Genomic DNA, 230,686 nt, shown 5'->3' on the forward strand with positions numbered 1-230,686 from the left:
AAGCGCGATAAATCTCTTTCCGCTGTTTCGGAGTTAATTTCGTGTTTTTATGAATGTCCATAGGGCCTCCGTTGTTTCCAGTTACGCTAGTGTACAAGCTGAGTAAACTGTAAACAACGCGCTATTTTCTAACATGTTATAGTGTTAAAGTGTGCTGGTGTTTAAGTTGGTGTTTCATAATCTTAATCTTACTCGTTCGTTGTTTGTTGTTAGTAGTTCGTTGTTTTTATTCGAGTTTCTTCGCGGCTTTAATTCTTTCGTTTTTTTCTTTGCGTCGTTCTCTGCGTCTCTGCGGTAAATCATTTCTTTCTCATTGATTCTCAAATTCTATCGACGCCTGCAGTTTCGGGTCGTTCACCGGGATCAGCGCATGCGCCGCCGTCGCCTTCCAGAAGTACCAGAGCACGATCCCGCCGATGCCGATCATCGTAGTGATATCCATCCATGAAAAGTGTACCGAGTGACCATAATTCGGCAGCACGATCCAGTAGAGATCCACCCAGTGCATCAGCAGCAACCAGATCGACGTCACCTTCAACATAGTAAGATTACGTTTGGCCGCGCGGGTTACAAGCGCCAGGAACGGTACCACAAAATGTCCGAACAATACAATCAGGCTCACGATCCGCCACGACAAATCTTCCCAGCGATGTTTATACCAGATGGTCTCTTCCGGGATATTCCCGTACCAGATTAGCATGAACTGGGAGAACGCGATGTACGCCCAGAAGACCGTAAACGCGAACATCAGCTTGCCGAGATCGTGATAGTGTTCGATGGTGATGGTTTCCCTGAGAATATCGTTTTCCCGGAAATAGATAGCGATGAGGGTCAGAATCGCCAGGATCGCCAGCAGGCTTCCGGAAAAGACGTACACGCCAAAGATGGTGGAGTACCAGTGCGCATCCAGCGACATAAGCCAGTCGAATGAGGCAAACGTCAGCGTCAGCGCGAACAGCAACATACCCGGCGCACTCAGTTTTTTCATCCGTGCGATGAGGGAATCGTCCTTCTGGCTGTCCTGTGCGATGGAGACTTTATACAGCATTCGTCCGAACAGGATCCATATGCCGAAATAGATGGCCGCCCGGATCAGGAAAAAGGGCGTATTCAAATACGGCGCCTTCTGCTGCAGGAGTTCGTCGTGCGCCACAGCATCCGCGTGACTCCAGTGAAACAGATCCTGAATTCCCAGAATAAGCGGCAGAAACAGTACCGCCAGAACCGGCACGGTAATCATAAAGTTTTCCGTCAACCGGCGCAGCACCACGCTCCACTTGGCGCTGGTGAGGTGATGCAGCATCACAAAGAACAAACCACCCACGCCGATGGTCACCCAGAACACGAACGAAGTCAGATACGAGTGAAAAAACCGTTCCGCATCCAGGAAGTACCCAACGGCGCTCAGCGCCAGTCCGATGATTCCGATTATCAGCGCCCGGCGACCGAAGCTCCCGGATTCTCTCAGGCGATATGTGTTGTTGTCTAATTGCATAAAAACAGTGTTAGAGTGTTCGGGTGTTCAAGTGTTTCCCAAAGGGATCCCTTCGGGCATGTTGGCGTTTCATAATCTTAATCGTAATCCTAATCTTAATCGATGGTCTCGAAGTTTTAAAAAGCGTGTTATTGTGTTACCGTGTTAATGTGTTATTGTTTTCGAGCGTCTTGTATCCAGTGTCCTCTGTCTCAGGTTTCCGGAGTCCGCAACATTCAGTGTTGTTTGGCATATAAGTATTTCTATAGTTTTTCTCTTCTTGTTTTTGTAGTGATTCTGTTTTATCTGTGTTCATCCGTTTTTTCTGCGTCATCTGCGTGCTATTAATTTATTTCAGCTTTTCCTGCATCTCTTCCGGCACGTCACTCAGCGGCGCATGCTGGCTCCGCTGAAGCGCCCGGACATACGCCACAATTGCCCAGCGATCCTTTGGCGGAATCTGATGCGCATAGCTCGGCATATTCCGGATGCCGTTGGTGATCACATCAAAGATGTGTCCGTCTGGTACGTTCTGCAATCGCTCGTCATGGAACGACGCCGGCGGTACGTAATTGTATTCCAACATGATTCCACGTCCATCGCCTACCTTGCTATGGCATGGCGAGCAGTAGATGTTGAATTGATCCTGTCCGTGTTCCAGCAGCTCCATGTTCACTTCCCTGGGATTGTGTTCAATGGGCTGCCCGTCGGCCCCCATTCCGCGGTAAAATACGTCATCGTCATTTAGGTGTCCCCGGGCTACCGTACCGTAAACCGGCTGACGCATCGCCATGCTATCCGCAAAGAAGTTGCTCGTACCTTGAGCCTCGTAACGCGGCTGTGTATCCATATCCGGGATGGGATGAATAGGCGGCTGCTTCTTCGGCTGCCCGCGGAAACAGCCCGTCAGGAATACCGCAAGAACGGCCAAGACAACAACTCTTTTAGCCGCGAAGCCACGCGAAGAAAACGCGAATGGAACGGCAAGAACAGATAGAAATTTAGCAAAAACAGCAACAGCCTGTTTTACCGGGGAATTGCTAACCGTTAATTTTTTATTTTTTAAAAATTTAATCATTTATCTAAATAATTATCCAAGACTGCTTGTCATAGAAATCGTGACTATGGTAACCCTTTCAACTCCCAGTAGAGACGTTCCATGGAACGTCTCTACGTAAGGCTTGTTATTATGCAATTTATTTCCGGCCTTCATCTTTATTTCAATTGGGATTTTAATTATTCTAAATTTTCTGTTTCTTTTCTTCGCGTTCTCTGCGTCTCTGCGGTGAATCTGTTTTCTGTCCCTGAAAAAGTCCCTTCCGGGGCGGCTCAATTTCTTTTTCAGTGCCCGGATTCCTTCACCGGCTTCTCTTCTACCTGTTCAGTCAACACTTCCGTATATGTTGCACCAATCGATTCCAGAAATTCCCGGTTTCCCTCAGGATCGAACTGAGGATCTTTGGCTTCGATGCTCACAAAAAAGCCATCATCCGTTACCTTCTTAAAACGATCGGAGAAGAAGACCGGATGGAACAGCTGGGGTATCTTGCCCAATGCGAACATACCAAACACGGCGCCGAACGCCGCCAGCAGAATTGTGAGTTCAAACGTCACCGGAATAAAGGCCGGCAGACTGAAATACGGCTTTCCGGAAATCACCAGCGGATAATCAACCGCGCTCGTCCACCACTGGAGCAGCAGCGCTCCGCCGCCGCCGAACAGTCCCATAATTCCGACGATCCAGCCGAGGGGCGACCTTTTCTCGCCCATGGCCTCGTCCATCCCGTGGACGGGAAACGGCGAGTGGCAGTCGAAGTGCACGAATTCCCGATCCCGGACTTTCTCGGCGGCATGGAGGAGTTCTTCCGGGCCGTCGAACTCGGCAATGATTCCGTGGATTTTTGTCTTCTCTGCGCTCATAATTCTTCGTTTCGGTTAATGATCCACCCGGGCCTGCGGCAGCACGCCCTTGATTTCGCTGGTGGCAATCATGGGCAGCCAGCGGAGGAACAGCAGGAACATAGTAAAGAACAGCCCGAACGTGCCCACGTAAATCGCCACATCCCAGAAGGTCGGCGTGTAATAGTCCCAACTGGACGGCAGATAATCCTGCGCCAACGAGGTGATGACAATAACCATTCGCTCGAACCACATCCCCACGTTGATTAAAATGGACGCCACAAACATCACCGGGACACTCCGCCGCAGTTTTTTGAACCAGAAAATCTGAGGCACCAATACGTTGCACGTAATCATTGTGAAATAGGCCCAGGAATACGGCCCCAGCGCCCGGTTCATCAGCGTGAACGCCTCGTACATGTTGCCGCTGTACCAGGCGGTGAAAAATTCGACGCCGTACGCATAGCCCACCATCAGACCTGTGACCAGCATGATGATGTTCATCCGCTCCAAGTGCTTGATAGTGATGAAATCTTCCAGGCTGTAGATCTTGCGCGCGATGATGGCCAGGGTCATCACCATGGCGAATCCGGAGAAAATAGCACCGGCCACGAAGTACGGCGGAAAAATAGTGGTATGCCATCCGGGGATCACGCTGACTGCGAAGTCAAAACTCACCACGCTGTGGACTGAAAGCACCAGCGGAGTGGAGAGTCCCGCCAGGATCAGATACGACAGTTCATAATGTTTCCAGTGCTTGTTGCTGCCGCGCCATCCCAGCGAGAAGATGCCGTAGACGAGTTTTCGCATTTTGGACTTGGCCCGATCCCTGAGCGTTGCCAGATCGGGAATCAGACCGACGTACCAGAAAAGCAGCGAGACCGTAAAATAGGTTCCAACGGCGAACACATCCCAGAGGAGCGGGCTACGGAAGTTCGGCCACATGGACATCTGGTTCGGGATCGGGAACACCCAGTAGAGCACCCAGACCCGGCCGACGTGAATCGCCGGAAACACCAGCGCACACATCACCGCAAAGATGGTCATCGCCTCAGCGAAACGGTTAATTGATGTACGCCACTCCTGCCTGAACAGGAACAGGATCGCGGAAATCAGCGTGCCGGCGTGACCGATACCGACCCACCAGACGAAGTTAATGATCGCCCAGCCCCAGCCGGCGGGAATATTCAGTCCCCAGATTCCGGTGCCTTTATATATAAGGTACCCTATGGAACCCAACAGAAGCAGCAGCATGGAAAACGCGATGCTGAACGCCAGATACCACATCTTCGGCGTCTTCTGTTCCGAGATCCGGCTGATGGCCTCCGTCACCGAATGAAAGGTCTGGTTGCCCTCAATCAGTTCTTCGTGCGAGCCCGCTGTGGTGTGTGAGTCTGTCAAAGTATCTGTAGTGTTAGAGTGTTCAGGTGTTCAAGTGTTCGAGTTCTATTCCCCCAAATCTCCTCAAAAGCCCTGGACTGTTTCTTAATCTTAATCCTAATCTTACTCTTAATCTTTTCGTTCGTTGTTTGTTGTTCGTAGTTCGTTGTTTTTTCTATTCGTGATTCTTCGCGTATATTTGTGGCTTAATGTTTTTTGCTGGTTTTCTTCTTCTGAATAATTCTTCCGCCCTTTCAGGGCTTTGGTCATTTGAAATTTCCGCTCCCAGGGCTTCTCCCCGGGCTACCATCTTTCGCCCCGTTAGGGTTTCTCCCTTCTCCTTCTTCCCTTATACCTTATACCCTTATACCTCTTACCCATGGTTTTCCAGCGCCGGATTCGGATTCCGGATCTTCGCCTGATACGTCGTCCGCGGCTGGGTGTTCAGATGCCCCAGCATTGCGTAATCGCGATTCTGCTGTTTCACCTTGCTCACCTGGCTCTCTGGATCGTTAATGTCACCGAAAACGATGGCGTCCGTGGGACAGGTTTGCTGGCAGGCGCTCACCACTTCGTCCGTGTAGAGCTCGCGATTTTCGTTTTTCGCCTGAATTTTCTTCTTCTGGATCCGCTGGGTGCAGTAGGTACATTTTTCCATCACACCGCGAGAACGTACCGTCACGTCCGGATTCTTGCCCATCTGCTCCACTTCCGGCGTATCGTGCGTGTAGTTGAAGAAATTGAATCGCCGCACCTTGTACGGACAGTTGTTCGAGCAGTACCGCGTACCGATACACCTGTTATAGATCTGGACGTTCAGCCCCTCGTCATCGTGCACCGTCGCGTTTACCGGACAGACCGTCTCACACGGCGCATTCTCGCAGTGCATACAAGTCACCGGCTGCACCACCATCTCCGGGTCGTTCACATCCCCGGCAAAATAGCGATCCATCCTGATCCAGTGCATCTCGCGGCCGTTGCCCACCTGTTCCTTGCCAACAATGGGAATGTTGTTTTCGCTCTGGCAAGCAATGGTACACGCATTACATCCGGTACAGACGCTCAGGTCGATTGCCATGCCCCACTGGTAGCCCTCCTCGTAAGAATGCTCTTCCCAGAGATTCTCATTCGGCGGAGCTTCCGCATGGACTTCGTCCACAAACTTGGGATGCTCCCCGTATTCCTGTTTGGTGGCCTCCCGGTAGATGGGCCGATCTTCCAGGCTCCAGTGATCCTGTGTGCTGGCCAGTGTAAACTTTTCACCCGATTTGCGGACTGTCAGGCCGGCGCCGAAATTCATCGAATTTGCCGTCCGCAATTTAAAGGTGTTAACTCCGACCTCGTTAGCAACCCGTCCGGCTGCCGTCCGGCCGTAGCCGAGCTCCAGCACTACTGTGTAATCAGCAAATCCCGGCACAATCCAGACCGGGAGATCCAGTGAATTCCCCTGAAACTCCACAGTCACCAAATCTTCGAGTTCCAGATCGAGCTCCTCTGCCGTCTTCGGACTCATCACCGCTGCGTTGTCCCAGGAAAGTTTGGTAATCGGATCCGGGAGTTCCTGCAGCCAGCCATTGTTGGCGAAGCGCCCGTCGAACACCGACGGCGAGGCCTGAAAGACCACCTCAAGATTTGAGGCGTCGGTCACATCAGCCGGCGGCGAATATCTGTTGAGTGTCCTTGTAACTTCAGTGGTACGGAGGCGAGGCGCAGAAAGATTATCGCCGCTACCTTCATACACGCCGTCATGGATGACCTTTCGCCACTTCTTCTCAAAATTGGCGCTGCCCAGAATGTCCGCCCAGGTTTCCCGGGTGATCCGGTAGCCGTCGACGTCTTCACCGGTCGCAAGCAGGTTAGCAATCTCAAAAATACTCTTACCATTATATAAGGGTGCAATCAGCGGCTGGATAATGCTGAATGTTCCGTCGGCCGATTCGGCATCGCCCCACGATTCCAGAAAATGGGCCGACGGGATATGCCAGTCGCTCCCCTGTGAAGTTTCATCGTAATGGGAGCTCAGATGAATGGAATTGGCAACCTTGCCGAGTGCATCAGTGAAGTCGATATCGCCGGGCGCATTATAAACAGGATTGCTTTCCAACATGCAGAGGGTCTCCACTTCGCCGGCGTTCATGCGGGAGACCAGAGATTGAAATCCCTCGAAGCTCGGGAGCGTCTCCTCATCGATGGGACGATAGGCAACGGCGCTGCCGATGTTGCCGAGCGCGTCATTCAGCGCATAGACCAGCGCATGCACCGCCGGCGGCTGATTGCGTCCCGCCACGATGAGCGATTCACCCCGGTTTCTCGCCAGATCTTTCGCCAGTTCGGTGATCCACTTAATGTCAAAATCGTACGATCCCGCCTGTCCACCCCGAATAGCCGGGACGTCCACGCCCTCTTTGCGGAGGGCGTTTGCCAGCGCCAGCGCAAATACACCGATCTGCCGGCTCTGTACCCGCATCCGATGATCCGCCATGCCGCCGGTGAGGGTGTAACTGCTCTCTACCGCGTAGAGTCGGTTCATGGAGTCATCTTCGGAGGTCACCCGGCGGGCGTCGGCAAACTTCTTCGCGTTGATGATATTTTCGTTTTCCAGCATCACGAAGTCCGCATCCAGCGTCAGCACCACATTGGCCTGCGAATAGTCGTACACCGGCTGGTGATAGTCGCCCGTGGCCAGTCGAACACCTTTGTACATATTCTCGTCGCTCACCGGCTCGTAGACCACCCACTCGGCTTCCGGGAAATGGCGCATGAATTCGCGCTGCAGCCTCCGCATCGTCGGCGAGGAAAACGCGCCGCTGATGACCGCCAGGCCCTCGCCATCATTGGAAAGATACTGGGTGTAGAGTTCCCGCCAGAAGGTGACGAATACCGAATACTGTTTAACGGCGCCGTTCTGCCTGACATCGCCCGAGCGATCCGGATCATAGAGTGAGAGCGTTGCCGCTTGCGTAAAAATGTTGGATTTTCCCAGGGAGGATGGATGGAGCTCGTTTCCTTCAATCTTTGTGGGGCGCCCTTCGTGGCTCTCCACCACAAGCCCGTACGCGCTGTTCTGGAACGGCATGGTCGTGGCATATTTATTGGAAACGCCGGGGATCACCTGCTCGGGCTGATTCACATACGGAATAATTTTTTGGACAGGTTTCCGGCAGCTCACCAATCCCGCCAGCGCCATGGAGGCGCCCATCAGACTCATGAATTTCCGGCGGGACATGTCGCTATTCAGCTCCGAGGCGCCCTCCGGAAATTCCCGGTGGAGGAACTCCTGAAATTCGTCGGTTTCGGCCAGCTCATTCAGGCTGCGCCAGTACGATTTATCCTGATTGTCGAGTTTGCGACTCATCGGTGACACCCCGAGCAATCTGTTGGCGGATTAATATTGCGTTCGTTAATAATGCGTTGAGCATACTCAATCTGGTTGGACGGCGGTTGATACCCCATGGTGGTGACCTCATCCTGGGGACGCAGATGCGGCTCCGGGTTCCGGTGGCAGTCAAGGCACCACCCCATGCTCAGCGGCTCCTTCTGTTCCACGACTTCCATCTGCGCTACATTGCCGTGACAACTTTCGCAACCGACGCCGGAGTTCACGTGTGCGCTGTGATTGAAATACGCATAATTCGGCAGCATGTGGACGCGCACCCACTGCACCGGCTCGCCGGTCTTCCAGGCCTGCCGGATTTTGGTGAGCTTTTCGCTGTCTTTTTTAATGACGGTGTGACAGTTCATACAGGTCTGGACGGGCGGGACATTCGCCACCGAGGAATTTTCAACTTCGGTATGGCAGTAACGGCAATCCATACCCAGGTCACCTGCATGGAGTTTGTGGCTATAGTCCACCGGCTGTTCCGGCCGGTATCCGACATCGGTATACTTGGGTGAACCGTAATACCAGAAGAAAGCGATAATACCTATAACGACAATAGCGAGTCCGACCGCCAGCTGGATCGGGATTTTATTCGTCCACTTCGGAAAAAGTTGCGCCAACCGTTCGCTCTTTTCGTCCTCTTAAAGTCCTCGAATTGCAGCCGTCTATATAAATTTGTTTAGTTGTGTATCAGGTAGTGCTGTCTGTTCTGCTCAAACAGTCGAAAAAAATAATCGATCCTATTATCGGTATCAAGCAGAAATGTGAGAATATTCATCATATTTAAAATGTCTTCCGAATTTCCCATAATGTGTCTCAATCAGGATTGTTTTTGTAACCTCTCCGGGCCCCACAATTGGTGGGCGGGGGGGGACTTGAACCCCCACTCCTTTCCAGGAACTAGATCCTAAATCTAGCGCGTCTGCCAATTCCGCCACCCGCCCGGAGAAAGTGATACGAAATTTAGATTTCGTATCGGTGAATTACAATTCAAATATGGAACGGCAGTGTTAAAGTGTTCGAGTGTTTCGGTGTTCTGGTGGCTTCCAGACATTCTCCATCTTGAAGTAAATTGAGGAATGTCCCCATAAATTATCACTGACAACAAAAAGAGAGAGAGGCAGAGTTTTCTTGACTACAGTAATTAGTTTTCCGAAAGTATAACTAAGTTTATTTGTATCTATTCATCCTTCCGAATGACGATTCGTATGATGGAGTTCACACCCGGTTTTGTAGAGGCGCGTTAGTAAACGCACTCAATTTGCGCGTAAGGGGAGTAATTGTAATGATGACAAACGAGGATGCTCGTTATGCTCTCTTTGCGCTCTGTACTACTCCTCCTTTATGGAGCAATCCTTTATCCGGCCCTCATATCTGGTTCAATCCCGCAGAGGAAATTAGCGGCTCCATTAGATGCTACCTCTTCCATTGAAGACCAAGTCCAGGAGTACGAGGTCACAACATTTTTGCTGAACAAGCCTGCATATACACACCATCTTAAATACTCTCCTGTGAGGCAAGGTCATTTCTTTGCCAAACAAAACGTCATAAAAGAGGGGACTGAACAGGACTTTTTCGTACGTAATGTATTGCATTTCTCCACCTGGAACATAGTAACAGCGCGGGCACTTGCAGTGGAGCAACAATACATAGTTTGGATGGATACTACTGCCATAGGTACACTGGTGCATTCTATAGAAATCCGGAATATTCTCGACAGTCTTCTATATGCACTAAACACGGGTACGGATATGCATTCAGTCGATCCGAATGCCGGAATTCTGGAAATTCTCCAGGACTTTTTTGGTAGTCCGCCGGATGTGGATGGGGACGGGAGGATAGACATTCTGCTTTTGGATATTCAGGATCAATTTGCGGCGACCGGGAGTTATGTGGCAGGATTTTTCGACCCGAACGATCTCTACGATACAGCGTTTTCAAACCGCCGGGATCTCCTCTATATCGATCTGTACCCCACGGTAAAATATGACGGGCAGTTGACCATTGAAAAAGCAGCTGCCACCATCGCTCATGAAATGCAGCACCTGATTCATGCCAATTACGAAGGGCCTGAGCCCGAGTACGTGTTTATCAACGAAGGGTTATCCGAGCTGGCCGAAATCGTGTGTGGTTTTCCGCCGAGGCCGGCGGTCGATTATTTTGGTAGTCCCAACCGCGCCTTGCTCAGCTGGAGTTTTGATAACCCTCTGCCGGACTATGCACGCGCCTCACTATGGATGCACTATCTGTTTGAGCAGATCGGATTCTCTCACATCTCAGATGTAGTCCAATCCAATGAAACCGGACTCGCAGATCTCCGGAAGCTGCTTGTCAACGCAGGCGGACCGGATTTTAATACACTGTTCCACAACTGGCAGGTTGCACTCCATGTGAATGCTCGGAATCTCAATCCGGCCTTCGGTTATGCACATTCCAAACGGTGGAATCTCGCGAGCCATAATTCCGTACCTTCCATCAGGCCGCCGGAAATTTTGGAGATAGCATTACCTCCACTCAGTTTAATTACTATCGACGTCCCTCTCATCTCAGATCTGATGGTTGAAACCGAACACAATCGCGGCGGACTTCAAGTCACCTCGATCAGGATGAATGCGGAAGGCAGGGCTCTGGCTATAGAAGAGCAGGAACTTTCCGATCAGGTGGATTGCACTCAGCAGGACCGGCACGGTTCGTTCAGGTTCCTCATCACAAATCCAACCCTCCAGCAAGTCGAAAAGGATTCATCATTCACGACAGAGACCGTCATGCTGTACGGCACCCGTTCGGTACAAGAGCAGACATTGGCTTACGATGACGGTATCCCTGATTCGTTTCACAGAAATGCCTCCTACCTCCAATTGAGTGGAACGGCGCAGGCCGTTGCATCCGTCTTCGCACCGCCGGGGGAAAGCTGGCTGAGTGGTATCTCGATGAAGATTCTCTTCCGGAGCGAATTGCAGGGGACGACTTTGCAGCAATCAGCTCCCCGGGATATCGACATTCAAATTGCGACGGTACAGAATGGATATCCGGGAACACCACTAACTCCGGTAATCACTAAAACGTTCGACCGTGAATTTGGCAATCTGAAATACCAGTACATATCTCTCCGGGAATATTACACGGCATTGCAGTCCATGCCGGACAGCTTTTGTGTGGTCATAAGGAACGACCCGGGCGATACCAACTGGGTTGCAGTCGGCATGGATAGTACGAGCGTTTCCCATTCTTTGACATTATCCGGTTCACCTGAAGAACCGCCGCTATGGCAAAAGATGTCAAATACGGCGATCGGGGCAGATACTATGTATACTCTACAGCAGTTTTACTCGTGTTCGTTTTTGTGGTTGCCGCATGCACGCTGAAGCAACCCCAGGAACCGGTATCAGATACTCAAACTGTGGAAAGGAAGCCGAATATCGCCTTTGAAATACAGTACGACGAGGAGACCACGACTTATGCTCTGCACTGGCCGCTGCACATGGTTTCCGGTTTCGCTAAATCTGCCGGTTCTGACGAACTCCTGCTGGCCGATTACCAGAATATTCACACAACAATGTCTATTGATACCGCCGGCTACGTCGCCTTCTCCGAAAAAAATATCGAAGGGAACGAAAGTGTTCGGATGCCCGAGAAGCCGTATAATGCAGTAAAGGATGACATGCCTGCCCGGCCGAACGATTTTGATCCGGTTGTCCGATGGGATCTTGTGGACGGCGCCATGACCGCCTTTACTCAGTCGGGTGCTGTGCAGACCAGTTTAAATATTGACCCGGAACAGTACCGGATTGATCCGGCGTTACTGGATTCCCTGGGAGGCAGTTTCTTTGAAGATACCCTGGATGCATCCGGTAGAAGGGAACGGCTGCTCGCCGGTATGGATCGCCAGGGCGTTTCATACAAAATGGTGGGCGACGAGGATATAGTAATTAGTGGTTCTATCAAACAGGACGAACAATCCTATTCGACCAAAACCATGCTGAATCTGTCAACCGGCCTGATGGTGCGATCCGCCATTTTCAATGAAAAACAGCAGCCGCTCGAAGTCTCTTTCTACCGGTATCAGAAGGTCCAGGGCATTCCGGTGATGAAATACGAGCGAACATACATTTTTGGAGATTATGAGGAGAATTGGGAAGCGATATATGTCGCTGACACCTTTCGGGATAATATTAAGGTCTATCGGAAAAATTCAAAATAATAGCACAAAAGGAGCGTGTGATTATGAAACGCTTTACACTTTTACTTATATTTACCCTTGCTTTCGCTCATTCAGTACTCGGTGCTAACAAAGCCGCATTCATTCACGGTTTCGGAGGTGATGAAACGAGTTGGGGGCAAAGCGGTACAATAACCTATCTGCTTAACGAGGATATAATTGACGGTTTTATTAATATTGAATATGATTCTAAAAACCAATCACCTGACTCAATTGCAGCATCGGTTGTTAGCGAGGTGTATACTGCCAATAGTCCTGGTGACAAATGGATCATCGTTGGACATAGTCTTGGCGGATTAATCGCTCGGGGTGTGGAATCCGGTTTAAAGGGCAGCGGAATCCAGGTCGCCGGGATATTGACACTGTCGACGCCTCATCAGGGAGCTCCCGCTGCGGATTATATATTCAATGATGCGAGGAGTGTGGTGTCACAATTTACCGCCGATGCAAAGGCAGGACCAAATTATGGTCCTCATAGTAAAGTAGATTTCGCACTATATCTGGCAGACTTTGCAAACCTGTGGGGAGGGGATGACTTGTATGGTCAGGTATATAAAATACCCGGATATTTAGATGATGCTAAAGATAAAGCAGAGTACTGGATTAAATTAGATAGTGCCGCAAATGCTGATACAAAGTTGGTTCCCGGCGGGGAACTTATTGAAAACCTTAATAGCCAACTGACGAATACAGCTCACCGCTCGATCATCGGTGCAGAAAAATCCCCAACGATTATGCGGTGGATGTCGGAACTGAGGTATTTTGGTTCTGACGAATCGGAATCTAATATGATGGAATACTACGAAGGTATCAAAGATTGGTATTCCGCCAATACTCATGCGTATAAAAATGATATGGTTTTGGCACAAACAAAAATGAGCCTTTACCTTTCTGCTATAATTTTTAATCCAATACAAAACTATAAATTATATAAGAAGGCGCAGGCCCAATATACTTACTTTAAAAAGCGATATAATGCCTGGAATCGGGGATATGCAACGTGGGCAAATATCGATAATACCTGGGCGCAGGCCATCGGTGCCGGTAACGACTATACCTATACTTATAAGGTATGGCATGTGTATGGTTGTGACTTACCAATTTATGGTGGAATAGCACCTGATATGGAAACATTATTTTACCTCCCCCCCTGCCCGGGAGGCGGCTATTATAATCCAGACGGATATTACAAAACCGTCACAGTCCACGTCCCCGTAGCCCGGAAAAACGACGGGCTCGTCTCCCCCAACCTCGCCGTCTGGAAGAAAGGCCAGAACCAAAACGACCGCTCCACCAACTTCTACTACGGTGATGAGGGCGCCGACGGTGGCTACAACCACAGCGAAATTCGGCGGGCTCAGCGGGCGTATACGTTGCCGGGGGTGTTTAGTAAGGGACAGGAAACGCCCCAGTGGACAGAAACAAGTGACTGGATGAGACAGCGATATGAATAATCAGAATATGTTCAATCACCCAATCTTGCTACTTGTATTTTTTTGGTTAATTATAGGGGTTCAGTGTAGCATTGATCTGTTTGAAGAACAACACAATGGGAAAGAAAACCCAGCGGAGCTTTTATCGCTCCGCTGGGAATATAGTCATACCGGACTCTCCTATATGAAGAATCCAATTTATATAAAAGATGACAGCCTCGTGATCCTTGGCGAGAATTTGACGCTAACTGCATTGGTGACTACAAATGGTAAAGTTAAATGGTCTCAAAATACAAATGAAACTTTACATTCAGACTATTTCCTTCAATCAAGGAATATTGTGTATGGTCGTACTTCCCATAGTCTCGTTGGCTGGAATATTACTACAGGTACTACTAATTGGAATTTTGCCATCCCGGATAGTATTGGAGGATACCCATTCAGTGGAGATGCCATAAACCAAGACACGGTCTATGTAGCGTTGGCCGATTATATCTTACAAGTTTCTCTGGATACCGGAATGGAACAAATGTATCCCGTGCGAGGGGGCGCCAATACGCTTCAATACAGGAATGGCCAGTTATACTATCTGAATAATTGGGGGGAGTGGAAAGCAGATGGAGTGTATGATATCGGAACGATCACCTGTCTTGCATCCCACACCGGTGATACCCTCTGGTCATTTATGCCGGAGGGTGTGCCGCCCAGCTATACCGCTCCCATCCTGTTAGATGAGACCACGCTGTATTTTGGAACGGTGAGCTTAAGCGGCAAAACCACTGACCTCTTCCGCACCTATGCCCTGGATGCGGATGATGGGAGTTTGGTCTGGAAAACCAACAAAGAGGTCTTCACCTATCACCACATTCTGATTGGGGATACCATCTACGGCAATGACGGCCTCGGATTATATGCTCTCGACAAACACACCGGTGAACTCCTCTGGCAGACCGATCTGGAGGTGGGGCATGGGGAACGGCCGGTGGCGTACCTGGACGGCTATCTCTACCACGCCAAGGGCGGCGCGCTCCACGTAGTGGACGCCCAAACCGGCGAGATTGTCATCTCCAGGATGCTGGGGCCGGACAAGAGCAGCGTCCGGGTCGCCAGCGCCGGGGCCGGGGCGGTGTTTGTGCAGACCAACCAACATTTGTATTGCTACGAGCCGTACCAGCCGGGAGAGGAATAAGACGAGACTCTGTGATAACTGTCCCTTTCAGGGTCTGCGACCCCTGAAAGGGACTTTAGCCCCCGAGCGACGAGTGCAGCCGCTCCACCAACTTCTACTACGGTGACGAGGGCGCCGACGGCGGCTACAACCACAGCGAAATCCGGCGGGCGCAGCGGGCGTATTCGTTGCCGGGGGAGTTCAGTGAGGGGGATGAAACAGATCCGTGGGTTTCAGCCAGAGATTGGATGGATATTCGTTATGGAAACTAAAAAGAGGAATACAATATTACTGTTGTCTCTCGTATTTGCCATCTTTCTTCAGTGTAAAATTGATTTGCCGATCGATGATGATGAAGATGAGCACCTCCCACCGAAGCGTTTAGCGCTTCGGTGGGAGTATAAATACGAAAAAGGGGCCGGATTCCTGACTTTATCTCCAACTGTTGTTTCGGATTCAACTATTGTTTTTTCTGGTGCACCAATGTTGGAATCCTTGACAATCCTGAATGGCCGCCTTCTTTGGCAAAGTAATTTACATAATGACATGAGTTTACAGAGTGATCATTTGCTATATAATAACGAGATACTGGTTGCTCCCCAAACTGACCGTGTACTTGTATGGGACAGGAAGTCTGGAAATAGTATTTGGAATTATTTAGTTCCAAAAGAAGATGTCGGCTCTGTTGGCTTATATTACAATGCTTTAGAGGGTAATTGTTTCTATTTAGCGGGAACCTCTACTGTTCAGAAAATCCAATTATTAGATGGTCTTTCGTGGTCAACTCGATTTTATCAACGGATAGTGGCAGTATTAGTTCAAGACACGCTCGTCTACGCTAGTACTTTTAAAAGTGATAACCGTAAAGATGGAGCCTATGAAATTGGGAACGTTATCAGTATTCATGCTGTAACTGGTGATTCACTTTGGGCGTATTCCATTTCTGGCTCTGCCCCAAGTTATACAGCACCATTGTTAGGGGACGGGACTACCATTTATGTTGGCTCAAATAGCGCAAGTGGAAAACATACGGATATTTTCCGTACCTACGCCATCGATGCGCATGACGGTGACCTGGTCTGGAAAACCAGTGAGGAAGTCTTCACCTACCACCACATTCTGATTGGCGATACCATCTACGGCAACGACGGTCTTGGCTTGTATGCGCTCGACAAACACACCGGCGACCTCCTCTGGCAGACCGATCTGGAGGTGGGGCATGGGGAACGGCCGGTGGCGTACTGGGACGGCTATCTCTACCACGCCAAGGGTGGCGCGCTTCACGTCGTGGACGCCCGGACCGGCGAGATCGTCATTCACAAAATGCTGGGGCCGGACAAAAGCAGCGTACGGGTGGCCAGCGCCGGGGCCGGGGCGGTGTTCGTGCAGACCAACCAACATTTGTATTGCTACGAGCCGTACCAGCCGGGAGAGGAATAAGACGAGACTCTGTGATAACTGTCCCTTTCAGGGTCTGCGACCCCTGAAAGGGTCTGTAGGCTCAGATGAATATTGAATGAATCCCTTATACGAGCGAAGCGGACACATATATTTCTGGCCCCACATGACTCCTATAAGTATTCCAGGAAAGCCTTCTTACGACTGTCTATGAATCTCCAACTGGAATTTTTATTGAATTACCATGTGGAACCGGTGGAGCTCTTCGGAGGGTTTTATGTCAATAATTTACGAGTTTTCGAGGTGGTCCGTTTATCTCAGGTCATGAATTACAAATTAGGTTTCGTCCTTCATGCAACACCAGAATCGGAATGGGTATTTATGCTCAATTTCCCGGGAAAGCAGACCATATCGACCCTGACTAAAGAGATCAACGAGTTGGACAGATTGCATCCGTATTTCACAATTTCATACCGGCATACTTTTGGGCTGTCGAAAAAATAGGCGCAATCCTCCTCAACTTACCAATGTGCATCCTTACCGTTGCCCATTTCTTCATTCATCATTCTTCAATCTTTCTTAATGTACTATCTGTTCTAGCCCCGCCCGAAACTTCGGTGCGCCACCAAACGACGGGTGCCGCAATTTGGTGTGTTCAATTCCCAGAGAGGTAAGATTATCCGAAGAGTGGTTGCCCAAGGCAACGATAGTACACTCCGGAAACAGCGCCAGAAAATCTTCCAAATACGGTTGCGCGTATTCCAGCTCATCGCGGGTCGGCGTCCGGTTGGTGAGCATTCCGCTGTCCGGTTCGAAGGGATGCCAGGGAAAGGTGTTCCAGAGGACGATTTCGTAGGTATCGATGCCGAATTCTGCCAGCGTGGTCCAGACCGTGGTGGCGGTATTCTCCGAGAAGCCGTTGGCTTTTACTGATGGCTTACTAGTCCGCTCCGGTTCGAGATTCCGGAACACCTGCTCCGGCTGAACGCCATCACTTGACTTGTGTCCAAGCAGAATACGCTCCGAGGTCATAGCCATGCCGCTGAAGTGCCCGCCCTGGTAGCCCAGGGCTTCGGCAATCAGGAGATATTTTACGGAGTCTTCCCGCTCAAGAAAGTACTGGCGGAGTTGTCGTCGACGGATTATGGAACCACCGCCATCAATATCATTGGAAGGATCGGTTTGATACCAGGGATTAAAGACTGCCGGCTCCGGATGCCGGTGAAGGGACTCTATAAATGCGTCAATACTATTGCGGAATGTCATTCAGGAACGGATGCGCTTCAGGCTTCTTCCACGTCATGGGACTCCACCACATCGTTGATCCACCACTGGAGATGGTCGGACAGGCTGTCCTCGGCGAACACGTCCCGCCCTTCCTCGGAATAGTCCAGCACCTTGCGCTGTACGATGGCTTTCAGCATGGCGATATCGTCCTCGTATATCTCCCCCAGGTTATCGAATTCCTCCTTCTGTTCCCGGCGTTCCTCGTCAGAGAGCTGGTTCTGCTGCTGGATATCTTCAGCCATTTGTTGAGTGGTGTAACCGATAGCCAGATGGTACAACACCCAGAAAATCGTTTCAAAGCCCGATGCATCGGTATACGGCCGGACCTCCTCCCAGAGATCGTTCCGGTAATCAACGATCGTATACTCAATTTCGCCGGTCACCACCGCTTCCGGCCGAAAGTCCCACTCCATATCTCACCCCTTCTTCAGAACGCGCTCATATAAAAACTGCCCCGACGCATCGGGGCAGTTTTACAGATTCATCGCTGGGATACGTTATTCCATTCCCAGCTGTTTTCGCCCTTCCTGGCTGATCATCTGGGGATTCCAGCGCGGTTCCCAAACGATGTCCACGTGGGCGTCATTCACCTCGTCCAGTGCTTCCACCGCGTCGGTCACCTGCTGATCGATCATATCGCTCATGGGGCAGCCCTGGGCAGTCAGCGTCATGGTGATTTCCACGTTGGAATCGTCATCAATGTCCACGTTGTAGACCAGTCCCAGGTCAACGATGTTCACCGGAATTTCCGGATCGTAGCACTCATGGAGCGCATCCATTACTTTTTCTTTGATTTCTGCGGTTGCAGTTACCATATATCCTCCGTTATTGCTTTCTCAAGAATCAAAATCGTTCTAATCTGTGCTCTCCTTACCAGTGTCAGCGCCGGATGTTTCATCCTCTATTACGCTTCCCATCAGAATCCGACAACCTCTTGTCAAGCAAGTTATAATAATGTAATACATCCCGATATTCAAATGCATCCTTAAATGTAGAGCTGTCCGGCACAATGAATACGGCGGCGGAACCGATGGTTTCCTTCCGGAGACCGTATTCGCCCTGTCGGTCGAAAAAGTATCGGTAGGTGGCAGTCCCTTCAAAACAGATGAGTTCCAGTGAGAATTCAAACGCCAGGCGGATAAGCCTTCCCGTGGCAAAATCCATCGGCTTCAGGTCATCCGGATCGTCCACAGCTTTTGTCTTGGCCAAAGTCGTCAACCCGATTCCGTGGTTCAGCAAAGTCACCCCAGCCGATGGCGATATTTTTTCGGGCGTCAGCTCGGAGTCGTATAGGAGCCCGAAAAACGGATCCTCACTTTCGGAATGATAATGTCCCGACTCAACCCAGGATCGCCGCGGTGCCGCACTGACAAACAAGACTTGCACCCGTGTGTCGATAATGTCCGGCAGCAATTCGTTCGTTGTAAATGTATTTCCCATAGATATAAATGTAAGTGAACGGCGGGAGAGATGTTAAGGAAGAAGTGTTAAAGTGTTATTGTGTTACAGTTTTGGAACCGGAACCATCCTCGCCCGGGGGATACTCCATGTAATTTTCATCGGGTTATACCAGAAGGAAAAATGAAAAAACGACTGAGGCCGGAGAGGGAGGCTGGAAACTCGAGACTTGGAAATAGAAACTTGATGTTCGAGACCCAATCCTTTTTGACAGAGGACTGAGGACACTCGACATATGACGGTTTTTACATTAACACATTAACACTCAAACACCAGAGAACTGTCCTATAGTCAGAAACCCTCCCGGTTGCCCGGGAGGGCCATGCATACTACCGATAATATGTGTCGCGCAATTTATTCCGGCTGGTAAAAATACTGCTTATAGGACGGATCGATACTCTCAATATTCGGATTTTCGATGGAAATAATTGTCCGTTCACTGAGATTGACGTAGTCGATACTTTCCTGGTAATACTGATTCCACAGTTCCCGCAGCGACCCGTCTTCATACGCCTTTTTGAGTCCGGCTTCCACCCGTTCCAATACGGTTGTATTTCCCTTATTTGTGGAAAAGAAGCGGGGTAGCGGATAAAACAGACAAAGGTTATCCTCAACGACCAGATCCGTCAAATCCGGATGCGCTTTATCTTCCTGCAGCACTTCATTCGCTCCGCGTGGAAACAAGTCAAACCGGTTTGCCGCCACCATCTTGAACAGCGATTCGTACGAGCCGACCGTCTGTACCTGAAAGCCGGCATTTTCCAGGATTTCGATATCAGCCCAGCCCGCGCCCTGTCCCATGGAGTACTGTTTTAATTGATCCAATGAAGTGACCGACGCCAGCTTCTGCTTAATCTCCGGACTCGTAAAAGAGATGCGATATCCCACAATACCAAGGTCCACCGGGAACGGGACATAGTCGATAACGTTCATATATTCGTCTGAAGCCGAAACCTTAAATACCGGGTTCTCCAGTCCCCCGGCCCTCAACACTTCCAGCGCCCGGGCAAAATTCATGGGCGGACTCGCTTTCAGCGTGTATTCACCGTAATCATCGACAGTCTTATCCAGGGCGAGTTTGAGGAGATCCTGGTCGTAGTCGTAGCGGCTATCGCCGGCACTCTCAGCGGACCGGTAAGTAAACACCGTTTGTGCATATACCGTCCCGGCAAAACAAATTAAGACACCGGCGATCACTGTGATTAATAGGGTCCTTTTCATTTGATTACTCCTTTACGGTTCGCAATCGGTTTATTCAAAAACCATTTCCTGGCGAGAGGCCTGAAATTCATAATCATCATCCATGCCGATTTCGGTCATTTGTCTATCGAGATCATCTGTATTATCATGTTCTGAGTTAAATTCCGTTGCTGATTCTTTTCCCGTGAGCTGCAGAAGATCGTGCACAGAATTCTGTAGTTTTTCAGCCAACGTGCTCAACTCCACTGCATTCTCCGCTGATTCCTCGGCACTGGCTGCATTGGTTTGAGTTACCTTGTCAATATCTGTAATACCTGAATTTATCTGCTCAATGCCCCGACTCTGTTCACCGGATGCTGCGCTGATCTCCCCAATAAGCTCATTCATATCGCCAATTTGCACATTAATTGTTTCCAGGGATTCCGCAACCTCGCCGGCGATCTCGACGCTGCGTTCGGTGTGCTCCATCGATCCTTCAATCAGCTCGGATGTTTCCCGCGCCGCTTCTGCTGCCCGCTGACTCAGGTTTCGCACTTCGTCTGCCACGACAGCAAATCCTTGTCCGGCTTCCCCGGCGCGGGCCGCCTCCACAGCTGCATTCAAAGCCAGCAGATTGGTCTGAAAGGCAATTTCATCAATGGTTTTAATAATTTTTGAGGTTTCATTAGAGGATTTATTTACATCCCGAATTGCCTGCTGCATCATTGCCATTTTTTCATTACCGACGCCGACTGCGTTCTGCGCTTCTCCGGCCAGGGAATCAGCCCGCTGGGCATTGGTTGCGTTCTGGCGAATCATCGATGACATTTCTTCCATAGAAGATGAAGATTGCTGGAGCGACGCTGCCTGCTCCGTTGTACGATCCGCCATTTCCTGGCTGTCGGTGGAAATTTCGTGAGACATTCCGGAAATTTTGTCGGCGGCCTTGCTCAGGCCGGCAATCACCTTGTTAATTGGAGAAATCACATTCGCCTTAATCGCAAAATACATGGCAACAATTAGTGCCAGGTTCAGCACAATGACCGTCAGGATAATGTTCCACACGGACTGCTGGAGTTCTTCCTCCATAAATCTCGACGTATAAAATACATCGACCGATCCAATGCGCTCACCGTCCCGCTGAATATCGCCAGACTTAGAGATATAGTCGCCGGAGATCTGCCCGGAGGCAGGAATAACCGACCAGTCTTCGCTCCGTTTGCGGCCGGTATACAGGGTTTCACCGTCCTTTTCCCAGACGAGAATTCCGTAGATGCTGTTATCCATCATTTCCGAGGCCAGCAGTTCTTCCGCTCCCTTTTTATCAAAATTCCAGAGCGGGGTTTCCAGCGTTTTTGACATCCGGTCAGTCGCAATTTCTGCTGAATAATCCAGTTCCTGTTCCATTTTCGCGCGGGTTGTCAGATAATCGAATACTGCGAAGGATATCATTACAATGAGGGTTACCAGGCCTAACACAATATTAATGCGGGTCTGGATGTTGCGGTTTGAAAATCTCCGAATCAGTGATAGATGTTTCATGGCATTTTCGCCCGTCATTTAAACTTTCTTGAACGTTTGCACCTTCAGAGAAATAGCCTGATTAATGCCCACGTACAATACCAATGAGAGGCTCGCCTGCCATCGACGAACTATATTTTCGTCGTTTGCAAATGAGCCCGGTTATGCCCTCTGTCACTATTACCGTCCGGATCTGAAATAACTTTAGCTGGTTTTTTCACATACTGGCACATTCTGGCCGATTTGCTACGATTTCTACAGGAAAACAGCGGATAAGTATCAGAATATTAAGGTACTCAGGTTGGTGAGGTTCATAAACTGCCCATAAGAATCCCCTGGGGAAAACCTACTTACACTGGAGGGAATCCTTCGGGATAACCGGAATCAGGCGTTTTCGGACCGAGTGCCCCGAAGTCCAGTGAAGTCGATGGATCTGATTAATGAATCCAGAGAGGGTACATGACGAGATACCCTTCAGGTGGGAATCTTCAGTGAGAAACTTCGAAGTGATTTGTTTTCACGCATTGCAAGGCAGCATTGTACGGACTTGGGTGTGACAGGTAAGACTAATACTCGATACGAAAAACTCAGTCGTAATCCGGATGTTGCTCCGGGTAGTCCCCGGCGTGGTTCGCATAGCGCGCCATGAGAAACAGCAGGTCGGAAAGGCGGTTGAGATACTTGATAACAGCGGGATTCACCTCATACTCGTCGTCGGCAGCCACCGTCCGGCGTTCGGCGCGCCGGCAGATGGAACGGCTCATATGCAGATTACTTGCGATGATGGAGCCCCCTGGCAGGATGAATTTTTTAAGATCTGGCAACTGCGCCTCGTAATAGTCACACCGTGCTTCCAAAGATTCAATATGCTCCGGAGTGATTTCCGGTTTTTTCTTCTCACTGGTATTGGCCAGGTTTGCGCAAATCACATGCAGGATATTTTGGATGGCCTGCAATTCGGAATCAAATTCATCCAGTGGATCAGATAAATAGCTGCGGACGACTCCCAGTGATGAATTCAGCTCATCAACCGTTCCATACGCTTCAATCAATTCGTCGGTTTTTGGTACCCGTTCGCCGCTGAACAGACTGGTTTTACCGCCATCACCACGCCTGGTATAGATCTTCATGATCGTCTCGCCCGGATTTTATGGGTTGAAACAACGAGAGAAAATTACGAGACACCTGCGGGGAAGTAAAGCAGCATTGTAGTGCCTTCGCCGGGAGTACTTTCCACCTTGATATTACCGTTGTGCTGATTCACGATACCGTATACCTCGGAGAGTCCGAGCCCATTGCCTTCCTCACCCTTGGTGGTGAAGAACGGGTCGAAGATCTTCTCGCGGACTTCCTTGGTCATCCCGATGCCCGTGTCAGAGATTCCAATTTCCACCTGGGTGCCTACTTGTTCCGTCCAGATGGTGACGACACCGCCAATTTCCATGGCATCGATCGCGTTGAATACGACGTTCAGGAGCGCACTCCGGAGCTGCGCCTTGTTCCCTTCAATGGAAGGAATGTCGCGCAATTGGGTTTCAATTTCGATGCGGAGCCCCTGCTGTTTCCGTAACCGGTCGATCCGGGTCTGGGCGTAATTCACCACATCTTCAATAACGGAATTGACGGGGATCCGGTCGTAGATTTCGGGATCGTCCTGGGAGCGCTTTCGTGTAAAATCCTGGAGGCGCTGAATGATATCCGTACTGTCGAAAGCAGCCTTTTCGATGGTCTTGAGGTTGGACAGGACGAACGGCTCGTTTAACCGGGACTTGAGTAGTTGCACCCGTCCCAGGATGATGGTCAGCATATTATTGAAATCGTGTGCCAACCCGGAAGCCATTTGGCCGAGTGCCTGCAGTTTTTTATTCTGGGCGGTTTCTCCCTCAATTTCCCGCCGCTGTGAGACCACTCTGCTCAGGATGGTAAAGTCCGTAAAGAACCCTTCCTCGTCGATGTGCGGATACGTACGGAGTTCCAGAAATTCCTTCAGATTGGAATCAAAGTACTCCGACGGCGTCATTTTTCCGGTATTCAACGTCCGGGGTAACGGACAATCGTGGCAGGGATGGTCTTTGTCTCGCAGGACCTCGTAGCATTTGCGTCCTTCAATCTCTTCGACACCCCCATAGACTGCTTTCGCAGCACGGTTTGCACGTTTGATGGTATAATCAGGCGCGCAGACTAATAAGAAATCTGTAATCGTATCAAACAGCTGTGTCGGCGGATCCTCAAGTTGGGCGTCCAACTCATCCGTCGGTTCCCGGTGCGGATAAATGGATAACGTTAGCGACTCCTCATTCAAGTTATCCCTTGCGTCCACAAAACAGACGACCTGACGGGAACGAAATCGTTCAAACTTCGGTACGGCATGGATAAAGTGGAACTGGGTATGTTGCAACCGCTCCTGAATTTGCTCAAATATCGATGCACCTTCGGTGGTATCGAAAAAGTTATCGATGTGGACATCTTCGAACGTATCCCTGGAAATCCAATCCTTAAAGTTGGTATCGGATTTGGTTACATACCCGGTATCCCGTTCTATCCAAAGCTGTGCAGAAAACATATCCCCTCAACAATTCAAAATGAAGTAAAGTATTCCCCGAAGGATGCTAAGATCCTAGTTGATCGAGTTCCTCTTTGATGCGCTGCGCCCGAAAAGTCGCCTGCATGGTCTCGCAAAGCGACAGTGCCTTTTGCAGATGTTCCTTGCGTGCTTCTGTGTCACCCTTCACCTCATCCAGCCTGGCATAAGTCCGGAACGATTCTGCAAGGTTCGGAATATTCCCTTTTTCCTTATTGATCCTGATGCTAATCTGGATTTCAGATTCGGCGAGTTCGATCTGGTCGTTTTCCAAGTGCAACAAGCCAAAGATACGATAGGTATCTGCCATATTAACTTTATCATGAATCTGTGAAAAAAGTTTAAACCCTTTAACCAGCTGCAAATCAGATTTTTCATATTCATTGATATAAATGTACGCTTCCCCTAATGCAAGGCGTGCAAGTGCTAATAATCTAGAATTGTTCAACTCATTCGCCAATTGAACAGCATTATTTAATACCTGAATCGCATGATCTAATTTGTTGGAATCTTTAGCACTAACTCCAATATTAACTATTAAATGTAATTTAACATTTTTGTCATATCCGGCTTCATTTTTTAATAATGATTCAAAGATGGTCAACGCCTCATCGTGATTACCTTTAAGCGCTTTAACAATCCCTAAATTCATTTTAACAAATGTTTTGGTATAGTTATCTTCATGGTCGGACGAAAGCGCTTTCGCCTTTTCAAAATAGCCTTCGCCAGTTTCGGCCTGCCACTGTTCATGTGCGATGATACCAAGATTATTGTAGGCACGAGCCTGTCCTCTGTATTCGTCTACGGAAGAGTAGAGTTCCACCGCCTTTTTATAATGGACAATACTCTCTTCATATTGGTTCCGCAACAGATCCAACCTGCCGAGGTGCATCTCAATGTCTGCATTGTTCTCCGGATCAAGTTTCAGTTTCTTTAATGGCTTTAAAATGGAATAGGCTTTCTCGAATTGATTAAACTGGAGGCAGACTTTCGCAAACGCCAGCTTCGACTGGAAGAGCAAGTCATCGTGCGTAGAGAGTTTCCTCTCCAGGAGCACCATCAGGTGCTCGTAGTCAATATCACGGAAAATAGCCGGCCCGATATCAGCCAGATCGTCCTTCCACTGCTCCTGGAGATACCTTTCCCGCTCCTTCTTAATGTAGAGGAAATTATCGACGAGGTCGTCTTCGCCGAACTTCCCGGCAACATCCAGGAGTTTACTGAGGAACTGGCTGGTATTTGTTTTATTCGCTACCATCTGAAAATTTTACATCTCTCAAGTCAACAGCGTTAAAATGGCCCTATTGGGCCGGCTTTTCCGGGAGTTGTTCTTTCCGGATTGATGTTTAGTCCATCAACATCCAGTCGCGGCAGTTATTTTCCGAGTGATAGGTGGTGTATTCTTTATTGGATTTCATGGCTGGTTCCTTTGTTGTGTTATTATCGGAGTTAATTGAGTGTTCAATACCTGTGGGAAGTGTATCGACCCGAAGGGCGATCAGTTTCTCCTCTTCGAATCGTTCCCTGGTCATCACTGTTGCGTCTTGTGCTGTTTCGATATACATATAATCTCCCATTGAGTAAATTAATCTATTCCAATATACCCCAGGCATATCTGGAAAAATGCGGTAATTCAACCAGATAAGATTCCGCAGTTTCCGAAACGGTATATTGTTCATCCGCACCAATAAGCACGGCTATATCAGGTTCATCTGAAAGCCAATCCTTATTCACTGCCATGGTTGCGGTCTGGCCATCGTTGAAATAGATATGTTCGTCTTCAGCCACGCCGGCGCCTTCAACGGAAAATGTCAGCACACCGTCTTCCGTGACGTCAATACTGAAAGTCATAGTCATGTTTTCATCCAGGGCGCCACCGGGAATGGAGACATAGTTTCCGTGCATATCTTCACCGCCGAGGACGGCGCCATTGTTCTTCGTTACAACTTCCGTGACACTCAACTCACCTTTGGCCAAACCCAGAACCTCCGGATTTGCCTTTACATACTGAATTCCGGCTGCCGTCTCCGACTGGGGCTGCATCGGTGTATTCTGGCAACTCACCAGTGCCACCAGTGTAATAACAACCATTGCCGCGATCGATTTGTGCGTTAAAAATCTCATGACAGTTCTCCTTTGTGTGGTTCTTGTGGGGGGTTCTCAATTCCTACGCTACTATTATATACAAACCATATGCCACCCATTATTCATAGAAGTATTTTACCTTTTATATTACTGTTAATATTCTATTTAAATCATATTAATTAACATTAAACTATACCATATGAAGAGATCAATATTAGCCACACCAAAACCCTACCCGGTTAATATTGACCGAATATGTATATTTTTGTGGCGGATTACTGCCAGGTGATTTAAGCCCTACCCCTAAAAAGTACAGAACCAAGCCACCAAAGGATTGCAAACTTTACACTTTAGTTACTGATTTTTGTGATTATTATTTTTCACTACCCGTGAAGGTAGTCTTAGAACACTTAACCTGAATGATTCATAAAATGCCAGCTCATTTTTCGGGAATCCAATAGAACAAATATTCGGTGGGCTATTCCGAACCAGAGAAAGTATTGGAAATGTTCCAAGGAGAGACGTTCCATGGAATGTCCTTACTCAACTGAAAATATTGATCTTAGCACGCCTAAAATTCGTACATTTATTTCGATTTATGAATCATTCAGGTTAAATGAAGCGGGTTTACGAGACTTTTTATATGGATTGGCTAATATTGGCCAATCTTTTAATATACCCAAACAAGTAATGCGCCCACCTAGGTGATAATCTCGTATCATCCCTTCGTGACTTACCGGTAGATATTGGAAATTTAACCCGGAATTCTCCCCACTCCAGTAGTGGGACTAATTATACATTTCCCATGGTGAACTGCGTATTTAGGAGGGACGCTAACATTTGAACACTCAAATACTTTAACTCTGTTGTTGCTATTACTTCCCGTGACACCGCTTATACTTCCGGCCACTACCGCACCAGCATGGATCGTTTCTCCCAGGCTCGTCTTCCACGGTTCGAGGCTTGGTTTTGCCGGCTTGCTGCTCACCCGCGCCGGCCTGCTGAGCTGCCTGTTGTTCCGCGGGGACGCCCTGAAAGCCCATTCCGGAGGATTCCTCATGCTGCATTCCTGTTATCCGGGTCTTCACCTGTGGACGGAAGCCGTCCCGTTGCTCCTCTTCCCTGGTAATCTGGGCGCGGAAAAGTGTTTGCAGGGTCTGCTTGTTGATCCGATCTAACAATTCAAAGAACATGTCCAACCCGGCCTTCTTATACTCAATGAGCGGATCTTTCTGTCCGTACGCCCGGAGATTGATCCCCTCTTTCAGCTGATCCATCTCGTACAGGTGATCTTTCCATGCATCGTCGATAATCCGGAGATAGATAAACCGTTCGATCTGGCGCAGGACTTCGTCCGGGACGGCCTCCTCCTTATTGGCATAGGCGGCCTTGGCCTGCTCAACGATGTAATCCCGCATAGCGTCCACGTCGAACGTTTCGAAGTCATCCATGGAGACATCGATGGTCAGGACACTGAGCAGTTCCATCCGGATAGATTCCCAGTCCCACTGCTCGGGATAGGTACTCTCATCCATGTGGTGCTCTATGAAGCCGTCGACGTAATCCTCGATCATATTCATGATCTCTTCGCGGAGATTCTCCCCACGGAGTGCATGGTTCCGCCGACTGTAGATGACCTCCCGCTGCTGGTTCATCACATCATCGTATTCCAGCAGGTGTTTCCGGATACTGAAGTTTCGGGCTTCCACCTTTTTCTGGGCCCGTTCGATAGATTTCGTAATCATTCCGTGCTGGATGACTTCGCCCTCCTCTAATCCGAGACGATCCATGACATTGGAGATCCGTTCAGAACCGAACAGACGCATCAGATCATCCTCCAGAGAAAGATAAAACTGGGAGGAACCTGGATCACCCTGGCGTCCGGCGCGCCCCTTCAACTGGAGATCGATCCGGCGGGCTTCGTGCCGCTCGGTTCCAATGATGTGCAGACCACCGACCTCCACCACGCCTTCACCCAGTTTGATATCGGTTCCGCGGCCGGCCATGTTGGTCGCGATGGTCACAGCCCCCTTTTGTCCGGCGCGCTGGACTACGTCCGCTTCCCGCTTGTGGTGTTTGGCGTTCAAGACATTGTGAGTTACGCCAACCCGCTTAAGCATCCGGCTGAGTTTCTCGGAAACTTCTACGGTTACCGTACCCACCAGCACCGGTTGGCCTTTATTGTTCGATTCGACAATATCTTCTATGACCGCATTATATTTCTCTCGCAGCGTCCGGTAAATCTTATCATCCCTGTCGTCCCGGATCACCGGTTCGTTCGTCGGAATCACGGTCACGTCCAGGCCATAGATTTCTTTGAATTCACCAGCTTCGGTCGCTGCGGTACCGGTCATGCCGGCAAGTTTGCTGTAAAGGCGGAAAAAATTCTGCAGGGTAATCGTCGCCAGTGTTTGGGTTTCGCGTTCTACCTTCACGCGCTCTTTCGCTTCCAGCGCCTGATGCAGTCCGTCGCTGAACCGTCGGCCCGGCATCACGCGACCGGTAAATTCGTCCACGATCATCACCTTGCCGTCCTGGACCACGTACTCCACATCTTTTTCGAATAATGTGTAAGCCTTCAGGAGCTGCGTAATATTATGAATCCGTTCCGAACGTTCACTGTGCTCCCGCTGTATCTCATCCCGGCGCTCTGCTTTCTCCTGGGGAGAAAGATCTTCTTCCTCCTCTAATTTGGAAATCTCTGTCCCGAGATCCGGGATCACGAACATTTCCGGATCGTCCGGTGCAATGGTCTCCCGGCCCTTATCCGTCAGATCGATGACGTTGCTTTTTTCGTCAATACTGAAATAGAGTTCGTCATCTATTTCGTGCATCTTTTTGTCGCGCATAAAATCGTTTTCCACTCTGCGCGTCAGTTTTTTCATCCCGGGATCTTCAAACATCTTTAACACCTGCCGGTGTTTCGGGAGTCCGCGGGACGCCCGCAGTAGCTGGATGCCGCCTTCGTATTCTTCACCTTCCTCGAACAACCGTTTTGCATCGGAAACGAGTTCACTTACCAGCTTCCGCTGTTCCCGCATCAGGCGTTCCACCAGAGGACGGATATCGGAGAACTTATCCTTTTGTTCCTGTTCGACAACACCAGAGATAATCAGCGGTGTCCGCGCCTCGTCAATCAGGACGCTGTCCACCTCATCTACGATGGCGTAGTGATAACCGCGGTGGACCTGATCTTCCTTGCGGATGGCCATATTATCCCGCAAATAATCAAAGCCGAACTCGTTATTGGTACCGTAAACAATGTCCTTTTCGTAGACTTCGCGCCGTTCCTGGGGATTCATCTCGTTCTGGATATATCCTACGGTCAACCCAAGGCGCTTGTAAATTTTACCCATCCATTCGGCATCACGGCGGGCGAGGTAATCGTTTACCGTCACCAGATGGACTCCCCGCCCGGTAAGTGCGTTCAGATACACCGGCATGGTAGCCGCCAGCGTTTTCCCTTCACCGGTCTTCATCTCTGCAATATCTCCGCGATGCAGAATAATGCCACCGATGATCTGCACGTCGTAGGGAACCATATTCCATTCGATTTCCTGACCGGTGATCTTCCACTTTTCTCCGACCAATCTGCGACAGGTCTCCTTCACTATGGCAAAGGCTTCGTTCATGTGCTTATCCAGAATCGGCTGCTGTGCCTCGTGGATCTTATCCTCCAGCTCATCGTAGTCCAGCTCGTCCTCAAACGCCTCCTTCACATCGTCCTTTGCCTCCCGGAGTTCTTCCTGGAACTCCCGGGTGCGCTGAACCAGTTCTTCGTCGGACTTGTCGTACAGCGTCTCGTATATCTGGTTAATTTCGTCCACTATCGGGCGGAGTTTTTTCACTTCCCGGTCGGATTTGGTACCGAATAATTTAGTCAGAAATTCAAACATAGGTGGTTACGTTCCCTCTTAACACTTTGTTATTATTCAATATTCGTAGAATTTTTATCTGCAATCTCGTAATCTATTTAGTATTGCGTACTGCGTATTACGTAGATTAACTGCCGGAAACGTCGAAGACGATCACCGACAGGAAAGGCTCCTTTGCGCAATACGCAATATTCAATATTGCTTAATAATATCTCCGCAACTTACTCTCTTTAATAATCTGTGTAATTTCCAATTTTATAATTTTCACTTCCATCGTACCAATTTATCAGAAAAACACGAGTATTCAACCGTTAAAGAGAGAAATACCAGCATGATACTGTTGACTTTCACCGTGAAAAAATACGGATTGCAGTCATGAACGTTCCAAATCGCCTTCGGTTCACCGTCCCCGGTAAAGTCGCTCACCCAGGAATTCGGGTAAGCGGGAACTGTAAATCGCCTCAGCGGCTGCATCAATATCATAATCTCCCCGCAGTAGCTCTACAGTATTCTCGGTGGTATCGTAGATGGCACAGCCCCATCGCGGATCGCCATCTCTGGGCTGACCGGTACTGCCGGGATTCACCAGATACTGTACGCCGTCCTCCAACTGCACAATGCCTTCGTAATGCAGACCGCCATCCGAATCGTAGATCACCTGGACATGGGTATGTCCGAACAGGCAGACCTGCTCGTTGAACTCTTTAAAGAATTGAAGCGCGTGCGAGGGGCTCATAATGTACACCCATTCTCTGGGAGAACCGGGTGAGGCATGTACCAGTCGGACGTCATATTGTACTTCTGCATACGGTAAATTTTCCAGCCAGTCAAGATGACGCTCTGTGAGATGTTCTCTGGTATACGGAATTGCTGCCCGGGCGTACTTGTTAAAATATTCCGGCGATTCCTGACCGGTAACCGCTGCATCGTGATTGCCGAGGACGGCGTACTCGACGTTCTCCATTGCCCAGTCCATCACATAAGCGGGATCAGCGCCGTAGTCCACAAAGTCGCCTGGGCTCCAGAGGGTATCCACATCTCTGGAAGATATTGCCTTGAGTGCGGCATCCAGTCCCTGGCGGTTGGCGTGCATATCTGAGAGAATGGCGATACGCATAGCGATTACTCCAGGAAAATCCGTCCCTCATTTTTCAAATCATTCATGATGGAATCCAGAATTCCGTTGACGAAACTTCCGCTGTTCTCCGTGCTGTATTCTTTGGCAATTTCTATGGCCTCAGAGACGCTGACCTTCGGCGGAATGTCGTCAAAATGGATCAGCTCGCAAATGGCAATGCGGAGTACCAATCGATCAAGGGTAGCAATTCTGCCGAACTCCCAGTGCTCGGATTTTGCCATAATCATTTCGTCGAACTCCTCTGCATTCACATGGGTTTTCAGCGCCAGTTTTTTCGTAAATTCCAGCTGCTCCGAAGGGAGCGCCTCCCGCTCGGCAATATCCTCAACCACTTGCTCCATACGTTCATCGGTATATTCCTGCGCATAGAGTGCTTTTAGTACACACTCTCGCGCCTTGCGTCGTCCTTGCATAATCTGGTTCTGCTCCCTCCCAAAAGTCCTACCGGCGATTCGACGTTTCTATATTGATGCCGGTTGGATGTCCGATATAAATATTATTTATCCGGCCAATGTTGTTAATGCGATCTTCTGCCACCCGGTTTGAGGCAAAGTGCGTCGGAATATCCTCCGCCTCCGCCCGGTCAAAAATATCGTTCAGAATATCATAGATCCCCTCAGCCTGACGCAGTGCCCGCTTCAGGTTGTACCCCTCAAGTTCATTGTACACGTTAATGAGCCCGCCGGCATTGATTGCATAATCCGGCGCGTAAAGAATTCCATTCTCTTTCAGCACATGCCCATGTTTGGATTCATCCTCCAGCTGGTTATTGGCCGCACCGGCCACAATGTCGCATTTTAATTGCGGAATAGTGTCATCATTTATCACACCGCCCAATGCGCACGGAGAAAAAATGTCTACATCAAGCCCATAGATATCGTCGGTATCCACCACTTCTACATCGTATTCTTTCACCACTTCGCTAACTTTTTCCTCATCGATATCAGTCACATACACCGTCGCACCATCCCGCACGAGTCGTTCCACCAGATTCTGCCCCACGTGCCCCAATCCCTGCACACTGATCTTTTTGCCTGCCAGCGAATCGGAACCGTAGACCCGTTTCGCACATGCCTTCATTCCGGTGAAGACTCCCAATCCGGTCACCGGCGAGGGATCCCCGCTGCCGCCATGCGCCTGGGCGATGCCGGTAACATACTTTGTTTCCATCCGCACCCATTCCATATCCCGGACAGAAGTCCCGACATCTTCAGCAGTAATATATCGTCCACCCAATCCTTCGATAAACCGGCCAAACGTCCGAAACAACAGCTCGTTTTTATCGGTCTTGGAATTTCCGATAATCACGGCCTTTCCGCCACCGAGATTCAACCCGGCGATTGATGCTTTATATGTCATTCCCCTGGAGAGCCGGAGCACATCCCGGAGTGCCTCCTCTTCATTGTTATAATTCCACATCCGGCAGCCACCCAGTGACGGCCCCAGCGTTGTATCGTGGATACTGATGATCGCCCGGAGTCCGGCTTCCTTGTCGCTGCAAAAGACAATCTGTTCGTGGTCCCGATTTTCTATCTCGGAAAATATGGCCATACCGGCATCCCCTGTTTAGTTAAGAAGTGTTCATGTATTCCATTAACCGCGTGTTAACGTGTTATGGTGTTATCGTGCTAAAGTTAACATCGTCATGTGTCTCACGTCCATAGCCCTGTGTCAATCCTGTCTCACCTGCGGGTAGTCCCCGCTCATTCAACCAGGCTCATGACTGGTTTAGCGGGCGTTTATTAGTATTTGTTTCGGTTACCAGTGTAATAATGCAATCCACCATACAGAATGTCTTCCTCACAACAAACAACCTTGGCCTGGTTCCTGTGGGGAGAACCATGAACGACCAACGGTTTTTTTCCTTTCTACTTTCTCACTTTTCCTTACTCCCTCTCCTTTCAAATTAGATTAAGAGTAAAATTATCCCAAGGGGAGCCCTACGGGATGATTAAGATTAAGAAACAGTACCAACGGTAACACTATAACACTTGAACACGCTAACACTGTTGTTATCTATTCTTTTAAAAGCTCCCGTGCAATTACCGCCCGCTGAATCTCATTGGTCCCCTCATAAATCTGGGTGATTTTTGCATCGCGCATTAAGCGTTCCACCCCGTATTCGGTAATATAACCATAGCCGCCGTGGATTTGCACGGCTTCATTTGCCGCCCGCATTGCCGTATCCCCGGCATACATTTTTGCCATAGCCGCTGCCTTGGTGGCCTTTTCTTTGGAGTCTCGTTTCACCGCTGCTTTATACGTCAGCATACGCGCCGCCTCAATCTCCGTCCCCATCTGTGCCAGTTTAAATTGTATTGCCTGAAACTCCGAAATCGATCGATTAAACTGCTCCCGCTCTTTAGCATAGGCCAGAGATTTGTCCAGCGCCGCCTGTCCGATTCCCAACGCCTGTGCTGCAATTCCGATTCGGCCGCCGTCCAGCGTATTCAGTGCAATGCGAAATCCCTTGCCTTCTTCCCAGAGAAGGTTCTCCGCCGGGACTTCACAATCGTTGAAAATTAATTCACAGGTATCCGAACTCCGGATACCGAGTTTGTCCTCCTTTTTACCTGTGGTGAGACCATCAAAATCGTTTTCCACAATGAACGCCGAAACCCCTTTGTGTCCGACGTTCTTTTCTGTCAGCGCGAACACGATATAGGTCCCGGCAGACTTGCCATTGGTGACCCAGTTTTTGGTGCCGTTCAGAACATAGACATCGCCTTTTTTCTCAGCGATGGTCTTCATGTTTGCGGCATCGGAGCCGGATTGCGGTTCGCTCAGGGCATACGCGCCGAGCTTCTCCCCGGATGCCAGCGGCGGCAGGTATTTCTGCTTTTGTTCCTCAGTGCCGAAGGCGGTAATGACATACTGACACAGCGAATTGGTGACAGACATAATGACGCAGGTTGACGCGTCCACCCGGGCAATTTCCTCAAGGGCCAGCACATAGCTCAGCATATCAAAGCCGGCGCCGCCATACTCCTCAGGCGTAATCATTCCAAGGAATCCCATCTTCCCTAGCTGTTTTACTGCCTTCTCCGGGAAAATTCCCTTCTCATCTCGGTCAACCACATCATGCGCCAGCTCCGATTCGGCGAAATCCCGGGCTGTCTTTTGAATCATTTGTTGTTCCTCAGAGAGTGTGAAATCCATTTGCTCTTCCTTTATACAAACAGTGTTAGAGTGTTCCGGTGTTTGAGTGTTCAAATAACAAAAAGTGTTGTGGTGTTACAGTGTTCACGTGTCATAATTCTGTTTCAGTAGTCAATCTACTCCTTCATTCTTCCATCTGGATTGGATAGGGCACTTCGACATTCGATATTGGGCATTGGACATTTATCGGTTGGGTATTCATCTTTTTTCTCCTCTCCCATCCAAACAAAACCGATTAAGATTATGAGTAGGATTGCGATTATCAAACAGCAACGGTAACCCCATAACACTATAACACGTTAATACTTGTTTGTCTTTATTCCCCATCCCTGGTCTTTCACTCATACTCATAAAATCCCAGCCCTGTCTTGCGGCCGAGCCTTCCAGACGCCACCATTTTCCGCAGGAGAGGACATGGTCTGTATTTGTCGTCTCCGAAACCCTCGTGGAGCACTTCCATGATTGAGAGGCAGACGTCCAGGCCAATGAAGTCTGCCAGCTGGATAGGTCCCATTGGATGCCCCATCCCGAGCTGCATAATCTCATCGATGGCCTCTTTCTCTGCCACGTCCTCCATCAGCGCATAAATCGCCTCGTTGATCATCGGCATCAATACCCGGTTGGAAATAAATCCCGGATAGTCCTGCACCTGCACCGGCTGTTTTCCCAGCGATTCCGCGAGTTGATGAATTGCCTGCAGCGTTTCATCATTTGTCGCCAACCCACTGACAACCTCCACCAGTTTCATTACCGGCACCGGATTCATAAAGTGCATCCCGGCGACTCGCTCCGGTCGCGACGTTTCCGCCGCGATTTCGGTGACAGAAATGGACGAGGTGTTCGTTGTCAAAATCACCTCACTGGAAGTAATCTCGTCCAATTGGCGAAAAATATCAAATTTCACCTTCTGGTTTTCGGTAGCCGCCTCTACGATGAAATCCGTCCCGGCCAGAGATGCCATTTCTGTGGAGGTTACTATCCGGTCCATCGTCTGGCGCTGCGCATCCGGTGTAATAATTTCCTTCTTCACCTGGCGTCCCAGGTTTTTCTCGATCGTCTTAACAGCATTTTGGAGGTATTCGCTTTCCACATCCACCAGCGTGACTTCATACCCGTTTAAAGCAAATACATGAGCGATGCCGTTGCCCATGGTCCCGGCACCGACAACGCCAACTGTTCTGAATTCCCCCATACAATACCTCCCGTTGCGTTTCTCGCAAAGGCGCGAAGACGCTAAGATTAATGATTGTTTACAATCCTTGTTATTCCATTTTTGATCAACGCTTCGTTGAAGTTAATCAGCAGTCCCAGTCTTAATCCTGTCACTTTTAAATACGTGAGTAACTGCTTTGGATATACAGGGATAATACTCTCCACCGATTTAAGTTCTATAATTACTAGTTTGTTGATGGCCAAATCGGCTCTGAAACCGATCTCCATCCTCAAATCATCCCAATGAACCGGTATTGGTTTTTGTCGCTCAACACCAAAATTTTGTTTCTTTAATTCATGTTCCATTATCTCTTCATAAACCGGCTCAAGAAGTCCCGGCCCAAGTTTTTTATGAATTTGGAATGCTGTATTTACCACAACCTTTGCAATATCATTTGCTTTCATATCTTTTTTGGCGTCTTTGCGCCTTCGGGTCTTTGTGAGATCTAATTCTTCCTTTATCCTTGTTGGTACCTTGCGGGATTATCTGTTTATCTCTCCACCACCAGCGCGCTCGCCTCGCCACCGCCGATGCAGAGCGTCGCCAGCCCGGTTTTCAGGTTCCGCTGCTGGAGCGCATAGATCAGTGTGGTTAAAATTCTCGCCCCACTGGCGCCTATCGGATGCCCCAACGCGACAGCTCCACCGTTTACGTTGATTTTATCAAGCGGGATATCCAGCTGACGATTTGCCACCAGCGTCACCACGGAAAATGCCTCGTTGATCTCGTACAGGTCGATGCTTTCCTTTTTCCGGCCAGTCTTCTCCAGCACCTTGTTAATGGCATCCACTGGGGCAGTCGTAAACCATTCCGGCGCCTTGGCGGCAGAGGCCTGTCCCAAGATCCTCACCAGAATTGGCGCACTCAAATCTTTGGCCACATCCGCCGCCATCACCACCAGGGCAGCCGCGCCGTCATTAATCTTCGAGGCATTCGCGGCGGTCACTGTCCCGTCCTTGTCGAACGCCGGCCGCAGTTTCGGCATCTTCTCAAAATTGGCGCGCTTTGGCTCTTCATCCTCACTCACCACAACAGGCTCACCCTTGCGCTGCGGTACTTCCACCGGAATAATTTCGTCTTTGAAACGCCCGTTTTGCTGTGCATCGATAGCCCGCTCGTAACTCAGTTTGGCGAACTCGTCCTGATCTTCCCTGGGGATATTGTTTTCTCTTGCACAGAGTTCGGCGGCGTTGCCCATATGGTAATCGTTGTAGACATCCCACAGCCCATCATGGATCATACCGTCTACCGCTTCCTTATTCCCCATCCGATAGCCATCTCTGGCCTTTGGAAGATAGTACGGGACGTTGCTCATGCTCTCCATTCCGCCGGCCACCACAATATCGGCGTCGCCGACCTGGATGGCCTGCGTCGCAAGCATCACCGCCTTCAGCCCGGAGCCGCAAACTTTGTTAATAGTCAGACACTCAGTCCGTTCCGGCAGCCCGGCACCCAGCGCCGCCTGCCGCGCCGGCGCCTGACCAAGTCCCGCCGGAAGGACATTGCCCATGATGACCTCATTCACATCTTCCGAATTTATATTCGACCGTTTAATGGCGTGTTCAATCACCAAACTCCCTAGTTCGGTGGCCTTCACCGAGGACAGACTTCCCTGAAATGCGCCCACCGGCGTTCGCACCGCACTGGTTATAACGACATCGCGTATGGTTGTCATGATTCTCCCCCGTTTATTAAATAGTTAATTAGTGTTCGGGTATTCAGGTGTTCAAGTAATAGTGCGTTATTGTGTTATCGTAAATACTATCACCGGTCTTGGGTCTCCGGTTTACCTTTTCCTTCATCACTTTCATTTGCCTTCTACAATCTCTGTTCTTCCAATGCTCTTCAGCCATCCCTGGCAGGATTGGATTAAATACTTCTGCGCCATGCTCCCACCAATAAATTGTTGGGCTGAAAGCAACCGTCCCTTTGGTGCTTGGTGTTGGTTCACTACTTCTACATTTTTCATTCATCACTCTTCATACTTCATTAGCAGTTGGACAGGGGACTTGGAAATTCGATATTGGCTATTCGTCGGTTGGATATTGCTCCTTTTCCCTTCACCTTGCAAAGCAACTTCGAGTGAGATTAGGATTATGATAAGATTAAGAATCCCCAACCCCCTATGCCTTATTCCTTCTACCCGTCAGTTCAAAAACCTTCGTATCGAAAACAGTCCGGCATCCGGATGTTGCCCTTCGATGAGCAAGGTACTCGCAATCTCCGCTACCTTCGGCGCGATACTCATCCCATGCCCGGTGAATCCTGCGGCGACAAAAATCCGGCTGGACTGCGGCAGACGTCCGACAATAGGCAAACCATCTCTGGCAAAACCCATGGTTCCCGTCCAGCGATGGGTTATCGCCCGGAGCTCATTTAAATTCAGCAACTCCATGAGATACCCGTCGAGACCGTCCTGGATCTTCGGATTGGGCGTTTCGTCGAAACCCAGCTCTGAGTCGGGATCGATATCCCGGCTTCCGCCCAATAAAAATCTTCCGTTCGGCAATTGACGAAAATAATCGAACCCGAAATTCGCATAGCATGGAATGTCTATCACCTTATCTATCGACCCGGTCGCCAGCATTTGGCCCCGTACCGGCAGAACTTTTCCATCCAGAATTCCGTCCAGTTGCGGCGTGTATGCATTGCCGGCAATTAAAACAAACTTGGCTTCTACATTCCCGTGTGGCGTTTTTACGATTACCGTGTTCTCTTTGGTTTCCCTGAGGTGTATTACCGGGGAGTTTTCGTAGATCTTCGCTCCGGAACGTTCAGCAATCTCGGCTAATCCCCGAATACAGCACGCCGGATTCACCCCACCGTCATCCAGGCAATAATAACCGCCCAAAAATCGGGTCAGTGGTTCCCCCCATTGTCGAAGTGTTCCCTGCCGGACAACTTCCGCATTAAACCCATCAGACCGGAGCGCGCGAGCGGCTTCCTGTATCTCCTCCCACTCCGATTCAGTCGCTGCCAGCACCAGACTCCCACGATTCTGGTAATCGCATTCGATACCGTCGTCAGTAATCCAGTTGCGTAGTATGTGGTGACTTTCCAGAGACAATTCCCAAAGACGCTTAGCCTTCCTGTGACCGACGAACCCGATAGCCCTATGATAAAACTCCACGCTCCCGGCGATGAGAAAGCCGGCATTCCGTCCACTGGCTCCGCTGGCTATCGTATCCCGCTCCAGCAAGACCGGTGGATATCCCATCTGCGCAAGATGCAGTGCCGCGCTGATACCGGTGATCCCGCCGCCAACAATCGCTATATCAGTTGTTTGGCGTGAGTCAAGTGCGGATCGCGGATGATAGTCTGAGTCCAGCCACAGTGGAGTGGATACTGCCATAAAATTATTGTTTTCCCCGGATTCGGGTGAAATGGAATTACGTGGTGCTCTGGTTCTCCTCACCGTAGTCGCCATACGCCCGGATAATATCCTTCACCAGCCGGTGCCGAACCACATCCCTGGGAGAGAGATATTCAAACTTGATCCCGTCTACATCGGCAAGGATCTCCTGGCACTGAATCAACCCGGAATCCTGATGTCCCGGCAGGTCAATCTGGGTGATATCCCCAGTGATAATTGCCTTGGAATTGACCCCGAGCCGCGTTAAAAACATTTTCATCTGCAGCGGGGTGGTATTTTGTGCTTCATCCAGGATGACAAACGCATTATTCAGCGTCCGGCCACGCATGTACGCCAGCGGCACAATCTCGATAATTTTCTGATCCATGAGCGCCCGGAGCTTCTCCACCGGCAACATTTCATATAACGCATCGTAGAGTGGCGTCAGATATGGATCAACTTTTTCTTTCAGATCCCCGGGCAGAAACCCCAGGCTTTCGCCGGCTTCTACCGCCGGCCGGCAGAGTACAATCTTAGAGACCTCCCGGTTTTTAAACGCCGCAACCGCAATTGCCACCGCGAGGTAGGTCTTCCCCGTTCCAGCAGGACCGATGGCAAACACGATGTCATTTTCTCTGGCATCCTTCCAATATCGTTCCTGACCATCGGTTCTGGGCTTAATAACATCGTTTTTAGTGAAAAGTATGACCGAGTCGAGCCCCTTCTCCCGATGTTCGATGGATCCTGATTTTTCCAGGCGGACCAACGTCTCCACGTCCTGTTCGTCGAGCGTTCCTTTTTTCTTGAGGGTATAGACCATCTCGGTGACGATACTTTCAATTTGTGAAACTTCTTCAGGGTCTCCCTCAACCCGGATAGAATTGCCACGCACTAAAATTTTGGCGTCGAAATTATGTTCCAGCACTTTGAGGTTCGCATCATTGACGCCGAGCAGCGCCAGCGGTTCAACTCCGAGTATCGGTATTTCCAACTGTTCAGCCATTCTAGTATTCTGTTCGGATTCGATTTTCAAATAAATACAAAAAGCCTTCGGCTGGAATCCAACCGAAGGCTTTTAAGTTTATCTAGATATTTGAGGTCAAAAGGACGCGAACATCCCGCCTAATTCTGCGGTACCGTCAAAATCTGGTGCGGATATATCACGTTCGGGTCAGAAATGACCTTCTTATTGGCGTTGTAAATCTTCTGCCAATCAAACGGATTTCCGTAGACTTCATCATAGGAAGCGATCTTGGATAGACTCTCACCACGATTGACCAAGTGTTCACTGGCCTGAATCTGCCGCGGGATGTCAAACTTCTGGTCCGGATAAATCAGATCAGGATTGTTGATCTGGTCACGGTTTGCCGACCAAATTTTCACCCATTGATACGGATCATCATAAATGTCATCCTTACCAGAAATCTTCCAGAGATAATCGCCCCGAACCACAGAGTAGACGTCATTCACAGGTTCCGGCATTTTCGCATCAATCCGCTCAAGCAGGCTCTCCAGTTCTGAAATCTTTTCCTGGGATTCATCCAGCTTGGCGAAGTCATTCTTTTTCAATTTAGCGAGTTTCTTTTTAATTGCCTCCACTTCATCCTGGCTCTGGTAGAGTTCTTCGGGCGACAGTGCAAGCAGACCTTCGGCCTGACTAATCAACTCATCCAACTGATTCAGATAAGCTGCCATGGCTTCCTCGACACTCATGTCGCCTTCGACTTCATCGCTCAAAAGGTCCATAGTTTCCTGTCGAACCTGTGCAATCTGGTCTTCAAGGGCTGCAATTTGATCCTTCAGATCGGCAATATCCTGCTTGAGCTGCTCGATCTGTGCCTTGGCATCCTGTTCTCTGCCCTGCCATTTCTCTAGTTCGGCATTATATTCTTCCATTGACATATCACTGGTATAGCCATAGTCCTGGCCAAATACCGGTGTAAGAGATACCAACCCTAGGAGAAGAATAAGTGTACTTACTGAAATTACGCGTCTCATTATTCCATCCCTCCTTCTTCCTTTTCCATTTTACCGGTATCCTGGACGGCTTTCATCACCCGGGATTTCTCGGCTTTGGCACGGCTGAGTTCCTGCTGCTTTGTTTCCAGCTCAGCCTGGAGGGTACGTTTCTGTTCTTCCAGGTCTTTCACCTGCTGTTCAGCAGATTCCGCAGCCTGACGCGTTTCGCGTAACGTCGTTAACTGCTCCTCCGATGGACCGGAGCTACACGCCGTGGCAAGGAGGGACATTCCCACGAGCCCGCCAATAAGCACTTTCTTTAAATTATTCATTGTTCACCTTTCCTCCGTCGAATTGGAAATATAATTTCGCCCCTTCAAAATCATATGGAAATTACAATTGGTCCCTAAGCTTGTCAAGGTGATATTACAAACGGCTAAACCGCCTAAAATTCACCCTTTCCGATGATTTTCAGGCCGAGTTCTTTCAACTGTTCCTCATCCACCTCCGATGGAGAGCCATCCATCAGGGAGAGCGCGGATGTGGTTTTTGGAAACGCGATGACATCCCGGATTGAACCGGTGTCGGCCAGTAATGCAACCAATCGGTCAAATCCAAATGCAATTCCCCCGTGTGGTGGAGCGCCATATTGGAGCGCATCCAGGAGAAACCCAAACTTCTCCTCCTGTTCCTCTTTATCCATATTCAGCAGATCAAACACTTTTTGCTGGACATCCGACTGAAAGTTACGAATGCTGCCACCAGCAATTTCATGGCCGTCGATGACCAGATCATAGGCTCTGGCCTTTACACTAACCGGTTCAGTATCCATATTCGGAATATCTTCCGGAGCCGGAGCCGTAAACGGATGATGCATGGCATCCCAGCGATCCTGGTCGTCGTTGTATTCCACCAAGGGAAACTCGACGATCCAGGCCGGTGCGGCACTGTTCTTGTTGATTAAATCCAGCGTTTTTCCCAGATGAAGACGGAGCTTCCCAAGCGCCGGATAGGCAATTTTGGGTGCGTCAGCCACAAAGAGTAACAGGTCGCCAGATTCCGCTCCGGTTTCATCCAAAAGTTCCGAAACAGCTTTTTCACCAAAAAATCGGCTGATGCCACTGTCCACTCCCCCGTCTGTCACTTTCATAAAGGCAACGCCTTTGGCGCCAACCGGCTCGACCACCTCGGTCAACCCGTCTATTTCACTCCGGCTCAGCCCGGCATCTTTCACGCAGAGCGCACCGATGACTCCACCGGATTCTTTGACCTTACTAAAAATCTTAAAATCCGAATCACCCAGAATATTTGTCACATTTGTAATCGGGAGGTCGAACCGGAGATCTGGCTTATCTACACCGTACCTGGCAATGGCGTCATCGTATGACATCTGCGGGAACGGTCGCTGCAGTTCTTCGCCGGTCACAGCTTTATAGACGTTGGCGGTAATCTCTTCGGCCACTTCCATCACGTTCTCTTCGTTAACAAAAGACATCTCCAGATCGATCTGGGTAAACTCCGGCTGCCGATCCGCCCGGAGGTCTTCATCCCGGAAACACTTCACAATCTGGAAGTAACGATCGTATCCGCTAATCATAAGCAGCTGTTTATATGTCTGCGGCGATTGGGGCAGTGCATAGAAACGCCCCTTATGCAGACGGCTCGGCACCAGAAAATCTCTGGCGCCTTCCGGGGTGGATCGCATCAGAAACGGTGTTTCGATTTCATAGAAGTCCATTTCGGACAGTGTCTTCCTCACACTCTGATATGCCTGATGGCGCACTGCCAGATTTTTCTGAAGTTTCTGCGTCCGCAAATCCAGGTACCTGTATTTGAGGCGCACTTCTTCAGTCGCTGAAGTCGGTTCAGTGATCAGAAAGGGCATGGCTTTGGCAGAGTTCAGGATTTCGAGAGTATCGGCATTCACCTCGATCTCACCAGTTGGCATCTCCTCGTTCACATTCCCCTCACCACGTTCAGCAACAGTGCCACTGACCGAAATTACCCACTCAGTCCCGACCTTCTTCGCCTTCTTTGCCAGTTCTTCAGACCCCTCGAGATTCACTACAACCTGTACCTTGCCGTAACGATCCCGGAGCACCAGGAAAATCAGCCCACCGTGATCACGCTGGGTCTCCACCCAGCCATTCAGGATGACCTCTGTGCCAGCATCACTCTTTCGCAATTCACCGCATGTATGTGTCCGCTGCGGAACTCTCATGGTGTATCTCCCATCAGTGTTTCAGGTGTATTCAAAATAGCATTCATCGTGGTTAGAAAACAGTGCTAAAGTAGTCGCAGGTAACAGCGTGCTATCGTGTTAAAGTGTTATTGTTAAAAACGTCACGCTCCGAGTGTCCTCAGGCTTAGGTCAAAGCCTGTTGGTAGTTCCCGCTCATTCGACCAGGCTCATGATTGGTTTAGCGGGTTTTTGTTAGTTGTGAGTAGTTGTCTGTTCAATATACCGTTTAAAATATGTGAGTCCGTTAATCCTCTACGATATGGCTGATTTTTTCACAACAAACCACGAACAACAAACAGCTTTTCCATTCTCCCTTTTCCTTTTTCCTTTTTTCCGGCGTTCCCCCCGCTTAAACCCGCTTTGCGGCCATTAAGCGGAAGTTCAATCTCAAAAATCTTATACCTGTTGTACACCTATACCCTTATACCTATCTAATCCCTGTTTTCATCCGCGGTTATCTGTTGGGTCTGCGTTCACCGCGTTCTACTCATCTGTCATAAAAAAACCGCCAGCCCCGACATTCCGGGAGTGGCGGTTCCGAAATGTTCGTTTGTATATCCGTCAGGCGCGATTAGCCACGGTTAGTCGATTCTTTGCCCGTCGTAGCGCATCCTTCGCCCGGCTAGTGTCGATGCCTTCCTTCTCCTTTGCAGCCAAACGTTCTTCCGCACGCTGCTTCGCGGCTTTTGCCCGCTCGACATCAATATCATCGGCATCTTCAGCCGTTTCAACCAGGAGTACGACTTTTTCGTTGTGAATTTCTGCGTAACCGCCGCTCGTCGCCAGATAGCGCCGCTCGCCCCGCTTATCGAGACCGACTTCTCCCACATCCAGCGCGATGAGCGCCGGGATGTGCCCGGGTTTTACGCCGAACAATCCGTCCAGCCCCGGTGCACGAACATAATCCACCTGCTCTTCCGTCTCAAGGGAAGTCGGTGTCACAATTTCAACCGAGAGGTGTTCGGGTATCATGACTGCATCTTTTTGGCGTTCTCGACGGCTTCATCAATGGTACCAACGAACAGAAACGCCCGTTCTGGTAGGTCGTCGAACTCACCGTTGACCAACCGCTCGAAGCCATCAATAGTATCTTCAAGCTTTACGTAGCGCCCTGGCGTACCGGTAAACTGCTCCGCCACGAAGAACGGCTGGCTCAGAAACCGCTGAATTCGCCGGGCTCTGGCCACGGTTATCTTATCTTCCTCGGACAATTCATCCATACCGAGGATGGCGATGATATCCTGTAAATCTTTGTACTGCTGAAGGATCTCCTGTACCTGGCGCGCCACGTTGAAGTGCCGCTCACCGATAACCTGGGGATCGAGAATCCTGGACGTCGAATCCAGTGGATCGACTGCGGGATAAATCCCGAGCTCGGAGATGGAACGATCCAGCACTGTCGATGCATCGAGGTGAGCAAACGTCGTCGCCGGCGCCGGGTCGGTCAAATCATCGGCGGGCACGTATACGGCCTGCACCGAAGTAATCGATCCTTTTTCTGTCGAAGTAATCCGCTCCTGGAGTTCGCCCATGTCCGTGGCCAGCGTCGGCTGATAACCTACAGCAGACGGGACGCGTCCCAGCAGCGCCGAAACCTCGGAACCGGCCTGGGTGAACCGGAAAATATTATCGATAAACAGAAGGACGTCCCGTTCTTCCACGTCCCGGAAATATTCCGCGGCAGTCAATGCCGTCAGGCCGACCCGCATCCGAGCGCCCGGCGGCTCGTTCATTTGTCCAAAGACCAGCGTGGTCTTGTCTATAACGCCGGATTCGGTCATTTCTAACATCAGATCATTGCCCTCGCGACTTCGTTCGCCGACGCCGCCGAACACGGAAAAACCGCCGTGCTCCGCTGCAATATTTCGAATCAATTCCTGGATAAGTACCGTCTTGCCGACACCGGCGCCGCCGAACAGACCGGTCTTCCCACCCTTGGTATACGGCTCCAGTAAGTCGATGACCTTGATGCCGGTCTCGAACATCTCCGTCGTGGTGGAAAGCTCCTCGTGATCCGGGGCCGGCCGGTGAATCGGTAATCTCACTTCGGTATCCGGCGCCTCTTTTTCATCAATGGGGTTGCCGGTCACGTCAAACATCCGGCCCAAAATTTCCTGGCCCACCTGAATGGAAATCGGCTCGCCGGTATCCACAACTTTTTGTCCGCGCACCAGGCCGTCTGTGGAATCCATGGCGATAGTTCTGACAGTGTCTTCACCGAGATGGTGTGCCACTTCCAGCACCAGCGTGCCGTCCTCGCCTCTGTCGATTTCCAGAGCATTCAGAATACTCGGAATTTCGCCGTCTTCGAATACCACATCCACAACCGGGCCCATAATCTGGGTGACTCGACCTTCATTCATGTGATCGCATACCTCTTAATTGGCTTCGTATTCAAATTATTCTTTCATCGCTTCGGCGCCGCCGACGATTTCGGAAATTTCCTTGGTAATCTGGGCCTGCCGCGCCTTGTTGTACTGCATCTGGAGATCGTCAATCATCTCTTCCGCGTTGGTAGTGGCGTTATCCATCGCCGTCCGCCGTGCGCCATGTTCCGCGGCGTTAGACTCCAATAACATCCGCCACATCTGCACATTCAGATGCCGGGGGACCAGCGAATTCACAATGCTGGCATCATCAGGTTCAAACAGGAACTCATCGATAGCCTCATCGTCCTCTTCCTCCTGCACCACCAGCGGCAGGAACTGTTCCACCACGACATCCTGCTGAATCACGTTCTTAAACTCGTTGTACAGGACGTCCACCCGGTCCAGCCCTTTTGAGATAAACAGTTCCACTATCTCATCCACAATCGAGGTGGCGTTGGAAAAATTCAGATCCCGGAAAAAGTCGATATATTCTCCAATGATCTCATAATCCCGGCGCTGAAAATACCGTAACCCTTTTTTGCCGATGCAGATCAGCTTCACCTGCTCTGGCTCATACTTGGCAATCTCCTTCTCCGCCTGCCGGAGAATTCGCGAATTGAAGGCACCGCAAAGCCCGCGATCCGCGGTAATAATCACCAGGCCAACGTGTTTCTGTTCCCGCACCTCCAGCAGCGAATTGATTGAACGATCAACCTGCGGGAGCAACTGAGTCAGCACATTATTAATCTTGTACGCATACGGCCGCGCCTGTTCGATGGCCTGCTGGGCCTTTTGCAGTTTGGCCGCCGCGACCATTTTCATGGCACGGGTCACCTGCTTGATATTCTTGACAGAACCGATCCGATTTTTAACTTCGCGAAGAGTGGCCATATTTTATCCGGTTACACTGCTTCCTCTTCTACTTTGAATGTCTCTATAAATTTCTCCACAATCCCGCCGAGTTTGGATTTAAGATCATCGGAGAGAATTTTTTCCTCCTCGATCTGTTCCAATATATCGGCGTGCTGCGCCTCAATGTATTGGAGAAATTCGGGCTCGAACTCCCCAACCTGTTCCATGGAGAGCTGATCCAGGTAGCCTTCCGTCCCGGCGAAGATAATAACCACCTGCTTCGGCATAGGGAGCGGCGCATACTGTTTCTGCTTCAGAATTTCGTAAAGACGTTCACCACGGTTTAGCTGCTGCCGGGTGGATTTATCCAGGTCGGAACCGAACTGGGCGAACGATTCCAGTTCCCGGTACTGCGCCAGATCCAGCTTCAGCGATCCGGAGACCTGCCGCATGGCCTTCACCTGAGCGTTTCCGCCGACCCGGGAGACCGAAATCCCGACATCAATAGCGGGCCGCTGACCAGAGTAAAAAAGATCCGGAACGAGGTAAATCTGTCCATCGGTAATAGATATCACGTTGGTTGGAATATAGGCAGATACGTCACCCTGCTGAGTTTCGATAATCGGCAGCGCCGTCAGTGAGCCGCCGCTCTTCGGTGTTTTAACCACATCGTGCTTGTCGGTACCGAGTTCTTCCAAGTCTTTTTCCAGCTGTTCGGCACTTTCTTCGATGTGCTTGCGGTACTCCTTACCGTTGACCCCTTCTTCAGCGCTCTCCGTTCCCTTCTCAACAATTACATATTTCTCTTCCAGCTTGGATGCACGTTCCAGCAGACGGGAATGGAGATAAAAGATATCGCCGGGGTACGCTTCACGCCCCGGAGGACGCCGGAGCAACAGCGAGAGCTGTCGATACGCCCATGCGTGCTTGGTCAAATCATCGTACACGATGAGTGCGTGCTTGCCGTTATCCCGGAAATATTCGCCGATGGTTGCGCCGGCAAACGGGGCCAGATACTGCAGCGGGGCCGGTTCCGAAGCGCTGGCAGAAATCACGGTGGTGTAATCCATGGCGCCGTTATCTTCCAGCACCTTCACCACCTGCGCCACGGTGGAGGCTTTCTGACCGATGGCTACGTAAATACAGTAGACGTCCGTATCGCGCTGATTGATAATGGTATCCACGCCAATGGCGGTTTTTCCGGTCTGGCGGTCACCGATAATCAGCTCCCGCTGACCCCGGCCAATCGGAATCATAGAGTCAACAGCTTTGAGTCCGGTCATCAGCGGCTCTTTCACCGGCTGGCGCACCATCACCCCCGGCGCCTTCCGTTCCACGGCACGCTGTTCGGTAAACTGGATATCACCTTTGCCATCCAGTGGTCGGCCAATCGGGTTGATCACGCGGCCGGCGACTTCCTCGCCGACGCCAATCTCGACCACGCGGCCGGTTCGCTTGACCGTATCGCCTTCGCTGACCAGCCGGCTTTCGCCGAACAGGACGACTCCGACGTTGTCCTCTTCCAGGTTCAGCGCCATTCCCACCACATCATTGGGGAATTGCACCAGTTCGCTGGACATTACATTTTCAAGTCCGTACACGCGGGCGATACCGTCCCCCACGCTAATCACCTCACCGACTTCATCCACGTCCATGCTCACATCGAAGGACTCGATCTGCTGCTTGAGCAACGACGTGATTTCGCCTGCTTTAATCTCCATCGACTTTGTTGCCTCCTTTAACAATCATCACAGAACCGCTACCTCAATCGTTCGCGTAATTTTTCCAGTTGGTGGGCGACCGTTCCGTCGTACACCGTATTTTTAATTCGCAGCCTGATGCCGCCCTGCAGGGATTCGTCCACATACTCGATCATATCCACATCTTTGCTCAGATGTTGTTCCAAAGATGCCTTCACCTGCTCGCGTATTTTCTCATCCATGGACACGGCCGTATACGTCTGCACGGACACGATATTTCTGTGCTCTTTCACCAGATCCGCATACAACTCACGGACATCGTGAATCACCTCACTCCGGCCGTTTTGAAGCATCAACGCGATAGTATTCAGCGCATAATCGCTCATCTTGCCAGAGAAGACCTCCCGGAAGACGCGCACCTTGTCAGACGCGGTTACCCGAAAGGATCGCAGAAAGAGCCGCAGCTGATCTGATGATTCGAGGATCTCCGTAAAGTCTGCGAGATCCTGGGCCACCTCGTCGAGCACCTCGTGATTTAGGGCGGTCTCGAACAGCGCTTCGGCGTATCGTTCGGCAGCGGGTTCGTGCTGCATTACTTCGATGCCTTAAACTGTTGCAGCGACCGATCGATAATGTCGCGGTGCGATTCGGCCGACAGCTCCTGATTAATTATCCTGGACGCGGCGGAAATCGCAATTTCAGCTACCGAATCTTTGATATCCTGCACGGCGCGTTCCCGCTCCGCCTCGATCTGCTCCCGGGCTTCGCTGATCATCTTCTGTTTTTGTTGCTCGCCCTCCTCGACGATCTCTGCCCTGATCTTTTCGGCGGACTCTTTGCTTTCATCGATAATCTGCCGGGCCTCTTGCCGGGCTTCCTTCAGCTTCTGCTGATACTCCTGCATTGTGGCTTCCGCGTCGGCACGAGCCTGTTCCGCTTCTTCCAGCGACTCGCGGATCGTCGCTTCGCGCTCGTCGATCATTGCGAGGATCGGCTTCCACGCCACCTTCCGAAGCAGAATCATCAAAATTATAAACGTGATCAGCGTCCAGATGATTAATCCGGGATCTATATCCAGTAATCCCATAGTGCCTCTTCTGTTTACCGGCTAGGTTATTTGAGTGCGAGAATAATACAGACCACTTCGCCAAAGAATGCCACACCTTCAATCAGGGCGGCGGCAATGATCATGCTGGTCCGGATATCATTGGCGGCTTCCGGCTGTCGGGCGGTACCTTCCATGGCGGCAGCAGCCAGTTTACCAATACCAAAACCGGCGCCAAAAATTCCAAGTCCCGCTCCTAAACCCGCAGCGAGAAATCCTAATCCGAGATCACCCATCGTTTCCTCCTCTGTTGTTCGTCTGTGTCAATATGGTTCATTGATGTTTTCAGGTTTAATGTTCCGGATGTGCCGCCATCCCGATAAACAGGGCGGACAGCATAGTAAAAATGTATGCCTGGATAAAAGCCACCAGGATTTCCAATAGATAAATAAACAGCGCAAATCCCACGGATATCGGCGCGATAAACAGCGAGCCGAACGTGAAAATGAGCATGATCAGTGAGAGGATGACGACGTGTCCGGCAATCATATTGGCGAACAGTCGCATACAGAGCGCGAACGGTTTGGTGAAAAGTCCCAGGAATTCCACCGGAATCATAATTGGTACGAGAAAGACCGGCACGCCGCTGGGCACTAGACTTTTCCAGTAGCCGAGCACGCCGTTTTCCTTCATTCCCTGCGCCTGAATCACGAGAAAGGTCACCAGTGCCAGCGCTGCCGTCACATTGATATTTCCGGTAGCTGTCGACATAAACGGCACCAGCCCCAGCAGATTACAGAACAAGATAAAAAAGAAAAAGGTGAGAAGTAACGGCGTCATCCGTCTGCCGACTTTCTCACCCATGGTTGCATACGCAATTTCATCGCGTACGAATAGCACCATCATTTCGAGTAGCGCAAATGGCCCGCGCGCCACCAGCGAACCCTGCTTTTGCATGGAGACCGCCATCCTGCGAAACAGCAGAAAGACCAGTACCGCTGCAATCCACATCATTATGACGTGGAGGGAAATGGAAAAATCGATACCAAATAGATGAATTTCTGGGAGGTGGAGCTCAATGTCTTTGAAAAAATGCCAGACATCGGAATCAGTCACATGATGAATAAGTACTTCGCCGGTGGATTCTTCATGCCCCCCGCCGTGCGCTCCTTGTTCTGCCGCTTTTGCCGCACCTTCAGCCAGCATCGGATCTAACCTTCAGTCTCCTGCCGGTCCGCCGCCGAACCGTTCTCGTTTCTCAAATGTAAATTTACATACATCACTTCTAATAGCATCATGACAAAATAGTATGCCAGCAGTGCTATTAAAAACGTCAAAAAATGTAATGGTGAAGCCGTGTAGATCAAAGCAATAATTGCCCCTAAAACGAGTAATCTGACTCCCATCCCGCCAAAAACCATTTTCATAAAGGTGGCCTGGGACGCCCGAAACCCTCGCCGGATAAGAGAGACCCCAACGATTGCATTCACCGCAGCGATAACCGGCGCCAATATCAACGACCAAATTACAGAAGCACCCGGCATCCGAATTCCGACAAAGACAGAAACGACTGCTCCGATCACCAAAACGATAAAAACCCATCGAATAAATTTAGTCAGAGTTTGAATCTCCGTTGTGAGAATTTTGCTGATTCAACTGATTGAGGGTACTGAACATATGAACAAATCCGAGGATAAGCCCCAGCGCTGCACCAGTGATAAGCAGCCAGGGACTGGTGCCCCACTTTGAGTCGAGCCATCTGCCAAGAAAAAGAAAGGCCAGGATCGTAACGGTAAATGTGAAGCCCAACCCCAGATACGGCTCCATTCTGCGGTACGTTTCCCACAGTGGAGTCTGATTGTCATGCTCCTGAGGCTGACGATTTTTCATGGATTTCCAACTGGCTTGGCTCTTCGGCTTTCGTCACCGGCATTTCGCTTTTTCCTGTGAATACGGCGCCCTCTTCGATCACCAGACGTTCTGCCCGGAGGTCCCCCAGGAGGGAAGCATTCTTGCCCAGTTGCACTTTGGTTTGGCAATGGACATTGCCCTCGACCCGGCCGGCGATAATGGCACTTTTTGCGGTCAGATTTCCGGTGATTACGGCTGATTCCACCACCCGAACAAAATCCCTGGAAGAGACATTCCCTTCCACCCGACCGGCAACCAGCACACTGCCATCGACCTTAATGTCCCCGTGCACCTCGCTCGCATTCCCAATGATCGTATCAATTTTTGATTCGTTTGCTGTTGCCATGCGTCTTTAATCCAATTTCTGGCGTTCAACTGAAACATCGTTATCTTCGTAAATAAAAATAAAATCTTTCGGATTCCGTGGCTGTCCATCCTTCCATACCTCAAAATGCAGATGGGGTCCCCGACTGATCCCGGTATTCCCAAGGAAGGCGATGGGCTCACCCCGTTCTACCCATTCCCGCTCCCGGATAATATTCCGTTGGTTGTGCCCATAGATGGAATAATATCCGTTGCCGTGATCCAGAATAATTGTATTCCCGTATTGATACGTCCAGTTGGAGAATACGACCAGCCCGGAGGCCGCGGCCTTGACTACCTCTCCTTGCCGGGCAATGATATCGAGGCCATAATGGTTATCGTCATAAAAAACAGCATTATTGTAGAAATCCTGGGTGACGTAGCCGTCTACCGGCGGGAGTGAGGGGACATTTTCCAGCAGATCAATGGCGGAGTGCGGCAACGATGGAATAGCACGATTGACCCGAGTCCGCTGGAGAGAGTCCAGTCCGGCGGGGACATCGTCAGTTCCTTGGACCTTCTCCGGTGCGATTTCCGCACCGAGCATCTGCCGGATATACCGGTCCATATTTCTGATGCGGTTGTAATCATCCAGGATGCGCATCACCTGGAAGCGCTCCTCCATAAGCGTTTCATTTTTTGCCTCCAGGGCATCGTAGTTGAGCGCCCTGGGAAGATAATAATAGAGCGCGATACCGAGAGCAACCAAAAGGACAAACAGGCCAGCCAGAATCCAGTGAAATGTCTCTCGCTTCAGCGAAAAGCTGCGGCTGGTTCCGGCGGTATCCGGAACGAGCATGACCGTATAACGTTCGGGCTTCATTGATCAGAGTCCGATTTCTTCGAACAGGTCCAGGAGGCGCTCCAGTTCATCATTGGAATAGTACTGAATTTCGATACTGCCACCTTCTTTTTTCGTCTTCACGCTCACCCTGGTACCAAGCCGGTGCTGAAGATCCTCTTCGATTTCCACCAGATAGGGTGACTTCTGCGGCTTTGATGAAGACTGCGATTTTTCGGGTGCTTCTTTTTTCCCATCTGTACTTAAATCCCGGACAGCCTGTTCCACTTCCCGGACACTGAGATCCCTGGCAAGGATTTTCTCCCACACCTCTTCCTGTGTGGCTTCGTCTTCTATGGAAAGCAATGTCCGGGCATGGCCTGCGGAAATCTCCTTATTCTTCACACTCTGCTGCAAATACGATGGCAGGTTGAGCAGGCGGATAAAATTTGTGATTGCACTGCGGCTTTTGCCGACACGCTGTGCCACTTCTTCCTGGGAGAGACCGTGTTGTTCTACAAGCGCGTTGTAAGCGTGCGCCAATTCCATCGGATTCAGGTCCCGGCGCTGAACGTTCTCAATGAGGGCATACTCCATCATCTCCGCGTCGGATTCCACATCAAGGATGTACGCAGGGATCTTGGGAAGATCGATGTTTCGCGAAGCCCGCCAGCGACGCTCGCCCACGATGAGTTCAAACCCGTCATCGACCTTGCGTACCGTAACTGGCTGTACGACACCCTTCTGCGCGATGGACTGCTCCAGCTCGCGCATCCCGGATTCCTCAAAATCCTTCCGGGGCTGATCCGGGTTCGGTCGAATTTTTTCCGTGGGAATCAGGGCAATGCCGCCGGGCGCCGGATCCGCTTCTTCCGGGATCAAAGCGCCAATACCGCGACCGAGTCGTTTACTCGTCATCGTTTAAAATCTCTTCAACCAAATCCATATAATTCTTTGCGCCCGTTGACGTTGCATCGTACAAAATAATTGGCTTTCCGAACGATGGCGCCTCCCCTAACCGGACGTTTCTATTAATCACCGTCTCGTACACCTTGTCTTTAAAATAACTCCGGACTTCCTCTGCCACCTGTTTCGACAAATTCAGCCTGCTGTCAAACATGGTAATGACAACACCTTCGATTTCCAAATCCTTGTTCAGATTTTTTTGCACCAGTCGGATGGTATTCAACAACTGGCTCAGTCCTTCTAACGCATAATATTCACATTGAATCGGAATAAGTACACTGTCAGCGGCCGTCAGACTATTAATGGTTAACAACCCTAGTGATGGCGGGCAATCTATAAAAATATAGTCGTATTTATCCCGGAAATTCTCCAGTGCTTTATCCAGTACTTTTTCTCGCGTCAACATACTGACAAGTTCCACTTCGGCTCCGACCAAGCGGGGATTGGCCGGGACTAAATCCAAATAGGGAATTTCCGTTTCTGTAATCGCTTCTTCCAAATCCAATTCGTCGATTAACGCCTCGTATATAGTGTTGTTCACGTTGGCCACGTCTACACCTAATCCGGATGAGGCATTCGCCTGCGGGTCAATATCGATCAACAAGGTTTTAACCTCCGTCACTCCAAATCCGGCTGCAACATTTACTGCCGTAGTCGTTTTACCGACCCCGCCCTTCTGATTGGCAATGGCTATAACTTTTCCCATAAAAGCGCCTGCTACCTACGTATTTGTTTTGACTTTAGTTAACCTTAAAATTTTCAAGGATATACCGCATGTAAACCCTCGATTAAATTACAGTGAATTTAGTCCGCCCCTGCTGTAATTGCAAGCGAAAAGGGGGAGCAGACACCACCGCAAAACAGGGGATTTCCAGACAGAACATCGAGTTCTATCCACATCAATTATCAGGTGGTTTTCTCAGTTTCCTGTTATACATTTATGGTACAGTACAACAAGAATAATGGAGTTTCCAAATGAGTATCCAGGTTGCTATACACACCACACGGCGATATGAGAAATTCAAAACGATCGTCCGGATTATTAAGGAAGAGATTGCCCGGCCGGAAGAGGTGGAATTTCGCCACACTCCCACCGAGGAAGATGTGCGAAAAATTGCCGACCAGATTGATATTCTGGTCTGTTACACGGTTCCAAGAGAAGCGTTCGAGCAGGCCGACCGGTTGAGCTGGATCCATATCGGCACAGCGGGTATCGACCATACCTCCTTTCCAGAACTCCTTAAGAGCGACGTGATTGTCACGAACGCCAGCGGTCTCCACGCCGAACCGGCCAGCGAATTTGTTATGGCGCAGATGCTCTACTTCGCCAAACATATTGACGAGTTCCGCAGATTCAAGGAAAGCAGGCAATGGAATCAATGGGAACTTGCCGCAAAGATTTCGCTCCTCGATGGTAAATCGATTGGAATAGTTGGGCTCGGCTCCATCGGAAAGGCCATTGCAAAAAAAGCGCGGGCATTCGGAATGCATGTTATCGCAACCAAATATTCTGTCGCGCCCGAAGATCAGTATGCGTTTGTGGACAGGTTACTTTCCCGTGAACAGCTGCCGGCACTGCTCCGGGAATCGGACTTTGTCGTCCTGACGCTGCCACTGACTTCCGAGACAGAAGGCCTGATTGATCAACGGGCATTTTATCAGATGAAAAGTTCCACCTATCTCATCAATATATCGCGCGGCCCGATAGTTGATGAGAACGCGCTAATCCTCTCACTGAAACAAAACCGGATTGCCGGCGCTGCCCTGGATGTTTTCCGCGAAGAACCCCTTCCCGAAAACTCGCCTCTCTTTGGGATGGACAATGTGCTACTGAGTCCTCACATCTCTGGGAATTTCCCGGAATATGTAGAATGGGCATCCCGGGATTTCGGGAAAAACCTCAACCGTTTTCTCTCCGGAAAGCGTCTAAAGAATATTGTAAATAAAGAGCGTGGTTATTAGGTTTGAGGTCATTTGCACAGGTATAAAAGAATTGACATTCGCCGGGGGAGCGGATAAATTCCAAGGCTTTTTTCGAATTAACAATGCCCGGAAGGCTATCGAGGAGGAAGAAATTCGATGTTAAAACGGTTAACACCGCGATTGATTATTATCATACTCGCTATTGCAATCGCCGGTATTCTTTTGTATCCCACCATCCAGCATGAAATGCTGAGCCCTGAGGAGAGACAGGAACTTCGGGAGCAGGGAAAACTGGCGGAGCTGGAATCTAAAATTATCCGTCGCGGATTAGACCTGCAGGGCGGAATACATCTGGTACTGGAAGTTGATGTCCCGACGCTGGTTAATAATATCGCCCGCAACAAAAGCCAACTGTTCGAAGAAGTATTTCAGCAGGCCCAGTCCCGGTTGAATGAGGAGACGACCTTTCTGAATGAATTTCTGGAGGTTGCGAATCAGAAGGAGCTGAGGCTGGTTCGTTATTTTCCGGATCGCGGTATTCAGAATGAGGAGATCATTAGTTCCCTTCAGGAAGAAGCAACGGATGCGGTCCGCAGGGCGCTGGAAATTATCCGGAACCGGGTTGATCAGTTTGGTGTCAGCGAGCCGACGATTCAGAAGGTCGGAAACCGCAGAATTATTGTGGAACTCGCCGGCATTCAGGATCCGGCCCGGGCACGGGAATTGATTCAGACGACCGCGTTACTGGAGTTCAAACTCCTCAAAACGCCGGAAGTCACGAACGCCACTATCCAAAAAATTGACCGGGTTTTACGACGGCGTCAGGGTGATGTAGCGGAAGCCCTCGGGGCACAAGACACAGCAGAAACGGATACTACCATTGAAGAAGGTGGTGTTGCGGAAGACGAAGCCGTCTCCGTCGATGAGCTCTTTGGCGGGATGGAAGATGAAACCGCGACTGATACCTCCGAAGATAGTACTGTGGTGGTCGACCGGCAGGTCTTTGAAGAAAAACCGTTTACTGCGTTGCTTCGGAATGTACAGGGACAGATCGGCGTTCCTCAGAAAAACCGGAATGCAGTGAATCGCATCCTGAAGATGGAAGCGGTGCAGGAAGTCATACCGCCGGATGCAGAATTTCTTTGGTCGGCCGGTCCGGAAGTCCTGCCGACGCAGGCTGGCGGTGCGGACGAATTTCATTTGCTTTATTTGGTCAATGAAGAGGCTGGACTCACGGGAGGTGTCGTTACTGATGCGCAGGCTACGCTGGGCGGTAGCGGCGGCCAGGCCGCAGGCCAGCCAGTAGTCTATCTGGATATGAATGCACAAGGCTCGAAAACCTGGAGTCGGCTGACCGGGGCTAACATCGGACGACGGGTCGCTATCGTTTTGGATGATAAGGTACATATGGCACCCAACATCCGGTCCAAGATTTCCCAGGGAAGCACGATGATCGAAGGTATGGCCAACCTGGAAGAGGCCAAAGATATCGCTATCGTGCTGCGGGCTGGTGCATTACCGGCGCCGGTGGATATCATTGAAGAACGAACCGTGGGGCCATCGCTGGGAAGCGACAGTATCCAGAAAGGTACGACGGCAACACTCATCGGCCTTCTGTTGGTTCTGGTATTCATGGCACTTTATTATAAACTCTCCGGCTTTATCGCGGACTTTGCGCTTGTCCTGAACCTGATATTTATCCTGGCCATCCTCGCGGCGCTCGGTGCAACCTTGACACTGCCGGGTATTGCCGGATTGATACTCACGGTTGGTTTATCGGTGGATGCCAACGTCCTGATCTTTGATCGAATTCGTGAAGAGTTGCGGAAGGGCAAAACCGTCCGGGCTGCCATCGACAGCGGTTATGGCAATGCGCTCCGGACCATTATCGATGCCAACGTCACCACCATTCTTGCGGCATTGGTACTGATGCAGTTCGGAACCGGTCCGATTAAGGGGTTTGCAGTGGTGCTCTTCTGGGGTATCGTGTCCAGTATGTTTACGGCAATTTTCGTGACAAGGACGATTTACCAGATGTTCACCGAGAACAAGACCGTGAAAAAATTAAGCATCTAATTATTAGCAGAAGCGGGATTTGGTATAATGGAATTATTTGCGGAAGCGAATTACAAAATTCTGGAGAAACGGAAATTTACGGCAATTCTATCGGTTGTAATTATTTCAATCGGATTACTTTCTATTCTTTTTCACAACGGGCTGCGACTCGGTATTGACTTTGAGGGTGGTACCCTGATGCAGATCCAGTTTGAGGAATCGGTTGAAATTTCCGACGTTCGGTCGGCCCTGGAACAAGTGGGATTAGAAAATGCATCCATCCAGCAGTTCGGAGCGCCGAATGAAATTATTATCCGCGTGCTTCGCCTTGAGGAGCAGGAAGGTATTAAAGCCTCGGAAGAGATCCAGGCGACCTTGTCGGAAAACATCCCTGGCAACCCGTTTAACGTCCGAAGAATGGAACAGGTCGGGCCGAAGATCGGGAGTGAACTCCGCGGTGCCGCGGTTCTGGCAATTCTTTCGGCCCTGTTGGGTATCGTCCTCTACATTTCTATTCGGTTTGAGTTCAAATTTGCCATCGCGGCAATCGTTGCTCTGGTACATGATATACTAATAACACTGGGCGTATTTTCTCTGCTCAATCTGGAGATTACCCTAGCGATTATCGCTGCCTTCCTGACTATTGTGGGGTATTCCCTCAATGATACCATTGTCGTATTTGATCGAGTCAGGGAAAATCTGAAATCGCTGCGCCGTGCAACCTACTTCAACATCGTAAATCTCAGTATCAATCAGTCACTGAGCCGGACGGTGGTCACCTCGGTGACGACCTTTTTAGTGGTACTGGTGCTCTATCTCGGCGGTGGTGAGGTGATTAAAAATTTCGCCTTCGCATTGATTATCGGCGTGGTGGTCGGAACGTATTCGTCCGTCTACGTCGCCAGTCCGGTGATTGTTGAATGGGCCAAACGATCCGAATCGCAGGGGAAACTTTCCAAAAAGCGCTAATAGAACTGAATGGATTTCACACCGCATATTACCAAAATTTTCGTGACTTAAAATCATACATTTATAACTGAAGCCCCGAAATATCGGGGCTTTTTTTACGTACAAAAGGAATTGGTATGGGTATTCACGTCATTGTCGGAGGTCAATGGGGCGACGAAGGCAAGGGAAAAATTGTTGATCATTTCAGCAAAGATGCCGACATCGTCGCACGATATCAAGGCGGAGCGAACGCCGGTCATACGGTATATATCGGTGAGGAAAAATTTATCCTGCACCAAATTCCGAGTGGAATTCTCCGACCGTCCACTCGGTGCCTGCTGGGGACCGGTATGGTTATCGATCCCATTGAGTTGACCCGGGAAATCCGCGAGCTGCAGGATCGAGGTTTGAACTGTTCCAATCAGATCGGCGTAGCATATAACGCTCATCTGGTACTCCCGGTTCACCGGGCACTGGATGGCATTTCCGAAGATGCGGATGACGTGCAATTCATCGGGACGACCCGCCGGGGCATCGGCCCGACCTATTCCGATCGCCATGCCCGGATCGGGATTCCCGCTCACCTGATGCTGGATGCGGACGAGTTCAGAACGGCCGTTCTGGAACACCTTGAATTCGCAAACAAATCAATCACCGGAATCTATGGCAAGGATGCCATGAACTCTGACGAGTTCATGGGCCAACTCATGCAGGCCAGAGATGTAGTGAAGCCGCTTATCACCGATGTGTCAGCGGAATTATTAGATGCGCTTGCAGCGGATAAATACATAATTGGCGAAGGTGCACAGGGCGTTATGCTGGATTTGGACTATGGATCCTATCCGTATGTCACCTCGTCTCATCCCGGCACGGCTGGCGTCTCCGTGGGGCTTGGAGTACCGCCGGCTGCCGTCACGCGGAGTACGGGCATTTTCAAAGCATACTGTACCCGGGTTGGCGAAGGACCGTTTCCCACGGAACTCACCGCAGAAGAGGCAGCTGACAAACTGCGCGAGGCCGGAGGCGAGTACGGTGCGACCACAGGTCGACCGCGTCGCTGCGGATGGTTCGACGGCGTGCTGGGGAAATATAGCGCAGACATCAACGGCTTTACCGACATCTGCATTACGAAGGCGGATGTGCTAGAATCCTTTGCTGAAATTCCGGTGGCCGAGAGTTACGAGCAGGAATCGTCCTATCTTAACGTCCAAAAACTGGAAGACGCGATCCCGCATTATTCCACGTATGCAGGCTGGAACTCGGATATCTCTGCCGCGAACTCCTTTGCCGAATTCCCGGAATCGCTGCGGCACTATCTCCAGTCTATTGAAAATCTGATGGGGACTCCAATTTCCATGGTATCCACCGGACCTGAACGCTCACAACTGGTTCAGAACGAATCATTCTCTCCGGCCTGAACCCTGCACAGGCTCCTTAACTCATAATATATTTTGGGTTCGGCTTTCCGAACATCTGCTTAGGTACCCCCGAAAATTTCATCTCGTCGAGAATTTACCGGTAAGTGACATTACCAGCTCGCAAACCACTTCTCCGGGAATATTTTGATGTAAAAGACAAAAGGGCCCGGAGGGGAGGACCGGGCCCTTTATGGGGGTGTCGTTGAGGGTACAGCTTTTGCGACTTACTGTGTGTGTAATATTTTTTCGCTGTTCAAGTGTATACTATACGCAATTTTTTGAGTTCCAGAAAATTAAATTACCTATTTGAGGTTTCTTCCTCATCCTGCCGGAAAAGTAATTGTCGCGTTTAACGTGAATGGGTATCTTTTGCCAACTATGGGTCGACTGAAAACAATTCTCCTCATAATCCTGATTACGATTATTTGGGGCACAACCTGGCTGGTAATTAAAGTTGGATTAAACGGCATCTCTCCGCTGTACGGTGCGGGACTCAGATTTTTAGTTGCCGGCACCGCACTCTGGATTCTCGCCCGGATGCGCGGCGAACGATTACCGCGAACCAGGTCTCAAATCAGACACATTTTGATCTTTGGGGTATTTATGTTTTCGCTCCCTTATGGATTGGTCTACTGGGGAGAGCAATATATCCCCAGTAGTTTAGCCTCAATTCTGTTCAGCGCAATGCCGTTTTGGGTGATCCTCTACGCACACCTGATGATCGCCGAGGAGCGATTTCGATTTGAACAGGGACTCGGATCCGTTATCGGATTCCTTGGAGTGCTGCTGATCTTCAGCGAGGGAGAATTCAACTTTTCCAGCATGTTTACGCTGGGAATGCTGGCCGTGCTGGGGAGTAGCGCGTGTTCCGGCTTCGCATCGGTCTGGGGAAAACGGTATTCCAAAGAAATTTATCACTTTCAAACAACCGCGTACGGCATGATGGTTGGCTCACTCCTCCTGCTCCTGTTCAGCCGGTTTGAGCCGGCGCGATTTTTTCGGCCCGACTGGATGACCATCGGTTCGATTGTATATCTCGGCTTGTTCGGCTCCGCGGTTACATTTTCGGTCTATTTTTGGCTGATGAACCACGTCAGGGTGGTCAAACTCAGCTTCATTACATTTCTATCGCCTATCGTTGCAATCTTTGTGGGCTGGCTCATTCTTGATGAAACGCTGAGTCTCAGGGTCTTCATTGGCACCGGCATCGTTTTCATCGGAATCATTTTGGCCGATTATAAAAAATATCTTCGCATAATCAGGAAAATGCCGGCTCAACCATGAGATTCCGCGTGGAATTATTAATGCAATCATTGGAAAAGAACCGATAGGAATTTTGAAACTTCCCTACCAGTTTTCCACAGATATCCAGCCCGTAGAGCCGTACGATTTTCGGTTACTTCTCAGGGATATTGACCAGTATCCGCTGGATGTGACGGAACGTATCGCGGAGGATAAATTAATCCGCGGATTCTCTACGGATAGCGGTCCGGTTCAGGCTGCGATTTCCGAAAACGTCGGGGAGACACTTACCATAGATATCTATAGCAAAGAATCGGTTTCGGAATCACTGATCGCCAGACAGATCAGGCACATTCTGAACCTGGATCTCGATCTGGAGGGGTGGTACGACACTGTTTCCGCCGACGATCCCATGCAAAAAATCATCCAAGAATTCCGCGGAGCAAAACCCATCGCCAAACCGTCGGTTTTCGAAGGTATGGCAACCGCCATCCTGGAGCAGCAACTCAATGTGACATTCGCCTGCACTCTTGAGACCCGGTTGATAAAAAAATACGGTACCGAAATCTGCTCGGACGCCGGGACGTCCTGGCTTTTCCCCACACCGGAACAAATGGCGGCGCTCGACTATGAGGAATTACGTCCGCTCCAGATCAGTGGCTCCAAATCCCGGTATATTATCGACATTGCGCGGCAGATTACGGCTGGCGAAATTGATCCGGAATCCTGGCACTCACTGGAGGATGATGAAATCATGGAACGGCTCCTGGCGATCCGGGGCATCGGACAGTGGACTGCGGAATACGTTATGCTCATCGGCTACCGGCGATTTGATCACGCACCCAGCGCCGATATCGGTCTGCGGAACGCCGTGACTCAGCTCACCGGCAGCGAGGAGCAGCTTTCCGAGAAAGCGACCCGGGAATACATGGATCGTTTTGCCGGATATCGCGGACTGGCGACCACGTATATTTGGAACGCGTTCTCTGCGGGGTTATTAGAAACATCACGTTCGTCACCCTGAGCGTGTCCAAGGATGAACGGACTTTCTTAAGATAAGTGTGAATTCAAACGATGGCCTTTTAAATTTTGGAGCATTTTTGGCTTGTTCCGCTTGTGCGGAACCCCTGCACACTTAAAGTGCCAAAAAATCGAGGCCATCTGAGGGGAGGAAGTGCCATGCTGCAAATGAAAACTTCGTGTCTGAGCACTCTAGGAGGAACCGGTAATGATAAATACGTTTGTACAAATCATTATGAAAGATAATCCGAATTATTAAATGTGTGAGTTCGAAGTTTTCTTGATTTTTTCTACCCCTTTTGGTGTCCAGGTTTTCCACACAAGCGTATCAAGACAAAAGGGGTAAAGATATATTATTTATAGATTGTTAAAATTACGAAAATATAGAATGAGCAACTCACAATTGACTTGCTCATAATATTGAACGAAAGGACACATCATGATATTCTGGACACGGATTGACACACCAGTCCATCCAATGGTATTAGTGGAGGAGGATGGAAAACTCATCGAAGTCAACATGTCCAACGCCGAACTGCCTGATGAAATTATCCAGGAGAAACTTGAGCAGCATGATCCGGATACCTACCAACAGGACTCGCCCTTTCTCAACCGCGTCGAGGCGGAGCTCGCCGAATATTTCGCCGGTAAACGTACGGATTTTGACATCGGGTACGCTTTTCACGGCACGGAATTCCAGCAGAAGGTCTGGAACGTGATCGCTTCGGTCCCATACGGCGAAACGCTCTCCTACGGGGAAATTGCCGGAATCATAGACAAACCGAACGCCGCCCGCGCCGTAGGAAGTGCCTGTGGCAAAAATCCGGTTTCGGTTATTGTTCCTTGTCATCGCGTCCTGGCTGCCAACGGTAAACTCGGCGGCTACGGCGGTGGGTTGGACGTGAAACGGGCGCTGCTGGAGTTGGAGGGTGTGGAGTACAAAAACGAAAAATAGGAGATTACCGCTGAGCCGCAAAGAACGCAGAGAAAGCGCTAAGGACACAACAAGATAACTTTATACCACTGCCCAACAGGTATAAATTATTGAGCATTAAATATTTACCCAACGCGTTAGGTGAAATGGTCTACACCGCCTCCTGGTATTATATCAGTGGCATACACGCGCTAACTTTTTCAAACACCTATGGATATAATTCAATTTCTGCAATCGTTCCGCAATCCGATTTTGGATGTGCTTTTTAAGTCGCTGACCTTTCTCGGGAACGAGGAGTTTTTTGTGCTCCTCCTTCCCATCGCATTTTGGACGTGGCGAAAACATGACATGCAGCGATTGACATTCCTCCTGCTTATCTCCTTTGCTATTAACGCGCTGCTAAAAAATGCCTTCGGATTACCGAGGCCGCCGGAAGCGGTGCATCTGGTACACGCCGAGGGCTTCGGGCTCCCGAGCGGACATGCCCAGGGCGCCATTGTGCTCTGGGGCTATTTCGCACTGCTTACGGAGAAGCGCTGGCTCAGGATATCGCTGGGAGTGCTTATTGGTGGCATCGCTATTAGCCGCTTATATCTCGGCGTCCATTATCCCGGTGATGTCCTGGCCGGCCTGGCTATTGGTGGTCTCTGGCTTTGGATATTTTATATTTTTGCCCCAAAAATGGAATCCGGTTGGCGGAGCCCCCTGCTCTCCACCATCATAATGATTGTTGTGCTTTGCGTAACGTTTATGAGTTTTACCACGACAGCGCTGGGCGGCACGGTCGGCGGGCTGGCTATGGGGATGCTGGCGGGCCTCCTGTTAGAGCATCGATTTGTGGGCATGGTGCCGGAAAACCGCTTTGGGCATCAACTGGGAAAAATCCTCCTGGGAATCTCTGGAATTGTAATACTGTATATCGGATTGAAAACGGGGTTGCCGGATTTTTACGTGTATCGCGCAGCGAGATACGCGGCTATCGGACTCTGGATCAGTTTGGCCGCGCCATGGATTTTTGTGCAGGTTGGATTATCTAAACATGGAAAATAATTAATACGCCTTGGAATGAAATTCCAAGGCTGTTTACCAATGAGTAGCCTTGCAATCTTATTACGAGGATATGCCACGCCTATGTAAAAAAGTCGCCTTGAAATGAAATTCCAAGGCTTTTACCCGATGAATAGCCTCGCAATTTCATTGCGAGGCGGAAAAAGTATCGTGACAATCGCCTTTGAATGAGATTCAAAGGCTCAATAGATAGACCAAAATCATGCCCGTAAACGGATACATTCTTGCGATTCGAACATAGGTCAGGAGGCGTTGTATGAGTAATAACCGAACTGAACTGTTTTATCATTTGGTCTGGCATACAAAGGACAATGAACCGTATTTGGACCGTACAATGGAATCAATTGTTTATCCTTATATCAGACGACGGGTCGACGAATCGGAAGGCAATCTTCTTCGAATTAACGGGACAGAAAACCATGTTCATATTTTAATCTCCATTCCTCCAAACAAGTTAGTTTCTGAATTTATCCGGAAAATCAAAGCCAGTTCTGCGACATATATTAACAAAAACCAAGACATTGACGGTTATCTCTACTGGCAGAGAGGGTATGGAGCATTCACTGTATCGAAGCAAAATCTTAAAGCGGTAGCCAACTATATAGAAAGACAGAAACACCATCATAAAACCGGGACGCTGAAATCAGATTGGGAGGTGTAACCGGTCTCTTCCTGGAGTAAAATTCCAGGGCTGACGAGATTGAAAGCCTCGCAATCTCATTGCGAGGCACAAACAAAAGAACTCCGTAGTGAGCTACTCCGTCTCCTCCGGAAGATCGCCCAGGGACATCTCCTCCGGCAGGATCATACCGCCGGAGATGAGGAGTTTCAGTCCCTGTTCCACGGTGAATCGGGTATCGATGGCCTCGGACTTTTTGATAAAAATGACATAGCCGGTGGTGGGATTCGGCGTGGACGGTACGAACATGGAATGATACTCCTCCCCGTCATCGCCGGTCGTAGTACCGGTCACGAACGCCAGCGTCCAGAGGCCCTTCCGAGGGTATTGGATTAAGACGACTTTTTTAAAGCTGGACTTCCCCTGCAAAGAAAAGGCCTGGAAGATGCTCTTCGCCGTGGAATACACATTTTTCACCAGCGGAATCCGGGCCAAAACCCGTTCCAGTACCTGGAGCGATTTCTTGCCAATAAAATTGGACGCCAATAACCCGATGAGATAGACGGCGGCGACGGTTAAAATAATGCCCATGCCCGGAACATACCACTCCACATAGTGCCTGAGATACGGGCCCAGAAAGCCATCGAAGAAGTTAAAGATCCATCGCAGCACCAGAGCGGTGAGCCCCAGCGGCCCCAGGACCAATAACCCAGTCAGCAATTTATTGCGGATACTCGCCCAGACTCTGTTCATGTCGTGCCACTCAATTTTGACATTAAATTACCCAATTCAGGGACAACGAAATTTAAGAACGAATCGGGGAAATGGTAGTGATTTCGTTTGAGAGTAAAGATTCTCCGCTGACATGCGAAGAACACAGAGAAAAACAAAAAACAGAATAAATTAGCCGCGAAGATACGCCAAGAAACACGAAGATAAAAAACAACGCACTTCTAAAAACAAACGAAATTAAGAGTATCCCGCAGGGATCCCTTGGGATGACTAAGATTAAGTGAACACGCAACTGTAACACTGTAATACGAGAACACTTTGACACTGGTGTTGAACACTCCAAACTTGTATTCCCAACCATCCACCAATAGATTTACCTTCCAATGATAAAAACCCGCGCCTCCAAGAACATACTGCTCATCAACTCGTGGATATACGACTTCGCGGCATACGATCTCTGGATTAAGCCGCTGGGATTACTCTACGTCGGAGCCTCACTGAGGCGGAACGGCTACAACATCCAGCTCATCGACTGTCTGGATCGGAATCATCCGGACATGCGTAAAATCGAGAGCTCCGGAGACCGGAAGCCGGACGGACGCGGCAACTTCCACCGGGAGATTGTGGACAAGCCGGAAATCCTGGAGTGGGTGCCGCGCTACTTTGCCCGGTACGGCTATACCGAGGAGGTGTTTCAGCGCGAACTCGACCGCGTCGAACCACCGGACGCCGTTTTAATCACCTCGGTGATGACATATTGGTACAAAGGCGTGGAAGCGGTGATCGCGCGAGTAAAATCAAAATTTCCGGATGTCCCGATTCTATTGGGCGGCGTCTACGCCACGCTCTGTTATTCCCACGCCCAAACAATGAGCGAAGTCAATCACGTGGTCTCCGGATATGGTGAAGAATCTGCCGTCAAATGGCTGGACGACTATTTTGGTATAGAGGCAGAATACGATCCCGGCGATGCTGAGGGCGATCCTAAACTTCCCTGGGATCTGTATCCTGATCCCACCGCAATTGTTACGCTGACAGCCAGAGGATGCCCGTATCGCTGCACCTTCTGTGCGACGCACGAACTGAACGACAAATTCTTCCAGCGCCGGCCGGAGACCGTCATCGACGAAATTCTGTATCACACGGAGCAGCACAATACCAAAGAGGTGGTCTTCTACGACGACGCCCTGTTCGTGAAAAAACGGAAGCACATCGAGGTCATCCTGGACTATATTATCGAGCACGCAAATCATCTGCGCTTCCATACGCCGAACGGATTGTTCGCCAAAATGATCGACCAACAGCTGGCAGACAAACTAGTAGAGGCAAATTTCAAAACCGTCCGGCTGAGTTTCGAGACTTCCAACGAAGGACGCCGCAAGGATATGAACAATAAAGTCACAAACGACACCTTCCTCCGCGCCATGGATTACCTGGACGCCGCCGGATTTCCCAGGGAACATGTGGAGGTGTATACCCTTATGGGCCTGCCCGGGCAGTCAGGCGAAGAGGTCTACAATTCCATCGACTTTGTACACGAAGCCGGTGCGCACGTGAGCCTGGCGAGTTTCACGCCGATCCCCGGCACGGTGGATTTCCAGCGTGCTGTAGAAAACCACGATCTTGATCCGGAGACCGATCCGTTGCTGCTGAACAACACCATTTACCCGCTCCGGGGCAACGGGTTGTCATACGACGATTACGATGCTATCCGACAGTACGCCAGACGGAAAAACCAGGAACTGACAGCGACCCGATGACCAAATCACGTATCCCCAGAGAAGTCCTGCCTGTGGGGGCCGTCATGGCCGTCCCGGAGGTGCCTGTCGAAAAAGTCACAAGATCCCTCGAAGAATTTTTTGGTCAGGAACCTGTGTTGTTCGACGAGTTTTCCGTCCAGGATTTTACGGATTACTACAATGAAGAGATGGGACCGGACATCCGGAAATGGTTTTACTACGTTCCGGCGTTGAAGGAAGTGGAAGGCTCCGAGCAGTGGAAGCGTCGCACCATTCAACTGGAATCGGAATTCGCGGAAAAGTACGATATGAACCGCCCCGTCAACATCGATCCCGGCTATCTTACGCTTTCAAAACTCATACTATTCAGTACCAAGGGATTTGCCCACCGGATCTATATCCGGGACGACATCTACGCGGAGGTCACCCTCCAGTTTCGCCATAAGGAATTCCATCCCGTCCCGTGGACTTTTCAGGATTACCAGACGGAGTTTGCATTTGAATTCTGGACGAAAGCGCGGAAAGTGCTGCGGGGGTTGTTAGGTAATCAGGTATAAGGTATTTGAAAGACCGGTTGGTAGTCCCTGCTTTAGCAGGTTCTTGACAGAAGAATGAGAATGCAGAAAGGAGAAGGGAGAAGAGAAAAAACTGTTAGTGGCTCGTTGTTGGTGGTTTGTGGTTTAGGGTAGAAGGTATGAGTATGCTCTCTCGCTTAAAAGTCGTGAAGCGGATTTAAGCGAGGGGAATCCTAAGAAATGAGAGGTATTACGTACTGCGGACTGAGTAAAAAAACCGGAGACGGGAGACTGGAAACCGGAGGCCGGAAAAGAGCAAACTGCAATAGAGTATTGGGTATAGTGTATGAGAAGATGAGGGTTTGTAGAGCAAGTTGGTCACTTGCTGGGGTCGGGAAACTTTATCAATATTGAACTGATAATACACCGCGGTGAATCCAGGGTTTAAATGAGCCTGGCAATCTCATTGCGAGGTAAATGCTATGTTGTGCAATTTTTTAAATTATCGAATAAACCACAAAATCCTCTAAAGAGGGAACTACCAACGAGTTCGTTCGTCATAACCCTGTTGGTAGTAACCGCTTTAGCGGTGCTGTTTTTATGAAAAATGAAGAAGATAGAAGTATGGTAAATCGCGTTGGTTGTGCCTTCAGTCTTCTCCGCGTGAAGGAAAGCGATTAAGATTAGGAGTAAGATTACGATTAAGAGAAACCGATGTGTGCGCTACTTGAATACCCGCCCCGGAGGGATCCCTTTGGGAAACACCTGAACACCGTAACACGTTTTTCATCCTCCAGGATGAAGTTCTGAGATCCAGAAAGATAAAAGCCCCGAATGGGCGAAAGAATAACAATGGGAACCTTTGAATCAGATTCATAGGCGAAATAAAACATATCTGCACCATTACTGCCGGAAAAGCCTCGCAATCTCATTGCGAGGTAAATGCTATATTTTGCAAATTTGTAAATTATCGAATAAACCACAAAACCCTCTAAAGAGGGGACTACCAACAGGTGAGACGTTGCAGACCTAAGACCGAGAACTCCGGACGGAGGACGGTGTTAACTATAAAACGATAACACCGTAACACTGTTTTCATCCTCCAGGATGAAGAACAACATACTGATGCAACTCCGCATCCAGCTCCTTGCTGATCACCGGACAATTCACCTGAAACAGGAAGAAAATATTCAGGTCTTCGTTGTTTAGGGATTCGTAATGGGTCTGTCCCTTAGCGATGACGACATCGGCGTCGCTGAGCTGCTGTTTGACGCCTGAGCCGGCATCCTCGAATATGGTGACCGGCGCATCGCTTCTGTTGGCTACGAGATTGACCAGCGGCTCTACGCCAACGAACGCGGCATCGTCCAGGGTGGCGTTGGTGAGCACCGGCTCTTTCCGCACCACCAGTACGATTTCGGCGGTAAACATATCCCGCAGCACTTCAATGAGCAGCCGGTCGAAGGCGAGTTCTCCGGCGGCGTTCGCAAGATAAACGACGCGATCTGCGTCGTACAGTGCCCCGGTCAGCTTATTCAAATGATTGATGCCGAATTCGGCCTTGGGAGCATACTCCAATTCCCGGTGGATATCCGCTTTCCCGTCGCCGGTCTCACCGTCAAAAACCTGTCCCGCGATGGCGTATCGTATTGCAGTTTCCAATGGGTTGCTCGACCGCTTGATCTTCTTGCGAATGCCGGGGATGATGTCCATGGCCGTCACGTTGGCTTCACTCCGCGCCTTCTGATATGGATCATCGTTGCCCAGCGAGTCGCCGATCATCCGGTGCATGCGATGGCTCACCTCCGGCGGGGTGATATCGTCCGGCAGCTCCCGGAGCATCTCCAGCACGTTGTAGACGACCTCCTTCTTCTTGCCATCCGGTATCTGATTTTTCTGGGCGGCTTCCAGTGTCTGATTGATGATACAGGGGAAACAGTCAACGTGGGTCTTCATAGGCGGGCTTTCTCTTTTCTGTGAATTAATCTTTGGAAAATTTAGACGTTGCGCCGGGCAGAATCAATTGCCATTCACCGGCAGAAAATAGGGGTGTTATTTTTCTGCGGTGAGCGCGGTTGAAAACTCCGGCAGGTGTTCCCGTAAGAATTGGTCGAATACGGATGTCCCGTGGAGATTCCGGAGCAGGGGATCAACGGCGACAAACGGCAGCCAGGGATCGTTTTCATCCACCGCCTTTTGAAGGTTTGCCAGCGATTCTTCCCTGCGTTCCAGTGCACAGTAAATCCGGGCAAGTCCGACGCCGGAGACGAAATCGGTATCCGGCCTCTTCTGCAATTCATCAAGTATTCCCAGTGAAGAATCCTCCTCTCCGGTCACCGCCAGGCCAAATGCCTTGCCGATGGCGCAAAATGCGGAGTTTGGCGACAGTTTCATCGCCTGATCAAACGACTGCAGTGCCTGGTAGTACTCGCCGACCTGCGCACTGGCGTATCCATGGTAGACATGTACAGTCGGAAGTTTAGGGTTGGCGGTAGCCGCATCTGCAAAGCGTCGTACCGCCTCCTGATATTCCCGTCGGTAAAAGTGCGCCTTTCCTGCCACAATATTTGCCAGGACGGTGCGGGGATGACGCTCCCGGACAGCCTGGGCATATTCCAGCGCCTCGTCCCGGCGTTTAAAACAGATCAGCAACATAGCATAATTGTGCATGGCAAAAGCCAGTCCCGGCTCAATCTCCAGCGACTGTTTGTATCGCATCTCGGCTTCCGACCAGTTATTGCGATACCGATGCTGAATAGCCGCGAGAACGGCCTGGGCATTGGCCGAATGCTTGTTTCGCTCCAGTGCTGTGTTCACCGCTTCCTCAGCATCCGGTAGTATTTCACCGGGCGGAATATCAAAATCTCCGGTCCCCAGCCAAAACATGGATTTTGCCAGCGCAGTATGGGCCTCAACGAAGTCGGGATCTTCCTTCACCGCGTATTGAAAATGGTAGACGCTTTCAAACAGCGCCTCTTTCAGGTACAGGTGGCTCTGGTATTTCCCATTGAGATATGCATCGTACGCTTGAATCGAGGTGGTCGGAGGCCGGGTGACTTTTTGCTTTTCCCTGCCGTCGATCTCTACGCCCAGCTGCTCAAGGATGGCCAGGCAGATCTCCTCCTTGATTTCGAGGATTTCCTCCAGAGGACGGTCATATCGTTCCGCCCAGAGATGGTTTCCGTCGAGCACGTTGATCAGTTGAGTCGTGATTTTCAGTCGGTCATCTGTCTGGCGTACAGCCCCTTCCAATAGAGCTTCGGCCTTCAGCTCTTTACCAAGATCCCGGATGTCCTCGTGCTTCTCCCGGGCGTCCAGCACGATGCTGTGCGGGGTAACCGTCAGTCCAGCAATTCGCGACAGGGTATCTCTGATATCCTGACTGAACCCTTCGCAGAGATACTCTTTCTCCGGCTCCATGCTCATGTTAAAAAACGGCATAATTGCCAGCGCCACCGGCGCATCGATCCCCTGTATTTGTTTCTTTTTATTAACTGACAGTTCAAACTGCTGGGTCAGCGACCAGAGATCGTTCAGCAGATCTTCCATCTGCTGGTATCGGCGCCCGGGATTTTTCTGCAGGGCAGTTTCAATAACCCGCGCGAGCTCCCCGGGGATTTCCGGCCGGAGTGTCCCGACCGGTTCCGGATCGGTATTCAGAATGGAGTACATCATCGCCTGCTCGTAAACGCCCTGAAACGGGACATCACCGGTCAACATTTCGTACAGGATCGCGCCCAGCGCCCAGATATCCGTCCGGCCGTCCCCCTTGTCGCCGGTAATCTGCTCCGGCGCCATATAGGCCGCGGTGCCCATGATTCCGGCTTTCTGAGCGAGGGAATCCTCCGCAACCTTCGCCAGACCAAAGTCCACAATTTTGGCCACGCCTTCCGGGGTGACGATGATATTGGCCGGCTTCACGTCTCTGTGGACGATCCCCTGCTTATGCGCCTTCGCCAGTCCCCGGCCAATCTGCATGGCAATATCCACGGCGTTTTCAATCTTTAAAGGATTCTCTCCAAGGATTTCCTTCAGCGTTTTGCCTTCATAGTGCGCCATACAGATGAACAGCTGACCGCTTTCAGTTTCATCAATTTCATGGATGGTGCAAATATTCGGGTGATCCAGCGACGAGGCCGCCCGCGCCTCGTGGATCAGGCGATCCTTGGCCTCGGCATCTTTGGTGAGCTGAGGCGGCAGAAACTTCAGGGCGACGTCCCGCTCCAGTTTGGTATCTCTGGCGCGATACACCACGCCCATACCGCCTCCGCCGACGTTTTGGAGGATACGATAATGGGAGACGACTTCACCTATCATGTCTTTTCACGCCTGATGACCAGCAGGGTCATGTCATCCAATTGGGGGGCATCTCCCACAAATTTTTGAATAGACTCAATAACAACCTCGATGAGTTCCTCAGCGGATTTCGTATGGTGCTTTTTCAGCGCTTCCTCGAACCGATCTTCGCCGAAGTGCTCTTCCTCCTCATTCATGGCGTCGGTAATGCCATCGGAGTAGATCACCAGCGAATCGCCAGGCGCAAAGTCGAGCATCTCCTCCTCGTAGGTGGCGTCCTCCCGGAAACCCAGGATTGTCCCGCCGGTGTTTAACCGCCGCACCTGCAAATTCCCAGAGATTAAAAAGGGCGGTTCGTGTCCCGCCTTGGAATATTCAATGTGATTTTTTTCCGCATCCAGGATAACGTAAAACAGTGTCGCAAATTTTTGGAGATCCGTGCTGCGATACAGGAGTAAGTTGGAGCGTTCCAGGCATTCTTTGCAGGAATGGCCAAACAGTGTCTGGCTCCGGAGCGTCGCCTGGAGGTTGGCCATGAGCAGTGAAGCCGGAATACCCTTGCCGGAAATATCTCCCAGACAGAACGCCCAGCGATGCTCGTTTATCCGGATAAAATCGTAATAATCGCCGCCGACTTTTTTCGCTGGGATACTTATCCCCGCGATGTCGTATCCGGGGATGTCCGGATTGGATTTCGGCAGCAGATTCACCTGGATATCCCGCGCCACCCGGAGATCTTCTTCCATGCGTATCAGCTCCTGCTCCTCTTCGTAGAGGCGGGCGTTCTCAATCACCTGCGCAGACTGCGCCGCAATGATAGAGAGCAGCCGCTGATCTTCCTTGGTGAATCCTTCTTCACCCTGTTTATTGAAGATAATGAGGATCCCCATCATCTCGCCCTGTAACCGTAACGGTACACCGAGTATCGACCGGATAGGAAACTCGTCATGCTGCCGGCTGACGAACCGGCTGTCGCTCTCGAAATCGTTGACCAACAGCGGTTGTTGATTTTGGATCATCCAGCCCGAAAGCTGCACGCCCAGGTGATACGGCATGGACTCCGCAGAGGCATCCGCCTGCCGGATCATGGTCTGGAACGGTTTGTCCTTATCTTCATCGTCCAGCAACATCACCGCTCCCTGCTCCACCTGGAAATGCTTCACACACTTCAGGACGATGAGTTCGATGACCTCGTCCAGTTCATTTACCGAGCTGATGGCAGTGGCGATGTCGTTCAGGACGCCCAGTTCCTGGACGGCCGCGCGGAGCTGTTGAATTTCGGTCTGGTTATTCACTATCGAATCCGTTTCTTCCCGTCATTTCACCTGAATACCCCGTACAAGCCAGCGTACCTGATAAAAATAATCTCTGAGTGAACTTAATAATAGAAAAGGTCTCAACTGCATGCAATATGAATTAGATTTCTATGAACCCTACGGTACTAATTGTTGATAAGGAGCTCCCCGGCTTTACAGCCAGGGTTCCTGCTTTGACTCCGCCATTAGGCGGAGTCTGGGCGGAATCCCGCCCAGAAAACCATACACCCACGTGGTCACACATCGGGATAAAATTGTTCACACCGGATTAACTTTGGAATTTTCAGGTAGAGACGTAGCAAGGATGGCGTGTGAGAATGCCAATTTAAGAGTTTTTTTCTCACGAGTTTTAAAAATTACTGTCCGGAAACACATATTTTAACTTATTGATATTATTGCATGTAGAGACGTTCCATGGAACGTCTCTACTGGGAGAGCAATCTTATGCCAACCGTTTAATTTTTCCTTGTATCTTAATTTTCACACTGCTTCCAAACTACGTTTCTACACCGCAATAATGGAGGGTCCGATACAAATTACCCATGCTATGTTCATAGTCTATATCTCAGAATTCAGTCCATATGGAACACTTCCTCCAGCGGAACGGTCACCGGGGAATTGTCAGGATTCGTCTCCATAATATCCGCCATAAAATCCCACCACTTCTGCACGACTTCCGTTTCGCCAAGATCCTGTGATCCCTGATCTCCGGACACTTTTTGGACGGCGAATAAAATGTTGGTCTCTTCATCCAGAAAGATGGAATAGTCGCTGATACCGGCGTCTTTAAGCAGTTGTTTCAGCTCCGGCCAGATCGCCGCGTGGCGTTTTTCGTATTCTTCCTTGCAGCCAGATTTGAGTTTCATCTTAAATGCTTGGCGTTGCATAGTCGCCTCCAGGGTTATAAGAGCAATTGGTCGGCACCATTATTTTACAAAAATACAGGTGCTATTGACAGAGATTGAATAATCCAAACATCCTGAGCGATCCCCCTTGGCGGGAGAGCCGTCCCAACGGGATCCCCGTGGGGAAGGATCTGGTCAATTCACTCCTGAACGTGCCTTTACGAGATCCCTCCGTTCGCTCCGCTCAGTCGGGATGACGCGTTATTTCTATTCATTCTAGGACAAAAGCAACACTAGTCATCCTGAGCGACCCCGATTCATCGGGGGAGCCGAAGGATCTCGTGAGTTACACTCCGAAAGGTCATTCACGAGATCCCTCCGCTCATCCGGCAGCAGCCGGATTCGGTCGGGATGACTCAATGTTAACTTTTACTTGATAGTATTAAAACGCCAGCCATCCTCAGCACTATCCGGGAGCCGCCGGATGAAATCGAGGTTCTCGCTCTTCAATCGATTTCGGGCTTCTCATGGTATTTCCACGTCACGGACGGGCGGGTAAAAAAACTAAAGAATCGCCCAATGCCCGTTTTTTTCTTGACAAAAAACGGGCAGCCTCATAGAGATCCCTGCGGGAAAAAAATCAAGCCCCCACGGGATCTCTGCGGGGGAGGGAACTCGTAATTTTACCCCAGGAGTATCCCAAGCAAGATTCCTCAATTCCACTCCGTTCCGCTGGGAATGACTGATTCGTAGTCTAGGGGCAAAGCTTCAGTCATCCTGAGCGAAAGCCCGGAGGGCTGAAGCCGATGGATCTCGATCTCTTACCTCTGAACATTGAATTTACGGGATTCCTCCACTCACTTACACTCGGTCGGAATTACTTACTTGCCTACTCTGACATCCGCTGCAACTCCATCCCCAGGAACTGTCGCCAGGTTTCGCCGTCCCGGGAGTATTCCCCGGTTTCCGTCCATGTATTCTTTGTAACAATTGTGGTATACCGGATGGTACCGTCACGGCCGTCTTCGAACCACCAGATGAACTGTCCGGTGCTGTCCAGTTTGGCACTAGCCGTGGTCGATTGTCCTGTAGCCAGATAGGATTGAAGCGTAAACTCTCCGGGAGATTTTCCGGCAGAGATAATCCCAAATGCCTGATGGACTTTTCGTTCCTCAGGGGTTTTGCCCTCGCCTTCAATTACGAGAATAGTGTTATCCAATTTCCATTCCACTAACTCCGTCTGGGTGAACTCGTTCTTCTCCCCGTTTCGCATCATCATCCAGCCGTCGCCCTGCCACTCTCCGGCGAAGTGACTGAGTTTTTCCATGCTTTCGTCCTGCGAAGGCATGCCTTCCTGGGCAAACCCGACCGCTCCCATCAAGAGCAGGCAGAACAGCATACAGCCTGTTTTATAGACTCTCTTTTTTTCCACTTTGGATCCTTTCTGTTTTGTGTTGTATTCGTACCTGGCATATCAGCTGTAGCGAAAAACGATCACTCCTTCTCGCATCCAACATCGCCGGGATGGAGGTACTGTTCTATGGTTTCTACATAACGTTTGAAGGCTTCCCGGCCCTTGTCAGTCATGGTGCAGGAAGTTCTCGGACGTTTGCCCACGAATGATTTGTGGATTTCGATATATCCGGCGTCTTCCAGCTTGGAGAGATGCACACTCAGATTCCCATCGGAGGTATCGATTGCTTCCTTCAGGAAGTTAAAATCCGCCTCCTTCACCGAGATTAGCGCCGACAGAATCGCCAGGCGTACCGGCGCATGGATCAGCCGATCCGGTTCGTCATACTGCTTCATGGCTTTCACCTGCGTAACGTTTGATGGCGTAGCCGGGCACCAGGTAACCCGGGATTATAGTCACTCCCATGATGAGTGTATGGTATTGGGCAGGCATAAACATGGCCACAACGGCGCCAACCCCCCAGATAATGCCTGCGTACTGCATCACCCGGTATTCGATAACCCGACCGGTTACAAATGTGGCAATTCCGGCCAGAATCGAAATAGTGGGGACTAACGAGTCATAAGAGATCCCACCAAACATCACTCCCACAAATGCCACCAGAAGAATACTTATTCCACACGCTTGCCAGACACTGGAAATCGCCGAGTCTACATAGGTCGTTACGCCTGATTTCTCCCGGTTCCGGCTTTGCATAAGCACGGTAATAATTGCGCCGAATGCAGTCACTCCGCTCCAAAGCACCCAGGAATACTGCGCTGCGTGCAGATATTCCAGTGCGTATTGGGCAATACAGGCAAATAAAATCAACCAGCCCCAGAGCAGGAAATACCCGCCGGAACCGGCAGCGCGACGTCGGGTCTTCTCGATCATCTCATGAATAATTTCGATGCGATCTTCCATTGATTTTCCCTTCACTTTGTTTCATTTATTAACTTTGTTTCATTTATTAACTTTGTTTCATAAAGTTATCTGCTAAATTGAAATAGTCAAGTAAAAAATGGGCAATTTTAGGTCGTACTAAATCAGGTGAGCTCATGGGGAGCCTGTGGGAGATGGATTTCGATGGTTGAAGACCTTGTTTTCCATAGAGAAGAATTTCCCGCCACCGATTCCGCCAATGCGGGAACCGGTGTTGGAGGGCTACCTCGGGGACAGCCCCTTTCCTCATAGAGATCCCTTTGGGACAGGGGTCAGCGACCCTGAAAGGGGCAAAAACACGAAGAAGGATCTGGCAATTTCACCCGGTGGTCGCTTCACGAGATCCCTCCATTCGCTACGCTCAGTCGGGATGACTCGATTTTTTTACTCGTTCTAGGACGAACGCAACACTAGTCATCCTGAGCGACCCCGATTCATCGGGGAGCCGCCCCAACGGGATCCCTACGGGGAAGGATCTCGTACTTTCAACCTCCGGGCTGTTCGGTCATGTAGTTCTATGATAAAAAAAACCGCCACCGACGCTGGGAGCGGTCGGCGGCGGGAGGTACCAATCCTAAAACAACGCTTTCAGTGCAGCCTTCCACCGTGTCCGCATCTCCTCGCGCAGTTCCTGACTGGGAATTTTCTCCTGGTGGAAGCTAACGGTGACTTTTTCTTCCCATTTCGGAATAACGCGAATCTGAAGTGTGGATGCCTCCGGCCAGTCCGGCGGTTGCCACGTGAGCCGGATGTGTTCGTCGTTTACCACCCGGACTTCGCCGGTAATTCCTCCCGCGGTTTCGTAGGTTTCACCTTCGGCGAGGACGAATCCGGGGCTTTCTCCGAGCCACTGCTGCAACCCGTCCTGAGAAAGCAATCGCTCCCAGGTGTCCCCTTCGGATAGATGGACGGTTTTCTGCACTCCGATCTGGAAGGTACCTTCGGCAGTCTGCCCGACTTTCCGCCGGCCGGTCTCCTTTTCGTAGCGATTGGTAATAGTCTGGCTCCACCAGTGAGAGACCCCATGCTCGTTTCGCAGCCAGGCGGCGATCTCTTTATGTGGTTTATCGGCCACGGCACTCCCCGACAGGATCTGCATCCATACGTCCCAGCGTCTGCCGGTGGCTTCGTTTACAGCGTCGTCGGAAATTTCGCGTGTCATGGTTTATTCCAGTGTTATAGTGTTCGGGTGTTCGAGTGTTCAGGTTAAACAACAGTGCTACAATGTTACTGTGTTATAGTTACGCGCTTTTTCTTACTCTTACTCGTAATTTGTGTTGATTGTGCCTTAATTATTAATTGTGTGTTGGCCTAAACCTTAAATCTTTTAATTTGACTTGTGGCTTTAGAACAATCAACCACGAACAATTTTTCCTTTTTTCTTTTCCCCTCTCCGATTTCCTTCATCCGCCCCAACAAGATGCCGTTTTGCTCAACAATCCCCACTCACTTTATACCCCTATACCCTTATACCCTTATACCCTTATACCCATATACCTAATCCTCCCAGTCATCGGTGCGGAAGGAGGATGCCGGCAACCCCGCCTTGTTAAACAACGACGCCGCGCTGGTGTCATCCCAGGCGTAGCGGACGGCCACCGGATTCGGAACTTCCGGATGGGATACGACAATCGTGCTCTTCCGGACCTTTACATTTGCAGGATAGAATGTCCGGTCATTTCCGGCGATGCGAAAGTTGGCTGAACCGTCGCCGGTTATTTTCAGACCGCCGTCCGCATAATCGAAGTGCAGAATAACTTTCCCATCTATTTTCTCCATAGATGTATAGAGCGGGCCGGAGGGGATGGCATCTTTGCCGTATTCGTTCACCAACGCCCAGCGCGCCAGTCGCTTCCCGACGTCCTGTTTGTTGGCGGGATGGATATTGTCCGGGTTGCCGATATCCAGCGTGACCGCCATCCCCGTATACGGCACGGAAAGCGTTTCGAACTGGGCCTCCCGCAATCGCTGGGATGCAGTCTCCGGGCCGTAATCGTACGGCGCAATCTGGACGTAGTAAAACGGCATATTCTCCTGTCCGAATTGGTCACGCCAGTCCCGGATCATCGTTGGAAACAGCGTTTTGTACTGCTCCGGCCGGCCGGTGTTTGCTTCCCCCTGATACCAGATGACACCCCGGATCGTCAGTGGCGTTATCGGCGCAATCATGCCGTTATACAGGCACGAAGGCGTAGACGCACCCACGGTAATCGGAACCTCCGGGCGTTCAAAGAATTCGGCGGTTTCGATTCCGAACCGATAGTACTCACCGTTATGGAGTTCCGCTATCGGCAGGTATTTCCAATCGCCGGCCAGCGAAAGTGCCTCTCCTTTTTCATCGCCGGGATACAGCTGCATTTCTTTCGGGTCACCGTATATCCCACCGCCACCACCGGTATCGATGACGCGAACTGCGATGAGATTCTCACCGGATTTTACCAGGTCACCCGGCACCGTGTACATGCGGTCCTTTTGCCACACGCCCTCAACTTCATTCCTGCCAACTAGATTACCATTGAAGTATGTGGCATCCATATCATCGATTGGGCCTAATTCCAGAGTGAGCGGCTGTCCAGCCCACTCAGGCGGAACCGATATATTTTTCCTATACCAAACCACGCCGTCCCACTGCCCCATCCCGGTCTCTTCCCAGAGAGTAGGCTGCGCCATAGACCGCCAGTTTTCGTCGTCGTATCCCGGATTGGCACACTGTGCATCATTAAATTCGAGTGATGTGAACCGATCCTCTCCTGATGACTTAAATTGAACCGTCTCATGGGACGCTAGCCATCGGTTATACTTTAGTACGTCATCTCTGCTCGATTCAATTTTTTCCAGCGTTTCCCGCATTTCATCCACCGTACGGAGCGCTTCGGTACTCGTCCAGGCTTCAACAGGCGTGCCGCCCCAGCTGGCGTGAATCAAACCAATGGGGACTCCCAGCTCCGTATGCAGATTTCGACCAAAGAAGTATGCGGTGGCGCTAAATTCCGCCACAGACTCCGGAGTACAGACTTTCCACGTGCCATCGGTGTCCGTTAATTCTTGAGCAGAGATGGTTCGCTCAACGGTGTACAACCGGATATCCGGATAATCCGCAGCACTGATTTCCTCTTTGGAATTCTGAATGAGGTCATTCGGCGGCCAGCCCTGCATCGGCATCTCCATATTGGACTGTCCGGAGCAAAGCCAGACCTCGCCCAGCAGGACGTCTTCGAATGCCAATGTGGTGACTTTATTGGCGACTTCAAGCGAGTACGGCCCGCCCGTGTCCGTAGTTTTCAGCTGCACCGACCAGTCGCCGTTTTCATCGGCCTGTGCAGAGGCTTCACTTCCCCAAGATCCTGTCACCGTGATTATTTCACCGGGCTCTGCTTTTCCCCAGACGGTCACCTCCGCGTTCCGCTGGAGGACCATCTGATCCGAAAAAATCGCCGGCATTTCAATGGCAAAAGCCTCCAGCGCCACCAGCAGAGAAAGCAAACCGGTTTGCAGAATAATTTTCATGATCTTCCCCTCAGAATTAATCGTTTCTTCACGGCAACCACAAGGAGTGACCTCCACATAGATTCAGACAAAAGTGTGTTTGATTGCTATGAAATATATCTTTGGGAATGAACAGATGGAACGGAAAATTGCAAGATTTTGTACGTCGACGGATTACACTACAACACATGCCCTGTAATCGGAAACTGCTCTGGCGCCATGGACACCACAGTTCGGAATTACTTATTGTCCGGTAGGTTGGCATTCACATGTTCTGCCAGCTCCTCCGGACTGTCAGTACCAAGCCAGATCTTGCGCTTTTTATGTTTCAGTTTCAGCTCAAGGGCTTTGCGACCGGAGACGTTGTACAGGATCACGCCAGGCCGCAGACGAATGCCCCATCCCAGCGGAATGTAATTCTTCGGGCAGCAACTTTCGATTTTGTCAAAAGCGTAGGAACCGTGAATCAGGCCGATGCCAAAGGAAAACTTCACCGCCTCGTTCGTCACCTGGATTGTCAGATTGTAGAAGAGCAGAATAACGGCCGCAGAGATGAAAAGCACAAGTGGCATGACCTGTGGTTGCGTGTCGTTGAAAAAAACCAAAATATTCACGGCAATGATTACTCCGATGATCACCCAGCCGGTTTGCGTTTTTTTCATGAGATTACCTGTTGTTAATGAATGCTGAAATTTCCTTGACGAGTTCCGGATGGACGGGCAGATCCGGGTTCGTGTACGTGGCGATATTGGCGTTTTGATCGCCATCCACGGATTTCAGCACATGGTTCATATCATCGATGACGACCAATTCGGCATCGTTAAACGCCCCCGCTAATTTCTCGGCTTCGCTGATATCCACCTGGATGTCATTTCCACCCTGGACGATCAACGCCGGGCAACCCAGCTGCGCCATCAAATCCACCGGGACATAGTCGAACCAGGAAATCAGATACGGCTGAATCGGCTGCCGGAACAGCGCCTGGAGCGAGGGGGTCACCTTTTTGACGCGCATATCGTTTTTCAGGCTGTCAATCATCGCGACCACCTGATCGTACCACATCGGCGGCAGCTGCGGTTGCAGCTGCTTTTTCAGGATTTCGTCCGCCGGACTCCCGGCGCCGGCGATGGAGACGAATCCGTCGATTTCCGTATCCTGCGCCACAATCAGTCCGATGAGCGATCCCTCACTGTGTCCGATGATGTACACCTCGGAAAATCCGCGCTCCCGGAAATGGCGGATGATGGATTCGACATCTCTGGCAAACAGATCGATGGTCATTTCTGATTCGGGAAACTGGCTGCTCTTTCCGATGCTCCGCTTATCAAACCGCACGGTGGCGATGCCGTTATTCACCAATTCATTGGAGAGATACAGCAGACTGTTATTCGTCATGCTGGGCTGGTTGCCGTCCAGATCCGTGGGGCCGGAACCGGCTATAAAGACCGCCAGCGGCGGCGAATCAACTTCGCTGGGAACGGTGAGCACCGTGTGCAGCCGGACGCTGTCGGTCTCCACGTATACAGTGTCGACCTCCTGCGCCTGCAGGGGTACCCATGCCATAAGCAGCACCGCTACCCAAAGCAGATATCTCAATTTAGACGAGTCCCGCCAGCAGATAATTCGAGAACAGTCTGGTAAGAACGATTGATACGATAAATCCGAGAATAAAGAGTCCACCGGATTTTGCTCCTTTCAGGTTGGCCGAAATTTTAAAGGCGTTATACATGAGTGCGACAAGCCATATCGAAAGCAGAATAGTCAGCATCATAAGCAGGATTGCGAAGCCCATTTCCCATCCGGCCATGGCAACTGGGCCGTCTCCCATGCCCAGATTTTCCCAGAGAACGTATTGTCCGAATTTTTCAACACTCCCAAAAAAGCCGATGCCAGCCGCCGGGAGATACGGAAACCGCGCCAGGGCCTGGGTGCCGAATATATCCACAAGACGAACCGAGGAAGGGGAGGCGATGACCGCTGTGAGATACAGTACAACCGAAACGATGAACCAGTTGCCTGCTCCCTGGGAGACCAGGAACCAGAATGGCAAATCACCACTGATTTTTACCGAGAGGATGTCAGGGAAATGGGTGTTGCTGAAATAGGCGAGAACGGCAGTTACCAAAATAACAAGGACACCAGCTGCCAGCGCCCGGAATCCGGCGATAAACCGGAACGGATTAATCAGTTTCGTCAGCATCGGATTGCTGGCGTGTTTCAATTGTGTCAATTAGATCGTCCAGCATATTCCGGACGGTGGGATAACTCAGATTCAACTTTTTAGCCATCTTTTTCAGGCTCCCGCTGAACCGCACAAAGTCGAGTATAAATTCCTGTTCCTCCTGCGTCAACTTCAGCAGCAGTGGTAAATCGTATGAACCATTGATGGTCGTATCGCACGATTCGCAGGCCAGGCTCTGGACATTTAATTCCGATTGACAACTCGGGCACGTGATGGGGAGTTTTTTATCCATAGTTTAATTTTGTTTGTACTAATATACCATAAATTTAAACTTAACCAATACAAATATTAGTTAATCTTAAATTAACTTTAACTTTATTCAACTTTGAATTTTGTATAGAACATACCTATTGCATGGAAAACGCCGAATCTTACCCCAAAGATTTTGTGGGATTTTGGAGAATATTACATCATTAATGTTGGCGGATGTGGTTTTTTTCAGAGCGGTTCGACGTAGACATTCCGGAATTCGTGAACTACCGCCAGCGAAGAAAACAACGATTTAAAAAGAGGAGGGCCACCGGAATATACATCATCTAACATGGGAGGGAGTGGAGTAAGATATATCCCGGTGGTATTTGGGGAGTAATTAATGGGTGTTGATATCCATCTCACCAATGCCGGAGGAGACCAACAAATCCAGATGTTCCCCCGATTTGGTATAATTTCTGGAATAGTACACGCCATGTCTTTCAGTAAACCATCCGGAGCACTGGTAATCTGTCAGAAAGCCGGCCTTTTTCACCCGCATCCTTGTGGGGACGTTCCGGGGAATACTGACAGTCACAGCGCCGAGATTGTTATCGATGGACGCAGTGCCTTTCGTTGACTGGAGGCCGGCAAAATCTACGGTGAGTTCTCCGATGCCGTTATTGATTCTGGCTTTTTTAAATTGGGCATTTCCGAGGTTTTTCAGTTCGCTTTCTCCCACGGAAGTACTGATGGAGAGCCTCTCCATTTCCGTCTTATTCGGGAGTGCAAAATCAACAGTCAGTTCTCCGGCATAACTCTTGATTTTACAATTGCGTAGCGTAAGATCTCCCAGGTGATATTCCATCTCCCCTGCCTTGACGTGGGATTCAAAATCAATGACCGGTTTCGATGGTAATTCCACGTAAACTATCGGAGCGTGACCCTCATTGGAAGGGGCCATAAACGGATACTCCATCTCCAGACGGAATTCTCCCTCATTGGAATCGTAGGTGATCTCCGGAGTTGCCACTCCCGGATCATATTCAATTTTCACATAGAGGCCCCGGGGATTGTCACTTTTTGCAACGTTGATTTCACAGGCGTCGATCCGGATATCTACAGATAGTTTCGCCCCCTGAACCGAATACTCCTTCTCTATAGTTTCCGGGAGATCGTGTGCAATTCCGACATTAATTAATCCAAAGAGGAGCAATCCAATCCACGCAATATATAAACTTTTCATCTGACCCTCCTGATAAATTTTCTAAATTTTGTGTAATATCTTTAGAAAATTGCAACTTGTATGCCACAAAATCTGACCGTCGTATCAATCCCTAATACGTGCCGTTTGCAGTGGGATGAACGGGTTCTTCAGTGGTATAGCAACACTCAATCTGATATATTTATTATCAATTTGATATATTCCCGAATCGTTCGTCAGCGGACAGGTGGTGTTCCAATACGGACAAAAAAAATTCTCTGGTGACCAAATCCGGAGTTTTCTATCGAGTAGATTCACTGAATAGATCTTGAAAATTCTCTGTATCCAATTATCACTGACAGAAAAACAGTCGCCAGTTTCCTGTTACTGTCTTAGGTTATGCTTATTCTTTTTGGCAATTCCCACTGCCCGTTACCGGACAGCCAGATACCAGTGATAAACACAAATCGGAGACATCAATGAAAAAATACCTCTTTACGCTCATCGGACTGTTGCTCTTGCATCAAACTGCCGTGTTTTCTCAGAACAAGCAGGGCAATCCGTCCGAGAACCTGCCGCCGTATATCACACAGCTCACCCAGTTTGGTGAGCGGGCGGATTTTTCCCATGACGGGCAAACGATAATGTTCGTCGAAAAAACGTACGGCGACGTGTACGAATACGACATGGACACCGGGCAAATCGACCTGATTACGGGCCATTTTTATCATGGTGGCTTCACCAGGGCGTTGTACCTGGCAAACGGCGATGTGCTCCTCTCAGGCTGCACAAGTTTCGACGCCGATAATCCGCACGTAAACCGCCAGAAGAAGGCCGAACTTTGGGTGCTGGACAAAAACTACACCAAACCGCCGACCCGGCTCGGCGAGAAATGTTCCGAAGGGCCGGCTGTCTCCCGCACACAAATGAAGATCGCTTTCACTCAGGCGTATCCCCAATATCCGGACAAGATGGAGGAAAGCCAGTACGTCTTTTACCTCGCGGATATCGTCTATGACGACGGTACGCCGAAACTCGTCAATAAAAGGAAGATTCTGAACAACCGGGAGACCGAATTCTCGGACATGGAAGTGCAGAACTTCATCCCGCCCGAGGAAAAAGCCATCACCTTTTCCGCCTATGGATACAGAGGTACCGAAGTCATGACCCTGAACCTGGAGACCGGTGAAATCACCAACATGTCACAGGCGGATAACCAATACGATGAGCCGGAGGGGATTTTCCCCGATGGGAAACATACTCTGGTTGAGGACGACCGGGATACCGGCGCCGTAGATATCTACAAGCTGGCTCTGGATGGCAGCGGAGAACTGGAACGGGTGACCTTCTTCAGCGATTATAAAGGGTACAAGAGTTCCAATCCGGTGGTGAGTGATGACGGGAAATACATGGCATTTCAGACGGCATTCGCTGACGATCTGGCCGGCGTAGGATACGGCATCTTTCTGATGGATTTGGAGCAGTGGCGGGAGATGAACTAAGTTAAAGTGTTTACCAGTAGAGACAATCCTTGGATGGTGTGTGTAAACCGGGAATAATATCGCAGATGCATTCTTGTAGAGACGTTCCATGGAACGTCTCTACTGTGCTACATGAAATTACTCGTTATGCAACACACGCCCCACAACATCCTGTGAAAAATCAGTATACGATCGGTATTCGCCACGGAGCCAGAGCAGCACAGTTTTCTCCTTAGTCCATTGCGGCACGACAGGACGCAGATTATCCTCGGATGAATTTTGCGTGATCGGAGTCCATGCCCAGGTAGAACCACCATCGCTGGTAATTCCTTTGTAGACCTCGTAATGGCGCTGGCCGTCCGCCTGACTGATCAGAGGATCTCCGGTTTCCGGATCTGCATCTGTGGAGATAAATACCACGTCCGGATTATCCGGATCGATGGCGGCTAAACCACTGTAGTCATCCTCTCCTGAGTACAGTTTAGTCCCGGCATACGCCAGGGGATAATCCTGCCACTGCTCGCCGTCCCACCTGGCATACCGATACCGGATATCGTCGCCGCCCTGTCCCGGCGGCAGTCCCGCCGATCCGACCTGCACCGAATAGACAGCGCAGGGATTTCCGTTTCCGTCCAGCTCCAAATCCACCGACCAGGCCACATGATTCGAATCGCCCTGGAAGATCTTCGTGCCTTCTTCCGGTCTGGTGAGGCCTGCCTCCAGACTGCGGATGACCGATCCATCAGTGGCATGGAGATTTCCGTCGGAATAATAAATATGGTACAGACTGTTGTCATACACCCGGGGATGCCCCTCGGTATAGAGCATGTGAATCTCGTCCGTTCCGTTGGAAGTATAACGCACATACGGCCGGTGCCGCTGCTTCACCGGAACGTCGATAAACACGTTCCCGGTACTCCAGGTTTCGCCCAGATCATCGGAATACACGTAAGACGGCTTATACGTATCGTCCAAACCCCGGAAGAAGTCATACAGGCGGTTTCCTTCCGCTTTGAGCCGGTAGAGGTTGGAATAGGTCAGCATGGTGGATTCGCTGGGAAGATACGTCTGTATCGGACCCCAGGTGGTCGGAGCGGCCGGCTTGGAAATCCGGTAATAGAATCGGTTTTCGTTTCCATGTTTCGCAAAGAAGGTAAGAATGCGGCCGTCCGGGCGCACGTGGAAGACCGGAGAGTCGTGATCGTCGGCCTGGAGCTGATCGTACAACTCAACCCGGTCGGTTTCCCCGGATTTTATATTGTACACCAACGCTTCAACATCTCCTGTCCGGAGCGAGTCATACCGCCCCATCGCCACGGTGCCGACAATCAGTTTGCCATCATAAATCACCGCCCGCGGATCCTGAAACCAGCACCAGCCGCCGTCCTCGCTCAGGACGAACGGCTCGTTGGAATCTGTTTGTACACCGCAGGAGATGAGAAGTACCACACCAATAATCGCCGTAAATAATCTGTAAATTCGTGACACAGAATTGACCCTTTATCCGTAAGCAGGTTATCTATTGGTTAGGAAATGATCGCTAACTTCAAAGAATAAGTCTGAGTTCACGTCTGACTTCTCCAAATTATGCCGTTGATAAGACATACCGCGTTCAGCCTGAACAGGAATTGTGCTGAAATGTAAATCGAAAAATCGGAAAAATCAGGAAAAACCCCCTTGACCCTCACGTTACGTGATACCTTATATTTGTGTTGAACCAAAAAACGAATGGCAAAACGATGAAAGATTATACCGTAAAACAGCTGGCAGAAATGGCGGGGATCAGTGTGCGGACCCTGCACCATTACGACGAAATCGGACTCCTGGAGCCGGCGCACCGCACCCGGGCGGGATACCGCAAGTACGGCGAAGAAGAACTCTCTCGCTTGCAGCAGATCCTGTTCTACCGGGAACTGGATTTCCCACTGAAGGAGATCGGCGAGATTCTCGACTCTCCGGATTTCGATACCGTGGAGGCGCTGCAGCAGCATAAAGCAGCCCTGATCTCGCGACGTAAGCGGCTGACGCAACTGATCTCGACCATCGACAAAACCATAGCCAAGGAAACGGAAGGAGCACCCATGTCCCACGAGGAACTGTATAAAGGTATACCGAAAGAGAAAGCACAAGCCTGGCGGAAGGAAGCCAAAGATAAATGGGGTTCGGCCGTTGACCAATCCGAGGACTATCTGAAATCCCTCGGGAAGCAGGAGCTCGACGAACTCAAATCGGGCTTTGCCGAGTGCTGGCAGACGCTGGCCGAAATGAGCGACGGCGATCCGGAAAGCCCGGAAGTCCAGGCGGAAGTGGAAAAGCACTACCACTATATCCGCCGATTCTGGGGGACGACTGGTTCACCGGACGATCAAGCGGAACAGTATGTGGGGCTGGGCGAACTCTACAGAGCGGACAACCGCTACACCACCATCGAGGGGAAGGAATATCCGGGATTCGGCGAATTTATGAGCAGCGCTATGCGGTATTTCGCCGGGCAGAATCTGGATTAGTTTCATCCCAGCGAAATGGCAAGCTGCGCGATCGCTGGATTCTGACTACTCTACCAATGTACTATATTCGGCCTGAAGCGAATCCGGATTGATAGTATCCGGTCCACCGGCATGGAGCACCAGCCGGTATCGCAGCGTCAGTGGACTCTCCGTTGGCACTGCCACCGGCGCCCGACCGGGAAACACCGGATTTTGCATGCTGGCCTCGCTCCGCAGTATCCACGGCGGCGGAAAATTCGGCAGGGACGGATGGGTAAAGATCGTAATTCCCGATACCGATTCCTCGATAAATGAACCGGAAAAGTCCACCCACGGGCCGGCCTGCACGGCGGTGTTTTCCGGCGTTACCGCTCCCGAAGTACCGGTAAAGCGGATGCCTTTCGGCAAGCGAATGCGGGCGGAAAATCCGCCGTAGCCCTTCACATCTTCGGAGCCGCCGATTTTGACATGCCCATCCAAAGCACGAAGTTCGATGGTAAAATCTATTTTCCGTAGATCCGGCTGGCGTCTGTGGACTTCAATGGTGGTCGTCTCTTTCACAAAGGGCACCTGCTCTCCCTGCGCGTCTGTCCAACCGGGAGACATCCACAACACTTCCGCCTGGATCGCGATGGATTCCGGAAGCCCGTTTCTATCTATGGTAATCTTTTTAAAATCCCAGCGACAATCCTCCAATTCCCATTGATCGCCCACGCGCTTCCCATTGACATACACCTGATGCCACGCCCAGAAGATCCCCCGCTGGTGCAGGTGATCTTTCGGAAAATCCTCGGTCAGGACTTCGCCAGATAGTCCCCATAATGGGTGGATATAATTTGAACGAGTATACTCACCCCTATACGACCTAGGTGCCATTTGGTAAAACAGGATGCTGTCACCGCCCTCAGTGATTAGTACACCATCTCCGGCCCGGGAGGCAGTCAGGCCGTCCCCGGATATAGTCTGTGCGTTTCCGATTCGGACACAACATAGTCCGACCAATAGAATCAATACGCTCCCAATGAAGGCCAGCATTTTATTTGGAATATTCAGCATTTCTCTGCGCCCCTACGTTGCATATGAAAAAGACAGATCCCATTGCCGAATGTAACAGTTCTGAATTAAAATGTTCGTTAATTTCCGGTACAGGTAGTTTGAACAGAATTTCGGATTCAAATAAAGGTGGAAACAAGCCATTTTGTTTCAATCCTTGTTCTCATTGCCCCGCAGGGATCCCGTTGGGAGATTCGGTCTGTGGTGAAACCAGTGTTCACGTGTTATAGTGTTCCGGTGTTCGAGATGCAAACCGGGTTACCGTGTTATGGTGTTATCGTGTTACGGTTGGCACCTGTCACAGGGCTAGTGGCACAAGGTTCATATCCAGCGGTGACCGTCGGAGCGAGACAGGTCCAAACCAGGTCGGACCTGATCCCCGCTCACCCCCGCTTCACGGACTCTAAGCGAGCAACCACCCCCTTATACCCCTATACCCTTATCCCCCTTTTGTTGAGAATCCAGTTGCGCCAGGTTAATCACCGGGAATTTAATTTGACATATTCCAATGCGGAGAAATGTGAAGCACTCCGCAGACATTTCAAGACAGACGGGTATTCCCCGGTTGGGAGTACCCGGAGAGTCGGCTGAACTCTGCCAGGACGCCGGGCGGCTCTCTTCACGGGTTTTGAGCCTCGCCAGAGGCGAAATCCCGCGACGGCGGGATCAATCCTTGTTCTCATTGCCCCGAAGGGATCCCTACGGGAGATTCGGTCTGTGGTGAAACCAGTGTTCCGGTGTTCGGGTAAAAAAACAGTGTTTAAGTGTAATTGTTAAAGTATTAGTGTCCAAGTGTTCCACACAAATCCGTACTGCGTATTGCGTAATCAAGGCTCCCGTATTTGTTGTACGCAATACGTAGTACTTTTCCCTATACCTTATACCTCTATACCATTATACCCACTCCTTTTAGTCCAGTTGCGACAGTTTTTCTCCGGGGATTCAATCTGTCCTCTTCCAATGCAAAGATATGCGAAGTACTACGTCGTTATTTCAAGGTGGATGGGTATTACTTGGTTGGTGATATCCACAGAGTCGGTCGTGCCTTGTAAGCGCTCCGATCGTATCTCATCGCTGGTTTTGAGCCTCGCCAGAGGCGAAATCCCGCGACGGCGGGATCAATCCTTGTTCTCTCTGGATTCGGTCTGTGATTCCAGAACACACCCGCCATTAAGGAGGTGATTAATCTGTTTCAATCCTTGTTCTCATTGGATTCGGTTTGTGATTTTACGGAAGATGAACGCTCAAAGTATACAGAGCAAGGTTTCAATCCTTGTTCTCATTGGATTCGGTTTGTGATCTATTGTTAGTGATCCGGTATATATCGTTCTTCCAAGTTTCAATCCTTGTTCTCATTGGATTCGGTTTGTGATATATACGAGATTACGGTCGCACCGGATGATATTGGGTTTCAATCCTTGTTCTCATTGGATTCGGTTTGTGATTCACTCATCGCTACCGCTCCGGCTCCTGACTGAAGGTTTCAATCCTTGTTCTGTCTGGATTCGGTCTGTGATGCGGCAGAAATACCCGCCAGAGCGTTCAAACCCTGTTGTTTCAATCCTTGTTCTCTCTGGATTCGGTCTGTGATAAAAATCGCAGCATATCAGTGCTCCTCGTCTAATTGTTTCAATCCTTGTTCTCTCTGGATTCGGTCTGTGATGGGTATTGGTCTCGCCATTTGCCAGGCGATCCTTATAGTTTCAATCCTTGTTCTCTCTGGATTCGGTCTGTGATTGGAATTATGGGAGTTATCAGAGCGCCTGCCGCTGGCTGGTTTCAATCCTTGTTCTCTCTGGATTCGGTCTGTGATATCGATAACCAGGCGGAGGAAAAGATCCAGGCCGCGTTTCAATCCTTGTTCTCTCTGGATTCGGTCTGTGATCACCCCCGTCCCGGACGATCTGGAGATGGACATCAGGTTTCAATCCTTGTTCTCTCTGGATTCGGTCTGTGATTACAGATAGACCATTGTCTGCCAATCTGCCATATGGTGTTTCAATCCTTGTTCTCTCTGGATTCGGTCTGTGATAAAACACAGCAATGGATCTACCGGCAAGGGCAATATGTTTCAATCCTTGTTCTCTCTGGATTCGGTCTGTGATCCAGTAGCGTTTTCCGGTGACCGCCGAGAAGGTTTTGTTTCAATCCTTGTTCTCTCTGGATTCGGTCTGTGATAATCCCCGCCATGTTGCCATCCTTCAAGATCAGAATGTTTCAATCCTTGTTCTCTCTGGATTCGGTCTGTGATCTGCCGGGCCATCTGTTGCGTAAAATCCGAGCGCAGAAGTTTCAATCCTTGTTCTCTCTGGATTCGGTCTGTGATCTGGAGATCTGATAGTCTGAAAGAAAAGCCCGCCTACAGTTTCAATCCTTGTTCTCTCTGGATTCGGTCTGTGATTCCATATTAACGATGAGGGTATGCCTTTAGGAGAGTTTCAATCCTTGTTCTCTCTGGATTCGGTCTGTGATCTCGGCCAGACGGCCACTACGGACGAGACGCCCGGGTTTCAATCCTTGTTCTCTCTGGATTCGGTCTGTGATTTTGAAAAATCCTCCTCCGACATAATCATGGCATGGTTTCAATCCTTGTTCTCTCTGGATTCGGTCTGTGATTACTCCCAGAAACAAAGAAAGGCCGGGAACCCTTTGTGTTTCAATCCTTGTTCTCTCTGGATTCGGTCTGTGATCCATATCTCCTAAACTTCCCCCAGAGAACCCACTGTTTCAATCCTTGTTCTCTCTGGATTCGGTCTGTGATAGACCCCGGCCGCTTTCAACGCCTGCTTCAGTTTTTGTTTCAATCCTTGTTCTCTCTGGATTCGGTCTGTGATCTTTTGAATCCGTTCGATTTTGACATCCGTTCCCCCTTGTTTCAATCCTTGTTCTCTCTGGATTCGGTCTGTGATACGTGGAAAAAGGTCACTGTTCGGAAAATTCCACTGTTTCAATCCTTGTTCTCTCTGGATTCGGTCTGTGATCGAGACGTTGCTATTCAGGCGGGTTCTGTCCAATTCGTTTCAATCCTTGTTCTCTCTGGATTCGGTCTGTGATTGGATAAGCATTAGTCCTCCTCATCAAAATATTTTTCAGTTTCAATCCTTGTTCTCTCTGGATTCGGTCTGTGATGGTATATCATGCCGGACGCCCAGTTCGACCAACTCACCTGTTTCAATCCTTGTTCTCTCTGGATTCGGTCTGTGATGTACCAGCATCCCGATATAATCATAGACGGTATCGAGTTTCAATCCTTGTTCTCTCTGGATTCGGTCTGTGATCGCAAATATGCTGAAAATCGCTCAATCATGGGGGCTGTATGCACCTCCATGCTCGCATATTTTGGCGAACACCCGGTAAACAGACGGGTGATTTTATTGCGATTTTCCGGTCGATTGCAGGATTTCTCCTTTCGGTATCGTGTTGATTTTTCTTCATTTAACCTGAACTCGTTTTCATCATCTCTATAAATCGGCAGGATGCGGTCAGGTTTCCATCCGTTTGATGGTGCCGAAACCGTGGGAGACGGCCTTGCCGATTCCCAGGTAATCCGGCAGGTTGAAATTAACCTTGAAATAACCTTCAAAGCCGATGAACTGCACCTTTTTATACTCCACCGGACGGTCGGTTTGATGCAATGCGAGTTTCACTTCAAGTTGCTGCTCGATCCAATAATCAAGTCCTTTGGCCTGGGAAAGAATATTGCCGATCAGGATGCTTTTTAGTTTGTCAGCGCGTTGCTTGTTTGTCTCCAGCGTCTTATACTGCTCGTAATTTTTCTGGTTAAACGGTATCCAGGGCGTTAAAAATTCGTACTGATAAAATTGCTCACTCCCCCCGTAATCATATTTTGTCTGTTTCAGATTTTTTTCCAGCACCGGATAGGTCTTGTTAATCAGCTGGATTTCGTTAATCTCGGTGAACAGTTTTTGTATAACCGCATTCCCGTCTTTCACGCTGACAATCGTCGGAATATCGTCCAGAATTTTGTACTGGATCAGCGGATACCGGTTGCGGGATTTACCATTCTCATGGTTATGAATCAACGGATGGTCGTAAAACGCGCCGCCCAGGTATCCCCGAAGTTTGGCTGGCGGAATGGCTTTTTTCGCGGTGGTGATGCACTGGAATCTGTTGACGTGGAGTTGCATGGTGTTTTGGTTGCTTATGGATTCCTTCTTTAACCTCTTCAGTAATAAGATGCAATATAAATGAAATGTGAAATTCCTAGATTGATTACACTCCAATCAGAGATATCCAGTGTAGAGACGTTTCATGAAACGTCTCTACTAGGGAATATTCACGTTTCATATATCATCAATTTTCAGGTTTGTATTCATCAAATTCTTCGATTCCTGTCATATCATAGAGGTCGTAGTAACTGAATCCGGTTCAAGATTAAATCCGGTTTCTTTCGTATAAATATTCTCCTGTTTTGCGATTTCAAGCGGAACATATAATAAATTGTCATTGATTTCTGATTTAATATCCGCTGATTTATGATACGGTATTAATTGATTGGCGAATACGCTGATGGTATAATCCGCAAGTTTTTGGCGCAGGTATCTGATTTCACCCATAATATTTTTGCGTTCAGCAGAACGTCTTTCGGTATCAGATAATGATTTGTGAAGTTCGAGGAATCTCTGCAGATGCTGTTCCGATTTTGTATCAGTACAGATTATTACATCTTGCTGTTCGGCTCTCTGTTCGATTAGCTGGAAATCTTTGACTGCGGTTTCGTTCGCCATCTCTTCAGAATAATTTAGACGCTGCAATCCCTGCAACAACCGATTACTTTCTCCTACGAAATCAAAGCCGGAAAAGTAATCGTGGCTCATCCTCAGAAAATCCCGGCTTTCAAAGTGAGGGGCGTCTACGGTTTCTCCGGCCATTTGCATTAATTTCGGATCGTAGATCCCGGAATAATCCCTCCCGTTCTCGCGCTGAAGCCGCATTATATACATTTTTCCCGGTTCGTCCAATTCACCGTGCCGGTTGCATCGCCCTGCTACCTGAACAATACTGTCAAACGGCCCCATATCCCTATAGACGGTCTGAAAACTCAGGTCAATACCGGCTTCAATAAGCTGAGTCGAAACGCATATCACCTTCTCCTTCCGTGACAATAAATCCCCAATTTCGTGGATGATGGATTTTCGGTCGGCCGGAGTCTGTAAGGTCGTTAAACATTTAATCTTATATTGAGCTGAATGCTGCGGGTTTTCAGAAATACGGTTGTAGATTTCCAGTGCCGATTTTTTTGTATTACATACGATCAGTCCCGAATCGCCGGAAAACCCGTCATTGAATTTCTGTATAAACTTATCAATTGTTATTCCGGAGAGTCCGTTAATTTTTTCGACAATTACCCTGTTGAATAAGGGGTGCTCAAAATATTTATCGCTCTCCACAAGGGCGACGCTTTGTTCCGGAGAAAAGATGTGTGGCTGAGTAGCCGTCATCAGGAAAATATAGGTGTCGAATTTTCGGGCAAATATTTCAAATACTTTGCCGACCAGCGTATGGTAATCAGCGGGAATATTCTGCACTTCATCCAGAATAATAATGCTGTTCACAATATTATGAAATTTCTTGAGCCACCGGTTTTGGTATCCGATGATGCTTTGAAACAGTTGTACAAATGTGGTGACGATATTGCCCGCATCCCATAACTCATTCAGCATCCGGTCATCATAATAGTTGGCATAGTCCTGTGAGATTTCGCTATCCCTTTTTTCGCTCCGAATGATTTCCATCGGCGATAGATAGTGATGCTTCAAAAGATATTTGGTGGGGGTTTCCGTAAAAGCGTCTTCCAAAGACCACGCGAGCAACTGTTCGAATTCTTCATAATTTTGGTCGATAATGGAGGTAAACGGCAGAGCATAAATAATTCGCCGAGATGGCTCCAGCTGGCGTTTCAGATTGTTTGCCGCCCCAAATGCAGCATAGGTTTTACCGATACCGGTTGGAGCAGTGATGGTGTAAATATGGTTATCCGGATTAAGCTGCTGGTTTGCGGTAACCTCGCGAAAGAACGCATTCCGCTGGGCATTTAACGGTTTTTCAGGATTAAATTTACCAGGATACCCTTCCCGGAGATGCTCCAAATACTTATCAACCTCAACCACTAGTTCGCAGGCATTCTCAAAATAATCCACATCCAGTTTGCCGGCCGCCTTCTTGTCCGAATCAATCAATACGGAAAACAGGAAATTCGACAGCAGAAAAACTTCAATTTGCTGTTCTTCCTCGAAATCGTTCAATCCATAATGCAAATCCCTGGAAACCTTTCGTGAAAAATCCCGCTCAATTATCTCCTCTTCCACCAGAGAAGACAGTACATCAAATACTTCCAGGAATTCAAGGTCGTATTCTTGCAAAAGTGTACTATACATTTCAGCAACAGCCGAAAATTGTTTGTCCTGAATATTTTTCAGTTGTTTCTGCACCGAGGCATTCAGGGTAAACGGGTTTTGTGGTGATTGCAAATTTCCGTGATGGTATCGCACTGTCAGATACGCCAGCAGCGGGGCTATAGACTTTTCAGGAAATCGCTCCTGTACGAGGACATACGCAAATAAGGAAGAAATTGGAGCATGGTGGGTATGATTACCGTCAACTGAATGCGGTGGCAATAATCCTTGGAAATAAGTAGTAGATTTTCCGAAATCATGGGCAATTCCGATGAGATAACTGAGATCGTCAATTTCATTTTTCGAAAATAATGAAAAGTTTAGATTTTTATCCTGAACGACCTGTCTTGAATTCTCGGCTACCTGGCTAAGATGATCCTGCATTGACGTTTCCGGATGCGACTTTAGCATCATGAGACAAAAGGTGTATAGAAAGAGATGGTTTTGTCCCGGACTCGAAACGCTTCCTTAAACCTACCCGGAACGCCTTTGCCACTCATTTCAAAAACGGTATTTACCATGGAATCCTGTTCGCGTCCTACATCAATTTTTCGCATGGTGTTCGGCATGGAGGCACTGTTGATGTCAAACCCAACCGTGTCACTTAACCCGGAAATGTTTTCCTCGAATGTCAGAGAATCCAGCTTTCCAGAAAAATCTGTCAGGAATTGAATATCCGATTCAGGGATCATTCCCGCGTCCTCCACGTATCCTCGAAATGCTCGTTGTCCGAGATATACACCGTAGCCGAGGTTATGGTTTTTACAGCGATGGAACAAGCTATCGAAGAGTTCAGCATTTTCATGCCAACAGTAGATGCGGAACCGGAGTCTTTCCTCTCTGGGCAGGAGCAGTTCCAAGCGTACCTGGGTCGGCCCACCCTCCTTTTTTACGTAATTCATACAGGAGACCTGCTTCCGCACAGGACTTAGCAGCTGCACTCCGATTTTCGATTGTTGTGGTGAGAATGTCTCGTAGTACGTATCTCTTGGCATTTCCAGGATAGAGGCAAGGATTCCCGTTATCACCGTGCGGGGTGGCACCTCGTAGGTCAACGAGGAAATATTGGAGTAGTACTTTTTAAAGTGCGCAATTTTCCCGGTGAGCTGGAATGTCAGTAATCCGGGAATTTTCGGTTCGGACATATACGATCCTCATTAGCCTGAATTCTTCATGATACGAAAAAAATCAGTGGTTCATATTGGGCTTAAAATTAATATCTATAGTGGAGTAGAGACGTTCCATGGAACGTCTCTACACTCGATCTGTCGTTTTATGAATTATTCAGATTAGTAACTCAATTCCTGAAATTTCGCAGATTCCAGATCCAACCCGTCAATACTTAAATTTCCATCTTTCCAGTAATGAATCTTTTGGATTTTGCCGTCGAACTTACCAAGATATGCCTGTAGTTCGGTTGCGTCTACGGTACACTCCTTGATGGATCGCAATTCAGGTTCGGGCACGGAGGTTTCCAGATGAACGAATTCACGGAGATCGTTTAGTACGGTCTGATTATCTGTCATTTCAACCCGCAGATACAACCGGGGTGTCTGTCCGATTTTTGACCGCGTCCGGTTCAACGGGATAGACTTGATGATAGCTTCGTCCAGCAATTGCACATCCTCCTCTGTCATTCGGGTATCCTGTGCTACGTTGGCATTAATACCACCACTGAACGCCAGAAAGGAGTAATTAACGCGGTAATCTTTGCCGATACCAGCGCCGTGCTCGCTTTTCCCGGTTTGCAGATGCGAAGTAATGGTTTTGCTCTCCTGCAATTCATGGATAGTATTCAGCGAATAGCCCCAGTTGAATTGCACCGGGCCTGTAAATGTCGATGAGGCACCACGTCCTTCTTCTACCTGAATCGGAATTGTTGCGCCAAATATTCGGATATCGACGAGGTCAAAGAGGTTATCTCCGATTTCTTCCAAACCCTTTACTTTCTTCAAATCATCGAGAGTTAGGTCTTCTTCCTTCTTTCCATCCAAATGCGTCAGTTTGAAAAGTGCCAGCGAATCCTGCGCACGTAATCCAGCATCGACGAGTTTTCGGACAAAGATTGGTAATTCTTTGACCTGCATCAGGTAATCCCTGATATATCGTTTCAGCCGCACGTCACTCACGAGATTCCGGCCGGCCTCCCAGTCCATTCTCGGCTTATTCTCGTTGTCCATATCACCGTTGGGATTACACTGTTTTGCATCATACAGAAACAATATTTCCGAGTTGCGAGATAAATTCGCCATTATGATTTCTCCTCTGCCTGTTTTTCTCTTGCCGCTTCGATGCCGATATATTTGCCCAGCGAGATACCCGTCAGGATATAAAACACAACCTCATCTTTTGTCAGTGAGGAATTTTCTATCCCCTGCAATCGGTCGATCATGGCCGCATGTCGGAGGGTATTATACCGGTATTCATCATATAATTTAAGGTATTCGGATATTTCATTAACGAACGTTGAAAGTCGTCTCACGGGCATACCGTCAAAATTCAATTTATCCAACACTGTGCTAGACTTATTTTCCTGTTGTTGTTTATACAAGATGCCATTCATGAGGGAACCCAGCAGAACTAATCCCTGGCGATGCGGCTGCCCTTTGTAAATATTTTCATGCACCTCGAAAAACTTCTGAATCTCGTCATCGGGTATCTCTGTAAAAATTTTTGCCTCTCCATTCATTTGCCGACTCCCTTGCAGTTTTGCATTTGCCGAAAAGACAGATAACAGGATATTCATATCCAATGGTCTTTTAAGTATCCCCAGATCACGTTCGTTTTTATGATAGGTTTTGTGGAAAATATCGTTGAATCTGCGTAGTAGATAACGGTATTGTACCGGCGCGCCTTTTACTAAAGATCCAAATAGTCTAACTAATTCTTTCCTGTAGATTTCACTATCCGGATTTTTCCCATGAGAAAATCGGTTCGGGAAAAGTAACCAATACAGCGAATTTAAGGTAATTGGTGTGTCGAATAAATTTATATAAAAGGTTTGGTGTAGATTCCTGATTGTTCCAAAAAGACTATGGAATTGTTGGAATTCTACATCAGGAATACTTTCAACGACATTAAATGACGCCTGGTCTAACCAGTAAAATAGAAAATCGAACCGTGTATTGGTTGTCAGCATTTCATCAATTAATTTATCATGAGAACGCAATTCTTCGTGCAAATCAGAGGAGCGATAATTCAGAATACTTTGAATATAACTTACCTGTGCATCCAGGTTTTGAGACTTTTTTATCGTTTGAACATTGGGAATCAGATAATACTTCACGCGAAACAAGGTATCCTGAAAATGCTGTTGTGTATGATCGATTCCTGTCATAAGCCAGGAATAGCACTCTTCACATGAGGCAAAAGATTTGTACGCTGACTTCTGTTCTAAATTTTCAAAAAATATGGTATCTGTCGTTCCATAAAACTTAGTAGGGATATTTATCTTTCCCGTAACCGGTTTTGTCTGTCCACAAAGGGAACAGACTGCTTCAGATTGAACCATAGGTTCCGTATCCTGGAAAAACCGTTGAAAACGTTCATAATACACCACATCGATATAGTCCCGGGCAAATCGACCTTTATGAAAGTATTTACCATCGACCTTGAGAGAACAAATATTAATATTATTGGCAAAACCTTTTCGGGTTTGCCCATAGATATCTTTGCTTACTAACTCCAGAAATGCACTTTTCACTTTAGTAAATTTATCTTCAGCGTCACCTAAATAACCATGAAATGACTTCAGCTGCCCTGAGTCCAGTTTTTGGAAGTTCAGGCAAGATTTGCCATCCGTAGTAGTTGTGTAAAACTGCGAATGAATCGATTCGATATATTGCCGGAAATCCGGAAATTTTCCCGACAATTTATCATCTAAATACGAAAGCATTTCATCAATGGAGGTGAGATGGTAATAAAGGTTATTAGTACAAAAATAGATTTTTTTACTACGTTGTCCCAATAATTCAAACGCAAAAAAATCTGTTCTGTTCTCAGGAATGAGTTCTTTCCCGAGCTCCAGTTTAATCTGATCTTTATCGGGGAGTAGATTGACTACTATTTCGTACGCATTCTGGGACTCATCCAACCCGAATGGATGGTCAGGCATAATAGTCTGTGAATCAAGAAAAGCCTTCCGGCTTTCCTCTGGTGGCAGATCCTGTAACTTCGCTTTTCCAATGGAATAACATGACTCAATCATTGAACTCTCCGCAACTCACTGCACGCAAATCCCGTGATAGCAACAATCGATACAGCGTTTTTTATACTTTGTAGACTGCGGAAACCATCCGTCCCTGATGACTGTGCGAATACTGGAGATGGTCTCTTTGGCGTGTGCTTTTAAGGTATCGGTAATGGGGACGTCAAGCAACTTGTTTTTGCTTCGGGTGTACACCAGATAGCCGGTTTTGACCGGCTTGCCGTAATTCTCCTCGATCAGCAATCCGTAGATCGCCGTCTGGTATTTGTAAGTCTGGTAAATCCGCCCCTTGTACTCCGCGTACTTGTAATCCAGCGGCGCCATGGTGCCGTCATCCAGCGTCAGTATTTCATCCACAATGCCTCGAACGCCAAGGTTGTCCGAATGCAGTTTGACTTCCGTCTGCTTGTCCGTTACGCCCCGTTTCTTCCGCAGGTAATCTGGGTTTTGCGCAGCCTTTTTCTTATGGATACTCCGACCTTTTTGCACCTTCCAGCGGCTTCCCTGATTTTCCGGAATATCCAACACGTTTTCAAAATAGATAAACCGCGGACAGTACAGGTATTCCAGCATATCGGACGGGGTGATGTAGAATTGGTGTGTGTTGTTCATTCTGTCCTTATTCCCGTAGAGACGTTTCATGAAACGTCTCTACTATACTCCGATACACCCTCTAATTTATACCTTTCTAACCTTTGTCTTTGGTAGAGACGTGCCATGGCACGTCTTTACATTCCTGGATCCTTCATGCAAATTCTGACGCTAACAGCCCTGTCTGGGACTGTCAGCGCCAGGGTTTTTTATACCATCTTCGTCGATAGCTGGTCGGCAATCAATTTCCGGTCGAATTCCTGTCCCACCAGCGCCACCTTCTTGAAATCCTCCTCGCACATGGGGAACAGGTAGACGGCATCCGTCTTTTCGTTGATTAGCTCTTCCGCCTTCAATTGCATTTCGTCCATCTGGTTTTTGTTTACATCACCGAGAAACGCGGAATACTGCACCCGGTACAATCCGTACTGTTCGCACGCATCCGCCATCTTTTTCCGGGCCTTATCTTTGCTGATGTCGTAGATGATCCAGAGGAGCATTGGTTTGTCTCCTGAAATGTTTTATGCCACCAGTAGAGCCGTGCCATGGCACGGCTCTACACAATAGGTGCATTCGTGTCCGTTAACCAATCTATTCAATGTCATTGTAGAAACCAGTTATTGTAGAGACGTATCATGATACGTCTCTACTGTAACATCCTTCAAGTTAAAACCTATCACTTATTCAAATTCCCCGGGTGATACCGATCCTCCTCCCAATACTCCGGGTTGGTGCGGATGTATTCGTTGATTCGTTCCAATGATGTATTATTACGCACAATATGATCATGAAATCCCGGCTGCCAGGCGAATGTGCCGTGGCCGTTATTCTTGCACCAAGTACGTATGGCGCCTTTGAAATGGTTGATGATGATGGACAGGGAACCGGATTTGGGTGAAATTTCAGCCATAAATTTTATACGGCTAGCTGGCCCGTTCCCTTGTAGAGACGTGCCATGGCACGTCTCTACTTCTGATACTTCTTTCGAATCATTGGTTCCAGCTTGATGCAACGTCTCTACTGGCCTATTTTTATCAATACTTCCTTTAGTCAGTTGCATCGTCAAATGCACATGATTCGGCATCACAATAAATTCGCCAAGTTGGACATGCGGCTGATGGGTCGGAATTTCATACCAGTATTTCCAGACAGTGCATCCGAGTTCCGACAATCCCATTATTTTATTGCGGATGTCACCGAAATATTCAATTCCTTCATAGGTGCAGATAGTTACAAAATACCAACCGGGTGTGCGGTAGTCCCAGCCCTTTAACCGATGAGAATCGATGCGGTATTTGTTTCTGAAATAATCGGGCATTTATGCTGTCCCCTTATGGAATGTTTTATATTCCTGCAAATTTATATTCCTGCAAATCTGTATTGTAGAGACGTTTCATGAAACGTCTCTACATTTAAGATCACCTTTCATTCTTTGTAAAGACATGCCATAGCGTGCTTCCACAGACTTCTTCCACGTTAGTTCGCATCCTCCCCCAGCTCCCGCGTCTCCACCACATTCACATCCGGGTCGTCGTCCCGGTTGAGCCAGTCGTTGGCAAGACGGTGGCATTCGTACTGGAGGGTGTGTTTCCGCTTGATGTTGCGTCCCCGGTAGCGGATGGATTCCTCGAAAAAATCGTTCACGGAAGGGATGAGTACTCCCTTTCCCGCTTTATTCAGTGTGTAGCCGTCCGGGATGTCGTCGAAGTACGCCTGCTTAATCTGCCGTGTTGTAATCAGTTTAATCACAACCTCGTCGAGGTACGGGCGGAACGGCTCGATCATGTCGAACACGAACGATTTCTTGTTATAATTATCCGTGTGCAGCAGTCCGACGTGCGGGTCGAGTCCCGCCAGAATGCACGCCCGCTCCACCATGCCGTACAACATCCCATATCCGTAATTCAACAGACAGTTGAAGTAATCCGCCGCCGGATCTCTGGAACGCCCGTCGAACTGATAATTCTCCGGCAGGATTTTGGAGATTGTTCCGAAATAGGTTCGTCCGGCGCTTCCCTCCAAACCGCGCAATGTCCCAGCGATGTCCTGAGCATCGGGCTTTACGGTTTTCAATTTCTTCCGCAATCCCTCGATACCGGAGATGCCGTGCTCCAACACTGCCACACTATCTCCTTTGCGCGTTCGCTTTAGCGCCTTCAGCAGAGTGAGTTGGTGGTCGAACTTCCGTGTGATGAGTGTGATAACCGAGGCAAAGCCGTCGGCAGTTTCCGACAGTTCCAGTTGCTTCCGCCGGATGGCGGCGGTGCTCCCCATCTTTGGTCGCCAAATGCGCGCATACGGATCACCGTATCGATTCATGAAAATGAAATCGATATTGTGCTCAATGGCCAGTTCGACGGCATCACTGGAAAATGATGCCCCGGTGGTGACCAGAATCGACTCCACCTTCTTCGGCGAAAACCGGTACTGCTGATCCTTGATTTTAATGCGGAACATCTCCTGCTTCTTGTGTAAAAACGCGCCGTAAGAATTGATGACTAATTGCATACAGCCCTACTCAATAAGTTTATATTTAAGACCAAATACACCCATTGTACGATGAAAACGAAGAATATTACTGCAAGCGTCGTAACTGCGAAAGTATATTAACCCCATTCATTAGAAAAGAAAAGTAAATATCTAATAACTGGTCATGAAATACCGATTAATGAAGAGAGGGGTGTCTCGTCGAGTCGCTCTACGGAATCAACAATCCACCAAAATTAACCGCTGGAAAGGCCGACCTGAGGCGTCTAACTTACCGCATCTGTAAAAGACATTCCTACCGATCCACATGAGACGAAACTTCCATTCATCGAAGGAGAAGATGATGCTGATACACCGATCGATGTCCATACACAAAAAAGTTGGGATCTTGCTGTTGAGCGTTGCATGTTTTACCCTTACGGGCGCAACGGGATTTGCCCAGGAATATGAGAACCTGCAGGTATTGCCCAAAGATATCAGTGAAGAAGAACTGCGGGACGTCATGGGGAGTTTTTCAGCGGCGCTAGGCGTGCGCTGTGGGCATTGCCATGTACAGAATCCGCCCGGGGAACGGGGAATGGATTTTGCCTCTGACGAAAAGGAGACCAAAAAGGTGGCCCGGGCGATGGTACGAATGAACCGGACGATCAACCGGCATTTGCTTCCGGAAATCGGTCGCGAAGATTTAACACAGGTACAGTGCGTCACCTGTCATAACGGACAGGCTATTCCCACCACACTCCACATGGAACTCCGGACGGCTTTTGATGCCGGAGGATTGGATTCGGCCACGGCGCGTTATGCTGAGTTGCGAAACCGGTATTACGGCCGTGCCGCATTCGACTTCGGTGAACGTTCGCTGATCAACGTGGCAGGCGACTTTCGGAAAGCTGGCGATACGGAAGCCGCTATAAAACTTCTGACAATGAACCGGGAATACTTTCCTGAGTCGATATTTACTTACTCCCAACTCGCGGAGATTTCCCAACAAAACGGTAATAATGATCAGGCCAGACAATACCTCCAAAAAGCGCTGGAAATTGATCCGGAGAACGGCTGGATCCAGCGGCAACTCGAGGAGCTGAGTAGCGGGGAGTAAGTTTTAGGTCACCGTCTCTGAACTCGCGTCTCCGGAATCACACCGTAGGATTTCACGTAGCCTCCGAAGTCGACGATTATTCTGTCCAAGGAAACACCCGGATTAATAGCATTGATACGCAGCGTGAACGCCTGCGGGATTTCTGTGACGTCTGTATTCACGTGATTTCGTAAAATTTCCCGCTGATCGACAATGACCGTTTCCAGTAGATTCGCCGCTTCTCCGGTGGTCACTCCCGGCGATGACCAGAGCGGTTTTGATTTTCGGAGTGGGATTCTCCATAACTTTGTGTAAAAAACACTCCCATTTTCCAATGATTGAAAAACTCCGCAGTGAGTCCCCTCCCAGAAATTGTCTCATCAGCTTGTTTTGTACATTCCCGATGACAAAAGTCTGGCCGGACGAAGCTGATACCGAATACTGGATGAGCGTAGCGATGCAACTCGATTCCGTGCCGACCGGCAACACCTACTATCTGACGAAACTGTTCTACTTTGATGCCGGGTCAGACACCGCCGAGATTGTTGCTGTAGGGAAATCCGGTGGCGGAACCACCTGGTCCGGCGGGAGCGGTTGGGCCGGTGGCGAAGGCCCGGACGTCTCAACCGTTGAGGCCACCAAAGATCCCGTATGGCTCGTGACCAAAATTATTGCCTCTGGTGATTCGACAGTCGATCGCACCTTCATGTGGATCAATCCCGATCCGGCCGGTGGTGCCCCGGATACCGCGGATGCCGACGTATCGCGCGACTCCTGGCTCCATGCCGAAGGATTTAATACGGTTGCTTTTGAAAACGGTGGCGAAATGGCCATGACCATTCATATGGATGAATTCCGCCTGGGTAAATCATGGTCAGATGTCTCCGATGACAATATCACCACTTCAATCGATGTGGCATCGACAGGTCTGCCTGCCAAACATACCCTGGCGCAGAACTACCCGAATCCGTTCAACCCGACCACCAATATCCGGTTTGAGTTGACGGAACAGACCCGGGCCTCGCTCTCCGTGTATAATGCCCGAGGCGAACTGGTACAGACCCTGGTCGATGGTGTATTGACCAACGGAGCTCATGAAGCTACGTTTAATGGCGCAGGACTGCCGTCTGGTGTTTACTTTTATAGATTACAGGCCGGCACCAATATTGAGATGAGAAAGATGCTGCTCATAAAGTAATATCCTGTTCCTTAAACAGAGCGCTGCAACTAAAAAAGCGCGGCCGATCTTTAGAGGATTGGCCGCGCTTTTTTCTTGTAATTTACTGTTCTAATTGGCATTGTATCATAAGTATCATCAAGCCAATAGGAGACAATCCGATGATTTCATACAGGAAACTTACCGGCGTGATAACTCTTCTCAGCATTATTTTCGCCGGCTCGCTAATTGCTCAATCCTCTCCCATTGAACGGCTTAACGAGTCGCCGCGTCACCACGAATGGGTGCAGGTCGAGCACGATAACCGAACGGTTCACTCCTTCGTGGTCTATCCACAGGCCGATAAAAATGTGCCGACGGTCTTGCTCATACACGAAAATCGCGGGCTCACCGACTGGGTGCGGGGGCTAGCCGATCAGGTGGCCGCAGCCGGTTTTATCGCTATCGCACCCGATCTGCTCTCTGGCATGGGACCGGACGGCGGCAAAACCAGCGACTACCCCAACAGCAACGCTGCCAGAGATGGCATTTACCAGTTGCCTCCGGCGCAGGTCACCGCCGATCTCAAGGCCGTAGCCGATTACGGGAAAAATTTGAGCGCGTCAAACGGAACACTGTTCGTTGCCGGATTCTGCTGGGGCGGCAGCCAGACCTTTCGTTTCGCCACCAACTACGGTGATATCGAAGCTGCATTCCCATTTTATGGGACCGCGCCGGAAGATATGGAGCAGCTCAAACAGATTGAAGCGCTGGTATACGGTTTTTACGGCGGAAATGACAACCGGGTCACCAGCACTGTTCCCCAAACCAAAAAGAAAATGAAAACGGCCGGCAAAACCTATAAACCGGAAGTGTACAAAGGAGCTGGCCACGGATTTATGCGCGCAGGCGAAGGTGCTCCCAAAGATGACCCCAACAGGCAGGCCAGAGACAAAGCCTGGGATCGGTGGATAAAGATTATGAAGGAGGAGATGTGAGACAAGGCTGTCCGGGGAGGGAGTGGCTTTGGAATACAACCTACTTATAGCAGCAGGGATTTTTAATCCCGTTCCTCCGGAAGGAATCCCTGGGGGGCCGTTCCGCTTCGCTCCAGCCGGAATGACTTGTGACCCTGGCAGTGTACACTCATCGCATCGTCGACAGTAAACTTAAAGATAATCCTTAAAATGAGAAAATTCACAACATGACACCGCTCTGGGGAATCGATCTCGGCGGGACCAAGATTGAAGGCGTGGTTATTAAATCCGCTGATAATCCGCAGGCGCTCTCCCGTATGCGCATTCCTACCGAAGCCGAGAACGGATACAGCCATATCTTGAACCGGATCGCGCTACTTGTGGAAAAGATGTCCACGGAAATTGGTGAAAGAGCAAGCCATATCGGTATCGGAACGCCCGGCATTGTTGATCCCGGCACCGGGACCGTCAAAAACAGCAATACGGGCTGTCTTATTGGTAAACCGTTACCGAGAGATTTGCGTCAGCGCCTGGATATTCCCCTCACCTTCGAAAACGACGCCAATTGCTTTGTACTGGCGGAGACACGGTTCGGGTGTATTAAAAATCAGGTGCCGGACGCCAGTGTCATCTTTGGAGTGATTATGGGAACCGGAGTCGGCGGGGGACTGATCGTAAACGATACCGTTGTCAGGGGTAAACACGCTATCGGCGGTGAATGGGGTCACAACTTCCTGGACGAATCCGGCGGCGAGTGTTACTGTGGAAAAGTTGGCTGCGTGGAGACCGTCATCTCCGGGAGTGCGCTGGAAAAATACCATTCCGACAGGACAGGGGAAGAAAAATCTCTCAGGGAAATCGCTAAAGAGGCCCGAGATGGATCCGACGTAATGGCAAAAGACACCATCGAGAGGCTGACCCATTATTTCGGTAAAGCCATCGCCGGTGTCATCAACATTGTTGATCCGGATGCAATCGTCCTGGGTGGCGGAGTAGGCAATATTCCTGAATTGTATACCGACGGTATCCGGGAGACGAAAAAGCATGTCTTTAACCACTCCCTGGACACGCCATTTCTGAGGCCGGAATTGGGAGACAGTGCCGGGGTATTCGGAGCGGCTATCCTTCGTTAGTGTTAAAGTGTTACAGTGTTATTGTGTTATAGTTAACAGATTTTATGCATCTGGTGTCCTGATTACTGGAGCGGTTATGTCTTAAATATTTACTTATGTCAATTAAGCGGATTTCTCCTTCGCCATTAACATAACTGCATCCCCCTGTCCCTTTCTTCGAAGTCGTAGATCCCGAGTCGTTTTCGGGAAGAGGGAGAATAAGGTAGTGAGTTGTGTTGCCTATTTATCATTGCCGCTGAAGATAGAGCGTCATGGATTAATTGATTAGATTGGCCGTTGCGAATAATAGTAAGATTAAGAGACAACCACGGTAACACCATAAAACTATAATAACATAGTAACACTTCTGTTTCATCCTGTCTTTGTCAGCTGTCATTTGTACCCGAATCGCACTAAATTTATCGTCCATGAAAATCAACAAACCACTCGACATCGCTGCAGGCATCCTGATGAACGAGGATGACCAGGTGCTCATCTGCCAGAGGAAGGAAGAGACCTCGCATCCACTGAAGTGGGAATTCCCAGGCGGAAAAATCGAAGACGGCGAAACGCCGCGGGAAGCATTGAGGCGTGAGCTCGTTGAAGAATTGGCCGTCGATATCAAAATAGAAGATGAGCTGGTTGCATATGATTATACCTACCCTAATGGCCTCACAGTTAATCTGACGTTCTATATGATAACGGATTATCTGCCGGATCCGATGAACTTAGCCTTTGCCGATATCCGGTGGGTGGACATTGCCGAACTGGACGAATACGATTTTTTGGACGGCGATCAAAGCGTCATCAACCTGCTGAAATTGACGTATACCTGATTTTCCCTATGTCTCTGAAAATCCTCACTCCAAAACAGGTCTCCAACACCGGAAGGCGACGCCTGTTTACCAAAACGTTGCTTCACTGGTTCCGCCGGTTCGGCCGGGATTTGCCGTGGCGTCGGACCCGGAATCCTTATAAAATCCTGGTCTCGGAAATCATGCTCCAGCAGACCCAGGTGGAACGCGTCAAAGATTATTACCACCGATTTCTTGACCGGTTTCCGACAGTGGAATCTCTGGCTGAGGCGACTGAAACCGAAGCTCTGGAAGCCTGGGAAGGGCTCGGCTATTATAACCGGGCACGGAATCTTCGGAAGTCGGCCATCGTGGTCTGCGAAGAATTTAAAGGCATTTTTCCGGAGACCGTCGAAGAGTTAGAGTCACTGCCCGGTATCGGACGCTACACTGCTGGTGCTATCGTTAGCTTTGCTTTTGTAAAACCAGCACCAATCCTGGATACCAATGTTAAGCGGGTACTGGAACGGGTTTTCGTGAAACGCAGACACTCCTCCACCGCAAAGCAGGAACGTCGTCTCTGGAAACTGGCAGAGTCGGTCATCGCACCACGGACCGTCTGGGAGATTAATCAGGCACTCATGGATTTTGGCGCGCAGATTTGCACCGCGAAAAATCCGAAATGTGGCATCTGTCCCATGCGTTCATTCTGTGTGGAGTACCAGCGAAATAAGTCACCGCAGATGGAATTTCCCTACAGTGAAAACGGCAATTCTCTTTCCAAAGCTGCCGAACCCTATGTACCGTATGCTCCGGATGAGTTTTAACTCTGTAATGTTAAAATCTAATTCATTTCTAATAAACTTTATCTAACAACACAACTCACCCTCTTGTTCTCCCTCTCTTCCGAAGAGAGGGAGAAACCCGACGCCACAAGTATAGAAGATGAGTCCCTCCTTCCTCTTCAGAAGAGGAAGGAGGAAAGGTGGATGGAGTTGTGTTGTTGGTAAAAAACAGTTACCACAATTAACTAAGCCACTCTGAGCACAACCAACTGCCTTTTGGCGACAGGACTCTGAACTCCGGACACCAAACTCGCGACACTTCTAACTCTAACACCTGATCCCCCGCCCCGAAGGGATCCCTTTGGGGAACACTCCAACACTGCCGTTATTGCGTCAGCTGCTGAATCGCCCCCATCGCCACATGCGGATCAACGTCAAGCCAGTAGAGTTCATTCCCATCTACATAGAAGTAATGCGCCCGCTGGTTCTGAAGCGCCATGTAAACATTTTCGCCGTATTTTGTAAGTTCACGGGTATGTTGATAGCCCATCTGGCCACCGACGTGCGGATCCTGGATACGCTCCACCATCTTGTTCAAATCACTCAGTGCCGAATCCGGATTGTCATAGACGGTCAGGTACAGCGTCGCATCATAATCTTTGCCGGAATATTCACCGATGTAGTTCTCCTGATCGGTCACCACTTTCTGATGCAGTTTCGTGATGACTTCATCCGCTTCCCCGCCCTGCATAATCTCGGAAATCTGCATATCCTGTATAGAATTCGGCAGCGGCGTATCGTTCTGAATACCCCCACCGCACCCCACTAATACACCAAGAATGAATATCGATATAATTTTTCGCATTGTGCCTCCTTATTCAGCATTGTTTCAGCATTTGTTAAAGATTGGATTCTAAGTAAATCATGTGGGCTTTTCAACGGATTCCGGTTGATGAATTCGAAATGAAAGTACTAATCCAAGAGCCGCAGCAGCGACACCTACAGCGAATATCCCGGTGATGGAATTGCTAAAGGCCTCCAGCAGTGGCCGCAATAAATCCGCGGGCAGGAGCTCCCGGGCTTCGCCCGTAAGCAGCGATGTAGGATCTCCGAACTGTGATTTGAGCGACTCCGGCAATTGACCGAACGTCTGAGATTCCTTTGCTCCCGCTACACCACTGATGAAAATTTTGGTCAACACAGCGCCCATCAAACTGACACCTACCGTGGCGCCTATCCGTCTCGCCAGCTGCTGCGATGCCGTCGCCACTCCCATCACCGAAATATGTATTGAGTTCTGCAGCGTCACCAGGAGTCCCGGCGTCTGGGTCCCCATCCCGATACCGAGAACCAGCATATTTCCAATGATGAATGCCAGGGGTGTGGATTCGTCCATCCGGAGTGCCAACAGGCAGCCGGCGAGCACCATTGCCATCCCGGCGACGATCATCTTTTTCCCGCCGGTGCGGTGTAAAATCCGCCCGGTGATAAAACTGGCGCCGGACCATCCAATGGAGAGCGGCATAATTACAATGCCCGCAGTCATGGCGCTTCCGCCCTTACTCGCCTGAACATACAGGGGTACATATGAGATGAGTCCCAGGATAGTAAAGCCGCCCAGCAACGCGATAATATTGGTCAGCCGAAACACAGGCAGACTGAAAAAATCCAGTGGCAGGATCGGATCTTTGGCACGTTTTTCAACCTGAATTAACGCAAGGACTGCAACAACTGCCGATCCCAGGAGGCCCGCCACGCTCCAGCTCCAGAAGGGCACTCGTTGACCATACCGGAGAAATCCGAGCAGAAGGAGCAGAATCGAAACCATCAGGAAAAATGCCCCGCCGTAATCGATGGGTTGCCGCTCGTCCGGGAGACTTACTTCCCTGTAGGCGCGATTGATCATGTAAATTGCGCCAATCCCAAACGGGATGTTCAGGTAGAACACCCACCGCCAGGTCAGCGCCGTTACAATGGTTGACCCCAGCAACGGGCCGAGCACACTCGAGATTCCCCAGACCGCGCTGGTGTATCCCAGTGCTTTGCCACGTCGTTCCGGCGGAAACACCTTTCCGATGAGTGCATACGGGACCGAAAACATCCCGCCGGCGCCGAGACCCTGCACCGCGCGGAATAACACTAGCTGCATCATATTCGCCGACAAGCCGCTGAGAATCGATCCGGCGAGGAACAATACTACTGCAGCAAAAAAATTAATCTTAATGCCGATAACGTCGCATAGTTTACCAAAGATGGGCATGGAGATAGCGCCGGTGAGCATGTACGCAGAAAAGACCCAGCTGTAAATTGCCAGACCGCCCAGCTCAGTGACAATGGTCGGCATAGCGGTGCTGACGACTGTTCCGTCGATACCCGCCAGGAACACGCCCAGCATAATCCCGATAATGATCCGGGTCAAATGCTGCTGATTATAATCTTCCGGTGTGATGTTTTCTTGTTCCAAAACGGAGGAAAGATACAAAAAATTCCGGCGGATACGAAGCCTCCATCAAAGTCCGGAGTAGGGGGTCTCACCCTATCCGGGAAAAGTTCCGTTGAACTCGGAACTCGCTAATTCTACCGGAGTCGTGAAAACCTGAGTGGATTTGATAGATATAGTACAACTAATGTGGAAGGGGTAGTCAGAAAATATACGGGAAAACCGGCCCACGGCACCCCTCATCCGGCACCGACAAGCTGCAGATCTCCATCACCTGGTAGTTAATCAACATGGCTTTGGTTCAAATAGTGTTCTTACGCGTGTCCCGATTTATTCCGGTATTCCTTGAGTGACCGAAATGATTTCGGGTAATAATTTTTCAGCAGATACGGGAGATCATACCCGCGCTCCCGGCAGAGCTTCTCCATCTCTTCGTAGGAATCTTCCTTGGGAAACCGTGCGACGTTCCGGGTTCGATAGTGGTAAACCCGGACCTGATCATCATTCACTGTGACCGAAAACTGTCCAATGGAGTATCCACCGGACGACAGCAGATGTTCCCATATCTTTCGGGAGAATGTCTGCTCTTCCATGGTATTCTGGTGATTTTTTTATTGTGAAAACCGTGTGACGTCTATTTACTATACAAGGCATCGGAACGACACCTCATGTTGCTTTACTCTTCATTTTAATGTTAGGGTCAGAATCAGAAAGAATCAAGAGGGGGTATCGACCAGCTTTGCGAATGATTGCCGCTGCGCTTAAGCATTTTGTAATGAAGACGTTTTAATGGGATGGTAATTCAGTGCGCTATTCGCGATTCTCATTCATAAAAATACCGCCATCGACGCCTGAAGCGGTCAATGGCGGCTGTCTCTTTTCGCAAACCTGGTGCTTTTTTTTACAGACGCACAATCCCATCATGGCCATCGCGAACGGAATGGAACACAAGTAGCCAGTTTTTCAGGTAATGCGGCAGCAGGAAATTCTCCTGGACATATTTCCGGGCATTTTCTCCCAGATGATCTGCCAGTATGGGATCAGCCAGGATTTCCCGGATGCGGAGTGCTGTTCCCTCAATGGATTGCACCAGCATTCCGTTACTCCGGTGCATGATCTGCCGGCGAATTCCGCCGACCTTGCCACCGATGACGGGTTTCCCCTTCCACATGGCTTCTGTCACGGTCAGACCAAAACCTTCCCGCAGAGACTTCTGCAGAATCACGGACGCCGCCCGCTGGAATGCGTTTATTTCTAAGTTGCTGTCCGGCGGCAGGTTCAGGATATGAATATTCGGATCATCTCCCGCTTCCTCCCGGACTTCTCTGAGCACTTCCGCACCTTCCGGATCATCCGAAGCGCTTCCACCGGCGAGGATGAGCTGGCAATCCAGGTACCGGCGAACCAGCTTATAGGCCTTGATAACGCCAACGGGATCCTTCAGCCGATCAAATCGCGACACTTGCAAAATGATTGGAAGTTCGGGGTCAATTTCGAACCGTTCAAGAACTGACGCAATTTCCTCATCGGTCAGGTCACGATTTTTATCGCTGAACGGATTGATGGCCGGCGGTATGATCACCTGATCAATCAGCAGGCCTTTGGCGTACTCCGGCAGGTGAAAAATGGCATGATCATATTCATCCACCCACTGTCGGAGAAACCCCCAGACACGATTATCCGCTTCCGATAAGTCAATGTGGCAGCGCCAAATCCAGCGGCCCTTGTCCTGCTGCTTACTGTCGATCAGTCCCACGGGTTGTGGATCGTGCATCACGTAGAAATCCATATCCTCCCGGACAACGCCCTGGTTCTGTGCCGTCACTTCCCTGAACGTATCCAGTTCCGCCTGGGAAAATTCCGATTTGGTCCCGTGCAGGGCGTTGTGGAACTTTTTCGTTACGTTAAAGAACTCGGGATTCCCTTCAATCACATCCCAGTGAATTTCAAAATCCAGTCCTTCCATCAATGGGATCAGATGATGCAGAATTTCCGCAACGCCGCCCCCCATTCTGGTGGAATTGACCTGTTGTATTTTGGCGGGACCCAGTTTCTCCGCCAGGTTTTTAATGATGTTGATTTCCGATTTCGATATATATTTTTCGTACGAATCTAGGGTGATGCTATTCTCTGTCATCAAGACGCTCCTCTATCATTTCTAAGAGTTTGGATCGAATTTCGTAGAGGTTGTACACATATGGACTCAGGTGTTCAATTTTCTCTGCGAGTTCCTGTTCGTCCAGTTCATCGCGGAGCCACACGCTGAAGTCGTTGGTTTCCTTGCTCATGCGTACCCGGGCTTCGATTAGATGATAAAAGAGTGAATAGCTCTCTACATTGGCGATACAGTTGCGGAAGCTTTTCAAATCCGTTGCGATATCGCCGGTTCCCACGATGAAGCTTTTAATTTCCGTGAAATAAAATTCCCGGCCCCGGGGAACCCTGGGCAACGATTCGATAGAACCGATATGATCCTCAATATGCTGAATAAGTGCATTCCGCGCCTGGCTGATACTGGTATAACTCAGGGGATCAACGGAGGAGAGCTTCTCTGCCAGTAGATCTTCCTGCAGCTGCCGGTGACTCCACCGCGCAAAATCGTTCAGATGTCCGCCCGTCTCAAAATGCCAGCGAAACAGGGCGTGATGCAAATGGTAAAAAATGGAGGACCCAGAGACGCCCTCCAAACCATCGATTAACGACCGCAGGCTGTCCGCTTTAAAACCGGTATATTTAGTTAATCCTGCTTCCGTATAAAATTCAAATGAATTTGCCATATTCACCTTATAGAGCTTTCGATTTCAAATTTGCAGTTCCCATCTATCTTTACTAGTCCGTGTTCATGATTTATTTACTTGTCATATTTACTGAAGATCGCTTAACATTGAGAGGTTTTCTTCTATCCACCATTTCAGGTCTTTGCGTCTGACCTGCTTTCGCATCTGCTGCATGGTCTCTCGTTTTTTCTCAAGCGGCATCTCTATCGCCGCTTTCAGTGCTTTAGCACCGCTTTCCAGGTCAAACGGATTGACTGCCACCAAGTCCGGAAATTCCGAGGCCACACCGGCTAGTTCGCCCAGGATAAGCGCGCCATCCACGTCGCTCCGGGTCGCCGCAAACTCTTTGGCCACCAGATTCATGCCGTCCCGGATTGGCGTAATCAGCGCCACATCTGCCGCGCGATAGTACGCCACCAATTCCTCCTGGGGCAGGCCGCGGTAAAAATAGTGGATCGGGATCCAGCCCTCTCTGGAGTATTTTCCATTGATGCGCCCGATCTGGTAGTCAATTTCGTCCTTCAATTCCTGGTATTCCGGCACGCCGGTCCGGCTGGGTACGGCTATCTGTAAAAACGATACTTTCTGGCAATATTCCGGATACTCGTCGAAAAACTTCTCCAGCGTCAGCAACCGTTCTTTGATACCCTTGGTGTAATCCAAACGATCGACACCGAGAATCAATTTTTCCGAACTCAGATCATCCTTGATTTCCCGGGCTTTGTTAATGACCTCTTCCGAACTGCCCAGGTTATTGAAATAATCGTAATTAATGCCAATGCCCCGGGGCAGGAGTTTCACCGTCCGGTCGCCCACGTAAATTTCGTACTTTTTTCGGTTCCACTCGTAGCCAAGGATCGTCTCCACGGCGCGGCCGAAATTCAGGCAGTACTGCGGCAGATGAAATCCGATCACATCGTTCCCGAGCATCCCTTCCAGCAGTTCCACGCGCCACGGAATGAACCGGAAAAAGTCCATATGCGGAAACGGGATATGCCAAAAGATGCTGGATCTGATATTCGAATTTTCGTCCTTCAGCATCCCGGCGACCAATGCCATATGGTAATCCTGGAGCCACAGCAGGTCGTTCTCCGTGTCTACGTCTTCCAGGATGGCATCAGCAAATTTTCGGTTCACAGAGCGATAAGCCGCCCAGTGCTCTTCCTCAAAGTTCGACCGCTCCAAAAAATAGTGGCAGAGCGGCCAGAGCGCCTGATTGGAGAAGCCGTAATAATAATTATTGACCTCTTTCTCAGTTAAAAATACGCGACGCTGGAGAAACGTGGGATCTTTACCGGGAATTTGCTGCCTCGCCGGCAATTTGTCCTTATCCTCCAGATCGCCGCCGGCCCAGGACACCCACATGCCCCCGCTGGATCGCATAATCGGGATCAGCGCCGAGACCAAGCCCCCGACCGTGGCGTCATATTCGTACCCGTCCTCTGTCTTCGTCACTGAATATGGCTCCCGATTAGAACAAATCACGAGCCGCCGACCTCTGAGGTTTACATCAACTGGTGTCTGTGTCACGTTATTCCGCCTGGTTAATTAAGGTGAGTATCAATCCGATCATACCACGCCCAGAGATGGGTATAGCTGTCGGTCGGCTGAAAGTCGGAATAGTTCACCATCCGGCTGATAAAAGCACTGACAGCAAGATCAGCCAGGGTGAGTGAATCGCCAACGAGATAGTCACCGGATTGCAGTGCGTCGTCCAGAAAACCGGCCTCTTTGTTAATACGCTGCTGTAAGTTTTCCTGCCCGTCCTTGTCCAGATCATTTCCATCACTGTCGACTTTGACTATTGCCTTATATCCGAGCGGCCCCCACACTTCGTCGGCGTACCGGTCAAGCATATATACCCTGCCGCGTTCTTCCGGAGATTCCGGAACGAGCGGCGAACCGTTACCATAATTTTTATCCAGGTACGTCACGATATCCGTGGACTCCGGCAGTGTGGTGTCTCCGTCGACGATCACCGGGACGCTGGGTTGTCCAGAGATCTGTTCCACACGGCTACGATCACCCGGGTCTATTATCTGGCTGTCGTAAGAAAGTCCCAACGCCCGGAAACCCCTGCGAGCTTTCTCGCAAAAGGGACAGCGCTCAAAGTGGTAGAGTTGGATTTTGTCAGTATCTGTCATCATATTCCCGGCGTTTTCCGAGTCCCATCCATCGCATTGAAAAAGTTAGGGACTGGCCTTGAGTATATCAAGACGACCGGCTGCTGCTCATTACACATTTCGTAATATTCGCCGCGGTGAATTGCACTCCCGTCACCGATCGCTTACAGCGTCGGTGACGGTTACTCCAGTTCTTTTTCCGCCGGAAATCACCAGCGGTTTTTTTGATAGTATTGCGTACTGTGTATTGGGAAAAAAACTCTTCAGATGAAAAAAATGGGAGTCATTCCGAGCGAAATGATGTGAAGTTGAGGAATCTCGTTTAAGGAACCTCCGAAGGGTGGACGACCAGATCCTTCGGCTCGCTCCGCTCGCTCAGGATGACTGGGGGAGTTTTACTATTGAGGAAACGTAAACATTGCGTCATTCCGACTCAGCGCTAGCGAAGGGAAGAATCTCGTGAAGATTTCTCCGGGAATACTAAGAGTAACATATTTCCCGGTTCGGGGACTAGGAGTACCAGCTTCGGTGATGGTGATCTACTAAACTTACACCGTCGGTGACCCTGCCAGGGATCACCGACGGAAGGCAATTGAGTCAATCCGACCGGAGCGCAAAGAAGCAAAGGAATCTCGTCAAGAATCGTCCATAGAATAATTAGCGCGTTCCTTCGACTCTTCCCCAAGGCGAGATCGCTCGGGATACCTGATTGTCTTTAGCTAAATAATAGAAAATTACTCAAGAATTGACTTCCTCGCGGTAATGTTCAATACCACGCCGCATGGAATCCCAGGCCAGGGTGGCGCACTTGAGGCGCACCGGGAAATCAGCAACGCCCTCCAGCGAAGCGACATCCAGGAATTCGTCCTTATCCGGCAATTCCCCTTCGCCACGCATCATTTCCTCAAACATTTTGATGATCTCCAGGACTTCGTCCAGGCTCTTGCCCTTGATGAGTTCGGTCATCATCGAGGAGGAGGCCATGCTGATGGAACAGCCATGGCCGTCGAAACTAATATCCTGTACGATACCGTCTTCATCCACGTCAGCAAACAGTTCCAGGATATCCCCGCAACTGGGATTGTGGCCGCCCTCGGTAAATGTGGGATTGTCTAACTCGCCCCGATTACGGGGGGTCCGGTAGTGATCGAGTATAACTTCTTTATACAGCCCGTTCAGTGACATTGCCAAAAATTTCCCGCACTTTGTTCAACGATTGGAAAAATATATCAATTTCATCGGTAGTATTGTAGAAATAAATACTGATTCGCGCAGATGATCCGATGCCGAGTTTGCGCATCAACGGCTGGGCACAGTGATGGCCGGCACGAATGGCGACGCCCTCCTGGTCGATAATGGTAGCAATATCGTGGGGATGTGTTCCGTCCATGGTAAACGAGACGATGCCGCCGCGCTTTCCCAATGGCCCGTATACGTGGACGTCTTCAAAATAATTCATCCGGCGCATGGTATAGTTCATCAGGTCGCTCTCATGCGCCAGGATTTTTTCCATACCGATATCCTGTAGGTAATCGATGGCGTACCCCAGTACAATACACTGGGCAATATTCGGCGTACCGGCTTCGAATTTCCACGGGGGCTCTTTGTAGGTGGAGGAGTCCAGATAGACATCCTCGATCATTTCACCGCCGCCGAGGAACGGATTCATAGACTCCAGTGCCTCATATTTCCCGTACAGGATGCCAACGCCGGTTGGTCCGCACATCTTGTGGCCGGAAAACGCATAAAAATCGCAGTCGAATTCCTGGATATCCGTTGGACTGTGTGCTGCTCCCTGCGCTCCGTCCACCAATACCCTCGCGCCATATTCATGAGCCAAATCCGCAATCTTGCGTATCGGATTGATCGTCCCCAGCACATTGGACATCTGAGTTACGGCGACGATTTTCGTCTTGTCACTCAGGAGGCTTTCGAACTGCCCCAGATCCAGATGGCCGGCCTTAGTGAGTTCAATACCCTTGATCTCCGCTCCGGTATCTCTGGCAATAATATGCCAGGGAACGATATTGCTGTGATGCTCCATGTAGGAAATCAGGATCTCATCGCCGGGCTCCAGAAATTTACGTCCCCAGGCATTGGCCACCAGATTGATGGACTCGGTGGTACCCTTGGTGAAAACAATATTCCGCTCCGACTCCGCATTGATGAAGTCGGCCACCTTTTCTCTGGCCAGTTCGTAGGCATCGGTGGCTTCTTCGCTGAGGGTATGAATGCCCCGGTGGACGTTGGCGTTATATCGTGAATAATACTCGGCAATTTTATCAATAACCTGCTGCGGTTTCTGGGATGTTGCTGCGTTGTCAAGATAGACCAGCGGCTTGTTATCCTGAACCCGCCGGCTGAGCACCGGGAAATCCTGCCGAATGCGTTCCACATCCAGCGGACTGTTCTGCCCGGGCACTGAGCCATTTTTTCCGGGAACGGTCAAAGTTATTCTCCGTAGTTCACGTAAATCGTATTGTCTTCGATTTTCGTTTCGTATTTCGTCACCCCCACTACTGCCGGAAAGGACTTTACCTCACCGGTACGCACGTCAAATTCTGCGCCGTGAAGAGGACATTTCACCTTATTCCCCAGCAGTTCCCCTTCCGAAAGTGATGCTTCGGCATGGGAACAAGTATCATCAATTGCATAGACATCATCATCCATACGAATAACAGCAATACGGGTTCCATCGTTCATAGTTATCTTGTCCATGTCGTACTCCCCCAGTTCCCCGAGGGAAAGCGCTTCAACCCAGGCCATGCAAATGTCTCCTACTCTGCGATCTTCTCGATCTTTTCCTGTATCAGCCTATCTATGAGGTCCTTCGTCGACTTAGAACCAATATGCTTCGTTACGTCTTTGAAAAAGCCGGAGATGATCACTCGTTCGGCCTGCTGTTTGCTCAGACCACGGCTTCTCAGGTAGTACATCTGATCGTCGTTAATTCGCCCGACGGTCGCACCGTGCCCTGCCTTGACGTCGTCTGCTTCGATTTCCAGCACCGGGATAGAATCTGCCCGCGCCCCTTTGTCGAGGAGAAGGTTTTTATTCTCCAGTTCCGCCTCGGTGAGCTGGGCATCCCGGTCGATCTTGATGAGTCCCTGGAAAACGGAGCGACTCTTGTCCTTTAGCGCGCCTTTGAAAATACTTTCGCCGGTAGTGTGCGGCGTTTCGAGTTTCAGCAGTACACCGGTGTCCAGGTGCTGGGTGTTGTCCAGGAAGTATAGTCCGAGGGCATCGGCGTTGGCTCCTTCACCGGCGCACACGCTGTCGATGTGGTTCTTCGCCAGTTTACTGCCGAAGTTAGAGACCACCCAGGTCATCCGGGCGTCTCGTCCGATGTGGGCCCGTTTGTTGGAGAAATCGTATGTTTCCTGATTATAGCTCTGGATACTGGTATAGTTCATCCGGGCGTTATCGTTCAGGAAGACCTCACTGATGCCATTGTGCAGCGTTTTAATCTCATCATTTGCCGAGCGGAACACCTCTACAAACTGCGCAGACGCGTTCTCTTCCAATATAATCAGATTATGCTGCGCCAACACAGCGTTCGGTTTATTAACCGTAAATAACGCCTCAAACGGAATGTCCACCTCCACATTCTTTGGCACGAACAGAAATGCTCCGCCGCTCCAGAAAGCACCGTTTAGTGCCGCAAATTTACTGTATTGTGGTGTCATCACCTTGGTGAACAGATATTCCTTCACCAGCTCGGGATGCTCTTTTACCGCCTGCTCCAGAGATGTGAAAATGACGCCTTTTTCGCGCAAATCTTCAGAAATTTTTGTCAGTTGTACCTCGGAATCGCCCTGATACAGCAATCCGCCGCGCTGGTCTGAAGACTGCACCAGATCTTTGGTGGCGTCCGGCAGTTCCTCGACCGACGTCACCGCTTCGCCGTTCACATCCGTGTAAGGCGTAAACGCTCCGAAATCGATATGCGAAATATCGGTCCGTCGCCATTCCTCATCTTTGGTTGTCGGCATAGGGAGTTCTTCCCATGTATTATACGCCGCTTCCCGCTGTTCCTTTACCCAGGCCGGTTCCTCTTTGGCCTCGGAAATCGCGTACATCTGCTCGCGGGTAAAGCCTTGTGTATGTCCGTTATCGCTTGCCATGTAATTCCTCGTTCTGTTACCTTCGCATTTTCAATCCAAAGGGAGCCGGTGCATTCAAATCACACCGAGCTCCCTTTCGGTTAATAGTCATATTCATAATCGCCATGGAGGCGTTTTATCCGACAGAACCCTCCATCTGGAGATCCACCAACCGATTAAATTCGACTGCGTATTCCATGGGCAGAGTCCGCTCGAACTCATCCAGGAATCCGTGGACGATAGTGCTCTTGGCCTGGTCTTCAGTGAGACCGCGGCTCATCAGATAGAAGAGCTGCTCCTCGCCGATCTTGGAGACCGTCGCCTCGTGCTCAATCTGCGCGGTGTCGTCCTCGATCTCCATGTAGGGATAGGTATCGGACTCCGCATTTGAGCCCATCATCAGCGCATCACACTCGATGTCCGACTTGCAGTTCTCCATGCCCGGATGGACTTTAATCAATCCCCGATAGGAGGTCCGTCCACCATCGAAGCTGATACTTTTAGATGTCACCTTCGAGGTGGTGTTTGGCGCGGCGTGGATCGCTTTGCCGCCGGTATCCTGGTGCTGATTTTCCTTCGCCGTGGCGATGGACACGATCTCGGCATGAGCGCCCTCACCTACCAGGTAGACACTCGGATACTTCATGGTGACCTTGCTCCCGCCGTTGTAATCAATCCACTCGACGCGAGCATTCTTTTCGGCCTTTGATCGTTTGGTCACCAGATTGTACACCGAACTGTACCAGTTCTGAAGAGTCGTGTAACGAAGCGTAGCGCCCTCGTGGGCAATCAGTTCCACTACCGCAGAATGCAGCGCATTCGTCGAATAGGACGGACTGGTGCACCCTTCGATATAGTGTACTTCCGCATCCTTGTCCACGATGATGAGTGTCCGCTCGAACTGACCGGCATTCTCTGCATTAATCCGGAAATACGCCTGCAGCGGCAATCCGACCTTCACTCCCTCTGGCACGTAAATGAAACTTCCGCCGGACCAGACCGCGGTATTCAGCGCTGCGAATTTATTATCGGAGGCCGGAATCAATGTACCGAAGTATTCTTTGACGATCTCCGGATGTTCCTTTAGTCCGGCATCCATATCAAAGAAGAGTACACCTTTTTCCTCCCAGGCGCCTTTCAGCTTGCTGTAGACCGATTCGGAGTCAAACTGATTGGACACGCCGGCCAGGAACTTCCGCTCTGCTTCCGGAATACCGATCCGTTCGAACGTTTCCTTGAGATCGTCCGGCACATCATCCCAGCTCTGGTTCTTATTTTTCTGGTAGTCCGGCTGGAGATAGTAGATGATCTCGTTGAAGTCGATATCCGAGAGATCGCCGCCCCACGTGGGCATCGGCTTCTTCATAAATTCCCGGAAACCCTCTAGACGCTTCTCCAGCATCCACTCCGGCTCTTCCTTCCGCTTGGAGATATCTTTGATGAGATCCTCGGTTAATCCGGGTGGCGCTTTAAATTTATATTTATGTTCGCTGTGCCAGCCGTATTCGTAATCTCTATTGGCTGTTTGCAGTGCTGTATCAGACATATTTACCCCTGCATACGTTTATATTCGATTTAATTAGACTTCGACTTCGGTCTTTTCCCTTATCCAGTCGTAGCCTTTATCTTCCAGTTTTTCTGCCAGTTCCGGCCCGCCTTTGTCAGCAATCTTTCCGTTGAGCATGATGTAGACGTGATCCGGTTCCAGGTACCGTAGAATCCGCTGGTAATGCGTGATTACCAGTACTCCCATTTCAGGATTCACCAGTTTATTGACCGATTCTGCGACTGTTCTGAGTGCGTCAATATCCAGGCCGGAATCCGTTTCGTCCAGAATGGCCAATTTCGGTTCGAGTACGGCCATCTGGAGCATTTCGCTCCGCTTCTTCTCGCCACCTGAGAACCCTTCGTTCAGGTAGCGCGACGCAAATTTTTCATCCATTTCCAGATCCTGCATCTTCTGGCGGAGATATTTGGAAAATTTTCCCACTGAAATAGAATCATTCTTCACGGCATTATAGGAATCTCTGAGAAACTTGTCCATGCTGACTCCCGGAATTTCGCTGGGATACTGAAATGCCAGAAACATGCCAAGTCGCGCCCGCTCATCAGGTTCAAGATCATTGACCGACTCGCCACGAAATGTGATCTCGCCATCCGTGATATGATAGCGGGGATTGCCCATCAAAATATGAGCCATCGTACTTTTCCCGGATCCGTTCGGTCCCATAATGGCATGGACTTCGCCGCCGTTAACTTCCAGGTCGATGCCGTGCAGAATCTCGGTGTCTTCCACACCGCCCTTCAGCCCGGATATTTTCAACATTGGTTCATTACCGTTGTTCTTTGCCATAAACTCATTTCTCCTCTTCAGTTACAGATCAGCTAAACTAATATTTTTAAAATAATTGGTCAAGTTGCGTTGTATGGTCAATATCGGCGATTTGATATTGCAATTTTCCAGCTGGGAGCACTCTTCGCCGTTATTTGTGGAGCATTCCACCATGGATATCGGTCCCTCGATTATCCGGACGATGTCGTTCAGGTTAATATCCTCAGGCGCTTTGTCCAGCACATATCCGCCGGTGACGCCCTGGTAGGATTTTATCATTCCGTTCCGCGCCAGCTGCTGCAGTACTTTCCCAAGAATTCCCCGCGGAATATTAAACCGCTCTGCGATTTCCGTGGCGCTCACCACAACATCCGGATCCTTTTCCTGTTCCGAAATGATGCATTTCATCGCGATAATTCCGTATTCAGTTTTTTTCGTAAAACGCAGCATTTTTCTTTATTCCAATATATGCGACCATTTCAATCGCATTTAATATAAGACCACTTTAGTCTCATTTCAAACAGAAATAACATTTTTTCTACGCATTGCTCGTAAATGACTCTTATCACTATAATGACAGTGTTTCAGCGACTTTACATTTTTCAAAATAACCTGTAAACTGTGATTTATAAATGAGGGCATAACTATAAATTCATTGGAATTTTTTGATTTTGAGGGCAAAAATTACCCAGGAGGAAAAATTATGACGGCACAATCCGAACATACCAAGAGCCAGGAAGAAGAACGAGTCGCAAACGCATATGACCGTATCCTGGAAAACGTACGCAACATCCTGACCACGACTTCGGATATTACGAAAAAGGAGTTTGACCGGGCCCTGAATCAGGCAGGGACATCCCTGGAAGAGGCATCCCAATATACTAAAGACGAGATAGAAAAAGCCCGGAAGGCCGTGCGCAAAGATTGGCAGAATTTCGTAAAAGTCGCCGGCAAACAAAAAGAGGATTTTTTGGAATCAGAACAATTCCAGCGGATTTCAGACACCGGACTCGGGATGCTGGCCAAGATGACAAAGGCAGTGAAAAACTGGGCTACCTTCCTGGATGAAAAGATCGACGAGCAGATCACCTATCACACCGGTGAAGTTGCAGGAGCCGGCACATTTAAGTGTGTGGAATGCGAAAAAACAATGACCTTTAAAAAGAGCGGGCGCATTCCGCCGTGCAGCTCGTGTAAGAGTACGACGTTTCGGCGAATGCTGTAACTAGCGATATGTTATAGCCACAAAGACGCGAAGGCACCAAGAAAAAATTAAATACTTTTCTGTCGGTGATCGCTCATAGCGTCACCGACAGTTTTATATACTCCTTCCGGAGGAGGGATCTCGTGAGGGCCCTTACGGTGTAACAGTAATGCAACCTTTTCCCTACCTCGCAATGAGATTGCGAGGCTTTTTAATCCAGCCTTGGAATCTCATTCCAAGGCGAACCAATTCCGCCGCCGACTCCCGCTACAACGGGAAGCAACCAAGCGAGTCCGGCGTAAGCCGGGCGCATCGAGGAATCTGGTAAAGAACCCTCCGAGGTGAAACTGACCAGATCCTTCCCCGCAGGGATCCCATTGGGGCGACTTCGTTCGGCTGTCGCCGAACTCCGCTCAGGATGGCTGGCAAGGTATTTTTTAAGTACAAGGTAAAGGGATGTGTCATTCCGACTGAGCGCAGCGAACGGAGGAATCTCGTAGTGGAGTAAAAATATTCTACCCCCCCCCTCAACATCGGATCTCCGCCCAAGAATTACCCTCTGAGGAGGGAACTACGCACCAGGTCATCGCCGGAATTCGCGCTGGTAGTCACCGCTTGATCGGTGTTTTTGGAATTTCAAAGGAGTATGAACCACAAACAAAAACGATTAAGAGTAATTTTCTGTAGCGAATAGGATCAAGATTAAGAAAGCGACGACAGCGATACTATTTCTTACTTGAACACATGCCCCGAAGGGATCCCTTTGGGAAACACCTGAACACTCTAACACTGTCTATTCTCAAAACACTTGTGTCCCCCGGTGTCTGCATCTATATTGATAGCGTCTGTTCACCTTCGGAACTTCCGCAATGACCACACAACATAAATTTTACCATTTCGGCATTGTCCTAGCAATAGTGCTGCTGCTCCCTCTCTCCATCTCCGCACAACAAAACCGGGTGCATGTGATGACCGTGGAAGGCGTTATCGGTCCGGTCACGGCTGAGTTCATAAATAGTGAACTCGACGCCGCTACCAACGCCAATGCCGAAGCCCTGATTATCCAGCTGGATACACCTGGTGGACTCATGACCGCCATGCGATCTATTGTTAAGACCGAATTAAATGCCGAAACTCCTGTAATTATGTATATATCACCGAAGGGCGCTCAGTGTGCGTCGGCCGGAGTATTTATCTCATACGCCGCACACATCTTTGCCATGGCGCCGGGCACGAACGTCGGATCGGCCTCGCCGGTCACGCTTGGCGGCGGTGGTGCCACGCCCGGCACCGAAGGCCAGCAGGACACCACCCAGTCCGAGACCATGATGAAAAAGGTTACGAACGATGCGGTGGCACAGATCAAGTCCATTGCCGAGCAGCGAGGCCGGAACGGTGAATGGGCGGAAGAGGCCGTGCGCGAAGCGGTAAACATCACCGAGTACGAGGCGCTGGAACTCAACGTTATCGATTACATATCGCCATCCCTGGATAGTCTGCTGGCACAAATCGACGGAGACACAGTGGAGGTTGCTTCCGGGGAAACCGTCATTCAAACCGGCAATGCACAGATCGTTTATCGTGAAAAAAGTACCCGGTTTAAAATTCTGGATACTATCAGCCATCCGAATGTGGCATACATATTAATGATGCTCGGATTTTACGGCCTCTTTTTCGAGCTGAGTAATCCCGGCACTATCTTTCCTGGCGTTATAGGCGCCATCTGTCTGATCCTGGCGTTTTTCGCATTTCAGGTGCTGCCTATCAACTACGCCGGTATCGCATTAATTATATTGGCTATTATTCTTTTCATTGCCGAAACCCAGGTGCCGAGTTTCGGCCTGCTCACCGCCGGAGGAGTCGCTTCTATGGTAATCGGATCAATTATGCTGATTGACACGCCGGAACCGTTTTTCCGGGTAACCTGGAGTGTTATCATTCCTGTAGTCGTCACAACCGTTCTATTCTTCGTCTTTGCCCTGGGCATGGCGCTAAAAGCCCAAAAGAGTAAAGTTATCACCGGGGTGGAAGGTATTGTCGGCGAGATCGGCATTGCCGAAACGCCGATCCACCAATCCGGCACAGTTGCGGTGCACGGCGAGACGTGGACGGCAGTGAGCGACGAACCGATCCCCGAGGGGACGGAAGTCCGGGTGGAGGAAGTCCGGCAGATGAAGATTAAGGTGAGTCCGGTTCACAACAACTGATACAAAACAATCCGCGCCGCCCGGCGTGGTGAACTTAAAAATAAAGGAGTCGCTATGGATTTGAATATTCTTATACCAATCCTTGTCGTTCTGATTGTCATCCTGGCCTCGGCCATACGCGTCCTAAAAGAGTACGAACGCGGTGTCATTTTCCGGCTGGGCCGGGTGGTCTCTGCTTCGAAAGGCCCCGGGTTGATCTTCCTGATCCCGGTTATCGATCGCATGGAAAAGGTAAGTCTGCGGACTATCGTCATGGACGTGCCGCCACAGGATATTATCACCAAGGATAACGTCTCTGTGACAGTCAATGCCGTTATCTATTTCAGAGTACTTGATCCCAACAAGGCCGTGGTGGAAGTGGAAGAGTACCTGTACGCCACCTCCCAGCTGGCCCAGACCACATTGCGGAGTACCCTCGGTCAGCATGAACTGGACGAACTCCTGTCGGAACGTGATAAAATCAACCATAGTTTGCAGGAGATTATTGATCGACATACTGATCCATGGGGGATTAAAATCAGTAATGTTGAAGTTAAACACGTGGATCTTCCCAAAGAGATGCAGCGGGCCATGGCGCGGCAGGCCGAGGCCGAGCGTGATCGGCGGGCCAAGGTTATCAACGCCGAGGGTGAATATCAGGCAGCCAACCGCCTCGCGGAAGCGGCGACCGTCATTGGCGATCATCCCATGGCGATGCAGCTGCGATTCCTGCAGACCTTGACCGAAGTGGCGGCGGAGAATAACTCCACCACCGTCTTCCCGGTGCCGGTGGATCTGTTCGAGCCCTTTCTGAAAAAGATGGCGAAGTCAGACTCCAAATCCGGATCGTCTGAATAATTGCACCACACCCGGCTGTTTGTGATTACCGGTTTAATTCCTACCTTATTAAGGTATCAAAGGAAAATCGTTAAATTGCATTAACCGGGAGATGATTATATGGGTAAAAAAGTAGTAACCGTTGCCATTATGGCGATGCTGTCGCTCTTTCTTTCCAAAGAAGTGATGGCGCATTGCCAGCTGCCGTGTGGAATTTACGGTGACAATATGCGCATCATGAGTATCGATGAGCATATTACGACCATCGAAAAATCCATGCGGCTAATCAAGGAGCTCCAGAAAAATCCATCGGAGAATATGAACCAGATCGTCCGCTGGGTGAATAACAAGGAAAACCACGCCGACGAACTGACGGACATCCTGACCTATTATTTTATGGCGCAGCGGGTCAAGATTCCTGAAGAGAAAAGCGGCGAAGCATATAAGAAGTATAGCACCCAGCTGGAACTGCTGCACGGCATGATGATCTCCGCCATGAAGGCTAAGCAGACCACTGATCACAAACACGTGGAAAAGCTCCGCAGCCAGCTAGACAAATTCGTGAACGCCTACTTCAGCGAGGAAGACCGGATGCACCTGCAAAAAGAGCACGGACTTGGAGGCGAATAAAACAGTGAGATAGTGTTCAGGGAACAAAAGGTATTGCGTATTGCGTACTGCGTATTACGTATCAAAAAACTGTCGGTGTTCCCTGCTGCGGCGGGGTCACCGGCAGTTTGGGTATAAAAGGCGCCGACAACTTAAAGGCATATTCCGCAAATCACCGTCGGCGGGCCTGGCAGGGATCACCGACGGGACAGTTGAGTCATTCCGACCGAACGTCAGTGAGCGGAGGAATCTCGTATAGGAACCTCTGGGGATAAACTGACCAGATCCTCCGTCCCGCCCAGGCGGGACTCCGCTCAGGATGACTTACTTTTTATTCCGCTCTATAAGCTATTTATTTATAGCGGAACGGAGTGCAACCGACGGTATCGCGAGTCACGGTTCCCAAAACATCACCATCTGAAGCGATGGCTACCAACCAGGTCATCATCAGAAATTATGATGGAAGTAACCACTTTAACGGCAATGATTTCATTGGAAAATGAAGAAGTGGAAAATTGATTAGTTATTGGACAGAGAAAAATGCCGCATATTTAGTGTCCAAGTGTTTCACACTAACCGTTTTGCATAAATATTAATCCGATCTTCTTCATACGCAATACGCAGTACGGACTTGTGTGGAACACCTGGACACTAATACTTCAACAATATCACCTAAAATGAATTTTGAAAAAACCGATTAAGATTAGGAGTACGATTAAGATTAAGAAACACCAACCTGAACACCCGAACACTATAACACTATTGGAGCATCCCGAAACTATCTCACTCCATTCACGTTGTAGAGAAAATTATAAAAGATCGAAGCCCAGGTAAAAAAACATGCACGAAGCAAAATACTACGAAAAGTTAGGCGACAATAAAGTACACTGTTATCTCTGTCCCCGGCACTGCAAGATCGGGGACGGTCAGCCCGGATTCTGCTTTATCCGGACCAACGATGGCGGCACCCTGTACCAGCGCGCGTACAATCAGCCGTACGCAATTAACATCGATCCCATAGAAAAGAAACCGCTCTTCCACTTTCATCCGGGGACGGATATCCTCTCCATCGGCACCGCAGGATGCAACATGGGTTGCAAATTCTGCCAGAACTGGGATATCTCCAAGGCGAAGCACGATCACGATCGGGCATTCGACTTCACTCCGGAAGCTGCCAGTGACACGGCCAGGAGCAATAACTGCCTGAGCATGGCGTATACTTATAATGAGCCGACCATCTGGGCCGAGTACGTGGAAGACCTGAGCCGGGAAGCCCGCTCCAAAGGCTTATACAATGTGATGGTCACCAACGGCTACATTACGCCTGAAGTTATCGACGATGTGTACGAAAATATCGACGCGGCCAACGTGGATCTGAAGGCGTTTACAGAGCGATTTTACAGCAAGATCACACTGACGCATCTGGAGCCGGTGCTGGAGGCACTGAAACTCCTGCAGGAGAAAGGCATCTGGATCGAGTTGACTACTTTAGTAATTCCCGAGCAAAACGATTCCAATGATGAATTCCGCGAGATGTGCGAGTGGGTCATCGATAATCTCGGGCCGGATGTGCCGATGCACTTCACGGCGTTCCACCCGGATTACAAGATGAAGGATACGTCGCATACTCCTTCTTCAACACTTGAGCATGCGAGAGATATCGCCATGGATATCGGTGTGCAATACGCTTACGTCGGAAACGTTTACAGCGACAACGCCAACACCTACTGTCCGAATTGCGGTGAGCTCTTAATCCAGCGTAACTGGCTCGCCATACTGGACTACAATATTGATGACAACCGCTGCTCGGGATGCGGGGAGTCAATACCCGGCCACTTCGAGCACGCCGCAATCAAACGAAATATATTTAACTGACAAACAAATAATAGCACGCAGATGACGCGGAAACGACAGGACTACTGATGATAAAAAGAATAAAACGAATTTTTAGGTAGCCGCGAAGAGACGCGAATTGGCACAAAGTTAAAACAGATAATTTCCAATGAATAACCCCATAAGAGCGGGCGACTTTTTCTGTATTCGTGTCCCTTCGTGTACCTTAGCGGCTAATTCTTTGTCATTATCTGTGTTGATCCGTTGTTTCCGCGTCATCTGCGTGCCATTCCTTACTCCGTATAATACTCAATCACATTAATAATCGCCTGTTCGCAGACGGTGCAGTACGGTTTTGATCCCTTGGAGAACATGATACAGTCCAGCATAGGCCGGTAGAGTCCTTCGGAGGAATACCCCGCGCCCTCGAATGCGCCGACTTTGTCGGCATACGGGCTGTTTTCGAGGAAGGCATCCAGCTTGTCAGCGTGTTCTTTGGAGAGCTGCTCCGACTTTTCTTCCAGCTCAGCAATCTCGTCCTCAGGAGCATCGTTCCGCTTCATCCGGGCGATCTTATCGTTCAGTTCGCCGCGGATTCTCTGGTAGGAATTACTCATACTATCGTACTTCGCCTTGGCCCACGGCGTCGGGATTTCGAGGCCCTCCGATGTGTATTTCTCCCATTTCACGTTTGGCAGATCAAGGAGCGCCGTTATATTCGGCTCGGTCGGTTCAACACCTTGTGGGTAAAAATCGTTGTATGCCGTCGACGAGGTGTAGTATTCGTCGCCGAGTCCGGCGAACGAATGTCCGAACTCGTGCACGAACAGGTACTCGTACCACTGGTTGTCCGAAGTAAACGTGCAGTAGAGGTTATAAATTCCACCACCGCCGTATCGGGAAGAATTCACCATGACGAACAGCGCATCGTACGGCACGGCGCCGGCGATATCCCGCATTGTTTTGTTGTCATCTACAAGGAGATACCGGGGCGATCCCAGCGAATTGAAGCTGGAGTTGATGGCAGTATTCCTGAACGATCCGTGGGTCGGTTGGTCAGTCCCGGATTCATCGGACGGTTTGAACACACCGTAGACATTGAATTTATCCATGTGACTTTTATACGGCTCCTGTTTGAAGAAGACCTTCTTAAACTTTTCCAGATCGGATTTGACCTTCTTCAGCTGGGATGCCGTATATCCCTCCGCCAGGATGGCTACGTCAACGCTGGTATGCGGATCGCCTGACTTCACGACGTTAATTACTTCGATATCTTTGTCCGCAGGCTCTTTGATTATGTTCACGTCATCCGGATCGATTGTCTGGCTAAATACCTCGTGGAGTTTATTCTGTTTGTCCCGGGATTCGATAGCCAGTCGGACTGAATCTCTGGGATACGGAATCAGTACCGACTCGTGGTAGGTGCGTTTAATGCCCTTTTGCGCCGGCGTGGTGGTCTGGTATTCGCCGAAGATGCTGTCAAATCCTCTGGAATAAAGCAGTTTATCAGAATCAACATCATAGACTTTGACATAGTACCGCCCCTGGTTGAACTGGTCAATAAGATTCGTGGTCGTTCCGGCCCACTCGCCTTCCTGGTAGAGTTCGTCCAGCGCAAATGTTTGCTCATCAGAATCACCAGTGTGATGATAATCGACGCGAAGGGTTTTATTTTCGAACCAAGTTTCGAAGTTGGGTTGTTGTGCGAACACAAACGTTGATAGAAAAAAGGCAATGAGGATCGGGTAGAGTAGTTTTTTCATGTGTCTTCTCCTGAATGAAAATTTATAACTTGTGAGAGATTTAAATATATTGACAACGGGAATGGAGTACAACCACCGCTTCGCAATTTGCCCCAGCGGAGATTGCAAAACTAAATATTTTTACTATAGCCTTGGAATTCTATTCCAAGATGTACCCCCATCAACAGATTCCCATCCGGGCGGGATCGGTGTCGGTTCCTGGTCATGTTTGCAATAACTGTCAGCGACGCTGGGAGCGGTCACCGACAGGAAACGCGAGTCATCCCGACAGAGTACCAGCGAACAAAGGAATCTCGTGAAAAAAACCTCCAGAGTGTAATTTGCGAGATCCTTCCCCAGAGGGATCCCTCCGGGACGGCTCGCTCCGATCGCTCAGGATGACCAATGTGTCTCAATTCTGTGGTGCAGGCGAAAGGTCAGGCGGTAATTAACAACACAACTCCATCCCCTGGCCCCTTCCTCTTCGAAAGAGGAAGGGGAACGCATCTACAAAGCTTTAAAATCGCATCTCTCCCTCTCTTCGGAAGAGAGGGAGACTAAGAGGGTGAGTTGTGTTTGAAAGCGTGAGTCATCCCAACTGAGCACAGCGAGCGGAGGGATCTCGGGGAGTACTCTCCGGTGTTATAATTACCAGATCCTTCGGCTCGTCAAAAGACGACTCGCTCAGGATGACTGGTGGAGCTAGGTCTTATGGAAAAGGAAAAAACCGAGTCATTCCGACGGAACCCGGTGTTCAGGGCGATTGTCCCGGAAGGGACTCCTTTGGAGGAGGAATCCCGTGAAGGCACCTCCGAGGTGAATCTGCCCAGATCCTTCCCCGCAGGGATCCCATTGGGGCGACTGCGTTCGGCTGTCGCCGAACTCCGCTCAGGATGACTATGAATTATCGACGGTGAAGTATCATTACGGCACCGTCCCTGGCGGTACCACGTGCACCCGCACGTACCGCTCGTTCAGCGTGCCGGCGTAGCCTAGGGCTTTCCCGTCAAAGTAGTTCCGGGTATCGTGGTTTGGCGGGAAATCGCTGAGGTAGTAATGACGGTAAAATGTCTCGTTCATCGTCCCGATGATAATGTCGTAGGTACCCGGTAGCATCCCCAGGTTGAACACCGGGCCGGGAAAGGTAAAGATCTGCGGCCCCAGATCCACGTCCGGCTCCCGGTCATAAACGTACACGGTGTATAGGTATGCATCTTTGTCTTCCGCCCAGCGCAATTTGGCAGTATCCGAAGCCATGGTGGTGTGGATCAACTCGTGTTCCCCCGGTCCGGTTTCGCAGGGACAGGCGGTGATGCTGTCCGGCTCAAAGTTGGTGAACTCCACCGCCGGATACGGCGAAAACGACGTCTCGAAGCTTTCCCCATCTATGGTAACACGTAAATGGTAGGTTTGGCTGTTTTCCAATGAAAAGTCCACGCGGTCCAGCTTGTACGCGCCGTAATACATAGTATCCAGCCGGGCGGCCAGGCTGTCCAACGGTGTGCTCGGGTCGAACCCGTCGAAATCCTCGGTGTCGAAATACGGATACGCATCGGCAGAATCCTGCCAGGAAAGAGTGCTCAGCAGCGCACTGTCGTCGCTCAGCAATTCCACCGAAGCATCAGTAACGTGCGCGCTGTCCACGTTTACGCTGTCCTCAATGGTAAAGGTGTGATCGATGCGCACCACGGATTTGCCCGGATTCGCCGGGAAGAAATCGCCTTCGATCTTGTACTCCGGCGTGTAATCGAAATCGAAACTGGAGAGAGGAACGTTCTTCTCACAGGAGACGGACAACACCAACAATCCCAGCGATGCGAAGATCGCGAGGCCATATGTGAGGAGTCGCTTCATCATATCCTGAATGAAAATCCGAAGGTCGGGATGATCGGAAACATGGAGTTGGCTACCACGGTGGACGGCGATGAGGAGTGATCCCACTGGTAAAGCAGCACGTTGAATTGGTTCGTGAAGTTGAGGATTTGAAATTTGAATTCTCCGTCCCAGCCGAACCAGTCCAGCTGCCGGGTGTAACTGATATCGCCGCGGACGTACGCGGGAAAATTAGCGCTGTTCCGGTTTCCGGAAATATTCGTCTGATACAGGTACGGCCGGAACCAGCCCGCGGTCTCGTTGCCGCCGTACATTTTGCCGACCACCGGCGTGTACGGTTGCCCGCTGCTCCAGTTCCAGCTCAGGCCGAACGCGTTTCTCTCGTTCAGCCGGTAATTCACCACCAGGTTAAAATTGTGACGCTTGTCGTATTTCGGGTGATAGACTTCGCCGTGCTCCGGCTCCACTGTACCGTCACCGTCCAGATCAATCCGCTTTTCGATGCTGGACCAGGTGTAGGCGATCCATCCGGACAGGTCGCCAACCGAGCGTTTGAATATGGTTTCAATACCGTACGCCGTCCCGGTCCCGGCGATGTAGTCGTCGGTTTCGTCGTACACGCTCTGGATGGGATTCGCATCCAGCGCGTTAAGGTATGGCTTATAGTAGCCCTCGAGGCTGAGCTGGTGCCCCTCGCCGATCCACTGCTCAATGCCGAGTACGTAGTGAATTGCACGCTGCGGATCGAGATATTCCGGTACCGGCAGCCAGAAATCCACGATGCGAAGTACGGCGTCGTCATCATTACTGGTGAACAGGAACTGGGAATACGAACCGATGCTGCCCTTCAGGGCGGTGTTTTCCTGCACGCGGTATTTGAATCCGCCACGGAGATCCGTCCACGGCCGATCCGAGAGCGAATAGAACGACGTCCTGACGCCGAACTGGAGATTCAGGAGCACGTTTACCTTCCAGGAATCCTGAGCATACAGGCTGAACAGTCGCGGCTCCCTGTCTTCGTCCAGATACGTCACATCGTTATTGGTGAACGAAAACTCAAAGGCGAACCTCTTATACTCCAGTCCCAGCTGCAGCCGGTGCTGCTCGCTGAGTTTCCAGTCGATTTTTTCAGAGAAGGTAAGGTCGTAAAGCGCGTTCCGGATGATAAACCGGTTGCGTACCTCGTTTCCGGCGGAGTCGGTAGTGGTCTGGCTGAAATCCACGTCGAAGTCGTAGACGCTCCGGGCGATCATAGTTTCGGCCACCAGATCAGGACGGAGGATGGATTTCAGTCCGATGCTGTTGGTCGTATTCCCCCAGATCCAGTTGAAGTCCAGCTCCTGCGACTGTACTCCCTCCGTGCCGAATTCCAGCGTCAGGTTATCGGCGCCGTGATATCCCTGCACGTCGATGCGGTGCGACGGCGTAATTTGGGAGTGAGCGCGCCACTGAAGGTCGTAAAAATAGTACGGGAGGGTCGGAATCGTGTCATTCAGACTGTGGAACATATCGGCGACTTTGTCGAAATAAGTGCGCCTGGCAGAGAAGGTGTAGCCGCCCTTGTAAATCGGCCCTTCGATAAACGCCTTGGAACTCAGGAGACTCACATCAAAGGACATCCCGGTGATATCCCAATACTGCTTCAGCGGCCAGTTTTTCCCCAGCATTCCGCCCCTGGGATTGCCTTCCTTGGTACTAATTTCGAGCACTGAAGAGAGTCGTCCGCCGTAACGCACCGGAAATCCGCCCGCCTTAAAGTCGGCGTCCCTGATGGCGTCGGTATTAAATGCGGAGAAGATGCCCCCAAAGTGGTAGGGATTGTAGACCTCGATCCCGTCCAGCAGGATCAGGTTTTCGTCCGGGCTGCCGCCGCGCACCACCAGCGCCGCGGAGAAATCGTTTTGCGACACCACACCGGGCAGCATCTGGATGGAGCGGAAAATATCTGCCTCCACAAAGGCCGGCACAATCTCCAATTCTCTGGGAGTCAGGTTGATGGTGCTGGTCTCCACCATCTGCTCGAACCGGCGCCGGTTAGCCGTGACGACCACCTCCTCGCCCTGGATATTCTGTGGCATCAGACTAAAATCGACGCGGATGTTTTGGCCATCCTGCACCTGGATGGTTGTGTCTTCAGCGGCGTATCCGATATAGCTCACGCTTAAAGTGTATTCACCGGCCGGAACCTGGTGGATGATGAAATACCCTCGCTGATCGGTGGTGGCTCCGCGCTCGGTTCCGCGCAAAACCACGTTCGCGTAGGTCAGTGGATCTGTGGTTTCGGCATCTTTCACAAAGCCGGAAAGAGTGGCCGCGTCGATATCTACCCCGATGAGCCAGAGAATCCCAGCGATGTAAAATGTCAGTTTAACTGTACTGCTCATTATTTCTATTCAGACTGTGTAATATTCCCGGTCGATTCAGGGAGCGGGTGCTCGTGAATCATATATTTTTCCACAGGTCTCCCGCCGATCAGATGTTCCTGGATGATCCGCTCCAGCACCGCCGGCGTGCAGCTCCGATACCAGGTTCCCTCGGGATACACAATAGCAATCGGCCCCTGCTGGCAAACTCGCAGGCAATTGGCTTTGGTGCGGTAGATTCCGCCGTTTTTCGTCAGGTTCAACTCCTTCAGCCGGGTTTTCAGATACTGCCAGGACTCCAAACCGGCTTCTAGTGTGCAGCATTTCGGCTTGGTCTGATCTGCGCACAGAAATATGTGACGTTGGATTTGATCGATACCCAGGGATTCAACAGTTTGTTTTAGGGTTTTATCGTTTGAGCTCATCTTTGTATAACCATTGTTTGTCTTCGGTATGTTTTATCGAACGGGCAAAGATACGACCCATGAAGAATTCCTCCAAACCAATAGCGGGTTTTACTTTTCAGGCGGACAGACAATCCGCTCTTTGAAATCCTGAGATTCTTTGTAAATTGATTTTACTTATAATTTTATCCGGGTTTAACCAAGGAGGATCTCCATGAGACTCCGTTTTATTCCGTACTTCCTCGCCCTGACATTAACCGTTTCATGCGCCACCCCAATTTTCCAATTTGACGATCAAGGCCATTCCGACAGGAAGTACGACTCCCGATATCCTGCCAGCGATGTATCAAATACACTAGGTGAGATGGTAAAATCCGTGCGCAAAATAAACAGCATGGCGTTTTATCGGAGTTTTACCATCAGTGAGGAGAGCAAACTCCGTCGGTCAGAAATTCGCCGGGAATATGTAAAACAAATCGCCATTGAGGATACCATATACGATCAGACCGTGTTGGGCACTGCGACTGTTCTCCACGCCGAAGATCGATGGTTGGTCGCACTGACTTGCGCCCATATCATCGATTTCCCCGATACCATCATCCGGTATTATCCTGAACCTGGGAATCCATCGGAGCGGAATGTGCAAATGGTCGCCTTTAAAATCCGACAGCAAAATTCAATTCCCAGTTTTCCAAACGATGCAAAAGTAGAAGTTCTGGCCGAAAATCGCCGGTTGGATGCCGCCCTCATTGGAGTACGATTTGAATATAATCCGGAAAATCCGGTTCCGGTCTTTCCCTTCCCAGCCGGAAAATCCCGGCAGCTCAACTGGGGGCATTTCGTGTATCTGGCCGGTTATCCGATGTCAACCCGGATGATTACCCGTGGAATCGTCAGCCGACCCCAGACAAACGCGGAAAACCGATTTATAATCGACGCAGTATTTAATCCCGGAATGAGCGGCGGCCCCGTGGTGGCAATCCGGGATGGCATTCCGAACTTCGAATTCGTCGGCATCGTCCGTGCGACTGCCGCGGAGCCGTATCATGTACTTACCCCGACCAGTGAAAAAGGCGATATGCAATCCGAATATTATCCGAATTTGCCACACAGGGATGAGATCTACACTACATTTATCCAGGGGATCCGATACGGCATAACCTATGTTATTCCCATAGAAAACATTCTGCGATTCATCAGGGAACATCAGCCGGATCTTCAGTCGAAAGGCTACAGTCTCTCGAAGTTTCTGGCAAAACGATAAATAAAAACCTTACAACCAATCATACCAGAGAAGGGAGGGCACAGGATCTGTTCGTTTCATGCTCTCTAATCTGGTATTTCCGCATTTCTTTAATATCTTTACTACCAAATTTGAACTGTCGAAACATCATCAGGGGGATACCATGAATATCCAAATTATCGGGACAAAAAGTTGCCAGGATACCCGCAAAGCGGAGCGATTTTTTAAGGAGCGGAGGATTCCAATTCAGTTTCGGGATCTGAAAGAGAAGGGACTGAGCCAGGGGGAACTAAACAGGATTACTCAAAAATATGATGCAGACGATTTGATTGATACCGAAGGCAAACAGTACAAAAATCGCCAGATGGAATACATGGTGTACGACGCGGAAGAAGAAATCCTGGAAGATCCCCTGTTACTCAAAACGCCAATAGTGCGAAACGGCAAACACAAAGTCGTGGTGGGACACGCCCCGGACGTGTGGCAACAGTGGGTTGATGAAGCCGAGTGATTTTGGGGGATACGGGATAAGGTAAAGGGAAATATGAAAAACTGTTTGTGGTTAGTGGTTCGTTGTGAAAAATCTCAAAATTTATATAGGATATATAGGATTCAGATAGAGTAATCATGTAAAACAACGAACTACTAACAACCGCCAACGAGTAGTCCCCTCTAAGAAACAACGACTAATCAGTTTGACCTTTATTGACATAAGACTGGTGACACAAGACACCTGACCGTTTTTAACTATAACACAGTAACACCGTTACACTCTAACACGGTATTTACTTGAACACTCGAACACCGGAACCCTTTAACACTATTTCTGCATCCTCTGCCGCAACGCATGATCCGCCAGGACGAGCGCCATCATGGCTTCGCCGATGGGAACAAATCGAGGTACCAGACACGGATCGTGCCGGCCGGTGGTTTTGATAGAGGTCGGCTCCCCTGAATTGGTTACCGTATCTTGCTCTCTGGCCAGAGAACTGGTCGGCTTGACCACGCACCGCGTCACGATAGGCATCCCGGTGGAAATGCCACCCAGCATGCCGCCGTGTCGATTAGTTTTGGTTTTGATCTTGCCTTCATCCTCATAAAATTCATCGTTGTTTTCGCTACCGCGGAGGCGTGCCGCACCAAATCCGCTCCCGTATTCAAATCCCAGGACAGCCGGAATACTCAGCATCCCCTTCGCCAGATCAGCTTTCAATTTATCGAAGACTGGTTCGCCCCATCCGGCCGGCACATTCTTCCCCACGATCTCACTGATGCCACCGATGGAGTCCACGTCCTTTCGAACGGAATCGATGAGGTCAATCATCTGTTCTGCCATATCGGGATCCGGGCACCGGACAATGTTGGATTCCACCTGCTCCAGGGTAACATCTTCAGGAGAAGGTATCTCCGCCGTGAGTTCGCCGATCTGTTTTACGTATCCAACGATTTCGATATCGTACTGAGCTTTCAGGAGCTTTTTGGCTACAGCGCCGGCAGCGACGCGAACGTTAGTCTCCCGGGCGCTGGCGCGTCCGCCGCCGCGATAATCCCGGAAGCCGTATTTGGCATCGTAAGTGTAATCCGCGTGCCCGGGACGATATTTATCTTTGATATTCGAATAATCCCGGCTCCGCTGGTCTTCGTTCCGGATTAGAATGGCAATGGATGTGCCGGTGGTTTTCCCATCGAAGACGCCGGAGAGGATCTCCGCCTCATCGGATTCCTTCCGCTGGGTGGTGACTTTTGACTGACCGGGTTTCCGGCGCTGAAGATCCCTGGTGAGATCTTCCGCAGAAAGCGGTATCCCCGCCGGAACACCATCGATGATTACCACATTCCCCGGACCATGACTCTCCCCGGCGGTGGTAATTCTAAACGCCTGTCCAAAACTGTTACCGGCCATATCGATTATTCTCTGGTTAATTAATTTTCATCAAAAATGCGGAGGATTTCCGAAGATGGCAACTGTTCTTTACGTATTAGAGTGTTAAGGTGTTCTGGTGTTTAAGTGTTCAAGTAAATAGAATCCTATCCTGTGCGCTATAGACTGGACTCAAGGGGTTTTAACTATAACACGGTAACACGGTAACACCTAAACACTTATACATCACTTTCCTTTCTTTATCGCTTTGCGGGCAATTTTATCAACGAGTCCCGGTGCTATCAGCTTGATCCATTGACCAAGTTTTCCGCGTAGCGTCATCACGATTTCCCGCTTCCTCTTCGCCATTCCTTTGGCCATACTCCGGGCGCATTCTTCCGGAGACATGGCCTTGCCCTCCTGAATCGGACTCTGCTCCAGCGGTTTGCCTTCCCAGCCGAGCGCGCGTTTTCGGATTTCGGTGGCGACAAATCCGGGATAGACCAGGGTGACATCCACACCGGAATCGGCAATCTCGATACGGAGCGAGTCAAAAAATCCAACCAAAGCGTGTTTACTGGCAGCATATCCACTTCTCGTGGGAACGCCTGTTTTCCCCGCCAAACTGGATACGGCGACAATCAGACCTGCGGAATTTTTGAGATACGGCAGGGCAAATTTTGTGCAATAGACTGCACCCATATAATTTACCTTCATCATTTTTTCGAACCAATCCAGGTCATCGAATTCACCAAAATATGCCCACATAGAAATACCGGCGTTATTGACCAGGATATCGATATATCCGAATTCTTCGATGGTGTTCTCAATAAGGTGCTCACATTGTGCCTTTTCGCTGATATCAGTCGGGACAACAAACGCTTCCCCGCCAATTGATTGGCATTCGGCCGCCACAGCAGTTAATGCCTCTTTATTTCGCGCAGCCAGCACGATTTTGGCGCCCTGCCCCGCAAGTTCAATCGCAAGGGCTCGCCCAATTCCTGACGAGGCGCCGGTAATGATCACAACCTTATCTTTGTACGAACTCTTCATGTTAAATTGACGCGCAGCGTATAAATGAAAACATTACACACAAAGTAACTGATAATGTTATTGAAGGGTTGGCAGGAATTAAGATAGTATCCCGGATCAATTGTCCGGACTCTTGAGAGAAAACGCTCACTGTAATTAGCAGATTAGTCCGGAATTATTTAGAGACGGTAAATTCCTTTTCACCGAGGACCTTTCCGCTACTGTCCACGATCTGGACTTTCCAGTCCCCCACCTTCGGAATTACAGAAGTATAGGTCCGCCAGGAGGGTGATGTACCGATATTCGCCGCAAACTTAAAATATTCCTCTCCATGGAACAGCCACCGAAAGGTCACTTGTTTGGGCTCCCCGTTGTTAAATACCCGAATATGGCAAAAGGCCTGATCATTGGAAGTTGTGAAAGTCTGTACCGTATCCACCGGTTCCCGATCTGCCACATTAGTGGTAAGTATCATCTCTTTAACAATCAGCGTATCCGGACCACTCATGCTTTGTGCCTGAATTTTGGCTGAGGTAATAAGAAGCATTCCAAGGACGAGAAAAACCGATTTCGTGAATAGATGGCGAAGAAATTTTTGCATTGGCTCAATCTCCATAAATAGTGTCTTTGAAGTCATAATGACTATAACAACCCATTTGAATTTTTCGCTGGTCAACTTCCATTATTGCAGATTGTCATTTAAAAAAATCGGTGTGACTACCGTAACGAAATGAACATAACCGTTTTCTTCATCACAGGCAACGAAAACTCTGGGAAATCGCCGGATTTACTGCATTTTTGTTACAGTGACGGGAATTCCCCAACGTTTTTCCCGGAGTCATAGGACTATTTCAGTAACACCGTCCGTAAAGTCCGTTGATACTCCGGTGTTTTCATCCTGATAAAATATGTTCCGGAGGAAAGTTCACTTCGGGCATTCCAGATAGTGGAATAACGTCCCGGTGACTGGATCTCATCCAATATGGTGGTGATTCGTTCTCCGGATAAATCAAATACTTCAATAGTCACCCGGCCCTTATGAGACAGACTGTAAAGAATTTTCGTACTGTTATTAAACGGATTTGGGAAGTTGGACAGAGTCGGTGTCGCAGGTAAATTCTCTGTCCGCTCATCGTTTATTGCAGTGGTAGTTGATCGAAACGTGTAAATATTTCCATCAAAGGCACAGATGTACAATTCATTTTTATTATCAGTTCCGAACGCTGCGATTTCCAGATCGGAATTGAGTAAAAGTGTCTTTTCAGCATCCGATGTCTCGCTGGCATCCAAAGTCCAGATGCGCCCACTGACGTAATCTCCAAACACATATTTACCGGAGAGCTCGGGATTGGCTGTACCCCGATAGACATATCCGCCGGTGATGGATTGGCCCCCGCTATCGCTGTGCGTATATTCAACAACTGGCATGGTGAGGCCTGATGTATCACAGGGAGCGGTATCAAAACAGTGAAAACCTTCCATTATATTCCAGCCATAATTTTCACCAGGCCGGATAATGTCAACTTCCTCATAGTCCTGCTGCCCTACATCACCGGCCCAGATTAAACCGGTTGCTGAGTCTATACTGAATCGCCACGGATTCCGAAGACCGTAGGCATAAATCTCCTCCCGATATCTCTGCGTATTTCCGGCATACGGATTGTCCGACGGAATTGTATACGGTTTACCGTTTTGGGTATTATCGATGTCGATACGGATAATCGAACCTAATAATGTCGTCAGATCCTGGCCGTGACCATGCGGATCTCCGCCGTCACCGCCATCACCGAAGGACGCCAACAGTTTCCCATCCGGTCCGAATGCAAGTTGGCCGCCGTTATGGTTATCGTACGGTTGATCCACTTCCAGCAGGACGGTTTCGGTTGCCGGATCTGCCGAATCGGGGTTCTGGCTGCTGACCTGAAACCGTGAGAGGACCGTCGTGGAATTCGATGTGGTATAATCTACATAAAAGTATCCGTTCGTTTCATAGTCCGGATGAAACGCCAGCCCGAGGAGTCCTTCTTCGGCCCCCCGATCATCGACCAGCCCTGTAATGTCTAAAAATGTATTGGATGTGGAAACGGTTGAGTCGTTTTTAAATACGGTAATGACGCCCCGCTGCTCAACCACGAAGAGGCGATCCGTCCCGTCAGCCGGTGTCTGCAAATCCACTGGATGCGTAAATATAAGGTTCGGAAAGGCTTCGGTGAGTTGGATCTGTCCATAAGCCGGTGTCATTACCAGTATGATCAGTACAACCCCTCCTAGGACTGACCAACGCCAATTATATGTCTTTCTTTTAGTCTGCAGGGGCTTCATTATTTGTACCCGAAACTTTCATTTTATTCTACTCGGAATCTTCAGAGGTTTTCGCCTCTGATGTCCTCCGCCCTGATTTCATGCTTCTTCACAAAGGTTCATAACTTCAGGGAAAATTGCAAATGAGGTGGGTGAATGGCTAGGGTAGGAATTAATGCTGACAGACAATAGAAGAGCTTACTCTTAAAAAAGGGCTGAAGCCCCTATATTTTGATATGATTCCTTACTTACCCCGTCCCGTCCGGACGGGACGGGGCTATTCAAATTCTCATGGTTTTTATAATTTCCCTAAACATCTAAATGACAATAGGGCTTTTAGAATGCACTCATAAAAGGCGGATAAAAAAAGCGAAAAAAAATTTACCGGAAATCTTCCCGGGTGAGGACAAATTTTTCCTCGTTGGAGGTTCTGTCCACCGGGATAAATCCGACTTTCCGGAAAACGTGCTTTGACCGATCGTTCCCGTGCTGGATTTTTGCGATAACCCTGTCCTCCCGCCACTCGTAAAATGCACGTTTGACACCCTTGATAATTGCAGCGTACCCAAAGCCGTTTCCCCATTGGGATCGCTCACCAATTACCACCACAATCTCCGCTCCGGGATCTTGGGGGACAAGTCTGAGAAATCCGATGGGACCCCAGCGCCCCAGCGTAATCATAAAAAAACTGCCGTTCCGGTTGAACCGGTGAGAAAAAATGGGGAGCGAGGATTCCTGCAAAGCCCGATGTAGGGTTTCATCGATATTTTGCTCCTCGTTCAGATAGGCGGTGACCTCATCATCCTCAACCCAATCGGCCATTTTTTCAACGTCTTTCCGGTAGATCTCCTGCCGGAGTGAAATGGCTTGAGCCGTTTCAGACGTGTTTTCAACCTGTGGCGTCGCATTTTCCATATCCAAAAAAGGTAAAAATCACCATTTAGCGATACAATGGATAATCGAAATTTTTATGGGATGAGGGGATATAAAAAAACGGCTCTGCTTCAAACAGAGCCGTTTGTGCTTCCTTGGAATCTGTGCGAATTTTTATCCGGCGACATCTTCTCCGCCGTCCACACCGATCACATTTCCGGTCATCCAGGTGTTGTTTGCATCAGCGAGCAAAGCAATGGCACTGGCGACATCTTCGGGCGTCGTCAAGCGACCGCCGGGATTCTTTTGTGTTGCGATATCTATCATTTCATCGCTCCCGGGAATTTTCCGGAGTGCCGGTGTGTCGGTCACCCCCGCCCTGATGGCATTAACAGCAATATTTTGGGGGGACAGTTCAAACGCCAGTTGACGGATGTGTGATTCGAGCGCAGCTTTGGCCGCGGAAACGGCGCCGTAGGTTTTCCAGACTTCATGGCCTCCGGAACTGGTCATCCCAAAGATGTGGGTTCCTTCTCCAACCAAATCTCTGTGGACAAGATCCTGAGTCCAGTAGACCAGAGTGTGTGCCATCACATTCAGGGTCATCTCCATGTGTTTCTTTGCGATGGCATCACTTGGTTCATCGGTAATAAACGGCCGGAGAGTACCAAACGCCAGACTGTGCATAAGTATCATTACCTGGGAAGTACCGTTGGCCTCAGCAAATTTTTGGCTCAGATCATCAAGTACTCCTCCTCGTTTTTCTTCATCCGCGGCATTGATATTAAAAAACAGTGCCGTGGTTCCGTTCCCTTCGATCTCCTCCTTTATGGCATCCACCTGGGTTTGCATGGATTTTCGGTCAAAATGGATACCGCAAATGTGATATCCGTACCGGCTTAACTCAAGGGCCGTCGCCTTTCCAAACCCGCTAGATGCCCCGAGGACAAGCGCCCATTTGTTGTCTGCTGTCGCCATTAATTTCTCCTTCCCTCCGTTGTAAAGTGCCCTTAAAACGTAATTTTTAAAATAGCTTCGGTACCTCTCAATTGCAAGAGGAAAGGCGGAAGCGCAGGGTTAAAACAGGTTTTCTGATAGTAAATTTTTCTGTGTGTTTTGTGATGAATATCAACAGAATACCTTATACTGATGCTTAAATTCGCGCATAATTGTTATTAACAGCTTTTAATAGATAAAACGGTTTCGTATGTTCACATTTTTCTGTGCAGATAACAGAGCAAAAAGAATAAACTCCTGAATTTCAGCCGGATCGAGTTCAGGCCTAAAGGAGTAAGAAGAGATGTCAATACAAAGATACATAAAACCAATCGTGGTTTTACTGGCTATTTCCCTGATCGCAGGATGTACCCTGAAAAACCCGACGAATCCACAGCTGCCAAGCTGGATTATTAACCTTGAGTTTCCTCTGATTAAGGATCACGTTACCCTTAAAGAACTGGCCAGCGATTCATTGATTACGACCATTCCACCGGATTACCAAGGCTCCGGCTTATCGGATTCTACACTTTTCGCGTTCAGGGATTCGTTCCCCATCGATAGCGTAGAGGTTGGCGACCAGCTGGAAATGGATGACGTCCATAAGTCATTTTCCCAGACGGTAGACGATGTAACCATCGCCAGTGACCAGAAAGAGGATCAGGTGGGATTTGAGGAGGTCACTCTAGATGATGTCTCCAAAGGTGTAACGACTGAAGTTGGCACAATTGAGCTGGATGATACCGATCCCAAACAATCGGATAGGTTCACCTTCCGGAATATTATGCCTCAGGCGGTGGTGCAGGCACTGGAGACCCAAACCCAAAGCGGTCCAACCACAGTTGACAGCGTGGAGGGTGGCGATTTAAGGCCTAACACAAAGAGCTTCCAGTTTGAATCCTTTCAGAGTGTAGAGCTGCAGGAGGGACAACTGGTACTCACAATCCATAACAATATGTTCATTCCGTTGGGCGAACCGATTACCGTCTCACTTTTGTACGATAACGCCGACAGCACCCAGTTTGCGCAGGCTGTATTCGACGAACATATTCCCGAAGGAGGAAGCGCAACCCGGACGATCGACTTGGCTGGTGATTCACTGGGCAGCGATATTCTGATTCATATCACAGGTGAGTCAGACGGCTCCCAGGGACAGCAGGTCACGGTTGAAAACAGCGATCTGGATACCGGATTTTATGTGGAAGTCTCCGCCGAAAATCTGGTCGCCACTGAGGCCGACGCAAAAATCCCCAGCCAGACTATTAATCAGGATTCAGAAATTGAGTTGGCCACATCCGACAATAAAATAGAAGAAGCGCGGTTAAGAGAGGGCTCCCTGATAATTGAAATTGCGAATAATATGAACGTTGATAGCGACGTTACCCTTACTATTCCTTCACTAGTGAATGATGCGGGCGATGTCTATGAACGAGGTCCCTTTTCCGTGCCGGCGAATCAGACCGTATCTCAGACTTATTCTATTGCAGGACAAACGATGGTGATGGACACGGCAAATCAGGTGGTTGAATACTCGTATGAAGTGGTAACCGTCAACACGGAAAACGACGGTAATACCAGTTCAGACTACGAGACCATTAACCAGAACGACAGTGTGAACGTTCAGATAGATCTTACTGACATGACGATTTCCCAAATACTCGGTGTGTTGGAAGAAAAACGCACGGAAGAAACTGATAATATTCCGATCACTTCGGAAAATGAAATTCTCCGGGCCACTATTCAGGAGGGTGATATTACCCTGGACATTAATAATCAGATCGGTGGCGATCCGAATCTGGAACTGAAGTTCCATCAGATATTTGAGTCGCCCGGTTCCAGCGATACCCTGACCCGGAATATCGACATCAATCCGGGACAAAATACGGCTGTTATCGATTTGAGTGGACGCCAAATCCGGATGCCCCAGAATGATCAGAATCTCTACTACACCACTATTACCACCGGCGGAGGTGTGTATGCGCAATACAATCTGGAAGACTCCATCTTTGTAACTATTAATGTCTCTGAACTCACCATCAGTGAAGCCACCGGGTACTTTACCCAGGATGCCATGGTGGAGGAAGATACCATTGCACTTAACAGTGACTCAAAGGTAAAGGAAGCTGTCATCCAGTCGGGCAACCTGGCTATGACTATCACAAATAGAATAGGTGTTGAAGCCAATGTTCGGCTTATACTTGAGGAATTTTATTCCAACGGCACCTCCCTCGATACCGTGATTGCCATGCCGGACAACGATACCCCAGTGGTTCGAAATATCCCCCTGGACAATTACACAATCAAAATGCCGCTGGATGATCAAAATATTCACTATACTTCCCGGACGCGTATACCGCCGGATTCACTGATGACGCTAACGCTTGGGGATTCTATTGATGTGGATGTGGATATTACCAACGTGAGTTTCTCCGAGATTGAAGGAGAAATTGATCCGGTCAGCATCAATATAGATCCAGTGGAACAAAGCGTGACCGGCATTCCGGAAGAGTTAAAGGGCGTGAAATTTAACCACGTGGATATGAAGATCGATTTCGATACCAATATTGGTATCCCGGTCTTCCTGGATTTGACAATCAAATCGTACAATGCTGACGGAGATTCGGTCATTAACGATGAAATTCGAAGTTGGAACATCGCAGACAGCAGTACCGTCATCATCCCCAACGCCGAAGACCTGATTAACATTTTTCCGGACAGGATCGTTGCCAGCGGACAGGCAACCGCCGGCGCGCCCGGGGCTGTTGGCACCGTGGCCTCCAATCAGTTTGTTGCCGGACAGATCAACATCACCGCTCCGCTGGAGTTTGAAATAACAGACGACGCGGTTGTTGAACTCGATCCGCAAAAAGTGGATCCCATAGAAGCCGAAACCGTGGATCGAATCCGACAGTTTACCCTCTATGCCAGGATGGAAAACCAGTTTGAGTTTGGCGCAGACGTTCAAGTAATGGTGGCACAGGATACCATGACATTCGAATCCGGTTCCACAATAATACCTGATACGCTTGCTACGCTCCATGTCCCGGCAATGACGGAAGTGCTGGATTCGATTTCTCTGGACACGACCAAATTCGCCCACTTTAAGGATTCCAGTTACGTCAAGACCCGCGTGATGATGTTAGAACGTCCGGATGGTCAACCATCTCGGTTTCTCTCAACAGATTCGCTGAAAATGACGTTGTACGGAACAGTCCGTTACCTGAATGATCATTTGCAGGACAATGAATAAGGATATAATGATGAAAACAATACAAACAATCACACTGATTTTCCTTGCAGCCCTGTTACTGGTTGTCGATTCCCCGGTTCAGGCCCAGAGTTATGTGTCGCCACGGAGCGTATCCTTCTCAAATAGTTTCGCGACGCAATCCCGTGGCAGCGATGTCATCGGGTGGAACCCGGCCAACCTCGGTTATGCCGATAATCCCCGGTTCTCTATGAGTTTCGGGCTTTTTCCGCTTGTCCCGGTGCCCGCGTTACAACTACGCAATAACGCAATCTCCGCATCGTGGCTCAACCAATATATGCTGAGCGGAATATTCCTGGACGAACAGGATAAACGGGATCTCCTTTCAGCGTTCCCAAGTACCGGTTGGAGTTTGGAGCCAATGGTGCAGGCCCGGATTCTTGGTCTGTCCTTCGGACGCACGGCAGTGAGTTTAGACGGGAACCTCTCCGGTGCAGTCGTCATGCCGAAACCGTTACTCAAATTTGTATTCCAGGGTAATAAATTCAATGAACCGATTTCCCTGAGCGATCTCAATGGCGAATTTCAATCCGTTACAGCGCTCTCAATAGCGCACGGGCGGGAAGTTTCTATTCCCATGCTCGAAGATTACGTCAACCGGACCTACGTTGGCGGCGGCATAAAGCTGCTTGGTGGGATTGGATACATGTCCACCGACTACGTGGATGGCGCGATCACCTTCGCTCCCGACAGCCTGTCCATCAAGGGAGAAGCCACGGCAAAATCCAGCCTGATGGGCTATGGCATGGCTTTCGATGTCGGGATTGCGGCCGAAATTAACGACCGGATGACCGCCAGCGCCGGACTGAATAATGTAGCCGGCTTTGTGAGTTGGACAGATGATTATTCCACGGTTTACAACTACAAATTTGATTTCAACACCGATACGGTGGATCTAGCCAATGCGGATACCGATTCGCTGCTGGACAAAGCCTTAAAACAGGACAGCCGGACCGACACTACCGGATTTACCACCCCGTATCCGGCATATTTTGTGACCGGATTTCAATATGACCTCTATTCCAACCTCAAGATGTTTGTCAATTACAGGCAGGGATTTTCCAACCGATTCAATTCATCAACCACACCGATGATCTCGGTGGCGTCAGAATACCGTCCGGTTGGCTGGTTCCCGCTTCGATTTGGTGTCTCTATCGGCGGCAAAACCGGTTTCCGCTGGGGCACCGGGCTGGCGTTTGAGTTTGACCACTATCGGTTTGTTCTGGGTTTCTCCCAAACCGGTGGATTCTTCAATAACGCTGATGGGGTTTCCTTTTCGCTGGGACAGGAACTGGCGTTTTAATCCACGCTCCAATTTAAGCCTATTATTTAAACGGCCATCTCTTTTCGGGATGGCCGTTTTTTATTTTTGACATAAATTATCCCGCACCATTCACCCTGAGCGAAGTTCGGCGACAGCCGGACGCAGCCGACGGATCTCGTCGTCCACCCTTCGGAGGTGCCTTTACGATATTCCTCCTCCAAAGGAGTCCCTTCCGGGACAATCGCCCTGAATACCGGCCTCCGTCGGAATGACTCCATTTTTTACTTTGCACGATAAAATACCCCACCAGTCATCCCGAGCGAGCGGAGCGAGTCGAGGGATCTCGTCATCTTCACTCCAGAGGTGCTTTACGGGATTCCTCCTCCGGAAGGAGACTCTGGTGAGACGCTCATCCGGCAGCCGCCGGATTCGGTCGGAATGACTTATTTTTCCTTTTCCATAAGACATAAACGTAAAACCGCCACCGACGGAGGAGTATCTACAAATGCTCCTCAATAAACCGCGTCATCTTTTCATAAAGATGAATACGGTCTTTGGTAGGACTGATACCGTGTTGTTGCTGGGGGTAAATCATTAGGTCAAAATCCTTCCCGGCGGCAATAAGCGCGTCAATCATCTGTACGGAGTTCTGAAAATGCACGTTGTCATCAGCGGTTCCGTGTACCAACAAAAGCTTTCCGGACAAATCATTGGCATAATTCGTGGGGGCGCTCCGTTTATATCCGTCCGGATTCTCCGACGGTAATCCCATGTAGCGCTCTGTATAAATGGTATCGTAGTTCCGCCAGTCCGTCACCGGCGCCACCGAAATGCCGGTGGAGAACGCCTCAGTATGGGTGAGCGCATACAGCGTCATGTATCCGCCGTAGCTCCAGCCCCAGATACCGATCCGATCGGCATCCACATATGGCAACGATTTGAGATACTCAACACCCCGGAGCTGATCCCGGAGTTCCATCTTACCCAATTGCTTATAAACAGCCTGCTCCCAGCGATGGCCCCGGCCGTAAGATCCCCGGTTATCCATACTAAACACGATATAGCCTTTTTGTGCCATCATCTGGTGCCAGAGATGGCGCTTGCGACCGAAGTCCCGGGCCAAAACCTGGGCGTGGGGGCCGCCGTATACGTAGATTAGCACAGGGTATTCCTGATCCGGATCGAACTCTGGCGGCTTCAGTATCGACGCGTGAAACGTAAGGCCACTGTCCCCCTGAAAGGTAAAATATTCCGGTTCCTGTAACCCGTATCGCTCGGTCCGGAGTTCCGGTGTCTTGCCGATGGTCCGAAGCCTTTTTCCATCATTGGAGTGGAGTGTAAGGTATTCCGGTACCAGCAGATCGGAATACTCATCAAAATAATAATTGGCGTCCGGCGATAACGAAATTTCGTGGGAGCCGGTGCGTGAAGAAATTCGCTCAAGCCCTGTACCATCAAGATTTGCCCGGTATAATTGCCGCTGATTTATGTCCTGCTTTGTCGCAATAAACCATGTCTGGTTTCGTACTTCATCCACTCCGGAGACCTCGGTGACCATCCACTCGCCATCCGTAATCTGGTTAATGAGATTCCCGTCCAGATCATACAGATAGAGGTGTCGGTATCCGCTCCGCTCGGATCCCCACAAGAACCGCTCCGACTCCTGAAAAAAATGGACTTCATCCCCAATATTGACCCAGGAGGGATCGGATTCATCCAGGATCACCCGGGATTCTCCATCGCTGGTATTTGCCACTAAAAACTCCAGATGCTGCTGGCTCCGGTTCAATCGCATAAACGTCAGCCGTTCTCCGTCCGGCACCCAGTAAACCCGGGGAATATATTGGTCTGTTTTATTCCCAACATCCATCCACGTTGTCTCCGGTTGCCCTTCGGTGTTGACGACCCCGAGTTTCACCACCGGATTGGGATCGCCGGCCTTGGGATACGGCATCATACGCAGATCCGGGTGATACGGAATTTCGTCCACCAACGGATAATCCGGCACCTGGGATTCGTCAAACTGCAGGTACGCGATGTGCCGGGAATCCGGGCTCCACCAGTGACCGGTAAAATTCCCGCGGCCAACGAGTTCCTCCTGGTAGACCCAGTCCAGCTTCCCGTTGAATCGCTGTTTATCTCCGTCTTGAGTTAATTGCGTCTCGTTTCCGGTTTTTAAATTATAGAGATAGAGATTGTACTCCCGTACATACGAGATATATCGACTGTTTGGCGCCAACTGTACCACTTCCTCAGTAGCATCGGAGTTTGTCAGGCGGACTAATTTTTCCTCCCTCAAATCGTAATACCAAACCTCGCCTGACCCTGTAAACACCAGTCCACTCTCGTTAGGCAGCCATTGATACGATCTCAGGGAAACCGACACGGAATCGTCCTGGGGATCCAGAGAATCCTCCGTGACCACGGTGCTTCGCTCCTCAGTTTCGGCGTCAACTTTGACGATTTGCTCCTCGTCTCTCACTGAGTCTCTGGATATATAGGAATAGGCTTCAGACGATGGCAGCCAGGTAAGCTCCTCCGGTGTCTGCTCGGAGAAGTTGAAATCCCGGTAGATCTTTTCAACGGTGAGTTGCTCAGTTTGAGCTGTGACAGATACCGCCAGTGACAGAATGATCAATATGGTGATAAAAAAACGTGTCCTCATCTACTTTCCTGTGTTACAAGTTTACATATTCTTGCTTTATTGCAGAGTCTGATATTTAAATGGGCTAAAGCCCCACAATAGCTCGCAATGACTCAATTACCCGTCCGGACAGAGTAATAAGAAGGTTTCGGTTCGCGAATAGTGTGTTTCCAATGATTTAATCCTATACCAAAAGATGCCATCCCGTCCGGACGGGATGGCATCTTTATAGCATCATTACAGTAATGGTAAGGTCACGTCCGTTTGGAGATCTCCTCGTAAAGGTATGCAATACTTTCCATACCGAGGTAGAAGTTTTCCAGATCCATCCACTCGTTGGGGGCGTGCGCATTCTCATCCGGCAGACCGAATCCCAGTAAAATGGCCGGTGAGTCCAGAATATGGGTAATGCTGTGCACAAACGGAATGGAACCGCCTTCCCGGATCAGCGCGGTCTCCTTGTCAAACGCCCGCTTCACGGATTCCCGTGCCGCTTCGAACATCGGCTCGTTGATATCGGCGAGATAGTAGTAGCCGCCATGCATCCGGGTGAGTTTGACATTCACTGTATCGGGCGCTATCTCTTTGATAAAGGATTCAAACAGGTCACCGATCTTCTCCGGATCCTGATGCGGAACCAATCGCATGCTGACTTTGGCCATGGCTTTCGACGGAATCACCGTCTTGGCACCTTCGCCGGTAAACCCGGAGTTCAGACCGTTGATGTCCAGCGTCGGACGGCACCAGAGCTGCTCCAGCACCGAGTATTCCTTATCTTTGGCCAATCCGGGTGCGCCAACGCTCTCGTCGCGAAATTCATCTGCATCAAAAGGCAGATTGGCAAAATTTTCCCGTTCTTCGTCGGTGAGTTCCTGAACTTTATCGTAGAAACCCGGAATTGCAATGCGGCCATCGTCATCCTTCAGTTGCGCCAACATCCGAACTAACACATTTGCGGGATTGTCCACCGGCCCGCCAAATGATCCGGAGTGCAAATCTCCGGACGGCCCTTCCAGGTCTATTTGGAAATAGGCAAGACCACGTAATCCATACGTAATTGAGGGAACCCCCTTAGCGAACATTCCTGTGTCGGAGACAACCACACAGTCCGCCTGAAGCATCTCTTTGTTCTCGTTCAGGAAATCGTCCAGATGCTTGCTTCCGATTTCCTCTTCGCCCTCGAAGATCGCCTTCACGTTCAGCGGTAATTGACCTTCATTTTCAAACCAGGCCTTCAGCGCTGCCAAATGAATGTAGAGCTGCCCTTTGTCATCAATGACGCCACGGCCATAGAGGCGACCATCCCGCTCAGTAGCTTCGAATGGCGGCGTCTCCCAGAGATCCACCGGATCTTCGGGCTGAACATCGTAATGGCCGTAAATCAGGATTGTCGGAGCGCCTTCCGCATGTAACCAATCCCCGTATACGATGGGATTTCCGGGCGTTTCCTTGAGTTCCAGGTTCTCCAATCCAGCCTCGGCCATATCATTTTTCAGGTGGTCCGCACACCGGATCATCTCACTCTTCCGCTCCGGATCGCTGCTGACGCTGGGTATGGCAACGATATCTTTCACTTTCTCCAAATAATCTGCCCGATGCTCACGCAGGTACGAAATAATATTATCCATTGACTCCCCTCTGCTCTGTTATAATGTAATATGAAAATTCGGAAACTCAGAAATCATCAAACTCACTGCCTTTTGTGGGAATAACTTTCAGGTACCGACTTTACGCATCTCCTCGTATTCGGCCATAATATCTTTGAATTCGTCAGCAGAATCCGCCTGGAGGAACTTGTTATTTTCCCTTTCTTCCCTGATGGTGCTATACGGTTTATCGCCGTAATTATGGCCGGGATACACAACAGTTTCATCCGGTAGTGGGAGGATTTTTTCCTTAATGCTTTTGTACAGCTGCCTGGTATCACTTTTCGGACTGGTCGTGCGCCCGGTACGTCCGACAAACAGGGTATCACCGGTAAATACCGCACCATCGGCCACCACACAAATACTGTCGGGATAATGCCCCGGGGTGTGTAAAAACTTCAACTGTTCGCCCCCCAGAAACATAGTATCCTTATCTTCAACTGATATATGTTTATCTTCGCCAATATCTTTAATGGCATTCCCAAACATCACCAGCGTCATATTGCGCATTTTTTTTAAGAGCGCGTCAGCCCATGCATAATGATCGTGATGACTGTGTGTCAGGATCAAATACTGGAGGTTCAGGTTAAGGTCGGATGCCGTCCGGAGAATCTGTTCCGCGCCTACCGCGGCGTCAATAACTGCTGCCTGCCGGCTCTTTTCGCACGCAATGAGATAAGTAAAATTCTTGTCGTATCCGCCTTCAATACTCTCAATGATCATAACACTCCTTTCCCTCTCTGCAAGACCGATCAAGTCGAATTAAAAGTAATCCCAGAGAAGAGATGTTATGTTTATTCACCGCTATGAAATATTGTTTCAAGATACTATTTATATTCTTTCGTCTGCTTTTAAAATATAGCGAATAACGATACCATTTTCGAGCGACTGATTCAAGGTAAACCGCCAAAAAACATGGAACAAGCTACCTCCCGAGCTCAATGTCATATCTCATCCTCGCAGCCGGTGATAAAGGCTAACTCACGTATCCTCGCCGGGCATAGATCGCCTCAGCCATTGCGTTTATGGTCTCATCCTGATTACTCTCGGTCATGGTTAGCCGCCGCCTGATCCGTCGCCAGGATTCCTCGCAGAACGTATTACAGATATCGATACCGACCTGGCTCGACTCAAGTCCATCGGCTTCGATGTCTGCGGTAGTCCGGGAAATCGTAGTCCCCATGGCATAAAGTTCCATGGCAGCCTCGGCAATCCGTTTTTGGATATGTTCCCGGTGGATAATTTTTTTACCGTGTGTGGTCAATACCTTCTCCACGGTACCGGCGAGTTCGTCTACATATTTGGTAAATGCTTCCACAGAAGGCTTTAACGCTTCGTGCGCTTTCGGAAGTTCCTGATGCGTTACGGATCGTCGAATTTTTTTGTATACATAATCTGTCAGCAGTCCTGCCGATTTGATAGGATCCCTGAGCGCTTTACCCACTTTCTTCAAATAATCGCCCGGCGCTTCCATACCCATGAGCGCCACAAAAACCCGAAGGATTTCATTCGTACCCTCAAAAATCATATTTATCCGGCTGTCCCGGAGAAAACGCTCATACGGATATTCTTTCATATATCCGGCGCCCGCACTGATCTGCAACGCTTCATTTACCACATCCCACAACTTCTCCGACGCATAGACCTTGCAGATAGCCGATTCCAAAGAATAATCCACTTCCTCCATATCGGCGAGTCCCGTGGTATGATACACCATACTCTCGGTGACGTACGCGTTCATATTCATGCGGGCAATCTTTTCTTTGATGATCTCAAATTCGGCAATCTTTGTTTGGAATTGCTCCCGCTGCAGGGCGTGTTCCGTACTCATACCGACCAAATCCTTCATAGCGCCAACGCATCCCGATGCTAGCCCCAGTCGTCCGCTGTTTAATACCATCATCGCCACCTTGAAGCCCTTCCCCCTTGGTCCCAACATATTTTCAACCGGGACCTTCACATTATCGAAATGCAGCTCCGTGGTTGAACTTCCCTTGATTCCGAGCTTTTTCTCCTCCCCTCCGCTGCTGAAACCCTCCATATCTCTGGTAACAATAAAGGCCGTGATTTTATCCTTTTTCTCCCCGTCGATTTCCATTTCCGTCTGAGCGAACACGGTAAACACGTCCGCGATGCCGCCGTTGGTAATCCAAATCTTCGTTCCGTTCAGAATATAGTATTTACCATCGTCCGATAACTCCGCCCGGGTGGCAATACTCGCGGCATCGCTCCCGGAACCCGGTTCAGTCAAAGCGAACGCCGCCAGCTGCTCTCCGGTAGCGAGACCGGGAAGGTATTTCTGTTTTAGCTCATCAGAACCGAAAAGCAATAGTCCCTTGAGTCCAATGGAGGAATGTGCGCCGAGCGTCACCACAATGGATGAGTCAATGCGGGCAATTTCCTCGAAAACCTTGCTATACGCCGTCTGGGAGAATCCATATCCGTCATACTTCTCCGGGATTATCAATCCCCAGAGGCCCAATTCACCTAAACCATTCAACACCTCCATGGGAATTTCGCTGTTTTCATCAATGGCTTTTGAATCAATATTATCCGCCGCGAACTTGTGGAGCGTATCGATGAGTAATTCCAGATTGTCGGCTTCTTCTCCATCCAGTGCAGGATATGGAAAAAGCAGATCTTCCTCGATTTTACCCTGAAAAAGTGACTTCATGAAACTCGGTTGATGGGTGTCAGCCATAATAGACCTCCAGGATAGAAATAATAGTTGTGTCCGGCGACTCAATCTATCGTGAATAAATGTAATATGGGGTGGACCAAGAAAAAAGGGTAATCGGTGGGGATTATTGGAGTGCAGTACTCCGATTACGGACAAACGCCCGATTTCCGGATGAAGAAAGCTCGTTCAGGATGACTTTTTCAAATTATACGTCTGATAAAAAAGGCGAAAACCCCACCAGTCATCCTGAGCGAGGATTCGATGTAATCGAACCGCAGTCGAAGGATCTCATAAATTCCACTCTGGAGAATTCGTCACCAGATCCCTCCGTTCGCTACGCTCAGTCGGGATGACTGTTTTGATACGTATGTGTCATTATTCATAATCTAACGTGTCGTACAAATCCTTCCACTCCGGATTCATCGCATTAATCAACCCCTCCTTTTTCTCCCGCCGCCAGCCTTTGATTTGCTTTTCCCGCTCAATAGCCTCCCATGCCGTGGGATACAACTCATAATAGACCAGCCTCGTCACATTATACTTTTTAGTGAATCCGTCAATTAACTTCTGCCGGTGTTGGTATGCGCGCTTGATGAGGTTATTAGTCAAACCGGTGTAGAGGACGGTATGCCATTCATTGGTTTCCATATAGACGTAGTAAGTGTCGGGCATATACTTTTCAGAGTCTAAACCAACCAGTCATCCTGAGCGACTCCGCGCAAGCGGAGGAGCCGAAGGATCTCGTTAACTTTACCTCGGAGGTTCCCTCACGAGATTCCTCCGCTCCCCCGATGAATCGGGGTCGGTCGGAATGACTCGATATATTCTTTATCTATAAGACCTAAACCCAGCAGTCATCCTGAGTGAGGATTCGATGTATTCGAACCGCAGTTGAAGGATCTGGTCAGTTTCACCTCGGAGTGCAAAGGACGGATATTCTCCCACCGAGCTGCCCGCCTTGGAATAAGATTTCAAGGCTCCATAGGGTAGCCTCGCAATTTTATTGCGAGGCAGGGAGAGTAGTATTTTAGACTCCGGAGGTTCCTTTCCGAGATTCCTCCGCTCACTGACGTTCGGTCGGAATGACTTAAGTTTTACGTTTGCTAACTGGTAATACAACCATTCTGAGCGGCACCGCCCAAGCGGAATCGTTGAATGATCTGGTCATTTTTCCCCGATGGCTCCTTTGCGAGGTTCCTCAGCGTACCCCTGAAGTGGCTTATTTGAAATGACCAGTTTTATTTCCCTTTCAATGTACCGTAAACCATCAGTAATCCGATCACTCGTGTTTACCGATGACCGGCAGTTCTCTGAAAAACCACATCTAGCATAGTCCGGTAGGCAGCAGTCATCTCAACCTCCCGTCGCCCCATTACCATTTCCGCAGTCTCTACCATCTTTGAAAACTGGTGTTCCACCAGTGAGTCAGCACCGCCCCATGAAAAGCACGGAATGAACTTCGGCGGGAATCCCGTACCGAAAAGATTGCTCCCGAGGCCAATGGAAGATCCAGTGTTGATGGTGGTGCCGATGGCGGTCTTGGAATGATCGCCGATAATACAGCCGAAAAACTGTAGACCGGTGTCCACTAAATCACCGTTCACCGGGACCGACACCGTAGAATAGTTATTCTTCAAATCACTGTTATTGGTATCCGCTCCCAGGTTCACCCATTCACCCAGAAAGGATCCTCCCAAAAATCCGCCGTGTTTTTTATTGGAATAGCCCTGGATTATTGATTCGGTCACCTCACCGCCGATTTTGCACACGGGACCGATTGATACGTCCCCGGTGATGTTACTGACCGCGGAAATTTTGGAGTGTTTGCCAATATAGCACGGCCCGGTAATGGATGCGTTATTTCCGATGGTTACCTCTTCATCCAGCACAATCGGCCCTGACGTCGCATCAAGCACAACGCCGGGATGGATTGTCACCCCGGTGCCGATGTATATCTGTGCATCGTTCACAAAATGGGCTTGGGGATAGTCGCTTGTCGGTACAGATTTCTGCAGGTTTTTCCGGTGGATATCCGCTTCAATTTCTGCAGCGTTCGAGTGGACAAATTCCCAGGGATATCGGAACGCCTTCCACCGAACTGAATGAGTTTCCGCAAACGATATATTGTCAAAAGAAAGCAGCTTTTCCTCGCCAGTAACTGTGACCTTCGAAATGAGCCGCGCCGGTACAAATGCGGCAAAAATCTGGTCATCCTGTTCATAGAGCACCGGTTCGTTTTCGTGTTCCATGATTTCGTAGAATTCGTTAAACAACACCCGGCCATTGATGAACAGTGTATCCTCCGCCGGGAGCTGGTTGACCAAAGCATCCGGATACGCTTCCCGAACGACATCCTTCAGATACTCCCGGACGTGATAAATTATTTCCTCACCGGACAACCGGTGCTCGATTTTTTCGCGGAGTGGTGATATGCCGCAACGCATGTCAAAAACAGGCCGGGTCAGAGTAATAGGAGAACAGTCTTCAACGCGTCGATCTTCAAAGAGACAAAGATTCATCTCAATTTCTCCGGTTTATAAAACATTTGAAGGAATCAGTCTTTCACCGACTCGATGGCAAGCATTCGCTGGACACTCCGATAGGCCCCCTCCAGTAAGAACTTATCTTCCGGTTTCCGGATTTCAATATTGTAGAACACCCTGGCATACTCAAATGCAAACCCGATCCGGATTGGAGCATCGGAACGCCTGCAGAGGAGTGAGGTGCCGAAATCAAACTCCGTATTAAAATCGGCAGCGGCCTGGTACTCGTGGTCCAACACCCGCTCCACGAAATCACTCGTAAATCGCCCCAGATGATCCCGGCCGGTCCCGTTAATGGTTAAAATCCGGTCATGTTTACGGCGAGGAATTAAATTCCTGTACTCTTCCGGTGCCACGAACGTAATCCTGTGGTCAACGTCCTCCTGATCCAATGACTTGAGCACATACCGCGCGACCCGGAATTCCCGGTAATCCCATGGAAGACACATAAGTATCTCGCTAATCCGGGAAACAGCATTGCTGAAGGAGATTGTACCGTCATCGTTCTTACGGCTTTGTTGCTCCAGTTTCCTGAGTGCCACCCATCGTTGAAAATTTTCAAACATAAGCGTATCTGACCTTCCTCTTTAGACAGAGAAATTTACCCAATCTCTCTGAAAAAACAAGCAGGAAGGTGACGGCGATGTGCCCGGAAATCAGGTTTCCGCGCCAAGGTCATCTAGTGAACCACAACTTGGCAACCCTCCAACTCCCGTCATTTTTCTATCACATCGCCAAATATCCACGGATCAGTCAGGTTCGGAGTGTGTTTTTCTCAACATTTGCAAAATGGCTGGAAGTTCATCTCATATTTTGTATTGAGTCCCCTGCCCAGGGGCAAAATTGATTACAAACATCCTTTGTGACCGGGATATCCGGCACCGGTGAATCCAAGCGACATATACCTTTACATGGTATCCCTGTCGCTCCCGGACAATTCGAGTACAATTTTTGCAGTACTATTCCCAGACACACCTGAGAGAATCCGGATTTCCATCTCCTCGCTAATACACCAACGTTATGTTGATAACGATTTTTCCATAATGGAATGGAGGAATTATGAGAATTTACAGACCTAGTTTCGCTCATGTATTCGGATGGTTTATGCAACGCCTCAGCGCGCTGTTCCTCGTGGTTGGAATGGTTGTGCATTTCTGGGTACTACACTATTTCATTGAAAAACCGCTGACATTCGAGAAAGTTGTCGAGCGACTTTCCTCACCGGGATGGATCCTGTTTGATTCACTGCTCCTTATTGCGGTGGTATACCACGGATTAAACGGCATCTGGAATGTGCTGACCGATTATAATCCTTCCCCGAAATTGAAGCAAATCTACGGATGGGGGCTTTTTCTCATTGGCGTAGCTACGGTGATCTGGGGCTTCATCACATTAATTCCGTTTACAGTCTCGGCATAAGGAGGACATTATGAAACTGAATTCATTGACCGAGCTGAAACTCAACTGGAACTGGGGAATGGTCTCATTTGTCCTGCATCGGATAACCGGAGTTGCCCTGACGATTTATGTATTCCTGCACATCTGGACGTTGAGTGCCGTGCAGGATGGGGAAGCCGCGTTTAACCATTCTCTGGACAAATGGGATAATCTGGTCGGCCACATTTTTGAATACCTGTTATTATTGGCGGTAGCGTATCATCTGTTTAATGGCATCCGGGTGACGTTCGTTGACATCATGCGATTCACCCGGCAGCAAAAGCGGATGCTGGCCTGGGTCGTTATTTTGACGGCTATCGTAGCAATTATCAGTCTGTCAATTTTTATTCCGGAAATCACAAAACCCGTCTGAGAAAGGATTTACAAAATGAGATATCATCAAGTTATTGTGGTTGGCGGTGGCCTGGCGGGTTTGCGCGCGGCGCTGGAGCTGAATAAGCGGAACGTCAAAGTTGCGGTGGTTTCGAAAGTTCACCCTCTGCGATCCCATTCAGTTGAAGCGCAGGGTGGGATTAATGCTCCGCTGGGGAATCACCCCAGGGGATCCCATGATTCGCCGGAGCTCCACGCATTTGACACGGTGAAGGGAAGCGACTATCTCGCCGACCAAAAATCCGCATTACGCCTGACGGAAGATGCCTCCGAACGGGTACGCGAAATGGAGCATTGGGGCGTGCCTTTCAGCAGGACGACAGACGGCAAGATTGCCCAGCGCCCCTTCGGCGGAGCCGGGTTTCCGCGAACCTGCTTTGCCTCGGATAAAACCGGACACGTGCTCCTGCATACACTCTACGAGCAGTGCGTCAAATATGAACAGGCCTCGGAACGGGGCGAAATGGTGGTCTACGACGAACAAATCGTCACCGGTTTGATCGTCGACGACGGTGTGTGTCACGGTGTCATTGTCTGGGATTTTCAAACAGGTGAGATTGACGTCATTAAATCGGAAGCGGTAATCTTTGCAACCGGCGGCGCGGGGCGCATCTTTGGAAAAACCACAAATGCGTTGATATCCACGGGTTTGGGAATGGCCATCCCCTACTGGGCGGGCATTCCCATCAAGGACCTGGAATTTGTCCAGTTCCATCCAACCACGCTGTTCGGAACCAATATTCTTATGACCGAAGGGGCCCGCGGTGAAGGCGGATTCTTGCTGAATAATGAGGGTGATCGCTTCCTGGCAAATTATGATGATTCGTCCAAAGCAATGGAAGTGGCTCCCAGAGATATCGTCGCCCGCAACATGACCAGGGAAATTATGGAAGGCCGGGGATTCGAAGATGAATACCTGCATCTGGATCTGAGACATCTGGGTCGCGATAAAATTCTTGAGCGGCTACCCGGTATCCGGGATTTGGCCATGAAATTCGTTCACGTGGATCCCATTGAAGCGCCTGTCCCGGTTCAACCGGGGATGCATTATACAATGGGGGGAATTGATACCAATGAACTGGGGGCCTCGAGGGTTCCCGGATTTTATGCGGCGGGCGAGTGCGGGTCTGTCAGCGTTCACGGCGCAAACCGGCTCGGCGGCAACTCCATGCTGGAAACCATCGTTTACGGCGCCATTGCCGGAGATTCCGCGGCACAATACGTCCTGGATGGCGCCAGCGGCAAGACGCCTGATGATACAATATTCGAAGACGCCAGAAAACGGGAACTTTCACGCCTGGATGGCATGTTCACTGGTGCCGGCGAAGAAAATCCGGCGGATATTAAAGATGAGCTGGAAGAAACTATGAACCGGAAATGCTGGGTCTTCCGGGAAGAAAAAACGCTGCAGGAAGGTATCGAAAAGGTAGAAGAACTCCTGGAGCGATACCAAAATATCACGCTGAACAGTACCGGCCTCCGGGTCAACTTTGATCTGCTGTGGGCGCTGGAATTAGGCGGGAATCTTGCGATGGCAGAAGTCATGATAAAAGGCGCGGCCAGACGAAAGGAGAGCCGGGGTTCACAATTCCGGACGGATTTCCCAACCAGGGACGACGACAACTGGTTGCACCATACGCTTGCCTACTACACCAATGACGGCCCCAGGTTCGACTCCTCCGAAGTGGATCTGAGTATCTGGGAACCCAAAGAACGCAAGTACTAACCTGCAGGAGAACGAATATGAGCGAAGTATCATTCAAAATATTCCGATTCGACCCGGAAAAGGATAAGAAGCCGTACACTGCGGAATTCACGGTACCGACCAAATCCGGAATGACGGTCCTTGATGGACTGTATTACATCCAGGAGCATATTGATGGTTCACTGGCGTTCCGATCGTCTTGCCGTGCGGGTGTGTGCGGATCGTGCGCCATGCATATCAACGGGACCTATCGCCTGGCATGTGAGACCCAAATCAGCGCGCTGAATACCAAAACGGTGAAAATCCGGCCAATGGCACATCTGCCGGTAACGAAAGACCTCTTTGTGGACATGGATCCCTTTTGGGAAAAATATAAACATATTAAACCGTATCTCATTCCCGGGGATGAACCCGGTGAAATAGAGCGGCTTCAAACGCCGGACGAACGGGCGCATCTTGATACGATTATTGACTGTATTCTGTGCGGCGCCTGTTTTGCCTCCTGTACCGTTAACAATTACGATGATGAGTACCTCGGACCGGCCGCGTTATTAAAGGCCCAGCGCTTCTTTTCCGATTCCAGAGATGCCGCTCGTGAGGAACGCATGGAACTGGTGGATGGCGAACACGGTGTTTGGCGTTGCCATACGATTTTCAACTGCCAGGAAGTTTGTCCCAAAGATATCGATGTCACCGGATCAATTGCCGTTTTAAAACGCCACTTAACTGCCGATCGGTTTAGTCCGTCGTTGAAAAAGCACTAGTTTGTTCATATAATATTCTATCTATTAATATGATGTAATTACTCCTAGTAATTACTACTACTAACCCTCGCATTGGCGAATCGGAGGAGGATTTTTATGTATAAATGGCGAGGTGGTATGCTTTCCTGGATACTACACCGATTGAGCGGAGTCGGTCTGGTTATCTTTATAATTATCCATATTGAAGGAATGTTCAGTATCGCCAAGGGTCCCAGAGAATTTAATCAGGTCATCGCCTTGTATAACACTCCGTTATTCAAGGTGTTGGAAATTTTTCTGTTTGCGGCAATTATGTTCCATGCGGTGAATGGATTACGGATTATTCTGCTGGACTTTGCCAGCGGATCCCGCTATCCAAAGCCATTGCTCTGGGCAACCTATATTGTCACTGGCGTAGTATTTCTCGCCGGTGCTTATTTTCTCTGGACATAAGGGGGTAAAATATGAGTTTAAAGCACGTCACAAGTAATTCCGGCGCCATTGGATGGTACCTCCAGCGAATTACGGGAATCATCCTGTTCTTCCAGGTCCTGTTCCACTTTGGCGTCTATCATTTCGTGGAAGGCGTCAGTAATATCAGTTATGATTTAGCCATTACCAAACTGGCGAACCCGTGGTGGAAAACATTCGAGTTTTCCTTTCTGCTCTTTGCACTCTATCATGGTGCGAACGGCCTAAAGATGATCATCGATGATTACATTACCCATCGCGGCTGGAGAGTAGCGGTTACGACCATCATGTATATCGGCATGTTCGCTATCTTTATGCTCGGCACGACAGCAATAATTGTGATACACAAACCAGTGGATTATTAATATGGTACATCAATTTGACGTTGTAATTGTTGGTGCCGGCGGAGCGGGACTCCGGGCGGCGCTGGAAGCATCCGAATCAGCAAATGTAGCAGTCCTGAGCAAACTCTATCCGGTTCGTTCCCATACCGGCGCTGCCCAGGGCGGCATCAGTGCCGCGCTCGGCAACCACGAAGAGGATCACTGGAAATGGCACATGTACGATACCGTGAAGGGGAGCGATTATCTCGGAGATCAGGATGCCATCGAAATCCTTTGCAGAGACGCAGTGGACGCGGTCATCGAAATGGAACACTTCGGTCTCCCCTTCAGCCGCACAGAAGACGGTAAAATTGCGCAGCGTCCCTTTGGCGGGCACACCCGGAATTACGGCGAAAAAGCCGTCCGCCGGGCCTGTTACGCTGCCGACCGCACCGGCCATATGATTCTGCACACCTTGTTCGAACAATGTATGAAGCGGCACGTTCGGTTCTTCAACGAATTTCACGTTGCCGATGTCATCATCGAGGACAATGTCTGTAAAGGTGTGGTTGCCATCGAAATTAAAACCGGAGAAATTCACGTCTTCCATGCCAAGGCCGTGCTCTTTGCCACTGGCGGATACGGCCGGGCCTTTAAAATTACCTCGAATGCCCATGCGTACACCGGCGACGGGATGGCCATTGTATTTCGACGGGGTGTTCCGCTGGAGGATATGGAGTTCGTCCAGTTCCATCCCACCGGACTCCGAAAACTCGGCGTGCTCATTACTGAGGGCGCCCGTGGTGAGGGAGGTATTCTTCGCAATAGTGAGGGTGAACGCTTTATGGAGCGGTACGCACCGACCATCAAAGATCTTGCTCCCAGAGATATGGTATCGCGCGCGATTTTTAAGGAGGTCGAAGAAGGCCGCGGGATTAACGGCGAGGATTACGTCCTGCTGGATCTTACGCACCTCGGCTCAGAAGTACTCGAGGAAAAGCTGCCGGATATTTCATTTTTTACGAGGACCTATCTCGGTATCGAACCGTCCGAAGAGCCGATCCCGGTCCAGCCGACCTGTCACTATGCCATGGGCGGCATTCCGACCAATGTGGACGGGCAGGTAGTGTATGATTCTGACAATACGCCGATAGCCGGGTTATATGCTGCCGGAGAAGTGGCGTGCGTTTCCGTCCATGGTGCAAACCGGCTCGGTACAAACTCTTTGCTGGATTTGGTAGTATTCGGTCGACGCGCCGGACGCCATATGGCGAAATTTGTTCGGGATGTTGAATTTGAACCGTTACCAGAGAGTCCTCAGAGTAACCTCGCCGATCGGGTGGAGGAGCTGAAGCAGGCCGAGGGGGATGAACTGCCGGAAAATATCCGGACGGATCTGCAACGGGCCATGATGGATAATGTCTCCGTCTTCCGTACAGAACAAACGCTAACCAAGATGCAGAACACCCTGGCGGAACTTAAAACCCGGTATCAAAACATCTCCATCATGGATAAAGGCTCCTACTTTAATACCGATCTTCTGGATGCCCTTGAACTTGGGTATTTACTCGATTTTTCTTCCGCCATAGTCGAATCCGCACTTGCGCGTGAAGAAAGCCGGGGCGCCCACTACCGGGAAGACTTTCAAGATCGGGATGACGAAAACTGGCTAAAGCATACCCTGGCTTACCGACAGGAGAACGGCGATATCACGCTGGACTTTAAGCCCGTTGTTATTACAGAATTTGAACCCAAGGAACGGAAGTACTAAGCCGAAGCGAGGCCCCAGAATGCAGGTTACATTCAAAATTAAACGATATAATCCGGAGACAGATTCCGAATCACATTGGGAAAGTTACCAGCTGGATGTTGATCCCAAAGATCGTATCCTCGATGCGTTGTTAACCATCAAGCGGACCATCGATGGAACTCTTACCTTCCGATATTCCTGCGCGCATGGCGTTTGTGGTTCCGATGCGGTTATGATCAACGGCATTAACCAATTAGCCTGTCAGACGCTTGTCCAGGATCTAAAATCAGACGTAATAAAGGTCGAACCGGTGAAGGGCATGGAGGTCTTAAAGGATCTGGTCACAGACTTTGACCCGTTTTTCGAGCATCTGGAATCGGTAAAGCCGTACCTTATAAACAACGAACTTCCACCGTCGCGTGAACGGCATCAGTCAATAGAAGAGCGTGAACGGTTTGACGATACAACGAAATGCATTATGTGTGGTATCTGCACCACGGCATGTCCCTCCTTCTGGACCAACGGCGAATATATTGGACCGGCAGCATTCGTGAACGCACACCGATTCGTCTTTGATAGCCGTGATGAGGGAGCGCAGGATCGGCTGGAAATTCTGAACGATAAGGATGGTGTCTGGCGTTGTCACACAATCTTTAACTGCACCGATGCCTGTCCACGGGAAATCAACGTAACCCAGGCGATCGCCGAACTCAAAAATGCCATTACGTTCAGCAAAGTGTAAAACAGAGAGATTTAAAAAATCGGTGACAAAAAAAGGGCGGCTGGTAGCCGCCCTTTTTAATTTCCATGTTTTTAGAAAATACTAGTTAGTCCGCATTTTTCAACCGGAATACGATTGGAATGGAATACCAGACGCCCACGGCGCGATCACGCTGCTGGGCCGGTTTCCATTTAGTCTTTTTCACCGCATTAATTGCAGCCTCGTTCAATCCGGTTTTCGGAATACCTTTCACGATGACCACTTCTTCAACGTCCCCGTTTTTATTGATAAAGGCTTGCACAATTACCGTGCCTTCGATCCCCGCTTCCTGGGCAATTTCAGGATACTTCAGGTGACGGCGTAATGCGGCCATTCCACCAGCCATCTGCGGCGGTTCATCATAGGCTACAAACTTAACCTTCGGCCCTTCCGGCGGTGGTGGCGGCGCTTCCAGTGCTTCAAATTCCTCAAAGGTCGTCTCTTCGATGGTTACATCCTCAGCAATGTCTTCGCTTTCAGATGCGACAGGTACTGACGGTCTTGATGGCGCCGGAGGTTTTTCGTACTGCTGTGTCTCCGGGATATCAACGTTCTCGATCTTGACATCAGGCTGTTCAATCTCTGTCTTTTCTGCCTTCTGCCGCGGGACCGAATAGATCACCGTGATGTTCAGTACCAAAGCCAGTATCAGCGAGATACGGATCACCTTCGAGTATTTGACTTTTAACGATACTTCGGCGTTTTTTCGCGTAATCATAGCTAAGCTTCGGTTTTGGATGAATAATTAATTTTGAGGGCATCGGCCTCACGGAGCTCCTGGTGAAATTCCGTAATGAGTCCCATTTGCGATCCCTTGTCCGCCCGGAGCGATACGATGATCTGCGGATCATTTTTTCGCATCTGGTACATAATGTTCCGTACGTTACTCATCTCCATCAATTTATCTTGAATAGAGACCGTACCATCTTTCGCAATCCAGACATACGCCACATGCCGCTTGGTTTCGAGCTTTTCGATCTTCTCTGCTTCAGGCAGGATTACACTCAGCCCCTGATATTCACGCAAGACCGTGGATACCATAAAGAAGATCAGCAGCATAAAAACGATATCCGGCATCGATGAGGTCGGAATACCTGAGCTGGTCTTTTCTTTGCGTTTAAATTGCATAATATTCTGTCTCGGTTATTCGGGATTCGCGATAGATATTCGTGTGGCCGCTGATTGCTTTAGTTCATCAAGCACATCAATATACGTCTGATACTTCGTCCGCGCATCGGTCTTTACCGACACAATTAACTTCGGATTCTGCTGCATCTTTTGACGCATAAGCGGCTGGATGTCCCGGAGAGTAACGACTTCTTCGTCCAACAGAATATCTCCCCGGGCGTTAATCAGCAGATTGCTGATATTCTGTTTGGCGACCTCGGTTTCTTCCCCTTTGGCCGGCAGAACGAGTCCTAACCCCTTATCCATATCAATGGTCGTAGTGACCAGGAAGAAAATCAGGAGCAGGAACGCAATATCCGCCAGCGATCCCTGGGGAATCTCAACTTCGCGATCCTTTTCTTTTTTCCCACGTATCATAATTATCGGTCCTTTCTCGCCCGTACTTTCAACACAATCGTTGGGCTGAAGTTAGGACTTCTTGAGTTCGCCTTTTTCTTCCAGTTCTGTCAGGGTATCGATGAGCTTCAGCGATCCTTCTTCCATGTCAATAATAATCTTGTCGATCCGGGTGACAAAGAAGTTGTGAAAGAACTGGATGATAATAGCGACAATCAACCCAAACAAGGTTGTCAGCAACGCAACGGAAATACCACCAGCCACAATCGACGGTGAAATATCGTTGGCCTTTTCAATATCCTGGAATGCCAGAATCATTCCCCAGACCGTCCCGGTAAATCCGAGCATCGGGGCAATGGCAATAATCGTTGCCAGCCAGGTCAATCCCCGTTCTAGAAATGACATTTCAATACTACCGGCATTCTGAACGGCCTTTTCCACTTCCTCAATCCCCCGGTCAACACGGGACAGACCGGCGTGGAAAATCTCAGCCACTGGACCCGGCGTGTTTTCACAGACTTCTAATGCCTGCGGCACACCCTCTTCTTCCAATGCCTGGTGGACGTTTTGTAGGAGTTTTTTCGTATTGACGGAGGCTTTTGTCAGGGTAAAAAATCGTTCAAGAACCACCATCAGACCGATGACAAGTGCCGCCAGGATCGGCCACATGAAACCGCCGCCTTGATGAAAAAGATCAATTAACATTTGCTTACCTTCCTTCTGTTACAAATCACATGATTCAGAATTAAATTTTGCAGAAAATGTTATCCATTTTCCCGACAAATGTCAAGAATTAACACCTCTTTTGTCATGTGATTCAACGTTATTATTCCTGCCCAACTATAGCCAATTCGCGTGCCTGCGGAAAATGTTCAAGCGCCGTCTGGACCTGGTTATCCATGGTTAATCGAATCGCATAATATTGATCCTTTTCCCAGAGACTGGATGCAATTTCCGCCTTGATCAAATTCCGGATGTAGGGGAGGTCCTGCTCGAATTCTTCCTCGTCTATTTCCACATCCTTCTCAGCTATAAAATCTTTAATATCAGAAATATGCTCATCCGTCAACTGAAAATTCTGAGCAAAGTCAGAGAAATCCTCCTTGAGTTCCTGATGCTTCGCCGCATATGCCGATGCCCATTCGAAGAACACCCGCGACGGATGCTGAATAAGCTTTATGGTCGTTTTTGTAAGATCCAGATCATACTCGGCCGGGATATCCGGCGTAATTCCACCGCCTCCGTAAACAATCCGACCACTCTTGGTATGAAAAACCGGGCGGTCAGTGGTATCAATAGGCGCTCCCGAAGAATCTTCCGCGGCCATTTCGGTATCACTGTGCCGGGTAGCCACTTCCTCATAATAATCTTCCGTCCCGTTCTCGTACGGACGCTGAATTAACCGGCCACTCGGTGTATAGTACCGTGCAACCGTCACCCGAATGGCAGAACCGTCCCGCATAGGCCACTGTCGCTGGACAAGCCCCTTTCCAAAGCTGGTTTCGCCAACGATCAAGCCACGATCCAGATCCTGTAAGGCACCGGACACAATTTCGCTGGCGCTGGCAGAACCCCGGTTGAGTACCACGACCACCGGAAACCGATGATGCGTCGCCTTATCTGTGGAATAAAACTCCTCATTTGCCGAGGGGATCCGACCTTTCGTGTAGACGATCTTTTGACCGCCTTCGACGAATTTATCCACGATCTTAATCGCCTGATCCATGTACCCGCCGCTGTTGTTTCGAAGATCGATGACCAGCTGTTCCATTCCCTGGGATTCCAGTTTCTTCAGGGCATCTTCAAACTCAGTGGCTGTATTCTTGGCAAACCGGTTTAACCGAATATATCCGGTTTGTTCATGCCCGGGGACCATCACCGCAGCCAGTACGCTGGCGATGGGAATATCATCCCGGATAATCGTGAAATCCAGGCTGTCCGACCGGCCGGGACGCACCACAGTCACATTGACCTGCGTACCCTTTTTACCGCGCAGCTTATCAAACACTTCCTGCTGGGTGATGCCTTCCGCGGAGGTATCCTCAATGGCAACAATTTTATCACCGGCCTGAATGCCCACCTTATCCGCCGGAGCCCCGGGGATCGGCGAAATCACAGTGATATACTTATCAATAATGTCAAATTCGATCCCGATGCCCTGGAACTCCCCTTCAAACTGCTCGTTAATCCGGTCAATTCTTTTCTTCGGGATATACACCGAATGAGGATCCAATTCCTCCATCAGGCCGTTATACGCCCCGATCATCACCTCTTCCCAGGTCACATCTTCCACGTAATTGTCATTGACAATACTGACCATATCCGAGAAGACGTTCAACTTCTGAAACAAGTCGTTCGCAGAAGCGATCACCTGCTGCCCAGGCGAGGAGAGCAGGAACAATCCAATGATGGCGATAACAGCTCCGGTACCGGCAAAAAATTTCTTCATTTATTTCATTCCTTCATCACATTTTCAATTCGACACATATTTACAATTCAATTTTATCTACAATGTTCCTGGCTGATTCAAATGCCAAAATACAACATCCCTCTAAAGAATGGCGTCAGCAACGACATTGACTCCGCGCCGGCGATAGTGTGTTGTCCATTTAACTTCCATGCGTCTGCGCCCATGCCGGCAATTTGCAATCCGCCAGTCAGGCGGACACCGATCCAGCTGGAAAGCTGCCACTTCAGGCTGGCGATCGGCTGCCCAATCAGATAAATCGCGCTGACCATCGCTGATCGGAAACCTAATTCCGGGGGACCCGGCGTAAAATTCGACCCACCAAACGGCATCCATAGCCGTTCCCAGGTTAAATCATTCGATCGCTGGAGAATCGAATACGTAATCCGTCCGACACCACCACCGGCCCCGAGACCAATCTGGATATTGCGGTTGAGCTGCCACAAATATTCCACGTTCAGCACAGACTTTACAATCTTGACGGTCACCGATCGGGTTTGCTGGGTGGTCGCGTCAAAACCTGAGACGGATTTAGAGCCAAATAACGCAGTACCACTGAGGCGAACATGCTCGGTTATCTGACCGAACCCCTGCCCACCGTAAGTGATCATCGTGTTGTTGTTAAACCCCACAATGCCCAGATGATTGGCATAGACTCCGGTTCCCGTTGCATCTCCACCCTGATAATTCGGTATATTACTGAGCGCGATGACATCTTGTGGCCAGTCTGAGATCGGAAGGAACTCGAACGAACCGACAAACCCGATACCGCCTCCATAGAAGGGATTGGCGTCCGACGGGCCTTGCGCGTGAAGTTCTCCTGCAGATAACAGGATTAAGCACGAAATGATGACAAATAGTGAATTAGCTTTCAAGATTCAGCAGGTGGTTAAATTGTCATTAGGATTAATCAGATTACCTGTTGATGCTTTACGCCCCAATACCGCGTTCTAAAAATATAGAGAGCAGAACCCGCGGTTACAACTGAAATTTTACTCGAAGTGATCGGTCTTTTTCCCTTGATTTTCATGGGGGTAGGGAATAATTTCGGTTCACCTTTTTGTCCCGGTTGCACACGAAAATACACCGCACAAACAGCAGGCGATCCCCATATGAAAAATCCCGATTTTTACCAATCTCGCCCTCTGTCTTTTGGCGTAATTTTTTTTAGTGCACTTTTACTCCTGACTTCCCCGGTGCAAGGCGTAACAATTACCAAACATTTCCTGCCCGCAGCCACCGATATACCCAACCAGATAGAAATCGGATTGGACGCCAACTCAAACGGTATCACAGAAGTAGTAATCCTTCACGAAGCATTGCAGGGCCAACATGTGACCTGTTATGAACTTACCGAACCTCAAGCCACCAAAATATGGGAGTTTCGGCTGCCGCAAACCCTGCAAGGTGATGTGGTCGACATACAGAGCGCGGATACCGACGGAGATGGCAACCGGGAGATCCTTTGTCTGGCAAATGTTATTTCATCCGATGGGGCACCGGATAATATCCCCTGGCTCTTCGCATTTGAGTGGAATGGTAATACCTTTGCAGAGACAGGCACCTCCCGATGGAGCTATCAGGTATCCCCTGGAATGAACCTGCGTCCCAAAAACTTTTGCGTATCGGATTTTGATAACGACTCCAAGCAGGAGCTGGCCGTAATCTTTGGGAGCCCGGAGCGGATCGGTTTAATCGTCCAGCGGGAAGGAACCCTGCAGAGTGGTGCCTGGACGCCGGAATTTCAATTTCCCGTGCCTGGCAACGGACAAAGCGGATTTGATGTACATCTCACTGCTGCCGATTTAACCGCTGACGGAGTTGATGAACTTCTGCTATACTCCACAAATGTTGATGCCCAGGTAAGCGTATATTCCTACATCGACGCCAATCGGTATGCTCCGGTGACCACAATCCCGTTTCCTCCGATGATGAGTAGCACCGAAGCCTTCCCTTTACTGGCAGCCACTGATATGGACGGAAACGGATATAACGACATTCTGCTCGGTACACAATCCGGGACTTTACATCGTCTGTCGAGAAGTACACCACAGCAGGAAATTTTCCAGTTTAATCCACAGGTGCTTTCCCGGACCGGATCCCAGCTTTCAACGCTGCAAGCCATCGATGGAAAGGTCATTTTCACCCGGGAGGGGTCAGATGTGGTCAGCCAGGGCACAATATCCGATGGTCAGTTCGAAACGATTCAGCTGCAGCCCGACAAATTCGCGGGTTACCAATTTTCTGCAAGCGCCTCTGCAAATTCGAGCCCCACGATGGTATTAGCCGGCTCTGCCGCAGGATCGGCACCCGCCCTGTTTTCTCTCCAGTGGGAACGCAGCACTCCTTCTCTGGCAGAAAAAGCAGATATGAATGCCACAACTCAAACCCGAACTCCGGATCAGGTGGCCTATATCGGAAAGTGGTATGTCTATCCAATCGACTTCGACATCCTCTCTGTCGACAATCTGAACATCGAATTTGCGAAAGCGCCGAAGGGTATGCGATATAATCATCAGGCCAGCCGACTGGAGTGGACGCCCCAGTCTTCACAAAAGGGATTTCATCAGGTCGAGATCAACATTCGCAGCGCACAATATGAACACTCGGAACAGTTTGTTGTGCTTGCCAAGGAGGATCCTCCGTCAATTTCATCTGATCCTGTGACTATCGTGACTGCAGGTGAGCCGTGGGAATATCAGGTGACCGTTGCAAATAGCAGCGCATACGAGACCCTGAAATATTCTCTGCTGGATGCGCCGGACAATATGACCATTAATTCTCAGGGATGGCTCTACTGGGTTCCATCTGTCGGTCAGGTAAACGATCAACAGGTGACCGTAGCGGTAAGCGACGGGTATGACATCGACACCCAAACTTTTGCGGTGTACGTGAATGCGCCCCCCTCATTTCTCTCTCAACCCGGTACCACAACCTCAATTAACGAGGAATATACGTATAATATCCAGACAGGTGACCGCAACGAGGATTCCAGGGTGAGCATTTCACTGCGTCAAGGTCCGGAAGGCATGTCCTTAACCGATCGACAGCTCTCCTGGATACCGACCGGAGATCAGGTCGGAAATTTCACGGTGATGCTTGAGCTCACTGATAACTATATCGCCACAGCCCAGCGATGGACGCTGTTTGTAAATGCTCCACCAAAGATTACCTCCACTCCGCCGGATTCTCTCCCGTATGATCAGGAATACCGATACCAGGTCGATGTCAGTGATCCAAATGCGGAGCAGGGCCTGAGCTACTCGCTGGTACATGCTCCGCAGGGCATGACCATTGACAATAACGGTCTGGTGACCTGGAGGCCGGGCAAAGGATCTATCAACCGGCAGACATTCACCTGTCGGGTCTCGGATGGATACGCCGAAGATACACAGACCGGTGAAGTCTTTATCAATGTGCCGCCGGAATTCGTGAGTGAACCGGAACGGGTGGCGGTGAGCGAACTCCGGTACACGTATGCACTCCAGGGCGAAGACGCCAACGGAGACGCCATCACCTTCAGCAGTATTCAGTTGCCAAAGTACGCTTCCCTGGATACATCCATCAACACCCTCTCGTGGAAACCCACTATGGGCCAGATTGGGGAGCAGCGCTTCCGGCTTCAGGTGACCGACGCTCACGGGGCGACCACAATCCAGGAATTTAATGTCCGCGTGTACGAAAATCCCGGAACCAAGCCGCTGGTCTTCTCCGGATACTACATCCTGATTGCGCTTGTTGGCGGGCTGTTCGTACTGACGACTACGCTGTAACCGTACAGTATATTTTCACGAAATTCACACTCTGTATACTCGATACTAAAATAATTATTTAACAGAAATAAGCTACCGACTGTCGATGACCGCTATCAGCGTCGCCGACAGTTAAGGTGACTTACAGACTTATAATGGTGCCTCGCAATAAGATTGCGAGGCTTAAATTCGACACCCTCATTCCAAGGCGAACAACAACCAACTCTTTCGAAAACCGTAACACGAGAGCTTTGAAATTATCCCAGTAATTTTTCCGAGAGATACCTCTTCAGATGCAGTGGTGAACTCTACAATGCTGCTATCACACTTTCATATAAAGACGGCGATATCTGATATTCCACCGAGAGATAGTAGACCGGGTTCTCGGCGAGCAAAGTTTTATCCCACTTGACAAAATCTTTGGCAGTCATCACCAGCATGTCGGCACCGTGTTTTTGCATCTGTGTCAACAGGTCCCGCTGCTCTTTCAGCGTATAATAGTGATGATCAGGATACCGTCGAAATGTCTTTAAAACCAGCGGTAATTGCCGGAGGGCGCGCTGGAATTTTTCCGGGTATCCAATCCCTGCGATAGCGAATACCGGCGAAGCGAATTCGAATTCTGACAGCGGCAACGATTCTCCGCGAACCGGATTCTTCAGAGTACTACTGGTTAATTTTTTCCCATGGAACAGGTGGGCGTCGGTGTATTTGTGCAAGATCTTCTCATGAGAGTCCTCCTTTTTATTCTCTTCCGCAATAAGGACATGTGTTGCGCGGTCCAATCCGCTCCAGGGCTCCCGTAACCGTCCCGCGGGGATAACAGATTCTTTGGTCACAAGATCTTCCGCCGGGACAATAACGATATCTATATCTCTGGCTAGTGAGCGATGTTGAAATCCGTCATCCATCAGGATTATATCCACATCAAATTTCCGCATAAGAGTGGTTGCCCCCTGTACGCGGTCCGCATTCACTACCACCCGTAATTCCGGCGCAAGCAGACTTAGCATATACGGCTCATCGCCGGCCTCCCGGACAGAAACTACAGGCCCCTCCCCACGGGATACAATGACCTGGCCACTCGATTGTCGCTTATAACCCCGACTGACAACACCGACTGTATACTTATCACGAAGAAAATTGTTGGCCAGGTGTTCGACTAACGGTGTTTTCCCTGTGCCGCCGGCATTCAGGTTTCCCACGCTGATGACTGGCACATCAACCTGCTGCTGCCGAAAAACCCCCCTGTCGAACGCCAGATTACGAAGGCGCATCGCCCCACCGTACAACCATCCTAGCGGCGCCAGGAGTCCACGCATCACTCGGCTCCGAACCGGCGATCTTCTTCGGTTTGCAGTGTGTTGAGACGCGTTTCTATCTCTTCCAGCATGGATTTCACCGGGTTAGTCCCGCTAAAATCCTCAGGATAGATCGGTTCGCCGAAAACAACCCGGTTCCGACCGAACGGCAGCGGAAGGTAAAAGCTATCCCAGCTGGATTTTATCACTTTTTTCCGTGTAGAATTTGCAGCTACCGGCACCACAACCGAACCCGTTTTATGTGCGATAACACCGACGCCGGGCTTTACCTCACGATACGGACCAATGGGACCGTCGCAGGTTATACCCAATACGCTGCCCGGCCGATTCATAATTTCCAGAGAACGGCTCATGGCTTCCTTTCCCCGGTCCCGACTCGATCCGCGCACCAGGTAAAATCCAAGGCGATTCAGTACCCGGGCGATCATCTCCGCGTCCCGGTGATAGCCGACCATCGCATAAATGCCCCGGTTCCGGAGATTATAAATAATGGGGAGCATCTGCCCGTGCCAGATGGCCAGGACAACATTTCGTCCACTCTCCAATGGCTCGGTGAAGTTCGATTCATTAATCAGTTTATTCCGGGACAGGGTAAACAGACTCCGGATAAGTAAACCGCCAAGGGTAACTCCCGCATAAAACTTGGTCTGTTTCCAGAGGGACTTCGCCATAGTTACGCACCTTCGTCTGGTTCAATTTCTCCGATGATAGATTCAGCCACACGTCTGCCGGCGCCCGGATCGCCCAATTTGTCACGTATATTTCCCAGCGATGTTTGCACTTTCTCCAGATATTCCGAATCGTTCAGGTATCGCACAACTTCACCAGAGATGTTGTCCGCATTCACATCGTTTTGCAGCAGTTCCGGCACCACCTGCTCCCCGGCCACGATATTCGCCAGCCCGATGTACGGCATATCCACCAGCAGGTTACCCATCCACCAGGTTAACGTACTCGTTCGGTAGATAATGACCATGGGTGTGCCGAAGTACGCCACCTCCAGCGTCGCCGATCCCGAGGAAGTCACTACCACATCGCTGTACTGCATCACCTCGTAGGTGTGATCCCGTACCAGATGGACATCGTCGGGAATATCGTACTTCGCGAAGACGGAATCGTCCAGATCCGGGGCCACCGCCAGCAGAAACTGAAGCGGTTTCTGGTACTCTCTTCTGATATTCGAAAGTGCCTCCAGCATCGGATCCAAATGCCGTTCTATTTCCTGTCCCCGGCTGCCGGGGAGCAGTCCGATGGTAGTGGTCTCGGTCAAGCACCCGTATCTCCGGAAAAAGGCATCCCTGTCCTGTAATTCCTTCACTTCTTCCACCAGCGGATGGCCGACAAACTCCACCGGCACATCGTGTTCCCGATACAGGTCTTCCTCGAACGGGAAAATGACGTACATCCGATCTACCAGTTTCTTCATCTTTTTAAGCCGACCTTTGCCCCAGGCCCATACCTGCGGGGAAATATAATAGTACACAGGCACATCGCGTTTTTTCATCCGCCTGGCGAACCGAAGGTTGAATCCGGGATAATCAATAAGCACGACTGCTTTCGGATCGTGCTCATCCACCCAATTTTCGAGCCGCTTCATCACCCGCCAGATAAACGGGAGGTGCTTCACCACCTCGGCGAACCCCATAAACGACATTTCCCGGACGTGATACAGCAATTCCATCCCCTCGGATGCCATCCTGTTCCCGCCGATACCGCTAATCGAGATCTCCGGCCGGGCCTTCCGCAATCCGCGAACCAGTCCGGCTCCGTGGGTATCCCCTGAGGTTTCACCCGCGATGATTAAGATCTTTTTCAAAAGTTGTATTCGATTATTTGAGCATTCATATGTTCAAGTAACGACTTAGTGAAATTTTTTCCTAATCTTAATCATACTCCTAATCTTAATCCGTTTTTCAGAGTATTCAGAAAACAAAAAACGGGAACACAATGTATGAAAATTTTGCTATCCCGTATTATTCATAAAATAGGGGATAATTTTTATAACACACCAAAAAATAGTAGGTTAAATTGTTTGAATTCCTTACAGATGATTCTTCAGTAGAGACGTGCCATATCACGTCTCTACACCATTGAAAATATTGATCTTATAACCCATCGAATCCGTCCAGTTATTCCGATTTATGAATTATGCAGGATAGGTATATATTTAAAGAGGGTAAAATATCCTTTATAACCATTGGCTTCCTACATCCGGAACCAGAACCACTTTGCTGCAATCAGAATCAGAGCAACGCCGATATTGATGAGGGTACTTTTTTCCGGTTTAAGCGCCTTTCGAAACGTCCGGCGTTCCACCGCTGCGTGCTCTGGCTTCCGCCAGGGGGTGAGCCGGGGAATCATCCGGGGAACGTTGGCCCGATAGTCCGCATATTGCTCGCCGAAAATACCTTCCAGGGTGTCTTCTTCAAGGGTGATGATTTGTGAATACTGCCACATGAAAAACCCGATAGCTACCACCAGCAGCTGCCACATCCACGGGCCACCGGCGATACACACCACGCCAATGTAAATAAGCATATTTCCGAGATAGAGCGGATTCCTGAGATAGCCGTACGGGCCTGCCGTGACCAGCGAGCTGGCGCCGACATTCCGCGTTCGGGTGGCGCCGCCGGCATACAAAATCGCCCAGAACCGGATACTTTCTCCAAAGATCAAAAACGCCAGACCAACCAGCGCCCATTGCAGCATCGGGTCTGCCTGATACAGCATAACCAAAATGAGTGGAATGGGCGTATAGCTTCGATATTTAAAGAAAAATGACGGGAGTCTCATGATTGTAACACCGAATATTCTTTCACCTTTTCCTGGATCAACTGTGCCACTTCCAGTGCACGAACCCCATCTTCGCCGGAAACGACCGGTCGCTCTCCGTTTTCTACAGCGTGGATGAACGACTTCAGTTCCTCCTTCAGCGCATTCGTCTCCTCAATCTTCGGCTGTTCGTAGATGATCTGCTTCTTCTGTCCGTCGTGCTCCAGTTCGCCGAGAATCAGCGGGATATTCGGTGATTCCTCCTCTCCGGTATCCCGGAGCCGGTAAATTTCCGTGGTGCCCTGTTGAAAATCGATGGAGATATAGGCTGCCCGCTGGAAGATTCGCAGCTTGCGCATTGCCTTCTGGGAGATCCGGCTGGCGGTAATGTTGGCCACGCACCCGTTTTCGAACGTTAGCCGGGCGTTGGCAATATCAACGGAATTGGTAATCACCGGGACACCCGATGCCTCCACGCTCTTCACCGGACTCTTCACCAGCGAGAGAATGATGTCGATGTCGTGGATCATCAGATCCAGGATGACGGCCACTTCCGTCCCCCGCTGCTGAAACTGCGCCAGGCGGTGGGATTCGATGAATCTCGGCTCCAGCGACGTGGCTCCCAGCGAAGTGATAGCCGGATTAAACCGCTCGATATGTCCAATTTGAAAGGTGATGTTGTTATCTTTAGCCAGCGCAACGAGTTCTCTGGCCTGGTTCACTGTTTCGGTGATGGGCTTTTCCAGGAAGACGTGCTTGCCGGATTCAAGCGCCTGCTTCGCCATGGCATAATGAACATCCGTTGGTACAACCAAATCGACGGCATCAACTTCCCGGAGCATCGCGTCAAAGGAGTCAAAAACCCGGATCCCCTTCTCACGTTCGCGCTTCTGCACCTCGGGATCCGTATCATAGCACCCGACCAGTTCCAGGTCCTCAATCTCCCGACTTAGCCGAAGGTGATGTTTCCCCAGGTGGCCGATGCCAGCTATTCCTAATCGTAACATGCGGGAATTTAAGAAGTTGATACAGACCGTCCAACGAATTTATCCAGAATAATACTGGACCACAATAACACACTAAAAAACTGTCGGCGACGCTGAGAGCGATCACCGACAGGGAAAACAGGTACCGGTACCTGAACACTTTAACACACGAACACTCTAGCACTGTCTTTATTCCTTGCATCCCATTAGTCTGCCGGTGAAATTACTGCCTTTTCAAGGGAGAACAGAATTATTATGGGCAAAAAATTGAACTCCAATTTGTTTTTCGCGATTACAGTTTCACTGTTGGTTTTTTTTCCTGGGACTGGATCCGCACAAACCGTAGAGACCGCATTTATTCACTGGAATGATTTTCACGCGTATAATCAGTACAAGGTGACCTCCGACGGCGATACCGTTGGCGGGTACGCATATCTCGCGGCGTACCGGGATTCGCTGGAGGCGCTCCATCCTGGAAATTCCTTCTCGCTTCACGCCGGTGACGATTTTCAGGGGACCCCTATCTCCACTTTTACGAAGGGCGCCTCGCAGATTCAAATTCTCAACCTGGTGCAGCCGGAGGCATTTGTGCTCGGTAACCACGAGTTCGACTACGGCCGGCAAAACCTGGATTCACTGCTCCGGATCGCAGCATTTCCCACCCTCGCGGCGAATCTTCTGGATATCCGTACCGGAAAAACCTTCGCACCGCCTACAACCATGCTCCGGGGAAAATCCGCCCAGATCGGTGTTATCGGACTTGTCCCACCCAATTTGTATGGACTCACCCTCCCGGAAAATGTGGAAGATCTGAAGGTCCTTGACCAGACAGCCGTCGTGAAAGAATATGTGAAGTCCCTGGAATCGCAGGTTGATCTCACCGTGGTGCTCAGCCATATGGGCTTTTCCAAAGATTCACTGCTGGCGACATCGCTGGGATCAAACACCACGGTGGATCTCATCGTTGGCGGACATTCGCATACTACGCTCAGGCATCCCAGAGAAGTGAACGGCATCCCCATCCTGCAGGCCGGCGATCACGGTCAGTATCTCGGCCATGCCGTCACGAACATCGACACGGTGAAAAATCGTATCGTTTCTCTTAATTACGAATTAATTCCCATTGATCGCTCCGGAGTTGTCCCCAATCCGGCAGTACAGTCACTGGTGGATTCTTTTACTACAGAGGCGAAGGAGGAACTAGATGAGGTCATTGCCACGCTGAAAACGCCGTGGAAACGTGAGTACGACGCAGAGAGCAACATCGGAAACTGGCAGGCGGACGTGATGCGGGATTATGCCGATGCCGACATCGCGTTCCAGAACTCCGGTGGCATCCGCAAGGATCTCCCGGCCGGACCGGTGAAAGTCCGGGACATCTGGGAAATCAACCCGTTTGGGAATCATTTCGTCCGGTTTGAAGTCACCGGTGCGGATTTACAAACAATTTTGAAGCACCAAATAACCGACCCCAAAGAATTTCTGCAACTTTCGGGACTCCAATACACCTGGGATAAATCCGAACGACGGTTTACCAGGGCGCTTGTCGATAGAAAAAATATCGATGAAACCGTCAATTATTCTATTGTCACCAACAATTACGTGTTCAGCCATTTCGAGGATTTCTTTGGTTTTCCTCAATCCACAATTTCTGCGGTCAAACACCTCCCGGATATCGACCGGGACGTTTTTCTGCGCGCGGCAGCCAGGCAGGATACTATCGATTCCCGCGTCCAAATTCGCGCCGAGATAGTGAAGTAGTCTATGCAGAAATCCCTCTTTTCACCGGATCAGCAGACGGCGCAGGAGACGCGGAACACATTTCAGCCGCCGGTTTATATTGGCAGTGGCGGCTGGAACTACCGGGACTGGGTCGGCGCGTTTTATCCGCCGTACCTGGATAAGGCCGACTGGCTGACTCATTACGCTACCCAATTCCCCAGCGTGGAAATCGACGGTACCTTCTATAGTATTCCCAGTGAATCCACCGTCAGGACCTGGCATAAACGAACGCCCGGCGATTTTGTATTCACCGCGAAGGTTCCCCGGATTATCACGCATGAGCGCCGGCTTCGGGATGTGGAGGACGTACTCCGCGCCTTCCTCGACCGAATATCGCTGCTCGGCGATAAACTCGGTCCGCTGTTGCTCCAGTTTCCGCCATCATTCACCGCGGATAATTTTGAACTGCTCCACGACTTTCTGCCGACGCTGCCCGCCAATTTTCGGTTTGCGCTGGAAGTCCGGGATGCCGGCTGGCTTCATCAACGATTTTACGAACTGCTCTCGGCCAACAACATCGCATTCACCATTACCGACTCCGAATATATCCCCAGGAAATCCAGAGTCACTGCGGACTTCACTTACCTTCGCTGGATCGGCAGCCATACCAGCGGTTTTGACTTCTTTGGGAAAGTACAGGCCGACAGGACCGGCGACCTCCGGGACTGGGCGACGGTGATATTGAAAAAATTCAAATCCATGGATATCGATATCTACGGCTTTTTCAATAACCACTACATGGGATTTTCGCCGGGCAGCATCCGGGAACTGTACCGGATTTATCAGGAAATGGCCAACGCTGATGAGTGACGGAATCGAGACCCAACGCATCACCGATCGCCGGGATATACCCCCTGAGCTGATCTGGAGTAAGTACAGTATCATCCAGCACGCGATCTTCTGGCTGCTGGCGCTCGGCGCCTGGCACGGCCTCCACTTGCTTGCCGGATGGAAAGAACAATATACACTGCCCGTCTGGCGCTACGTCTCCCGGGTGCGTTTCTATTTTGGCACCAGCGATTTCGAACGAATGGTCATCATTGGAGTCATAACGGGTTTCGTTTTACTCGGGTTTATCCTTCTGACCGACTACCTGTTTGCCTTGATTAAAGGGCACAAACCGTCCAGAGAAGTGCTCCGCAATTACTACCTGCTGCCGCGCACCAACAAGCAAAGCCTCATCGCCATGCTACTCGGCGTCAACGCCGGCATTTTTGAGGAAATCTTCTTCCGGGGCGGCCTGTATACCCTGTTCTATTTTCTGAGTGGTTCCGTCATCCTCGGTGTTGTGGTTACCTCTGCCATTTTCGCGCTGCTCCACGCTGCACTACAGGGGCTCCGGAGCACCATTTGGATCTTCGCAGTAGGCATTGTCCTTAACGTCATGGTCCTCTACACTGACACCTATATCGCCGCCATGGCCTGTCACATTACAGTCAACATCGGCAACCTGTTCCTGATTCCCGCCCTGTTTGAAGAAGATCTCGAAGAGTTGATCCTCGAAGACAAGGGCCTGGCTGGCATTTCACCAACGACCCAATAAAATAATTTCCCATGGATTATCCCAGCGATAGCCTCCCGCGTTTGAGTCCCGGCGAACCGGGGTTCGAAACCTGGCAACTCCAGGTGAATGATGAAGAACGCCAGTTCGGCTGGCGGATCAGGTTCACGAGACTGTATTCCGGAGATGGGACTTCGACGGCGACCGTGGAATTCGCGTACTCCAACCGCTATAACCCGGAAAAAGAGAACCGGCTCCTCTCCCAAAATTTCGGCGAGGAACATTTCGCTGTCAAAGGCTCTGCGAACGAGCCGTTCGGGTTCCGGGCCGGGGACATCGTTCTCACCGAGGAATTTAGCCAGGGTATTCTCTCCACATTCGAGGAGACTATTCGCTGGAAGCTGGAGTGGTTCAACGATCCCGATACCGGCCGTGCACTCTGGCCTATGAATGCGCTGTACCGGTGGAAAAATCCTGCGACCAAGCTGTTGACGCCCCAGCCGCGGATTCGACCGAAGGGCAAAATTTCCATCGGCGCTCTGGACGTAGAACTGGAGGAAGCCTTCGGGCACGTTTCCCACTGGTGGGGAACCCGATTGCCGGAATCGTGGCACCGGACGTACTGCAGTGGATTTCAGGAGACGGACTTTGCCTCGCTGGAGGCCATCACGCTAAAGACAAAATTCGGGATAATGCCTGTGCCTGGTGTCACCCTGGTGCAACTCGAGCTGTATGGCGAACTCTTTGAATTCACCGGCATCTCCCACATGCTCTCCACCGCGTCCGATTATTCGGAGAACCGCTGGCTCATTGCCGCCGAAAACGACTCCCACAGATTACAGGTAGAACTTCAGACCTCAGAAGACACGCTGATGGAATCAGTGTACCCAGTCCCCGGCGATTCCGACCGACACGTTCGGTACTCAGGCGTCGCCAGTATGCAAGTCACACTCTCCGAACGTCTCGACGGTGAATGGCATCAGAAACAAAAACTAACTTGCCCGGATGCGGCGGCGTTTGAGGTGGGGAGGGTTACGCCCGTCGCCGATCGCTCTCGGCGTCGATGACGGTAATTTCATTATTTTCTGGCACCGTCGGCGGCCCTTGAAGGGTTCACCGACGGGAAAATCGAGTCATTCCGACCGAGTTCCGGTAGTTTCGAAGTGCAGGGGAAAATCCTCCGACTTCCGCATTGCGCATCAGCGGTAATTCCAGTAAAATTAGCTAATCCGATTTTTGTATAGTACGGCCAAATCTGACATGAAAAACAGAGTAATCTGACGGAGTCTGACTTCCATGGAAGCGCTCGAACAGTTCATCAAACGTGTCACGGAAATCATACAGCGAGGCGATGCCCGTGAAGAGACCTTCTACCCGGCGCTGGAGACACTCATCACATCGCTGGGAGCAAAATTAGGTCACAGCAATATCGACGTGACCACGCTGCCGAAGCGCACCGAGGCCGGCAATCCGGACTTCCGGGTGTGGGACGGTTCCCACCGCATCACCGGGTATATCGAGGCGAAGACGCCGGACAGCGATCTGCGGAAGATTGAGGATTCCGAGCAGTTACAACGCTATCGCAGCACCTTTCCCAATGTTATCCTGACCGATTTCTTTGAGTACCGGCTGTACAAGGACGGCGAACTGGTGGACAAGGTCAGCATCGGGCGGCCGTATGTGGCAATGGAACTGGGCGAAACGCCGCCGCTGGAAAATATTGAGGAATTCCTGGAGTTGTTCCGTGCATTCTTCTCGCACTCTGTGCCAAAGACGCTGCGGGCATCATCGCTGGCAAAAGAGCTGGCTAAGCGGACGCGCTTTCTGGAACACATTATCGAATACGAATTGGTGGAGAACGAGCACAAAGAGCTCACCGGATTTTACAAGGCGTTTCAGCAGTTTTTGATCGCCGGACTACAAAAGAGTGAATTTGCCGATCTGTACGCGCAAACGGTCACCTACGGCATGTTCGCGGCCCGGACACGTGTCGGTCAGGATGACACTTTCACCCGACGGAACGCGAAGGAGTTTATCCCGAAAACTATCGGGATTCTGCGGGACGTGTTCGAGTTTATCAGCTATCACGAGCTGCCGCAGAACATCGGCTGGATCGTGGATGATTTGGCGGAGGTGCTGAACGCCGCGGATATCCGGAAAATTCTGAAGCGCTATCTGGACGAAGGCAAGGGCAAGGATCCCATCATCCACTTTTACGAGACCTTCCTGTCGGAATACAACCCGGCGCTCCGGGAGCAGCGCGGCGTCTACTATACGCCGGAGCCGGTGGTGAAATATATTGTGCGGTCGGTGCACCAAATCCTGAAAGAGGAATTCGACAAACCGCTTGGGCTGGCGGACAGTTCGGTGACCGTGCTCGATCCGGCGGCGGGCACGCTTACGTTTATCGCCGAAGCGCTGAAACTTGCCGTCGAAGAATACGAGGATAAATACGGCAGCGGCGGCGTAAAAGACCTCATCCGGGAACATCTGCTGGAACATTTTTACGCTTTCGAACTGATGATGGCGCCGTACGCCATCGGGCATCTCAAGATGGGATTTATCCTGGAGGAACTGGGGTATCAACTGCCCGATGACGAGCGCTTTAAGCTGTACCTCACCAACTCCCTGGAAATGGAGGATCTGGAGCAGACCGCGCTGCCGGGCATGGCGAGTCTGAGTGAGGAAAGCCACGCAGCCGGGAAAATCAAAAAGAACGAGGAAGTGCTGGTCATCATTGGCAACCCGCCGTATTCGGGCAACTCCTTCAACAACAGCAAGTGGATCGACGATCTGCTGAAAAAAGGGTACACCCACGAGAACGGCAACAAGGACGACGGGTACTATTCCGTGGACGGTAAGCCGCTGGGCGAGCGGAATCCGAAAATGCTGCAGGATGATTACGTGAAATTCATCCGGTTTGCCCAGTGGAAGATCGATCAGCTGGGGCACGGTATCGTTAGTATGATTACGAATCACGGCTATCTGGATAACCCGACCTTCCGGGGAATGCGCGAGTCGCTGATGGGCAGTTTCGACGAGATCGCAGTCCTGGACCTCCACGGCAACGCCCGCAAAAAAGAGACCGCACCGGACGGCTCCAAAGATGAGAATGTCTTCGACATCCAGCAGGGCGTGGCGATTCATACGATGGTGAAGAAAGACGGGAAGGAGAACACGGTACGCCGTAACGACTTGTATGGCTTGCGACAGGAAAAATACAACTGGCTGGAGAAGCATAATTTAAACAAAAACGGATATGAAGAGATCCAGCCGCAGAACCCGTTTTACCTGTTTACGGAACTGGATTATGATCTTGAAGAACAATATCAGCGTTTTATTCAAGTTACTGATCTTTTTCCCGTCTATTCGAATGGAATCAAAACTCATCGTGATCATTTTGTGATTGATTTCAATGAATCCAAACTTCTGGCACGGATTGAAGCATTTGCGAATTCAAATCAAAGTGTTAAGTCGATCGAGAATAGCTTTCAGGTGAACGAAACGAATAATTGGAAGATTACGGATACTCAATCCGCGTTGAAAAAAGCCGATTTGGCAAAATATCTCCAGAAAGTACTCTACAGACCATTTGACAGACGCCCTTTATTCTATCATCCTGCAGTTATTGATCGTGACAGAAAAGAAATTATGTGGCACATGGTAGCTGGAGAAAATTTGAGCATCAGTATTGGTCGACAATGGCAGGTAGTGGGTTCTCCCTTTTATGATATCGTTTTAACAAGCGATTCTATTGTAGATACGAATTTATTTCGTAGAGGTGGGAATGCTATGTTCCCGCTCTATCTCTACCCAAAAACTGATGATGACAACGGCAACGGCTCCCGCCGTGGTGGTGGCACCATGATGATGGTATTCGAAAAGGATGTGGAGTATTCGTCCCGCCAACCGAATATCAACAAGGAGTTCTACAATCTGCTGGAAACCACATATGGCAAGCGTCCCACGCCGGAGCAGATTTTGTATTACACGTATGCCATGCTCTATGCGCCGTCCTATCGGGAAACCTATGCGGAGTTCCTGAAGAGCGATTTCCCGCGTATCCCGTTTACCAAAGATTACGAATTCTTCTGCGAACTCGCCGACCTGGGCGAAGAACTGACTGCACTCCACCTGATGAAGTCGGACAAACTCAACGATCCGATTGCGAAGTTTCAGGGCGATGGGAAGAATGTGATCGCCAAATCCAAGGCAGTCGGCAGGGATTATCGCCCGGAGGAAGAGCGCGTGTATATCAATGAGGACGAACAGTATTTCGAAGGCATTCCGGAGGAGGTCTGGGAGTATCGGGTTGGCGGCTACCAGGTATTAGACAAGTGGCTGTACGATCGCCGGGAGCGCCGGCTCAGCAATGAGGAAATTCAGCACTATTGTCGCATCGCCACGGCGCTCCAGTACACCATCGACACCCAAAAGCGGATAGACGAGGTGTACCCGGCTGTGGAGGAGGATGTGGTAATGTGGGAGTCGGAGTAGCGGATCTTAGCGCTGGCAGCCTTTCGGAGGTTGCCAGCGCTTATTTATGAGTAACAGTTCAGTCACATGAGTGAGCGTCGCGAATCGAGAAATCTTATACTTCCAAGAAATACAAAAACCTAACAGCGAGATCCCTCGACTGCGCTCGGGATGACTAACCTATTTACAATTACGAAACTGAGTCATTTCGAGTATCCCTTCCGCCGCCGACCGCTCTCAGCGTTCGTGACGGTAATTTCATTATTTTCTAGCACCGTCGGCGACCCTTGAAGGGATCACCGACGGGACAATTGAGTCATTGCGAGTAAGACCGGCAGGAGCCGGACGCACCGAGAAATCTCGTGAAGAAAACCCCGGAGTGACGAGAACGAGATCCTTCGACTCGCTCCGCTCGCTCAGGATGACTGTTTGTTTTTGACTCTATTGTTTTGAATTTAGTGAGTCATTCCGACCGAATCCGGCGGCTGCCGGATGAGCGTCCCACCAGAGACTCCTCCCGGAGGAGGGATCTCGTGAAGGAACCTCCGGGGTGCCAATAACACCCCTTCCCGCCTCACAATGAGATTGCGAGGCTAATGGCTATATCTGTAGCACCTTTTTCCGTCAATTGTAACCTATCGTTATCTCTTTCATCATAGTATGTATGAAGAAAAGGAAGAAAGGCCAGCGGGAACTTTGATTTCGGGACGGATGTTTTTACATTACATAAAGAAAACGCTATATAATAAAAAATGAATGATACTCCCATGAATACAAAGACAACCTCGCTTGATCCGGAGCAGATGCAACATGCTGCCCGGGTTCTGAAAACGCTGGGACATCCGACACGGCTGGCTATCATAGAGACGCTCGAAGAAGGTGAACGGAACGTGACTGACATTCAGGAGACCATTGGGGAACCGCAGGCGATTACGTCGCAACATCTGCGGCTGATGGAATCCAGGGAAATTCTCACGTCCCGGCGCGACGGCGTTCAGGTCTATTACGATTTGAAGAATAAATTCATCACACAGATTTTGGAGTGTATCAAAGGATGTGGCAGAAAATTATAGAAAAGCAGTGGTGGAAACCGTCGCTGGGTGTGCTGCTCGGTGGCATCGCCGGTTTCGGCTATTACTATTATATCGGATGCGCAACCGGTGGATGTCCGATCCAATCCAATCCGTATCTCATGACGGGATACGGCATCTTACTGGGATTGGTGTTTGGAATCCCCGGCAAGAAAGAGAAAGATTCAAATGAAAATATGGAAGTGAAGGAGGCTTAGCTATGCAGTACGGACATTCAAGAACGGTTAATCTCTCATACGATGATGCGCTGGAACGTGTACAGGAGGAACTGAAAGAACGCGGCTTTGGCGTACTCACCGAAGTGGATGTAAAAGCCACCATGAAGGAAAAACTCGACGAGGATATGAATAATTATAAAATCCTCGGCGCGTGTAATCCACCGTTTGCCCATGAGGCGTTGCAGATGGAAACGGAACTGGGGCTGCTGCTCCCGTGCAATGTCATTGTCTATACCAATGATGACGGCGAGACGGTGATCTCATCCATCGACGCCAACACAATGCTTTCGGTGGTCGATAATCCGGAGATGGACAAGGTGGCATCCCAGGTGACGGAGTTACTGCAGGATGCTGTTAATGCCGTCGCAGATAACGCGTAAGGAGCATCAATGACCGACGGAATAGCCATACTTTTGTTTTTCGTGGTGTACTATATAGTACTCCGGTGGATTGGCCCCAAAACGGGCATCCACACCTGAGGCGTACCATTTCCTCAGGACGGGGAACAGTCAAAAACGAGTTGCACACCATTACAGATAGAAAAAAAGGAGTCTGATACAGATGCCAATGTTTGAATTTCGGTGCCGGAGTTGCGGCACCACCTTTGACGAACTGGTATCCTCATCCCAGGTGAAGGATGATGATATTGCGTGCCCGGATTGCGGTGAGTATGCGGCAGAGAAGCTCATGTCCGCCTTTGCGTCCAGCGGCGGATCCTCGCCGAGTTATGCTGGTTCCAGCGGCGGAAGTTGCGGAACGGGGGGCTTCACCTGAGCATAGGATCAGAGCAGGTCGGTGACCTGCTGCCGAAACATCAGCCCTTCGGGAATGACCCCGGAGGGCTTTTTTTACGTCCGTAAATTTTGCCAGAGATACTCAGAGCTTTCGCCCCGATACCTTCAAATTCCGAAGTAATATTTCCGAAACATACATTGCGAAAAACATCGGCAGGGTTTAGCTTATCTTTTTGAGAAAATATTTTATTTGACTAACTTTATTCAGGAAAAATTTCCAATGACTATATCGGGAGTTGAGTTATGAAAGTCGAAGTGAATGGTATAGATCTGAACTTTGGTGACAGCGGAGAAGGCGTGCCGGTTATTTTGCTCCACGGATTCCCGTTTGATCGAAATCTCTGGTATGACCAGGTAAGCGCATTACAGGATCATTGCAGAGTCATCACTCCCGATCTTCGCGGTTTTGGCGATTCGAAAGCACCGGAGGAGCCGGTGAGTATGTCCCAATATGCTGCTGATGTAGTAGCTATGATGGATTTACTAAATATCGAAAGGGCAATCGTTGGCGGACTTTCTATGGGGGGATATATCAGCCTGGCCATTGCAGAACAGTATCCGGAGCGGCTGCTGGGATTAATTCTTTCCAATACAAAAGCCTCCAAAGATACGGCGGCCCAGCGCCAAAATCGGTATAACATCTCGGAAAAAACTCATTACGACGGCACGGAATTTTTAGTGAAAGATCTGCTGGAAAAAGTATTGTGTGAGAACACCCTGAAAGAGCATCCGGACATCGTGGAGTACACCCAGCAGATGATGCGCCGTCAGCCAGGGGCTGGTGTTCGGGGAGCGCTGGCGGGTATGGCGGAGCGGAAAGACCGGGAATTTATCCTGAGTGAAATTGAGGTGCCGGTACTGGTCATCTCCGGGAAAAACGACTCCTTGATTCCGGTCTTCGACAGTAAGATGATGGTTCGGGAAATGCCACATGCCCATCTGGAAATTATTGCTGACTCCGGACATCTCTCCAATCTGGAGCAGCCGGAGCTCTACAACGATATCCTGCTGCGGTACATCCAACCGTTTGATGCCGAATGATTTTTTTGTAGCAGAAGTACTTTACAGTTATAGAGGAAACGGGGTCTTTCTACGCATTCTTTGAAAGTATTACGGACCGAGTGTTGAGTAAAATCTGTGTTAGTTTGGATTATTCACAAATTCATAGAAAAACGAGCGCTTCCGAAGCGATCCACCGAAGATAACCCTCGTTCTCACCTTCGGGGCAGCTGGTTTTTCCCGGAAGGTGGCTAGCTTGCATAGTAGCCTACCCGCCAGGAAAATATCGAGCTACCTGGCGGGTAGAACATTGGCTCTCCCCTTCTGCTTTCTCCTTCCGCTATGCTCCCCATGAACAAGGATATGGAGATACCGAAAACTTCCAACTCTAACATTAATACACAGTAACGAGAACACTCGAGCACCTGCCCCGAAGGGATCCCTTTGGGGAACACTATAGCACTGTCGTATCCTCCCGCCATTCCAGCCAGGTGCGTTCCCGTTTCCGTTGGCCGTTATTAATGAGAATCAGCAAGCCAATGAACAGATAAGCCATCCCAAATCCGAATAGCCCTCCGAAAAAGATATCGCCGGGATAATGCACTCCGACATACACCCGGGAGAAGGCAACAACCGCGGCGAAACTCCAGAGGTACCACCGGATTTTCCGGTAGAAAAATGCCAACACAGTCATGCTGGCGAACATGTTGGCCGCGTGGTTGGAGACAAATCCGTACCTTCCGCCACAATTTACCAACAGGCGGAGCGTATCCATCTCGTGGCACGGCCTGGAGCGTTCGACGACCGGCTTAATAATTTGAGCCGCCACTGCGTCCGCGAGCCCGGTTGCAATAAGGAGAACCACCGCAGCAATCCTGCCGCGCTTCCCGCCGAAAATCAGGAGCCCGAACCAGATCAAAAATATCGGAATAATGAAATGTTCTTCCTCTGTGATGAACGGCATCAGGACATCGAAAACCGGATTGGCGATGAACGTATTACCAAGGCGAAACAGGGCGACATCTATGGAATGAAAAAAGGCTACCAGTGATTCCATGGAGGAATAATCTCAGTCAATAAAAAAATGGATTGAGTTGTTGCAGATGCAGTGAAAGTGTGCAGCTATAGGGGATTAAAATATTGTTTGAAGAATACTTCAGTGACGTATCCCGTTACTCATCATTGTGTTGACCATCGAGTTCTTTCGGATTGCCTCCGAGCTCTTCAATGGCTTCCGTGACCGATTCCGAGGATTCAAATGCATCCTGCAGTTTGGAAATCTTGAGCAGGTTCAGCACCTTGGGGGCGGGATTGACCAGATAACACGCCCCATCTTTCTGGACAACCTGTCGTCGTGCAAATAGCAGGGCACCCAGTCCGCTGCTGTCTACCATCTTGACCGTATCCAGATCGATGATAATATTCGTGAATTCTCCCTCATTGAGCGCGATGAGCATTTCCCGCTTAAATTTATCTGCGCCGTGGGCATCCAGAATCATGTTCTGTACCCGGAATACCACCGTATCGCCCACTGTCTGATGTTCAAATTTCATGAGACTCTCCTTCGTACCTTATCAAAACCCACGTTCCCGGAGTTATGTTTAACTTCAGGAGCGCATTCCATCGCGCTGAAATAAACCATTAATTAAAGTGAATTTTGCACACGACTGAATTACCCAAAATTAGATTGCAGCCGTATCTAATTCAAGGGAAAAGGATAGCAATAAAAATATTTTACGTGGAATTCACACCGGGATGATACCGGAAGCCGGGAAAAGTTCCACCCCGGTCAGGATTCGTTCTTTAACTCCTCAATCATCCGGGGAACAACTTCGAACAGATCTCCCGTGATTCCGTAGTCTGCTACCTTGAAGATCGGGGCATCCGGATCCTTGTTGATAGCGACGATGACCTTGGATGACCGCATCCCCGCCAGGTGCTGAATCGCTCCGGAGATACCACAGGCTACGTACAGCGCCGGGGACACGGTTTTTCCTGTTTGTCCCACCTGTTCGGAATACGGCCGCCATCCCGCATCCGTCACAGCGCGGCTAGCACCGACAGCGGCACTCATCGCATCCGCCAGTTTCTCAATAATTTCAAAGTCTTCCGGAGAACCGACTCCACGTCCGCCAGAGACGATCCGGTTCGCCTCGGTGAGCTCTGGCCGTTCGCTTTCGGATACTTCGAACCGGGCTGTCACCCGCAGCGCATTGTCGGGGAGGCTCACGTCCAGATTTTCGACACTGGCTTCGCCGGGATGCTCTTCAGGTGGATATGTATTCGGTCGCACCGTCAGGACGGCTGGTGATTGCTGAAACGTGATGTTCACCAGGCTCTTCCCGGCATAGACGGGACGCTTCGCGGTGACAGTGCCGTCCTGATATTGGATTTCGGTCACATCAGAGCCGTTTCCCACACCGAGCTTGGCAGCAACGACCGGCGCTAAATCCTGCCCCATAGAATCGGCGGGAAACAGTACCACTGCCGGATCGGCCTGCTCAATTGCTGCCCGGATATACTCAGCATAGGCCAGACCGGAATAATTCGCCAGTTCGCCATCATCGGCTACATAAATCGTGGACGCACCAAATTGACTAATATCGTCGGTAATCGAACTGACACCGTCCCCAACTACTACTGTAGAAACGGTGGTTCCGGAGCTCTCCGCTATTTGATACCCGGCGGTCAGCACCTCTTTGGCTGCTTTCATAAGTTGACCATTACGCTGTTCGGCAAATACGAGAATTCCTTCGGCCATTATTCTATCCTCCTACAATACTTTGGCTTCTTCTTTGAGCAGACGAATCAATTCCGGCACAGCATCGGCACTGTCGCCGAGAATTCGGCCGGGCGGCGATTCCGGCGGCATCTCCATAGATTCAATCACCACTGAATCCGCTTCCGGAAATTGTACGTCACTTACATCAATGGGCTTTTTCTTTGCCTGCATAATGCCCTTCAACGCAGCGTATCGTGGCTCGTTAAGCCCCTTATCCGTCGTAAAGACCGCGGGAAATTCACCCTCATAAATCTCGCGTCCGCCTTCCACTTCGCGGGTTGCGGTAAAGGAGGTTCCCTCAATTTCCAGTTGGGTTACGGTACTTACGCAAGGGATATCCAGCAATGCACTCAGCATTGGGCCGACCTGATGATTATCGTCGTCTACCGCTTTTTTTCCGCAGAAGATAACATCATAGTCCAATTCTTCGATTGATGTTGCCAGGGCCCTGGCTATGCTAAAACTATCTTTCAGGCGAACATCCTCGGCATCCAGGCGAATACCCTTGTCCGCCCCCATGGCAAGCGCGGTGCGCATCGCCGAGGTAGCAGACTCGGGACCGACAGTAATCACTGTTACCTCCCCACCGGCGGCTTCCTTCAGTTGCAGCGCTTCTTCCACGGCGAATTCGTCGTACGGGTTCAGTACAAAATTCACATCGGATTCATCGATAGACTTCCCGTCCTCGCCAATCTTTACTTTTGTTTCGGTATCGGGAACCTGTTTGATACACACGAGAATATTCACGAATGACCTCCTTTATCTGGTCAAAATATCTGTGAGAAAATGAGTGTTAAAAAGGTAGTAATTCCGGCACCACGGTGCAAGCGGAGAGGAGACTGTGGGTGGTATGAAGTCCCCGCAAATTCTTCTGAAGTTCTGCATGGACACCCGTCGTCTTGCCTCGGGTTTTTCGACATTAGAATCAGGTCGTCCCGGACAAGTCAGCGGTTTTGTGTGAAAGTCGACCAACTTGGCAATGGATCTTTTCCGGTTCGTCCGATATCCCAGGGATAAACTCCCATGTTCCCAGAGGTGTCGAATGACCGGAAAATCTTCCTTGGAATACTGCCGGATTTGCATACGGTCAATTTCCGGGATTTCCGCCGGAGGCGCAAGCCGTTTTCATCGCCGGGAATTCTTTTTTGTGGATGTCAAAAATATTTCCAATCTTATGCACCAAACATAAAGATGACAGGGAGGCTCATCTATGACGTCTGACATACAAATTAACACGTGGAACAGGGAGGAACCGCCCGATCCGGAGCAGTTGAAGCAACAACTCCGCAAAGAAGGCTATGGCGGTATTCACGCCTTCACTGATCGTCCGGGGGCCACCTATGGGGACCATCAGCACGATTACATCGAAGTACGCTGGCTGGTCCAGGGTGAAGTAACTTTCGGAGTAAATGGCGAAGATTATACCCTGAAGCCCGGCGACCGGCTGGACATGCCGGCCAACACCGTCCACGACGCCAGAATCCATCCGGAGAAAGGCGCCACATATATTTGCGCGTCGAAGTGAAAATTCTGGGTATAGGGAATAAGGAGAAGGGAGACAGGAGAAACCTGTTTGTTGTGGGTTGTTTGTAGTTCGTTGCAGAATAATAATCTGGACTTTGGAACAAACGTGTATTAAAAATTTGTAGAATAAATAACCAACAACACTAATAACTCAGGAACTCTTAACGATTAAGATTATCCCGCAGGATGATTTCGTTGGGAGTATTATGGTTAAATAAACGTACAACTGTAACACTGTAACACGATAACACATTAACACTGGAGTTTTATGTATTGCACTCAATGCGGCACCGAACTTCCCGACCAGGCACAGTTTTGTGCGAAGTGCGGGGCGGAGAAGGTGAACAGATGGCAGACGAAGTCACAACACTCTGAAAATTCAGGAAACAATCCTCAGGATAGCACAGAGGGAGAATTCGTCACGGAGGAAAAAGATCGATACAACCGCAAGGCACCGCCGAAGATTTCACCTCTCTATCTGTTTTTGGCGCTGGTTGGCATCGGATTGATCCTGGTGCTGCTGAATCCGTGGCACGCCGAACAGGAGCGCCCTGAAGATTTTGAGGGAACACGAAACAGCTCCCAACAAATCACACCAATTAAGCAAAATATCCCGTCAGAGGTCTTATTTCACATCAATGAAAACCTAATTGCTAATTTCGAATAATATTCGGACCAAAATACAGGAGCAAGGAAATGCATGAAAAAACTGATACTTCAGAAACTCAAAAATCCGAAATGTTACACACAAGCGGACTCTGGCTGACACTCCTTGTCCTCGGACTGGCAACTACCGTAATCGGAATACTTGCCATCTGAATGACGACACTCACAAACCGTACATTTCTCAGCGCTGTCCTGGTATTTATACTATTTCACGGCTTAGATGCGCTCGGTGTTAGCATCCCTGTCGGAGATGGCTTTTTCCGGGCATATCTGGACGATTTCCTTTGTTTGCCGATTCTGCTCACTTTTGTTCTGTATATTCACCGGAAATATCGGGTAAAGTCCGAAAATTATCGCCTGCCGATTCTGCATACGGTCCTTGCCTTCGTTATAATCGGGATGGCTTTTGAGATAATCTATCCCTTCGTCTCGACCCAGGGAACCGCCGATATTCTGGATCTTCTGGCATATGGAGGCGGAGGAATCATCTTTGACCAGTGGATAAATGTTGTTTGAGTGGTTTTGGCATAACCGATAGTGGGATACCGCTGGTCTTTACTGTATCTTTGGGAAAATGACAGGAAAACTGAAAATAAATGCATGAAATCATTGTCACAGAACTACCCCCGGTGACTGACGAGGTAAAGGGATGCTGGTTCAATGGGTATCCCGTCCACCAGGGCTATAACGAAGACAGCCTGAATTATGCCACTGTATATGCCAATGAACAGGGGATAATTCCGGATCAGGAGGTGTTGCAATCGGACTGGAACCGACTGGTTGAGACGCTTCGTGATGCCGGGTTTCCAGTCCATATTGTACCGTTTCCAGAAAAATTGAACCGACCGGACTGCTTGTACCACGATGCGGTATTCAACCGTGATTCCGGCATGATGTTCAACGGCTACTGGATTCAGGGAAATTTCAGTGCCCGCGGACGGGAAGTGGAAGCCGATGTGTATGCAGAGATTATTCCGGAGATGTTCGATAAAGAACTGATCACCCTGCCGGAGGAGGCGTTTCTCGAATTCGGAGAAGTCTTTTTTCTTGAGACCGAGGAAGGCACCTATTACTTCGGCGGGCTGTCGCGTTCCAACCGGAAAGGGCACGAGTTTGTCAGGGATATCGTGCAACCGGATCATTACTTTTTACTTCGGTCCATCGGCTATCACCTGGATACCGTCTTCACGCCAGTCTGGGGACCAGAGAATACGCTGGACGCCATCATTATCGCGCCGGATCTCATCTACCAGGAGAGCCTGGATCTGCTGGAATCGCTTGGCATGGAGATCATCGAGATCGAGACCATCGATTCCTCCGGCGAGGGAAAGGAGCTCGGCGACTATGCCGTAAACGCACTGGTGGCACCTGGCATCCTGGTAAACTGCTGCGAATTTCAAACGCCGGGAGTCGAGGAGCGATTACACGATCTCGGCATTCAACGATATATAACGCCGCTGACCTATTTTAAATACGCCGGCGGCTCGGTACACTGCCTGACGAATGAAGTCTATCCGGAAGTATAAACTCGTGCAGCAGAACAATCCTGAAGAAACCAACGCGCCGGACTGGATTGAAATCCGGTTTCCCATTGATTCGGTACCGGATGAATTACTGGAAACCGTTGAAGAGACCCTCACGGAGTATTGTGGCGGTAGCGAAACGCTGGAGGAGAATAACAATGAAATTATCCGCGGGTATCTGCCGGCCATAGATTCCGGACGCGCAGACCTCACTCGTCTCATGCAGGAGTTCGATGAGATTGCACGCAGAAACGGGTTGGAATCCAATTTGATCTCCGGAAAGGTCGTGACCCGGACTATCCGGAATACGGACTGGGCAGCGAACTGGAAACAGTATTACAAGCCCGAGCGCATTGGGAACAACTTTATCGTCTATCCATCCTGGGAAAAACCGGAGGACCTGCAGTCAGATGACATTCTTATCCAGCTCGATCCCGGCCAGGCCTTCGGCACCGGACAGCATGAGTCTACGCAGTTGTGCCTCTGTATCCTGGAAGAACTGGACATCAATAATTGGCATATCGCTGATGTGGGATGTGGCTCCGGAATTCTGTCCATTGCTGCTGCGTTGGGGGGTGCCAAAGATGTGTATGGCGCTGATATCGATGGAGTTGCTGTAGAAACAGCCACGGAAAACTCGCGAAGAAATGGAGTCGCGAGTCAACTGCAATTCCGCACAGGATCAACGGATGCATTGAGAAATGCGGCACCGTACGATCTTGTATTCGCGAATATCATCTCTCAGGTACTGATGGATATCGGCGCGGAGCTGCGATCTCTCGCCAAACCCGGCGGACTGCTGATTTGGAGCGGCATTCTTTACGAAGAAGCCAGAGAACTTGAAGAATATATCGATTCCCTCGGAATGATCATTGAAGAACGCAAGCGGGATGGTAAATGGGTTGGATATCTGTTAAAAGCACAGTGTTAATGTGTTCCAGTGTTCAAGTTGAAAATCGTGTTATTGTGTTAGCGTGTTACAGTGTTATTGTTAAACCGTCACGAGTCGTGAGTCCACAGTCCTCTGACTAAAAGTCGGGATTGTTTGTTGTTGGTTGTTCCGTTGTAAGTCGTAGAGTCTGGTTCAGTGTATTCGGTGTTTTTCAGTGTTAATACTTTTCTGTTTGTAATTAGCGGTCATCTGGTCCGGGAGGAGCCGCCTTCCGGCGCGCGCCATTCTTTCCCGATTCAAATCAGATTCGTCTTTGACTCCGGTGCCAGACTTTGCCCTTCTTTTAGGTTCAGTCCCACCGAGCCCTCCTCCAGCCAGTCGTATTTGCTGTCCAGCACATCTCTGGCAAATGCGTACTTTTGCACGTCATCGTTAGACCAGAGTGCTTTAAAAAGTGACGTAATCCGCCGCCGGGCATTGCGACAAAAAAGGTCCGCCACGTCCAGCACATTTTTGTGGCCTGCCTTGTTCATCTTTGTGGCCCGGCTGATGGTGGCGGTCATGGCAAAGATTTCGGCACCGATGTCCACTGCACGGAACAGAAACGCCTGCTTGTACTCCAGTTTGCCCCCATAGCGCACCATCCCGTGAAACATTTCCCGGGAGAGTTTGCGAGTTGCCCGGTTCACGAACCGCATATGCCTGGCCAGCTCTCCGAACTGACCATATCGCGGCCAGTGTCCCCAGCCCAGCCATCTGGTGGGATACCAGTAGGCATAAAACGCGCCGATTTTCGGTAATTGCGCCAGCTTTTCGCCAAAGCTCTTGTCCGGATCCACAATATCCCCCGCGACTTCCAAATGCTTGTCAACGGCCTCCCTGGCGATGAACAGCCGCATAATTTCGCTGCTGCCCTCGAAAATGGTATTAATCCGGGAATCCCGGAGGATGCGCTCCGCAGGAATGGGCGCCTCTCCGCGCTCTCGCAGGGAATCGGCTGTTTCGTAACCCCGGCCGCCGCGGATCTGCATCAGATCGTCGGCAATGCGCCATCCGGCTTCGGTATTGTAGAGTTTAGCCACCGCTGCCTCCAGCCGGATGTCCACTTCCTGATCCGCCATGGCCGCAGCCAAATCGATGACTGATTCCATAGCGAACAGATCGGCAGCCATGTCCGCAATCTTCTGGGCGATAGCTTCGTGGTGACCCACCGGGCGTCCCCACTGCACCCGTTCATTCGACCAGCGTCTGGCAATCTCCAGACAGGTTTTCGCCGCACCGACCGCCGATGCTGGCAATGCCAGACGACCGGTATTCAACGTGGTGAGAGCGATTTTCAAACCTCTGCCGCGTTCCCAGAGAAGGTTCTGCCTTGGGACTCTCACATCGTTAAAGGTAATGACGCCGTTTTCGATGCCGTGGAGCCCCATAAAGTGACACCGGTGCTCCACGGTGACGCCCTCCCAGTCCGACTCCACGATGAAGGCGGAAATTTTACCATCATCCTCGTGAGCGGCCATTACTACCATCACGCCGGCAATCGTACCGTTGGTCGTCCACAGTTTTTCCCCGTTCATGATGAAATCTCCACCGTCGGTTTCCCGGACGGTCGTCTTCAGACTCGCAGGATCGGATCCGACTTCCGGCTCGGTGAGGGCAAACGCGGAGACCTCATCTTTGGCAACTCTCGGCAGGTACTTTTTCTTTTGCTCCTCGGTACCAAACAGCTTCAGCGGTTGTGGTACCCCGATGGACTGATGTGCCGAGAGTAGCGCCGTCAGGCTTCCGTCGGCGCTGGTGACCAGTTTCATAACCTCGTTATACTGCGCCTGCGACAGGCCAAGCCCGCCGTATTCCTCGCTGACCTTCATCCCGAAGGCGCCCATCTCGCTGAGGCGGTCGTAATATTTGTCCGGCACCTTGTACTCCCGGTCAATCTTGTCCGAGTCCACCTCGTATTGCAGGAAGGACTTCATTTCATCATAGAATTCTTTGAACTCCGGCTCTTCTGTGCCCTCCAGGTCAGGAAACGGGTGGACTAAGTCCAGATCCAGCCTGCCTAAAAAAATTTCCCGGAGAAAGCTGGGATGCTCCCAGGTAGACTCCCGGGATTCTTCCGCGACTTTCCGGGATTGGGCTTCGGATGTTTGGTGGGATCTATTGGACGAGGTACTCATAGTTTGCCTCCCGCGTTTAGGTCAGCCGGCGGTCATAGATGCGCCGTTAAGCACAAAATATGACTCAGGAGGGAATATTTCCAGATGAGGGTGTGATCGGGGTTACAGGGAGTGGGGGAGCAGGGGGAGCAAAATCCCACCAGTCATCCTGAGCGAGCGGAGCGAGTCGTCCCGGAGGGATTCCTTTGGGGAAGGATTTCGTAAATTACACTCTGGAGGTTCCTTCACGAGATCCCTTCTCCGGGAGGAGTCTCTGTTGAGACGCTCATCCGGCAGCCGCCGGATTCGGTCGGAATGACACTTCCCTTACACAATACCCTAAAAGGGAACTCAGTCTTTGCGATTCGGCGGCGGGGTGTCACTGCCGGCTGGCCGACCGAATTCCGCATTCCATCGACGCATACCGCCCTCCATGTTATAGATATTGTCAAAACCCTGCTTATGGAGAAATTCCGCCGCGCGCCGGCTCCGGTTGCCCGAACGACAGTAGAGAATGATATCTTTGCCGGACTTCTGGTACTGTTCCAGTTCATGGTACTGAATATCCAGGTTTTGGATCGGATACAGCGGTGCATTTTCCAGGTGTCCCAGCTGCCCTGTGTACTCCTGCGTCCTTCGCACATCGATGAGCACATAATCGTTTTCGCCCGACTCCATCCGTTCCTTCACTTCCTGGACGGAGAGATTTTTAAAACTCCCCTGTTGGGCAAAGCTCGTGTACACGATAGCACCCAGTACGACTAGTGATCCGACGGTGAGCAGTACATTTCGTATATAGTATTTGGTCTTTTTGGACATAGAGCTCTCTCGGTTTATTCGGTTTTCCGAAACAGAATTTCGTAGTGTGAATTGTTGAGCATATCCTCTTTTTTCACAGCGAATCCGTATGATACAAATTTGTCGATTACGGTTGATTTGGGCACCCGATGCGCCTTCGGCGGCCCATCCTCTTCCTCCTGGGGAATCCAGTCGTTAAAATACACGCGGCCACCTGATTTGAGCACCCGGTGAATCTCTTTCACAAAGGCATCCGGCTCATGGAGTTCGTGGTACAGATTGGTCATTATCGCCCAGTCAAACTCATCGTCCTCCACCGGAAATTCGGATTCCTCCGAAATTCTGTATTCCACATTTTCCGGCACTCCCAGTGATGTCGCCTTGTCGACCATCCCCTTCAGGATATCGATACCGATAACAAATCCGTCCAGTTTTACCAGCTGTGCAGCTGCCCGGGTATAGAAGCCGGTGCCGGAACCGATATCCAGCACCCGGTCTCCCTGGGAAACCCCGGCAAGTTTCAGACGTGTTTTGGGCTTATAATCCGTATACCGCTGCTGCTTTTCCAATTTTGCCGCTTTTTTTTCCGCGAATTTATATGCCATTATAGTGTCGCCTTTTTCTCTGGTATTCTATCGATAACTAGTAGTTGTTTACACTACCGTTCGCTCCTCTTTAATGAACGTATTTAGAGTAGATGACAATACAGAAGTTACAACAAAATCACCATTCCAGTTGTTCCAGGTCACCGGCAGGATTTTTATACCGGTGCTGGTAATGAACGCCTCATCCATAGTATCGACTTCTTCCCTGCGGATAAGCGTCTCTTCAACCGGAATATCTTCCCGCCGGGCAACCTCAATAACCGCATCCCGCATGGTTCCTGGCAATATTCCCAGGGAAGTCGGCGGCGTTAATACTGTACCCTCTCTTACGTAGAATATATTCCGGATACCGCCCTCTGTGATATAACCGTCCGCATTGTACATGACCGGCTCAAAGGCGCCAGCCTCCTGGGCATCCATCTTCGCCAGCATGTTACCTAGATAATTCAGCGATTTCACCGCCGGATGCCGGCGGATCAACGGATATTTCGTCTCGTCCAGATAGACTATCTTAGCCGGAGGATCCGGGAGCTGCGATGGCGCCTTGTGCGTGATGTAAATGCTATTCAAACCGGTGTGTTCCCACGGCATTCCGGTATAAATCCCCCGGGTTATGATGATTCTAATAACCGCCTCCCGCAGGGAATTTCTCCGAACATACTCCCGGACTAGTTCAGCGATCTCTCCCTGGGATTCGTTTGACCTGATTCGAATCATTTTTAGTCCCTGGAACATCCGTTCCAGGTGATCATCCAGGCGAAACAGGCCTCCCCCTTCCAGCGCCACCGTTTCAAAAATGCCGTCACCCCGGAGAAAGCCGGCATCGTGCAGAGAGATCGCGGCCTGTTCCGCATCAACCCATTTCCGGTTAATGTAATACTCAGCCATCCTCAGTACCTCGGAATTTCCGGATCAACACGATTGGAGTAGGCATCGATACCGCCCTGGAGATTGAACACATTCTCGTATCCCCGCTTCATGAGAATCTGCGTCGCAAAAAAACTCCGCTGACCGGTATGGCAGTATACCACAATCGTCTCATCCTCATCCGCGTCGATGTCAGCGCTCTGAATATTTTGTACCGGAATCAATTCTGCGCCGTCTATATTGCAGTAGTCCCACTCCCGCTTTTCCCGCACGTCGATGAGTTTCACTCCTCCGGACTTCTGCATCTCCTTCAGCTCTTCGGGAGTTATCTGTTTGACCCTTGTATTCATATGCTCTGGTTCCCTTGAAAATTCATATAGCATTTTCTCTATAAAATAATTTAGATGTTTTTTCACAAAGAATAAACAACGGTAAAACCGGTATTAGGCTTAATCCTCACCCCTGGAATGAAATTCCAAGGCTATTCGCTCGGGTTCGCACTTCACCAGAGGAAACATTGCTGGTCAAGCAGGTACTAATTTTTTTATCAGCTGTCATCACCTCAATCTGCGTTATCAGCGTGTTATATTTTTCAATCTTTGCCCGTATCGTTCAATCTTCCTCTGATACTCCTCGGCCACCGGCTTATCCCGCTTTTCGGCGCCCTGGTGCAAAATTTCCAGCTTTTCGATCAATTCTTTATACAGCGCTCTTTTCCATTCCACTGGAAGATCCTTGTCAGCGTGCTTTTCCATGGCCTGCACCCGCCAGCGATCCATGCCCCAATATTGGGCAGAAAGCTGATCCTGGTGTCCGCCGTATCTCGTTAAGAGCGGTTCGTCAAGCAGTCCGATGGGATAGTGCACCAGTACCCGGAGCCAGAAGTCGTAATCCTCGCAGGCCGGCATGGATTCGTCGAAGTAACCGATTTCATCGAAGATTGGTCGATGAATCACCGCCGCCGACGGGCTCACCAGGCAGAGTTTCAGGCTTTCGGTAAAAATCCGCCCACCCTTTTTCCGGTGAATATCACGCTTGTTGACGCGCTTCCCGTTTCGCACCCATATTTCGTTACACTGGGATACCTCTAACTCAGGATGTACCTTATGATACTTCACCTGGCGCTCCAGCTTCTCCGGCATCCATTCGTCGTCGGAGTCCAGGAGTGCAATCCATCTGCTTTCACTATTTTTAATTGCCGTATTCCGTGCTGTGGACACACCATTGTTATCGGGATGTGTGAAAACCCGGATGAGATCGGGATTGGACTGGTGGTATTTTTCCAATACTGCGGTGGTACCGTCAGTGGAACCGTCGTCGGTGACAAGGATTTCTTTGGGCGGATACGTTTGGTTCAGGACTGAGTTGAGGGCGCGCTGTACTTTGTCCGGACGGTTATAGACCGGGATGACGACAGCTATATCCATCTATGCCAGGAGACGGCTTTTATGTTCCTGCAGATACTCCAGGAAGCCGTACATCAGATCGCTCAAATCATGCGTGGCGTCTTCCAGATTGGCCATAAAATCCTTTATTGCGAACTCGTCGGCGTTGTCACTCACATACTTCATCGAGATAAACGGTATGGCGTATTCCCCGGCGACTTCCGCCAAACTGAAGCACTCCATATCCACAACCTGGGCGGTGGTCTCTCTGTAGATAGTCCGCCGCTGTTGTTCATCGGTCACAGCTTTGTCAGTAGAGTAGATTGGTCCCCGGAAATACGGGCGCTTCAAAGTCACCAGATACTCAATACAGTGGTCGCTCCAGATGGTGTCCAGCGCAATGGTATCCCCGCCGTTTGAGGCGGCTTCCGTGCCGACGACGAGGTCTTCGACTGTCCGATCCGGATGAATTGCGCCGCTCGTGCCAAAATTAATCAGGAGATCCGGACGAATATCATCATCGGAGAGCTGTTTCAGCGTATTTCCCATACTCTTTCGGGCGTTCTCCATGCCGATCCCGGTGCGCACCAGTCGAACGGCGCTATGCCCGGTCTCCAGCAGATAGACCTTCCCGTGTCCATTATTGTAACTCTCCTCAACCGAAAATTTGGCTTTAAACGGGTCCAGTTCCAGCTGGTGTGCCACTGCGATCACGATATTCATATACGATTTCCCGGAATGAAATTAGTTTGCCTCACAACGGAGATAAGTTTAGAACGGAACGCCCCGATTTGCAAGGGGAGTATTAATTTCACCACCAGACAATAGCCTCACCAGTCATCCTGAACGGAGTCCGATTTATCGGAGGCGCCGTCCCAAGGGGATCCTTTCAAGGGTCGCCGACGGTTTAGAAATGAAACTGAATTCACCGCCACCGACGCCGAGAGCGATCGGCGGTGGAATATGTTCGGCTTCAACTGAGATTCCAAGGGTGCCTAAGGTAGCCTCGCAATCTTATTACGAGGCGAGAAGAGCATATTTATGGGTCAGGAGGTTCCTTCACGAGATTCCTCCTCCGGGAGGAGTCTCTGGTGAGACACTCATCCGGCAGCCGCCGGACTCGGTCGGAATGATTCTGTTTGTTTACCTGAACACCCGAACACTCTAAATACAAAAAGCCACCTCGGAAAGGTGGCTTTTTGTATTACTGCTTTTATGTAACTGATCTTACGACGTTTTGCCCTGTTCCTTCAGGACTGCCTGGGCTGCGGCAAGCCGGGCAATCGGCAGACGGAACGGTGAGCAACTGACGTAGTTGAGTCCGATACGATGGCAGAACTCTACGGAGGCCGGTTCGCCGCCGTGTTCGCCACAGATACCGACCTTGAGCTCGGGCCGGGTTTTCCGTCCAAGTTCCACGCCCATCTCCATCAGTCTTCCGACACCGGTCTGATCGATAGCCGCGAACGGATCCTTCTTGTAGATCTTCCGTTCCACGTATTCCGGCAGGAACCGGCCAGCGTCATCTCTGGAGATACCCAGGGTTGTCTGGGTGAGATCGTTGGTACCGAAGCTGAAGAACTCAGCATTCTTGGCGATGTCATCAGCCGTTAACGCGGCCCGCGGAATCTCAATCATGGTCCCGACCAGGTAGTCCACCTGGATGCCGGTCTCTTCGAGCACGGCTTCCGCTTCTGCCCGCGCCTCTTTTTCCTGCAGGCGCAGCTCTTCGGCATTGCCAACCAGCGGAATCATAATCTCCGGATGGGGATCGCCGCCCTCTTTCTTGACTTCGCAGGCGGCTTCCATGATCGCCCGCACCTGCATCCGGGTGATTTCCGGATAGGTGATGCCGAGACGGCAGCCGCGATGTCCGAGCATCGGGTTCATCTCATGGAGCGCCTCAATGTTATTCCGGATCTTTTCTTCGGAGACATCGAGTTTCTTTGCAAGATCCACGATTTCTTCATCAGTATGCGGCAGGAATTCGTGCAGCGGTGGATCCAGTGTCCGAATTGTAACCGGACGAGATTCCATCGCCTCGAAGATGCCCTTGAAGTCATCCCGCTGCATCGGCAGGAGTTTCTCAAGCGCTTTTTCGCGGCCTTCCGTGTCGTCGGCGAGAATCATTTCACGCACCGCATCGATCCTGTTGCCGCCGAAGAACATATGTTCGGTCCGGGTCAGCCCGATACCTTCGGCACCAAGTGCCACCGCAGATTTCGCCTGATCCGGCTGGTCGGCGTTGGTCCGGACTCCGAGTTCGCGAACATCGTCGGCCCATTCCATAAATTCTTTGAAGATATGAAAATCTTTGGACTCATCCGGCTCCATGGTGCCTTCGATCAGCACACGCACCACTTCGGACGGCTCCGTTTCCAGTCCGCCTGCGATGACTTCGCCCATGGTACCGTCAATGGAGATCCAGTCGCCTTCTTTGACCACACGGCCGTCAGGCAGCGTCATCTGGCGCTTCTTATAGCTAATCTCCAGGGCGTCACAGCCGACGATACATGTTTTACCCATCTGGCGGGCAACCAGTGCCGCATGCGAGGTCATACCGCCGCGGGCGGTCAAAATACCTTCCGCGGCATCCATACCACGGATGTCTTCCGGGCTGGTTTCCAACCGCACCAGGATTACATCCTCGCCGCGCTTCTTCCATTCCACGGCATCCGGTGCGTTAAACACAACGCGACCGCTTGCGGCGCCGGGACCGGCGGGCAATCCTTCGGCCAATTTCTTCCCCTCATCAAGCGCTTTCTGTTTTTCGTCCGGATTGAACAGTGGCCGGAGCAGCTGGTTCAGATATTCCGGATCTTCTACGCGGAGCAGAGCCGTATCCTTGTTGATTAATCCTTCTTCCACCATTTCGGCGGCCATGCGGATAGCGGCGATTGCCGTCCGTTTCCCGTTTCGGGTCTGGAGCATCCAGAGTTTGCCATCCTGAATGGTGAACTCAAGATCCTGCATATTCTTGTAGTGCTTTTCCAGCCGATCCTGGATCTCGATGAGTTCGTTATACTGTTCCGGCATTTCTGTTTCCAGAGATGTCGGACCGTCTTGGGTTTCGTCCTCCTTGTTAATCGGATGCGGCGTCCGGATACCGGCAACCACATCTTCACCCTGGGCGTTCGGCAGGTACTCACCGAAAAATTTATTTTCGCCCGTGGCCGGATTTCGCGTAAAAGCTACACCGGTAGCAGACCCTTCACCGAGGTTACCGAAAACCATGGTCTGTACGTTGACCGCGGTTCCCCACTCATCCGGGATATTGTTCAGTTCGCGGTATGCAATAGCGCGCTCGTTATTCCAGGAACCGAAGACTGCACCGATAGACATCCAGAGCTGCTTTTCCGGATCTTCAGGGAACGGCTCACCGGTTTTGGCTTCGATAATTTCTTTATAATTATCAACCAGTTCTTTCAGCGCCTCGACGCTCAAATCAACGTCTTCATCTGCACCGTACTTATCTTTGATTTTATCCAGTTCGACTTCAAACGGATCTTCATCATCTTTGGACTCGGGACGGATTCCCAATACTACGTCGCCAAACATAGTGACAAAACGACGATACGAATCCCATGCGAATCGTGGGTTCGCCCGCTCGGCGAGCCCCTGCACGGCTTCGTCATTTAGCCCCAGGTTCAGCACCGTATCCATCATTCCCGGCATGGAAGCACGTGCGCCGGATCGAACAGAGAATAGCAGCGGATCTTCCTTATCGCCGAATTTCTTCCCCATCACATCTTCGACTTTCTTCAACGCTTTCTCAACCTGATCCTCCAGGCCTTCCGGATAGGTATCGTCATGTGTGTAATAGTACGTACACACTTCCGTTGAAATTGAAAAGCCGGGCGGTACCGGCACCCCGAGATTAGTCATCTCCGCAAGGTTGGCGCCTTTGCCTCCCAGCAGATTCTTCATCTCGGCCGAACCTTCTGCCTGGCCATCGCCAAAATAATAGACGTATTTGTCGTTACTCATACAAGCTCCTGTCAGTCTGTTATGGTTTTAAAGATTAACAATCCATATGCCTTTGTGTGTTCAACTCCCCGTTAAAATGGCCAATCTGTCTGACTCAGTTGCTGGTGTTCAAAGTGCCCGTTTTCTATAAAGTGCAGCGATTGGCGCAACGTTTGATCCTGCATCATGATGTTCGCATGAATGGCATGCACCAGGATAAAATCCTGTGCTCCATTCAATTTGGTTTGTTCAACCGAGATGGTGCCGTCATCATCGCCGGGAAGATACCAGGCATAGCCGTACTTTCCGCCTGTTCCTCCGGCTATAATACCAAACTCTACCGGCGGTATACCGGCATTCGGCGCAAAGGCGTCGGCGCCGGTAGTCAAATAGTCCACATTCTTTTTATAGAGCCACCGGAACGGCGGAAATTCCTGGAGTTCATCAGCAATCAGGCTGCCCTGATTCGGCGGTGCAATCATCACAAATCGGCCCGGATGCGGCGGGGGATACTTCTCCAGGTAATACCGGATAATAATGCCGCCCATGCTGTGGGTAACAAAGTGGATCCTGTGTTCCAGATAGTCCTGTCCACGGAGTATAGAATCAAGTTTTGCCGCATTTTCCTCGACGGTATAATCCCGGCTGTCATAATCCCAGTTGAAGGTGAGATAGCCCTCATTTTCAAACATATTCTGGAGCCGTTTCATGGAATACGCCGTTTTCAGGGCGCCATGCAGCAACACCACCATCTCCTGGTGTTCTCCAGCTTGCATTGCGGGGGGTACACTTTCTCCGGCAAGCACATCCTGTTGAAATCCGGCAAAGCCACTATAAAAAGGAATAATAAAAAGAAGGCCTGTAAAAACAGCAAATCGCAATATTTGATTCACCTTCTTCAACATATCAAGGTAATGTAGATGAATTTTTATAGGATTTCAATAATTCTGTGGAAATAACTAACAGATGGACAAAATTATACGCGGGGGACAGATTGGGAAGGTGCAAACAGTTATAAAGTCACCCAATAAACGATCGAACGTCGCACCCAGGCGGACCACGCCCCGTCGATAACCCAATCGCTGGGAGTTGTGTATCCTTTCATATAGCCCTTTCCGGGATGATAGACGCTGTTGTGATAAGCATACACGGAGAAGCGGTAAACGCCAACCACATCCATAAGCGGCAGGGTATACGTCGTATCCGGCCCGATATCGGCTTCTAATTGCACACTCTCTTCACCATTGCCCTCTATGTACACAAGTTCCACCATATACCGGGACACGGAATCCGCCATCGACCAGACCGGCCGTGGCTCAGCGCCCCTCAAAACATGTATTGTATCGGCGCCGTCAGTATAAATCCGGAAGTCTCCTGGCGTAGTGACGGAGTCCACAAACATGCGGTCCTGGATGGAGACTTCCATCGTATACGTCGAGTCGTGTCGAAATTCGGCGACGGTTTGCTCCAGCACGTATCGCTCGGAACGATCGATATTCGTCATGGGCACGCCGTTGACCATCGGATCAAGCCCGTACATGGGCGAGCCGAGTCGGCGGACATCCATAATAACGCCAAAATCATTGGTCGTTTGGTAGACCACGCCATCCAGAGTGACATCCTGAATATCGACGTTATGCCCTTCACAGGTATACAGGGAAATCCCGGCGATACAAGCGAAGAGAACTACTATTGAAATTCGTTTACTATAATCCATAACTTAAATTTGGAACTTCTGCCGTGCTTTTCCAAAGAAATAATCACCATCCATTTCTTTGGAATAAGACCAGAGGAAGGATAATTCCCCGGAAAAATATCTTCAGATTAAACCGGGGCGCGAAGTTATAGGGTAATCGTCTGCTGGTACACTGTTTCCCGCAGATCGATCATCACGAGTTCGATGGAGCGAACTTTCCAGCGATAAAAAAGGCGGTATTTTCCGAGCCGGAAATACGCCAATCCTTCGAGCCCGTTTTTAAGCATGGTACCCTTCACTTCCTTTTCGGATAGCTTTTTCAGGTAACTAAAAATTTTCTGCTGGGTCTCCGGATGAAGATCCTGCAGCGCCTTTTTCACCGGAGGCAGGACTTTGATTCTGACCGGCTGATCATAGGTCTTTTTTGCATTCAGCCGATCCCGAAATAGTTCATCGGAGGTTAGCGATAATCCCTCCCCGCGACTCAGCTCATGCATACTCTTCAGAATAGTCTTATAAAAATCCACATCCCGCATTATCTCCATGGTCTCGTGCCAGCCGTCAAACGTTTCCTGGCTTAACAGGACTGCAATAGCTTCACCGTTCCGGGTAATGCTGATGGGATTATCAGTTTCGGAGACCTCCTCCACGAATTGACTCAATTTCATTTTCACTTCCGATAGTGATAGTGTTTTCATAGATGACCCTCTATATCACATTAATTCAAGATGTCTAAAATTTCGACTAAAATACAGTCGTTAATATTGGTCAAAAACAGGAGAATTGCAAGCATACGATTTCGCGCATCCGTAGTTTTCCAATAAACTTCCGGGTGCGTTAAAACGAGATAAGATTCGGTAAGAATTCAGTGAGCCACGGAATATAGGTGATCGCCATGACGCCCAGGAGGAGAATAATCAAAGGAACAACTGTAGAAAGATAGACTTCCGTTAATGGCTTGTCGAATCGGTAGGAAGAGAGAAACAGGTTCATGCCGATTGGCGGCGTCAGGAAGCCGAGTTCAAGGTTGGCGAGAAAAATGATGCCAAGGTGAACAGGATCGATACCGAAAGCGGCGCCCAGCGGAGTAATTAATGGAACTACCACCACCAGCGCAGAGAAAATTTCCATAATCGCGCCAGTCAGGATCAGAAAGATATTCAATAACAGGAGAAAGACATATTTCGACTCAATGTGCGCCTGCACCCACGCCAGGGTCTTCATTGGAATTTGTGCGTCGATCAGGTAGCTGGTGAATCCCATAGCCACACCGAGAATAATGAGGACCCCGCCAACCAAAATGGCACACTCTTTCAATACCTCGCGGAAATCTTTACCAAGACCGAGATCGCGGTAGACAAACACCTCGATGGCCAGCGTGTAAGCGGCCGCGATAGCTGCCGTTTCCACCAGCGAGGCGTACCCGCCGAAAATTCCGATCAGGATAATAAACGGGATCGCCACTTCCCACTTGGCCTTCCATAGCGAATCCAGCGCGTCCTGCCAGCCGAACGGCGTTCGCGTGACTGATTTTGTTGCTGCACCGTGTCGGAATCCCCAAAGCGCCAGAAGTCCCAACAACAGCAAGCCCGGAATAATCCCGCCTAGGAACAGATTCGGCACCGGTACGTGGGCGATTACCGCATACAGAATAATCGGCAGACTCGGGGGAAATAGCAATCCCAGCGAACCTGAAGCCGTCACCAATCCCAGCGAGAACTCTTCCTTATAGCCGGCACGGAGCAGCAGCGGCATTAGCAGGCCACCAAACGCCAGAATCGTAACGCCGGAGCCGCCGGTGAATGCCGTAAAAAACGCGCAGACCAGGATAGTCGCAATCGCTTCCCCGCCGGGCATCCAGCCGAACCAGGTCCGGAATACCCGGACCAGTCGCTTGGACGCGCCACCTTCCGAGAGGAAATAACCAGCCAGCGTAAACAACGGAATCGTCGGAAGGATCGGCGACGTAACGATGCGATACATTTCGCTGGGAATAGAGGCAATCGGTACCTGATTATGCCAGAATAAGAGTAACGCTGCACCGCCCAGCGCGATGAACACCGGCGTCCCGGCGATAATCGCCAGAAAGAGTACCACAAATCCAACCCAGACAATACCGGAACCGGCCAGCGAAGAAAAAATCCCGATCATGCTTAATCCGACAATCACCGAAAGGCCTGCAAGTCGTTCGGTGATTGTCTCGGTGCCGTGCATGAACAGCCGGATAGCGATAAGCAGGAAGCCCAGCGGCATAACCAGTTCCGCGGCCCAGGTCGGCACACCACCCATAATGTACGTGGGAAACTCAAACTCGGATTTCACTAGATCAAAACTGGCTTTGGCGAGTCCCAGCGATACGGCGGATCCTACGGTACACGCAATAAAATTAGCTGTGTGGGAGAGTTTGGAGTCACCCTGTAAAAACTGAATCCCCAGGGTAAATGAAAGGAGCCGGTCATATCGCGCGGCCAGCGCGGCCCCCACAACACCGATCCAGAGCGTCAGGTGCTGGACCACCAATACCGCCCCGGGCATACTTGAACCGAGGAAATTCCGGGTAATGATTTCACCGAGCGGCAACAGCATGAGCGCGAGGAGAATCAGGTAGGTAAACCAGCTCTCTACGGCTTCCAATACGGAAGAAACGGATGTCGGTGTCTTGAGGCCCAGCACGCTGTATTTCGTTTCCGGTGTTAATCAGGGTTGTGGAATTGAAGGTATATAATGTAGTGTGCAATTGACGGAGACGCACGTAAAAAGTAACTATTTCAATCGCTGATCCCGCCCAGCGTCCGTAAGAACCCACAGAGAACTCTCGGACGCAATATTCTTGTTCCTTTTGGCTTTGAAATACTTATCCTGCATTATTCATAAATCGGAAAAAATTAACGTCTTCCATATGCGGTAAGATCAATGTTTTTCTGTTTTCACACAGCCTGCATAGAACGTCTCTCCTTGGAACATTTCCAATACTTTCTCTGGTTCTGAAAAACCCACTGAATATTTATTCAATTGGATTCCCGAAAAATGTGCTGCTATTTCATGAATTATGCAGGGTATATTGAAAATATAGTTATTCCGAGCGGAGCAAAGTGAAGCCTCCCGGGAAGGTCTCATCAGTGACTTTTGGTGAATGACTCCTCCTGGAGGAGGAATCTCGGGAATTACTCTCCCAGGATGAAATCACCAGATCCTTCCCCGCAGTGATCCCGTTGGGCTCGCTCTGCTCGCTCAGGATGACTAGTGTTGCTTTTATCCTAGGACTAATCAAGAACCAAGTCATTCCGACTGAATCCCGGCGGCTGCCGGCCCTCCGTTTTATGAAGACTGACTACTTGTATTTTACCGAGAATCCTCCGCAACGATATCAACCCTCCCGTCACCGACCGCTACCAGCGTCGGTGACCCTTAAAGGGATCACCGACGGGAAATCAAGTCATTCCGACCGCTCATGACATGTCGGGAGAGCGAAGAAATCTTGTGAGGGAACTTCCGGAGTTGAGTTGACGAGATCCTTCCCCAAAGGGATCCCCTTGGGACGGCTCCTCCGCTTGCGCGGAGTCGCTCAGGATGACTAGTAGGTTTTGGTATTGTGGAAAAGTAAAATAAAATGAGTCATCCCGACCGAGCGTCAGCGAACGGAGGAATCACGTAAAGAAATCCCCAGCGCCACAAATACACCTTTTCCCGTCTCGCAATGAGATTGCGAGGCTAACGTATGGAGCCTTTGAATTTCATTCAAAGGCAGGACTCCACTCTGGAGGACTCGTTGGTATGCACTGGGAAAATCTACTTCACCGCCTGGCTACTATCCTGCTTTGACTGCCGGTATTCCTTGAGTTGCGGCCAGAGATTCATCACGCGTTCGTGCATTGCGTCCGGAACCAGAACACCTTTGAATCCGGGGTAATAAGACTCGGTCTCTTTTCGCCAGACCTCCATCATTTCTTCGTCCGGCGTATGCACTACTAGCCCGTGCTTTTTCATAATGTCGATGGCCTGATCCGAATTATACCGAATTTCGTTCTTAATCCGCTTGCTGCGCTCTATCGCGGCCTCTCGCATTGGTTCCCGATACTGTTCCGGCACCCGTTCCCACGCCTTATTGGTGATCACGAACCCGCCGGAGAGTGCTGCCCATTTCACGTTCAGCATATGGTTGGCGATACCGAACCACTGGGACGACAGCACCAAAAATGCCGGCGCCTGCACCACGTCAATGAGTCCGGTCTGGAGTCCCGGGAGCACGTCACTAGTCGTCAACGGGACAGGATTAAATCCGGAGGACCTCCATAGTTCGAGATCGTCAAAATCCGTGGCGCGGGTAAATAGTTTCAAGCTTTTTACATCTGCTGGCTTCATGATCGGTTCGGTGGAAAAAAAGTATATCCAGCCGACATCCGCCCAGAAGAGCAGTTCAAATCCCCGGTCGCTAAATTTTTGCCGCAGGGACGGACCGATCCGCTCCCGTAACCAGTCCAATTCGTCCCAGCTTTGCACCATCATTGGATAATTGAGCCCGTACACCGCATCATGGATAAATTGCAATCCCTTCGTGCTAACGGCCGCCGCCTGAATTTGGTCGATGCGCATCTTTCGAATCATATCGCGTTCGTCACCGGTCACGCCACCGGGATAGATCCGGACGGAGACTTCGCCATTTGTAATCTTCTCCCAATCGGTCGCGATATCCTGCAGTACCTCGTAATATCCGGTAGATTTCGGCACTAACGTCGCAATTTTAATCTGAATCGGCTTCGCCGCTGATTGAGTAAACGGAGATAGTATCAGCCCAAGCACTGCCACTCCCACTATACCGCGAGAAAATTTTTTTAAATATAAGGTCATAAATATTTCCGATTGTGTTTAGAAATTAATACCGATTTCAGTTTCTGGTGACATTAGTAAAAATATCGATCTATATGTTCCAGCAGCCATTCAGCCCGCCGGTGTGCCAATGCATTTGACAATCGTAAATCCGGATATTTCTCTATATCCACGGCCAGCGCTTTGTCTAGTAATTTCCGGAATCGTTCCTGATCCTGCTGCCGGACGGCTATCGCTTCCGCCGCCGTCACATAAGTACCGGCGGAGTGCCCCTGGTTTAGTTCCAGTGCCCGCTGAAAGTGGTACTCTGCCGAATCTATAGAGCCCCCCATACCGGCGCGGCCGGCCTGAAACGAAATCATAAAGTCGTGCAGCTGACCGTCTCCCCAGGTGTCATCCAGCTCCAGCGCCCGGGTGATCAGGGCTTCCACCTTGGGTAAGTCCAAAACCAACTTGTAATCGTCTGTATCCGAACTGATGGCGCTGCCCCATGAGGCCGCCGTCCAGTAAAGAAATGAAAGGTCGTCCACGGAAACTTGTTGCACTGTTGAGTCCGCATTTTGATTAAGACCGGCACGAAATCCGGGATACTTTACCTCCAGGCCCCGGAGTCCATAATCTCTGGCACGGAGGAACATCTGTTTCCCGCGATCCCGCATCTGCCGGGCTTGCTCGATATTCCCGTTTTCCTCGACCACATCGGCCTCTTGCATGATAAAGGCATGTGAATACATGGTGAATCCGCCGGCCGCCGCATTCAATAGCTGGGGGTTCTCCGGCGACCCGGTTAAAAGCATCTCCACCATTTTCAGGGTGGAGGGCATAGCTTCCTCGACGAACTCCGGATCGCCATCTCTGGTATAGGCGTCCATGGCGTTATCGAACGAACCGGCAACCTGCCTCATGGCCATCTTTTTGACGGAACAGCCAGAGAGAAGAATCAGGACGATGCCGGTCAAAATGACAAATCGACTGCGCTGGTCAATCATATCCAAAGATTCCCGTAACGTTTAATTGGGCAGGAACAAATTGTGTTTATCAATCAAGGATGCGGAGATGTGCAGTAAATCCCGCTGGTTATAATGTATAAAAGAATAGGAGCGCTGGCAGGTTATTTCTCAAATATTCTGGCAATAGAATGACCCTTCCCCGCAGGGATCCCGTTGGGGCGGCTGCGGTTCGATTCCATCGAATCCTCGCTCAGGATGACTGGTGTTGCTTTTGTCCTAGAATGATTAAAAAAAACGAGTCATCCCGACCGAGCGGAGCGAGTGGAGGGATCTGGTAAAGAAACCTCCGGAGTGTAAATGGCGAGAACCCTCCACCGCAGGGATCCTTTCCGAGACGACAAGTCATTCGACGTGGATTACGACGGATTTAAAGGGCGGTTCATTTGCTACATTCCCCGTTCCTGTTTCACCTGCTGGTAGGCGTCGTTGATGGCCTTGAATTTTTCTTCGGCTACCTGCGTAAATTCGTCTCCCAGATGAGACACCTTATCCGGATGGTATTTCCGCGCCAGTTTTCGATATGCCTCCTTTACCTCCTCATCGTCAGCACTTCGGTCGACTCCAAGGATTTCGTAGGCATTCTCCTCTGCTGCATGACGGGACTGACGAGTCCGCGTCCGATCGGAGCCGCCGTTCATGAACATCGCCCGAATACTCCGCAGATCCTGCGGGCTAATACCCATACCATTGGAAATTTCTTCGATAGCATTCAGCTCGGACTGATTCAGGTCGCCGTCGGCGCTGGCGATGCCAAAAAGCAAGTGCAGCAATTCCAGTCGCTCGCTGTACGGTACGTGCCGCCGAACCTGTTTACACACCGGCTCAATGGGATAATCCTGCTTCACGATGTCCTTGTACATCTGCATCAAATCCCGCGCGTTGGAAGTGCCGAAGTTGTCCACCAGGAATCGTTTGACGTACTGTACCTCCGATGACATAACCTGCCCGTCGGCTCGGGTCACATAGCCAAAAAGCACCAGGAGACTAGCCATCATATCGCCGGCGCGGTTCTGCGTCGAACGACTACCAAAATCCATGGAAGTCCCCTCAGAAAACTGATTGCCGAGAATTCCGCCTAAAATAGCGCCGATAGGCCCGCCGAGTACCCAGCCGAGTCCGGCGCCGATTAGTGTTCCTTTTAATCCCATAGAATACTTACTCCGAATCTATTTCCAGTAATATTGTATCCTTTTCAATGCTCTCATTTTGCTGCACATGGATTTTTGCGATTACTCCCCCGATGGGCGCCTTGATCTCGTTCTCCATCTTCATGGCTTCCAGGCTCATCAGGCCGTCATCCGGAGCCACGGTCTGTCCCTCTTCCACTTCGATTTCCACCACTTTACCGGGGATCGGCGCCTTCACCACACCGTGCATTTCGGCCGCCTTTTTCCCCATGCCGTACCGTTCGCGAATCAGGTCAACTTCGTCCTTCAGGATCACGTCCACCGACTGATTCCGGTGCGTCACCTCAAATCCGGCGCCGTTCGGCTCCACCTGAAGCAGGTAAGATTGTCCGTCCAGCAGCACAGAATACCGGGTCGGTGAAATACGCTCGTAATCTATGATGTCGCCCGACTCAGCCAGCCGGATCTCCATTATCCTGCCATTGGCTTCGACGGACAGTTCAACCTCCTGCTCCTCGATGGCTGCCACGTATTTCATCCTTGCAGCCCCCGTTCCCGCCCGGTACTTTTCCACTTGTTCGACTTCGTTTCGGGTTCACGATTTGCCGGGGATTTTCCATTGGTTTCTTCATGAGCAAAGAGAGTAGATGCCACACTTGCCGGCACATCGAACCGGATTGCTTCCTTCGACTGCGTCAGAATATCATCCAAATGTTCTTCCAGGATATGCGTATCGTACTTGCCCTCGGCAAATTTCCCGAACCGCAGCACGTTCGCACAGAATCCCAGCGATGTCTTCACCCCGGTGATGGCAAATTCCTCCAGCGCACGCAGTGACCGCCGGATCGCTTCTTCTCTGGAATTGCCCCAACAGACCAGTTTCCCGATCATCGGATCGTAGTGTGTCGTAATCTTCAGTCCGGCGTACACGCCACCGTCAAATCGGACGCCGAATCCGTCCGGTACATGCATATCGGTGATGGTGCCGATGGACGGTGCAAAATTCTGGCGGGCATCCTCGGCGTAAATCCGGCATTCGATGGCATGCCCCTGTGACGTGATCTCCTCCTGTGACCACGGTAATTCCTCACCATTCGCCACATCGATTTGTGCCTTCACCAGGTCGATGCCGGTGATCTGCTCGGTGACGGGGTGCTCCACCTGGAGGCGGGTATTCATCTCCAGAAAGTAGAAATTGCGGTACTTGTCCACGAGGCACTCTACAGTACCGGCGCCGACATAATCGCAAGCTCTGGCTACCTCTACGGCTGCCTCGCCCATCTCCCGGCGAAGCTTATCCGTCATAAACGGAGATGGCGATTCCTCGATAATCTTCTGGTAGCGTCGCTGCACCGAGCACTCCCGCTCGTTCAGATGAATGACGTTTCCGTGCTGATCCGCGAGGATCTGGAATTCGATATGGTGCGGCTCTTCCAAATACTTTTCCACGTACACCCGGGGATCACTGAAGGCATTCTTTGCTTCGTTTGAGGCTGCCTGGATTGACTTTTCGAGTTCGGATTCTTCATGCACAATGCGCATCCCCTTGCCGCCGCCACCGCCGACTGCCTTGATGAGCACCGGAAATCCGATATCCCTGGCGACATCCGCCGCCACCTGCACATCTTCAACAGGCTCTTCCAGTCCCGGAACGATGGGAACACCGGCTGCACTGACTTTTTTCCGTGCGGCGATCTTGTCCCCCATGGAAGCAATGGACTTCGGATTCGGTCCGATGAAAATCAATCCGGCATCCTGCACCTTCCGGGCGAATTCTGCGTTCTCCGCCAGAAAGCCGTATCCCGGATGCACCGCGTCGCATCCGGCATCTCTGGCAACATCAATCAGCTTGTCCTGTCGCAGATAACTCTCCGACGACGCCTTTCCGATATGATACGCCTCATCGGCGTAGAGCACATGCGGCGCCAGGCGATCCGGCGTAGAATAGACGGCCACTGCCTCAATATCCATCTCGTGGCACGCCCGGATAATCCGGTGTGCTATTTCTCCTCGATTGGCTATAAGTATCTTCAGAATCATGAGTGATGAATCTTAAGCACAGATTGCATCTGAGTCAAGCCGGGAGGAGAGACAAAGACTGGAGACCGGGGATGGGGGATGGGAGACAGAAGACGGGAAATACCAACAGACTGCAACCACAAATCCAAGTCCGGAGGGACGAGCATATCCAATCCTACCAATTTATTGGTGGGAACCGGTGCCATAAAACCGTGCAAAATCCCGGCAGGGATGGCTGGAATACGAAACAATAACACTATCCCACCTTATACCCTATCCCCCTTTTTTTCGCTGTGTGAGATTAATCACTGTATCTCTTCCACCTGACCTCTACTGTTCTCCGTGATGAGAGGAATAGACACATTTGGGGCGTGAAGGGAAGGGAGACAATGAAAAAGATCCAATATATTGTGACAGCGGTACTATTATTGATCTGGTTCCCTTATCACGGAAACGCCCAGCATATGGGCGCTAAGGGTGGTCTGAACATGGCGAATTTTGCCGGTGAAAGTGCCGACAACATGGAATACCGGGCCGGCGGAATACTGGGCGCCTATGTATACCTCCCGGTGACATCACAGTTCGGGATTCAACCGGAAATCTACTACTCTCAACGAGGTTCCCGGAGCGATGGCACTATAGGGGAGACCGATATCGATGCACGGATCGACATGCAATATATCGATCTTCCGGTCCTTGCGGTACTGCATACCCGTACTGGTCTCCGGTTTTACGGTGGTCCGGGAATGGCGTTTTTCCTGGACGGGACGATCCACACTGAAGCCACCGGCCAACTGCTCGGCTGGGATGTGAATGAGTCCGGGACATCCGAAATCAACGAGAATGACGTCAAATCTCCCAGTGTATTCCTGAGTGGCGGTGTCGGCTATAATTTTGGCGGTATGACGCTGGATCTCCGCTATCACCGTAGCGTGGAAAATGTCTGGGACACGCCCTCGGAGGATAATGAGTTACAGCATTCCGACATCCAGATAATGCTTGGCATACCGTTTTAAGGATATGGACATACTAACACACATCTATGGAGACAATATTATGCGTATCATAAAAAAAATCCTGCTAACTGGAATCGTGATATCACTTGCAGGCCTTGTCATCACCTGTGAAAAAGAAGGTACCGCGGAGCGGGCTGGAAAGAAATTGGATCAGAAAATAGAGCAGGCGAAAGATATGGTCGATAACTCTGCAGAGGCTATCAAGAACAGCCTCGGAGACCAAGGTACTATGGAAAACGCCGGCGAAAAAATTGATCAGATAGCGGAAGATACCAAGGAAAAGCTGAACGAGTTGGCGCAGGATATTAAAACCGGCAGCGAAGGTACCGCCGAACAGGCTGGCGAGAAGATCGATCAGATTGTCCGGGATGCCCGGGAGAAAATGCACCAAATGATAGATGGTGAATAGCTGAACATACCATCGTTTAACTATTTGCACAAGAGATGCCATTCCGTTCCGGCGGGATGGCATCTTTTTTTAATGTCCAACCGTCCCGAAAGGATCCTGTTGGGGCAGGATGTCCAATCTACTGTCGACGTGCCCATGCCTACCCGGGGATTGAAAATTGAAGAAAGAAAAGTGAAAAAGGGAGAAGGTGGGGGGATACACGGGAAGAAGCCCAACGGGCTTCAACATGAATAGCCGCCGGTGAACCCGGTGGATCGGGGTAAATTCACAGTGAGACAACCCCGCATGGAGTTAAACGGATTATACAAGCCCCCAAGAGTCTCGTCAAGGGACATCCGTTTGGCGAGATCCGGGAATTTCTGACGCCGCTGCTCCAGTCCATTGAAGGGCTGTCGGTGGAACGGCTGTCCGAACTGGCCGGATTTCTCTGAGACAACGCCTGAGTTACTCCTCCTTTTGGGATAGTCCGCGCCTCAAAGTGTCTGGTCTATTACGCCAATGTGACGCATCCTTCCAATCCAGTCTGCAATTCGGGCGTGATATCCCTCACTTCCTGACAGTCAGTCATGATTTTTATCACTGGCATAGTCTGTGCGTCTGTTTATAATCGATAAAAGAAGGAGGTCTGATTATGAATAATGCAATGTTTCAAGAAGTGATAAATCAAAATTTGGCTGAAAAATTTTGGAACGAACTGAATAATGAATCCGAGATACCTGTGGAATTTGCGGACGCTGCTCTCTGTTTTACAACCTTGAGACAGCTAACGCACGGTGACAACACCGTAGATATGCCACAGGCTTAAATAGAGCACTCTTAAAACTCGTAATCGCAACAATAACCGCCCCGGTGAATTCCGGGGCGGTTTTGTGTTTCATTGGGCAACTCTCCTTGCCAAAATTCTGAAAATACTCTTAAACGCAAATACATACTCAGAAGTCATCATCCCATACTTCTATTACGTTCAGGTGGGAAATTTTAAAGAGACGAATAAGATGTTTCTGTTGAAAAACGTCTAAAAAATCTTCACCCGGGGATGTTCACCAGTGATTGAGAGTAAAGCGGAGGTGCCGAAACTAATCCCCGGAATTCACCTGGAATCTGGAATCCGGCGGAACTGCCATTTTCTTTCTTCAGGTATTATCAATACTTTTATTTTGTAAATACTCTTCCTATGCAAAAGTCCGTCTTTAAACAAAAACCAAAAGGATATATAGCTATGAATAAAGTCATATTGATTACGGGTGCTTCTTCAGGTATTGGCAAAGCCACTGCCCGGCGATTACTGGAGGATGGGCATACTGTTTACGGTGCGGCCCGGCGAGTGGAGAAAATGCAGGAGCTCGAAGAGAAAGGCGGCCATGCGATGCCCATGGACGTAACCAGTAATGAGGATATCACAAGAGTTGTGAACAAGATCCTTGAGGAACAGAAGAGAATCGATGTCCTGATTAACAATGCCGGTTATGCGATTTACGGTGCTGTCTAAGATACGGACATCGATGATGCCCGCCGTCAGTTCGAGGTGAACCTGTTTGGACTGGCCGCAATTACCAAAGAAGTCCTGCCATCCATGCGGAAGAAGGAGTCGGGTACGATCATAAATATCTCCTCCATGGGCGGAAAAATATATACGCCCCTCGGGGCCTGGTATCATGCCTCCAAACACGCGCTGGAAGGCTGGTCGGATTCTCTGCGGTTGGAAGTCAAGCAATTCGGAATTGATGTAGTGATCATCGAGCCGGGGATCATCAAAACGGGATTCGAAGAAGTCATGATGCAGCCGATGCTGGATCGTTCCGGAGACGGCTCGTATAGTGAAATGGCTAAGGCAGTAGCTCGGACCACCGAAAATTCGTACGAGAGTGGTTCTTCGCCACCTACCGTAGTCGCTGATGCCATTGCAAAAGCCGTTCGGGCCAAAAAGCCGAAAACCCGGTACGCCATGGGCAAAATGGCCAAAACAACGATTTTTCTTCGTAAATGTCTCAGCGATCGGCTTTTTGATACTGCGATGATGAACCAGGTGAAGTAACCTGGAATATATTCGGATAACCGTTTGTTGTTAACACTCCAACCTAAAGTGCGGCAGTACGTATTCTTGACGATCCCTTCATCTATATATATACTAAGTATTCTTATCATTCGTGCCATCCACTTTCAGGAAGCTATTTTGGATGCCATTATATACGACAGACGCTCAATGAATATTGGTGTTTTTCGAACCCTGATGGTTTTTAAAAAAGCTCTCTGTTAGGAGCCACATAGCGTTGAGTAATAATACAATCCGAAAGGAGAAATAGATGGCAGGCTATGATGCAACCATAGATACCGTAATTATCGGCGGGGGCCAGGCAGGATTGGCCATGAGTTATCTGCTGACGCAACAGGACCGGGAGCACCTTATACTCGAAAAACAGCAGCGAATTGGCGAATCGTGGCGCAATCGCTGGGATTCGTTTACACTGGTGACGCCGAACTGGCAGCTGCAACTCCCGGGCTTTCCGTATCAGGGCGACGATCCGGACGGCTTTCTGTCCCGGGATGAAGTAGTTAAGTACCTCGAGGACTACACCGCGTCGTTCAATCCACCTATCCGCTATGGTATCGAGGTGAAGTCCGTGAAGAGAGATGTGGCGTCCGAAAAATATATGATTCACACAGATGACCAGGCCTACGAAGCTACAAACGTGGTGGTGGCTGTCGGGACACATCAATTTCCGAATATTCCGGAGTGCCGCAAAAAAGTTCCACCGGAGATGAACCAGTTGCATAGTTGCGACTACAAAAATCCGGAGTCGCTACCGAAGGGCGGCGTACTGGTAGTCGGCAGCGGACAGTCCGGTAGCCAGATTGCCAAAGAATTACATGAGAACGGACGGAAAGTCCATTTGTGTGTGGGCAGCGCTCGTCGTCTCCCGCGCCAGTATCGCGGCAGAGATTGTATGTGGTGGGCGGATCAACTCGGAATATTTGACGAGACCATGGAGCAACTGGACTCGCCGGCCGAACGTTTTGCCGCGAATCCGCAAGTTTCCGGTCAAAACGGCGGCCAGGATATCAATCTGCATCAATTTGCCCGAGACGGGATTACATTGTTGGGGCGTCTGGAAGACGTGAACGATGGGAGAATTTTTCTGGCAAAGGACCTCCACCAAAACCTCGCCGCCGCCGACAAAATGGCTGAACAAATCCGGCAGGGCGCGGACACGTTCGTAGAAAAAGCCGGATTAGACTTACCTGAAGAAGAGGTTGATGAACCAAAAGATGGTTTTGAGCAGGAGGAAATCCCTGAATTGGATCTGGCCGAAAATGGTATCAACAACATCCTCTGGGCCACCGGATTCGGCTGGGATTACAACTGGATTCATCTGCCGGTTTTTGATGAGTTCGATTATCCTATCCAGCAGCAGGGTGTGACGGAGTATCCCGGACTCTATTTTCTGGGACTGCACTTCCTCCACACCCGCAAGTCAGGACTTTTTCTCGGACTGGGAGAGGACGCCAGGTACGTAGCCGACCATCTTGCCGAACGGTGACCAGGGACACGGGAAATTGAGTTGAGCCCTTCTCCGCTGAGGGAATTAAACAGCGAATAATACCGTGGGTAATCTATTTAGCCTTTGCTATTCCGTATTTTTCAACCGTATTCTTAATCGGTTCCAGTGATTGAAGGTAGGCATATATAGCTCTCAAATCCTGCTCGGTCATTCCAGCGTACATCACCCACGGCATAACAGTGTTAAATCCATCCTCACCCACCTCGATGCGTTGGTTTTCGACTTTCTCATATTTTTTGAATTGAGAGACGAATTTTTCCTGACTCCAGGCTCCGATACCTGTTTCCCGGTGCGGAGTGATATTGGCCGAACGTGCGACGGTTCCATTGGGAAATGGAAAGGGTTGTCCCCCGGCATACGCTAAGCTGTCTATGAATTCGCCCTTTTCCATCGGGGTGTGACAATCCCTGCAACCGGCTATTGTAACCAGATACTTACCATAGGCGACCGTATCTGCGGGCTCGGGAGTGGGCTGCGGTTCTGCATCCACTGCCATCGTTTTTATCAGGAAATTGAAAGGGAATCCGATTTCCCGTTCCGGAACCGTATTTTGTATCGGTTCAAGTGTTCGAAGGTATGCGACAATTGCGCGCCGGTCTTTTTTGGACATGATCTTGTACCCCGGATACGGCATCAATGGGAAAATGACTTCACCATCTTTCGTGACACCCTCGGTAAACGCCCGGATGATTTCACCATCTGTCCAATCTGCCAATCCGTGCGGCGTAATATTCTTGGAATACAGGTTTACAGGGATGTTCTGTAGTTTATCCAGCGGAAAGTGTTCTCCGCCGGCTCCTTCCATGCCCGGTCTCGGCGGCCCGGAAAAATATTTCCAGTTCCGCTCGGTATGGCAGTCAATACAGACAGAGACGTGATTCGCCAGATATTCACCGCGTTCAACCTGGGCTGGCGTACCTTCCACGGTTACATCCGGTGGCGGATTCACCTTCGGAAAACTGGCCTGAAAATAAATATAGCCGCCCGCTATGAGCAGTACAACGACGGCGACTATCCCAATTATTACCTTCCAGATTACTGACATATATATCCTCCGGCGGTTATTTTTTTAGGTCTATATTTTACCAGTGAAATTCCCGGAAAGGTGGCCCGGGAACATCCTCCATCCATGTCAGATGACGGATTCTCTGGAAAAAGATGAGTGGTGGTTTCATATTTAAAAATTCGGTTATGTGCAACTAATTAAGTTTCCTTTTCAGGGCTGACAGGTACTGGTTATCACTGGAATCTAATTTTTGCACACCTGCGATGTCCGGCTCTGTGCTCATGTCATCACATTGTGTAAAGAGCAAACCCGTGACGATGAATCTAACCGCAATCAGCGGTAAGATGTGTATTATCATGGTTGCATGTGATTTATGATCCCTCCTAGAATCCTCCTTCTATGTTTCCTGTGTTTTCTCTGTGATTAGCTGTTTTAACTTTCCTGTGCATACGCTTCCGATTGGCCACGGAGCAATCCTGCAGCACTGAATCCAACTGCTAGCACGTAAATTACTGGACCGAGAACCGGCGGTAAGAGCGGCTGATATCCCGGTATTAGCTGGGCGAAGACAAATGCGATATCCACGATTCCCAGTACCGCAGTGTTTATCCAGAATCCCAGGGCTTTGTTTTTCCAGTTCAGAGTAGCTGCGACTATTATTGCCAGGACTCCGAATGCGAAGATATCCGCCCGGTATTCCACCAGGATATTCGCCACCTGTTGCAGCCTCGCCCCGATCTCATTGGCCGACACCGCCATTTCGTTTCCGGCAAATATGCCGACCGGCCCCTGGACAAAATATTTGATTACCGGAATGGCACCCACCAATACATGGACAATTCCCCAGATGATGAAGAAGATCGCTCCGATTTTATTGTAAATGTTTGATGTTCTTTCCATGCCATACTCCTCCCTGTTAGTTTTTCCAAGGAAAGTGACCCCAGATCTTTTCAAGTACAGCCGGACGCAATGATCCGCAGGTTTGTAATTTGAAGCCCCTCATCCACCATTCTTCAGTAATTTTGAATTTTTCAGCCGACTTTCCGGAAAGGGGATATCTTCTGTCCGGTTATCCCGTGACTCCGGGATCACCCTGCCCTACAGGCTCTGTTTCTGATATGTGTGCCCGAAGCGCCAGAATGCCGGTGATGATAATCACCGCATGAATGACGATCCAGCCGACATATATGGTGACTTCATAACCGCGGGCAATCATGTAGATATCATCTATTATCCCCCGGACCAGCTCCAGTCCCAGTACCGTCCAGACAAGGACCCGCGCCTGCCCGGGAATGCGGGATGCAATGAGCAACCCTGCACCAATAACCCCAACCTCCAAACCAAACATGACCCAGGTATCGATCAACATCTTCGCCGTTTGATCGCCGGCAGCGGCATTGGTGAGTACACCTTCGAACAGCGTGCGAAACGGCAGTTTCACAATAGCCGAGCTAATGAAGAGCAGCAGATAAAACCCACCGACGATATGCATCCACATTTTAACTTATCCATACTTCCTCTCCTTTCTGTTTCCCGGGGGTCCACAGAAGGTTACGGGCATGACACCATGGGATTCCATTCGGCAAACATTCCCATGGGATTGGTGCGCAGTGCCCATAAATGAAGATCATAATGACGGGGCATATCGGGTGTATGGCCTTCCATAGGCCCCTGAAAGACCTGCCCAAACATCATTGGAGCCGAATCTACTGAATCCGCCGGTACAAAGTATTCTGCACCCAGCAGTGCCATGGAAGTGTCCGAAGTGGGCACGTACATGAGTGCAAAAGGGTTGGCCGGATCCAGTGTCTGAACGGCGGGATTTACAAAATGGATCCCCATGGCACCTTCTTCAGTGGCTTCGCATTCTCCTGTATTCATATATCCAGCGGCCTTCGCCTGGCTGGTATCCGCATATTGCTGCAAGGCGGTAAGCGCTTCTTCGTACTGGTCCCACCAGCTGGGGGGACTCACTTCCGGATTGAACTGGGCAAATTGTCCACTGGGGTTGTCCTTGAATGCCCAGAGATGGAGATCATAATGACGGGGCATATCCGGGGTATGACCATCCATTGGTCCGTCGAATTCCTCGCCGAACAGCTGCGGGTCTCATCCACGGCATTCTCGGGGACAAAATATTCAACCCCATGAACTCATACTGCCCGGATTCCGTTACATTGTACATTAACGCAAAGGGCGTCTCAGGAATCCGTACCCGCATTATTCATATTCACAAAATGGATCCCCATGTCGCCATCCGGCGTCTGTTCAAACTCCAGGGTGTTTAATTAACCATCCTGTAACACCTGGCTCACATCCGTGTATTTCTGTAGTTCCGATTTAATATCCTCAACAGTGGTCGATGGTCCTGTGGTAGACTCATCACACTGGATGAACAAGAACCCACTGATTAGGACCAAAGCAATCATAGACGTGAACCGTTTCCAGTTAACTGAGTATCTTCCTCGCATAAGAACCTCCTTTGGAGTGTTCTTTTCTGTTCGCATTCTCTTTTCCCACATGATTAAAATATATTTTTGCTTATTGCCTGAGATTCAGATTTCTTCATCTCCATTTTGTAATACACCAGATTTAGGAAGCGATGCCAACCACCCTATACCGGATCCGCTGCGTGAATGTCCGATTCCGTAAATGGTAGCCGGTTCCAGCTATATACTGCCATCCAGAGATAGCCGGTCCCCCAGACCACATTGCCCAAAATCTGAACCACATAGCTGGTCTGGATCAGCAACGCCAGGAAACCAACAACCACCACGATACCTGACCATCTGGGAAACCGGTCGGACTGCCAGATGGCTATAGCGAAGAAAATCAGAGCCACCGTAGTCGCTAGAAATAAGATCCCCATCACCGGCATGAATCCTTCCAGGGATGCCACCGAAGCGGCCGCCGTATTCCCCTCCAGAATAAGGTGACCGACGTCCGGAAAGACATACGTCATGATCATAAACATCCCGGTTCCAACGAGGTCACCAAGTAAAGCTAACAGCATGCCCCAGAAGGCCAGCGTCTCTTTCGGCGACCCGATGAGTCCAAAAAACAAGGCGATGGTGCCAATGGTTTCAAGCGGTGCGCCAATGTAACCCCGCATGGCCCACAGGCGAAATCCATCCATCGTTACCAACTCCGCGAAGCCCTGTGGATCTTCCGTGGAGGAAAACATGGCAAATTCCTGCGGTATGAGCGAATCTCCGATGGCAAAAATGAAGCCTGCGGCCCCGATAAGGATGAGACCGATCCGTACAAACCATGTGTAGTTAGCTTTCAATTGCATGATATCCTCCCTTTGACAATTCCAAAATGGATTATCAGTGTGTCATTTCCGCGCAATTACCAGCGAAAACCCGGGCTGGCGGGTCTTTTCATGCTCAACTTTGGTGAATCCCACATCCTGAAACCATCCTTTTACCCGGTCGAACTCATAGGAGCGACCGCCGCTGAACAGGAAGAGGTTAAATCCTGCCAGACCGGCGACGCCGCGGGCGAATTTCGATCCGGAGACTCCGGCGAACTGGTCCAGGATTGCTACGGTACCGATATCAGTGGTGGCCCGTGCTAGCTTCCCAAATAACTCCTGATTCCCTTCCGGCGTAATCCCGTGGATAATGTTCCCCAGGAAGGCGAAGTCATAGCCGGACGGCAGCTCCTCCTCTTCGAAATCTCGTTCAACCAGATCGATCCGGTCCTGCATATCCGGGTGATCTTTCAAAGTCTCCCGGGCGTTCTCCAATCCGATCTCCCAGTCCAGTACTGTGCCCTGCAATTCCGGATATTTTCGGCAATACTCCACGGTATAGAGCCCGTGGCTTCCACCTACATCCAACATCTTCTTTGCATCATTCGGCAAATCAACGGTGTCCACCACTTCGTCCACCGAGTTCGACGCAAGCCACCGCATGGAGACCTGGTAACTGCGCCCAACCTCTCCGGACTTCACATGCTCCCAGCCGTAAATTCCATCTTCAGGCGCCTCCTTGATCGCGCGGGCCACATCTTTATAGGCCTGCATTTGAGACTTGAAGAACGGCACCATGTCCTGGAGAAGATCGAGGGGGAGCGAACGCTCTGCTGCTTTTGTCAAACGATACTTTCCGTTTGATGACTCAAGATAATCCAAAGGCTCAAGTGCATTGATTAAAACCTTCAGCCCCCGCTCCGAAGCATCGAGTCGCTCAGCGAGACCAGGAATATCATCGGGTTGCTCGTCCAGTGCCTCAAATATCCCGACTTCCATGGCCCCGAGCATCGTCCAGATTTGAAAGGTGGACATGCCGAGATCCAGAAGAATATTCGGGACCACACCTCTGTTAATAAGGAATCGCTCCAATATATTGGGTTTTAATGGCATCGTGATTTCCTCCCTATTTGTCGCCTTTACTTGAACATTCTCAAATTTTCTTCAATCGTACAGAACCGGCAGATTGTCATCCCGAAAGAAATTCCCGAATCTGATGGGCACAGAATTCTGGTGCATCAATAAAGGGCAAATGGCCGGCGTCCAATTCAATAATTTGGGCGTCCGGAAGGATCTCAATCGCCTGGCGTCCCGTTTCAACACCGCCGAACGGGTCTTTTTCTCCCCAAACAAACAGGGTCGGTTGGGTAATTCGTCCAAGAGCCTTTTCATCAAGTCGGTACTTCGTATTTGCGCCCCACAATCTCAATGCTGCCCGCATCAGAGAGAGCCAGGCCAGGGGATATTGGGGACTGTTAAACTCCAGACAGACCGTTTCAGCCATAATATCCGGTATTTCCCGGAGAGTGGCCTCCGGACTCCCCATCCTGAGCAGACCATCGCGAGCTTCCTCCGGCCCGTCCGGCTGCATCAGTGGAAGCAGCATGCGGTTCAATCCCGGTACTGAGAGGAGCCGGTTAAACAGCGGCGCACTAGTGCCCAGTAGAAGCGCCGGACATCCCAGCTGCACAATTCGATTAATGCGGGCAGAACGGTCCAGTGCGAACCAAAATGTCCACAATCCGCCCATGGAATTGGCCACCACGGGGACGTTCTCCAGATGGAAATGATCAAATACCGCCCCCAGGATTTGTACCGCCAGCTGCCGGAGGTCAACCTCCAGGTGATTCACTGCATCACTCATCCCGCCACCCGGCCGGTCAAAAGTAATTACCCGCCAACCCTGCAATTCCCGCATCAGCCGGACGTATGACACGGCCTCTCCGTTTCCACCGGGGACCAGTATTAGCGGCGGCCCCGTCCCCTGTTCCAGAGCCCGGAGGCGAAGATCCGGATCTTTTAGCCTGATGGTATGCTCCACCGGAGAAAGATCGTAGTGTCTAAAAAGCTGTTTTTCGGAATCACGATATCGCTGCGCCCATTCGCCTGTACGATCAACACGCTTTATTGTCGGTGTTTTCGCCATTGCATCCCCACTTTCTCCAATTTATAAGTAATCACTGAATAGAGAGAGCATCTGGAGTCTTCAACCCATCTCCTGCGGTGACGGCGCCACGCCAAGCTGCTGCATCATGGACATGATGTCGGGTTGGGCCCACTCATGGATAATTTTTCCGTCATCCACCTGATAGATGCTTATTCCTTCCATTTCCAGCTCGTTTCCCAAATTTATTTAGTACTCTTCACGTAACATTTATTGGTGAACAGAAGCACCATCCCTGAACACAACACCACTCACAGGAAGCCCGTGCATTCATAGTAAGTGATGCCGAGAATAGCGGGATGATACCCAACCAATCAGGATGAACTCCTGATTTAAAGGAAATTGAATCCGGGAAAATATTTTTACAGGGGCTATCTAACCAGCAGCAGACAGCGAGTGTTCAGAGGAGTGGTATGAATCTGCGCGATACAATCCGATTCCAGTCAGTCCGGCGCCAATTACGTAGAAAATCGGCCCGATGATTCCGAGGGCAAAGGGAATATACCCGGGTATGATCTGACCAAAGATAAATGAAAAGTCCACCATCCCCAGTACCACCAGGTTCGTCCAAAATCCCAGTGGATGGTTCTTCCAGTTGAGTTTGACTGCAACAATGATAGCCAGAATACCGAAGGCCGCCAGGTTGAAATGATGTTCGGCAACGAAAAAGGCCGCTTGTCTCAACGGTTCCTCCACCGTTGCTGGAACACCGGCCATTCCCTGCAAGGATTCCAACATCCCGGAAATCCCTGAGGTTGAGAGTGCAATCAGTGGAAATATTCCTACCACAATATGAAGCACGCCCCAGAGAATGTAGCTGACGGCTCCCAGTTTATATGTCCTTTTTATACTCTCCATCTTTTCCTCCTTGGATTCGACAATGCGCTACTTTACATTGCGTCAAGTAACTGATAAAAACATAAGACTGGATTGACACGGTGTCAAGTAGCAAAGCAGAAACCCGGACAGCAATACTCCAGGCAGCGCGAAAATTAATTGAGGAACAGGGTCCGTCAGCCGTGCGAATGCAGGATATCGCCGAAGATGCCGGAATCTCCCGACAGGGTTTGTACCTGCATTTTAAATCCCGAACCGATCTACTCCTTGCTCTTGTTGAGTGGATTGACAACGAAGAAGGGCTTGGCGAACTGGCGCAATGGGTTTGGGATGCCGATGACGGAATGACAGCCCTGCAACGATTTATTACTTTAGTTGCACAGTACACGCATAAGATCTATCCGGTGGCCCAGAGCCTGATGAGTGGACGGTACTCGGATGAGGCCATTGCCGCAGCGTGGAAGGATCGGATGACCGGCAGACGGAATTCCTGCCGAAAACTTATTTACTGGCTTCAACAAGATAAAAGATTAAACCCGTCAATATCGATACAGGAAGCCATTGATCTGTTGTGGACGTTTATCTCTGTCCAGGTATGGGAACAACTAGTCATCGAGAGCGGATGGTCTACCGAGCAATACGAAACACATCTGCAAATGACGGCGTTCAACAGTCTCTGCAAACGCTGATTCGCTCATTTGGCAGGATATTCCGACTCGCCCTAACGCGGTTGATGGATTTAAAAGTCGATGTGCTGGACTTACTTGCGTCGCCAGGAGAAATAGTCAACTCCTTCGGTAGTGCCAAGAACAGACGCCCCCATTTCACCTTCAGGATACTAATCTCAAGAATTTTATCTATTCTGTGCTCCGGAACATTACACTCTATCCGGTCGAGCGGGCTAGGTATACTGTATTGCTATAACGACCGAAGTATTTCTCCAGGAATTCCCCGTATTTGATTGGGAATTGCTTTCGTATCTGCTGTGAAAAGCGACGTGATCTCTATTCAGTCTGTTGCAGTAGAGATTGGATTGAGTCTGAGTGAAACCAATTCTGAAACGCCTGCATCGAGGCATATTGATACTGATTTCCACTACGAATAGTGTTATCCATTGCACCAGAAACATTGAGATGTACCACGCTTGAGTCAGAAGAAAATCCCTGCATTGAGGAAGTAAATAATCCACTATCCTATATGGACAACAAACCAAACTACAGGTGTTCATTTTAAAGAGATTTTCGAGAGTTCCGGACTATTACTCTTTTATTTTATAAACACATTTTTTCATTCGGAGAGTAATAAAGATAAATAATAGATAGCATTGTCCGTTATTGCCCTCTTTTATTCTGCCAAACCACAACTCAACAGATACAGAGTGTAAAGGCGTCGTATCCCTTGAATGCAATCGTCGTCTTTTTGGTGTTTTTTGTTTGGCCACTGAAATGTTTTTTGGATGAGGAGGGAATACGGTCCAAATACAATGCGACCACAAAAAAAATACGGTGCTGTGGTCACAGCACCGTATGAGAAATATTTGTGGAGGCGGAGGGAATCGAACCCTCGTCCGAGAAAGCAATCTGGACAGTCACTACACGCTTAGTCTCTTCTTTGGTCTAATTCCGGATGCCCCAAGAGACACGGTCACCCGGAACGAGTGTGTTAAGGTTTCGCTATCTGCTCACACACAAAGCAGATAACTAGCCTGCTTTATCGACGTTCCAGGGCACCTCACAGGCAAAGCCGCCTTGGAACGGGCTAACTATAACAACGAGGTGTTGTTATGCAGCCATTGCATAGCCGTTATTATCGGCATCTAAAACGTCTCTCGTTTTTTTACGTGGTTCGAAGAGCAACCACGGCGTGCAACCGGCCATCTCGTCGATCCCGTCGAAACCAGTCGCCCCCATTTTTCAAAAAACACAGTACTTACACGGAATCACTCCGCATTTGTTCCGACAAAATAGGTGCTCCTGTCGTGCGCTTCAAGCTTTTAT

General features: G+C 50.0%; 209 protein-coding genes, 1 tRNA gene, 1 other RNA gene, 1 pseudogene and 1 CRISPR repeat array. Of the genes and pseudogenes, 65 read left to right on the forward strand and 147 right to left on the reverse strand.

Translation table 11 applies throughout. The annotated features are described in order from the left end of the window. Positions 1-310: 310 nt before the first annotated feature. The 7 genes from K9N57_05725 to K9N57_05755 all read right to left on the reverse strand — a co-directional run bounded on the left by K9N57_05725 (position 311) and on the right by K9N57_05755 (position 9,076). The gene (locus tag K9N57_05725) at positions 311-1,495 is read right to left on the reverse strand and encodes a hypothetical protein (GenBank protein MCF7803667.1); all 1,185 of its coding nucleotides are present in this window, start codon (positions 1,493-1,495) and stop codon (positions 311-313) included. A 328-nt stretch (positions 1,496-1,823) separates the two neighbouring features. Continuing rightward, positions 1,824-2,552 carry a cytochrome c gene (locus K9N57_05730; GenBank protein MCF7803668.1) on the reverse strand — a complete coding sequence of 243 codons (729 nt, stop codon included), beginning with the start codon at positions 2,550-2,552 and terminating at the stop codon, positions 1,824-1,826. Between the two features lie 263 nt (positions 2,553-2,815). After that, positions 2,816-3,394, reverse strand: coding sequence for a DUF3341 domain-containing protein (locus tag K9N57_05735; protein ID MCF7803669.1), 579 nt, complete (start codon positions 3,392-3,394; stop codon positions 2,816-2,818). 15 nt (positions 3,395-3,409) lie between these two features. Continuing rightward, positions 3,410-4,660: a polysulfide reductase NrfD gene (gene nrfD / locus K9N57_05740; protein MCF7803670.1), complete on the reverse strand. Its 1,251-nt coding sequence runs from the start codon at positions 4,658-4,660 to the stop codon at positions 3,410-3,412. A 466-nt stretch (positions 4,661-5,126) separates the two neighbouring features. Beyond that, positions 5,127-8,108: a TAT-variant-translocated molybdopterin oxidoreductase gene (locus K9N57_05745; GenBank protein ID MCF7803671.1), complete on the reverse strand. Its 2,982-nt coding sequence runs from the start codon at positions 8,106-8,108 to the stop codon at positions 5,127-5,129. Then, positions 8,105-8,752, reverse strand: a complete 648-nt coding sequence (locus tag K9N57_05750) for a cytochrome c family protein (protein MCF7803672.1) — start codon at positions 8,750-8,752, stop codon at positions 8,105-8,107. Before K9N57_05750 ends, K9N57_05745 begins: the two co-directional genes overlap by 4 nt. A 237-nt stretch (positions 8,753-8,989) precedes the next feature. Then, a tRNA-Leu gene (locus K9N57_05755) sits at positions 8,990-9,076 on the reverse strand. A 690-nt stretch (positions 9,077-9,766) separates the two neighbouring features. Here K9N57_05755 and K9N57_05760 point away from each other — a divergent pair. From K9N57_05760 to K9N57_05785, 6 genes are all read left to right on the forward strand, one after another. Further along, complete coding sequence (locus K9N57_05760) at positions 9,767-11,497, forward strand: hypothetical protein (protein ID MCF7803673.1); 1,731 nt, start codon at positions 9,767-9,769, stop codon at positions 11,495-11,497. Continuing rightward, positions 11,464-12,333 (forward strand): hypothetical protein, encoded by an 870-nt coding sequence (locus tag K9N57_05765; GenBank protein MCF7803674.1) that lies wholly within the window; start codon positions 11,464-11,466, stop codon positions 12,331-12,333. The genes K9N57_05760 and K9N57_05765 overlap by 34 nt, the downstream gene beginning before the upstream one ends. A gap of 23 nt (positions 12,334-12,356) precedes the next feature. Then, positions 12,357-13,805: a hypothetical protein gene (locus K9N57_05770; protein ID MCF7803675.1), complete on the forward strand. Its 1,449-nt coding sequence runs from the start codon at positions 12,357-12,359 to the stop codon at positions 13,803-13,805. Between the two features lie 163 nt (positions 13,806-13,968). Then, positions 13,969-14,973 (forward strand): PQQ-binding-like beta-propeller repeat protein, encoded by a 1,005-nt coding sequence (locus K9N57_05775; GenBank protein ID MCF7803676.1) that lies wholly within the window; start codon positions 13,969-13,971, stop codon positions 14,971-14,973. 192 nt (positions 14,974-15,165) lie between these two features. Next, positions 15,166-16,392 carry a PQQ-binding-like beta-propeller repeat protein gene (locus K9N57_05780; GenBank protein ID MCF7803677.1) on the forward strand — a complete coding sequence of 409 codons (1,227 nt, stop codon included), beginning with the start codon at positions 15,166-15,168 and terminating at the stop codon, positions 16,390-16,392. Positions 16,393-16,560: 168 nt separating this feature from the next. Beyond that, complete coding sequence (locus K9N57_05785) at positions 16,561-16,854, forward strand: hypothetical protein (protein ID MCF7803678.1); 294 nt, start codon at positions 16,561-16,563, stop codon at positions 16,852-16,854. 75 nt (positions 16,855-16,929) lie between these two features. On the opposite strand, the gene K9N57_05790 is transcribed toward K9N57_05785, so the two are convergent. The 39 genes from K9N57_05790 to K9N57_05980 form a co-directional block, all read right to left on the reverse strand. Next, the gene (locus tag K9N57_05790) at positions 16,930-17,616 is read right to left on the reverse strand and encodes a uracil-DNA glycosylase (GenBank protein ID MCF7803679.1); all 687 of its coding nucleotides are present in this window, start codon (positions 17,614-17,616) and stop codon (positions 16,930-16,932) included. Between the two features lie 17 nt (positions 17,617-17,633). Next, positions 17,634-18,050 carry a hypothetical protein gene (locus K9N57_05795; protein ID MCF7803680.1) on the reverse strand — a complete coding sequence of 139 codons (417 nt, stop codon included), beginning with the start codon at positions 18,048-18,050 and terminating at the stop codon, positions 17,634-17,636. Positions 18,051-18,134: 84 nt separating this feature from the next. Next, entirely contained in the window at positions 18,135-18,452 is a 318-nt protein-coding gene (locus K9N57_05800) for a metal-sulfur cluster assembly factor (protein ID MCF7803681.1), read from the reverse strand. Positions 18,453-18,531: 79 nt separating this feature from the next. Next, a complete protein-coding gene (locus K9N57_05805) occupies positions 18,532-19,077 on the reverse strand; it encodes a hypothetical protein (protein ID MCF7803682.1) in 546 nt (181 codons plus the stop codon). Positions 19,078-19,449: 372 nt separating this feature from the next. Continuing rightward, on the reverse strand, positions 19,450-20,316 hold the full coding sequence (locus K9N57_05810; protein MCF7803683.1) for a transporter substrate-binding domain-containing protein: 867 nt from the start codon (positions 20,314-20,316) through the stop codon (positions 19,450-19,452). Positions 20,317-20,346: 30 nt separating this feature from the next. Further along, positions 20,347-21,816 (reverse strand): methyl-accepting chemotaxis protein, encoded by a 1,470-nt coding sequence (locus K9N57_05815; GenBank protein ID MCF7803684.1) that lies wholly within the window; start codon positions 21,814-21,816, stop codon positions 20,347-20,349. Positions 21,817-22,382: 566 nt separating this feature from the next. After that, entirely contained in the window at positions 22,383-22,925 is a 543-nt protein-coding gene (locus K9N57_05820; protein ID MCF7803685.1) for a cob(I)yrinic acid a,c-diamide adenosyltransferase, read from the reverse strand. A gap of 44 nt (positions 22,926-22,969) precedes the next feature. Further along, positions 22,970-24,358 (reverse strand): PAS domain-containing protein, encoded by a 1,389-nt coding sequence (locus tag K9N57_05825; GenBank protein MCF7803686.1) that lies wholly within the window; start codon positions 24,356-24,358, stop codon positions 22,970-22,972. A gap of 46 nt (positions 24,359-24,404) precedes the next feature. Next, complete coding sequence (locus tag K9N57_05830; GenBank protein ID MCF7803687.1) at positions 24,405-25,634, reverse strand: hypothetical protein; 1,230 nt, start codon at positions 25,632-25,634, stop codon at positions 24,405-24,407. An 88-nt stretch (positions 25,635-25,722) separates the two neighbouring features. After that, positions 25,723-25,941, reverse strand: a complete 219-nt coding sequence (locus K9N57_05835) for a hypothetical protein (GenBank protein ID MCF7803688.1) — start codon at positions 25,939-25,941, stop codon at positions 25,723-25,725. 25 nt (positions 25,942-25,966) lie between these two features. After that, positions 25,967-26,500, reverse strand: coding sequence for a hypothetical protein (locus K9N57_05840; protein MCF7803689.1), 534 nt, complete (start codon positions 26,498-26,500; stop codon positions 25,967-25,969). Between the two features lie 836 nt (positions 26,501-27,336). Beyond that, positions 27,337-30,357, reverse strand: coding sequence for a preprotein translocase subunit SecA (gene secA / locus K9N57_05845; protein MCF7803690.1), 3,021 nt, complete (start codon positions 30,355-30,357; stop codon positions 27,337-27,339). A 379-nt stretch (positions 30,358-30,736) separates the two neighbouring features. Next, entirely contained in the window at positions 30,737-31,453 is a 717-nt protein-coding gene (locus K9N57_05850) for a metallophosphatase family protein (protein MCF7803691.1), read from the reverse strand. A 5-nt stretch (positions 31,454-31,458) separates the two neighbouring features. After that, complete coding sequence (gene nusB / locus K9N57_05855) at positions 31,459-31,887, reverse strand: transcription antitermination factor NusB (GenBank protein MCF7803692.1); 429 nt, start codon at positions 31,885-31,887, stop codon at positions 31,459-31,461. A 28-nt stretch (positions 31,888-31,915) separates the two neighbouring features. Next, positions 31,916-33,025 carry a leucine dehydrogenase gene (locus K9N57_05860; protein MCF7803693.1) on the reverse strand — a complete coding sequence of 370 codons (1,110 nt, stop codon included), beginning with the start codon at positions 33,023-33,025 and terminating at the stop codon, positions 31,916-31,918. Between the two features lie 465 nt (positions 33,026-33,490). Then, positions 33,491-34,633, reverse strand: a complete 1,143-nt coding sequence (locus K9N57_05865; GenBank protein ID MCF7803694.1) for an acyl-CoA dehydrogenase — start codon at positions 34,631-34,633, stop codon at positions 33,491-33,493. A 337-nt stretch (positions 34,634-34,970) separates the two neighbouring features. Next, on the reverse strand, positions 34,971-35,825 hold the full coding sequence (locus tag K9N57_05870) for a 3-hydroxybutyryl-CoA dehydrogenase (GenBank protein MCF7803695.1): 855 nt from the start codon (positions 35,823-35,825) through the stop codon (positions 34,971-34,973). Between the two features lie 47 nt (positions 35,826-35,872). Continuing rightward, the gene (locus tag K9N57_05875) at positions 35,873-36,250 is read right to left on the reverse strand and encodes a GxxExxY protein (protein MCF7803696.1); all 378 of its coding nucleotides are present in this window, start codon (positions 36,248-36,250) and stop codon (positions 35,873-35,875) included. A gap of 86 nt (positions 36,251-36,336) precedes the next feature. Next, the gene (locus K9N57_05880; protein ID MCF7803697.1) at positions 36,337-37,512 is read right to left on the reverse strand and encodes an acetyl-CoA C-acetyltransferase; all 1,176 of its coding nucleotides are present in this window, start codon (positions 37,510-37,512) and stop codon (positions 36,337-36,339) included. Between the two features lie 141 nt (positions 37,513-37,653). Beyond that, positions 37,654-37,815 carry a hypothetical protein gene (locus K9N57_05885; GenBank protein MCF7803698.1) on the reverse strand — a complete coding sequence of 54 codons (162 nt, stop codon included), beginning with the start codon at positions 37,813-37,815 and terminating at the stop codon, positions 37,654-37,656. A 177-nt stretch (positions 37,816-37,992) separates the two neighbouring features. Further along, a complete protein-coding gene (locus K9N57_05890) occupies positions 37,993-39,198 on the reverse strand; it encodes an FAD-binding oxidoreductase (GenBank protein ID MCF7803699.1) in 1,206 nt (401 codons plus the stop codon). 37 nt (positions 39,199-39,235) lie between these two features. After that, on the reverse strand, positions 39,236-40,201 hold the full coding sequence (locus tag K9N57_05895) for a PhoH family protein (GenBank protein ID MCF7803700.1): 966 nt from the start codon (positions 40,199-40,201) through the stop codon (positions 39,236-39,238). Between the two features lie 119 nt (positions 40,202-40,320). After that, positions 40,321-41,196 (reverse strand): LysM peptidoglycan-binding domain-containing protein, encoded by an 876-nt coding sequence (locus K9N57_05900; GenBank protein ID MCF7803701.1) that lies wholly within the window; start codon positions 41,194-41,196, stop codon positions 40,321-40,323. Further along, positions 41,196-41,489 (reverse strand): hypothetical protein, encoded by a 294-nt coding sequence (locus K9N57_05905; protein ID MCF7803702.1) that lies wholly within the window; start codon positions 41,487-41,489, stop codon positions 41,196-41,198. Before K9N57_05905 ends, K9N57_05900 begins: the two co-directional genes overlap by 1 nt. A 113-nt stretch (positions 41,490-41,602) precedes the next feature. Next, positions 41,603-43,378, reverse strand: coding sequence for an aspartate--tRNA ligase (gene aspS / locus K9N57_05910; protein MCF7803703.1), 1,776 nt, complete (start codon positions 43,376-43,378; stop codon positions 41,603-41,605). Between the two features lie 582 nt (positions 43,379-43,960). Next, positions 43,961-44,368: a F0F1 ATP synthase subunit epsilon gene (locus tag K9N57_05915; GenBank protein ID MCF7803704.1), complete on the reverse strand. Its 408-nt coding sequence runs from the start codon at positions 44,366-44,368 to the stop codon at positions 43,961-43,963. Further along, positions 44,368-45,762: a F0F1 ATP synthase subunit beta gene (atpD, locus tag K9N57_05920; GenBank protein MCF7803705.1), complete on the reverse strand. Its 1,395-nt coding sequence runs from the start codon at positions 45,760-45,762 to the stop codon at positions 44,368-44,370. Before atpD ends, K9N57_05915 begins: the two co-directional genes overlap by 1 nt. A gap of 36 nt (positions 45,763-45,798) precedes the next feature. After that, on the reverse strand, positions 45,799-46,659 hold the full coding sequence (gene atpG, locus K9N57_05925; GenBank protein MCF7803706.1) for an ATP synthase F1 subunit gamma: 861 nt from the start codon (positions 46,657-46,659) through the stop codon (positions 45,799-45,801). Between the two features lie 11 nt (positions 46,660-46,670). Next, on the reverse strand, positions 46,671-48,341 hold the full coding sequence (atpA, locus tag K9N57_05930) for a F0F1 ATP synthase subunit alpha (GenBank protein ID MCF7803707.1): 1,671 nt from the start codon (positions 48,339-48,341) through the stop codon (positions 46,671-46,673). Positions 48,342-48,379: 38 nt separating this feature from the next. Next, positions 48,380-48,913 (reverse strand): ATP synthase F1 subunit delta, encoded by a 534-nt coding sequence (gene atpH / locus K9N57_05935; protein ID MCF7803708.1) that lies wholly within the window; start codon positions 48,911-48,913, stop codon positions 48,380-48,382. Beyond that, on the reverse strand, positions 48,913-49,407 hold the full coding sequence (gene atpF, locus K9N57_05940) for a F0F1 ATP synthase subunit B (GenBank protein MCF7803709.1): 495 nt from the start codon (positions 49,405-49,407) through the stop codon (positions 48,913-48,915). The genes atpH and atpF overlap by 1 nt, the downstream gene beginning before the upstream one ends. Before the next feature lie 26 nt (positions 49,408-49,433). After that, positions 49,434-49,661 carry an ATP synthase F0 subunit C gene (gene atpE / locus K9N57_05945; protein ID MCF7803710.1) on the reverse strand — a complete coding sequence of 76 codons (228 nt, stop codon included), beginning with the start codon at positions 49,659-49,661 and terminating at the stop codon, positions 49,434-49,436. Positions 49,662-49,716: 55 nt separating this feature from the next. Further along, entirely contained in the window at positions 49,717-50,571 is an 855-nt protein-coding gene (gene atpB, locus K9N57_05950; GenBank protein MCF7803711.1) for a F0F1 ATP synthase subunit A, read from the reverse strand. Positions 50,572-50,576: 5 nt separating this feature from the next. Beyond that, positions 50,577-50,909, reverse strand: coding sequence for a hypothetical protein (locus tag K9N57_05955; GenBank protein ID MCF7803712.1), 333 nt, complete (start codon positions 50,907-50,909; stop codon positions 50,577-50,579). A gap of 67 nt (positions 50,910-50,976) precedes the next feature. Next, positions 50,977-51,255, reverse strand: a complete 279-nt coding sequence (locus K9N57_05960; GenBank protein MCF7803713.1) for an AtpZ/AtpI family protein — start codon at positions 51,253-51,255, stop codon at positions 50,977-50,979. After that, on the reverse strand, positions 51,227-51,622 hold the full coding sequence (locus K9N57_05965) for a polymer-forming cytoskeletal protein (GenBank protein MCF7803714.1): 396 nt from the start codon (positions 51,620-51,622) through the stop codon (positions 51,227-51,229). The genes K9N57_05960 and K9N57_05965 overlap by 29 nt, the downstream gene beginning before the upstream one ends. A gap of 6 nt (positions 51,623-51,628) precedes the next feature. Next, a complete protein-coding gene (locus tag K9N57_05970; protein ID MCF7803715.1) occupies positions 51,629-52,462 on the reverse strand; it encodes a M23 family metallopeptidase in 834 nt (277 codons plus the stop codon). Between the two features lie 3 nt (positions 52,463-52,465). Beyond that, complete coding sequence (locus tag K9N57_05975) at positions 52,466-53,338, reverse strand: ParB/RepB/Spo0J family partition protein (GenBank protein MCF7803716.1); 873 nt, start codon at positions 53,336-53,338, stop codon at positions 52,466-52,468. Then, the gene (locus tag K9N57_05980) at positions 53,328-54,092 is read right to left on the reverse strand and encodes an AAA family ATPase (GenBank protein MCF7803717.1); all 765 of its coding nucleotides are present in this window, start codon (positions 54,090-54,092) and stop codon (positions 53,328-53,330) included. Before K9N57_05980 ends, K9N57_05975 begins: the two co-directional genes overlap by 11 nt. Positions 54,093-54,361: 269 nt before the next feature. On the opposite strand from K9N57_05980, the gene K9N57_05985 reads away from it, so the two are divergent. The 9 genes from K9N57_05985 (at position 54,362) to tnpA (ending at position 64,655) form a co-directional block, all read left to right on the forward strand. Continuing rightward, complete coding sequence (locus K9N57_05985) at positions 54,362-55,348, forward strand: D-2-hydroxyacid dehydrogenase (GenBank protein MCF7803718.1); 987 nt, start codon at positions 54,362-54,364, stop codon at positions 55,346-55,348. A gap of 117 nt (positions 55,349-55,465) precedes the next feature. Then, positions 55,466-57,385: a protein translocase subunit SecD gene (gene secD / locus K9N57_05990; protein ID MCF7803719.1), complete on the forward strand. Its 1,920-nt coding sequence runs from the start codon at positions 55,466-55,468 to the stop codon at positions 57,383-57,385. Between the two features lie 27 nt (positions 57,386-57,412). After that, positions 57,413-58,333, forward strand: a complete 921-nt coding sequence (secF, locus tag K9N57_05995) for a protein translocase subunit SecF (protein ID MCF7803720.1) — start codon at positions 57,413-57,415, stop codon at positions 58,331-58,333. Positions 58,334-58,449: 116 nt separating this feature from the next. Next, a complete protein-coding gene (locus K9N57_06000; protein ID MCF7803721.1) occupies positions 58,450-59,730 on the forward strand; it encodes an adenylosuccinate synthase in 1,281 nt (426 codons plus the stop codon). Positions 59,731-60,108: 378 nt separating this feature from the next. After that, positions 60,109-61,014: an EamA family transporter gene (locus K9N57_06005; GenBank protein ID MCF7803722.1), complete on the forward strand. Its 906-nt coding sequence runs from the start codon at positions 60,109-60,111 to the stop codon at positions 61,012-61,014. 52 nt (positions 61,015-61,066) lie between these two features. Further along, on the forward strand, positions 61,067-61,996 hold the full coding sequence (locus K9N57_06010; GenBank protein ID MCF7803723.1) for a hypothetical protein: 930 nt from the start codon (positions 61,067-61,069) through the stop codon (positions 61,994-61,996). A 435-nt stretch (positions 61,997-62,431) separates the two neighbouring features. Next, positions 62,432-62,947, forward strand: coding sequence for a methylated-DNA--[protein]-cysteine S-methyltransferase (locus K9N57_06015; GenBank protein MCF7803724.1), 516 nt, complete (start codon positions 62,432-62,434; stop codon positions 62,945-62,947). Between the two features lie 189 nt (positions 62,948-63,136). Then, positions 63,137-63,976, forward strand: a complete 840-nt coding sequence (locus K9N57_06020) for a phosphatase PAP2 family protein (GenBank protein ID MCF7803725.1) — start codon at positions 63,137-63,139, stop codon at positions 63,974-63,976. Positions 63,977-64,250: 274 nt separating this feature from the next. Continuing rightward, positions 64,251-64,655 carry an IS200/IS605 family transposase gene (gene tnpA, locus K9N57_06025; GenBank protein ID MCF7803726.1) on the forward strand — a complete coding sequence of 135 codons (405 nt, stop codon included), beginning with the start codon at positions 64,251-64,253 and terminating at the stop codon, positions 64,653-64,655. Between the two features lie 93 nt (positions 64,656-64,748). On the opposite strand, the gene K9N57_06030 is transcribed toward tnpA, so the two are convergent. After that, a complete protein-coding gene (locus K9N57_06030; GenBank protein ID MCF7803727.1) occupies positions 64,749-65,366 on the reverse strand; it encodes a DUF502 domain-containing protein in 618 nt (205 codons plus the stop codon). A 362-nt stretch (positions 65,367-65,728) separates the two neighbouring features. On the opposite strand from K9N57_06030, the gene K9N57_06035 reads away from it, so the two are divergent. Beyond that, positions 65,729-67,105, forward strand: a complete 1,377-nt coding sequence (locus K9N57_06035; protein MCF7803728.1) for a radical SAM protein — start codon at positions 65,729-65,731, stop codon at positions 67,103-67,105. Continuing rightward, on the forward strand, positions 67,102-67,641 hold the full coding sequence (locus K9N57_06040) for a DUF4416 family protein (protein ID MCF7803729.1): 540 nt from the start codon (positions 67,102-67,104) through the stop codon (positions 67,639-67,641). The genes K9N57_06035 and K9N57_06040 overlap by 4 nt, the downstream gene beginning before the upstream one ends. Positions 67,642-68,694: 1,053 nt before the next feature. On the opposite strand, the gene K9N57_06045 is transcribed toward K9N57_06040, so the two are convergent. The 14 genes from K9N57_06045 to K9N57_06110 all read right to left on the reverse strand — a co-directional run bounded on the left by K9N57_06045 (position 68,695) and on the right by K9N57_06110 (position 83,614). Then, complete coding sequence (locus tag K9N57_06045) at positions 68,695-69,555, reverse strand: ARMT1-like domain-containing protein (GenBank protein MCF7803730.1); 861 nt, start codon at positions 69,553-69,555, stop codon at positions 68,695-68,697. Between the two features lie 96 nt (positions 69,556-69,651). Then, positions 69,652-71,916, reverse strand: coding sequence for a protein kinase (locus K9N57_06050; protein MCF7803731.1), 2,265 nt, complete (start codon positions 71,914-71,916; stop codon positions 69,652-69,654). Continuing rightward, entirely contained in the window at positions 71,913-73,190 is a 1,278-nt protein-coding gene (locus K9N57_06055) for a SpoIIE family protein phosphatase (protein ID MCF7803732.1), read from the reverse strand. Before K9N57_06055 ends, K9N57_06050 begins: the two co-directional genes overlap by 4 nt. Positions 73,191-73,783: 593 nt before the next feature. After that, a complete protein-coding gene (gene rhaM, locus K9N57_06060; GenBank protein MCF7803733.1) occupies positions 73,784-74,098 on the reverse strand; it encodes an L-rhamnose mutarotase in 315 nt (104 codons plus the stop codon). Positions 74,099-74,945: 847 nt separating this feature from the next. Then, positions 74,946-75,488 carry a hypothetical protein gene (locus tag K9N57_06065; protein ID MCF7803734.1) on the reverse strand — a complete coding sequence of 181 codons (543 nt, stop codon included), beginning with the start codon at positions 75,486-75,488 and terminating at the stop codon, positions 74,946-74,948. 62 nt (positions 75,489-75,550) lie between these two features. After that, positions 75,551-75,865 carry a transcriptional regulator gene (locus K9N57_06070; protein MCF7803735.1) on the reverse strand — a complete coding sequence of 105 codons (315 nt, stop codon included), beginning with the start codon at positions 75,863-75,865 and terminating at the stop codon, positions 75,551-75,553. Beyond that, the gene (locus K9N57_06075; GenBank protein MCF7803736.1) at positions 75,852-76,448 is read right to left on the reverse strand and encodes a hypothetical protein; all 597 of its coding nucleotides are present in this window, start codon (positions 76,446-76,448) and stop codon (positions 75,852-75,854) included. The genes K9N57_06070 and K9N57_06075 overlap by 14 nt, the downstream gene beginning before the upstream one ends. A 577-nt stretch (positions 76,449-77,025) precedes the next feature. Continuing rightward, positions 77,026-77,613, reverse strand: coding sequence for a DUF4287 domain-containing protein (locus K9N57_06080; GenBank protein MCF7803737.1), 588 nt, complete (start codon positions 77,611-77,613; stop codon positions 77,026-77,028). A 335-nt stretch (positions 77,614-77,948) separates the two neighbouring features. Beyond that, a complete protein-coding gene (locus K9N57_06085) occupies positions 77,949-79,958 on the reverse strand; it encodes a glycosyl hydrolase family 2 (protein MCF7803738.1) in 2,010 nt (669 codons plus the stop codon). A 218-nt stretch (positions 79,959-80,176) separates the two neighbouring features. Continuing rightward, positions 80,177-80,599 (reverse strand): hypothetical protein, encoded by a 423-nt coding sequence (locus K9N57_06090; GenBank protein ID MCF7803739.1) that lies wholly within the window; start codon positions 80,597-80,599, stop codon positions 80,177-80,179. A gap of 4 nt (positions 80,600-80,603) precedes the next feature. Further along, positions 80,604-81,500, reverse strand: a complete 897-nt coding sequence (locus K9N57_06095) for an alpha/beta hydrolase (GenBank protein MCF7803740.1) — start codon at positions 81,498-81,500, stop codon at positions 80,604-80,606. A 34-nt stretch (positions 81,501-81,534) separates the two neighbouring features. Beyond that, positions 81,535-82,167, reverse strand: coding sequence for a hypothetical protein (locus K9N57_06100; protein ID MCF7803741.1), 633 nt, complete (start codon positions 82,165-82,167; stop codon positions 81,535-81,537). Further along, positions 82,118-82,411 carry a DUF2089 domain-containing protein gene (locus K9N57_06105; GenBank protein ID MCF7803742.1) on the reverse strand — a complete coding sequence of 98 codons (294 nt, stop codon included), beginning with the start codon at positions 82,409-82,411 and terminating at the stop codon, positions 82,118-82,120. Before K9N57_06105 ends, K9N57_06100 begins: the two co-directional genes overlap by 50 nt. Positions 82,412-82,768: 357 nt before the next feature. Continuing rightward, on the reverse strand, positions 82,769-83,614 hold the full coding sequence (locus K9N57_06110; GenBank protein ID MCF7803743.1) for a hypothetical protein: 846 nt from the start codon (positions 83,612-83,614) through the stop codon (positions 82,769-82,771). Positions 83,615-84,051: 437 nt separating this feature from the next. Here K9N57_06110 and K9N57_06115 point away from each other — a divergent pair, with 437 nt between their 5' ends. Beyond that, positions 84,052-85,074: a hypothetical protein gene (locus tag K9N57_06115; protein ID MCF7803744.1), complete on the forward strand. Its 1,023-nt coding sequence runs from the start codon at positions 84,052-84,054 to the stop codon at positions 85,072-85,074. A 117-nt stretch (positions 85,075-85,191) separates the two neighbouring features. Here the strand turns inward: K9N57_06115 and K9N57_06120 are convergent, their stop codons facing one another. Beyond that, complete coding sequence (locus tag K9N57_06120) at positions 85,192-86,541, reverse strand: BNR repeat-containing protein (protein ID MCF7803745.1); 1,350 nt, start codon at positions 86,539-86,541, stop codon at positions 85,192-85,194. A gap of 251 nt (positions 86,542-86,792) precedes the next feature. On the opposite strand from K9N57_06120, the gene K9N57_06125 reads away from it, so the two are divergent. Next, a complete protein-coding gene (locus tag K9N57_06125) occupies positions 86,793-87,560 on the forward strand; it encodes a MerR family transcriptional regulator (GenBank protein MCF7803746.1) in 768 nt (255 codons plus the stop codon). A gap of 45 nt (positions 87,561-87,605) precedes the next feature. On the opposite strand, the gene K9N57_06130 is transcribed toward K9N57_06125, so the two are convergent. From K9N57_06130 to cas1, 10 genes are all read right to left on the reverse strand, one after another. Then, positions 87,606-88,595, reverse strand: a complete 990-nt coding sequence (locus K9N57_06130; protein MCF7803747.1) for a PmoA family protein — start codon at positions 88,593-88,595, stop codon at positions 87,606-87,608. A gap of 1,112 nt (positions 88,596-89,707) precedes the next feature. Further along, a CRISPR array of direct repeats spans positions 89,708-91,870; the repeat unit is 37 nt; unit sequence GTTTCAATCCTTGTTCTCTCTGGATTCGGTCTGTGAT. Between the two features lie 204 nt (positions 91,871-92,074). Next, positions 92,075-92,740 carry a DNA repair protein gene (locus tag K9N57_06135; protein ID MCF7803748.1) on the reverse strand — a complete coding sequence of 222 codons (666 nt, stop codon included), beginning with the start codon at positions 92,738-92,740 and terminating at the stop codon, positions 92,075-92,077. Between the two features lie 207 nt (positions 92,741-92,947). Next, positions 92,948-95,392 carry a CRISPR-associated helicase Cas3' gene (gene cas3, locus K9N57_06140; protein MCF7803749.1) on the reverse strand — a complete coding sequence of 815 codons (2,445 nt, stop codon included), beginning with the start codon at positions 95,390-95,392 and terminating at the stop codon, positions 92,948-92,950. Positions 95,393-95,418: 26 nt separating this feature from the next. After that, positions 95,419-96,153 (reverse strand): CRISPR-associated protein Cas5, encoded by a 735-nt coding sequence (gene cas5 / locus K9N57_06145; GenBank protein ID MCF7803750.1) that lies wholly within the window; start codon positions 96,151-96,153, stop codon positions 95,419-95,421. A 144-nt stretch (positions 96,154-96,297) separates the two neighbouring features. Next, entirely contained in the window at positions 96,298-97,260 is a 963-nt protein-coding gene (gene cas7b, locus K9N57_06150; protein MCF7803751.1) for a type I-B CRISPR-associated protein Cas7/Csh2, read from the reverse strand. Beyond that, positions 97,260-99,215, reverse strand: a complete 1,956-nt coding sequence (gene cas8b / locus K9N57_06155) for a type I-B CRISPR-associated protein Cas8b/Csh1 (protein MCF7803752.1) — start codon at positions 99,213-99,215, stop codon at positions 97,260-97,262. Before cas8b ends, cas7b begins: the two co-directional genes overlap by 1 nt. A gap of 15 nt (positions 99,216-99,230) precedes the next feature. Next, entirely contained in the window at positions 99,231-99,827 is a 597-nt protein-coding gene (gene cas4, locus K9N57_06160) for a CRISPR-associated protein Cas4 (GenBank protein MCF7803753.1), read from the reverse strand. Between the two features lie 188 nt (positions 99,828-100,015). Next, complete coding sequence (gene cas2 / locus K9N57_06165) at positions 100,016-100,306, reverse strand: CRISPR-associated endonuclease Cas2 (GenBank protein ID MCF7803754.1); 291 nt, start codon at positions 100,304-100,306, stop codon at positions 100,016-100,018. Between the two features lie 176 nt (positions 100,307-100,482). Beyond that, a complete protein-coding gene (locus K9N57_06170; GenBank protein MCF7803755.1) occupies positions 100,483-101,124 on the reverse strand; it encodes a transposase in 642 nt (213 codons plus the stop codon). A 158-nt stretch (positions 101,125-101,282) separates the two neighbouring features. Beyond that, on the reverse strand, positions 101,283-102,314 hold the full coding sequence (gene cas1, locus K9N57_06175) for a CRISPR-associated endonuclease Cas1 (GenBank protein MCF7803756.1): 1,032 nt from the start codon (positions 102,312-102,314) through the stop codon (positions 101,283-101,285). A 319-nt stretch (positions 102,315-102,633) separates the two neighbouring features. Between cas1 and K9N57_06180 the strand changes: the two genes are divergently transcribed. Further along, entirely contained in the window at positions 102,634-103,392 is a 759-nt protein-coding gene (locus K9N57_06180; protein ID MCF7803757.1) for a c-type cytochrome, read from the forward strand. Positions 103,393-103,400: 8 nt separating this feature from the next. Here K9N57_06180 and K9N57_06185 read toward each other — a convergent pair whose 3' ends face one another. Further along, the gene (locus K9N57_06185) at positions 103,401-103,625 is read right to left on the reverse strand and encodes a hypothetical protein (protein ID MCF7803758.1); all 225 of its coding nucleotides are present in this window, start codon (positions 103,623-103,625) and stop codon (positions 103,401-103,403) included. 149 nt (positions 103,626-103,774) lie between these two features. Here K9N57_06185 and K9N57_06190 point away from each other — a divergent pair, with 149 nt between their 5' ends. The 5 genes from K9N57_06190 (at position 103,775) to mutY (ending at position 108,237) form a co-directional block, all read left to right on the forward strand. Next, on the forward strand, positions 103,775-104,569 hold the full coding sequence (locus K9N57_06190; protein MCF7803759.1) for a T9SS type A sorting domain-containing protein: 795 nt from the start codon (positions 103,775-103,777) through the stop codon (positions 104,567-104,569). A 140-nt stretch (positions 104,570-104,709) separates the two neighbouring features. Beyond that, on the forward strand, positions 104,710-105,525 hold the full coding sequence (locus tag K9N57_06195; GenBank protein MCF7803760.1) for a dienelactone hydrolase family protein: 816 nt from the start codon (positions 104,710-104,712) through the stop codon (positions 105,523-105,525). A 206-nt stretch (positions 105,526-105,731) separates the two neighbouring features. After that, a complete protein-coding gene (locus K9N57_06200) occupies positions 105,732-106,637 on the forward strand; it encodes an ROK family protein (GenBank protein MCF7803761.1) in 906 nt (301 codons plus the stop codon). A 407-nt stretch (positions 106,638-107,044) separates the two neighbouring features. Beyond that, a complete protein-coding gene (gene mutT, locus K9N57_06205; protein ID MCF7803762.1) occupies positions 107,045-107,452 on the forward strand; it encodes an 8-oxo-dGTP diphosphatase MutT in 408 nt (135 codons plus the stop codon). 8 nt (positions 107,453-107,460) lie between these two features. Continuing rightward, a complete protein-coding gene (gene mutY, locus K9N57_06210; protein MCF7803763.1) occupies positions 107,461-108,237 on the forward strand; it encodes an A/G-specific adenine glycosylase in 777 nt (258 codons plus the stop codon). Positions 108,238-108,580: 343 nt separating this feature from the next. Here the strand turns inward: mutY and K9N57_06215 are convergent, their stop codons facing one another. The 14 genes from K9N57_06215 to K9N57_06280 all read right to left on the reverse strand — a co-directional run bounded on the left by K9N57_06215 (position 108,581) and on the right by K9N57_06280 (position 122,378). Next, on the reverse strand, positions 108,581-109,060 hold the full coding sequence (locus K9N57_06215) for a hypothetical protein (protein MCF7803764.1): 480 nt from the start codon (positions 109,058-109,060) through the stop codon (positions 108,581-108,583). Positions 109,061-109,117: 57 nt separating this feature from the next. Continuing rightward, a complete protein-coding gene (locus K9N57_06220) occupies positions 109,118-110,659 on the reverse strand; it encodes an MFS transporter (protein MCF7803765.1) in 1,542 nt (513 codons plus the stop codon). Positions 110,660-110,949: 290 nt separating this feature from the next. Then, positions 110,950-111,228, reverse strand: coding sequence for a hypothetical protein (locus tag K9N57_06225; GenBank protein MCF7803766.1), 279 nt, complete (start codon positions 111,226-111,228; stop codon positions 110,950-110,952). Between the two features lie 308 nt (positions 111,229-111,536). Further along, positions 111,537-112,772: a glycosyltransferase gene (locus tag K9N57_06230; protein ID MCF7803767.1), complete on the reverse strand. Its 1,236-nt coding sequence runs from the start codon at positions 112,770-112,772 to the stop codon at positions 111,537-111,539. After that, positions 112,759-113,412 (reverse strand): DUF5752 family protein, encoded by a 654-nt coding sequence (locus tag K9N57_06235; GenBank protein ID MCF7803768.1) that lies wholly within the window; start codon positions 113,410-113,412, stop codon positions 112,759-112,761. The genes K9N57_06230 and K9N57_06235 overlap by 14 nt, the downstream gene beginning before the upstream one ends. An 87-nt stretch (positions 113,413-113,499) precedes the next feature. After that, positions 113,500-114,867 (reverse strand): trehalose-6-phosphate synthase, encoded by a 1,368-nt coding sequence (locus K9N57_06240; GenBank protein ID MCF7803769.1) that lies wholly within the window; start codon positions 114,865-114,867, stop codon positions 113,500-113,502. 89 nt (positions 114,868-114,956) lie between these two features. Further along, positions 114,957-115,559 (reverse strand): glutathione S-transferase family protein, encoded by a 603-nt coding sequence (locus K9N57_06245; GenBank protein MCF7803770.1) that lies wholly within the window; start codon positions 115,557-115,559, stop codon positions 114,957-114,959. A 714-nt stretch (positions 115,560-116,273) separates the two neighbouring features. Then, complete coding sequence (locus tag K9N57_06250) at positions 116,274-116,720, reverse strand: SUF system NifU family Fe-S cluster assembly protein (protein ID MCF7803771.1); 447 nt, start codon at positions 116,718-116,720, stop codon at positions 116,274-116,276. Further along, a complete protein-coding gene (locus K9N57_06255) occupies positions 116,698-117,936 on the reverse strand; it encodes a cysteine desulfurase (GenBank protein MCF7803772.1) in 1,239 nt (412 codons plus the stop codon). The genes K9N57_06250 and K9N57_06255 overlap by 23 nt, the downstream gene beginning before the upstream one ends. A 50-nt stretch (positions 117,937-117,986) precedes the next feature. Beyond that, positions 117,987-118,301, reverse strand: coding sequence for a non-heme iron oxygenase ferredoxin subunit (locus K9N57_06260; protein MCF7803773.1), 315 nt, complete (start codon positions 118,299-118,301; stop codon positions 117,987-117,989). A gap of 11 nt (positions 118,302-118,312) precedes the next feature. After that, positions 118,313-119,659, reverse strand: a complete 1,347-nt coding sequence (sufD, locus tag K9N57_06265) for a Fe-S cluster assembly protein SufD (protein ID MCF7803774.1) — start codon at positions 119,657-119,659, stop codon at positions 118,313-118,315. Positions 119,660-119,774: 115 nt separating this feature from the next. Beyond that, positions 119,775-121,184, reverse strand: coding sequence for a Fe-S cluster assembly protein SufB (sufB, locus tag K9N57_06270; protein MCF7803775.1), 1,410 nt, complete (start codon positions 121,182-121,184; stop codon positions 119,775-119,777). A gap of 33 nt (positions 121,185-121,217) precedes the next feature. Next, entirely contained in the window at positions 121,218-121,964 is a 747-nt protein-coding gene (gene sufC, locus K9N57_06275; GenBank protein ID MCF7803776.1) for a Fe-S cluster assembly ATPase SufC, read from the reverse strand. 48 nt (positions 121,965-122,012) lie between these two features. After that, positions 122,013-122,378 (reverse strand): Rrf2 family transcriptional regulator, encoded by a 366-nt coding sequence (locus tag K9N57_06280; protein MCF7803777.1) that lies wholly within the window; start codon positions 122,376-122,378, stop codon positions 122,013-122,015. Between the two features lie 295 nt (positions 122,379-122,673). Between K9N57_06280 and K9N57_06285 the strand changes: the two genes are divergently transcribed. The 5 genes from K9N57_06285 (at position 122,674) to amrS (ending at position 128,681) form a co-directional block, all read left to right on the forward strand. After that, entirely contained in the window at positions 122,674-123,195 is a 522-nt protein-coding gene (locus tag K9N57_06285) for a zinc ribbon-containing protein (protein MCF7803778.1), read from the forward strand. An 848-nt stretch (positions 123,196-124,043) separates the two neighbouring features. Continuing rightward, the gene (locus K9N57_06290) at positions 124,044-125,381 is read left to right on the forward strand and encodes a nodulation protein NfeD (GenBank protein MCF7803779.1); all 1,338 of its coding nucleotides are present in this window, start codon (positions 124,044-124,046) and stop codon (positions 125,379-125,381) included. A gap of 54 nt (positions 125,382-125,435) precedes the next feature. After that, the gene (locus K9N57_06295; GenBank protein MCF7803780.1) at positions 125,436-126,218 is read left to right on the forward strand and encodes a slipin family protein; all 783 of its coding nucleotides are present in this window, start codon (positions 125,436-125,438) and stop codon (positions 126,216-126,218) included. Between the two features lie 99 nt (positions 126,219-126,317). Further along, positions 126,318-126,827: a superoxide dismutase, Ni gene (locus tag K9N57_06300; GenBank protein MCF7803781.1), complete on the forward strand. Its 510-nt coding sequence runs from the start codon at positions 126,318-126,320 to the stop codon at positions 126,825-126,827. Positions 126,828-127,646: 819 nt separating this feature from the next. Beyond that, complete coding sequence (gene amrS / locus K9N57_06305) at positions 127,647-128,681, forward strand: AmmeMemoRadiSam system radical SAM enzyme (GenBank protein ID MCF7803782.1); 1,035 nt, start codon at positions 127,647-127,649, stop codon at positions 128,679-128,681. A 251-nt stretch (positions 128,682-128,932) separates the two neighbouring features. On the opposite strand, the gene K9N57_06310 is transcribed toward amrS, so the two are convergent. After that, a complete protein-coding gene (locus tag K9N57_06310) occupies positions 128,933-130,402 on the reverse strand; it encodes an IgA Peptidase M64 (protein ID MCF7803783.1) in 1,470 nt (489 codons plus the stop codon). Between the two features lie 690 nt (positions 130,403-131,092). Between K9N57_06310 and K9N57_06315 the strand changes: the two genes are divergently transcribed. Next, the gene (locus tag K9N57_06315) at positions 131,093-131,278 is read left to right on the forward strand and encodes a hypothetical protein (protein MCF7803784.1); all 186 of its coding nucleotides are present in this window, start codon (positions 131,093-131,095) and stop codon (positions 131,276-131,278) included. 27 nt (positions 131,279-131,305) lie between these two features. Here the strand turns inward: K9N57_06315 and K9N57_06320 are convergent, their stop codons facing one another. The 3 genes from K9N57_06320 to K9N57_06330 are packed head-to-tail and all read right to left on the reverse strand — an operon-like array spanning position 131,306 to position 135,002. Then, complete coding sequence (locus tag K9N57_06320; GenBank protein MCF7803785.1) at positions 131,306-132,238, reverse strand: hypothetical protein; 933 nt, start codon at positions 132,236-132,238, stop codon at positions 131,306-131,308. Next, on the reverse strand, positions 132,235-134,598 hold the full coding sequence (locus tag K9N57_06325; GenBank protein ID MCF7803786.1) for a TonB-dependent receptor: 2,364 nt from the start codon (positions 134,596-134,598) through the stop codon (positions 132,235-132,237). The genes K9N57_06320 and K9N57_06325 overlap by 4 nt, the downstream gene beginning before the upstream one ends. Before the next feature lie 5 nt (positions 134,599-134,603). Beyond that, on the reverse strand, positions 134,604-135,002 hold the full coding sequence (locus K9N57_06330) for a hypothetical protein (protein ID MCF7803787.1): 399 nt from the start codon (positions 135,000-135,002) through the stop codon (positions 134,604-134,606). A 193-nt stretch (positions 135,003-135,195) separates the two neighbouring features. Between K9N57_06330 and K9N57_06335 the strand changes: the two genes are divergently transcribed. Together K9N57_06335 and K9N57_06340 are read left to right on the forward strand one after the other, a co-directional pair. Then, positions 135,196-136,245 carry a serine protease gene (locus tag K9N57_06335; protein ID MCF7803788.1) on the forward strand — a complete coding sequence of 350 codons (1,050 nt, stop codon included), beginning with the start codon at positions 135,196-135,198 and terminating at the stop codon, positions 136,243-136,245. 142 nt (positions 136,246-136,387) lie between these two features. Next, a complete protein-coding gene (locus K9N57_06340; protein ID MCF7803789.1) occupies positions 136,388-136,735 on the forward strand; it encodes an ArsC family transcriptional regulator in 348 nt (115 codons plus the stop codon). A gap of 309 nt (positions 136,736-137,044) precedes the next feature. On the opposite strand, the gene aroC is transcribed toward K9N57_06340, so the two are convergent. From aroC to K9N57_06370, 6 genes are all read right to left on the reverse strand, one after another. After that, a complete protein-coding gene (aroC, locus tag K9N57_06345; protein MCF7803790.1) occupies positions 137,045-138,127 on the reverse strand; it encodes a chorismate synthase in 1,083 nt (360 codons plus the stop codon). Between the two features lie 204 nt (positions 138,128-138,331). Next, the gene (locus tag K9N57_06350) at positions 138,332-139,138 is read right to left on the reverse strand and encodes an SDR family oxidoreductase (GenBank protein ID MCF7803791.1); all 807 of its coding nucleotides are present in this window, start codon (positions 139,136-139,138) and stop codon (positions 138,332-138,334) included. Positions 139,139-139,292: 154 nt separating this feature from the next. Beyond that, positions 139,293-139,718, reverse strand: coding sequence for a DUF2914 domain-containing protein (locus K9N57_06355; GenBank protein MCF7803792.1), 426 nt, complete (start codon positions 139,716-139,718; stop codon positions 139,293-139,295). Between the two features lie 245 nt (positions 139,719-139,963). Next, complete coding sequence (locus K9N57_06360; GenBank protein ID MCF7803793.1) at positions 139,964-141,439, reverse strand: PQQ-dependent sugar dehydrogenase; 1,476 nt, start codon at positions 141,437-141,439, stop codon at positions 139,964-139,966. 360 nt (positions 141,440-141,799) lie between these two features. Further along, the gene (locus K9N57_06365; GenBank protein ID MCF7803794.1) at positions 141,800-142,339 is read right to left on the reverse strand and encodes a GNAT family N-acetyltransferase; all 540 of its coding nucleotides are present in this window, start codon (positions 142,337-142,339) and stop codon (positions 141,800-141,802) included. A 126-nt stretch (positions 142,340-142,465) separates the two neighbouring features. Next, positions 142,466-143,269, reverse strand: coding sequence for an SDR family oxidoreductase (locus K9N57_06370; GenBank protein ID MCF7803795.1), 804 nt, complete (start codon positions 143,267-143,269; stop codon positions 142,466-142,468). A 322-nt stretch (positions 143,270-143,591) separates the two neighbouring features. Between K9N57_06370 and K9N57_06375 the strand changes: the two genes are divergently transcribed. Further along, the gene (locus K9N57_06375) at positions 143,592-146,537 is read left to right on the forward strand and encodes a hypothetical protein (protein ID MCF7803796.1); all 2,946 of its coding nucleotides are present in this window, start codon (positions 143,592-143,594) and stop codon (positions 146,535-146,537) included. A 7-nt stretch (positions 146,538-146,544) separates the two neighbouring features. Further along, the gene (locus K9N57_06380; protein ID MCF7803797.1) at positions 146,545-147,858 is read left to right on the forward strand and encodes a DUF5723 family protein; all 1,314 of its coding nucleotides are present in this window, start codon (positions 146,545-146,547) and stop codon (positions 147,856-147,858) included. A gap of 460 nt (positions 147,859-148,318) precedes the next feature. Here K9N57_06380 and K9N57_06385 read toward each other — a convergent pair whose 3' ends face one another. The 7 genes from K9N57_06385 to K9N57_06415 all read right to left on the reverse strand — a co-directional run bounded on the left by K9N57_06385 (position 148,319) and on the right by K9N57_06415 (position 157,898). Beyond that, positions 148,319-150,484, reverse strand: coding sequence for a DPP IV N-terminal domain-containing protein (locus tag K9N57_06385; GenBank protein MCF7803798.1), 2,166 nt, complete (start codon positions 150,482-150,484; stop codon positions 148,319-148,321). Positions 150,485-150,717: 233 nt separating this feature from the next. Next, the gene (locus tag K9N57_06390) at positions 150,718-152,091 is read right to left on the reverse strand and encodes a dipeptidase (GenBank protein ID MCF7803799.1); all 1,374 of its coding nucleotides are present in this window, start codon (positions 152,089-152,091) and stop codon (positions 150,718-150,720) included. A gap of 87 nt (positions 152,092-152,178) precedes the next feature. Next, positions 152,179-152,832, reverse strand: a complete 654-nt coding sequence (locus K9N57_06395; protein MCF7803800.1) for an MBL fold metallo-hydrolase — start codon at positions 152,830-152,832, stop codon at positions 152,179-152,181. 253 nt (positions 152,833-153,085) lie between these two features. Then, complete coding sequence (locus tag K9N57_06400) at positions 153,086-154,810, reverse strand: acyl-CoA dehydrogenase family protein (GenBank protein MCF7803801.1); 1,725 nt, start codon at positions 154,808-154,810, stop codon at positions 153,086-153,088. Positions 154,811-155,164: 354 nt separating this feature from the next. Then, positions 155,165-155,461, reverse strand: a complete 297-nt coding sequence (locus K9N57_06405) for a GIY-YIG nuclease family protein (protein ID MCF7803802.1) — start codon at positions 155,459-155,461, stop codon at positions 155,165-155,167. Between the two features lie 617 nt (positions 155,462-156,078). Next, complete coding sequence (locus tag K9N57_06410) at positions 156,079-157,308, reverse strand: hypothetical protein (GenBank protein MCF7803803.1); 1,230 nt, start codon at positions 157,306-157,308, stop codon at positions 156,079-156,081. A 35-nt stretch (positions 157,309-157,343) separates the two neighbouring features. Next, complete coding sequence (locus K9N57_06415) at positions 157,344-157,898, reverse strand: hypothetical protein (GenBank protein MCF7803804.1); 555 nt, start codon at positions 157,896-157,898, stop codon at positions 157,344-157,346. A 493-nt stretch (positions 157,899-158,391) separates the two neighbouring features. Between K9N57_06415 and sdhD (K9N57_06420) the strand changes: the two genes are divergently transcribed. The 8 genes from sdhD (K9N57_06420) to K9N57_06455 all read left to right on the forward strand — a co-directional run bounded on the left by sdhD (K9N57_06420) (position 158,392) and on the right by K9N57_06455 (position 164,896). Beyond that, positions 158,392-158,751: a succinate dehydrogenase, hydrophobic membrane anchor protein gene (gene sdhD, locus K9N57_06420; protein ID MCF7803805.1), complete on the forward strand. Its 360-nt coding sequence runs from the start codon at positions 158,392-158,394 to the stop codon at positions 158,749-158,751. A gap of 10 nt (positions 158,752-158,761) precedes the next feature. After that, a complete protein-coding gene (gene sdhC / locus K9N57_06425; protein MCF7803806.1) occupies positions 158,762-159,142 on the forward strand; it encodes a succinate dehydrogenase, cytochrome b556 subunit in 381 nt (126 codons plus the stop codon). Between the two features lie 15 nt (positions 159,143-159,157). After that, a complete protein-coding gene (locus K9N57_06430) occupies positions 159,158-160,888 on the forward strand; it encodes an FAD-dependent oxidoreductase (protein ID MCF7803807.1) in 1,731 nt (576 codons plus the stop codon). A 17-nt stretch (positions 160,889-160,905) separates the two neighbouring features. Then, a complete protein-coding gene (locus K9N57_06435; protein MCF7803808.1) occupies positions 160,906-161,631 on the forward strand; it encodes a succinate dehydrogenase iron-sulfur subunit in 726 nt (241 codons plus the stop codon). A gap of 96 nt (positions 161,632-161,727) precedes the next feature. Then, positions 161,728-162,063 carry a succinate dehydrogenase, cytochrome b556 subunit gene (gene sdhC / locus K9N57_06440; protein ID MCF7803809.1) on the forward strand — a complete coding sequence of 112 codons (336 nt, stop codon included), beginning with the start codon at positions 161,728-161,730 and terminating at the stop codon, positions 162,061-162,063. 11 nt (positions 162,064-162,074) lie between these two features. Beyond that, entirely contained in the window at positions 162,075-162,446 is a 372-nt protein-coding gene (gene sdhD, locus K9N57_06445) for a succinate dehydrogenase, hydrophobic membrane anchor protein (protein MCF7803810.1), read from the forward strand. 1 nt (position 162,447) lies between these two features. After that, positions 162,448-164,175 (forward strand): succinate dehydrogenase flavoprotein subunit, encoded by a 1,728-nt coding sequence (gene sdhA / locus K9N57_06450; GenBank protein MCF7803811.1) that lies wholly within the window; start codon positions 162,448-162,450, stop codon positions 164,173-164,175. A gap of 19 nt (positions 164,176-164,194) precedes the next feature. Continuing rightward, on the forward strand, positions 164,195-164,896 hold the full coding sequence (locus K9N57_06455; protein ID MCF7803812.1) for a succinate dehydrogenase iron-sulfur subunit: 702 nt from the start codon (positions 164,195-164,197) through the stop codon (positions 164,894-164,896). An 85-nt stretch (positions 164,897-164,981) separates the two neighbouring features. On the opposite strand, the gene K9N57_06460 is transcribed toward K9N57_06455, so the two are convergent. From K9N57_06460 to K9N57_06485, 6 genes are all read right to left on the reverse strand, one after another. Beyond that, on the reverse strand, positions 164,982-165,632 hold the full coding sequence (locus K9N57_06460) for a TonB family protein (GenBank protein ID MCF7803813.1): 651 nt from the start codon (positions 165,630-165,632) through the stop codon (positions 164,982-164,984). A 2-nt stretch (positions 165,633-165,634) separates the two neighbouring features. Next, positions 165,635-166,042, reverse strand: coding sequence for a biopolymer transporter ExbD (locus K9N57_06465; protein ID MCF7803814.1), 408 nt, complete (start codon positions 166,040-166,042; stop codon positions 165,635-165,637). Positions 166,043-166,057: 15 nt separating this feature from the next. Beyond that, complete coding sequence (locus tag K9N57_06470) at positions 166,058-166,459, reverse strand: biopolymer transporter ExbD (GenBank protein ID MCF7803815.1); 402 nt, start codon at positions 166,457-166,459, stop codon at positions 166,058-166,060. Positions 166,460-166,510: 51 nt separating this feature from the next. Further along, positions 166,511-167,143: a MotA/TolQ/ExbB proton channel family protein gene (locus K9N57_06475; GenBank protein MCF7803816.1), complete on the reverse strand. Its 633-nt coding sequence runs from the start codon at positions 167,141-167,143 to the stop codon at positions 166,511-166,513. Between the two features lie 121 nt (positions 167,144-167,264). Then, positions 167,265-168,887: a S41 family peptidase gene (locus K9N57_06480; protein ID MCF7803817.1), complete on the reverse strand. Its 1,623-nt coding sequence runs from the start codon at positions 168,885-168,887 to the stop codon at positions 167,265-167,267. Positions 168,888-168,964: 77 nt separating this feature from the next. Beyond that, on the reverse strand, positions 168,965-169,780 hold the full coding sequence (locus K9N57_06485) for a hypothetical protein (protein ID MCF7803818.1): 816 nt from the start codon (positions 169,778-169,780) through the stop codon (positions 168,965-168,967). Between the two features lie 321 nt (positions 169,781-170,101). On the opposite strand from K9N57_06485, the gene K9N57_06490 reads away from it, so the two are divergent. After that, positions 170,102-172,678, forward strand: coding sequence for an Ig domain-containing protein (locus K9N57_06490; protein MCF7803819.1), 2,577 nt, complete (start codon positions 170,102-170,104; stop codon positions 172,676-172,678). A 287-nt stretch (positions 172,679-172,965) separates the two neighbouring features. Here the strand turns inward: K9N57_06490 and lpxK are convergent, their stop codons facing one another. The 5 genes from lpxK to K9N57_06515 all read right to left on the reverse strand — a co-directional run bounded on the left by lpxK (position 172,966) and on the right by K9N57_06515 (position 177,758). Next, complete coding sequence (gene lpxK, locus K9N57_06495; GenBank protein MCF7803820.1) at positions 172,966-173,982, reverse strand: tetraacyldisaccharide 4'-kinase; 1,017 nt, start codon at positions 173,980-173,982, stop codon at positions 172,966-172,968. Further along, a complete protein-coding gene (locus K9N57_06500) occupies positions 173,979-174,650 on the reverse strand; it encodes a lysophospholipid acyltransferase family protein (protein ID MCF7803821.1) in 672 nt (223 codons plus the stop codon). Before K9N57_06500 ends, lpxK begins: the two co-directional genes overlap by 4 nt. A 2-nt stretch (positions 174,651-174,652) precedes the next feature. Further along, positions 174,653-175,795: a lipid-A-disaccharide synthase gene (lpxB, locus tag K9N57_06505; protein MCF7803822.1), complete on the reverse strand. Its 1,143-nt coding sequence runs from the start codon at positions 175,793-175,795 to the stop codon at positions 174,653-174,655. 389 nt (positions 175,796-176,184) lie between these two features. Beyond that, positions 176,185-176,772: an isoprenylcysteine carboxylmethyltransferase family protein gene (locus K9N57_06510; protein ID MCF7803823.1), complete on the reverse strand. Its 588-nt coding sequence runs from the start codon at positions 176,770-176,772 to the stop codon at positions 176,185-176,187. After that, entirely contained in the window at positions 176,769-177,758 is a 990-nt protein-coding gene (locus K9N57_06515; GenBank protein ID MCF7803824.1) for a Gfo/Idh/MocA family oxidoreductase, read from the reverse strand. The genes K9N57_06510 and K9N57_06515 overlap by 4 nt, the downstream gene beginning before the upstream one ends. 234 nt (positions 177,759-177,992) lie before the next feature. Between K9N57_06515 and K9N57_06520 the strand changes: the two genes are divergently transcribed. The 10 genes from K9N57_06520 (at position 177,993) to K9N57_06565 (ending at position 188,640) form a co-directional block, all read left to right on the forward strand. Beyond that, positions 177,993-179,498 carry a bifunctional metallophosphatase/5'-nucleotidase gene (locus tag K9N57_06520; protein MCF7803825.1) on the forward strand — a complete coding sequence of 502 codons (1,506 nt, stop codon included), beginning with the start codon at positions 177,993-177,995 and terminating at the stop codon, positions 179,496-179,498. 3 nt (positions 179,499-179,501) lie between these two features. Then, a complete protein-coding gene (locus tag K9N57_06525; GenBank protein ID MCF7803826.1) occupies positions 179,502-180,329 on the forward strand; it encodes a DUF72 domain-containing protein in 828 nt (275 codons plus the stop codon). Next, positions 180,322-181,062, forward strand: a complete 741-nt coding sequence (locus K9N57_06530) for a CPBP family intramembrane metalloprotease (GenBank protein ID MCF7803827.1) — start codon at positions 180,322-180,324, stop codon at positions 181,060-181,062. The genes K9N57_06525 and K9N57_06530 overlap by 8 nt, the downstream gene beginning before the upstream one ends. A gap of 11 nt (positions 181,063-181,073) precedes the next feature. Beyond that, positions 181,074-182,087 (forward strand): hypothetical protein, encoded by a 1,014-nt coding sequence (locus tag K9N57_06535; protein MCF7803828.1) that lies wholly within the window; start codon positions 181,074-181,076, stop codon positions 182,085-182,087. A 229-nt stretch (positions 182,088-182,316) separates the two neighbouring features. Continuing rightward, positions 182,317-185,517 (forward strand): N-6 DNA methylase, encoded by a 3,201-nt coding sequence (locus K9N57_06540; protein MCF7803829.1) that lies wholly within the window; start codon positions 182,317-182,319, stop codon positions 185,515-185,517. Positions 185,518-186,263: 746 nt separating this feature from the next. Further along, the gene (locus tag K9N57_06545; GenBank protein MCF7803830.1) at positions 186,264-186,569 is read left to right on the forward strand and encodes a metalloregulator ArsR/SmtB family transcription factor; all 306 of its coding nucleotides are present in this window, start codon (positions 186,264-186,266) and stop codon (positions 186,567-186,569) included. Further along, positions 186,551-186,784, forward strand: coding sequence for a hypothetical protein (locus K9N57_06550; protein ID MCF7803831.1), 234 nt, complete (start codon positions 186,551-186,553; stop codon positions 186,782-186,784). The genes K9N57_06545 and K9N57_06550 overlap by 19 nt, the downstream gene beginning before the upstream one ends. Before the next feature lie 2 nt (positions 186,785-186,786). Beyond that, on the forward strand, positions 186,787-187,185 hold the full coding sequence (locus K9N57_06555) for a DUF302 domain-containing protein (GenBank protein ID MCF7803832.1): 399 nt from the start codon (positions 186,787-186,789) through the stop codon (positions 187,183-187,185). Positions 187,186-187,366: 181 nt separating this feature from the next. Then, positions 187,367-187,579: a zinc ribbon domain-containing protein gene (locus K9N57_06560; GenBank protein ID MCF7803833.1), complete on the forward strand. Its 213-nt coding sequence runs from the start codon at positions 187,367-187,369 to the stop codon at positions 187,577-187,579. Positions 187,580-187,842: 263 nt separating this feature from the next. Then, complete coding sequence (locus K9N57_06565) at positions 187,843-188,640, forward strand: alpha/beta hydrolase (protein ID MCF7803834.1); 798 nt, start codon at positions 187,843-187,845, stop codon at positions 188,638-188,640. Between the two features lie 412 nt (positions 188,641-189,052). On the opposite strand, the gene K9N57_06570 is transcribed toward K9N57_06565, so the two are convergent. From K9N57_06570 to K9N57_06585, 4 genes are all read right to left on the reverse strand, one after another. Next, a complete protein-coding gene (locus K9N57_06570; protein MCF7803835.1) occupies positions 189,053-189,655 on the reverse strand; it encodes a phosphatase PAP2 family protein in 603 nt (200 codons plus the stop codon). 115 nt (positions 189,656-189,770) lie between these two features. Then, positions 189,771-190,151, reverse strand: coding sequence for an STAS domain-containing protein (locus K9N57_06575; GenBank protein MCF7803836.1), 381 nt, complete (start codon positions 190,149-190,151; stop codon positions 189,771-189,773). Positions 190,152-190,387: 236 nt separating this feature from the next. Continuing rightward, positions 190,388-191,359 (reverse strand): electron transfer flavoprotein subunit alpha/FixB family protein, encoded by a 972-nt coding sequence (locus K9N57_06580; protein ID MCF7803837.1) that lies wholly within the window; start codon positions 191,357-191,359, stop codon positions 190,388-190,390. Positions 191,360-191,371: 12 nt separating this feature from the next. Next, positions 191,372-192,127, reverse strand: a complete 756-nt coding sequence (locus K9N57_06585) for an electron transfer flavoprotein subunit beta/FixA family protein (protein MCF7803838.1) — start codon at positions 192,125-192,127, stop codon at positions 191,372-191,374. Positions 192,128-192,590: 463 nt separating this feature from the next. On the opposite strand from K9N57_06585, the gene K9N57_06590 reads away from it, so the two are divergent. The 5 genes from K9N57_06590 (at position 192,591) to prmA (ending at position 196,024) form a co-directional block, all read left to right on the forward strand. Next, positions 192,591-192,905: a cupin domain-containing protein gene (locus K9N57_06590; GenBank protein ID MCF7803839.1), complete on the forward strand. Its 315-nt coding sequence runs from the start codon at positions 192,591-192,593 to the stop codon at positions 192,903-192,905. Positions 192,906-193,172: 267 nt separating this feature from the next. Further along, entirely contained in the window at positions 193,173-193,571 is a 399-nt protein-coding gene (locus K9N57_06595) for a zinc ribbon domain-containing protein (protein MCF7803840.1), read from the forward strand. A 152-nt stretch (positions 193,572-193,723) separates the two neighbouring features. Next, positions 193,724-194,086 carry a hypothetical protein gene (locus K9N57_06600; GenBank protein ID MCF7803841.1) on the forward strand — a complete coding sequence of 121 codons (363 nt, stop codon included), beginning with the start codon at positions 193,724-193,726 and terminating at the stop codon, positions 194,084-194,086. A gap of 80 nt (positions 194,087-194,166) precedes the next feature. Beyond that, positions 194,167-195,096 carry a hypothetical protein gene (locus K9N57_06605; GenBank protein ID MCF7803842.1) on the forward strand — a complete coding sequence of 310 codons (930 nt, stop codon included), beginning with the start codon at positions 194,167-194,169 and terminating at the stop codon, positions 195,094-195,096. Positions 195,097-195,100: 4 nt separating this feature from the next. Next, positions 195,101-196,024 (forward strand): 50S ribosomal protein L11 methyltransferase, encoded by a 924-nt coding sequence (gene prmA / locus K9N57_06610; protein MCF7803843.1) that lies wholly within the window; start codon positions 195,101-195,103, stop codon positions 196,022-196,024. Between the two features lie 257 nt (positions 196,025-196,281). Here prmA and K9N57_06615 read toward each other — a convergent pair whose 3' ends face one another. The 17 genes from K9N57_06615 to K9N57_06695 form a co-directional block, all read right to left on the reverse strand. After that, positions 196,282-198,162: an acyl-CoA dehydrogenase family protein gene (locus K9N57_06615; GenBank protein ID MCF7803844.1), complete on the reverse strand. Its 1,881-nt coding sequence runs from the start codon at positions 198,160-198,162 to the stop codon at positions 196,282-196,284. Between the two features lie 330 nt (positions 198,163-198,492). Continuing rightward, positions 198,493-198,960 carry a rhodanese-like domain-containing protein gene (locus tag K9N57_06620; protein ID MCF7803845.1) on the reverse strand — a complete coding sequence of 156 codons (468 nt, stop codon included), beginning with the start codon at positions 198,958-198,960 and terminating at the stop codon, positions 198,493-198,495. A 14-nt stretch (positions 198,961-198,974) separates the two neighbouring features. Beyond that, positions 198,975-199,544: a methyltransferase domain-containing protein gene (locus K9N57_06625; protein ID MCF7803846.1), complete on the reverse strand. Its 570-nt coding sequence runs from the start codon at positions 199,542-199,544 to the stop codon at positions 198,975-198,977. A gap of 48 nt (positions 199,545-199,592) precedes the next feature. Continuing rightward, positions 199,593-200,432 carry an aminotransferase class IV gene (locus K9N57_06630; protein MCF7803847.1) on the reverse strand — a complete coding sequence of 280 codons (840 nt, stop codon included), beginning with the start codon at positions 200,430-200,432 and terminating at the stop codon, positions 199,593-199,595. A gap of 2 nt (positions 200,433-200,434) precedes the next feature. Then, a complete protein-coding gene (locus K9N57_06635) occupies positions 200,435-200,761 on the reverse strand; it encodes a rhodanese-like domain-containing protein (GenBank protein ID MCF7803848.1) in 327 nt (108 codons plus the stop codon). A gap of 225 nt (positions 200,762-200,986) precedes the next feature. Then, a complete protein-coding gene (locus K9N57_06640) occupies positions 200,987-201,838 on the reverse strand; it encodes a glycosyltransferase (protein MCF7803849.1) in 852 nt (283 codons plus the stop codon). Further along, positions 201,839-202,519: a 5'-methylthioadenosine/S-adenosylhomocysteine nucleosidase gene (locus tag K9N57_06645; GenBank protein MCF7803850.1), complete on the reverse strand. Its 681-nt coding sequence runs from the start codon at positions 202,517-202,519 to the stop codon at positions 201,839-201,841. 504 nt (positions 202,520-203,023) lie between these two features. Further along, entirely contained in the window at positions 203,024-205,783 is a 2,760-nt protein-coding gene (ppdK, locus tag K9N57_06650) for a pyruvate, phosphate dikinase (protein MCF7803851.1), read from the reverse strand. Between the two features lie 71 nt (positions 205,784-205,854). Further along, a complete protein-coding gene (locus tag K9N57_06655) occupies positions 205,855-206,538 on the reverse strand; it encodes a hypothetical protein (GenBank protein MCF7803852.1) in 684 nt (227 codons plus the stop codon). 236 nt (positions 206,539-206,774) lie between these two features. After that, positions 206,775-207,479: a hypothetical protein gene (locus tag K9N57_06660; protein ID MCF7803853.1), complete on the reverse strand. Its 705-nt coding sequence runs from the start codon at positions 207,477-207,479 to the stop codon at positions 206,775-206,777. A gap of 125 nt (positions 207,480-207,604) precedes the next feature. Next, positions 207,605-208,126, reverse strand: a complete 522-nt coding sequence (locus K9N57_06665; protein ID MCF7803854.1) for a type II toxin-antitoxin system prevent-host-death family antitoxin — start codon at positions 208,124-208,126, stop codon at positions 207,605-207,607. A gap of 169 nt (positions 208,127-208,295) precedes the next feature. Next, positions 208,296-210,131, reverse strand: a complete 1,836-nt coding sequence (locus tag K9N57_06670) for a TRAP transporter large permease subunit (protein MCF7803855.1) — start codon at positions 210,129-210,131, stop codon at positions 208,296-208,298. Between the two features lie 1,116 nt (positions 210,132-211,247). After that, positions 211,248-212,306, reverse strand: coding sequence for a TRAP transporter substrate-binding protein DctP (gene dctP / locus K9N57_06675; GenBank protein ID MCF7803856.1), 1,059 nt, complete (start codon positions 212,304-212,306; stop codon positions 211,248-211,250). A gap of 53 nt (positions 212,307-212,359) precedes the next feature. Beyond that, positions 212,360-213,274 carry a TRAP transporter TatT component family protein gene (locus K9N57_06680; protein MCF7803857.1) on the reverse strand — a complete coding sequence of 305 codons (915 nt, stop codon included), beginning with the start codon at positions 213,272-213,274 and terminating at the stop codon, positions 212,360-212,362. Between the two features lie 407 nt (positions 213,275-213,681). Then, positions 213,682-214,443, reverse strand: coding sequence for a TerB family tellurite resistance protein (locus K9N57_06685; GenBank protein MCF7803858.1), 762 nt, complete (start codon positions 214,441-214,443; stop codon positions 213,682-213,684). Between the two features lie 7 nt (positions 214,444-214,450). Further along, positions 214,451-214,960, reverse strand: coding sequence for a biotin/lipoyl-binding protein (locus K9N57_06690; GenBank protein ID MCF7803859.1), 510 nt, complete (start codon positions 214,958-214,960; stop codon positions 214,451-214,453). Then, positions 214,957-216,462, reverse strand: a complete 1,506-nt coding sequence (locus tag K9N57_06695) for an acetyl-CoA carboxylase biotin carboxylase subunit (GenBank protein MCF7803860.1) — start codon at positions 216,460-216,462, stop codon at positions 214,957-214,959. The genes K9N57_06690 and K9N57_06695 overlap by 4 nt, the downstream gene beginning before the upstream one ends. A 368-nt stretch (positions 216,463-216,830) precedes the next feature. Between K9N57_06695 and K9N57_06700 the strand changes: the two genes are divergently transcribed. The 5 genes and pseudogenes from K9N57_06700 (at position 216,831) to K9N57_06720 (ending at position 221,405) form a co-directional block, all read left to right on the forward strand. Beyond that, complete coding sequence (locus K9N57_06700) at positions 216,831-217,457, forward strand: PorT family protein (GenBank protein MCF7803861.1); 627 nt, start codon at positions 216,831-216,833, stop codon at positions 217,455-217,457. A 40-nt stretch (positions 217,458-217,497) separates the two neighbouring features. Continuing rightward, a complete protein-coding gene (locus K9N57_06705; protein ID MCF7803862.1) occupies positions 217,498-217,866 on the forward strand; it encodes a hypothetical protein in 369 nt (122 codons plus the stop codon). A 631-nt stretch (positions 217,867-218,497) separates the two neighbouring features. Next, the gene (locus tag K9N57_06710) at positions 218,498-218,671 is read left to right on the forward strand and encodes a hypothetical protein (GenBank protein MCF7803863.1); all 174 of its coding nucleotides are present in this window, start codon (positions 218,498-218,500) and stop codon (positions 218,669-218,671) included. A gap of 414 nt (positions 218,672-219,085) precedes the next feature. Next, positions 219,086-219,901: pseudogene (locus tag K9N57_06715) on the forward strand (SDR family NAD(P)-dependent oxidoreductase). A 268-nt stretch (positions 219,902-220,169) separates the two neighbouring features. After that, on the forward strand, positions 220,170-221,405 hold the full coding sequence (locus K9N57_06720) for an NAD(P)-binding domain-containing protein (protein MCF7803864.1): 1,236 nt from the start codon (positions 220,170-220,172) through the stop codon (positions 221,403-221,405). A gap of 73 nt (positions 221,406-221,478) precedes the next feature. Here the strand turns inward: K9N57_06720 and K9N57_06725 are convergent, their stop codons facing one another. The 10 genes from K9N57_06725 to K9N57_06770 form a co-directional block, all read right to left on the reverse strand. Then, positions 221,479-222,471, reverse strand: coding sequence for a cytochrome c (locus K9N57_06725; GenBank protein MCF7803865.1), 993 nt, complete (start codon positions 222,469-222,471; stop codon positions 221,479-221,481). Between the two features lie 393 nt (positions 222,472-222,864). Next, the gene (locus tag K9N57_06730; protein ID MCF7803866.1) at positions 222,865-223,332 is read right to left on the reverse strand and encodes a hypothetical protein; all 468 of its coding nucleotides are present in this window, start codon (positions 223,330-223,332) and stop codon (positions 222,865-222,867) included. 169 nt (positions 223,333-223,501) lie between these two features. Continuing rightward, complete coding sequence (locus K9N57_06735) at positions 223,502-223,930, reverse strand: BphX family protein (protein MCF7803867.1); 429 nt, start codon at positions 223,928-223,930, stop codon at positions 223,502-223,504. Positions 223,931-223,983: 53 nt separating this feature from the next. Further along, entirely contained in the window at positions 223,984-224,505 is a 522-nt protein-coding gene (locus tag K9N57_06740) for a hypothetical protein (GenBank protein ID MCF7803868.1), read from the reverse strand. Positions 224,506-224,720: 215 nt separating this feature from the next. Continuing rightward, complete coding sequence (locus tag K9N57_06745; GenBank protein MCF7803869.1) at positions 224,721-224,903, reverse strand: hypothetical protein; 183 nt, start codon at positions 224,901-224,903, stop codon at positions 224,721-224,723. A gap of 143 nt (positions 224,904-225,046) precedes the next feature. Then, positions 225,047-225,727 (reverse strand): hypothetical protein, encoded by a 681-nt coding sequence (locus K9N57_06750; GenBank protein MCF7803870.1) that lies wholly within the window; start codon positions 225,725-225,727, stop codon positions 225,047-225,049. 42 nt (positions 225,728-225,769) lie between these two features. Beyond that, positions 225,770-226,801, reverse strand: coding sequence for a hypothetical protein (locus tag K9N57_06755; protein MCF7803871.1), 1,032 nt, complete (start codon positions 226,799-226,801; stop codon positions 225,770-225,772). A 76-nt stretch (positions 226,802-226,877) separates the two neighbouring features. Beyond that, positions 226,878-227,834 (reverse strand): alpha/beta hydrolase, encoded by a 957-nt coding sequence (locus K9N57_06760; GenBank protein ID MCF7803872.1) that lies wholly within the window; start codon positions 227,832-227,834, stop codon positions 226,878-226,880. Between the two features lie 60 nt (positions 227,835-227,894). Then, positions 227,895-228,017: an ester cyclase gene (locus K9N57_06765; GenBank protein ID MCF7803873.1), complete on the reverse strand. Its 123-nt coding sequence runs from the start codon at positions 228,015-228,017 to the stop codon at positions 227,895-227,897. Between the two features lie 210 nt (positions 228,018-228,227). Beyond that, complete coding sequence (locus tag K9N57_06770) at positions 228,228-228,710, reverse strand: hypothetical protein (GenBank protein ID MCF7803874.1); 483 nt, start codon at positions 228,708-228,710, stop codon at positions 228,228-228,230. 80 nt (positions 228,711-228,790) lie between these two features. Between K9N57_06770 and K9N57_06775 the strand changes: the two genes are divergently transcribed. Further along, on the forward strand, positions 228,791-229,378 hold the full coding sequence (locus K9N57_06775; GenBank protein ID MCF7803875.1) for a TetR/AcrR family transcriptional regulator: 588 nt from the start codon (positions 228,791-228,793) through the stop codon (positions 229,376-229,378). An 848-nt stretch (positions 229,379-230,226) separates the two neighbouring features. On the opposite strand, the gene ssrA is transcribed toward K9N57_06775, so the two are convergent. Next, positions 230,227-230,597, reverse strand: a transfer-messenger RNA (tmRNA) gene (ssrA, locus tag K9N57_06780). Positions 230,598-230,686 lie beyond the last annotated feature (89 nt).

Source organism: Candidatus Neomarinimicrobiota bacterium, assembly GCA_021734025.1.
Classification (GTDB): Bacteria; Fidelibacterota; JAANXI01; order JAANXI01; family JAANXI01; genus JAANXI01.

Excerpts from the sequence above, each read along its gene's own strand:
- K9N57_05725 (MCF7803667.1), bottom strand. The coding sequence starts at position 1,495 with ATGCAATTAGACAACAACACATATCGCCTGAGAGAATCCGGGAGCTTC.
- K9N57_05730 (MCF7803668.1), bottom strand. The coding sequence starts at position 2,552 with ATGATTAAATTTTTAAAAAATAAAAAATTAACGGTTAGCAATTCCCCG.
- K9N57_05735 (MCF7803669.1), bottom strand. The coding sequence starts at position 3,394 with ATGAGCGCAGAGAAGACAAAAATCCACGGAATCATTGCCGAGTTCGAC.
- nrfD (MCF7803670.1), bottom strand. The coding sequence starts at position 4,660 with ATGTGGTATCTGGCGTTCAGCATCGCGTTTTCCATGCTGCTGCTTCTG.
- K9N57_05745 (MCF7803671.1), bottom strand. The coding sequence starts at position 8,108 with ATGAGTCGCAAACTCGACAATCAGGATAAATCGTACTGGCGCAGCCTG.
- K9N57_05770 (MCF7803675.1), top strand. The coding sequence starts at position 12,357 with ATGAAACGCTTTACACTTTTACTTATATTTACCCTTGCTTTCGCTCAT.
- K9N57_05775 (MCF7803676.1), top strand. The coding sequence starts at position 13,969 with ATGAAGAATCCAATTTATATAAAAGATGACAGCCTCGTGATCCTTGGC.
- K9N57_05780 (MCF7803677.1), top strand. The coding sequence starts at position 15,166 with ATGAAACAGATCCGTGGGTTTCAGCCAGAGATTGGATGGATATTCGTT.
- K9N57_05785 (MCF7803678.1), top strand. The coding sequence starts at position 16,561 with ATGAATCTCCAACTGGAATTTTTATTGAATTACCATGTGGAACCGGTG.
- K9N57_05790 (MCF7803679.1), bottom strand. The coding sequence starts at position 17,616 with ATGACATTCCGCAATAGTATTGACGCATTTATAGAGTCCCTTCACCGG.
- K9N57_05795 (MCF7803680.1), bottom strand. The coding sequence starts at position 18,050 with ATGGAGTGGGACTTTCGGCCGGAAGCGGTGGTGACCGGCGAAATTGAG.
- K9N57_05800 (MCF7803681.1), bottom strand. The coding sequence starts at position 18,452 with ATGGTAACTGCAACCGCAGAAATCAAAGAAAAAGTAATGGATGCGCTC.
- K9N57_05805 (MCF7803682.1), bottom strand. The coding sequence starts at position 19,077 with ATGGGAAATACATTTACAACGAACGAATTGCTGCCGGACATTATCGAC.
- K9N57_05810 (MCF7803683.1), bottom strand. The coding sequence starts at position 20,316 with ATGAAAAGGACCCTATTAATCACAGTGATCGCCGGTGTCTTAATTTGT.
- K9N57_05815 (MCF7803684.1), bottom strand. The coding sequence starts at position 21,816 with ATGAAACATCTATCACTGATTCGGAGATTTTCAAACCGCAACATCCAG.
- K9N57_05820 (MCF7803685.1), bottom strand. The coding sequence starts at position 22,925 with ATGAAGATCTATACCAGGCGTGGTGATGGCGGTAAAACCAGTCTGTTC.
- K9N57_05825 (MCF7803686.1), bottom strand. The coding sequence starts at position 24,358 with ATGTTTTCTGCACAGCTTTGGATAGAACGGGATACCGGGTATGTAACC.
- K9N57_05830 (MCF7803687.1), bottom strand. The coding sequence starts at position 25,634 with ATGGTAGCGAATAAAACAAATACCAGCCAGTTCCTCAGTAAACTCCTG.
- K9N57_05835 (MCF7803688.1), bottom strand. The coding sequence starts at position 25,941 with ATGTATATCGAAACAGCACAAGACGCAACAGTGATGACCAGGGAACGA.
- K9N57_05840 (MCF7803689.1), bottom strand. The coding sequence starts at position 26,500 with ATGAGATTTTTAACGCACAAATCGATCGCGGCAATGGTTGTTATTACA.
- secA (MCF7803690.1), bottom strand. The coding sequence starts at position 30,357 with ATGTTTGAATTTCTGACTAAATTATTCGGTACCAAATCCGACCGGGAA.
- K9N57_05850 (MCF7803691.1), bottom strand. The coding sequence starts at position 31,453 with ATGCGTATCGCCATTCTCTCAGATATGCACGCCAACCGCCAGGGACTG.
- nusB (MCF7803692.1), bottom strand. The coding sequence starts at position 31,887 with ATGCAAGGACGACGCAAGGCGCGAGAGTGTGTACTAAAAGCACTCTAT.
- K9N57_05860 (MCF7803693.1), bottom strand. The coding sequence starts at position 33,025 with ATGGCCATATTTTCCGAGATAGAAAATCGGGACCACGAACAGATTGTC.
- K9N57_05865 (MCF7803694.1), bottom strand. The coding sequence starts at position 34,633 with ATGGATTTCACACTCTCTGAGGAACAACAAATGATTCAAAAGACAGCC.
- K9N57_05870 (MCF7803695.1), bottom strand. The coding sequence starts at position 35,825 with ATGGGGGAATTCAGAACAGTTGGCGTTGTCGGTGCCGGGACCATGGGC.
- K9N57_05875 (MCF7803696.1), bottom strand. The coding sequence starts at position 36,250 with ATGAAAGCAAATGATATTGCAAAGGTTGTGGTAAATACAGCATTCCAA.
- K9N57_05885 (MCF7803698.1), bottom strand. The coding sequence starts at position 37,815 with ATGAAAAATGTAGAAGTAGTGAACCAACACCAAGCACCAAAGGGACGG.
- K9N57_05890 (MCF7803699.1), bottom strand. The coding sequence starts at position 39,198 with ATGGCAGTATCCACTCCACTGTGGCTGGACTCAGACTATCATCCGCGA.
- K9N57_05895 (MCF7803700.1), bottom strand. The coding sequence starts at position 40,201 with ATGGCTGAACAGTTGGAAATACCGATACTCGGAGTTGAACCGCTGGCG.
- K9N57_05900 (MCF7803701.1), bottom strand. The coding sequence starts at position 41,196 with ATGAGACGCGTAATTTCAGTAAGTACACTTATTCTTCTCCTAGGGTTG.
- K9N57_05905 (MCF7803702.1), bottom strand. The coding sequence starts at position 41,489 with ATGAATAATTTAAAGAAAGTGCTTATTGGCGGGCTCGTGGGAATGTCC.
- aspS (MCF7803703.1), bottom strand. The coding sequence starts at position 43,378 with ATGAGAGTTCCGCAGCGGACACATACATGCGGTGAATTGCGAAAGAGT.
- atpD (MCF7803705.1), bottom strand. The coding sequence starts at position 45,762 with ATGAATGAAGGTCGAGTCACCCAGATTATGGGCCCGGTTGTGGATGTG.
- atpG (MCF7803706.1), bottom strand. The coding sequence starts at position 46,659 with ATGGCCACTCTTCGCGAAGTTAAAAATCGGATCGGTTCTGTCAAGAAT.
- atpA (MCF7803707.1), bottom strand. The coding sequence starts at position 48,341 with ATGGAGATTAAAGCAGGCGAAATCACGTCGTTGCTCAAGCAGCAGATC.
- atpH (MCF7803708.1), bottom strand. The coding sequence starts at position 48,913 with ATGCAGCACGAACCCGCTGCCGAACGATACGCCGAAGCGCTGTTCGAG.
- atpF (MCF7803709.1), bottom strand. The coding sequence starts at position 49,407 with ATGGGATTACTGGATATAGATCCCGGATTAATCATCTGGACGCTGATC.
- atpE (MCF7803710.1), bottom strand. The coding sequence starts at position 49,661 with ATGGGTGATCTCGGATTAGGATTTCTCGCTGCGGGTTTAGGAGCGGGA.
- atpB (MCF7803711.1), bottom strand. The coding sequence starts at position 50,571 with ATGCTGGCTGAAGGTGCGGCAAAAGCGGCAGAACAAGGAGCGCACGGC.
- K9N57_05955 (MCF7803712.1), bottom strand. The coding sequence starts at position 50,909 with ATGCCGGGTGCTTCTGTAATTTGGTCGTTGATATTGGCGCCGGTTATC.
- K9N57_05960 (MCF7803713.1), bottom strand. The coding sequence starts at position 51,255 with ATGAAAAATCGTCAGCCTCAGGAGCATGACAATCAGACTCCACTGTGG.
- K9N57_05965 (MCF7803714.1), bottom strand. The coding sequence starts at position 51,622 with ATGGCAACAGCAAACGAATCAAAAATTGATACGATCATTGGGAATGCG.
- K9N57_05970 (MCF7803715.1), bottom strand. The coding sequence starts at position 52,462 with ATGAAGCCCGAACGTTATACGGTCATGCTCGTTCCGGATACCGCCGGA.
- K9N57_05975 (MCF7803716.1), bottom strand. The coding sequence starts at position 53,338 with ATGACGAGTAAACGACTCGGTCGCGGTATTGGCGCTTTGATCCCGGAA.
- K9N57_05980 (MCF7803717.1), bottom strand. The coding sequence starts at position 54,092 with ATGGGAAAAGTTATAGCCATTGCCAATCAGAAGGGCGGGGTCGGTAAA.
- K9N57_05985 (MCF7803718.1), top strand. The coding sequence starts at position 54,362 with ATGAGTATCCAGGTTGCTATACACACCACACGGCGATATGAGAAATTC.
- secD (MCF7803719.1), top strand. The coding sequence starts at position 55,466 with ATGTTAAAACGGTTAACACCGCGATTGATTATTATCATACTCGCTATT.
- secF (MCF7803720.1), top strand. The coding sequence starts at position 57,413 with ATGGAATTATTTGCGGAAGCGAATTACAAAATTCTGGAGAAACGGAAA.
- K9N57_06000 (MCF7803721.1), top strand. The coding sequence starts at position 58,450 with ATGGGTATTCACGTCATTGTCGGAGGTCAATGGGGCGACGAAGGCAAG.
- K9N57_06005 (MCF7803722.1), top strand. The coding sequence starts at position 60,109 with ATGGGTCGACTGAAAACAATTCTCCTCATAATCCTGATTACGATTATT.
- K9N57_06015 (MCF7803724.1), top strand. The coding sequence starts at position 62,432 with ATGATATTCTGGACACGGATTGACACACCAGTCCATCCAATGGTATTA.
- K9N57_06020 (MCF7803725.1), top strand. The coding sequence starts at position 63,137 with ATGGATATAATTCAATTTCTGCAATCGTTCCGCAATCCGATTTTGGAT.
- tnpA (MCF7803726.1), top strand. The coding sequence starts at position 64,251 with ATGAGTAATAACCGAACTGAACTGTTTTATCATTTGGTCTGGCATACA.
- K9N57_06030 (MCF7803727.1), bottom strand. The coding sequence starts at position 65,366 with ATGAACAGAGTCTGGGCGAGTATCCGCAATAAATTGCTGACTGGGTTA.
- K9N57_06035 (MCF7803728.1), top strand. The coding sequence starts at position 65,729 with ATGATAAAAACCCGCGCCTCCAAGAACATACTGCTCATCAACTCGTGG.
- K9N57_06040 (MCF7803729.1), top strand. The coding sequence starts at position 67,102 with ATGACCAAATCACGTATCCCCAGAGAAGTCCTGCCTGTGGGGGCCGTC.
- K9N57_06045 (MCF7803730.1), bottom strand. The coding sequence starts at position 69,555 with ATGAAGACCCACGTTGACTGTTTCCCCTGTATCATCAATCAGACACTG.
- K9N57_06050 (MCF7803731.1), bottom strand. The coding sequence starts at position 71,916 with ATGATAGGTGAAGTCGTCTCCCATTATCGTATCCTCCAAAACGTCGGC.
- rhaM (MCF7803733.1), bottom strand. The coding sequence starts at position 74,098 with ATGCAACGCCAAGCATTTAAGATGAAACTCAAATCTGGCTGCAAGGAA.
- K9N57_06070 (MCF7803735.1), bottom strand. The coding sequence starts at position 75,865 with ATGAAGCAGTATGACGAACCGGATCGGCTGATCCATGCGCCGGTACGC.
- K9N57_06080 (MCF7803737.1), bottom strand. The coding sequence starts at position 77,613 with ATGACACGCGAAATTTCCGACGACGCTGTAAACGAAGCCACCGGCAGA.
- K9N57_06085 (MCF7803738.1), bottom strand. The coding sequence starts at position 79,958 with ATGAAAATTATTCTGCAAACCGGTTTGCTTTCTCTGCTGGTGGCGCTG.
- K9N57_06090 (MCF7803739.1), bottom strand. The coding sequence starts at position 80,599 with ATGAAAAAAACGCAAACCGGCTGGGTGATCATCGGAGTAATCATTGCC.
- K9N57_06095 (MCF7803740.1), bottom strand. The coding sequence starts at position 81,500 with ATGGCATGGGTACCCCTGCAGGCGCAGGAGGTCGACACTGTATACGTG.
- K9N57_06105 (MCF7803742.1), bottom strand. The coding sequence starts at position 82,411 with ATGGATAAAAAACTCCCCATCACGTGCCCGAGTTGTCAATCGGAATTA.
- K9N57_06110 (MCF7803743.1), bottom strand. The coding sequence starts at position 83,614 with ATGAAAAGTTTATATATTGCGTGGATTGGATTGCTCCTCTTTGGATTA.
- K9N57_06115 (MCF7803744.1), top strand. The coding sequence starts at position 84,052 with ATGAAAAAATACCTCTTTACGCTCATCGGACTGTTGCTCTTGCATCAA.
- K9N57_06125 (MCF7803746.1), top strand. The coding sequence starts at position 86,793 with ATGAAAGATTATACCGTAAAACAGCTGGCAGAAATGGCGGGGATCAGT.
- K9N57_06130 (MCF7803747.1), bottom strand. The coding sequence starts at position 88,595 with ATGCTGAATATTCCAAATAAAATGCTGGCCTTCATTGGGAGCGTATTG.
- K9N57_06135 (MCF7803748.1), bottom strand. The coding sequence starts at position 92,740 with ATGCAACTCCACGTCAACAGATTCCAGTGCATCACCACCGCGAAAAAA.
- cas3 (MCF7803749.1), bottom strand. The coding sequence starts at position 95,392 with ATGCAGGATCATCTTAGCCAGGTAGCCGAGAATTCAAGACAGGTCGTT.
- cas5 (MCF7803750.1), bottom strand. The coding sequence starts at position 96,153 with ATGTCCGAACCGAAAATTCCCGGATTACTGACATTCCAGCTCACCGGG.
- cas7b (MCF7803751.1), bottom strand. The coding sequence starts at position 97,260 with ATGGCGAATTTATCTCGCAACTCGGAAATATTGTTTCTGTATGATGCA.
- cas8b (MCF7803752.1), bottom strand. The coding sequence starts at position 99,215 with ATGATTGAGTCATGTTATTCCATTGGAAAAGCGAAGTTACAGGATCTG.
- cas4 (MCF7803753.1), bottom strand. The coding sequence starts at position 99,827 with ATGAACAACACACACCAATTCTACATCACCCCGTCCGATATGCTGGAA.
- cas2 (MCF7803754.1), bottom strand. The coding sequence starts at position 100,306 with ATGCTCCTCTGGATCATCTACGACATCAGCAAAGATAAGGCCCGGAAA.
- K9N57_06170 (MCF7803755.1), bottom strand. The coding sequence starts at position 101,124 with ATGCCCGATTATTTCAGAAACAAATACCGCATCGATTCTCATCGGTTA.
- cas1 (MCF7803756.1), bottom strand. The coding sequence starts at position 102,314 with ATGCAATTAGTCATCAATTCTTACGGCGCGTTTTTACACAAGAAGCAG.
- K9N57_06180 (MCF7803757.1), top strand. The coding sequence starts at position 102,634 with ATGATGCTGATACACCGATCGATGTCCATACACAAAAAAGTTGGGATC.
- K9N57_06190 (MCF7803759.1), top strand. The coding sequence starts at position 103,775 with ATGACAAAAGTCTGGCCGGACGAAGCTGATACCGAATACTGGATGAGC.
- K9N57_06195 (MCF7803760.1), top strand. The coding sequence starts at position 104,710 with ATGATTTCATACAGGAAACTTACCGGCGTGATAACTCTTCTCAGCATT.
- K9N57_06200 (MCF7803761.1), top strand. The coding sequence starts at position 105,732 with ATGACACCGCTCTGGGGAATCGATCTCGGCGGGACCAAGATTGAAGGC.
- mutT (MCF7803762.1), top strand. The coding sequence starts at position 107,045 with ATGAAAATCAACAAACCACTCGACATCGCTGCAGGCATCCTGATGAAC.
- mutY (MCF7803763.1), top strand. The coding sequence starts at position 107,461 with ATGTCTCTGAAAATCCTCACTCCAAAACAGGTCTCCAACACCGGAAGG.
- K9N57_06215 (MCF7803764.1), bottom strand. The coding sequence starts at position 109,060 with ATGCGAAAAATTATATCGATATTCATTCTTGGTGTATTAGTGGGGTGC.
- K9N57_06225 (MCF7803766.1), bottom strand. The coding sequence starts at position 111,228 with ATGGAAGAGCAGACATTCTCCCGAAAGATATGGGAACATCTGCTGTCG.
- K9N57_06230 (MCF7803767.1), bottom strand. The coding sequence starts at position 112,772 with ATGACAGAGAATAGCATCACCCTAGATTCGTACGAAAAATATATATCG.
- K9N57_06235 (MCF7803768.1), bottom strand. The coding sequence starts at position 113,412 with ATGGCAAATTCATTTGAATTTTATACGGAAGCAGGATTAACTAAATAT.
- K9N57_06245 (MCF7803770.1), bottom strand. The coding sequence starts at position 115,559 with ATGATGACAGATACTGACAAAATCCAACTCTACCACTTTGAGCGCTGT.
- K9N57_06250 (MCF7803771.1), bottom strand. The coding sequence starts at position 116,720 with ATGTCACTGAACGGGCTGTATAAAGAAGTTATACTCGATCACTACCGG.
- K9N57_06260 (MCF7803773.1), bottom strand. The coding sequence starts at position 118,301 with ATGGCCTGGGTTGAAGCGCTTTCCCTCGGGGAACTGGGGGAGTACGAC.
- sufD (MCF7803774.1), bottom strand. The coding sequence starts at position 119,659 with ATGGCAAGCGATAACGGACATACACAAGGCTTTACCCGCGAGCAGATG.
- sufB (MCF7803775.1), bottom strand. The coding sequence starts at position 121,184 with ATGTCTGATACAGCACTGCAAACAGCCAATAGAGATTACGAATACGGC.
- sufC (MCF7803776.1), bottom strand. The coding sequence starts at position 121,964 with ATGTTGAAAATATCCGGGCTGAAGGGCGGTGTGGAAGACACCGAGATT.
- K9N57_06280 (MCF7803777.1), bottom strand. The coding sequence starts at position 122,378 with ATGAAATGCATCATTTCGGAACAGGAAAAGGATCCGGATGTTGTGGTG.
- K9N57_06285 (MCF7803778.1), top strand. The coding sequence starts at position 122,674 with ATGACGGCACAATCCGAACATACCAAGAGCCAGGAAGAAGAACGAGTC.
- K9N57_06290 (MCF7803779.1), top strand. The coding sequence starts at position 124,044 with ATGACCACACAACATAAATTTTACCATTTCGGCATTGTCCTAGCAATA.
- K9N57_06295 (MCF7803780.1), top strand. The coding sequence starts at position 125,436 with ATGGATTTGAATATTCTTATACCAATCCTTGTCGTTCTGATTGTCATC.
- K9N57_06300 (MCF7803781.1), top strand. The coding sequence starts at position 126,318 with ATGGGTAAAAAAGTAGTAACCGTTGCCATTATGGCGATGCTGTCGCTC.
- amrS (MCF7803782.1), top strand. The coding sequence starts at position 127,647 with ATGCACGAAGCAAAATACTACGAAAAGTTAGGCGACAATAAAGTACAC.
- K9N57_06310 (MCF7803783.1), bottom strand. The coding sequence starts at position 130,402 with ATGAAAAAACTACTCTACCCGATCCTCATTGCCTTTTTTCTATCAACG.
- K9N57_06315 (MCF7803784.1), top strand. The coding sequence starts at position 131,093 with ATGGAAAAGGAAAAAACCGAGTCATTCCGACGGAACCCGGTGTTCAGG.
- K9N57_06320 (MCF7803785.1), bottom strand. The coding sequence starts at position 132,238 with ATGATGAAGCGACTCCTCACATATGGCCTCGCGATCTTCGCATCGCTG.
- K9N57_06325 (MCF7803786.1), bottom strand. The coding sequence starts at position 134,598 with ATGAGCAGTACAGTTAAACTGACATTTTACATCGCTGGGATTCTCTGG.
- K9N57_06330 (MCF7803787.1), bottom strand. The coding sequence starts at position 135,002 with ATGAGCTCAAACGATAAAACCCTAAAACAAACTGTTGAATCCCTGGGT.
- K9N57_06335 (MCF7803788.1), top strand. The coding sequence starts at position 135,196 with ATGAGACTCCGTTTTATTCCGTACTTCCTCGCCCTGACATTAACCGTT.
- K9N57_06340 (MCF7803789.1), top strand. The coding sequence starts at position 136,388 with ATGAATATCCAAATTATCGGGACAAAAAGTTGCCAGGATACCCGCAAA.
- aroC (MCF7803790.1), bottom strand. The coding sequence starts at position 138,127 with ATGGCCGGTAACAGTTTTGGACAGGCGTTTAGAATTACCACCGCCGGG.
- K9N57_06350 (MCF7803791.1), bottom strand. The coding sequence starts at position 139,138 with ATGAAGAGTTCGTACAAAGATAAGGTTGTGATCATTACCGGCGCCTCG.
- K9N57_06355 (MCF7803792.1), bottom strand. The coding sequence starts at position 139,718 with ATGCAAAAATTTCTTCGCCATCTATTCACGAAATCGGTTTTTCTCGTC.
- K9N57_06360 (MCF7803793.1), bottom strand. The coding sequence starts at position 141,439 with ATGAAGCCCCTGCAGACTAAAAGAAAGACATATAATTGGCGTTGGTCA.
- K9N57_06370 (MCF7803795.1), bottom strand. The coding sequence starts at position 143,269 with ATGGCGACAGCAGACAACAAATGGGCGCTTGTCCTCGGGGCATCTAGC.
- K9N57_06375 (MCF7803796.1), top strand. The coding sequence starts at position 143,592 with ATGTCAATACAAAGATACATAAAACCAATCGTGGTTTTACTGGCTATT.
- K9N57_06380 (MCF7803797.1), top strand. The coding sequence starts at position 146,545 with ATGATGAAAACAATACAAACAATCACACTGATTTTCCTTGCAGCCCTG.
- K9N57_06385 (MCF7803798.1), bottom strand. The coding sequence starts at position 150,484 with ATGAGGACACGTTTTTTTATCACCATATTGATCATTCTGTCACTGGCG.
- K9N57_06390 (MCF7803799.1), bottom strand. The coding sequence starts at position 152,091 with ATGGATAATATTATTTCGTACCTGCGTGAGCATCGGGCAGATTATTTG.
- K9N57_06395 (MCF7803800.1), bottom strand. The coding sequence starts at position 152,832 with ATGATCATTGAGAGTATTGAAGGCGGATACGACAAGAATTTTACTTAT.
- K9N57_06400 (MCF7803801.1), bottom strand. The coding sequence starts at position 154,810 with ATGGCTGACACCCATCAACCGAGTTTCATGAAGTCACTTTTTCAGGGT.
- K9N57_06405 (MCF7803802.1), bottom strand. The coding sequence starts at position 155,461 with ATGCCCGACACTTACTACGTCTATATGGAAACCAATGAATGGCATACC.
- K9N57_06410 (MCF7803803.1), bottom strand. The coding sequence starts at position 157,308 with ATGAATCTTTGTCTCTTTGAAGATCGACGCGTTGAAGACTGTTCTCCT.
- K9N57_06415 (MCF7803804.1), bottom strand. The coding sequence starts at position 157,898 with ATGTTTGAAAATTTTCAACGATGGGTGGCACTCAGGAAACTGGAGCAA.
- sdhD (MCF7803805.1), top strand. The coding sequence starts at position 158,392 with ATGAGAATTTACAGACCTAGTTTCGCTCATGTATTCGGATGGTTTATG.
- sdhC (MCF7803806.1), top strand. The coding sequence starts at position 158,762 with ATGAAACTGAATTCATTGACCGAGCTGAAACTCAACTGGAACTGGGGA.
- K9N57_06430 (MCF7803807.1), top strand. The coding sequence starts at position 159,158 with ATGAGATATCATCAAGTTATTGTGGTTGGCGGTGGCCTGGCGGGTTTG.
- K9N57_06435 (MCF7803808.1), top strand. The coding sequence starts at position 160,906 with ATGAGCGAAGTATCATTCAAAATATTCCGATTCGACCCGGAAAAGGAT.
- sdhC (MCF7803809.1), top strand. The coding sequence starts at position 161,728 with ATGTATAAATGGCGAGGTGGTATGCTTTCCTGGATACTACACCGATTG.
- sdhD (MCF7803810.1), top strand. The coding sequence starts at position 162,075 with ATGAGTTTAAAGCACGTCACAAGTAATTCCGGCGCCATTGGATGGTAC.
- sdhA (MCF7803811.1), top strand. The coding sequence starts at position 162,448 with ATGGTACATCAATTTGACGTTGTAATTGTTGGTGCCGGCGGAGCGGGA.
- K9N57_06455 (MCF7803812.1), top strand. The coding sequence starts at position 164,195 with ATGCAGGTTACATTCAAAATTAAACGATATAATCCGGAGACAGATTCC.
- K9N57_06460 (MCF7803813.1), bottom strand. The coding sequence starts at position 165,632 with ATGATTACGCGAAAAAACGCCGAAGTATCGTTAAAAGTCAAATACTCG.
- K9N57_06465 (MCF7803814.1), bottom strand. The coding sequence starts at position 166,042 with ATGCAATTTAAACGCAAAGAAAAGACCAGCTCAGGTATTCCGACCTCA.
- K9N57_06470 (MCF7803815.1), bottom strand. The coding sequence starts at position 166,459 with ATGATACGTGGGAAAAAAGAAAAGGATCGCGAAGTTGAGATTCCCCAG.
- K9N57_06475 (MCF7803816.1), bottom strand. The coding sequence starts at position 167,143 with ATGTTAATTGATCTTTTTCATCAAGGCGGCGGTTTCATGTGGCCGATC.
- K9N57_06480 (MCF7803817.1), bottom strand. The coding sequence starts at position 168,887 with ATGAAGAAATTTTTTGCCGGTACCGGAGCTGTTATCGCCATCATTGGA.
- K9N57_06500 (MCF7803821.1), bottom strand. The coding sequence starts at position 174,650 with ATGGCGAAGTCCCTCTGGAAACAGACCAAGTTTTATGCGGGAGTTACC.
- K9N57_06510 (MCF7803823.1), bottom strand. The coding sequence starts at position 176,772 with ATGAGACTCCCGTCATTTTTCTTTAAATATCGAAGCTATACGCCCATT.
- K9N57_06515 (MCF7803824.1), bottom strand. The coding sequence starts at position 177,758 with ATGTTACGATTAGGAATAGCTGGCATCGGCCACCTGGGGAAACATCAC.
- K9N57_06520 (MCF7803825.1), top strand. The coding sequence starts at position 177,993 with ATGGGCAAAAAATTGAACTCCAATTTGTTTTTCGCGATTACAGTTTCA.
- K9N57_06525 (MCF7803826.1), top strand. The coding sequence starts at position 179,502 with ATGCAGAAATCCCTCTTTTCACCGGATCAGCAGACGGCGCAGGAGACG.
- K9N57_06530 (MCF7803827.1), top strand. The coding sequence starts at position 180,322 with ATGAGTGACGGAATCGAGACCCAACGCATCACCGATCGCCGGGATATA.
- K9N57_06535 (MCF7803828.1), top strand. The coding sequence starts at position 181,074 with ATGGATTATCCCAGCGATAGCCTCCCGCGTTTGAGTCCCGGCGAACCG.
- K9N57_06540 (MCF7803829.1), top strand. The coding sequence starts at position 182,317 with ATGGAAGCGCTCGAACAGTTCATCAAACGTGTCACGGAAATCATACAG.
- K9N57_06545 (MCF7803830.1), top strand. The coding sequence starts at position 186,264 with ATGAATACAAAGACAACCTCGCTTGATCCGGAGCAGATGCAACATGCT.
- K9N57_06550 (MCF7803831.1), top strand. The coding sequence starts at position 186,551 with ATGTGGCAGAAAATTATAGAAAAGCAGTGGTGGAAACCGTCGCTGGGT.
- K9N57_06555 (MCF7803832.1), top strand. The coding sequence starts at position 186,787 with ATGCAGTACGGACATTCAAGAACGGTTAATCTCTCATACGATGATGCG.
- K9N57_06560 (MCF7803833.1), top strand. The coding sequence starts at position 187,367 with ATGCCAATGTTTGAATTTCGGTGCCGGAGTTGCGGCACCACCTTTGAC.
- K9N57_06565 (MCF7803834.1), top strand. The coding sequence starts at position 187,843 with ATGAAAGTCGAAGTGAATGGTATAGATCTGAACTTTGGTGACAGCGGA.
- K9N57_06570 (MCF7803835.1), bottom strand. The coding sequence starts at position 189,655 with ATGGAATCACTGGTAGCCTTTTTTCATTCCATAGATGTCGCCCTGTTT.
- K9N57_06575 (MCF7803836.1), bottom strand. The coding sequence starts at position 190,151 with ATGAAATTTGAACATCAGACAGTGGGCGATACGGTGGTATTCCGGGTA.
- K9N57_06580 (MCF7803837.1), bottom strand. The coding sequence starts at position 191,359 with ATGGCCGAAGGAATTCTCGTATTTGCCGAACAGCGTAATGGTCAACTT.
- K9N57_06590 (MCF7803839.1), top strand. The coding sequence starts at position 192,591 with ATGACGTCTGACATACAAATTAACACGTGGAACAGGGAGGAACCGCCC.
- K9N57_06595 (MCF7803840.1), top strand. The coding sequence starts at position 193,173 with ATGTATTGCACTCAATGCGGCACCGAACTTCCCGACCAGGCACAGTTT.
- K9N57_06600 (MCF7803841.1), top strand. The coding sequence starts at position 193,724 with ATGACGACACTCACAAACCGTACATTTCTCAGCGCTGTCCTGGTATTT.
- K9N57_06605 (MCF7803842.1), top strand. The coding sequence starts at position 194,167 with ATGCATGAAATCATTGTCACAGAACTACCCCCGGTGACTGACGAGGTA.
- K9N57_06615 (MCF7803844.1), bottom strand. The coding sequence starts at position 198,162 with ATGAGTACCTCGTCCAATAGATCCCACCAAACATCCGAAGCCCAATCC.
- K9N57_06620 (MCF7803845.1), bottom strand. The coding sequence starts at position 198,960 with ATGTCCAAAAAGACCAAATACTATATACGAAATGTACTGCTCACCGTC.
- K9N57_06625 (MCF7803846.1), bottom strand. The coding sequence starts at position 199,544 with ATGGCATATAAATTCGCGGAAAAAAAAGCGGCAAAATTGGAAAAGCAG.
- K9N57_06630 (MCF7803847.1), bottom strand. The coding sequence starts at position 200,432 with ATGGCTGAGTATTACATTAACCGGAAATGGGTTGATGCGGAACAGGCC.
- K9N57_06635 (MCF7803848.1), bottom strand. The coding sequence starts at position 200,761 with ATGAATACAAGGGTCAAACAGATAACTCCCGAAGAGCTGAAGGAGATG.
- K9N57_06640 (MCF7803849.1), bottom strand. The coding sequence starts at position 201,838 with ATGGATATAGCTGTCGTCATCCCGGTCTATAACCGTCCGGACAAAGTA.
- K9N57_06645 (MCF7803850.1), bottom strand. The coding sequence starts at position 202,519 with ATGAATATCGTGATCGCAGTGGCACACCAGCTGGAACTGGACCCGTTT.
- ppdK (MCF7803851.1), bottom strand. The coding sequence starts at position 205,783 with ATGAGTAACGACAAATACGTCTATTATTTTGGCGATGGCCAGGCAGAA.
- K9N57_06655 (MCF7803852.1), bottom strand. The coding sequence starts at position 206,538 with ATGCAAGCTGGAGAACACCAGGAGATGGTGGTGTTGCTGCATGGCGCC.
- K9N57_06660 (MCF7803853.1), bottom strand. The coding sequence starts at position 207,479 with ATGGATTATAGTAAACGAATTTCAATAGTAGTTCTCTTCGCTTGTATC.
- K9N57_06665 (MCF7803854.1), bottom strand. The coding sequence starts at position 208,126 with ATGAAATTGAGTCAATTCGTGGAGGAGGTCTCCGAAACTGATAATCCC.
- dctP (MCF7803856.1), bottom strand. The coding sequence starts at position 212,306 with ATGACCTTATATTTAAAAAAATTTTCTCGCGGTATAGTGGGAGTGGCA.
- K9N57_06680 (MCF7803857.1), bottom strand. The coding sequence starts at position 213,274 with ATGATTGACCAGCGCAGTCGATTTGTCATTTTGACCGGCATCGTCCTG.
- K9N57_06685 (MCF7803858.1), bottom strand. The coding sequence starts at position 214,443 with ATGGGATTAAAAGGAACACTAATCGGCGCCGGACTCGGCTGGGTACTC.
- K9N57_06690 (MCF7803859.1), bottom strand. The coding sequence starts at position 214,960 with ATGAAATACGTGGCAGCCATCGAGGAGCAGGAGGTTGAACTGTCCGTC.
- K9N57_06695 (MCF7803860.1), bottom strand. The coding sequence starts at position 216,462 with ATGATTCTGAAGATACTTATAGCCAATCGAGGAGAAATAGCACACCGG.
- K9N57_06700 (MCF7803861.1), top strand. The coding sequence starts at position 216,831 with ATGAAAAAGATCCAATATATTGTGACAGCGGTACTATTATTGATCTGG.
- K9N57_06705 (MCF7803862.1), top strand. The coding sequence starts at position 217,498 with ATGCGTATCATAAAAAAAATCCTGCTAACTGGAATCGTGATATCACTT.
- K9N57_06710 (MCF7803863.1), top strand. The coding sequence starts at position 218,498 with ATGAATAATGCAATGTTTCAAGAAGTGATAAATCAAAATTTGGCTGAA.
- K9N57_06720 (MCF7803864.1), top strand. The coding sequence starts at position 220,170 with ATGGCAGGCTATGATGCAACCATAGATACCGTAATTATCGGCGGGGGC.
- K9N57_06725 (MCF7803865.1), bottom strand. The coding sequence starts at position 222,471 with ATGTCAGTAATCTGGAAGGTAATAATTGGGATAGTCGCCGTCGTTGTA.
- K9N57_06730 (MCF7803866.1), bottom strand. The coding sequence starts at position 223,332 with ATGGAAAGAACATCAAACATTTACAATAAAATCGGAGCGATCTTCTTC.
- K9N57_06735 (MCF7803867.1), bottom strand. The coding sequence starts at position 223,930 with ATGTGGATGCATATCGTCGGTGGGTTTTATCTGCTGCTCTTCATTAGC.
- K9N57_06740 (MCF7803868.1), bottom strand. The coding sequence starts at position 224,505 with ATGGATGGTCATACCCCGGATATGCCCCGTCATTATGATCTCCATCTC.
- K9N57_06745 (MCF7803869.1), bottom strand. The coding sequence starts at position 224,903 with ATGCGAGGAAGATACTCAGTTAACTGGAAACGGTTCACGTCTATGATT.
- K9N57_06750 (MCF7803870.1), bottom strand. The coding sequence starts at position 225,727 with ATGCAATTGAAAGCTAACTACACATGGTTTGTACGGATCGGTCTCATC.
- K9N57_06755 (MCF7803871.1), bottom strand. The coding sequence starts at position 226,801 with ATGCCATTAAAACCCAATATATTGGAGCGATTCCTTATTAACAGAGGT.
- K9N57_06760 (MCF7803872.1), bottom strand. The coding sequence starts at position 227,834 with ATGGCGAAAACACCGACAATAAAGCGTGTTGATCGTACAGGCGAATGG.
- K9N57_06765 (MCF7803873.1), bottom strand. The coding sequence starts at position 228,017 with ATGGAAGGAATAAGCATCTATCAGGTGGATGACGGAAAAATTATCCAT.
- K9N57_06770 (MCF7803874.1), bottom strand. The coding sequence starts at position 228,710 with ATGGAGAGTATAAAAAGGACATATAAACTGGGAGCCGTCAGCTACATT.